The sequence below is a fragment of the Pseudomonas sp. GW822-FHT01E03 genome (genome assembly GCF_058802985.1).
The window spans coordinates 1-228,923 of record NZ_JBXAOQ010000011.1; the positions used below are offsets into that span (position 1 = coordinate 1).

The 228,923-nt window shown below is 60.6% G+C and carries 211 protein-coding genes, 3 tRNA genes and 1 pseudogene (1 of these 215 running past the window's edge); 92 read left to right on the forward strand and 123 right to left on the reverse strand.

Translation table 11 applies throughout. From position 1 onward, the window contains the following. Window position 1: 1 nt before the first annotated feature. The 6 genes from AC1RP7_RS21245 to rluD all read right to left on the reverse strand — a co-directional run bounded on the left by AC1RP7_RS21245 (window position 2) and on the right by rluD (window position 5,083). Window positions 2–77, reverse strand: a tRNA-Lys gene (locus AC1RP7_RS21245). A 5-nt stretch (window positions 78–82) separates the two neighbouring features. After that, a tRNA-Pro gene (locus AC1RP7_RS21250) sits at window positions 83–159 on the reverse strand. Between the two features lie 9 nt (window positions 160–168). Then, a tRNA-Asn gene (locus AC1RP7_RS21255) sits at window positions 169–244 on the reverse strand. A gap of 300 nt (window positions 245–544) precedes the next feature. Next, window positions 545–3,109, reverse strand: a complete 2,565-nt coding sequence (clpB, locus tag AC1RP7_RS21260) for an ATP-dependent chaperone ClpB (protein ID WP_493183187.1) — start codon at window positions 3,107–3,109, stop codon at window positions 545–547. Between the two features lie 295 nt (window positions 3,110–3,404). After that, window positions 3,405–4,124: a peptidoglycan editing factor PgeF gene (gene pgeF / locus AC1RP7_RS21265; protein WP_057713252.1), complete on the reverse strand. Its 720-nt coding sequence runs from the start codon at window positions 4,122–4,124 to the stop codon at window positions 3,405–3,407. Then, on the reverse strand, window positions 4,121–5,083 hold the full coding sequence (gene rluD / locus AC1RP7_RS21270) for a 23S rRNA pseudouridine(1911/1915/1917) synthase RluD (protein ID WP_008052092.1): 963 nt from the start codon (window positions 5,081–5,083) through the stop codon (window positions 4,121–4,123). Before rluD ends, pgeF begins: the two co-directional genes overlap by 4 nt. A 151-nt stretch (window positions 5,084–5,234) precedes the next feature. On the opposite strand from rluD, the gene AC1RP7_RS21275 reads away from it, so the two are divergent. The 4 genes and pseudogenes from AC1RP7_RS21275 (at window position 5,235) to AC1RP7_RS21290 (ending at window position 8,299) form a co-directional block, all read left to right on the forward strand. Next, the gene (locus AC1RP7_RS21275) at window positions 5,235–6,257 is read left to right on the forward strand and encodes an outer membrane protein assembly factor BamD (protein WP_057713251.1); all 1,023 of its coding nucleotides are present in this window, start codon (window positions 5,235–5,237) and stop codon (window positions 6,255–6,257) included. A gap of 125 nt (window positions 6,258–6,382) precedes the next feature. Continuing rightward, entirely contained in the window at window positions 6,383–6,616 is a 234-nt protein-coding gene (locus AC1RP7_RS21280; RefSeq protein ID WP_057713250.1) for a PP0621 family protein, read from the forward strand. Window positions 6,617–6,647: 31 nt separating this feature from the next. Continuing rightward, window positions 6,648–6,965 (forward strand): annotated as a pseudogene (locus AC1RP7_RS21285) (hypothetical protein); the annotation flags it as partial. Next, window positions 6,962–8,299 (forward strand): sigma-54-dependent transcriptional regulator, encoded by a 1,338-nt coding sequence (locus AC1RP7_RS21290; protein ID WP_057713248.1) that lies wholly within the window; start codon window positions 6,962–6,964, stop codon window positions 8,297–8,299. The pseudogene AC1RP7_RS21285 and the gene AC1RP7_RS21290, both read left to right, overlap by 4 nt. A gap of 128 nt (window positions 8,300–8,427) precedes the next feature. Here the strand turns inward: AC1RP7_RS21290 and thiO are convergent, their stop codons facing one another. Genes thiO through AC1RP7_RS21325 form a run of 7 tightly spaced genes read right to left on the reverse strand, consistent with a single transcriptional unit; the run spans window position 8,428 to window position 12,514 of the window. After that, the gene (thiO, locus tag AC1RP7_RS21295) at window positions 8,428–9,528 is read right to left on the reverse strand and encodes a glycine oxidase ThiO (RefSeq protein WP_090451471.1); all 1,101 of its coding nucleotides are present in this window, start codon (window positions 9,526–9,528) and stop codon (window positions 8,428–8,430) included. A gap of 56 nt (window positions 9,529–9,584) precedes the next feature. After that, on the reverse strand, window positions 9,585–9,986 hold the full coding sequence (locus tag AC1RP7_RS21300) for a type IV pilin protein (RefSeq protein ID WP_150813481.1): 402 nt from the start codon (window positions 9,984–9,986) through the stop codon (window positions 9,585–9,587). 14 nt (window positions 9,987–10,000) lie between these two features. Continuing rightward, window positions 10,001–10,414, reverse strand: a complete 414-nt coding sequence (locus AC1RP7_RS21305) for a hypothetical protein (protein ID WP_489846013.1) — start codon at window positions 10,412–10,414, stop codon at window positions 10,001–10,003. After that, window positions 10,401–10,880, reverse strand: coding sequence for a pilus assembly PilX family protein (locus AC1RP7_RS21310; protein ID WP_493183184.1), 480 nt, complete (start codon window positions 10,878–10,880; stop codon window positions 10,401–10,403). The genes AC1RP7_RS21305 and AC1RP7_RS21310 overlap by 14 nt, the downstream gene beginning before the upstream one ends. Before the next feature lie 10 nt (window positions 10,881–10,890). Beyond that, window positions 10,891–11,598, reverse strand: coding sequence for a PilW family protein (locus AC1RP7_RS21315; RefSeq protein ID WP_489339250.1), 708 nt, complete (start codon window positions 11,596–11,598; stop codon window positions 10,891–10,893). Then, a complete protein-coding gene (pilV, locus tag AC1RP7_RS21320; protein ID WP_489339251.1) occupies window positions 11,595–12,044 on the reverse strand; it encodes a type IV pilus modification protein PilV in 450 nt (149 codons plus the stop codon). The genes AC1RP7_RS21315 and pilV overlap by 4 nt, the downstream gene beginning before the upstream one ends. Then, window positions 12,041–12,514, reverse strand: coding sequence for a GspH/FimT family pseudopilin (locus tag AC1RP7_RS21325; protein ID WP_493183182.1), 474 nt, complete (start codon window positions 12,512–12,514; stop codon window positions 12,041–12,043). Before AC1RP7_RS21325 ends, pilV begins: the two co-directional genes overlap by 4 nt. A gap of 130 nt (window positions 12,515–12,644) precedes the next feature. Between AC1RP7_RS21325 and AC1RP7_RS21330 the strand changes: the two genes are divergently transcribed. Beyond that, on the forward strand, window positions 12,645–13,184 hold the full coding sequence (locus AC1RP7_RS21330) for a GspH/FimT family pseudopilin (RefSeq protein WP_493183180.1): 540 nt from the start codon (window positions 12,645–12,647) through the stop codon (window positions 13,182–13,184). Here the strand turns inward: AC1RP7_RS21330 and ispH are convergent. From ispH to murJ, 6 genes are all read right to left on the reverse strand, one after another. Beyond that, window positions 13,153–14,100 (reverse strand): 4-hydroxy-3-methylbut-2-enyl diphosphate reductase, encoded by a 948-nt coding sequence (gene ispH, locus AC1RP7_RS21335; protein ID WP_090451485.1) that lies wholly within the window; start codon window positions 14,098–14,100, stop codon window positions 13,153–13,155. The genes AC1RP7_RS21330 and ispH overlap by 32 nt on opposite strands. 168 nt (window positions 14,101–14,268) lie before the next feature. After that, window positions 14,269–14,706, reverse strand: a complete 438-nt coding sequence (gene fkpB, locus AC1RP7_RS21340; RefSeq protein ID WP_172435403.1) for an FKBP-type peptidyl-prolyl cis-trans isomerase — start codon at window positions 14,704–14,706, stop codon at window positions 14,269–14,271. A 7-nt stretch (window positions 14,707–14,713) separates the two neighbouring features. Then, on the reverse strand, window positions 14,714–15,226 hold the full coding sequence (gene lspA, locus AC1RP7_RS21345) for a signal peptidase II (RefSeq protein WP_007970932.1): 513 nt from the start codon (window positions 15,224–15,226) through the stop codon (window positions 14,714–14,716). Continuing rightward, window positions 15,219–18,050 (reverse strand): isoleucine--tRNA ligase, encoded by a 2,832-nt coding sequence (gene ileS, locus AC1RP7_RS21350; protein ID WP_407516353.1) that lies wholly within the window; start codon window positions 18,048–18,050, stop codon window positions 15,219–15,221. Before ileS ends, lspA begins: the two co-directional genes overlap by 8 nt. A 13-nt stretch (window positions 18,051–18,063) precedes the next feature. Next, window positions 18,064–19,002: a bifunctional riboflavin kinase/FAD synthetase gene (gene ribF, locus AC1RP7_RS21355; RefSeq protein ID WP_057713237.1), complete on the reverse strand. Its 939-nt coding sequence runs from the start codon at window positions 19,000–19,002 to the stop codon at window positions 18,064–18,066. A gap of 129 nt (window positions 19,003–19,131) precedes the next feature. Next, complete coding sequence (gene murJ, locus AC1RP7_RS21360; RefSeq protein ID WP_493183178.1) at window positions 19,132–20,670, reverse strand: murein biosynthesis integral membrane protein MurJ; 1,539 nt, start codon at window positions 20,668–20,670, stop codon at window positions 19,132–19,134. Between the two features lie 252 nt (window positions 20,671–20,922). Between murJ and rpsT the strand changes: the two genes are divergently transcribed. Further along, window positions 20,923–21,201, forward strand: coding sequence for a 30S ribosomal protein S20 (gene rpsT / locus AC1RP7_RS21365; RefSeq protein WP_007970922.1), 279 nt, complete (start codon window positions 20,923–20,925; stop codon window positions 21,199–21,201). 184 nt (window positions 21,202–21,385) lie between these two features. Here the strand turns inward: rpsT and AC1RP7_RS21370 are convergent, their stop codons facing one another. The 5 genes from AC1RP7_RS21370 to rplU form a co-directional block, all read right to left on the reverse strand. After that, a complete protein-coding gene (locus tag AC1RP7_RS21370) occupies window positions 21,386–21,850 on the reverse strand; it encodes a CreA family protein (protein ID WP_493183176.1) in 465 nt (154 codons plus the stop codon). Window positions 21,851–21,862: 12 nt separating this feature from the next. Further along, entirely contained in the window at window positions 21,863–22,981 is a 1,119-nt protein-coding gene (proB, locus tag AC1RP7_RS21375; protein WP_057713234.1) for a glutamate 5-kinase, read from the reverse strand. A 137-nt stretch (window positions 22,982–23,118) separates the two neighbouring features. Continuing rightward, window positions 23,119–24,342 carry an Obg family GTPase CgtA gene (gene cgtA, locus AC1RP7_RS21380; RefSeq protein ID WP_008052064.1) on the reverse strand — a complete coding sequence of 408 codons (1,224 nt, stop codon included), beginning with the start codon at window positions 24,340–24,342 and terminating at the stop codon, window positions 23,119–23,121. A 195-nt stretch (window positions 24,343–24,537) separates the two neighbouring features. Further along, window positions 24,538–24,795 carry a 50S ribosomal protein L27 gene (gene rpmA / locus AC1RP7_RS21385; RefSeq protein WP_003281574.1) on the reverse strand — a complete coding sequence of 86 codons (258 nt, stop codon included), beginning with the start codon at window positions 24,793–24,795 and terminating at the stop codon, window positions 24,538–24,540. A 35-nt stretch (window positions 24,796–24,830) separates the two neighbouring features. Continuing rightward, window positions 24,831–25,145: a 50S ribosomal protein L21 gene (gene rplU / locus AC1RP7_RS21390; RefSeq protein ID WP_003176051.1), complete on the reverse strand. Its 315-nt coding sequence runs from the start codon at window positions 25,143–25,145 to the stop codon at window positions 24,831–24,833. Window positions 25,146–25,384: 239 nt separating this feature from the next. Here rplU and AC1RP7_RS21395 point away from each other — a divergent pair, with 239 nt between their 5' ends. The 3 genes from AC1RP7_RS21395 (at window position 25,385) to AC1RP7_RS21405 (ending at window position 27,356) form a co-directional block, all read left to right on the forward strand. Beyond that, on the forward strand, window positions 25,385–26,353 hold the full coding sequence (locus tag AC1RP7_RS21395) for a polyprenyl synthetase family protein (RefSeq protein ID WP_057713233.1): 969 nt from the start codon (window positions 25,385–25,387) through the stop codon (window positions 26,351–26,353). 204 nt (window positions 26,354–26,557) lie between these two features. Next, entirely contained in the window at window positions 26,558–26,899 is a 342-nt protein-coding gene (locus AC1RP7_RS21400) for a zinc ribbon domain-containing protein YjdM (RefSeq protein ID WP_008154270.1), read from the forward strand. Between the two features lie 199 nt (window positions 26,900–27,098). Beyond that, a complete protein-coding gene (locus AC1RP7_RS21405; protein ID WP_008052059.1) occupies window positions 27,099–27,356 on the forward strand; it encodes a PA4570 family protein in 258 nt (85 codons plus the stop codon). Between the two features lie 138 nt (window positions 27,357–27,494). Here the strand turns inward: AC1RP7_RS21405 and bamJ are convergent, their stop codons facing one another. The 3 genes from bamJ to AC1RP7_RS21420 all read right to left on the reverse strand — a co-directional run bounded on the left by bamJ (window position 27,495) and on the right by AC1RP7_RS21420 (window position 29,216). Beyond that, the gene (bamJ, locus tag AC1RP7_RS21410) at window positions 27,495–28,112 is read right to left on the reverse strand and encodes a BamJ family beta-barrel-assembly machinery protein (RefSeq protein ID WP_492587886.1); all 618 of its coding nucleotides are present in this window, start codon (window positions 28,110–28,112) and stop codon (window positions 27,495–27,497) included. Between the two features lie 121 nt (window positions 28,113–28,233). Then, window positions 28,234–28,524 (reverse strand): DUF6482 family protein, encoded by a 291-nt coding sequence (locus tag AC1RP7_RS21415; protein ID WP_008022513.1) that lies wholly within the window; start codon window positions 28,522–28,524, stop codon window positions 28,234–28,236. 203 nt (window positions 28,525–28,727) lie between these two features. Then, window positions 28,728–29,216: a TIGR00645 family protein gene (locus AC1RP7_RS21420; RefSeq protein ID WP_007970904.1), complete on the reverse strand. Its 489-nt coding sequence runs from the start codon at window positions 29,214–29,216 to the stop codon at window positions 28,728–28,730. A 171-nt stretch (window positions 29,217–29,387) separates the two neighbouring features. Here AC1RP7_RS21420 and AC1RP7_RS21425 point away from each other — a divergent pair, with 171 nt between their 5' ends. Then, window positions 29,388–31,217: a hypothetical protein gene (locus AC1RP7_RS21425; protein WP_493182830.1), complete on the forward strand. Its 1,830-nt coding sequence runs from the start codon at window positions 29,388–29,390 to the stop codon at window positions 31,215–31,217. A 6-nt stretch (window positions 31,218–31,223) separates the two neighbouring features. Here the strand turns inward: AC1RP7_RS21425 and AC1RP7_RS21430 are convergent, their stop codons facing one another. Together AC1RP7_RS21430 and AC1RP7_RS21435 are read right to left on the reverse strand one after the other, a co-directional pair. Then, a complete protein-coding gene (locus AC1RP7_RS21430) occupies window positions 31,224–31,565 on the reverse strand; it encodes a PA4575 family protein (protein ID WP_008052055.1) in 342 nt (113 codons plus the stop codon). Between the two features lie 240 nt (window positions 31,566–31,805). Continuing rightward, on the reverse strand, window positions 31,806–34,244 hold the full coding sequence (locus AC1RP7_RS21435) for a Lon protease family protein (protein ID WP_057713231.1): 2,439 nt from the start codon (window positions 34,242–34,244) through the stop codon (window positions 31,806–31,808). 420 nt (window positions 34,245–34,664) lie between these two features. Here AC1RP7_RS21435 and AC1RP7_RS21440 point away from each other — a divergent pair, with 420 nt between their 5' ends. The 3 genes from AC1RP7_RS21440 (at window position 34,665) to AC1RP7_RS21450 (ending at window position 37,952) form a co-directional block, all read left to right on the forward strand. After that, window positions 34,665–35,153, forward strand: a complete 489-nt coding sequence (locus AC1RP7_RS21440; RefSeq protein ID WP_007970900.1) for a DUF3015 domain-containing protein — start codon at window positions 34,665–34,667, stop codon at window positions 35,151–35,153. 232 nt (window positions 35,154–35,385) lie between these two features. After that, window positions 35,386–37,239 carry an Lnb N-terminal periplasmic domain-containing protein gene (locus tag AC1RP7_RS21445; protein ID WP_493182828.1) on the forward strand — a complete coding sequence of 618 codons (1,854 nt, stop codon included), beginning with the start codon at window positions 35,386–35,388 and terminating at the stop codon, window positions 37,237–37,239. 218 nt (window positions 37,240–37,457) lie between these two features. After that, window positions 37,458–37,952, forward strand: a complete 495-nt coding sequence (locus AC1RP7_RS21450) for a GreA/GreB family elongation factor (RefSeq protein ID WP_340314615.1) — start codon at window positions 37,458–37,460, stop codon at window positions 37,950–37,952. On the opposite strand, the gene gdhA is transcribed toward AC1RP7_RS21450, so the two are convergent. Beyond that, a complete protein-coding gene (gene gdhA / locus AC1RP7_RS21455; RefSeq protein WP_057713228.1) occupies window positions 37,949–39,286 on the reverse strand; it encodes an NADP-specific glutamate dehydrogenase in 1,338 nt (445 codons plus the stop codon). The two genes, AC1RP7_RS21450 and gdhA, sit on opposite strands and share 4 nt — an antisense overlap. Before the next feature lie 347 nt (window positions 39,287–39,633). Beyond that, the gene (gene ettA / locus AC1RP7_RS21460) at window positions 39,634–41,298 is read right to left on the reverse strand and encodes an energy-dependent translational throttle protein EttA (RefSeq protein WP_057713227.1); all 1,665 of its coding nucleotides are present in this window, start codon (window positions 41,296–41,298) and stop codon (window positions 39,634–39,636) included. 289 nt (window positions 41,299–41,587) lie between these two features. On the opposite strand from ettA, the gene AC1RP7_RS21465 reads away from it, so the two are divergent. From AC1RP7_RS21465 to AC1RP7_RS21485, 5 genes are all read left to right on the forward strand, one after another. Continuing rightward, window positions 41,588–45,436, forward strand: coding sequence for a bifunctional diguanylate cyclase/phosphodiesterase (locus tag AC1RP7_RS21465; protein ID WP_493182826.1), 3,849 nt, complete (start codon window positions 41,588–41,590; stop codon window positions 45,434–45,436). A 224-nt stretch (window positions 45,437–45,660) separates the two neighbouring features. Next, window positions 45,661–46,914 carry a serine hydroxymethyltransferase gene (gene glyA, locus AC1RP7_RS21470; protein ID WP_057713225.1) on the forward strand — a complete coding sequence of 418 codons (1,254 nt, stop codon included), beginning with the start codon at window positions 45,661–45,663 and terminating at the stop codon, window positions 46,912–46,914. A gap of 351 nt (window positions 46,915–47,265) precedes the next feature. After that, window positions 47,266–48,579, forward strand: coding sequence for a C4-dicarboxylate transporter DctA (locus tag AC1RP7_RS21475; RefSeq protein ID WP_493182825.1), 1,314 nt, complete (start codon window positions 47,266–47,268; stop codon window positions 48,577–48,579). 49 nt (window positions 48,580–48,628) lie between these two features. Continuing rightward, window positions 48,629–49,333 (forward strand): FadR/GntR family transcriptional regulator, encoded by a 705-nt coding sequence (locus tag AC1RP7_RS21480; RefSeq protein WP_493182823.1) that lies wholly within the window; start codon window positions 48,629–48,631, stop codon window positions 49,331–49,333. Window positions 49,334–49,358: 25 nt separating this feature from the next. Further along, entirely contained in the window at window positions 49,359–50,039 is a 681-nt protein-coding gene (locus tag AC1RP7_RS21485) for a GntR family transcriptional regulator (protein ID WP_493182821.1), read from the forward strand. Window positions 50,040–50,161: 122 nt separating this feature from the next. On the opposite strand, the gene yjiA is transcribed toward AC1RP7_RS21485, so the two are convergent. The 3 genes from yjiA to AC1RP7_RS21500 form a co-directional block, all read right to left on the reverse strand. Continuing rightward, window positions 50,162–51,133 carry a GTPase gene (gene yjiA, locus AC1RP7_RS21490; RefSeq protein WP_102672642.1) on the reverse strand — a complete coding sequence of 324 codons (972 nt, stop codon included), beginning with the start codon at window positions 51,131–51,133 and terminating at the stop codon, window positions 50,162–50,164. Window positions 51,134–51,295: 162 nt separating this feature from the next. After that, the gene (locus AC1RP7_RS21495; protein ID WP_007895266.1) at window positions 51,296–51,493 is read right to left on the reverse strand and encodes a YbdD/YjiX family protein; all 198 of its coding nucleotides are present in this window, start codon (window positions 51,491–51,493) and stop codon (window positions 51,296–51,298) included. Between the two features lie 15 nt (window positions 51,494–51,508). Continuing rightward, window positions 51,509–53,575: a carbon starvation CstA family protein gene (locus AC1RP7_RS21500; RefSeq protein WP_057713219.1), complete on the reverse strand. Its 2,067-nt coding sequence runs from the start codon at window positions 53,573–53,575 to the stop codon at window positions 51,509–51,511. Window positions 53,576–53,735: 160 nt separating this feature from the next. On the opposite strand from AC1RP7_RS21500, the gene AC1RP7_RS21505 reads away from it, so the two are divergent. Then, a complete protein-coding gene (locus tag AC1RP7_RS21505; RefSeq protein WP_057713218.1) occupies window positions 53,736–54,104 on the forward strand; it encodes a PilZ domain-containing protein in 369 nt (122 codons plus the stop codon). A gap of 129 nt (window positions 54,105–54,233) precedes the next feature. On the opposite strand, the gene radA is transcribed toward AC1RP7_RS21505, so the two are convergent. Continuing rightward, complete coding sequence (gene radA, locus AC1RP7_RS21510; RefSeq protein ID WP_008004292.1) at window positions 54,234–55,601, reverse strand: DNA repair protein RadA; 1,368 nt, start codon at window positions 55,599–55,601, stop codon at window positions 54,234–54,236. Window positions 55,602–56,233: 632 nt separating this feature from the next. Here radA and mscL point away from each other — a divergent pair. Next, window positions 56,234–56,647, forward strand: a complete 414-nt coding sequence (mscL, locus tag AC1RP7_RS21515) for a large-conductance mechanosensitive channel protein MscL (RefSeq protein ID WP_150813502.1) — start codon at window positions 56,234–56,236, stop codon at window positions 56,645–56,647. A gap of 40 nt (window positions 56,648–56,687) precedes the next feature. On the opposite strand, the gene AC1RP7_RS21520 is transcribed toward mscL, so the two are convergent. Further along, window positions 56,688–57,464: a ferredoxin--NADP reductase gene (locus AC1RP7_RS21520; RefSeq protein WP_090451514.1), complete on the reverse strand. Its 777-nt coding sequence runs from the start codon at window positions 57,462–57,464 to the stop codon at window positions 56,688–56,690. A gap of 306 nt (window positions 57,465–57,770) precedes the next feature. Between AC1RP7_RS21520 and AC1RP7_RS21525 the strand changes: the two genes are divergently transcribed. Both AC1RP7_RS21525 and AC1RP7_RS21530 read left to right on the forward strand, forming a co-directional pair. Then, on the forward strand, window positions 57,771–58,484 hold the full coding sequence (locus AC1RP7_RS21525) for an autoinducer binding domain-containing protein (protein ID WP_057713215.1): 714 nt from the start codon (window positions 57,771–57,773) through the stop codon (window positions 58,482–58,484). 175 nt (window positions 58,485–58,659) lie between these two features. After that, window positions 58,660–59,784 (forward strand): methyltransferase, encoded by a 1,125-nt coding sequence (locus tag AC1RP7_RS21530; protein ID WP_493182819.1) that lies wholly within the window; start codon window positions 58,660–58,662, stop codon window positions 59,782–59,784. Between the two features lie 63 nt (window positions 59,785–59,847). Here the strand turns inward: AC1RP7_RS21530 and AC1RP7_RS21535 are convergent, their stop codons facing one another. The 3 genes from AC1RP7_RS21535 to AC1RP7_RS21545 all read right to left on the reverse strand — a co-directional run bounded on the left by AC1RP7_RS21535 (window position 59,848) and on the right by AC1RP7_RS21545 (window position 62,549). Continuing rightward, a complete protein-coding gene (locus AC1RP7_RS21535) occupies window positions 59,848–60,015 on the reverse strand; it encodes a DUF2474 domain-containing protein (RefSeq protein WP_015096916.1) in 168 nt (55 codons plus the stop codon). Window positions 60,016–60,101: 86 nt separating this feature from the next. Next, entirely contained in the window at window positions 60,102–61,109 is a 1,008-nt protein-coding gene (gene cydB, locus AC1RP7_RS21540; protein ID WP_056728750.1) for a cytochrome d ubiquinol oxidase subunit II, read from the reverse strand. A 3-nt stretch (window positions 61,110–61,112) separates the two neighbouring features. Continuing rightward, entirely contained in the window at window positions 61,113–62,549 is a 1,437-nt protein-coding gene (locus AC1RP7_RS21545) for a cytochrome ubiquinol oxidase subunit I (RefSeq protein ID WP_057713213.1), read from the reverse strand. A 457-nt stretch (window positions 62,550–63,006) separates the two neighbouring features. Here AC1RP7_RS21545 and AC1RP7_RS21550 point away from each other — a divergent pair, with 457 nt between their 5' ends. Beyond that, complete coding sequence (locus tag AC1RP7_RS21550) at window positions 63,007–64,257, forward strand: MFS transporter (RefSeq protein WP_008050777.1); 1,251 nt, start codon at window positions 63,007–63,009, stop codon at window positions 64,255–64,257. 6 nt (window positions 64,258–64,263) lie between these two features. Here the strand turns inward: AC1RP7_RS21550 and AC1RP7_RS21555 are convergent, their stop codons facing one another. Together AC1RP7_RS21555 and AC1RP7_RS21560 are read right to left on the reverse strand one after the other, a co-directional pair. Further along, complete coding sequence (locus tag AC1RP7_RS21555) at window positions 64,264–64,815, reverse strand: DJ-1 family glyoxalase III (RefSeq protein WP_057713211.1); 552 nt, start codon at window positions 64,813–64,815, stop codon at window positions 64,264–64,266. Window positions 64,816–64,882: 67 nt separating this feature from the next. Beyond that, complete coding sequence (locus AC1RP7_RS21560; protein WP_102672610.1) at window positions 64,883–65,329, reverse strand: DUF4879 domain-containing protein; 447 nt, start codon at window positions 65,327–65,329, stop codon at window positions 64,883–64,885. 222 nt (window positions 65,330–65,551) lie between these two features. Between AC1RP7_RS21560 and AC1RP7_RS21565 the strand changes: the two genes are divergently transcribed. From AC1RP7_RS21565 to AC1RP7_RS21585, 5 genes are all read left to right on the forward strand, one after another. Further along, entirely contained in the window at window positions 65,552–66,847 is a 1,296-nt protein-coding gene (locus AC1RP7_RS21565) for an NCS2 family permease (protein ID WP_154862151.1), read from the forward strand. Beyond that, entirely contained in the window at window positions 66,844–67,923 is a 1,080-nt protein-coding gene (gene trmA, locus AC1RP7_RS21570) for a tRNA (uridine(54)-C5)-methyltransferase TrmA (protein WP_154862150.1), read from the forward strand. The genes AC1RP7_RS21565 and trmA overlap by 4 nt, the downstream gene beginning before the upstream one ends. A gap of 113 nt (window positions 67,924–68,036) precedes the next feature. Next, window positions 68,037–68,948 (forward strand): LysR family transcriptional regulator, encoded by a 912-nt coding sequence (locus tag AC1RP7_RS21575; protein ID WP_090451530.1) that lies wholly within the window; start codon window positions 68,037–68,039, stop codon window positions 68,946–68,948. A 140-nt stretch (window positions 68,949–69,088) separates the two neighbouring features. Next, entirely contained in the window at window positions 69,089–69,529 is a 441-nt protein-coding gene (gene aroQ, locus AC1RP7_RS21580; protein WP_090451531.1) for a type II 3-dehydroquinate dehydratase, read from the forward strand. Between the two features lie 5 nt (window positions 69,530–69,534). After that, complete coding sequence (locus AC1RP7_RS21585) at window positions 69,535–70,389, forward strand: shikimate dehydrogenase (protein WP_057716559.1); 855 nt, start codon at window positions 69,535–69,537, stop codon at window positions 70,387–70,389. A 36-nt stretch (window positions 70,390–70,425) separates the two neighbouring features. Here AC1RP7_RS21585 and AC1RP7_RS21590 read toward each other — a convergent pair whose 3' ends face one another. Next, on the reverse strand, window positions 70,426–71,103 hold the full coding sequence (locus AC1RP7_RS21590; protein ID WP_057713206.1) for a TetR/AcrR family transcriptional regulator: 678 nt from the start codon (window positions 71,101–71,103) through the stop codon (window positions 70,426–70,428). 102 nt (window positions 71,104–71,205) lie between these two features. Further along, complete coding sequence (gene quiC / locus AC1RP7_RS21595) at window positions 71,206–73,107, reverse strand: 3-dehydroshikimate dehydratase QuiC (protein ID WP_057713205.1); 1,902 nt, start codon at window positions 73,105–73,107, stop codon at window positions 71,206–71,208. 505 nt (window positions 73,108–73,612) lie between these two features. On the opposite strand from quiC, the gene AC1RP7_RS21600 reads away from it, so the two are divergent. Beyond that, window positions 73,613–74,950 carry an MFS transporter gene (locus AC1RP7_RS21600; protein ID WP_154862147.1) on the forward strand — a complete coding sequence of 446 codons (1,338 nt, stop codon included), beginning with the start codon at window positions 73,613–73,615 and terminating at the stop codon, window positions 74,948–74,950. A gap of 128 nt (window positions 74,951–75,078) precedes the next feature. On the opposite strand, the gene AC1RP7_RS21605 is transcribed toward AC1RP7_RS21600, so the two are convergent. The 4 genes from AC1RP7_RS21605 to AC1RP7_RS21620 form a co-directional block, all read right to left on the reverse strand. Then, window positions 75,079–75,957 carry a DMT family transporter gene (locus AC1RP7_RS21605; RefSeq protein ID WP_057713203.1) on the reverse strand — a complete coding sequence of 293 codons (879 nt, stop codon included), beginning with the start codon at window positions 75,955–75,957 and terminating at the stop codon, window positions 75,079–75,081. Window positions 75,958–76,106: 149 nt separating this feature from the next. Then, window positions 76,107–76,922 carry a sugar phosphate isomerase/epimerase family protein gene (locus AC1RP7_RS21610; protein WP_090451537.1) on the reverse strand — a complete coding sequence of 272 codons (816 nt, stop codon included), beginning with the start codon at window positions 76,920–76,922 and terminating at the stop codon, window positions 76,107–76,109. A 2-nt stretch (window positions 76,923–76,924) separates the two neighbouring features. Then, window positions 76,925–77,980, reverse strand: a complete 1,056-nt coding sequence (locus tag AC1RP7_RS21615; RefSeq protein WP_057713201.1) for a Gfo/Idh/MocA family protein — start codon at window positions 77,978–77,980, stop codon at window positions 76,925–76,927. Window positions 77,981–78,159: 179 nt separating this feature from the next. Continuing rightward, a complete protein-coding gene (locus tag AC1RP7_RS21620; RefSeq protein ID WP_057713200.1) occupies window positions 78,160–78,936 on the reverse strand; it encodes an IclR family transcriptional regulator in 777 nt (258 codons plus the stop codon). Window positions 78,937–79,111: 175 nt separating this feature from the next. Between AC1RP7_RS21620 and AC1RP7_RS21625 the strand changes: the two genes are divergently transcribed. The 4 genes from AC1RP7_RS21625 to AC1RP7_RS21640 all read left to right on the forward strand — a co-directional run bounded on the left by AC1RP7_RS21625 (window position 79,112) and on the right by AC1RP7_RS21640 (window position 83,757). Beyond that, window positions 79,112–80,860 (forward strand): FAD-dependent oxidoreductase, encoded by a 1,749-nt coding sequence (locus tag AC1RP7_RS21625; RefSeq protein WP_493182814.1) that lies wholly within the window; start codon window positions 79,112–79,114, stop codon window positions 80,858–80,860. After that, window positions 80,844–81,677 (forward strand): aldo/keto reductase, encoded by an 834-nt coding sequence (locus AC1RP7_RS21630; protein ID WP_407516324.1) that lies wholly within the window; start codon window positions 80,844–80,846, stop codon window positions 81,675–81,677. The genes AC1RP7_RS21625 and AC1RP7_RS21630 overlap by 17 nt, the downstream gene beginning before the upstream one ends. Window positions 81,678–81,903: 226 nt before the next feature. After that, a complete protein-coding gene (ypfJ, locus tag AC1RP7_RS21635) occupies window positions 81,904–82,797 on the forward strand; it encodes a KPN_02809 family neutral zinc metallopeptidase (protein ID WP_057713197.1) in 894 nt (297 codons plus the stop codon). Further along, entirely contained in the window at window positions 82,798–83,757 is a 960-nt protein-coding gene (locus tag AC1RP7_RS21640) for an alpha/beta hydrolase (RefSeq protein WP_493182812.1), read from the forward strand. A 143-nt stretch (window positions 83,758–83,900) separates the two neighbouring features. Here the strand turns inward: AC1RP7_RS21640 and AC1RP7_RS21645 are convergent, their stop codons facing one another. The 3 genes from AC1RP7_RS21645 to AC1RP7_RS21655 all read right to left on the reverse strand — a co-directional run bounded on the left by AC1RP7_RS21645 (window position 83,901) and on the right by AC1RP7_RS21655 (window position 86,036). Continuing rightward, window positions 83,901–84,494, reverse strand: coding sequence for an HAD family hydrolase (locus AC1RP7_RS21645; RefSeq protein WP_008052432.1), 594 nt, complete (start codon window positions 84,492–84,494; stop codon window positions 83,901–83,903). After that, window positions 84,491–85,360 carry an acyl-CoA thioesterase II gene (gene tesB, locus AC1RP7_RS21650; RefSeq protein ID WP_090451550.1) on the reverse strand — a complete coding sequence of 290 codons (870 nt, stop codon included), beginning with the start codon at window positions 85,358–85,360 and terminating at the stop codon, window positions 84,491–84,493. Before tesB ends, AC1RP7_RS21645 begins: the two co-directional genes overlap by 4 nt. A gap of 106 nt (window positions 85,361–85,466) precedes the next feature. Then, window positions 85,467–86,036 carry a GNAT family N-acetyltransferase gene (locus AC1RP7_RS21655; RefSeq protein ID WP_150813523.1) on the reverse strand — a complete coding sequence of 190 codons (570 nt, stop codon included), beginning with the start codon at window positions 86,034–86,036 and terminating at the stop codon, window positions 85,467–85,469. A gap of 79 nt (window positions 86,037–86,115) precedes the next feature. On the opposite strand from AC1RP7_RS21655, the gene AC1RP7_RS21660 reads away from it, so the two are divergent. Both AC1RP7_RS21660 and AC1RP7_RS21665 read left to right on the forward strand, forming a co-directional pair. Next, on the forward strand, window positions 86,116–87,036 hold the full coding sequence (locus AC1RP7_RS21660; protein ID WP_223500261.1) for a histone deacetylase family protein: 921 nt from the start codon (window positions 86,116–86,118) through the stop codon (window positions 87,034–87,036). 292 nt (window positions 87,037–87,328) lie between these two features. Next, window positions 87,329–88,570: a TIGR03862 family flavoprotein gene (locus tag AC1RP7_RS21665; protein ID WP_340314661.1), complete on the forward strand. Its 1,242-nt coding sequence runs from the start codon at window positions 87,329–87,331 to the stop codon at window positions 88,568–88,570. A 117-nt stretch (window positions 88,571–88,687) separates the two neighbouring features. Here AC1RP7_RS21665 and rhlE1 read toward each other — a convergent pair whose 3' ends face one another. Next, on the reverse strand, window positions 88,688–90,028 hold the full coding sequence (gene rhlE1, locus AC1RP7_RS21670; protein ID WP_218497972.1) for an RNA helicase RhlE1: 1,341 nt from the start codon (window positions 90,026–90,028) through the stop codon (window positions 88,688–88,690). Between the two features lie 65 nt (window positions 90,029–90,093). After that, window positions 90,094–91,035 carry a drug/metabolite exporter YedA gene (gene yedA, locus AC1RP7_RS21675; protein WP_493182809.1) on the reverse strand — a complete coding sequence of 314 codons (942 nt, stop codon included), beginning with the start codon at window positions 91,033–91,035 and terminating at the stop codon, window positions 90,094–90,096. Between the two features lie 163 nt (window positions 91,036–91,198). Between yedA and AC1RP7_RS21680 the strand changes: the two genes are divergently transcribed. Further along, window positions 91,199–91,654 carry an Lrp/AsnC family transcriptional regulator gene (locus AC1RP7_RS21680; RefSeq protein ID WP_057713188.1) on the forward strand — a complete coding sequence of 152 codons (456 nt, stop codon included), beginning with the start codon at window positions 91,199–91,201 and terminating at the stop codon, window positions 91,652–91,654. Between the two features lie 135 nt (window positions 91,655–91,789). On the opposite strand, the gene AC1RP7_RS21685 is transcribed toward AC1RP7_RS21680, so the two are convergent. The 3 genes from AC1RP7_RS21685 to AC1RP7_RS21695 form a co-directional block, all read right to left on the reverse strand. Beyond that, window positions 91,790–92,401, reverse strand: a complete 612-nt coding sequence (locus AC1RP7_RS21685; protein WP_493182807.1) for a 3'-5' exonuclease — start codon at window positions 92,399–92,401, stop codon at window positions 91,790–91,792. Between the two features lie 22 nt (window positions 92,402–92,423). Continuing rightward, the gene (locus AC1RP7_RS21690) at window positions 92,424–92,903 is read right to left on the reverse strand and encodes a LabA-like NYN domain-containing protein (protein WP_007990686.1); all 480 of its coding nucleotides are present in this window, start codon (window positions 92,901–92,903) and stop codon (window positions 92,424–92,426) included. A gap of 120 nt (window positions 92,904–93,023) precedes the next feature. Beyond that, window positions 93,024–93,800, reverse strand: a complete 777-nt coding sequence (locus AC1RP7_RS21695; RefSeq protein WP_218497970.1) for a DUF2076 domain-containing protein — start codon at window positions 93,798–93,800, stop codon at window positions 93,024–93,026. 178 nt (window positions 93,801–93,978) lie between these two features. Here AC1RP7_RS21695 and AC1RP7_RS21700 point away from each other — a divergent pair, with 178 nt between their 5' ends. Then, window positions 93,979–94,653 (forward strand): YciC family protein, encoded by a 675-nt coding sequence (locus AC1RP7_RS21700; protein ID WP_057713185.1) that lies wholly within the window; start codon window positions 93,979–93,981, stop codon window positions 94,651–94,653. 66 nt (window positions 94,654–94,719) lie between these two features. Continuing rightward, complete coding sequence (locus tag AC1RP7_RS21705; protein ID WP_493182804.1) at window positions 94,720–95,799, forward strand: endonuclease/exonuclease/phosphatase family protein; 1,080 nt, start codon at window positions 94,720–94,722, stop codon at window positions 95,797–95,799. Window positions 95,800–95,943: 144 nt separating this feature from the next. Here AC1RP7_RS21705 and AC1RP7_RS21710 read toward each other — a convergent pair whose 3' ends face one another. From AC1RP7_RS21710 to AC1RP7_RS21730, 5 genes are all read right to left on the reverse strand, one after another. Next, window positions 95,944–96,777, reverse strand: a complete 834-nt coding sequence (locus tag AC1RP7_RS21710; RefSeq protein ID WP_492587863.1) for an ABC transporter ATP-binding protein — start codon at window positions 96,775–96,777, stop codon at window positions 95,944–95,946. Further along, window positions 96,765–97,568: an ABC transporter permease gene (locus AC1RP7_RS21715; protein WP_007990681.1), complete on the reverse strand. Its 804-nt coding sequence runs from the start codon at window positions 97,566–97,568 to the stop codon at window positions 96,765–96,767. Before AC1RP7_RS21715 ends, AC1RP7_RS21710 begins: the two co-directional genes overlap by 13 nt. Before the next feature lie 8 nt (window positions 97,569–97,576). Further along, window positions 97,577–98,563, reverse strand: a complete 987-nt coding sequence (locus AC1RP7_RS21720) for an ABC transporter substrate-binding protein (protein WP_057713182.1) — start codon at window positions 98,561–98,563, stop codon at window positions 97,577–97,579. 390 nt (window positions 98,564–98,953) lie between these two features. Further along, on the reverse strand, window positions 98,954–100,324 hold the full coding sequence (locus AC1RP7_RS21725) for an aspartate aminotransferase family protein (protein WP_493182802.1): 1,371 nt from the start codon (window positions 100,322–100,324) through the stop codon (window positions 98,954–98,956). Between the two features lie 21 nt (window positions 100,325–100,345). Further along, window positions 100,346–101,836 (reverse strand): aldehyde dehydrogenase, encoded by a 1,491-nt coding sequence (locus AC1RP7_RS21730; protein WP_493182800.1) that lies wholly within the window; start codon window positions 101,834–101,836, stop codon window positions 100,346–100,348. A gap of 227 nt (window positions 101,837–102,063) precedes the next feature. On the opposite strand from AC1RP7_RS21730, the gene AC1RP7_RS21735 reads away from it, so the two are divergent. Then, entirely contained in the window at window positions 102,064–102,984 is a 921-nt protein-coding gene (locus tag AC1RP7_RS21735) for a LysR family transcriptional regulator (protein ID WP_057713179.1), read from the forward strand. 128 nt (window positions 102,985–103,112) lie between these two features. On the opposite strand, the gene hrpB is transcribed toward AC1RP7_RS21735, so the two are convergent. Next, window positions 103,113–105,629 carry an ATP-dependent helicase HrpB gene (gene hrpB / locus AC1RP7_RS21740; RefSeq protein ID WP_340314677.1) on the reverse strand — a complete coding sequence of 839 codons (2,517 nt, stop codon included), beginning with the start codon at window positions 105,627–105,629 and terminating at the stop codon, window positions 103,113–103,115. Between the two features lie 109 nt (window positions 105,630–105,738). Here hrpB and AC1RP7_RS21745 point away from each other — a divergent pair, with 109 nt between their 5' ends. Next, the gene (locus AC1RP7_RS21745) at window positions 105,739–106,158 is read left to right on the forward strand and encodes a hypothetical protein (RefSeq protein WP_057713177.1); all 420 of its coding nucleotides are present in this window, start codon (window positions 105,739–105,741) and stop codon (window positions 106,156–106,158) included. A gap of 42 nt (window positions 106,159–106,200) precedes the next feature. After that, window positions 106,201–107,097, forward strand: a complete 897-nt coding sequence (locus AC1RP7_RS21750; RefSeq protein WP_493182797.1) for a cation diffusion facilitator family transporter — start codon at window positions 106,201–106,203, stop codon at window positions 107,095–107,097. Here AC1RP7_RS21750 and AC1RP7_RS21755 read toward each other — a convergent pair. After that, window positions 107,091–108,134: a DUF6515 family protein gene (locus tag AC1RP7_RS21755; RefSeq protein ID WP_493182795.1), complete on the reverse strand. Its 1,044-nt coding sequence runs from the start codon at window positions 108,132–108,134 to the stop codon at window positions 107,091–107,093. The genes AC1RP7_RS21750 and AC1RP7_RS21755 overlap by 7 nt on opposite strands. Before the next feature lie 437 nt (window positions 108,135–108,571). Between AC1RP7_RS21755 and AC1RP7_RS21760 the strand changes: the two genes are divergently transcribed. Both AC1RP7_RS21760 and AC1RP7_RS21765 read left to right on the forward strand, forming a co-directional pair. Next, the gene (locus tag AC1RP7_RS21760; RefSeq protein ID WP_007937367.1) at window positions 108,572–109,051 is read left to right on the forward strand and encodes an Lrp/AsnC family transcriptional regulator; all 480 of its coding nucleotides are present in this window, start codon (window positions 108,572–108,574) and stop codon (window positions 109,049–109,051) included. A gap of 213 nt (window positions 109,052–109,264) precedes the next feature. Continuing rightward, on the forward strand, window positions 109,265–109,474 hold the full coding sequence (locus tag AC1RP7_RS21765) for a DUF2788 domain-containing protein (RefSeq protein WP_015096955.1): 210 nt from the start codon (window positions 109,265–109,267) through the stop codon (window positions 109,472–109,474). On the opposite strand, the gene AC1RP7_RS21770 is transcribed toward AC1RP7_RS21765, so the two are convergent. The 4 genes from AC1RP7_RS21770 to AC1RP7_RS21785 form a co-directional block, all read right to left on the reverse strand. Beyond that, window positions 109,469–110,104, reverse strand: coding sequence for a pseudouridine synthase (locus AC1RP7_RS21770; RefSeq protein ID WP_493182793.1), 636 nt, complete (start codon window positions 110,102–110,104; stop codon window positions 109,469–109,471). The genes AC1RP7_RS21765 and AC1RP7_RS21770 overlap by 6 nt on opposite strands. 72 nt (window positions 110,105–110,176) lie before the next feature. Next, entirely contained in the window at window positions 110,177–111,676 is a 1,500-nt protein-coding gene (amn, locus tag AC1RP7_RS21775) for an AMP nucleosidase (protein ID WP_191622263.1), read from the reverse strand. A 152-nt stretch (window positions 111,677–111,828) separates the two neighbouring features. After that, a complete protein-coding gene (locus AC1RP7_RS21780; RefSeq protein ID WP_218497964.1) occupies window positions 111,829–113,490 on the reverse strand; it encodes an acyl-CoA dehydrogenase family protein in 1,662 nt (553 codons plus the stop codon). Window positions 113,491–113,564: 74 nt separating this feature from the next. Beyond that, a complete protein-coding gene (locus AC1RP7_RS21785) occupies window positions 113,565–115,949 on the reverse strand; it encodes a 7TM diverse intracellular signaling domain-containing protein (RefSeq protein ID WP_429522130.1) in 2,385 nt (794 codons plus the stop codon). 395 nt (window positions 115,950–116,344) lie between these two features. Here AC1RP7_RS21785 and AC1RP7_RS21790 point away from each other — a divergent pair, with 395 nt between their 5' ends. The 4 genes from AC1RP7_RS21790 to AC1RP7_RS21805 all read left to right on the forward strand — a co-directional run bounded on the left by AC1RP7_RS21790 (window position 116,345) and on the right by AC1RP7_RS21805 (window position 119,870). After that, the gene (locus AC1RP7_RS21790; protein ID WP_057713171.1) at window positions 116,345–117,142 is read left to right on the forward strand and encodes a hydroxymethylpyrimidine/phosphomethylpyrimidine kinase; all 798 of its coding nucleotides are present in this window, start codon (window positions 116,345–116,347) and stop codon (window positions 117,140–117,142) included. Between the two features lie 31 nt (window positions 117,143–117,173). Continuing rightward, the gene (gene thiE, locus AC1RP7_RS21795) at window positions 117,174–117,797 is read left to right on the forward strand and encodes a thiamine phosphate synthase (RefSeq protein WP_057713170.1); all 624 of its coding nucleotides are present in this window, start codon (window positions 117,174–117,176) and stop codon (window positions 117,795–117,797) included. A 10-nt stretch (window positions 117,798–117,807) separates the two neighbouring features. Then, window positions 117,808–119,091 (forward strand): glutamate-1-semialdehyde 2,1-aminomutase, encoded by a 1,284-nt coding sequence (gene hemL, locus AC1RP7_RS21800; protein ID WP_493182789.1) that lies wholly within the window; start codon window positions 117,808–117,810, stop codon window positions 119,089–119,091. Window positions 119,092–119,315: 224 nt separating this feature from the next. Continuing rightward, window positions 119,316–119,870, forward strand: coding sequence for a tetratricopeptide repeat protein (locus AC1RP7_RS21805; protein ID WP_057713169.1), 555 nt, complete (start codon window positions 119,316–119,318; stop codon window positions 119,868–119,870). Between the two features lie 130 nt (window positions 119,871–120,000). On the opposite strand, the gene AC1RP7_RS21810 is transcribed toward AC1RP7_RS21805, so the two are convergent. Then, window positions 120,001–120,330, reverse strand: coding sequence for a DUF1820 family protein (locus tag AC1RP7_RS21810; protein ID WP_008052403.1), 330 nt, complete (start codon window positions 120,328–120,330; stop codon window positions 120,001–120,003). A 134-nt stretch (window positions 120,331–120,464) separates the two neighbouring features. Between AC1RP7_RS21810 and miaB the strand changes: the two genes are divergently transcribed. The 5 genes from miaB to lnt all read left to right on the forward strand — a co-directional run bounded on the left by miaB (window position 120,465) and on the right by lnt (window position 125,869). Further along, a complete protein-coding gene (gene miaB / locus AC1RP7_RS21815) occupies window positions 120,465–121,793 on the forward strand; it encodes a tRNA (N6-isopentenyl adenosine(37)-C2)-methylthiotransferase MiaB (RefSeq protein WP_493182787.1) in 1,329 nt (442 codons plus the stop codon). Window positions 121,794–121,997: 204 nt separating this feature from the next. Continuing rightward, window positions 121,998–123,005: a PhoH family protein gene (locus AC1RP7_RS21820; RefSeq protein ID WP_008022966.1), complete on the forward strand. Its 1,008-nt coding sequence runs from the start codon at window positions 121,998–122,000 to the stop codon at window positions 123,003–123,005. Further along, window positions 122,998–123,492 carry an rRNA maturation RNase YbeY gene (gene ybeY / locus AC1RP7_RS21825; protein ID WP_057713168.1) on the forward strand — a complete coding sequence of 165 codons (495 nt, stop codon included), beginning with the start codon at window positions 122,998–123,000 and terminating at the stop codon, window positions 123,490–123,492. The genes AC1RP7_RS21820 and ybeY overlap by 8 nt, the downstream gene beginning before the upstream one ends. A gap of 5 nt (window positions 123,493–123,497) precedes the next feature. Next, complete coding sequence (locus tag AC1RP7_RS21830) at window positions 123,498–124,337, forward strand: CorC family transporter (protein WP_046028710.1); 840 nt, start codon at window positions 123,498–123,500, stop codon at window positions 124,335–124,337. A gap of 8 nt (window positions 124,338–124,345) precedes the next feature. Then, complete coding sequence (gene lnt / locus AC1RP7_RS21835) at window positions 124,346–125,869, forward strand: apolipoprotein N-acyltransferase (RefSeq protein WP_493182785.1); 1,524 nt, start codon at window positions 124,346–124,348, stop codon at window positions 125,867–125,869. Window positions 125,870–125,917: 48 nt separating this feature from the next. Here the strand turns inward: lnt and AC1RP7_RS21840 are convergent, their stop codons facing one another. Continuing rightward, the gene (locus AC1RP7_RS21840) at window positions 125,918–126,679 is read right to left on the reverse strand and encodes a YdcF family protein (RefSeq protein ID WP_090451588.1); all 762 of its coding nucleotides are present in this window, start codon (window positions 126,677–126,679) and stop codon (window positions 125,918–125,920) included. A 104-nt stretch (window positions 126,680–126,783) separates the two neighbouring features. Next, entirely contained in the window at window positions 126,784–127,104 is a 321-nt protein-coding gene (locus tag AC1RP7_RS21845; RefSeq protein ID WP_057713165.1) for a hypothetical protein, read from the reverse strand. A 281-nt stretch (window positions 127,105–127,385) separates the two neighbouring features. On the opposite strand from AC1RP7_RS21845, the gene leuS reads away from it, so the two are divergent. From leuS to AC1RP7_RS21870, 5 genes are all read left to right on the forward strand, one after another. After that, window positions 127,386–129,992 carry a leucine--tRNA ligase gene (gene leuS, locus AC1RP7_RS21850; protein ID WP_223500172.1) on the forward strand — a complete coding sequence of 869 codons (2,607 nt, stop codon included), beginning with the start codon at window positions 127,386–127,388 and terminating at the stop codon, window positions 129,990–129,992. A gap of 87 nt (window positions 129,993–130,079) precedes the next feature. Further along, the gene (locus tag AC1RP7_RS21855; protein WP_349736264.1) at window positions 130,080–130,685 is read left to right on the forward strand and encodes an LPS-assembly lipoprotein LptE; all 606 of its coding nucleotides are present in this window, start codon (window positions 130,080–130,082) and stop codon (window positions 130,683–130,685) included. A 39-nt stretch (window positions 130,686–130,724) separates the two neighbouring features. Then, window positions 130,725–131,762 (forward strand): DNA polymerase III subunit delta, encoded by a 1,038-nt coding sequence (gene holA / locus AC1RP7_RS21860; protein ID WP_057713163.1) that lies wholly within the window; start codon window positions 130,725–130,727, stop codon window positions 131,760–131,762. A 209-nt stretch (window positions 131,763–131,971) separates the two neighbouring features. Beyond that, on the forward strand, window positions 131,972–132,136 hold the full coding sequence (arfA, locus tag AC1RP7_RS21865; protein WP_003228536.1) for an alternative ribosome rescue factor ArfA: 165 nt from the start codon (window positions 131,972–131,974) through the stop codon (window positions 132,134–132,136). A gap of 61 nt (window positions 132,137–132,197) precedes the next feature. Continuing rightward, the gene (locus tag AC1RP7_RS21870) at window positions 132,198–133,520 is read left to right on the forward strand and encodes a lytic murein transglycosylase (protein WP_218497959.1); all 1,323 of its coding nucleotides are present in this window, start codon (window positions 132,198–132,200) and stop codon (window positions 133,518–133,520) included. Between the two features lie 117 nt (window positions 133,521–133,637). Here AC1RP7_RS21870 and AC1RP7_RS21875 read toward each other — a convergent pair whose 3' ends face one another. From AC1RP7_RS21875 to AC1RP7_RS21935, 13 genes are all read right to left on the reverse strand, one after another. Beyond that, entirely contained in the window at window positions 133,638–134,588 is a 951-nt protein-coding gene (locus AC1RP7_RS21875; protein ID WP_057713161.1) for a S66 peptidase family protein, read from the reverse strand. A gap of 173 nt (window positions 134,589–134,761) precedes the next feature. Further along, window positions 134,762–135,760 carry a lipoyl synthase gene (gene lipA, locus AC1RP7_RS21880; protein WP_162130289.1) on the reverse strand — a complete coding sequence of 333 codons (999 nt, stop codon included), beginning with the start codon at window positions 135,758–135,760 and terminating at the stop codon, window positions 134,762–134,764. A 25-nt stretch (window positions 135,761–135,785) separates the two neighbouring features. Next, window positions 135,786–136,433: a lipoyl(octanoyl) transferase LipB gene (gene lipB / locus AC1RP7_RS21885; RefSeq protein WP_046041686.1), complete on the reverse strand. Its 648-nt coding sequence runs from the start codon at window positions 136,431–136,433 to the stop codon at window positions 135,786–135,788. After that, the gene (locus tag AC1RP7_RS21890; RefSeq protein WP_008052383.1) at window positions 136,433–136,708 is read right to left on the reverse strand and encodes a DUF493 domain-containing protein; all 276 of its coding nucleotides are present in this window, start codon (window positions 136,706–136,708) and stop codon (window positions 136,433–136,435) included. Before AC1RP7_RS21890 ends, lipB begins: the two co-directional genes overlap by 1 nt. 87 nt (window positions 136,709–136,795) lie before the next feature. Then, window positions 136,796–137,953, reverse strand: coding sequence for a D-alanyl-D-alanine carboxypeptidase family protein (locus AC1RP7_RS21895; protein WP_493182781.1), 1,158 nt, complete (start codon window positions 137,951–137,953; stop codon window positions 136,796–136,798). A gap of 184 nt (window positions 137,954–138,137) precedes the next feature. Next, window positions 138,138–139,148 carry a septal ring lytic transglycosylase RlpA family protein gene (locus AC1RP7_RS21900; RefSeq protein WP_057713159.1) on the reverse strand — a complete coding sequence of 337 codons (1,011 nt, stop codon included), beginning with the start codon at window positions 139,146–139,148 and terminating at the stop codon, window positions 138,138–138,140. Beyond that, a complete protein-coding gene (gene mltB, locus AC1RP7_RS21905; protein ID WP_057713158.1) occupies window positions 139,148–140,158 on the reverse strand; it encodes a lytic murein transglycosylase B in 1,011 nt (336 codons plus the stop codon). Before mltB ends, AC1RP7_RS21900 begins: the two co-directional genes overlap by 1 nt. Window positions 140,159–140,175: 17 nt before the next feature. Beyond that, entirely contained in the window at window positions 140,176–141,279 is a 1,104-nt protein-coding gene (gene rodA, locus AC1RP7_RS21910) for a rod shape-determining protein RodA (protein ID WP_057716556.1), read from the reverse strand. 31 nt (window positions 141,280–141,310) lie between these two features. Beyond that, window positions 141,311–143,206, reverse strand: a complete 1,896-nt coding sequence (gene mrdA / locus AC1RP7_RS21915; RefSeq protein WP_057713157.1) for a penicillin-binding protein 2 — start codon at window positions 143,204–143,206, stop codon at window positions 141,311–141,313. A gap of 10 nt (window positions 143,207–143,216) precedes the next feature. Then, complete coding sequence (gene rlmH, locus AC1RP7_RS21920) at window positions 143,217–143,684, reverse strand: 23S rRNA (pseudouridine(1915)-N(3))-methyltransferase RlmH (protein ID WP_008052376.1); 468 nt, start codon at window positions 143,682–143,684, stop codon at window positions 143,217–143,219. Between the two features lie 9 nt (window positions 143,685–143,693). Continuing rightward, window positions 143,694–144,188, reverse strand: coding sequence for a ribosome silencing factor (gene rsfS / locus AC1RP7_RS21925; protein ID WP_007975896.1), 495 nt, complete (start codon window positions 144,186–144,188; stop codon window positions 143,694–143,696). A 73-nt stretch (window positions 144,189–144,261) separates the two neighbouring features. After that, entirely contained in the window at window positions 144,262–144,951 is a 690-nt protein-coding gene (gene nadD / locus AC1RP7_RS21930) for a nicotinate-nucleotide adenylyltransferase (protein ID WP_007975898.1), read from the reverse strand. Between the two features lies 1 nt (window position 144,952). After that, window positions 144,953–146,224 (reverse strand): glutamate-5-semialdehyde dehydrogenase, encoded by a 1,272-nt coding sequence (locus tag AC1RP7_RS21935; protein ID WP_057713156.1) that lies wholly within the window; start codon window positions 146,222–146,224, stop codon window positions 144,953–144,955. Between the two features lie 189 nt (window positions 146,225–146,413). On the opposite strand from AC1RP7_RS21935, the gene AC1RP7_RS21940 reads away from it, so the two are divergent. Beyond that, entirely contained in the window at window positions 146,414–147,112 is a 699-nt protein-coding gene (locus tag AC1RP7_RS21940) for a DNA-3-methyladenine glycosylase (protein ID WP_493182779.1), read from the forward strand. A 158-nt stretch (window positions 147,113–147,270) separates the two neighbouring features. Continuing rightward, on the forward strand, window positions 147,271–148,587 hold the full coding sequence (locus AC1RP7_RS21945; RefSeq protein ID WP_057713155.1) for a bifunctional DedA family/phosphatase PAP2 family protein: 1,317 nt from the start codon (window positions 147,271–147,273) through the stop codon (window positions 148,585–148,587). A gap of 90 nt (window positions 148,588–148,677) precedes the next feature. On the opposite strand, the gene AC1RP7_RS21950 is transcribed toward AC1RP7_RS21945, so the two are convergent. The 5 genes from AC1RP7_RS21950 to AC1RP7_RS21970 all read right to left on the reverse strand — a co-directional run bounded on the left by AC1RP7_RS21950 (window position 148,678) and on the right by AC1RP7_RS21970 (window position 151,572). Further along, on the reverse strand, window positions 148,678–148,839 hold the full coding sequence (locus tag AC1RP7_RS21950) for a hypothetical protein (RefSeq protein WP_157858919.1): 162 nt from the start codon (window positions 148,837–148,839) through the stop codon (window positions 148,678–148,680). 483 nt (window positions 148,840–149,322) lie between these two features. Then, complete coding sequence (locus tag AC1RP7_RS21955) at window positions 149,323–149,691, reverse strand: hypothetical protein (RefSeq protein WP_493182777.1); 369 nt, start codon at window positions 149,689–149,691, stop codon at window positions 149,323–149,325. Between the two features lie 204 nt (window positions 149,692–149,895). Further along, the gene (locus AC1RP7_RS21960) at window positions 149,896–150,486 is read right to left on the reverse strand and encodes an LON peptidase substrate-binding domain-containing protein (protein WP_218497955.1); all 591 of its coding nucleotides are present in this window, start codon (window positions 150,484–150,486) and stop codon (window positions 149,896–149,898) included. A gap of 10 nt (window positions 150,487–150,496) precedes the next feature. Continuing rightward, entirely contained in the window at window positions 150,497–151,213 is a 717-nt protein-coding gene (locus AC1RP7_RS21965) for an LrgB family protein (protein ID WP_057713153.1), read from the reverse strand. Further along, window positions 151,210–151,572, reverse strand: coding sequence for a CidA/LrgA family protein (locus AC1RP7_RS21970; RefSeq protein WP_057713152.1), 363 nt, complete (start codon window positions 151,570–151,572; stop codon window positions 151,210–151,212). The genes AC1RP7_RS21965 and AC1RP7_RS21970 overlap by 4 nt, the downstream gene beginning before the upstream one ends. Window positions 151,573–151,765: 193 nt before the next feature. Between AC1RP7_RS21970 and AC1RP7_RS21975 the strand changes: the two genes are divergently transcribed. The 3 genes from AC1RP7_RS21975 (at window position 151,766) to AC1RP7_RS21985 (ending at window position 154,724) form a co-directional block, all read left to right on the forward strand. Further along, on the forward strand, window positions 151,766–152,221 hold the full coding sequence (locus AC1RP7_RS21975; RefSeq protein WP_046041672.1) for a MaoC family dehydratase: 456 nt from the start codon (window positions 151,766–151,768) through the stop codon (window positions 152,219–152,221). Between the two features lie 115 nt (window positions 152,222–152,336). Next, window positions 152,337–154,055: a C13 family peptidase gene (locus tag AC1RP7_RS21980; RefSeq protein WP_493182774.1), complete on the forward strand. Its 1,719-nt coding sequence runs from the start codon at window positions 152,337–152,339 to the stop codon at window positions 154,053–154,055. A gap of 27 nt (window positions 154,056–154,082) precedes the next feature. Beyond that, entirely contained in the window at window positions 154,083–154,724 is a 642-nt protein-coding gene (locus AC1RP7_RS21985; RefSeq protein WP_057713149.1) for an oxidoreductase, read from the forward strand. Between the two features lie 171 nt (window positions 154,725–154,895). Here AC1RP7_RS21985 and AC1RP7_RS21990 read toward each other — a convergent pair whose 3' ends face one another. From AC1RP7_RS21990 to AC1RP7_RS22005, 4 genes are all read right to left on the reverse strand, one after another. Beyond that, entirely contained in the window at window positions 154,896–155,180 is a 285-nt protein-coding gene (locus tag AC1RP7_RS21990) for a YceK/YidQ family lipoprotein (protein WP_218497953.1), read from the reverse strand. Continuing rightward, entirely contained in the window at window positions 155,173–155,805 is a 633-nt protein-coding gene (gene ubiX, locus AC1RP7_RS21995; RefSeq protein ID WP_057713147.1) for a flavin prenyltransferase UbiX, read from the reverse strand. Before ubiX ends, AC1RP7_RS21990 begins: the two co-directional genes overlap by 8 nt. Beyond that, window positions 155,802–157,151 carry a UDP-N-acetylmuramate:L-alanyl-gamma-D-glutamyl-meso-diaminopimelate ligase gene (gene mpl / locus AC1RP7_RS22000; protein WP_090451605.1) on the reverse strand — a complete coding sequence of 450 codons (1,350 nt, stop codon included), beginning with the start codon at window positions 157,149–157,151 and terminating at the stop codon, window positions 155,802–155,804. Before mpl ends, ubiX begins: the two co-directional genes overlap by 4 nt. 158 nt (window positions 157,152–157,309) lie before the next feature. Beyond that, window positions 157,310–159,223 (reverse strand): sigma-54-dependent Fis family transcriptional regulator, encoded by a 1,914-nt coding sequence (locus AC1RP7_RS22005; RefSeq protein WP_493182772.1) that lies wholly within the window; start codon window positions 159,221–159,223, stop codon window positions 157,310–157,312. A 299-nt stretch (window positions 159,224–159,522) separates the two neighbouring features. Here AC1RP7_RS22005 and exaC point away from each other — a divergent pair, with 299 nt between their 5' ends. From exaC to AC1RP7_RS22050, 9 genes are all read left to right on the forward strand, one after another. After that, a complete protein-coding gene (exaC, locus tag AC1RP7_RS22010; RefSeq protein ID WP_095965731.1) occupies window positions 159,523–161,043 on the forward strand; it encodes an acetaldehyde dehydrogenase ExaC in 1,521 nt (506 codons plus the stop codon). A gap of 271 nt (window positions 161,044–161,314) precedes the next feature. Next, complete coding sequence (gene eat / locus AC1RP7_RS22015) at window positions 161,315–162,688, forward strand: ethanolamine permease (RefSeq protein ID WP_057713144.1); 1,374 nt, start codon at window positions 161,315–161,317, stop codon at window positions 162,686–162,688. A gap of 192 nt (window positions 162,689–162,880) precedes the next feature. Next, window positions 162,881–164,275, forward strand: a complete 1,395-nt coding sequence (locus tag AC1RP7_RS22020) for an ethanolamine ammonia-lyase subunit EutB (RefSeq protein WP_340314746.1) — start codon at window positions 162,881–162,883, stop codon at window positions 164,273–164,275. A gap of 8 nt (window positions 164,276–164,283) precedes the next feature. Then, window positions 164,284–165,108 carry an ethanolamine ammonia-lyase subunit EutC gene (eutC, locus tag AC1RP7_RS22025; protein WP_057716554.1) on the forward strand — a complete coding sequence of 275 codons (825 nt, stop codon included), beginning with the start codon at window positions 164,284–164,286 and terminating at the stop codon, window positions 165,106–165,108. Window positions 165,109–165,222: 114 nt separating this feature from the next. Beyond that, window positions 165,223–165,684: a GNAT family N-acetyltransferase gene (locus AC1RP7_RS22030; protein WP_007990572.1), complete on the forward strand. Its 462-nt coding sequence runs from the start codon at window positions 165,223–165,225 to the stop codon at window positions 165,682–165,684. A gap of 270 nt (window positions 165,685–165,954) precedes the next feature. Next, window positions 165,955–166,611 (forward strand): DedA family protein, encoded by a 657-nt coding sequence (locus AC1RP7_RS22035; protein ID WP_493182771.1) that lies wholly within the window; start codon window positions 165,955–165,957, stop codon window positions 166,609–166,611. A gap of 4 nt (window positions 166,612–166,615) precedes the next feature. Continuing rightward, entirely contained in the window at window positions 166,616–167,428 is an 813-nt protein-coding gene (locus tag AC1RP7_RS22040) for a M90 family metallopeptidase (RefSeq protein ID WP_090451613.1), read from the forward strand. A gap of 113 nt (window positions 167,429–167,541) precedes the next feature. Next, window positions 167,542–168,069: an inorganic diphosphatase gene (ppa, locus tag AC1RP7_RS22045; protein WP_007990564.1), complete on the forward strand. Its 528-nt coding sequence runs from the start codon at window positions 167,542–167,544 to the stop codon at window positions 168,067–168,069. Window positions 168,070–168,298: 229 nt separating this feature from the next. Then, window positions 168,299–169,045: a LexA family transcriptional regulator gene (locus tag AC1RP7_RS22050; RefSeq protein ID WP_057713140.1), complete on the forward strand. Its 747-nt coding sequence runs from the start codon at window positions 168,299–168,301 to the stop codon at window positions 169,043–169,045. Between the two features lie 336 nt (window positions 169,046–169,381). Here the strand turns inward: AC1RP7_RS22050 and AC1RP7_RS22055 are convergent, their stop codons facing one another. Genes AC1RP7_RS22055 through AC1RP7_RS22080 form a run of 6 tightly spaced genes read right to left on the reverse strand, consistent with a single transcriptional unit; the run spans window position 169,382 to window position 179,550 of the window. After that, complete coding sequence (locus AC1RP7_RS22055) at window positions 169,382–170,194, reverse strand: YfaP family protein (RefSeq protein WP_493182769.1); 813 nt, start codon at window positions 170,192–170,194, stop codon at window positions 169,382–169,384. A gap of 3 nt (window positions 170,195–170,197) precedes the next feature. Next, window positions 170,198–171,817, reverse strand: a complete 1,620-nt coding sequence (locus AC1RP7_RS22060; protein ID WP_493182767.1) for a DUF2300 domain-containing protein — start codon at window positions 171,815–171,817, stop codon at window positions 170,198–170,200. 1 nt (window position 171,818) lies between these two features. Next, on the reverse strand, window positions 171,819–176,378 hold the full coding sequence (locus AC1RP7_RS22065) for an alpha-2-macroglobulin family protein (RefSeq protein ID WP_493182765.1): 4,560 nt from the start codon (window positions 176,376–176,378) through the stop codon (window positions 171,819–171,821). After that, entirely contained in the window at window positions 176,375–177,013 is a 639-nt protein-coding gene (locus AC1RP7_RS22070) for a DUF1175 domain-containing protein (RefSeq protein WP_057713137.1), read from the reverse strand. Before AC1RP7_RS22070 ends, AC1RP7_RS22065 begins: the two co-directional genes overlap by 4 nt. Beyond that, the gene (locus AC1RP7_RS22075) at window positions 177,010–178,722 is read right to left on the reverse strand and encodes a DUF2138 domain-containing protein (protein WP_493182763.1); all 1,713 of its coding nucleotides are present in this window, start codon (window positions 178,720–178,722) and stop codon (window positions 177,010–177,012) included. Before AC1RP7_RS22075 ends, AC1RP7_RS22070 begins: the two co-directional genes overlap by 4 nt. A 39-nt stretch (window positions 178,723–178,761) precedes the next feature. Next, the gene (locus tag AC1RP7_RS22080; protein WP_493182762.1) at window positions 178,762–179,550 is read right to left on the reverse strand and encodes a YfaP family protein; all 789 of its coding nucleotides are present in this window, start codon (window positions 179,548–179,550) and stop codon (window positions 178,762–178,764) included. 409 nt (window positions 179,551–179,959) lie between these two features. On the opposite strand from AC1RP7_RS22080, the gene AC1RP7_RS22085 reads away from it, so the two are divergent. From AC1RP7_RS22085 to AC1RP7_RS22100, 4 genes are all read left to right on the forward strand, one after another. Then, complete coding sequence (locus tag AC1RP7_RS22085; protein WP_007970180.1) at window positions 179,960–180,202, forward strand: exodeoxyribonuclease VII small subunit; 243 nt, start codon at window positions 179,960–179,962, stop codon at window positions 180,200–180,202. Next, window positions 180,199–181,086: a (2E,6E)-farnesyl diphosphate synthase gene (ispA, locus tag AC1RP7_RS22090; RefSeq protein WP_493182760.1), complete on the forward strand. Its 888-nt coding sequence runs from the start codon at window positions 180,199–180,201 to the stop codon at window positions 181,084–181,086. The genes AC1RP7_RS22085 and ispA overlap by 4 nt, the downstream gene beginning before the upstream one ends. 91 nt (window positions 181,087–181,177) lie before the next feature. Continuing rightward, the gene (dxs, locus tag AC1RP7_RS22095; protein WP_493182758.1) at window positions 181,178–183,076 is read left to right on the forward strand and encodes a 1-deoxy-D-xylulose-5-phosphate synthase; all 1,899 of its coding nucleotides are present in this window, start codon (window positions 181,178–181,180) and stop codon (window positions 183,074–183,076) included. 152 nt (window positions 183,077–183,228) lie between these two features. After that, a complete protein-coding gene (locus tag AC1RP7_RS22100; RefSeq protein WP_493182756.1) occupies window positions 183,229–185,088 on the forward strand; it encodes a TonB-dependent receptor domain-containing protein in 1,860 nt (619 codons plus the stop codon). Between the two features lie 123 nt (window positions 185,089–185,211). On the opposite strand, the gene AC1RP7_RS22105 is transcribed toward AC1RP7_RS22100, so the two are convergent. The 12 genes from AC1RP7_RS22105 to nrdR all read right to left on the reverse strand — a co-directional run bounded on the left by AC1RP7_RS22105 (window position 185,212) and on the right by nrdR (window position 193,972). Beyond that, on the reverse strand, window positions 185,212–186,012 hold the full coding sequence (locus tag AC1RP7_RS22105; RefSeq protein WP_493182754.1) for a cobalamin-binding protein: 801 nt from the start codon (window positions 186,010–186,012) through the stop codon (window positions 185,212–185,214). Beyond that, on the reverse strand, window positions 186,012–186,431 hold the full coding sequence (locus tag AC1RP7_RS22110; RefSeq protein ID WP_493182753.1) for an MFS transporter: 420 nt from the start codon (window positions 186,429–186,431) through the stop codon (window positions 186,012–186,014). The genes AC1RP7_RS22105 and AC1RP7_RS22110 overlap by 1 nt, the downstream gene beginning before the upstream one ends. Continuing rightward, a complete protein-coding gene (gene ribA / locus AC1RP7_RS22115) occupies window positions 186,428–187,045 on the reverse strand; it encodes a GTP cyclohydrolase II (RefSeq protein WP_008053837.1) in 618 nt (205 codons plus the stop codon). The genes AC1RP7_RS22110 and ribA overlap by 4 nt, the downstream gene beginning before the upstream one ends. A gap of 163 nt (window positions 187,046–187,208) precedes the next feature. Beyond that, complete coding sequence (locus AC1RP7_RS22120) at window positions 187,209–187,949, reverse strand: substrate-binding periplasmic protein (RefSeq protein WP_340314772.1); 741 nt, start codon at window positions 187,947–187,949, stop codon at window positions 187,209–187,211. Window positions 187,950–188,002: 53 nt separating this feature from the next. Then, complete coding sequence (locus tag AC1RP7_RS22125) at window positions 188,003–188,506, reverse strand: phosphatidylglycerophosphatase A family protein (RefSeq protein ID WP_007970166.1); 504 nt, start codon at window positions 188,504–188,506, stop codon at window positions 188,003–188,005. Continuing rightward, window positions 188,503–189,468, reverse strand: coding sequence for a thiamine-phosphate kinase (gene thiL, locus AC1RP7_RS22130; RefSeq protein WP_154862096.1), 966 nt, complete (start codon window positions 189,466–189,468; stop codon window positions 188,503–188,505). Before thiL ends, AC1RP7_RS22125 begins: the two co-directional genes overlap by 4 nt. A 23-nt stretch (window positions 189,469–189,491) precedes the next feature. Beyond that, window positions 189,492–189,992, reverse strand: coding sequence for a transcription antitermination factor NusB (gene nusB / locus AC1RP7_RS22135; RefSeq protein WP_042610619.1), 501 nt, complete (start codon window positions 189,990–189,992; stop codon window positions 189,492–189,494). Beyond that, window positions 189,989–190,465: a 6,7-dimethyl-8-ribityllumazine synthase gene (ribH, locus tag AC1RP7_RS22140; RefSeq protein ID WP_003228649.1), complete on the reverse strand. Its 477-nt coding sequence runs from the start codon at window positions 190,463–190,465 to the stop codon at window positions 189,989–189,991. Before ribH ends, nusB begins: the two co-directional genes overlap by 4 nt. 91 nt (window positions 190,466–190,556) lie before the next feature. Further along, window positions 190,557–191,648, reverse strand: coding sequence for a bifunctional 3,4-dihydroxy-2-butanone-4-phosphate synthase/GTP cyclohydrolase II (ribBA, locus tag AC1RP7_RS22145; protein ID WP_090451662.1), 1,092 nt, complete (start codon window positions 191,646–191,648; stop codon window positions 190,557–190,559). A gap of 16 nt (window positions 191,649–191,664) precedes the next feature. Then, entirely contained in the window at window positions 191,665–192,330 is a 666-nt protein-coding gene (locus AC1RP7_RS22150; RefSeq protein WP_008018158.1) for a riboflavin synthase, read from the reverse strand. A 47-nt stretch (window positions 192,331–192,377) separates the two neighbouring features. Then, window positions 192,378–193,511, reverse strand: coding sequence for a bifunctional diaminohydroxyphosphoribosylaminopyrimidine deaminase/5-amino-6-(5-phosphoribosylamino)uracil reductase RibD (gene ribD / locus AC1RP7_RS22155; RefSeq protein WP_493182750.1), 1,134 nt, complete (start codon window positions 193,509–193,511; stop codon window positions 192,378–192,380). Beyond that, a complete protein-coding gene (gene nrdR, locus AC1RP7_RS22160; protein WP_003228656.1) occupies window positions 193,508–193,972 on the reverse strand; it encodes a transcriptional regulator NrdR in 465 nt (154 codons plus the stop codon). Before nrdR ends, ribD begins: the two co-directional genes overlap by 4 nt. 127 nt (window positions 193,973–194,099) lie before the next feature. Between nrdR and AC1RP7_RS22165 the strand changes: the two genes are divergently transcribed. From AC1RP7_RS22165 to trxA, 3 genes are all read left to right on the forward strand, one after another. Further along, window positions 194,100–194,564 (forward strand): YbaY family lipoprotein, encoded by a 465-nt coding sequence (locus AC1RP7_RS22165; protein ID WP_057713125.1) that lies wholly within the window; start codon window positions 194,100–194,102, stop codon window positions 194,562–194,564. Continuing rightward, entirely contained in the window at window positions 194,561–195,214 is a 654-nt protein-coding gene (locus AC1RP7_RS22170; protein WP_057713124.1) for a class I SAM-dependent methyltransferase, read from the forward strand. Before AC1RP7_RS22165 ends, AC1RP7_RS22170 begins: the two co-directional genes overlap by 4 nt. Window positions 195,215–195,397: 183 nt before the next feature. Continuing rightward, complete coding sequence (gene trxA / locus AC1RP7_RS22175; protein WP_493182749.1) at window positions 195,398–196,270, forward strand: thioredoxin; 873 nt, start codon at window positions 195,398–195,400, stop codon at window positions 196,268–196,270. Window positions 196,271–196,373: 103 nt separating this feature from the next. Here trxA and AC1RP7_RS22180 read toward each other — a convergent pair whose 3' ends face one another. Continuing rightward, entirely contained in the window at window positions 196,374–196,715 is a 342-nt protein-coding gene (locus AC1RP7_RS22180) for a hypothetical protein (RefSeq protein ID WP_223499980.1), read from the reverse strand. 135 nt (window positions 196,716–196,850) lie between these two features. Between AC1RP7_RS22180 and AC1RP7_RS22185 the strand changes: the two genes are divergently transcribed. From AC1RP7_RS22185 to AC1RP7_RS22205, 5 genes are all read left to right on the forward strand, one after another. After that, a complete protein-coding gene (locus AC1RP7_RS22185) occupies window positions 196,851–197,441 on the forward strand; it encodes a DUF2796 domain-containing protein (protein WP_150813875.1) in 591 nt (196 codons plus the stop codon). Window positions 197,442–197,576: 135 nt separating this feature from the next. Continuing rightward, window positions 197,577–198,287 (forward strand): ABC transporter ATP-binding protein, encoded by a 711-nt coding sequence (locus tag AC1RP7_RS22190; RefSeq protein WP_057713120.1) that lies wholly within the window; start codon window positions 197,577–197,579, stop codon window positions 198,285–198,287. A gap of 1 nt (window position 198,288) precedes the next feature. Further along, complete coding sequence (locus AC1RP7_RS22195; protein WP_102670738.1) at window positions 198,289–199,554, forward strand: ABC transporter permease; 1,266 nt, start codon at window positions 198,289–198,291, stop codon at window positions 199,552–199,554. Window positions 199,555–199,565: 11 nt separating this feature from the next. After that, complete coding sequence (locus tag AC1RP7_RS22200) at window positions 199,566–200,084, forward strand: DUF3299 domain-containing protein (protein WP_090451674.1); 519 nt, start codon at window positions 199,566–199,568, stop codon at window positions 200,082–200,084. A 221-nt stretch (window positions 200,085–200,305) separates the two neighbouring features. After that, on the forward strand, window positions 200,306–201,004 hold the full coding sequence (locus tag AC1RP7_RS22205; protein ID WP_090451676.1) for an OmpW/AlkL family protein: 699 nt from the start codon (window positions 200,306–200,308) through the stop codon (window positions 201,002–201,004). Between the two features lie 184 nt (window positions 201,005–201,188). Here the strand turns inward: AC1RP7_RS22205 and AC1RP7_RS22210 are convergent, their stop codons facing one another. Continuing rightward, window positions 201,189–202,118 (reverse strand): NAD-dependent epimerase/dehydratase family protein, encoded by a 930-nt coding sequence (locus tag AC1RP7_RS22210; RefSeq protein ID WP_493182746.1) that lies wholly within the window; start codon window positions 202,116–202,118, stop codon window positions 201,189–201,191. After that, the gene (locus AC1RP7_RS22215; RefSeq protein ID WP_008053852.1) at window positions 202,111–202,995 is read right to left on the reverse strand and encodes a sugar nucleotide-binding protein; all 885 of its coding nucleotides are present in this window, start codon (window positions 202,993–202,995) and stop codon (window positions 202,111–202,113) included. Before AC1RP7_RS22215 ends, AC1RP7_RS22210 begins: the two co-directional genes overlap by 8 nt. 355 nt (window positions 202,996–203,350) lie before the next feature. Here AC1RP7_RS22215 and AC1RP7_RS22220 point away from each other — a divergent pair, with 355 nt between their 5' ends. Next, the gene (locus AC1RP7_RS22220) at window positions 203,351–207,658 is read left to right on the forward strand and encodes a DNA glycosylase AlkZ-like family protein (RefSeq protein WP_493182745.1); all 4,308 of its coding nucleotides are present in this window, start codon (window positions 203,351–203,353) and stop codon (window positions 207,656–207,658) included. Between the two features lie 152 nt (window positions 207,659–207,810). Here the strand turns inward: AC1RP7_RS22220 and AC1RP7_RS22225 are convergent, their stop codons facing one another. Next, a complete protein-coding gene (locus tag AC1RP7_RS22225; protein WP_429522160.1) occupies window positions 207,811–209,940 on the reverse strand; it encodes a mechanosensitive ion channel family protein in 2,130 nt (709 codons plus the stop codon). Window positions 209,941–210,171: 231 nt separating this feature from the next. Between AC1RP7_RS22225 and AC1RP7_RS22230 the strand changes: the two genes are divergently transcribed. From AC1RP7_RS22230 to AC1RP7_RS22250, 5 genes are all read left to right on the forward strand, one after another. Then, a complete protein-coding gene (locus AC1RP7_RS22230; protein WP_493182743.1) occupies window positions 210,172–211,383 on the forward strand; it encodes an MFS transporter in 1,212 nt (403 codons plus the stop codon). A 203-nt stretch (window positions 211,384–211,586) separates the two neighbouring features. Then, a complete protein-coding gene (locus tag AC1RP7_RS22235; RefSeq protein ID WP_489339306.1) occupies window positions 211,587–212,189 on the forward strand; it encodes a DUF72 domain-containing protein in 603 nt (200 codons plus the stop codon). Beyond that, window positions 212,186–212,983: an endonuclease/exonuclease/phosphatase family protein gene (locus tag AC1RP7_RS22240; RefSeq protein WP_057713111.1), complete on the forward strand. Its 798-nt coding sequence runs from the start codon at window positions 212,186–212,188 to the stop codon at window positions 212,981–212,983. The genes AC1RP7_RS22235 and AC1RP7_RS22240 overlap by 4 nt, the downstream gene beginning before the upstream one ends. Beyond that, a complete protein-coding gene (gene clsB, locus AC1RP7_RS22245) occupies window positions 212,980–214,272 on the forward strand; it encodes a cardiolipin synthase ClsB (protein ID WP_340314802.1) in 1,293 nt (430 codons plus the stop codon). The genes AC1RP7_RS22240 and clsB overlap by 4 nt, the downstream gene beginning before the upstream one ends. Continuing rightward, window positions 214,259–215,245: a lysylphosphatidylglycerol synthase domain-containing protein gene (locus tag AC1RP7_RS22250; protein ID WP_493182741.1), complete on the forward strand. Its 987-nt coding sequence runs from the start codon at window positions 214,259–214,261 to the stop codon at window positions 215,243–215,245. The genes clsB and AC1RP7_RS22250 overlap by 14 nt, the downstream gene beginning before the upstream one ends. 139 nt (window positions 215,246–215,384) lie before the next feature. Here the strand turns inward: AC1RP7_RS22250 and AC1RP7_RS22255 are convergent, their stop codons facing one another. From AC1RP7_RS22255 to AC1RP7_RS22265, 3 genes are all read right to left on the reverse strand, one after another. Next, on the reverse strand, window positions 215,385–216,143 hold the full coding sequence (locus tag AC1RP7_RS22255) for an alpha/beta hydrolase family protein (RefSeq protein WP_057713108.1): 759 nt from the start codon (window positions 216,141–216,143) through the stop codon (window positions 215,385–215,387). Further along, window positions 216,133–217,242 carry a DUF3182 family protein gene (locus tag AC1RP7_RS22260; protein ID WP_493182739.1) on the reverse strand — a complete coding sequence of 370 codons (1,110 nt, stop codon included), beginning with the start codon at window positions 217,240–217,242 and terminating at the stop codon, window positions 216,133–216,135. Before AC1RP7_RS22260 ends, AC1RP7_RS22255 begins: the two co-directional genes overlap by 11 nt. Before the next feature lie 300 nt (window positions 217,243–217,542). Beyond that, window positions 217,543–218,535 (reverse strand): GlxA family transcriptional regulator, encoded by a 993-nt coding sequence (locus AC1RP7_RS22265; protein ID WP_493182738.1) that lies wholly within the window; start codon window positions 218,533–218,535, stop codon window positions 217,543–217,545. Window positions 218,536–218,636: 101 nt separating this feature from the next. Here AC1RP7_RS22265 and AC1RP7_RS22270 point away from each other — a divergent pair, with 101 nt between their 5' ends. Together AC1RP7_RS22270 and AC1RP7_RS22275 are read left to right on the forward strand one after the other, a co-directional pair. Continuing rightward, window positions 218,637–219,197 carry a cysteine hydrolase family protein gene (locus AC1RP7_RS22270; RefSeq protein ID WP_493182736.1) on the forward strand — a complete coding sequence of 187 codons (561 nt, stop codon included), beginning with the start codon at window positions 218,637–218,639 and terminating at the stop codon, window positions 219,195–219,197. A 221-nt stretch (window positions 219,198–219,418) separates the two neighbouring features. After that, on the forward strand, window positions 219,419–219,919 hold the full coding sequence (locus tag AC1RP7_RS22275; RefSeq protein WP_057713104.1) for a YkgB family protein: 501 nt from the start codon (window positions 219,419–219,421) through the stop codon (window positions 219,917–219,919). Between the two features lie 30 nt (window positions 219,920–219,949). On the opposite strand, the gene AC1RP7_RS22280 is transcribed toward AC1RP7_RS22275, so the two are convergent. The 3 genes from AC1RP7_RS22280 to AC1RP7_RS22290 form a co-directional block, all read right to left on the reverse strand. Then, window positions 219,950–220,822: an AraC family transcriptional regulator gene (locus AC1RP7_RS22280; RefSeq protein WP_102672154.1), complete on the reverse strand. Its 873-nt coding sequence runs from the start codon at window positions 220,820–220,822 to the stop codon at window positions 219,950–219,952. 162 nt (window positions 220,823–220,984) lie between these two features. After that, a complete protein-coding gene (locus tag AC1RP7_RS22285) occupies window positions 220,985–221,503 on the reverse strand; it encodes a single-stranded DNA-binding protein (protein ID WP_007984430.1) in 519 nt (172 codons plus the stop codon). A 9-nt stretch (window positions 221,504–221,512) separates the two neighbouring features. Then, complete coding sequence (locus tag AC1RP7_RS22290; RefSeq protein ID WP_090451697.1) at window positions 221,513–222,910, reverse strand: MFS transporter; 1,398 nt, start codon at window positions 222,908–222,910, stop codon at window positions 221,513–221,515. A gap of 191 nt (window positions 222,911–223,101) precedes the next feature. Between AC1RP7_RS22290 and uvrA the strand changes: the two genes are divergently transcribed. Further along, complete coding sequence (gene uvrA, locus AC1RP7_RS22295; protein ID WP_150814486.1) at window positions 223,102–225,936, forward strand: excinuclease ABC subunit UvrA; 2,835 nt, start codon at window positions 223,102–223,104, stop codon at window positions 225,934–225,936. A 65-nt stretch (window positions 225,937–226,001) separates the two neighbouring features. Here uvrA and bfr read toward each other — a convergent pair whose 3' ends face one another. From bfr to AC1RP7_RS22315, 4 genes are all read right to left on the reverse strand, one after another. Continuing rightward, entirely contained in the window at window positions 226,002–226,466 is a 465-nt protein-coding gene (gene bfr / locus AC1RP7_RS22300; RefSeq protein ID WP_008053867.1) for a bacterioferritin, read from the reverse strand. Window positions 226,467–226,614: 148 nt separating this feature from the next. Beyond that, window positions 226,615–228,069, reverse strand: coding sequence for a catalase (locus AC1RP7_RS22305; protein ID WP_493182734.1), 1,455 nt, complete (start codon window positions 228,067–228,069; stop codon window positions 226,615–226,617). Window positions 228,070–228,306: 237 nt separating this feature from the next. Further along, on the reverse strand, window positions 228,307–228,693 hold the full coding sequence (gene rplQ / locus AC1RP7_RS22310) for a 50S ribosomal protein L17 (protein ID WP_007970429.1): 387 nt from the start codon (window positions 228,691–228,693) through the stop codon (window positions 228,307–228,309). A gap of 42 nt (window positions 228,694–228,735) precedes the next feature. Next, on the reverse strand, window positions 228,736–228,923 hold the end of the coding sequence (locus tag AC1RP7_RS22315) for a DNA-directed RNA polymerase subunit alpha (RefSeq protein WP_007970428.1). 814 nt of this gene lie beyond the right edge of the window; only the last 188 of its 1,002 coding nucleotides appear in the window; the start codon falls outside the window, past its right edge — the gene reads right to left on this strand; its stop codon occupies window positions 228,736–228,738.

A 228,923-nucleotide genomic window follows, 5' to 3' on the forward strand; every position in this document is an offset into this window, starting at 1 on the left:
ATGGTGGGTCGTGTGGGATTCGAACCTACGACCAATTGGTTAAAAGCCAACTGCTCTACCAACTGAGCTAACGACCCAAAAATGGTCGGGGTAAGGGGATTCGAACTCCTGACATCCTGCTCCCAAAGCAGGCGCGCTACCGGACTGCGCTATACCCCGGTTTGAAATTGGCTCCGTGACCAGGACTCGAACCTGGGACCCAATGATTAACAGTCATTTGCTCTACCGACTGAGCTATCACGGAACTACACATTTCAATTTACAACTTTGAAGCTTTACTGCGTTCTCTTCAACCCGTTCGCATCGCTGCGTTCGTGTGTCTGAGGCGCGCTATTCTACAATCTTCAGCACCTCTGTCAACCCCCTAAATTGCTTTCAAGTTAATGATTTGCAACTTATTTTGGATTCCTGCTTGGGGAGCGGAAACCCTGGCGGGTGACTTACTGCGGGGCGCACTTTACAAGCCTTTTCCTTTGAGTTCAACAGCCTAACGAAAAAAAGGCCTCACAATGCGAGGCCTTTTCAATTTTGTTGCCGATCTGGATCAGACGAAGACGATTTCGTCGTTTTCCACCACACCATGAGCCGTGTCGCCCGGCATGAATCGACCGGACAGTATCAACTGCGCCAGCGGGTTCTCGATCCAGCGCTGGATAGCGCGCTTGAGCGGCCGTGCGCCATATACCGGGTCGTAACCAACCGCGATCAGCTTATCCATGGCTTCAGGGCTGAGTTCAAGCTTCAGCTCACGCTCGGTCAGGCGGCTGCGCAGACGGCCCAGCTGGATCTCGGTAATGCCGGCGATCTGATCCCGCGCCAACGGCTCGAAGATCACCACTTCGTCGACCCGGTTGATGAACTCCGGCCGGAAGTGGCTGGAAATCGCATCCATCACCGCCGCGCGCTGCGCCTCACGGTCACCGACCAGTTCCTGAATCTGTACCGACCCCAGGTTGGAGGTCATGACAATCACGGTATTCTTGAAGTCCACCGTGCGGCCATGGCTGTCGGTCAGACGACCATCCTCGAGCACTTGCAGCAAGATGTTGAACACATCCGGGTGCGCCTTCTCGACTTCGTCCATGAGGATCACCGAATACGGCTTGCGACGAACGGCCTCGGTCAGGTAACCGCCCTCTTCATACCCCACATAGCCTGGTGGCGCACCGATCAAGCGAGCCACGGAATGTTTCTCCATGAACTCGGACATGTCGATCCGCACCATCGCCTCTTCAGTATCAAAGAGGAATTCGGCCAGGGCCTTGCACAGCTCGGTTTTACCGACACCGGTCGGGCCGAGGAACATGAACGAGCCGCTTGGCCGGTTCGGGTCGGACAACCCGGCGCGGGAACGCCGCACCGCATTGGAAACCGCAACGACCGCTTCTTCCTGGCCGATCACACGCTGGTGCAACAGGCTTTCCATCTTCATCAGTTTTTCGCGCTCGCCTTCGAGCATTTTCGACACTGGAATACCGGTCCACTTCGAAACGACTTCGGCGATCTCTTCCTCAGTCACCTTGCTGCGCAGCAGCTGGTTTTCGGGTTTGCCATGCTGGTCGACCATTTGCAGGCTGCGTTCCAGGTCCGGGATCACCCCGTACTGCAACTCCGCCATGCGGTTCAGGTCGCCTTTGCGGCGGGCCGTTTCCAGCTCCTGACGGGACTGCTCGATTTTCTGCTGGATCTGCGCAGAACCCTGCACTTCGGCTTTTTCCGAGTTCCAGATTTCTTCGAGATCCGAGTACTCACGCTCATGCCTAGCGATTTCTTCCTGCAATTTTTCCAGACGCTTCTTCGCCGCGTCGTCGCTTTCTTTCTTCAGCGCCTGGGATTCCACCTTCAACTGAATCAGGCGACGCTCCAGACGGTCCAGCACTTCCGGCTTGGAGTCGATCTCCATGCGGATGCGGCTGGCGGCTTCATCGATCAGGTCGATGGCCTTGTCCGGCAACTGCCGGTCAGTGATGTAGCGATGGCTGAGCTTGGCCGCGGCAATGATCGCGCCGTCGGTAATCGCCACCTTGTGGTGAACCTCATAACGCTCCTTGAGGCCACGCAGGATGGCGATGGTGTCTTCTTCGCTCGGCTCGTCCACCAGCACTTTCTGGAAACGTCGCTCGAGAGCGGCGTCCTTCTCAATGTATTGGCGGTACTCGTTGAGCGTGGTGGCGCCCACACAGTGCAGCTCACCGCGGGCCAGGGCCGGCTTGAGCATGTTGCCCGCATCCATCGAGCCTTCGCCCTTGCCGGCGCCGACCATGGTGTGCAGCTCGTCGATGAACAGAATGATCTGCCCTTCCTGCTTCGACAGCTCATTGAGCAGGGATTTCAGGCGTTCTTCGAACTCACCGCGATACTTGGCACCGGCGATCAGCGCCCCCATGTCCAGGGACAACAGGCGCTTGCCCTTGAGGCCATCCGGCACTTCGCCATTGATGATGCGCTGGGCCAGGCCTTCGGCGATGGCGGTTTTACCCACGCCAGGCTCACCGATCAGCACCGGGTTGTTCTTGGTACGACGTTGCAGCACCTGGATGGTCCGGCGAATTTCATCGTCACGGCCGATCACCGGGTCGAGCTTGCCGTCTTCGGCGCGCTTGGTCAGGTCGACGGTGTATTTATCCAGCGCCTGACGCGATTCTTCGTGGTTGGCGTCGTTTACCGCTTCGCCGCCACGCAGGTTGTTGATCGCATTTTCCAGGGCTTTCTTGCTCACGCCCTGGCCGAGCAACAGCTTGCCGAGCTTGCTGTTCTCGTCCATGGCGGCGAGCAGCACCAGCTCGCTGGAGATGAACTGGTCGCCCTTCTGCTGGGCCAGACGGTCGGCCTGGTTGAGCAGGCGCGCCAGATCCTGCGACATGTTCACGTCGCCGGTCGGGTTCTGGATTTTCGGTAGCTGGTCGAGCTCTTTGGTCAGCTCTTTACGCAGGCTGTTGACGTCGAAGCCCACCTGCATCAACAGGGGCTTGATCGAACCGCCCTGCTGTTCGAGCAAGGCTTGCATCAAGTGCGCTGGCTCGATGGCCGGATGATCGAGGCCGACTGCCAGGGATTGGGCATCGGACAACGCTAACTGCAATTTGCTGGTTAAACGGTCTATACGCATGGGTCACCTTCCTTTTGAGCAGGCCGGACCTATAAAACATCCTGAATGAAGAAACCTGCCAGATACCACAATAGATGTGGTCGATTCTGGGAGTTTCAAGCGTCGGGACGTTGATGCAGGTCAGGCAAGTCTAGCGGTCGCGCCCTGCCTTACGAATACGTTCCTCTTTGGCGAGTGGCTGTTGTCGTCAGGCAAGGCGCCGCGACGAGTCATAGCCCGCTATGGCGAAGAGCGGCAACGCAGCATGACGGCAACAGACGCCGTCAAAGAGGAACAGTATTCGTGAGACAGGGCGCTACAGCCAGATCAGGGAGGCGAATCGGCCAGTGCGGGGCGCACGGCGGTAAGAAAAGAAGCGAGGATCGGTCACGGTGCAGAAACCGCCACCATAGACAGCCGTTACACCGCGAGCCGCCAGACGCAAACGCGCCAGCATATAGATGTCAGCCATGAACTTGCCGGGGTTTTGACTTGGCACGAAGGCTTCTGCGGCTTGAGGCAGTTGCTGCACGAAGGTTTCGCGCACTTCGGAGCCAACTTCAAACGCTTGTGGACCAATGGCCGGACCGAGCCACACCAATACCTCGGCAGGCGGTACCGCCAGACTGTCGAGCGTAGCTTCCAGCACACCCGCCGCCAACCCGCGCCAACCGGCATGAGCTGCCGCGACGCGAGTACCGGCACGGTCGCAAAACAGCGCAGGCAGGCAATCGGCGGTCATCGCCGCGCAGGCGACGCCCGGCGTTGATGTCCAACTGGCATCGGCAGTGTCCACCCGGCCTGGATTGGCATGGGCTACGACAATCCCGTGGACCTGCTGCAGCCAGGCCGGTTGAATGGAGAAATGATCGGTCAGACGACGGCGATTCTCGGCAACAGCTTCAGGGCTGTCGTCGACGTGATCGCCGAGATTGAGGCTGTCGAACGGCGCCACACTGACGCCGCCCGCACGGGTGGTCACACAGGCTTTGACCCCGGCCGGCGCGGGCCAGTCAGGAATCAGCCAGTCACTCATCCGATGAACGCCTCACGGTCTTGCTTGAGCAGGGTCAGCAACCAGACAAAATCTTCCGGCAATGGCGATTCCCAGCTCATGCGCTGACCGGTGGTCGGATGATCCAGTTCCAGGAAACGCGCATGCAGCGCCTGACGCGGGAAGTTTTTCAGCGACTCGACCATGGTTGGGTTGGCGGCCGGCGGAATACGGAAACGACCGCCATAGGCAGGATCTCCGACCAACGGATAGTTGATGTGCGCCATGTGCACGCGAATCTGGTGCGTACGACCGGTTTCCAGCTTCACCCGCACATGGGTGTGGGAGCGGAAGCGTTCGAGCACGCGGTAATGGCTGACGGCTTGCTTGCCACCCTCCATCACGGCCATGCGCTGGCGTTGCTGGCCGTGACGACCGATCGGCGCGTTGATCTTGCCACCGGCTGTCACCACACCGATCACGATGCACTCGTAGATCCGGCTGACGCTGCGGCTCTGCAACTGTGTAACCAGCTGCGTCTGCGCTTGAATGGTCTTGGCCACCACCATCAGACCGGTGGTGTCCTTGTCCAGGCGATGCACGATACCGGCGCGGGGCACATTGATGATGTCCGGCACATGGTGCAGCAAGGCATTGAGCAAGGTGCCGTCGGCATGACCGGCAGCCGGGTGCACCACCAGACCCGCAGGCTTGTTGATCACCAGGATGTCGTCGTCTTCATAGACGATATCCAGGGCTATGTCTTGAGCGACCCATTCGCCCTGAGCTTCCTGCTCGGCAGTCAGCTCAAGGATGGCGCCGCCGTGGACGATGTCTCGCGGGCGGATAACCGCCCCATCCACAGTCAGGCGGCCGTCTTTGATCCAGGCGGAAAGGCGCGAGCGCGAGTGCTCAGCGAATAATTGTGCGGCGACTTGATCGAGGCGTTGGCCGCCCAATTCGGACGGCACCTCTGCGCGAAGTTCAATTTTATCGGACATGCTCAGACTAGGCGTCGGCACAGCCTTTGGTTTCGGCTGCGCGCTTGTGGTTAAATACGGCGTCTTTTGCCCCGAGGCTATTCAACGGGGCGCTCATCATAACAGGACGGCCACGCCCAAGACAGCGGCCGTCATAGGGACGCAAGCCGCCATGCAAGTGAAACACCTGCTGCTGATCGCCATCCTCGCATTGACCGCTGCTTGCTCATCGAAGGAAGTCGTAGACGAAAACCTCAGTGAAGTCGAGCTGTACCAACAGGCTCAAAATGACCTGGACAACAGTAGCTACACCAGTGCCATCGCCAAGCTGAAGGCTCTGGAATCGCGTTATCCGTTCGGTCGCTATGCCGATCAGGCGCAACTCGAACTCATCTACGCCAACTACAAGAACACCGAGCCAGAAGCGGCCAAGTCCGCTGCGGAACGCTTCATTCGTCTGCACCCACAGCATCCGAACGTCGATTATGCCTACTACCTCAAAGGCCTGACTTCTTTCGACCAGGACGTCGGCCTGCTGGCGCGTTTCCTGCCGCTGGACATGACCAAGCGTGACCCGGGCGCCGCCCGCGACTCCTATAACGAGTTCGCCCAGCTGACCAGCCGCTTCCCGAACAGCCGTTACGCACCGGATGCCAAGCAGCGCATGATCTATCTGCGCAACCTGCTGGCGGCCTACGAAATTCACGTGGCCGACTACTACCTGACCCGTCAGGCCTATGTCGCCGCCGCGAACCGCGGTCGTTACGTGGTGGAAAACTTCCAGGAAACCCCTTCGGTCGGCGACGGCCTGGCGGTGATGACCGAGGCCTACCAGCGCCTGCACCTGGACGAACTGGCTGCCACCAGCCTGGAAACCCTGAAGCTCAACTACCCGAACCACCCGACGCTGGTGGACGGCCAGTTCGTACCGACCGTCGCCGAAGCGGACAACCGTTCGTGGCTGAGCAAGGCGACCCTGGGCCTGATCGAGTCCCGTCCGCCGCTGCCACCAGGCGAAACCCGCGCCAACCAGGACGTACAGAGGCAGTTCCAGGACGCCAAGGACGCCATCCCGAGCGAGCTCAAGCCTAAAGACGACAATGGCGACGCGATCGAAGAAGAAAATCACGAAGCGGAAGGCAACAACAGTGACCGCTCGTGGTTCAGCTACATGACCTTCGGCGTGTTCGACTGACACCCCGGGTTGTGCAAAAAGGGAGACTTTCGAGTCTCCCTTTTTTATTTCAGCGCTTTATTACACTGTGCGCCTGTCAGGTCCTTGGCTAAACTGCCGCTTCATCAATCAAAAAGCAGCTCACCATGCTTCGTTTATTGTTCTGGATTGCCCTGATTGCCGCTGCAGTGTGGTTCTGGCGCAAGTTCAAGGGTCAGGCTTCCACCCCTAGGCCCCCTGCCGAGCGGGACGCGGCGCCCATGGTCCGTTGCGCCCATTGTGGCGTCCACCTGCCCCGCGACCGCGCGCTGAGCCTCGACCAACGTTGGTATTGCAGCCAGGCTCACCTCGAGCAAGACAAGGATTCCAGCGGCCGCTGACACGTCACCCGAAATAGCGGCCGATTAAGGACTATCGCGCGCACCCAAGGAACTGAAAGGTGCAGATCGACGTCTGACACAGATTATTCAAGACCTCTCTCTGCGAATGAACCGGGTAATCGAAAACGTCCTGCACCTGCAGCGCCGCGAGCAAATGTCGCCGCTACGGCTCGAGCTGAAATCACTGGAAATACTCGAAAATGAAGCCCCAGCCCGCCATATCAAGGGCCTGGGGCTTTATCTGTCCGGCCAGCCGGGCGAAAGCATTCTGTCCCGCCTAGACTTCAAGGCACGCCAGGAACGCGGCTGCTTTTGCATGACCTTTGCTCTCGGACGGAACCCACGTTGAACACCAGACCACGACAAAAAGTCTTGATTGTCGATGACGAACCGGACATTCGCGAACTCCTGGAAATCACCCTGGGAAGGATGAAGCTGGAGACGTTCAACGCCCGCAACGTCGGCGAAGCGCAATCCCTGCTCAAACGCGAAACCTTCGATCTATGCCTGACCGACATGCAGTTGCCGGACGGTACTGGCCTGGAGCTGGTGCAGCACATCCAGCAACGCCACCCCCGGGTCCAGGTGGCGATGATCACCGCCTATGACAGTCTCGAAAACGCGATCAATGCGCTCAAGGCCGGGGCATTCGACTTCCTGACCAAACCGGTGGACCTTACGCGTCTGCGTGAGCTGGTCACCAACGCCCTGCTGGTTCCTGCCCGCGGGGTCGGCATCGATCGTCGCTTGCTGGGCGACTCATTGCCCATGCGCAACCTGCGCAAACACATCACCAAACTGGCCGGCAGCCATGCGACGGTATACATCAGCGGCGAGTCCGGCAGCGGCAAGGAGTTGGTCGCGCGCCTGATCCACGATCAAAGCCCTCGCGCCAATCAGCCGTTCATTGCGATCAACTGCGCGGCGATTCCCTCGGAACTGTTGGAGAGCGAGTTTTTCGGCCATCGCAAAGGCAGTTTCAGCGGCGCCATCGAAGACAAGCCCGGCCTGTTCCAGACAGCTCACGGCGGCACCCTGCTGCTCGACGAAGTCGCCGACCTGCCGCTGTCCATGCAAGTCAAATTGCTGCGCGCGATTCAGGAGAAATCCGTACGCTGCGTTGGCGGGCAGCAGGAAGTGGCGGTGGATGTGCGCATTCTCTGCGCCACGCACAAGGACCTTGGTACCGAAGTCGCCGCCGGACGATTTCGTCATGATCTTTACTACCGTTTGAACGTGATCGAACTCCGGGTGCCGCCCTTGCGCGAGCGCCGTGATGACATCGAAATGCTAGCCAGCCACATTCTCAAGCGTCTGGCCGCCGATACCGGTCAACCTGCGGCGAGACTCCACCCCCTAGCCCTCGATGCGCTGAAGAGCTATCGCTTCCCGGGCAATGTGCGGGAACTGGAAAACATGCTCGAACGGGCGCACACCTTATGTGAGAACAAACAGATCGAAGCCGGCGACCTGCGCCTGGCTGAAGGCAACTATGGGGCTGAGGGTGGCGTGCCGGACCTGACCCGGATCGACAATCTGGAAGCCTACCTGGAAAACATCGAACGCCAACTACTGCTCCAGGCCCTGGAGGAAACCCGCTGGAACCGCACGGCGGCGGCTCAGCGGTTGAACCTGTCATTCAGGTCGATGCGCTATAGGCTCAAGAAGTTTGGATTGGATTGAGGCCCTTATCGCGAGCAAGCCGCTCCCACAGGGTCATTGGTGAACACAACAACTGCGAACACCTCAGAACCATTGCAGGAGCGAGCTTGCTCGCGATAGCGACCGTATAAACGACTGCGATCCAGCAGTCAGAGCCGCCCGGCAGGCGCATAAGGCGCCGGATCGATAATCGGCGCACGGCCCAGCATTACATCGGCAAACAGCTGGCATGACGCTGGCGCCAGCACCAGCCCGTTTCGGTAATGTCCGCAGTTGAGCCAGAGCCCATCAAAACCCGGCACCGGACCGATGTAGGGAATGCCCTCGGGTGATCCCGGGCGCAATCCGGCCCAATGCCCCACCACTTCGGCATCGGCCAGCGCCGGGATCAATTCCACCGCGGACGCTTTCAGGCTTTCCAGTGCCGACCCGGTCGGCGTCTTGTCAAAGCCTTCATGCTCCAGCGTACTGCCGATCAGTATGTGTCCGTCGCGCCGGGGAATCGCATAACGGCCCTTGGCCAGGACCATGCTCGGCAGGAAATCCGCCGCACACTTGTAGAGAATCATCTGCCCTTTCACCGGTTCGACCGGCAGCGTCAGATCAAGAAGCTTAAGCAAATCACCGCTCCAGGCCCCCGCCGTCAGGACGACTTGATCGCCCGGAACAGTACCTGTGGAGGTCTGCACGCCGACCACTTTATTGCCCTCGCGAACAAACCCGCTGACTTCGCACTGCTCATGGATCGTCACGTTCGGCAGCGCCAGCAACGCAGCCTTGAGTGACTTCACCAGACGCGGATTACGCACGTTGGCGACGTCGGCCATGTAGATCGCCCGGGAAAAACCGCTGCCCAGCACCGGCACGGCGTCGTGTGCTGCCGAAATATCCACCGCGCTAAGCGGGCGATTTTCCCGGACAGCCCAAGCCAGCGCTTCAGCCTCGTCATCCAGATCCAGCCAGTACAGACCGGTGGTGTGCACTTCAGGATCAACGCCAGTGGCGGCAAACAAGCGCTCGCCCAGCTGTGGATAAAAGTCCTGGGACCAGTGAGCCAACGCGGTGACCGCCGGGCTGTATCGCCACGGGTAAAGCGGCGAAACGATGCCGCCGCCGGCCCAGGATGATTCCTGGCCGACGCTCGAGCGATCCAGCAGCACAACGCTTTGCACTTCGGAGGCGAGATTGAAGGCCGTAAGCAAACCAATCACCCCACCGCCGACAATCACCACTTGCTGTTGCCTGGTCATGTTCTGATCCAATCGTTAAATAGACAGAGGGTACAAAAGGCACCCGAAATAGAAACTCAGCGCCCCCAGCAGTCTTTGCTGGTCAGGCCGGATTTCGCGTTGACCATACCGAGCACACCGGTGTTGGTGATGGTCAGATCACCGCACTTGTCAGTGGCCATGCTCGAGTCAGCCTTGCGCACCGCCGTCAGCAGAAAAGTCTGGTCGGTCAGGGTCGGTGTGATGCTGTAGTAATCATTGCCGGCACTGAGGCCCGTCGCATCGGTGTAGGCATTTTTCTGCGAGTAGAAGCGCTCCAGGAGCTGCGCCTGCTCCGAGAGCAGACCGGCTACTTCTGCGCGACGGCCCTTGTTCAGGTATTCGGTGAAACTCGGGGCAGCAATGGTCATGACAATACCGATGATCGCAATCACGATCATGATTTCGATCAGGGTAAAACCGCGGTTGGAACTACGCATGCCTCAATTCTCACTCACTGTATTTGTCGCCACATGATGCGACGGCTGCCGCCGGATTTTTCCATCCCCGCAGTACCGTCGCCAGTGGAATCGTTCACGGCCCCGCCATTGTCGCTGGCGTCCTGGGTCGAATGTTCCCCGATAAAGATCACGCCATCGGATAGCGTGTCGCTGTTGTCGACCACTCCATCGGCGTTGCTGTCGAGCATCTTAACGCTGATCGCTTCGGGCAGCTTCAGGCAGACGGCCTTCAACCCCTGATTGCCATGGTAAAAACCGTACCAGTTGCCATTGGCCAGACAGGTGGGCCGGTTCAGCGCTGGCGAATCCGCTGATATGGCAGCGTGCGCCGACACCGACAGGTTAAGCGCGACGACGGCACCAAACAGTTGTGGCCATAACCTGACAGGTCGCTCAGTACTTCGCATAGATGCTCTCCACCACACTGCGCGAATGCCCCGCGATGCCGACCGCCGTTACCCGATACAACATCGCCCGGGTATTGATTGGCACATTCACCGCATCTTGGCTGTCACCAATATTTTGCACACCATAAAAGCCGTTGCCCGATGCAATCCAGGTCACTCCGGAAGAAGCGTTGAAACCGGCAGCGGTAATAGTCGAAGACTCGGACGGTGGCGCACATTGAACGGTGCCGCTACAAACAGGTAGCGCATAACTGTCCCGTTGCACTGTACTCTCGCCCACCCGCAATGCGGCTTCGGCATGCTGAAACGACTGGTTGCGCAAGGCGACACTACCGGCCATTTTTTCCTGCAGGGTGGCGCTTTGCATCGATGAAAGGCCAATCAACGTCAGCAAGAGCAAGAACACCAGGCTGACCAATAGGGCCATGCCGCGCTGGGTGTAACACGTCATGGGAGACCGATTCATTGGCACCCTCTCATGGCAAGCGGTTGCGCAGAGCGGCAACCACGTTGAAGGTTTGATCGCTCACGCGGTGATTCGGATCGGTGAGGGTCAGGCTCAGGCGAACGCTACGAATCAGCGCGGGGTTCGGCGGGTTGCTGCTGTAGCGCGAAGCAGCCAGATCAGTGGCCGTGCTGGCCAGGCCGAAGCTCACGTCGAAAGCGCCGACGTTATCCACCAATACCTGGCCTGCTGCGGCCCCGCCCTTCATGAGCAGTTGGTTGTTGTTGAAGCTGTAAATCAGCCGCCGGATCGGAAATGCCAGTTGCCCTGCCACTGGTGTCCGACCTTCACTGTAGGCCGTCGAATTGGTTCTACAATCGGAAAGCACGGTCCAGTCCGGCTTGTCGCCATTGCTGCCGACATCCGCCGTAACCAGCGTCAAACTGCGACTGCCATTGTCCCAACGGATCGGCGTTACACGATTGGCATGGAAATCACCGTTCTTGCTGGAATCAGTGATCCTTTCCAGGCAACCGAACATCCCGACCATGCGAATCTCCTGAATCATTTTGCTCAACACGAAACGTGCGTCCTCCTGCATGTTCGCGGCCGCATTCTGGCTGAGATAGGTGTTCTTGGCCGCGATGAAAACCTGCACCACGCCCAGCACCACGATCAGGCTCAACGCCATGGCGATCAGCAACTCGACCAGGCTAAAACCCCTGCTGCGGCGCCTCACGGAATCACCATCGGATCAATGGCCGCGCGGCTGCTCAGGATGAAGCTGCGTCGCGAATCGGCAGTATTCGCGGCCCGTGAGTCGTCCCAGGTAATAGTGATGGTGTACACCTGCTGGTTAACGGTAACACTGCCCGTCGCGGAGGCTCCGAGTGAACTGACGATGTTGGCGTTGAAATCAAACAGATCCTGATCCCGGGTAACATCCGGATTGCCCGAGGCCGGCGGCGCAATGGTGTAATCCGCTGCGGCGTTGGCGCGAATGCGGTCCATCAGGTCGTAGGCGATAAAACTGGCCTGACTGGTCATGCGCGCACTGTCCGTGTACTTCAGCGCATTGAGCTGAACCGCCGCCGCCCCCAGCAGGCCCACTCCCAGAATGACTAACGCCACCAGGACTTCGACCAGCGTCATGCCCTCCTGCGCGCCTTGCCTCCCTGCCCTCATCCGCAATTTCCACCCAATAGAATTCGTCCGTTCAAACACACCGTCAGCGTCCTGCTTTGTGCGCCCCGCCCATAGCTGATCACCACCTCTGAGGACGGTGATGACAATCCGCCCATACTGTTGAAATCGATGGCAGTGACGTCAGAGGTTAGCGCCAGTGTTGCACCGCCGCTCATCGCCGGAACAACCCGCAATACATTGGCCAAAGCGCCAGTACCGTCGTAAACCGTCAGTTCCCCACTCCAGGCAACCCCACCGGCCGTCGGTCGCACCCGTGTGGCATTGCCCCGCTCGATGGCTTCGAGCCGGGCAAAATTCAGGGCTCGTCGCAGGTCAGCGATTTCAGTATCCGCCCTCGTTGTTTGCATCGAGCGGGTAAACGCCGGGACAGCCAGAGTCAGCAAAATCAGAAGGATCGCGATCGCGACCAGCAACTCGATCAGCGTGAAACCTTTTGTAGGATGATCCATCGGGGCCTTCTGCTTCCTTCGGCTATACCTGCTCTTGCGCAGCACAACATTCGAGCGATGCGGTGCGTTTGCGTTGCCATTTCTCGTGCAGGGATTGCGCGGGCCACAGCACGCCACGGAGGGATATGTCATGCGGCAACAAGGCTTCAGCCTGATCGAACTGCTCATGGGACTGGCAATTACAGGAATTGTTCTGCAGTTGGTCAGCCCGGCGTTCGCAACGCTGATCGAGTCGAACCAAAGACAGCAAGCGGCGCAGGCCCTTTTCAGCAGTATTCGCACCGCCCGGAGCGAAGCCATCGTCCGCAACCAGGCCGTGGTGATTCACGGCATCAATGGCGACTGGAGCCAAGGCTGGCGGATGATTCTGGATATCAGCGGCAAGGGGGAGATGGACAGCGACAATCCACTGCTGGCCGAACGCCAGAGCGGCGCACGCGTGTCGATTGTGGGGAACGATCGGGTCGAAAGCTCCATACGATTCAGAGGTCAGGGCGAGTCACTGTTTGGAGGGACGTTATACATTTGCGCCGTTCGCGAACCGGTAAGCCAACATCAAGTGGTGTTGGCACGGACCGGTCGCGTCAGCCTGCGCAACGACAAGGTTGGGCAGCCGTTATGCGAAAAAAGGAATCAATTCAGAGCAACGAACGAACGCGCAGTTCTTTAGGCATCGAGAACGTGATGTTCTCCTCGCGACCTGCCAATTCATCGGCACCGGTGGCACCCCAGGCCTGCAACTGCTGGATCACGCCGCGCACCAGGACTTCCGGGGCGGATGCGCCAGCGGTGATACCGATACGCTCGACGCCGTCGAACCAGCTCTTTTGCAGGTCTTCGGCACCGTCGATCAGGTAGGCCGGAGTGGACATGCGCTCTGCCAATTCGCGCAAGCGATTGGAGTTCGAGCTGTTCGGACTGCCGACCACCAGCACCACATCACACTCGTCGGCCAGTTGCTTGACCGCGTCCTGACGGTTTTGCGTGGCGTAGCAAATGTCGTCCTTGCGCGGTCCACCGATGGCCGGGAAGCGCGCACGCAGAGCGTCGATAACGCGACTGGTATCGTCCATCGACAATGTGGTCTGGGTCACGAAGGCGAGCGCTTCAGGATTTTTCACCTGCAAAGCCGCGACATCCTTCTCGTCTTCGACCAGGTAGATCGCGCCGCCATTGCCAGCATCGTACTGGCCCATGGTGCCTTCGACTTCCGGGTGACCGGCGTGGCCGATGAGAATGCACTCTCGGCCGTCACGGCTGTAGCGCGCCACTTCGATGTGGACTTTGGTCACCAGCGGGCACGTGGCGTCGAACACTTTCAACCCACGGCCAGCCGCTTCGCTGCGCACGGCCTGGGAAACGCCGTGGGCACTGAAAATCACGATGACGTCGTCCGGCACCTGATCCAGCTCTTCGACGAAGATCGCACCACGGGAGCGCAGGTCTTCGACGACAAATTTGTTGTGGACCACTTCGTGGCGTACATAGATCGGCGGCCCGAAGACTTCCAGGGCGCGGTTGACGATTTCGATCGCCCGGTCCACACCGGCGCAGAAGCCACGGGGGTTGGCGAGTTTGATTTGCATGCTGTGCCTCGTGTCTTGCGCGCGAAAACAATGAAAAACAAACTGTGGGAGCGAGCTTGCTCGCGATGGCGGAGTGTCAGTCAATATCAATATTGAATGTCAGGCACTCATCGCGAGCAAGCTCGCTCCCACAGGGTCCGGTGGCAACAGAAGCTGCCCCGTAATGCCTTACAGCGCTTTGACGGAGATGATCTCTACGTCAAAGGTCAACGTCTTGCCCGCCAGCGGGTGGTTGAAGTCGATGGTCACTTGCGCGTCATCGAACTCTTTGACCACGCCCGGCAGTTCAGTATTGGCCGCATCGTTGAAGATCACCAGCAAACCTGGCGACAGCTCCATGTCCTGGAACTGTGAACGCGGGATGATCTGCACGTTTTGCGGGTTGGGCTGGCCGAAAGCGTTTTCCGGCTCGATGCTCAGCGTGCGCTTGTCACCGGCCTTGAAACCGAACAGCGCCGCTTCGAAACCTGGCAACAGGTTGCCGTCACCGACCTTGAAGGTCGCCGGGGCTTTATCGAAGGTGCTGTCCACCGTGTCGCCGTTCTCCAGGCGCAATGCGAAATGCAAGGTGACTTCCGTGTTCTGGCCGATGCGTTGCTCAGCCAATACCTGTTCAGTCATGAACGGTTTCTCCGGTCTTTTTACTTTTGAACATATCCAGTGCCAGCATGACAGCACCAACCGTGATTGCGCTGTCGGCAAAGTTGAACGCCGGGAAATACCAGCGATTCTGCCAATGCACCAGAATGAAATCGATCACATGGCCCAGGGCAATGCGGTCATACAGATTGCCCAGCGCGCCGCCGAGCACCAGTGCCAGCGCAACCGCCAGCCAGGTCTCGTTGCGCCCCAGACGCTTGAGCCACACCACCAGCACCGCACTGACCACGACAGCGATCAACGCGAACAACCAGCGCTGCCAGCCGGAGCTGTCAGCCAGGAAGCTGAATGCCGCGCCAGTGTTGTAGGCCAGGGTCCAGCTGAAGTAATCGGGGATGATCACGATCTGCTGGTACATCTGGAGCTTGCCTTCGAAGTAGAACTTGCTGGCCTGGTCGATGACCAGGACCAGCAAACTCAACCAGAGCCAGCTCAGCCGTCCGAAACGGCCAACGGCATTAGGCATAGTGACGGACCTCGCCAGCGCCGCTGATGTTGTCGACGCAACGGCCGCAGATTTCCGGATGCTCCGGGTTCACACCGACGTCTTCACGGCAGTGCCAGCAACGAGCGCACTTGGCGTGGCCCGACTTGACGATTTTCAGCTTCAGGCCGCTGACTTCAGTGACCACGGCATCGGCCGGTGCTTGCACCAATGGCGCAACACTGGCGGTCGAAGTGATCAGTACAAAGCGCAGTTCGTTGCTCAACTTGGCCAGGTCGGCGGTGAGCGCGTCTTCGGCGAACAGCGTCACCTCGGCCTGCAGGTTGCCACCGACAGCCTTGGCTGCACGCTGGATTTCCATTTCCTTGTTGACCGCGACCTTGACCGCCATGATCCGGTCCCAGTAAGCGCGATCCAGCTCGATGCCTTCCGGCAGTTCGCTCAGGCCTTCGTACCAGGTGTTGAGCATGACAGACTCGTTACGCTCGCCCGGCAGGTACTGCCACAGTTCGTCGGCGGTGAACGCCAGGATCGGCGCGATCCAGCGCACCAGCGCCTCGGAGATGTGGAAAAGCGCAGTCTGACACGAACGACGAGCCTTGCTGTCGGCTCCAGTGGTGTACTGACGATCCTTGATGATATCGAGGTAGAAGCCGCCCAGTTCCTGCACGCAGAAGTTGTGGATCTTCGAGTACACGTTCCAGAAGCGGTATTCGCCGTAGTGCTCTTGCAGTTCGCGTTGCAACAGCAGGGTACGGTCCACGGCCCAACGGTCCAGAGCCAGCATTTCTTCGGCCGGCAGCAGGTCGGTGGCCGGGTTGAAGCCGGTCAGGTTCGAAAGCAGGAAGCGCGCGGTGTTACGGATACGCCGGTAGGCGTCCGCACTGCGTTGCAGGATCTGCTCGGAAACCGCCATTTCACCCGAATAGTCGGTCGAAGCGACCCACAGACGCATGATGTCGGCACCCAGGGTGTCGTTGACTTTCTGTGGCGCGATCACGTTGCCCAGGGACTTGGACATCTTGCGGCCGGACTCGTCGACCGTGAAGCCGTGAGTGAGCAGTTCGCGATACGGTGCGTGGTTGTCGATGGCGCAACCGGTCAGCAGCGACGAGTGGAACCAGCCACGGTGTTGGTCCGAACCTTCCAGGTACAGGTCGGCGCGCGGGCCGGTTTCGTGACCCATCGGGTGCGAACCGCGCAGAACGTGCCAGTGCGTAGTACCCGAGTCGAACCAGACGTCCAGGGTGTCGCTGATCTTGTCGTACTGCGGCGCTTCATCGCCCAGCAGTTCGGCGGCGTCCAGCTTGAACCAGGCCTCGATGCCTTCGACTTCAACGCGCTTGGCCACGACTTCCATCAGCTCGACGGTACGTGGGTGCAGTTCGCCGCTTTCCTTGTTCAGGAAGAACGGGATCGGCACGCCCCAGTTGCGCTGACGGGAAATGCACCAGTCCGGACGGTTGGCGATCATCGAGTGCAGGCGCGCCTGGCCCCAGGCCGGAACGAACTGGGTGTCTTCGATGGCCTTGAGCGAGCGCTGACGCAGGGTGTCGCCGGTGGTCGGCTGCTTGTCCATGCCGATGAACCACTGCGCGGTGGCGCGATAGATCAGCGGGGTCTTGTGGCGCCAGCAGTGCATGTAGCTGTGTTCGATGACGGTGGTGTGCAGCAGCGCACCGACTTCGGTCAGCTTGTCGACGATGGCCGGGTTGGCCTTCCAGATGAACTGGCCGCCGAAGAACTCCAGCGACGGCACGTAAACGCCGTTGCTTTGTACCGGATTGAGGATGTCATCGTTGACCATGCCGTACTTCTTGCAGGTCACGAAGTCGTCCACGCCGTAGGCCGGAGATGAGTGAACCACGCCGGTGCCGGCGCCCAGTTCAACGTAGTCGGCCAGGTAAACCGGCGACAGACGGTCGTAGAACGGGTGACGGAAGTTGATCAGTTCCAGCGCTTTACCGGTGGTGGTCGCAACGACCGAGCCTTCCAGCGAGTAGCGCGCCAGGCACGACTCGACCAGCTCTTCAGCCAGCACCAGCAGTTTGTCGCCGACGTCGACCAGGGCGTAGTTGAATTCCGGGTGAACGTTCAGCGCCTGGTTGGCCGGGATGGTCCACGGGGTGGTGGTCCAGATCACGATCGAGGCAGGCTTGCCCAGCGACGGCAGACCGAAAGCGGCAGCCAGTTTGGCTTCATCGGCAATCGGGAAGGCCACGTCGATGGTCGAGGACTTCTTGTTTTCGTACTCGACTTCCGCTTCGGCCAGGGCCGAACCACAGTCGAAGCACCAGTTCACAGGCTTCAAGCCCTTGAACACGAAACCGCCCTTGACGATTTCGGCCAAGGCACGGATTTCACCGGCCTCGTTCTTGAAGTCCATGGTCTTGTACGGGTTGGCGAAGTCACCCAGCACACCCAGGCGGATGAACTCGGACTTCTGCCCTTCGATCTGTTCGGTGGCGTAGGCCCGGCACAGTTCGCGGGTCTTGTCCGCGCCCAGGTTCTTGCCGTGGGTCACTTCGACCTTGTGCTCGATCGGCAGGCCGTGGCAGTCCCAGCCCGGAACATAAGGCGCGTCGAAGCCCGACAGGGTCTTCGAGCGGATGATCATGTCCTTGAGAATCTTGTTCAGCGCATGACCGATGTGAATCGAGCCGTTGGCGTACGGAGGGCCGTCGTGCAATACGAACTTCGGACGATCCTTGCCAATCTCGCGCAACTTTCCGTACAGGCCAATACTGTCCCAGCGCTGCAGGATCTGCGGTTCGCGCTGTGGCAGGCCGGCCTTCATTGGGAAGGCGGTGTCCGGAAGGTTTAGCGTGGCTTTATAGTCGGTCATTTAAGGCTCTTCATTAGCGATGGGCGCTAGGTGCGGCTAGTGCACGGGCGGCGGCGACATCCGCGTTGATCGCCGTTTTCAACGCCTCCAGAGAGGCGAAACGCTGCTCTTCACGCAGCTTGTGGTGGAAAACCACCGTTAAACGCCGGTCATACAGATCGCCGGCAAAATCTAAAAGATGTATTTCGAGGTGGGCCTTGCCATCACCTTGTACCGTTGGCCGCACGCCGATATTGGCGACGCCTGGCCAGGTCTTGCCGTCGATGTCGACGTTGACCAGGTAAACCCCGGAAAGCGGAACGCGACGGCGCTTGAGTTGTATGTTGGCCGTGGGCGTACCCAACTGGCGAGCCAGCTTCTGGCCGTGGAGTACCCGCCCGGTAATCTGGAACGGCCGACCCAGCAGTCGCTCGGCCAAGGCAAAATCAGCTGCGGCCAGGGCATTGCGGACCTGAGTGCTGCTGACGCGAAGACCATCCAGCTCAACGGTTTGCGCCGCCTCGACGGTAAAACCCTGAACGATGCCGGCCTGTTGCAGGAAATCGAAATCTCCCGCGCGGTCACAGCCGAAACGGAAGTCATCCCCGACCTCCAGGTGCTGGACGCCAAGACCATCGACCAGAATGGTATCGACGAACTCACTGGCACTGAGCTTGCTCAGGCGCTGGTTGAAAGCCAGGCACAGAACACGGTCGACGCCTTCGGCAGCCAGCAATTGCAGCTTGTCCCGCAGGCGGGCCAGACGGGCCGGCGCGGTGTCCGGAGCGAAGAACTCTCGCGGTTGCGGCTCGAAAATCACCACGCAGCTGGGTACGCCCAACTCGAGCGCACGCTCACGCAGTCGCGCCAGGATAGCCTGGTGGCCGCGGTGTACACCGTCAAAGTTGCCAATAGTGGCGACACAGCCCCGATGCCGGGGGCGCAGATTGTGGAGGCCTCGAACCAGCTGCATAACGCGCTTCTTGCTCATAAAGTGGTCGATTATAACCACACCCGGCGGCCGACGACAGGCAACACCGTAACCCAAAGTGATCGAGCCGACAAAACCGCCGGCTCGCCCGTGTTTATCAAGGCCAGAACCTCAGCCCAGCGCCTTGCGATTGAAGTCGCGCAAACGGAAGCCCATCAACACTAACATGCCGAAATAAGCCACCACACCGGCAACGACCAAGGCACCCAGACGCAGGAAACGCTCAAGCATCTGCCCCTCGCCCCACGCCGGCATGAAATGCATCCCTGCCAGCAACACGCCAGACATCACCGCTACCGCAACCACCAGCTTGAAGCCGAACTTTGCCCAGCCCGGTTGCGGCTGGTACATCTGCTGTTTACGCAGCTGATAGAAGAGCAGCCCTGCATTGAGGCAGGCGCCGGCGCTGATGGCGAGCGCCAGGCCCGCGTGAGCCAGCGGACCGATCAGCAACAGGTTGAACAACTGAGTGACGACCAACGTGAAAATTGCGATTTTTACCGGCGTGCGAATGTTTTGTTGCGCATAAAAGCCCGGCGCGAGCACTTTGATCACGATAATTCCGAGCAAACCGACGGAATAGGCGATCAACGCGCGCTGAGTCATGGCCGCATCATGGGCATCAAACTGGCCGTACTGGAACAGCGAAACCGTCAACGGTTCGGCCAGAATCCCCAGCGCGAAGGCGCAAGGCAATACCAGCACGAAGCATAGACGCAGGCCCCAATCGAGGATGCGCGAGTATTCGTGGCGATCCTTGCTGGCGTAAGTCCTGGCCAGAGTCGGCAGCAGAATCGTCCCCAGCGCCACGCCCAACACGCCGGATGGCAACTCCATCAAACGGTCGGCGTAGTACATCCAGGACACGGAACCCGCGACCAGGAACGAAGCGAAAATCGTATTGATGATCAGCGAGATCTGGCTCACCGACACCCCGAGAATCGCCGGCAACATCTGCTTCATCACCCGCCAGACGCCGCTGTCGCGCAGGTTCAGGCGCGGCAACACCAGCATGCCGATCTTTTTCAGGTGCGGTAGCTGATAGAGCAACTGTGCCAGGCCACCCACCAGTACCGCCCAACCGAGCGCCATTACGGGCGGATCGAAGTACGGTGTCAGGAACAACGCAAAAATAATCATGCTGACATTGAGCAGCGTCGGCACGAATGCCGGGACCGAAAAACGGTTCCAGGTGTTGAGGATCGCACCCGCCAGCGACGACAGGGAAATCAGCAATATGTAAGGAAAGGTCACCCGCAACAGACTCGTGGTCAGCTCGAACTTCTCGGGCGTATCGATGAAACCCGGCGCGGTCACCCAGATGACCCACGGGGCGGCAATCATGCCCAATGCCGTGACGAGTGCCAGCACCAGCGTCAGCAAGCCGGAAACATAGGCAATGAAGGTTCGCGTCGCCTCATCCCCTTTCTGACTTTTATATTCGGCAAGAATCGGTACGAATGCCTGGGAAAACGCCCCTTCGGCGAAAATCCGCCGCAACAGATTGGGCAGTTTGAAGGCGATGAAGAAGGCGTCGGTCGCCATTCCCGCGCCGAATGCACGTGCAATTAGGGTGTCACGAACAAATCCCAAAACCCGGGAAAGCATCGTGATAGAGCTGACGGCGGCCAACGATTTGAGCAGATTCATTGAAAGAGTTTGTGCCTGTCGATAAACAGCAGGCGAACTACGCGCCCACTTATGCGATACTCCGCGCCGCAACAGCACAGAGCCAAAGCTCGCGAGTTTACAGGTCGCACGCTGGAAAGAAATATCCAGAGGTGTAGCACCTACCACTTAGCGGAACGTCTCAACCGCCCTTGACAAGACCTCAACTCATCGGCATGATTCGCGGCCTATTTTGTTTGCTATTTCCTAAAAAGTCTTTCGAGGAGCTCGACGGTGGCCAACTCACCTTCCGCCAAAAAACGTGCAAAACAGGCTGAGAAGCGTCGCAGCCACAACGCCAGCCTGCGTTCCATGGTTCGTACCTACATCAAGAATGTAGTTAAGGCCATCGACGCAAAAGACGCTGCCAAAGCTCAAGCTGCTTACGTTCTGGCTGTGCCAGTTATCGACCGTATGGCCGATAAAGGCATCATCCACAAGAACAAGGCCGCTCGTCATAAGAGCCGCCTGAATGGCCACGTGAAGGCCCTGAACGTTGCCGCTGCTGCCTAAGCGACTCGTTCATTAAAAAACCGACCTCAGGGTCGGTTTTTTATTGCCTGCGATTTGTTGAACGCAGCACAAAAAAATGTGGGAGCGGGCTTGCTCGCGAAGAGGGAGTGTCAGTAGACGCACATGTCATCTGATACACCGCATTCGCGAGCAAGCCCGCTCCCACATTTCGTTTTGCGTTAAGTTACTGAGCGTGCGCCCACGGCAAAATCGGAATCGCCGTCACCGCATTCTGCGGACTACCCTCGATCAGGCGATCGCTGTACACCAGATACACCAGCGTATTGCGTTTTTTGTCGAGGAAGCGCACCACCTGCATGGTCTTGAACACCAGGGACGTGCGCTCCTTGAACACCTCGTCACCATCCTTGAGCTCGCCCTTGAAGCTGATCGGTCCGACCTGCCGGCAAGCGATAGACGCTTCGGCACGGTCCTCGGCCAAACCAAGACCACCCTTCACCCCGCCGGTCTTGGCGCGCGACAGATAGCAGGTCACGCCGTCGACCTTGGGATCATCAAAGGCCTCGACCACGATCCGGTCATTCGGCCCGACGAACTTGAACACCGTCGACACCTGACCGATCTCTTCGGACGACGCCAGCAGCGGCATCGCCAACAGCAATCCCAACAATCCTTTTGCCACGCGCATTCAGGTATTCCTTCAGACCAGGATCAGGTTATCGCGGTGAACCAGCTCCGGTTCCGCCATGTAACCCAACAGACCGACAATCGCCTCAGACGACTGACCGATGATTTTTTGCGCCTCCAGCGCACTGTAGTTGGCCAGGCCACGGGCAATCTCGCGACCGTCCGGCGCCACGCAAACCACCATCTCGCCGCGACGGAAGCTGCCCTGCACCAATTTGACCCCAACCGGCAGCAAGCTCTTGTTGCCCTGAGACAACGCAGTCACCGCACCCGCATCCAGCACCAGGGTGCCACGGGTTTGCAGATGACCGGCCAGCCACTGCTTGCGCGCCGCCAACATACCGCGCTCCGGCGACAGCAGGGTGCCGATGCGCTCGCCCGCCTTGAGGCGATCCAGCACACGCTCAAGCCGCCCGCCAACGATGATGGTGTGAGCACCGGAACGGGCCGCCAGACGCGCAGCACGCAATTTGGTCTGCATACCACCACGCCCCAGCGCACCACCGGTGCCTCCCGCCACCGCGTCGAGCGCCGGATCATCGGCGCGCGCCTCGTAAATCAGCTGGGCATCCGGATTGTTGCGCGGATCAGCATCGAACATGCCGTCGCGATCCGTCAGGATCACCAGCAAGTCCGCCTCGACCAGGTTCGCCACCAGCGCCGCCAGGGTGTCGTTGTCGCCAAAACGGATTTCGTCGGTGACCACGGTGTCATTCTCGTTGATCACCGGGATAACCTTCAGCTCGACCAGCGCACGCAAGGTGCTGCGGGCATTCAGGTAGCGCTTGCGGTCGGACAAGTCGTCGTGAGTCAGGAGAATCTGCGCGGTATGCCGGCCATGCTTGGCAAAGCTCGACTCCCAGGCCTGCACCAACCCCATCTGGCCGATTGCGGCGGCAGCCTGAAGTTCGTGCATCGCACTGGGTCGCGAGGTCCAGCCCAAACGGCTCATACCGGCTGCCACCGCACCGGAGGACACCAGCACCAGCTCGACACCCGCCTCATGCAAGGCCACCATCTGCTCAACCCAGACACCCATTGCCGCGCGATCCAGGCCTTTGCCGTCCGCCGTCAGCAAAGCGCTGCCGATCTTCACGACCCAACGCTGCGCACCTGTCACCTTGCTCCGCATCATCTTCAACCTTAGCTTGAGGGCAGCGCGACCCAGCGCTGCCCGTGACGTTATTCGTGGTTACTCGTGACCAACAATCGATTTCCAGATACCAAAACGCCGCTCGATTGAGCGGCGCTTAAGTTTATCGCAACGAATCAGTCACGCACGTAAATGATTTCCGGCCCGTCTTCGTCATCCACATCTTCTTCGTCCCAATCATCGTCGCCGATGTCATGGACCGACTTCACGCCGCTGCGACGCAGGGCACGCTTGTCATCCAGCGCCTGCAGTTGCGCGCGAGCTTCGTCTTCGATGCGCTGATCGAGATCGGCCAGCTCTTCCTTGTAGGCCGGGTCATTGGCCAGGCGATCGGCACGGTCTTCCATGTAACGCATGATGTCGTGGCACAGACGCTCGGTACCGAGCTTGGAGATGGCCGAGATCACGTAGACCGGACCAGTCCATTCCAGGCGATCAACGATTTCCTTGACGCGAGCATCATGCTCTTCATCAAGGATCTGGTCGCACTTGTTCAGGACCAACCAGCGATCACGCTCCGCCAGGGACGGGCTGAACTTGATCAGCTCGTTGACGATCACTTCAGCGGCATCCGGTGCGCTGGCATCATCCAGCGGCGCCATGTCCACGAGGTGCAGCAGCAGACGCGTACGCGCCAAGTGCTTGAGGAAGCGAATGCCCAGACCAGCACCTTCGGAAGCGCCTTCGATCAAACCCGGAATATCGGCAATGACGAAGCTCTTCCAGCGATCGACGCTGACCACACCCAGGTTCGGCACCAGCGTGGTGAACGGGTAGTCGGCAACTTTCGGCTTGGCAGCCGAAACCGAACGGATAAAGGTACTTTTACCGGCGTTCGGCAAACCCAGCAGACCTACGTCAGCCAGTACTTTCATTTCCAGCTTCAGGTCGCGCTGCTCGCCCGGCTTGCCCGGAGTGGTCTGGCGCGGCGCACGGTTGGTACTGGATTTGAAACGGGTGTTGCCCAGACCGTGCCAGCCGCCCTGCACCACCATCAACTTCTGACCGGCCTTGGTCAGGTCACCGATGACTTCCTGAGTCGCGGAGTCGATCACCGTGGTGCCGACCGGAACGCGCAGGATCAGGTCTTCACCCTTCTTGCCGGTGCAGTCGGTGCTGCCGCCGTTGGAGCCACGCTCGGCATCGAAGTGCCGGGTGTAACGGTAGTCCACCAGGGTGTTGAGGTTTTCGTCGGCCATCATGTAGATGGAACCGCCGTCACCGCCATCACCGCCGTTCGGGCCACCGTTCTCGATAAATTTTTCCCGACGGAAACTCATGGCGCCATTGCCGCCGTCACCAGCCTTTACGCGAATCGATACTTCATCAACAAACTTCATAACAAACGCCTCTCGCCATACGGACGAGCCGAAAAACAATCAAGACATAAGACTCTTGCAAAAATGAGCGCAGCGACCCTGAACCACGATACCTACATCGTACGCCGACAGCCCATACAAACAGCTTTGCAAGAGACTCACCCCACAAACGAAAAAGCCCCGTCGCGAGACAGGGCTTTTCCAGCGATCGCGCAATTAAGCTGCGACTACGCTCACGTAACGACGACCGAAGGCGCCTTTTACTTCGAACTTGATCACGCCTTCGACTTTAGCGAAGAGGGTGTGATCTTTACCCATGCCAACGCCGTAGCCAGCGTGGAATTGGGTGCCGCGCTGACGCACGATGATGTTGCCTGCTTTGATAGCCTGGCCGCCATACATCTTCACGCCAAGGCGTTTGGCTTCTGAGTCGCGACCGTTACGGGTACTACCACCAGCTTTTTTGTGTGCCATGAGTTCAATTCTCCTAGTGAGGAATTAGGCTGTAATTAAGCCTGAATACCGGTGATTTTGATCTCGGTGTACCACTGGCGGTGGCCCATACGCTTCATGTGGTGCTTACGGCGACGGAACTTGATGATGCGGACTTTATCGTGACGACCTTGGGAGATCACTTCAGCCACAACGGTAGCGCCAGCAACAACTGGAGCGCCGATATTCACGTCGTCACCGTTGGCAACCAACAGAACGCGATCAAAGGTAACGGATTCGCCGGTAGCGATTTCCAGTTTTTCGATCTTCAGGTATTCACCTGGGGCGACTTTGTACTGCTTGCCGCCAGTAACGATTACTGCATAAGACATGGTATTTCTCCGATAATCCTGCTCACCCAGCTCTTTATAAGAAGAGGTATTGGCTGGCATGGCTGCGTGGGGCTGGAGGCCCGCTTGCAATTGCGTAAGGCAGGTGCTGCCCAGGAAGTTCAGGGTGCGCGATTGTACGCAAGCCACGCTAGCCTTGCAAGAGGCCGTCCATCGCGCCTTGACACCTGCAAGCGTGGGTCCTAGCATGCCGCGCAACCCTTCTGGAGCGACTGTCGCTGATGCAACCCCAAGCTTTCTACCGCGCGGTGGCGGACGATTTTAGCGCCGTCGACGGCATCATCAAGAAGCAGCTGACTTCCCGAGTGCCGCTGGTATCGAAAATCGGCGATTACATTACCTCGGCCGGCGGCAAACGCCTGCGTCCTTTACTGGTGTTGCTGTGTGGCAAGGCCCTGGGCCGCGAAGGCGATGACCTGCGCCTGCTGGCCGCGACCATTGAATTCCTGCACACCGCCACCCTGCTGCATGACGATGTGGTCGACATGTCCGGCATGCGCCGTGGCCGCTCGACCGCCAACGCCATGTGGGGCAACGCACCAAGCGTACTGGTCGGTGACTTCCTGTATTCGCGCTCATTCGAAATGATGGTCGAACTTGGCTCGATGCCGGTGATGAAGATCCTTTCGCAAGCCACGCGCATCATCGCCGAAGGCGAAGTATTGCAGCTGTCGAAGGTGCGGGACGCCAGCACCACCGAAGAAACCTACATGGAAGTCATCCGCGGCAAGACCGCGATGCTTTTCGAAGCCTCGACCCACAGCGCCGCCGCCCTGTGCCAGGCCACGCCGGAACAGGCCGAAGCCCTGCGTACATTCGGTGATCATCTGGGCGTGGCCTTCCAACTGGTCGACGACCTGCTCGACTACAAAGGCGACGCCGAAACCCTGGGCAAGAACGTCGGTGACGATCTGGCCGAAGGCAAGCCGACCCTGCCACTGATCTACACCATGCGCGAAGGTACGCCGGAACAGGCCGCCCTGGTGCGCAAGGCGATCCAGAAAGGCGGAATCGAAGACCTGGAAAGCATCCGCGAAGCCGTGGAAGCCTCGGGCTCGCTGGAGTACACCGCGCAACTGGCACGCGACTATGTGGCACGCGCAATCAAGTGTCTCGAAGCGCTGCCTGCCAGCGAGTACCGCGATGCACTGGTTGAACTGAGCGAGTTCGCGGTCGCGCGTACGCACTGACAACACTGCAAGCCCCCTGTGGGAACGAGCTTGCTCGCGACTAGGCACTTACATTCAACATTGTTGTTGACTGAAAGGACGCCATCGCGAGCAAGCTCGCTCCCACAGGTTTGTTCCCCACAGGTTTTCCTGCGCTGCACCCCTCCCCGCCTAAAACCCTATATAATGTGCGCTTTTTAGCGATCCTGAATCCAAGGAGCCTTAGTGAGCACGTTGCCACCCTGCCCAAAATGCAATTCCGAATACACCTATGAAGACGGCGCCCAGCTGATCTGCCCCGAGTGCGCCCACGAATGGTCCGCCAGCGGTGAAGCCGAAGCTGTGTCCGATGACACAGTGAAAAAGGATTCGGTCGGCAACGTCCTGCAAGACGGCGACACCATCACCGTGATCAAGGACCTCAAGGTCAAGGGTACGTCTTTGGTGGTCAAGGTCGGCACCAAGGTCAAGAACATCCGCCTGTGCGATGGCGATCACGACATCGACTGCAAGATCGACGGCATCGGCCCGATGAAACTCAAGTCCGAGTTCGTCAGAAAAGTCTGAGCCTGCTGTTATCCATCCCGCGCCTGGCGCGGGATGCCCTCCCTCCCCGCTTCACCCAATAAATCCTCGCAATAGCCAAACGCCCATCGGTTTGACCTGACGCAATCTTTACCCGGAAAAAAGCGCAAACCGCCAATAGGCTCTTGCTATTTGATGAATAAGAATTATTCTCATCAAACCTTCAATGGAGATGAGAACCATGACTTATCTGATCGATGCCTGGCTGGACCGCCCACACCCTTACCTCAGGATCCTGCATCGGGAAACCGGGGAAGTCTGTGCAGTGCTTGAAGAAGAAGCCTTGAGCGAACTGCAGGACCAAGGTGATCTTGACCTCAATGGCCTGAGTTCCAGTGAGCCGGTGGTGCTCAAGGAACTGGTGCGTAATCTGTTTCTGTTCTGCTATGCCCGGGCGTTGCGCCCGCACAGTGAACTGCACCACAAGATCGAAATATGAAAAACGCTGCAAAATTTTGTAGGAGCGAGCTTGCTCGCGAAGAACTCAAACACACCGCGTTCATTCAGGATGGCCGCGTTATCGTTAACGCCCATCGCGAGCAAGCTCGCTCCTACAGGTACAGGTAATCAGCGGGTCTTACAGAACGTCGAGCAGTTCGACGTCGAATACCAGTACGCTGTGCGGCGGAATGCTGCCAACGCCTTGAGCGCCGTATGCCAGCTCGCTCGGCACGTACAGGCGCCATTTGCTACCGGAGTTCATCAGTTGCAGGGCTTCGGTCCAGCCGGCGATCACGCCGCCAACCGGGAACTCTGCTGGCTGGCCGCGCTCGTAGGAGCTGTCGAACACAGTGCCGTCGATCAGGGTGCCGTGGTAATGAGTACGCACGGAGTCTTCACGGGATGGCTTGGCGCCTTCGCCAGCGGTCAGGACTTCGAACTGCAGGCCGGAAGCCAGAGTGGTGATGCCTTCACGCTTGGCGTTTTCAGCCAGGAAGGCCAGGCCTTCGCCAGCAGCCGCTTCAGCCTTGGCTGCAGCTTCGGCCTGCATGATTTCGCGGATGACTTTGAAGCTGGCGGACATTTCTTCCTGACCTACACGGCTTGGTTTGCCGGCGAATGCGTCGGTCAGACCTGCCAGGATCGCGTCCAGGCTTACGCCCGGTGGCGGGTTGTCGCGCAGTTGGTCGCCCAGCTGACGGCCAATACCGTAGCTGACGCGGGTTTCGTCGGTGGACAGATTTACTTCGGACATGACACTGCTCCGCTGTGCGGACGGCTCGGGAACTTGCCATGCGTGCACAGCGCGTCCCGGAGCGCCCGGAACCAAAAGGGCCAGCAGACTAGCACAGATGTCATGCCTTTGATGAGGGACCTCAGGCGATCGGCACCTTCAGGTTTTCCTCAACATCGGCAACCAGACCGCACATTTCGTCGTGCACGACCGTGTGCACAAGGTTGAAGTGCAACTTGGGAAAGGAGCGCAGCACATCACGGGCATGCTCCACCGAACGCAGGCTCATCATGTGTCCGTGGGTATCGCTCAATGGATACGCCGCGCCATGCATCCGCGCCTCCAACAGGTAGATGCCCCCCTCCATCGAGATCAGGTTCAGCTCATCGACCTTCCCGGCGACGGCATACGCATTCAACTCATGCAGGGTCATGAATGCACCTCACGCAGTGGCGAACCAACATACTTACAGGGATAGGCCTCGGCGCATCAAAGCACAAGCCACAAACGACGCCGCCCGTCTGTTTTGCAACCCTGTGGGAGCGTGGCTTGCCCGCGATGGCATCACCTCGGTCTAACGATGAACCGCAGTGATGCCATCGCGGGCAAGCCACGCTCCCACAATGGAAGTTGAAATCAGTGCTTGGTGACTTTATCCAGGTAACCCATGGCGAAGGCCGAAACCACGAAGGTCATGTGGATGATCACGTACCACTGCAAATGCTCGGGATCGACGTTCTTGGCGTCCATGAAGATACGCAGCAGGTGAATGGACGAGATCGCCACGATCGATGCGGCCACCTTCATCTTCAGCGACGAAGAGTCCATGGTGCCCAGCCAGTTGAGCTTTTCCTTGCTGTCGTCGATGTCCAGTTGCGAGACGAAGTTCTCGTAGCCGGAAATCATCACCATCACCAGCAAACCGCCCACCAGGGCCATGTCGATCAGCGACAGCAGTACCAGGATCAAATCCGATTCGGCCATCGAAAACACGTTCGGGATGACGTGGAAGACTTCCTGGAAGAATTTCAGTGCCAGCGCCAGCAGTCCGAGGGACAGGCCGAAATAGATCGGCGCCAGCAGCCAGCGCGAGGCGTACATTGCATTTTCGATAAAGCGTTCCATTGAATCTCACACGTTGGACTGGAAATGGCGGCGAGTATACCAGCCACCCGTCCATACCCAGAAGCAGCCAGAAACCGTCGAAAAATCCGTCACCTGCGCCTGTGTATCAAAGTTTTTCTGCTAGTGTCCAAATCATTGACTGCTCAGTGATGTCGGACAGGAAGACTGGAAATGGATGTGCAATTGCCTTTGACGAGTGCCGGAATTTGCCTGGCGCTGCTGCTGAGCGGCTGCTCACCCAGCGAAGAAAAACGCCAGGTCAGCCTCGAAGAAAAAACCGCGCAGTTCGAAAAGTCGCTGGACGCCATTCAGGATCCGAAGCTCAAGGATGCCGTGTCGGAACTGGGCGGCTCACTGCTGCTGCTCGAACGCGCGCAACTCAAGCTCGACAGCAAGTCGGTGGAAACCGAATACGGCGAAGACGCCCTCGCCATGCTCAAGCACTACCCGAGCCCGCAGGCCCTGGTCGACACCTACATCAACGGGTTGTTCGTGCTGCAAAAGGACTCCAGTTCCGACTATCTGATCGATCTGCAGCCAGTGTTTCCCTTCACGTTCAGCGTTCCTGCCGCGTTTTTGTTTCCCCATGGCCTGGAATGGCAGTCGGTCACGCTAAGCAACAAACGAGTGATTCCCTTCCAGCCGGAATGGTCGGAAACCGACCCCGGCATTCAGCTCAGCCCATCGAGCTCCAACCTGACCAACCCCGATGACCTGACCGTGGCCTACCCCTTCATCGAAGGCCTCGACATTGACAGAAAGCAGCAACCGCAACCGGTGAGCCTGCAAGGCAAAGTCGAAGTCATCGCGCCACGGCGCCTCTACAGCTTCGACCTGACGAAAAAGGACGTAGGCCAGACCCGCACCAATGACAACCTGAGCGTCACCCTCCTCACATTGACGAACAACTACGCGGAAATCGAATACAACAACAGCACGCCGCTGGCCCCCGAAGTCAGTGAAGCACCGCTCAACCCGCTGATCGTCCAGGCCAGGGACAGCACCGGGCAATTCATCGCGCGCGCCGGTTCAATCAACGAAACCTCGGTACAAATTGCCTTCTATCAGCAGCAACTGGCCAAGATGCAGCAGCAAAAGAGCTGGAGCGAGTCCCTGGAAAAACAGCTCGATGAAGAACAACGCAATTTTGAGAAACAGCAGGCTCGACATTATTCGAAGGTGTACTTCAACGGGATGATCGAAACTCTCGAAGTCAGCATGCTGGATTTTTCCGCCGTCACGGTCACCCGAAAGGACCTCGACCTACCGATCCGGCGCTTCGATGCCTATACCACGGACAAATCCATCCAGCCCTTGAACCTGTCCGTGGTGGTCTATGACGACCAGGCGGCGGGCTGGCTGAAAGGGGCAACGCTGAGTGAGGAACAACTGAAAAAGAACGTCAGCATCAGTCAGTCGGTCGACGACCCCAGCGCTGCGCGAATCGAATTCACTCACCTGCGTACCTTCAACGATGAGCTGCTCGGCACATCGTTCAACCCCGGTGAAAGTCCGGTGAGCTTCTTTACCGAAGACACTCGTGGCAATCGCGACGAGCCGATCGAACTGCCGTCAGAGGCATACCAGATCGATCCCCTGCGCGGCATCATCACTTACGATCTGAATCTGTTTCCACAAACCCCGGCCTATGCGGTGGGCTCGATGCCGTTGTTCCTGGCCACGGTCGACAAGCAAACCGTCGAAGCCCGTCAACTGCCCAAGGGCCTCGCGCTCAAAGACAATGCACTGGTGGTGGACCTGAAGGTATTTCCCGCCCAGGACTGGCGCTTTTTCGCCAAGGACGACAGCGGTAGTTACTTGAAGGAGATTCTATCGGTCAGTCATGGCGCGAGCGCACAGGGGCCGGCGCAGTTTGCCGTGCATTACTTCTACGGGCAGCCTACGCGCCTGGAAACCTATCAGCGCACTGACCTCACCACCGTGCAATATGGTTTCGAAGTCAAACTCGACAAGGCCGACATGACGCGCCTTGATCAATAGTGCCACTCAGTGCTCGGGGTGAAACTCGAAGCCGCCCATGTTTCGGCAGCGACCACCGTTGATTTCCCGCAGTTGGGCTTGCAGGTGCAGGCACCAGATTTGCGGATCGTCGGCCAACTCGTAGCCGTGCAGGGTCAGGCTTTCAACGATGGTGTCGAGGATTGATTCAGCGACGAACGGACCGTGAAACGGGCCTTGGGCCTTGATGGCCGAAGGTTGTTCACCGGCCATTCCGGCGGCGAACAGCAAAGTCCACATGCCCGTATCTCCCGCCAATGGACGGATGGCACATTCGATACGGGTCACAAGGCCCAGGCATTGACGGGTGAGGCAGAGGTTGCGCGACATGGCGGCGACCCTCGGTAGATCCGGTGTTCAGCCCCCATGGGAAGGCTGTTTCGATCCTGTGATTACGTCGATATCCTTGAGCAGAGAATAGAAGAAAAGTCTGCCTTGCAGGCCGAGGCAAGACCGAAAGGCGCCGAATGGTCATAGTGTGAATATTGACGTCAGTTCGACGACGCTTTTCCAGGGTTCACACAAACAAATGTGGGAGCGGGCTTGCTCGCTCCCACATGGGTTACTGCATCAGGCCGGCTTGGTTTCCGCCAAAGCCTCTTGCGCCAACTCCTTCTCGGCTTCCTTGAGATCATCTTCGCTGATCATTTCCGCGATAACCCGCAGGCGCTCCACGACCCGCGCGTTCACGCTGCCTTCAGGGAACTCGCCATTCTCGTCCGGTTCGCCGGCCGGCTCGCCGACCAGCAGACTCAAGGCTTCGTCGGCCTGACGTACCGCGTAGACATGGAACTGACCCGCACGCACCGCCGCCAGCACCTTCTCATCGAGCATCAGGGTGGCGACGTTGGCGTGAGGAATGATTGCCCCCTGCTCGCCGGTCAACCCGCGGGCTTCGCACAAACGGAAGAAGCCCTCGATCTTCTCGTTGACTCCGCCGACCGCCTGCACTTCGCCGAACTGGTTGATCGAACCGGTGATGGCAAAGCACTGCTTGAGCGGGGTTTTCGACAAGGCCGAAATGAGGGTGCAGGCCTCGCCCAGGGAAGCACTGTCGCCATCGACATAACCGTAGGATTGCTCCAGGGCGATGCTCGCGGAAATCGCCAGCGGAAACTCCTGGGCGTAACGGCTGCCCAGATAACCGGTAAGGATCATCACGCCTTTGGAGTGGATCGGCTGGCCGAGGTTGACCTCGCGCTCGATGTCGACGATGCCGCTGCCGCCCGGGTACACCGTGGCAGAAATCCGCGCCGGTATACCAAAGGCCGAGTCGCCGACCTCCAGCACCGTCAAGCCATTGCACTTGCCGACCGCCGCGCCCGCGGTGTCGATCAGGATGATCCCGGCCAGCATGTCATCGAGAATCCGCGCTGACACACGACCGGTCCGTGTGGCCTTGGCCTTGAGCGCGCGTTCGATGTGCCCGGAGTCGGTCCTTTCATCGCCGGCCAGATGGCGGATGAAGTCCGCCTCGCTGACCAGCTGGAACAAGTCACCGATACGCGCCGACAAGCGCCCCTGGTGCTCGGCCAGACGTGCACTGTAGGTCGCCAGGCGTGCCACCGCATCAGCGGTCAGCGGTGCCATGCCTTCTTCGGAAGTACGGGTCTTGAGCAACTGGGCGAACTGCTCCAGGCTCTCGTCGACCATCGGGATGTCTTCGTCGAAATCCACCAGGACGCGGAACATCTCCTGGAAGTCCGGATCGAGGTCTTGCAGCGTGTAATACAGCTGACGGGCACCGATGATGACGACTTTGACCTGCAACGGAATGTGTTGCGGAGTCAGGGTCACGGTGGCCAGGCGGCCCAGTTCACCCAGCGGTGATTCCATTTTCAGTTTGCGTGATTGCAGGGCGCGTTTCAGTGCATCCCACACGAACGGCTCGCTGAGCATTTTGTCCGCTTCAAGGATCAGGAAACCGCCATTGGCCCGGTGCAAGGCACCCGGCCGCAGTTGGCGGTAGGTGGTGTAAAGCGCACCCTGATCGGTGCTGTATTCGATCCGGCCAAAAAGGTTTTCGTAGGTCGGGTGCGGCTCGAACACCACCGGCGCACCGCCGCTGGCCGAGTGACCGACCACCAGGCTCGGCGCGTATTGTTCTTCCAGCAACTTGCGGGCGACAGCGTCGGTCTTGCTATCGTCTACCAGCTGCTCGACCACGGACTTGAGCAAGTACACCTGCATCGCCTGCAGATAACCGCATACCGCCGCGTTCTCGGCGTACTTCTCCGACAATGGCGACAACAATGGCTGCAAGGCCAGGGTAATGGTTTCTTCGTTCAGATGACGCAGCTGGTTGCTCGACTCGCGTTTCCATTGCGGCAGGCTGGCGAGCTCTTCGTTCAGGCGCTCCTCCAGTGCCGAAATATCCTCGTGAAAGCGCTCGCGCTCGGCTTCCGGCAACTGGGCGAACTCAGCTTCGTCCAACGCCTTGCCGTCGCTCATCGGGGTGAAGGCGATGTTGCTGGCGTCGCGGTACAGCGCAACTTCCTTTTCCAGCGCCAGACGCTCGATGACGTCCAGGGCCTTGTCGTAGCGCTGGTTGAAGGCGCGGTCGATACTGCTTTTCTTTTGCTGGTAGGACGGATGCTCGAATACTGCCGGAAATGTCGCCAGCAGGTTGTCGATCAAACCGTTGATATCACCAATGAAGTTACCGGCAGTGCCCGACGGCAACTCCAGGGCACGTGGTTCGCGCGGTTCATCGAAGTTGTTGACGTAGACCCAGTCCGCCGGGGTCTGCAGGCGCTTGCCTTCGGCCTTGAGGTAGCGTTTGACGAACGAGAACCGGCCAGTACCGGGCTCGCCCATGACGAATACGTTGTAACCGGGGCGTGGCATGGCCACACCGAACTGCAAGGCTTCGACCGCACGTTCCTGGCCAAGCACACCGCGAAAGGGCTCCAGATCATTGGTGGTAGAGAAGCTGAACTGTTCAGCGGAAAACGGACGGGTCAGCGCTTCGGGCGCTAGACGCAAGCTGGCAGCAACAGGATCAGGCATCGGGCTTCCTTAACAATCAGGCGGGGCAGATGGCAGCATTCTGGCGCCGCCCATGCCCGACTGGCAAGGAGCGCCGCAGGCCTGATCACCGTCAACCGGCCAACCCCAGGCGGGCCGGGCTTGCGCGGCCGTTTTCCATGAATGTTTTGCAAAAAATCACGGAACCCTGTGATCGTGCCTAAACTCCAAACTGCGCGGCTGGACTAATGACCGGCCCACTGGCACCGGAAGGGTCTGCAGGAAAACTTGCCGAGCGGCGATCAGGCAAGGCGAAAGCAGGCGAGGAAGCGGAGTGTAGGGGCCTACATGAGCATTCCGAGCCTGCTTTCAACGCAGCATGATCGTCGCGCAGGCAGTTTGCATGCAGAGCCGAGGCCAGACTCCCTTGTCTATTGGTACGCACACAAAGAGAACAAAGCTATGAAACGGATTCTTCTTGGTACTCTCTTCACCGCTGTATCCATCAATGCCATGGCGCAAGCGCCTGGCGGTCCGGATTGCGGTTGGGGCAACATGCTGTTCGAAGGCCAGCGTGGTACTCCAGCTCACTTCCTGGCATCCACCACCAACGGCACCTCCGGCAATGCAACCTTCGGCATGACCTCCGGCACCAACGGTTGCGCAACCAATGCGTCGCTGACCTATGGCGGCAAATCCTGGTTTGCCATGAATGGCATGATGAACGAGCTGTCCGAAGACATGGCCAAGGGTCAGGGCGAAGCGCTGACCACCTATGCCGTGGTACTGGGCGTGGCGCCGGAAGACCGTGCGCACTTCGCCGCCGTCACTCACGAGCACTTCCAGCAGATCTTCAGCAAGGCTGACGTGACCGCAGAAGACGTGCATACCAATACCCTGGCCGTGCTCAAAGCCGACCCTCGTCTGGCCAAGTACGCGACTCAGGCTTAAGCTCGACCCGCCCCGCTTCTTTCGGGAAGCGGGTTTTGTTTTTTGGACCTGCCCCTCTTTGGGTAATGTCGCTGACTGTAGGAGCTGGCTTGCCAGCGATGGTCGTTAACGATCACGCGTGTTTACTGGATAAACACAGCGCCTTTGAAACCATCGCTGGCAAGCCAGCTCCTACAGGCAAACGGCATCCACCTCGTTGGGTCTTTATTTTTCCCTGTTTAAGTTGCCTTCTATGCTCAAACGCCTTGCCTGGCTGGCGCTGTGTGTCTGCGCCCCGCTATCCGCCGCGCCTCACATCGAACCACAACGTTTGCAGCAACTGGCCAACGACCCTTTCTGGATATCCCTGGGCCATTACGAAACCGCCAAGCTCGGCGGCTGGCGCAGCTATGTCAGTGACCGCAAGTTCTTCCTCGCCGCTGACGGCAATGAGCATCCGGACCATGAACTGGCGGCGACTGTTCAAGCCTTGTACGCCCCGGCCAGTGCCGGTGAAACACACGCTCAATGCGTCTACCCTGCCCGCACCCGCTGGCTGAAAGACCAACTCGGTCTGGCCGGACTGCCGACGCCGGACTGCGCCGGGTTCAAGCAATGGTTCAAGGACGTCTCGCCCGACAGCGCAGTGATGATCTTCCCGGCGGCTTACCTGAACAGCCCGTCCTCGATGTTCGGCCATACCCTGTTGCGCATCGACCAGGCCGAGGTGAAGAGCGACAAGACTTCGCTACTCAGTTACGCGATCAACTTCGGCGCTTACATCGAGGGCTCGGACAACAGCATCATCTATGCCTGGAAAGGCCTGATGGGCGGCTATCCCGGCCTGTTCGCGATGGTGCCCTATCAGGAAAAGCTCTCGGAATACCGCAGCCTGGAAAACCGCGACCTGTGGGAGTACCGCCTGAACCTGACCCAACAGGAAACCGCGCGCATGGTCGAGCACGTCTGGGAGCTGAAGCAGATCAAGTTCGACTATTTCTTCTTCGACGAAAACTGCTCATACCGCTTGCTGGAACTGCTGCAAGTGGCCCGACTGGGCCTGCGCCTGACCGAGCAATTCCCACTCACCGCCATCCCGACCGACACCGTCAAAGCCGTGAAAGATGCCGGATTGGTGGAATCGATCCAGTATCGTCCGTCCCGGGAGCGCGAGTTGCTCAGCCGCGCCGAGCCGTTGGACCCTGAAGAGCAACAGTGGGTGCTGAAAGTCAGCGCCGATCAGAAACAATTGCAGGACCCGGCGTTCAAGGCGCAAGCCCGCGACCGTCAGGCACTGATCATCGATGCGGCCTATCGTCTGGAGCGTTACCGCGCCAATGGCCAGGAACGCGACCCGGCACGCGCCCAGCGCAGCTTCGAACTGCTGCGGGCCATCAACCAGAACCCGGCGCCGGAGCTGGATATCCCGCAACCGGGCCTGCCTGAAGACGGTCACGAGTCCCGCACCTGGCAGCTCGGCCTCGGCAGCCGTGGAGATAAAGCCTTTGGCGAGTACGGCTTGCGCATGGCTTATCACGACCTCAACGACAACAACGAAAGCTTTCCCCTTGGCGCGCAGATCGAAATCCTGCAATTGAAACTGCGCCAGTACGAAAGCAATGAATGGCAAGTGCAACAACTGGACCTGGCAACGATTCGCTCCCTGACCCCGCGTAACGAGCTGCTGCAACCGCTGTCATGGCAAGTCACCGGTGGTCTGGAGCGAGTGCCGGGTAAGCACGATGACCAAACCCTGGTCAGCCACGTCAACGGCGGTGGCGGTGGCACCTGGCAACTGGGCGATGACCTGCTCGGATTTGCCCTGGGCACTGTGCGCATCGAGCACAACAACGATTTCGCCGCTTTCATTGCCCCGGCCGCCGGGTTCAACAGTGGTGTGCTGTGGAAAAACCCGCTGGGCAATTTGAGCCTGGAAGCCAAGGGCGATTTCTTCACCAATGGCGAGGTGCGCCGTAGCCTGAGCTTGAATCAGCAATGGGAAATATCCCGCAATCTCGGACTGCGCTTGAGCGCCCGGCGCGAGTTCAGCCATTTGGCGACGGCCGAGAACGAAGTGATGCTTGAGCTGAAGTGGTATCACTACTGACCTGACACACCTCCCACCCTGTGGGAGCGAGCTTGCTCGCGATGGCGGCCTTTCAGCCAGCACACTTGTTGAATGTCAGTCCCTCATCGCGAGCAAGCTCGCTCCCACAGAGAATCGTCGGTTGCAGACAGGCTATCACTCGCCGTAAGTCGCTTTCAGACATCCAGTGAAACCAAATGCCTGCGACCATGGCCCAAACCCTATACCGGGAGAATTCCATGAGCCGTGCCTTCGTCAATGAAGATAGTGCCGCCGCGCAAGCCGATCAGCCAGTCGAACGGCAGGTCAGCACGCAGACCAATTACGTCACGCCGCAAGGCCTGAACCTGTTGCAGGGAAAAGTCGCCGAACTGCAATCCCTGCACGCCGAACAATCGGCAAAAGGCGAACAGGCCGACAAGCAGCGCCTGGCGGATCTCGAACGTGATTTGCGTTACTTCAAGCAGCGCCTGGGCAGCGCTCAAGTGGTTCCCGCCGCGACTTCGACCGAGAAAGTGCAGATCGGCAGTTGGGTGACCTACGCCGATGAACACGCCACCGAACGCCGGGTACAACTGGTGGGCGAAGATCAGGCCGATGCCGCCCACGGCCTGATCAATTGGAGCTCACCGCTGGGTCGGGCGCTGCTCGGCGCACGACTCAACGACGAAGTGCTGTGGCAGCGCCCCGCCGGGGATCAACTGATAGAAGTGATCCGTATCGAACCGACTTAGACGACGCCTTGGGCGAGCATGGCATCGGCGACTTTGACGAAGCCGGCGATGTTCGCGCCCTTGACGTAGTTGACCCGGCCATTCTCTTCGCCGTAATGCACGCAAGCGTGGTGAATCGACTGCATGATCGCGTGCAGTTTGCTGTCCACTTCGCCACCGGTCCACGCCAGGCGCATGGCGTTCTGCGACATTTCCAGCCCGCTCACTGCCACGCCGCCGGCGTTGGATGCCTTGCCCGGCGCAAACAGAATGTTCGCCTCGATGAACAGGTCCACCGCCTCAAGGGTGGTCGGCATGTTCGCGCCTTCGGCCACGCAGATGCAGCCGTTGCGCAGCAAGGTGCGAGCGGCTTCGGCATCCAGTTCGTTTTGCGTCGCGCACGGCAGCGCGATGTCGCAACTCAGGCTCCACGGAAGCTCACCTGCGCGGAACTCCAGGCCAAAACGGTCGGCCAGTTCACGGATACGCCCGCGCTGTACGTTCTTCAGCTCCAGCACCGCCAGCCATTGCTCCTCGGTCAAACCGCTTTCGCAATACAGCGTGCCTTCGGAGTCGGACAGCGAAATCACTTTACCGCCCAGGTCCATGACCTTGCGCGCCGCGTATTGCGCGACGTTGCCGGAGCCGGAGATCGCTACGCGTTTACCTTCCACGGCCAGGCCGCGACGCTTGAGCATTTCTTCGGCGAAGTACACGCAACCGAAACCGGTGGCTTCCGGGCGAATCAGGCTGCCGCCGTAACTTGGGCCTTTGCCGGTCAGCACGCTGGTGAACTGGTTGCTCAGGCGCTTGTACTGGCCGAACAGGAAACCGATTTCCCGCGCGCCGACACCGATATCACCGGCCGGTACGTCAACGTCGGCGCCGATGTGGCGGTACAGCTCGCTCATGAAGGCCTGGCAGAAGCGCATGACTTCCGCATCACTTTTACCTTTCGGATCAAAGTCCGACCCACCCTTGCCGCCGCCCATGGGCAGCGAGGTCAGGGAGTTTTTGAAGGTTTGCTCGAACGCGAGGAATTTCAGGACGCCCATGTTCACCGACGGGTGGAAACGCAGGCCCCCCTTGTACGGGCCGATCGCGCTGTTCATCTGGATGCGGAAACCACGATTGACCTGGACCTTGCCCTGATCGTCGACCCACGACACGCGAAACACCACCGCCCGCTCCGGCTCGCAGATGCGCTCCAGGATGCCGGAGGTCAGGTAATGCGGATTGGCTTCAAGAAACGGCCACAGGGTACGCAGGACTTCTTCGACAGCCTGGTGAAATTCGGGTTGGTCCGGGTCGCGTTTTTTCAGGCGCGCAAGGAAGGATTCGACGGATTCGATCATGGAAAAGTCTCGGCAAATTTATTGTCGTTGGAGGAGATTGAGCCGGACTGTAACAAACGATTCACGCACAGGAACAGAGCAGAATGTCGCATTCATGAAATTAAATGGTGCACAGGATATAAATTATTCCGGTTTTCTGGCCTTTTTTGCACCCGAACAGGGATTCAAGATCTGGCTTTTGCACCACAAGGGAGATCGCTATCGCGAGCAAGCTCGCTCCCACAGTTTGAAATGCATTCCCCTGTGGGAGCGAGCTTGCTCGCGATGAATGCGCCGCGGTATCACTGAAAAAACGCGCAAAAAAAACGGAGCCCGAAGGCTCCGCTCTTTATGCAACCAACCTGAAATCAGGCCAGTTTCTTGTGGCGTACACGATGCGGCTGGGCAGCTGCTTCGCCGAGACGCTTTTTGCGATCAGCTTCGTATTCGCTGTAGTTACCTTCGAAGAACACCGCTTGCGAGTCGTCCTCGTACGCCAGGATGTGCGTCGCGACGCGGTCAAGGAACCACCGATCGTGAGAGATCACAATGGCGGCGCCCGGGAAGTCCAGCAAGGCCTCTTCCAGGGAGCGCAGGGTTTCGACGTCGAGGTCGTTGGACGGTTCGTCGAGCAGCAGGACGTTGCCGCCCTCTTTCAGGGTCAGGGCCAGGTGCAAGCGACCGCGCTCACCACCGGACAGATCCTTGACGAACTTCTGCTGATCGCCGCCCTTGAAGTTGAAGCGACCGACATAGGTACGCGACGGGATCTCGTAGTTGCCGATGCGGATCTGGTCGGAACCGTCGGAGATCTGCTGGAACACGGTCTTGCTGCCATCCAGGTCTTCGCGGCTCTGATCCACACAAGCCAGCTGCACGGTTTCGCCGACTTCGATGCTGCCCGAATCCGGTGTTTCCTTGCCCATCAACATGCGGAACAGGGTCGATTTACCCGCACCGTTACCGCCGATCACGCCGACGATGGCGCCTTTAGGCATGGCGAACGACAGGTTGTCGATCAATACGCGGTCGCCATAGCCCTTGGTGACGTTCTTGAATTCGATGACCTTGTCGCCCAGGCGTGGACCGGCCGGGATGTAGATCTCGTTGGTTTCGCTGCGCTTCTGGAATTCCTGCGACTGCATTTCTTCGAAGCGTTGCAGACGAGCCTTGGATTTCGACTGGCGGGCCTTGGCGCCTTTGCGCACCCACTCCAATTCTTCCTTCATGGCTTTTTCGTGAGCCGACTGCTGCTTGGATTCGGCAGCCAGACGATCGGACTTGGCTTCCAGCCAACCCGAATAGTTACCCTCGTAAGGAATGCCCGCGCCGCGGTCGAGTTCCAGAATCCAGCCTGCAACGTTGTCCAGGAAGTAACGGTCGTGCGTGATCGCGACCACGGTGCCCGGGAAGTCGTGCAGGAAGTGCTCCAGCCAGGCGACGGAATCGGCGTCCAGGTGGTTGGTCGGTTCGTCGAGCAGCAGCATGTCCGGTGCGGACAGCAGCAGACGGCACAGGGCCACACGGCGTTTTTCACCACCGGAGAGGACTTCAACCTTGGCATCCCACGCCGGCAGACGCAGTGCATCGGCGGCGACTTCCAGCTGACGCTCCAGGTTATGGCCGTCGCTGGCCTGCAGGATCGCTTCGAGCTTGGCCTGTTCGGCAGCCAGCTTGTCGAAGTCGGCATCCGGATCGGCGTAGGCGGCGTAGACCTCGTCCAGGCGTGCCTGGGCGTCCTTGATCACGCTGACCGCTTCCTCGACCACTTCACGCACGGTCTTGGTCGGATCCAGTTGTGGTTCCTGGGGCAGGTAGCCGATGTTCAGCTCCGGCATCGGACGGGCTTCGCCCTCGAACTCGGTGTCGACGCCAGCCATGATTTTCAGCAGCGTGGATTTACCCGAACCGTTGAGGCCGAGCACGCCGATCTTGGCGCCGGGGAAGAACGACAGAGAAATGTTTTTCAGGATTTCCCGCTTCGGCGGAACAACTTTGCCCAGCCGATGCATGGTGAATACGTATTGAGCCATGGAGAACCTAGGGTCAGTGACTGATGAATGATTGGAGCGCAGGCAATGCCCGGCCAGACTGTGCGCGTCGCCCGCTTGAGGAGATCAAGACGTGCGCACTGAAAAAAGTCTGAGTCTAGGAGCTGGAACGCTCCCGCGTAACCCGCAAAGCTACCTTAATGACCGGTGGCAGTCCAGCCGACGGACAGGGGCTGGCACTTCGCCACAACTCAAGGCATGCTAGCCGCCCTTCGGGCGTCCGGCTTATAGTGCATGTCGCGCCAGTCCAGCCAAACCGCAGGATTACAGCTTGTCCATTGTCCCTCCGCCTCCGATTTCCAGTGCGCCGGCCACAGTGCTCGGCTCCCCCCTGCGCGGGACTTTGAAGGGCACCTTGGCGACACTCGTATTATTGCTGCTGGCCCTGCTGTTCTGGCAGTTGCTCGACCAGTTGCGCGAAACCCAGAAGAACCAGCGTCAGTACACCATCGACTACACCGCCGATCTGGCCGCGCAGGTCAGCCTGAACATGGCGCTCAACGCGCAGATCGCCCTCAACCTGTTGCCGATCGTCGAGCAACCGCAGGGCGCCGATGAACTGCAGGCCCTGTTGCGCAAGCTGCAACAGTCGCTGCCTGATCTGCGCAGCCTGGCGTTGCTCAGTCCCTCGGGAAGAGTCATCAGTGACAGCGCTCCCGACAGCGATGACAACAACTACCTGGGTGAACTGGTACGCCGCAGCCACGCCCAGGCGCACTACTTCAGCAACGCCACCGACGGTTCCGTGGTGCATTTATTGTTGCATCAGGCCAGCGGCAGTTCCCGAGGCTATTGGGTCCTGCGCCTGACGCCCACCTTCTTTTCGTCCCTGACCAAGCAACGCGAGGCCGGTGGCCGCCCGTTGTGGCTGGTGGAGAACCGCATCAGTCATCAAATAATCAGCCGCGACGAAGCGCTGCCCTCGGTCAATCCGGGCACGCTGACCGAGGACGATGTCGCCAACAGCGTGCTGACGGTTCCGCTGAGCAGCAGCGATTGGCAATTGCGCGGCCTGTTCGACCGTCAGCGCGTGCTGGAAGAGCTGCTGCCGGCGTTCATCGGCAAATGTCTGCTGGGCCTGGCGTTTTCCATGCTGCCGTTCCTCGCCTTGCTGAACACGCGCCGGCGTCAGCGCCAGTTGAATGAAGGCCGCCGGCGTTACCAGGACATTTTCGAAGGCACCGGCGTGGCCTTGTGCGTCCTCGATATGTCCGGGCTCAAGGTCTTTTTCGACAAGGCACAACTGCAGGGCAGCGAGCAACTGCAAGCGTGGCTGGCGATCCCGGAGCAACGCCGGCCATTGCTCAAGGAACTGCGGATCACCGAGGTCAACCAGGTGGCGTTGCAACTGCTTAATGTCGATAGCGCCGACCAAGCCTGGAAACTGCTGATCGACGGTAATCCGCAGGACGGCACCGCCATCGGCAACCAGGTGCTCGACGCGATGCTCAACCAGCAGCAACAGCTTGAGCTGGAAATCAAGTTGCAGGACGCCAGCGGCCGCGTCCAGCACCTGTGGCTGGTGCTGTGTCTGCCGCAAACCCCGGACGACTACAATGCGGTGATCCTGAGCATCACTGACATCACCAGTCGCAAGCTCATCGAGCTGTCGCTGCAGGAGCGCGAAGGCTTCTGGTCGGACGTGGTGCGCACCGTGCCGGATCATCTGTATGTGCAGGATGTGATCAGCCAGCGCATGATCTACAGCAACCACCATCTGGGCCAGACCCTGGGTTACAACCGCAACGAACTGCACCAGATGGGCGAATACTTCTGGGAAATCCTCCTGCATCCCGAAGACGCCGACTATTACCACCGCTCTCGCCAGATCCAGCGCCAGGCCGGTTATCGCCAGTTGATGCAGTGCCAGTTGCGCTTCCGCCATCGGGACGGCCAGTGGCGACGCTTCGAGATTCGCGAGCAGGCACTGGCGCGGGACAAGGACGACCAGGTCACGCGGATCATCGGCGTGGCCAAGGACATCACCGACCAGATCGAAGCCAGCGAATCGCTGCGCGACAGCGAGCAGCGCTACCGCATGCTTGCCGAAAGCATCAGCGACGTGATCTTCTCCACCGACAGCCGCCTTAACCTCAATTACGTCAGCCCTTCGGTGCTAGCAGTGCTGGGCTACGACGCCGAGTGGATTTTCCAGAACGGCTGGCAATCGACCATCGCCAACCCGCAACAGCTGACCGGCATCTACCACCTGATGGACCGGGTCAGCAAAGCGCTGGATCAACCGGACCAACTGGCGCTGTTGCGCAGCCAGGTGCAAACCCAACTGTTCCTGTTCGATTGCCTGCGGGCCGACGGGCGCAAGATCCCGATCGAACTGCGCCTGGTATTGGTCTGGGACGAACACGGTACGTTCGAAGGCGTGCTCGGCGTCGGCCGCGACATCAGTCAGCAACGCCGGGCCGAAAAAGATCTGCGCATGGCCGCCACGGTATTCGAACACTCGACCTCGGCGATCCTGATCACCGACCCGGCCGGCTACATCGTCCAGGCCAACGAAGCCTTCAGTCGTGTCAGCGGTTACGCCGTGGAGCAGGTCCTCGACCAACTGCCGAACATGCTGACCGTCGACGACCAGCAAGAAGCCCATCTGCGTTACGTGCTCAAGCAATTGGGCCAGCACAGCACCTGGGAAGGCGAAGTCTGGCTCAAGCGTCGCAACGGCGAGCACTACCCGGCCTGGGTCGGGATCACCGCCGTACTCGACGACGAAGGCGACCTGGCCAGTTATGTGTGTTTCTTCAGCGACATCAGCGAGCGCAAGGCCAGCGAGCAACGGATCCACCGCCTCGCCTACTACGACGCCCTGACCCACCTGCCCAACCGTTCACTGTTCCAGGATCGCCTGCACACGGCCCTGCAATCGGCCGAACGGCAGAAGTCGTGGGTGGTGCTGATGTTCCTCGACCTCGACCGTTTCAAGCCGATCAACGACTCCCTGGGCCACGCCGCCGGCGACCGCATGCTCAAGGAAATGGCCACGCGCCTGCTCGGTTGCGTCGACGAAGACGACACCGTGGCGCGCATGGGCGGTGACGAATTCACCTTGCTCCTGCAACCGCGAGCCAACCGTGAAATCGCCCTGAACCGGGCGATCCATGTGGCCGAACAGATTCTCGCCAGCCTGGTGAAACCATTCGTGCTCGAAGGCCGCGAGTTCTTCGTCACCGCCAGTATCGGCATCGCCCTGAGTCCGCAGGACGGCAACGAACTCAGCCAGTTGATGAAGAATGCCGACACTGCGATGTACCACGCCAAGGAGCGTGGCAAGAACAACTTCCAGTTTTATCAGGCGGACATGAACGCCAGTGCGCTGGAACGTCTGGAGCTGGAAAGCGACTTGCGCCATGCCCTGGAACAGAACGAATTCGTGCTGTATTACCAGCCGCAGTTCAGCGGTGACGGCAAGCGCCTGACCGGTGCCGAGGCACTGTTGCGCTGGCGCCATCCACGCCGTGGGCTGGTGCCGCCGGGGGATTTCATTCCGGTGCTCGAAGAGCTCGGGCTGGTGGTGGATGTCGGCGACTGGGTGATCAGCGAAGCCTGCCGTCAACTCAAGGCCTGGCATCAGGCCAGGGTACGGGTGCCGAAGGTGTCGGTGAACATCTCGGCGCGACAGTTCTCCGACGGCCAGCTCGGTACGCGTATCGCCACCATCCTCAAGGAAACCGGCCTGCCGCCGGCGTGCCTGGAACTGGAACTGACCGAAAGTATCCTGATGCGCGAAGTCAGCGAGGCGATGCAGATCCTCGACGGCCTGAAAAACCTCGGCCTGAGCATTGCGGTCGACGATTTCGGTACCGGTTACTCATCGCTCAACTACCTCAAGCAGTTCCCGATCGACGTTCTGAAGATCGACCGCACCTTTGTCGATGGCCTGCCCAGCGGCGAGCAGGATGCACAAATCGCCCGGGCAATCATTGCCATGGCCCACAGCCTCAACCTGGCGGTGATCGCCGAAGGCGTGGAAACCCATGAGCAGCTGGATTTCCTGAGGGAGCACGGTTGCGACGAGGTACAGGGTTATCTGTTCGGTCGGCCGATGCCGGCGGGCCGGTTCGAAGGGCAGTTCAGCAATGATGCCCTGTTCATGTTTGACTGAGGTCTTGCAGCGCCGCAGATGACGCCTTCGCGAGCAAGCCCGCTCCCACATTTTGGAATGCATTCCCCTGTGGGAGCGGGCTTGCTCGCGAAGAGGCCGGCACGATCACCGCTAATCCCCGCATGAACACCACTTGTCTGCGACATGATGCCGTTTCATATGCCATCTAAAACCCATTAGGTTAGAATGCCCCCCTTTTCCGCCCCCGATCCTTGAGGACCGCCATGTTCAGCCGTGATTTGACTATTGCCAAGTACGACGCCGATCTCTTTGCCGCCATGGAGCAAGAAGCTCAGCGCCAGGAAGAGCACATTGAGCTGATCGCTTCGGAAAACTACACCAGCCCTGCGGTGATGGAAGCTCAAGGCTCGGTACTGACCAACAAGTACGCCGAAGGTTACCCGGGCAAGCGCTACTACGGTGGTTGCGAGTACGTAGACATCGTCGAGCAGCTGGCTATCGACCGCGCCAAAGAGCTGTTCGGCGCCGACTACGCCAACGTTCAGCCGCACGCAGGCTCGCAAGCCAACAGCGCCGTTTACCTGGCCCTGCTGTCGGCCGGCGACACCATCCTGGGCATGAGCCTGGCCCACGGTGGTCACCTGACTCACGGTGCCAGCGTTTCGTCCTCCGGCAAGCTGTACAACGCCATCCAGTACGGCATCGACGCCAACGGTCTGATCGACTACGACGAAGTCGAACGCCTGGCCGTTGAGCACAAGCCAAAAATGATCGTGGCCGGTTTCTCTGCCTATTCGCAGATCCTCGACTTCCCGCGCTTCCGTGCAATCGCCGACAAGGTAGGTGCCTACCTGTTCGTCGACATGGCCCACGTGGCCGGCCTGGTTGCCGCTGGCGTCTACCCGAACCCGGTTCCATTCGCTGACGTGGTGACCACCACCACCCACAAGACCCTGCGTGGTCCACGTGGCGGCCTGATCCTGGCTCGCGCCAACGCCGACATCGAGAAGAAGCTGAACTCCGCGGTATTCCCGGGCGCCCAGGGCGGCCCGCTGGAGCACGTGATCGCAGCCAAGGCGATCTGCTTCAAGGAAGCGCTGCAGCCTGAGTTCAAGGCTTACCAGCAACAAGTGGTGAAGAACGCCCAGGCCATGGCCGGCGTGTTCATCGAGCGCGGCTTCGACGTAGTGTCGGGCGGTACTCAGAACCACCTGTTCCTGCTGTCGCTGATCAAGCAGGAAATCTCCGGTAAAGACGCCGATGCCGCTCTGGGCAAAGCGTTCATCACCGTGAACAAGAACTCCGTGCCAAACGACCCACGCTCCCCGTTCGTCACCTCCGGCCTGCGCTTCGGCACCCCGGCTGTGACCACTCGTGGCTTCAAGGAAGCAGAGTGCAAGGAACTGGCTGGCTGGATCTGCGACATCCTGGCTGACCTGAACAACGAAGCGGTGATCGATGCCGTTCGTGAGAAGGTCAAGGCTATCTGCAAGAAGCTGCCGGTATACGGCGCTTAATCAGCCCCGCTAAACCGCAGTCATAAGAAACCGGCCAGAGATGGCCGGTTTTTTTTCGCCCGTGAAATGCTTCTGTAGGAGCGAGCTTGCTCGCGATGATTTCAATGATGATGCGTTGAACCAGCAAGCACTCGTTATCGTTGACGACCTTCGCGAGCAAGCTCGCTCCTACAGGCCCAGCACCAACTGGTAAGACCGGTCATGCCAATTTTCTAATTTTTACTTGCGAACACCTAAAAATAGCGCCTAGACTGAGCCTGCACTGGACATACCGGTAAGACCACAATAATTAAGTCCTGAAGTCGATGCGCCTTGCGCACGGCAGCCAGGACGCCGACCAGGATTCCTCCCATGCTCAGATGGTGCTCGCGTTCAATCTTCCTCCAAGTGGTTCTCGGACTGGTGCTCGGCATCGTCTGCGGGCTGACCCTTCCCGAATACTCCGCTCAGCTCAAACCGCTCGGTGACGGTTTTATCAAGCTGATCAAAATGCTCATTGGCTTGATTGTGTTTTGCGTAGTGGTCAGCGGCATCAGCGGTGCCGGCGACCTGAAGAAGGTCGGCCGTATCGGCCTCAAATCGGTGATCTACTTTGAAGTGCTGACCACCATCGCCCTGGTGATCGGCCTGGTGTTCGCCTTCAGCACCGGCATCGGCAGCGGCGCGAACATTCACCTGGAGCAGCTTTCCGCAGCCGACATGGGCGACATTGCCCAGCGCGGCCAGCACATGCACACCACCACACAGTTCCTGATGGACCTGATTCCGACGTCGGTGATCGGTGCCTTTGCCGATAACAACATCCTGCAGGTCCTGTTGTTCTCCGTGCTGTTCGGCAGTGCACTGAATCTGGTGGGCGAGGCGGCATCGGGTATTTCGCGGCTGATCAATGAACTCAGCCACGTGATTTTCCGCATCATGGGCATGATCGTGCGACTGGCACCGATCGGTGTATTCGGTGCGATCGCCTTCACCACCAGTAAATATGGCCTGGACTCGCTGCAACACCTGGGCAACCTGGTCGGCCTCTTCTACCTGACCTGTGTGGCCTTCGTGGCCCTGATTCTCGGCCTGGTGATGCGCCTCTCCGGCTTGAAGATGTGGCCATTGCTCAAGTACCTGCGCGAAGAGTTGCTGATCGTCATGGGCACCGCTTCGTCCGACGCCGTGCTGCCACAAATCATGCGCAAGCTTGAACATCTGGGCATTGGCAGTTCGACGGTAGGGCTGGTGATTCCAACGGGTTACTCGTTCAACCTCGACGGTTTCTCGATCTACCTGACCCTGGCCATCGTGTTCATCGCCAACGCCACCGGCACGCCGTTGGCCATGACTGACCTGTTGACGATTCTGTTGGTATCGTTGATCACCTCCAAGGGTGCCCACGGTATTCCGGGCTCGGCGCTGGTGATTCTGGCGGCCACCCTGACCGCCATTCCGGCAATTCCGGTGGTGGGTCTGGTGCTGGTGCTGGCCGTGGACTGGTTCATGGGCATCGGTCGGGCACTGACCAACCTGATCGGCAACTGCGTGGCGACCGTCGCCATCGCACGGTGGGAAAAGGACATCGATGTACAGCGGGCGAACAAGGTACTTTCCGGCCAGGCGGGTTATACCTTCCAGCCACGAAAACCGGCTGCTCAAGCGGCAGCCAAAGAATTCTGAATGACCGCCGTGCCTGCCGCCCCGCAGGCACGGCTCACGGAGCGAACAAGTGATTACCTCATCAACCGTCGTCAACTCAGTGGTAGAAAAACTTCGGGCCGCTTTGGCCAGGGGGCAGTGGCGCTCCGGCGACATGCTGCCGGGCCAGCGTGAACTGGCCGAACAACTGGGCATCAGCCGCCCGAGCCTGCGCGAAGCGGTGATCGTGCTGGAAACCCTCGGCCTCGTGCGTTCAATGCCGGGCAAGGGCGTTGTGGTGCTTGACGCGCAACTCAGCGACAACGCAAGCCACGACAGCGCCGTGGCCGGCGCCAGCCTCGAAGATGTGCTGCAACTGCGCTACACCCTCGAACCGTTCATCGTCGGCCTCGTGGCGCAGTCCATCAGCAGCAAGGAAGTCGGGCAACTGCGCCTGACCCTGATGGACATGCGCGAAGCCCTGGAGGCTGGCGATAGTGAAGCCGGAGTCAGCGCTTACATCGCCTTCCACGAGGAACTGTTCACCTTGACCTCGAACCCGATCTTCCAGAGCGTGGTCCTGCAAACCAGCAATGCCCTCAAGCAAAGCGCCGAAGTGTTGCGCAACTCCCCGGAGCATCTGGCTGAACGCCTTGAAGAAAACGAAGCCGTGGTGCGCGCGATCCGCAGCAAGAACAGCGCCCAGGCCAGTGCCGAGATGCGTCGGCACATTTTGCGCGAAGGCCAGCGCATGGGCATCGAACTGAATATCCCGGAAGACAACCTCGGCAGTTGAAACCTCTTCGAACTGGAGATTGGCCATGATCGGCTTCGCCTCGCCACAAACACTCGTTACCCTGCCCATCCGCCCTTCGGTGGATGATCTGTATTCGCGGATCCTTGATGCCATTTTCGAACAGCGCATCCATTCGGCCAGCCGCTTTACGGAAGAAAGCCTGGCGCAGATGTTCGGTGCTCGACGCAGCGATGTGCGTGATGTGCTGACGCGACTGTCCCATCAGCAAATCATCCTCCTTCGAGCCAACCATCGTCCCCGCGTCGCCGAACTTGATGCCGAGCAGACCCGGCAGACCCTGCATGCCCGGCGGCTGGCCGAGATCATGCTGGTGCGGCTGGCGTGTCAGCGACCCGGCGTGCAAAACCTGAAGCAACTGCGGACGCTAGTCGATAGCGAGCGTGAATGCGCTGAGCGTGGCCAGGCGATTCGTTTGTCGGGAGAGTTTCATTTGCAGTTGGCCGAAATGGCTGGAAATGCACCGCTGGCGCATTTTCTTGGCAGTCTGGTGCCGCTGACGTCATTGGCGATTGCGCAGTGTGAGGAGCAGACGCACAGTTTTTGCGCGTGGCAGGAGCATTTGGCGATTGTTGATGCTGTTGAACGTGGAAATGCTGCGACAGCGGTCATGCTGATAAACCGGCATCTGGATCATCTGGAGCAGACACTGCTCAATACACCCCGTGAACATTGTGTTGCCGGCTAGATCGCATCGCGGGCAAGCCCGCTCCCACAGTGTTCGAGGCCAAGCACAGACTTTGTGTTCAACCAGAAACCTGTGGGAGCCGGGCTTGCCCGCGATGGCGTCCTCACAGACGCCATAAAACTTCAGACCGCCGCCACCCGCGCAAATCCCTCGCGAATCTTTTCCTCCGGCAAGTCATCGGCAATGAACACGATCACGCTCTCGCGCACTTCGTCTTCAGCCCACTCGGTATCCCAGTCGAAACCATAAAGTTTCAGCACCCCCTGAAACACCATGCGACGCGATTCGCCGAGGATGTTCAACACGCCTTTGTAGCGCAGCAACTGCTTGCCATGCTCCTCCAGCAACTCGTTCATGAACTCGCTGAGCTTGTCGATATCCAGCGCTTTTTCAGTGCGCAGCACCAGGCTGGAAATGCGGTCGATGGACGGGGCCTGGCTGACCGGGCGCAAACTCACGCCGCCACCGAGGTCGGCATTGAGGTTGAAGCCGCGCACGTCGAGCAATTCGGCCAGGTCGATCTTTCCGTGATCAACCACGCGGATCGGGGCGCGTCGGTTGATACGGGTCAGGCGCTCGCTCAACGCGGTGAAGGTCGCTTCGTCCACCAGGTCACGCTTGCTCACCAGCAAGCGGTCGGCGAAACCGATCTGCGCCTGGGCGATGGTCTGGGTCAGGTGCAAGTCGGCATGTGCCGCGTCGACCAGGGTGATGATGCCGTCGAGGATATAGCGCTCGCGCAACTCTTCGTCGATGAAAAAGGTTTGTGCCACGGGCGCCGGGTCGGCCAGGCCGGTGCATTCGATCACCAGGCGGTCGAAGGCGATGTCGCCCTGGTCCAGACGCTCGAGCAATAGATAAAGCGCTTTGGTCAGGTCCGTGTGGATGGTGCAGCAAACGCAGCCGTTGGACAGTGTCATCACTTGTACCGGCTCATCGCCCAACAACTGGGTATCGATACCGGCATCGCTGAATTCATTCTCGATCACGGCGATTTTCAGGCCGTGCTCGGCCTTGAGCAGGTGACGCAACAAAGTGGTCTTGCCGGCGCCGAGGAAGCCGCTGAGGATCGTGACCGGGATGGGAGAGGACAAACTGGATCTCCTTTTTCACACAGTGAAAAAACAACACAAAACAAATGTGGGAGCGAGCTTACCCGCGATAGTGGCTTAACATTCAACATCACTGTTGATTGACAGTCCGCCATCGCGAGCAAGCTCGCTCCCACAGGTATGGCTGTTAATCCGACAACCGGATCAACAGCATTTCGGCCCACCCTTGCCACCGTAACGGGCTTCCTGACGCTCCCGAAAGAACATCTCATAGCTCATCACCGGTTTGTCCGGGTGCTTGGTCTGCATATGCTCGACGTAGTTGTCGTAGTCGGGCATGCCGACCATCAGGCGCGCGGCCTGACCGAGGTATTTACCGAGGCGACTCAAGTCATTGAACATGCTGCAATCCTCTGGTTACGCATCCGGCAGCGCCTGGAATGGCGATTCTTTGTCCGTACGTTCCTTTTTACCCCAGGCGGCAATGCCGACCTTGAGTGCATAGAACAGGATGCTGAATACCACGAACAGGAACAGCGCAGTCAGCGTTGCGTTGGTGTAGGCGTTGAAGATCACGTGCTGCATCTGGGTGATGTCCTTGGCCGGGGCGAGGATCTGGCCGTTGGCCAAGGCATCGCTGTATTTCTTGGCCAGCGACAGAAAGCCGATCGCCGGGTTGGCGTCGAACAGCTTGATGAAGCCCGCTGTCGTGGTGCAGATCAACAGCCATACCGCCGGCAACATGGTGACCCAGACATAACGCTGGCGTTTCATCTTGATCAGTACCACGGTGCCGAGCATCAGCGCGATACCGGCCAGCATCTGGTTGGAGATACCGAACAGTGGCCACAGGGTATTGATGCCACCCAACGGATCGATCACCCCCTGGTACAGCAACCAGCCCCACATCGCCACGCAGCCTGCGGTGGCGATCAGGTTGGCGGTCCAGGATTCGGTGCGTTTGAGCGCCGGGACGAAGGAGCCGAGCAAGTCCTGGAGCATGAAGCGCCCGGCACGGGTGCCAGCGTCCACTGCGGTCAGGATGAACAGCGCTTCGAACAGGATCGCGAAGTGGTACCAGAACGCCATGGTGTTCTCGCCCGGCAGAACACTGTGCAGGATCTGCGCGATCCCGACCGCCAGGGTCGGCGCACCACCGGCACGGGCCAGGATAGTGGTTTCACCAATGTCGTGCGCCACCGCTTGCAGGGCTTCCGGGGTAATCGCAAAGCCCCAGTTGCTGACGGCTGTCGCAACGGCCACCACATCACCGCCGACTACGGCCGCCGGGCTGTTCATGGCGAAGTACACGCCAGGCTCGATCACGGAAGCGGCAACCATGGCCATGATCGCCACGAACGATTCCATCAGCATGCCGCCGTAACCGATGTAGCGAGCGTTGGTTTCGTTATCCAGCAGCTTCGGCGTGGTGCCGGAGGAAATCAGCGCGTGGAAACCCGACACCGCGCCACAGGCAATGGTGATGAACAGGAACGGGAACAGACCGCCCTTCCATACCGGGCCGGTGCCGTCGACGAACTGGGTCAGGGCCGGCATTTTCAGCTCGGGCATGGTCACCAGGATGCCGATGGCCAGGGCAACGATGGTGCCGATTTTCAGGAAGGTGGACAGATAGTCACGGGGCGCCAGGATCAGCCACACCGGCAATACCGCCGCGACAAAACCGTAGCCGATCAGCATCCAGGTGATCTGGATACCGGTAAAGCTGAAGGCCTTGGCCCACACCGGATCGGCGGCGATCTGCCCCCCGAGCCAGATCGAGCCCAGCAGCAGCAATACGCCGATCACCGAGATTTCACCAATGCGACCCGGGCGGATGTAGCGCATGTAGATGCCCATGAACATCGCGATCGGGATGGTCGCCATCACCGTGAAAATGCCCCAAGGGCTTTCGGCCAAGGCCTTCACCACGATCAGCGCCAGCACCGCGAGGATGATGATCATGATCAGGAAGCAGCCGAACAGCGCGATGGTGCCGGGGATGCGGCCCATTTCTTCGCGGACCATGTCGCCCAGGGAACGACCGTTGCGGCGGGTGGACATGAACAGGACCATGAAGTCCTGCACCGCACCGGCCAGCACCACGCCGGCGATCAGCCACAGCGTGCCGGGCAGGTAGCCCATCTGCGCCGCCAACACCGGACCGACCAAAGGCCCCGCGCCGGCAATGGCCGCGAAGTGGTGACCAAAAAGAATGTGCTTGTTGGTCGGCACGTAGTCCAGACCGTCATTGTTGAGCACAGCGGGAGTGGCCCGTCGCGCATCGAGTTGCATGACATTGTTAGCGATGAACAGACTGTAGTAGCGGTAGGCGACCAGATAGATGGCCACGGCAGCGACCACAATCCACAAGGCGTTGATTGCCTCGCCTCGGCGTAATGCCACGACACCCAGCGCACACGCACCTACGATTGCCAGCACCAGCCAAGGCAAATGGCGTAGCGGGCTATTATTATTTTTCATTTTATTATTCCAGCCAGAGTGGACAAGAAAGACAGCAATCCCGAGTTTAGCTCTCCTGACGGCAATGGCCATAGCCCGACATTGGTCTGGACACCTGCACGCGCTGGCAGCCTTTGATCATGCGGGTCTATAGTCAGCGTACATTTCCGAGGATCGCGCCATGAGCGAGTACCCTGCCGAACGTCGCCGCTTCAAACGTATTGCGTTCGATGCCCGAACCGAGCTGAGTCAGGGGGAGTCCACTTGGCCGGTGAAGTTGATTGACCTGTCGCTCAAGGGCTTGCTGATTGAACGACCCGAACACTGGCAGGGCAATCCGCAGCAGGATTTTCTGGTCGACATTCATCTGAGCGAAGAAGCCGACATCACCATGGATGTGCAACTGGCCCACGACGACCATGGTCAGCTCGGCTTTGTCTGCCTGCACATCAGTCTGGAGTCCATCGAGCGCCTTCGGCGATTGATCGAGCTCAACCTCGCTGATCCGCAGGAACTGGAGCGCGAATTGGGTGCGCTGATCGAGATCTAGCCGCCACCGGATGCCCTTGTGGGAGCGAGCTTGCTCGCGATTACGATCTGACAGCCGACATTGCTGCTGGCTGACACACCGCTATCGCGAGCAGGCTCGCTCCTACAGGTTTTGAGTTTCCTCTGTGAGTTACTCGAACAACGCGTCCAGCGCTTGCTCCAGCCGAGTGACGGCAATGATCTGCAACCCGGCCGGCGCCTCTTTCGGCGCATTGCCCTTGGGCACGATGGCCCGCTTGAACCCGTGCTTGGCGGCTTCCTTCAATCGCTCCTGACCGCTCGGCACCGGACGCACCTCACCGGAAAGCCCGACCTCACCGAACACCAGCAGATCGTGGGGCAACGGTCGGTTACGCAAACTGGACATCACCGCCGCCATCAACGCCAGGTCGGACGCCGTTTCCAGCACCTTGACCCCGCCGACCACGTTGAGAAACACGTCCTGATCGTGGGTCGGAATGCCACCGTGACGGTGCAGCACCGCCAGCAACATCGCCAGCCGGTTCTGATCCAGCCCCAGCGTGACCCGACGCGGATTGGCCAGGTGACTGTCGTCCACCAGCGCTTGAACCTCCACCAGCATCGGCCGCGTGCCTTCCCAGGTTGCCATCACCACGCTACCCGGAACTTCCTCCTGGGCACGGGTCAGAAAAATCGCCGAGGGGTTGGAGACTTCTTTCAGGCCCTTGTCGGTCATGCCGAACACACCCAGCTCATTGACTGCACCGAAACGGTTCTTCACCGCCCGCAGCAGACGCAGGCGCCCGTCGGACTCGCCTTCGAAATACAGCACGGTGTCGACCATGTGTTCCAGCACCCGAGGGCCAGCCAGCGCGCCTTCCTTGGTGACGTGGCCCACCAGGAAAATCGCCGTACCGCTCTGTTTGGCATAACGCACCAGCAACGCTGCGCTCTCACGCACCTGGGACACACCGCCCGGTGCCGATTGCAGTTGCTCGGTAAAGATCGTCTGGATCGAGTCGATCACCATCACCTTGGGCTTTTCCTGACGGGCCGTGGCAATGATGGCTTCGATGCAGGTTTCGGTCATGACCCGCAGTTGATCCTGGGGCAACCCCAGGCGCCGTGCACGCATGGCCACTTGCTGCTGGGATTCCTCACCGGTGACGTACAGTGCCGGCATGCTCTTGGCGAGGTTGCACAAGGTTTGCAACAGAATGGTCGACTTGCCGATGCCGGGGTCGCCACCGATCAGCACCACCGAGCCATCCACCAGACCACCACCCAGAACCCGGTCGAGCTCGCTGGAAGCGGTGGAGAAGCGCGGAATTTCTTCGACACTGACTTCGGCCAGGGTCTTGATTTGCGCCTGCTGGCCGGCCCAGCCGGTACGACCACTGGGGGCGGCTGCCCCGCCGCTTTCCACCATGGTTTCGGTGAGCGTGTTCCAGGCTCCGCACTCACCGCACTGGCCGGCCCATTTGGGGAAGGTTGAGCCGCACTCGGTGCAGCCGTACATGCGCTTGGCCTTGGCCATCGGAACTCCCGGAAAAAAACGCGATGATAGCTCAGCTGAAGCGCGCGAGTGCGGCCGGATACTTCGCAACCCTTTTGATGATTACAAATACCCCCATAAAAATCAGGTATATTGATAAACACCCGCCAAACAAAACCTTGTATAGGTTTTTCGTTCAATATACTCAACAAACTCTAAGGGCATGCCTGTCTGAACAACCTGAAAACTTATACAAACTTTATTCACTTACACACTTAATGTACAACTCTGAATCACTCACACAGAGCACAGTGATTAATTCAGGGAAGCACGCTACTTGCTAACTAACGAAACAGTTAATATCGCTACAACTGCAATCAATTTCAATACCGCCCCTGACCACTAACTACACGAGCAACTTTAACGTCCCGCTTCAGGGATGGCCTCCCTCAACCTTGGTTTGCTCACACAAACGAAACCATATCGCTGAAAAAACATCACATTCAAAACACCGCGCAAGGCCCGGCCGCCCACAGATGAGATCAATCGGTGAATTTTTTTACACCACCCGGTGTCGATTGCTGGCAAGCACGGCAGGCAGTTGATTCAAGCAGAATGCGATTTGCTGATTTACACTGCGTTCATCAACCTCATCTGTAACAAGGAAATAACCTATGGGCGTGCTAAATGAGTTCAAGGCCTTCGCGGTCAAAGGCAACGTGGTCGACATGGCCGTCGGCATCATCATCGGTGCGGCCTTCGGCAAGATCGTTACCTCGTTTGTCGGTGACCTGGTCATGCCGCCAATCGGGATGCTGATCGGTGGCGTGGACTTCAGTGATCTGGTCATAACGCTCAAGGCAGCGGAGGGCGAGATTCCGGCGGTGGTGCTCGCCTATGGCAAATTCATCCAGACCATCATCGACTTCGTCATCGTCGCTCTCGCGATCTTCATGGGCGTCAAGGTCATCAACCGCCTGAAGCGCGAAGAGGCCGTGGCCCCTAGCCTGCCGCCGGTTCCAACCAAGGAAGAAGAGTTGCTGGGCGAGATCCGCGACTTGCTCAAGGCCCAGAACAACCGGCCTTGACGGCATTAGCAAAAAAACGGCGCCTTCGAGGCGCCTTTTTTTACCAGAAATTTTCCACCGCCACCTGACCAGGTCGCCGGCTGAGGCTCAAGTGCATGTCCCGCTGTTTAAGCAGCTTGCGCGTATCATCGATCATCTGCGGATTGCCGCACAGCATGACCCGTGAATGCTCAGGCGTCAGCGCAACACCCGCGACCCGCTCCAGTTCGCCGTTTTCAATCAGCGCGGTGATCCGCCCGTTCAATGAGCCGGGATGCTGTTCACGAGTGACCGTGGTGATCAATTGCAGTTTATGGGCGTACTCCGCCAGATAATCACGCTTCGCCAGCCCTGCGATCAGCTCCTGATACGCCAGTTCCCGGGCTTCGCGAACGCTGTAGACCAGAATGATCCGCTCGAATCGCTCCCAGACTTCGAAATCCTGGAGTATCGACAGGAACGGCGCGATGCCCGTGCCTGTGGATAACAACCACAGATCACGCCCATCGACAAACCGGTCCAGCGTCAGATAACCGAAGGCCTGGCGGTCGACCAGCAATGCATCGCCAACACCCAGTCGGCTCAGCTCGCTGGTGAACTCACCGCCCGGTACGACAATGGAAAAGTACTCGAGGAACTCGTCAAAAGGCGAGGACACCATGGAATAGGCGCGCCATACCGTGCTGCCGTCAGCCTTGGTGACGCCCAACCGGGCAAACTGCCCCGCCCGAAAACGAAACCCTGCATCCCGGGTGGCACGCAAGGTAAACAGGCTCTGGGTCAGCGGATGAACCTCAAGCAAGGTCTGACGGGTAAATTTTTCTTCACTGACGGACATGGAAGGCTCCAATCGAAAGACACCCCAGTGTCCCGCAAAGAAAGCAGCGTAACCACCGACAGTTTGTAGTGACATTAATCTGCACTAGTGACTGTTTACCAAATGTGGCGCACACCCATCATTATAAAATGACATATGGCATTTTATATCCCATCGATTGCCTAAGAACCTGAAATACACTTTTCCAACAGTCAAAAGAGCAAAATTGTCGCAGCATCACCGTAGGAATTATCCTACACTTCGTGACGTGCCGAATCTTGGATCCAAGATCGCGCCCAGAAGAAACGGTGATGGAGAGACCCTTGTATGGAAATCTGGAAGGAGTCACAGCTCAAGCAATTGTCACATACGCAAGAGATCAAAACCGCCTATCGAATCGCGCTCAACTTCGCTAGAAACCTTGGATATAAATTTTGTGGCTTTTCAATTACTTCGAACTCAGTCGGAGTCGATAGCAGTGCGGTGAACCTGAATAATTTCCCCCATGAGTGGAACACTCAATATGAAAAAAACAACGCCACGCAAATAGATCCGATAGTGGCGCATTGCAATCGTTCAACGCTGCCTGTTCTCTGGAGCGAAGAGCTTTTTTCCAAGACGCCATGGCTATGGCACTTGCTGCAGCAACAAGGTTTGCAGCATGGCTGGTCCCAGGCGATCTTTGATGAGGAAACCGGTCAGCGCAGTATTCTCAGCCTGGCCAGAAGCCACTGCCCGATTTCAGCCTATGAGCTGTACGAGCATCTTGGATTCTCGGTGTTCATCACTCGCCATTTGCACGCGCTGGCGATCGCAAGGCAACCGAGAAAACCGGCTCGCCCCCAGGCTCCCCCCTTGTCACGGCGGGAACTCGAAGTATTGAAACTGTCGGCCGATGGCAAGACGGCCTATGAAATTGCCAGGATCCTCAGTTTGAGTGAGCGCACAATCAACTTTCATGTGCACAGGGCTATCGAGAAGCTCGGCGTCAACAACAAGATGGCGGCCGTCATTGCCGCGGCCCGGTCCGGAGCCATCTGAAAGCGCCCGGCTGCGGGAAAACCTGCGAGTAATCCAGGCAAAAAAAACGTACCATTTGCGGTCCCTCCTGAGTGATGGCGTGTAAACCTTCACGACGTATTACACTCGGACGGCTCCGCCCGCTCCACCGCCTTCGGGCAGCGGGACATCCGTTGATTACCCAGAGCCCCGCCCCATGCCTTTGCTCGAAACACCCTTCGCCAGCCTCGACCTGATCCGCCAGCCCGAACAGCAGAATGAACCGCTGCAAGCTTTCGATGCGGCCGATGAATACCTGCTCAATCATCTGGCCGAACAGCAGCCGGCTTCGGACACCCGGGTATTGGTGCTCAATGACAGTTTCGGCGCGTTGGCGGCCAGCCTGGCGGGCAAGGTGCGGGTGGTCAGCAGCGGTGATTCGTTCCTGGCTTTCCAGGGTCTGGAAAAGAACCTGGTGCGCAACGGCCTGGCCTTTGATGCCGTGCCGAGCGTACCCGCCAGCGAAACCCCTGCCGGGCCGTTCGACTGCGTGCTGATCCGTGTACCGAAAACCCTGGCCCTGCTGGAAGAACAACTGATCCGCCTGCAAGGTCAACTGGCACCTGGCGCCCAAGTGGTTGCCGCAGCCATGATCAAGCATCTGCCCCGGGCGGCGGGCGACTTGCTGGAGCGCTACATCGGCCCCGTGCAAGCCTCGTTGGCGGTGAAGAAGGCGCGGCTATTGATTGCCACCGCCGAAGACAAAACCCCGGCGGTGTCGCCCTACCCAACGCGATACAGACTCGACCAACCGGCCATCGAACTGCTCAACCACGCCAATGTGTTTTGCCGCGAAGGCCTGGACATCGGTACCCGGGCGTTTTTGCCACACCTGCCGAAAAACCTCGGTTCGGCGCGGGTCGCCGATCTCGGTTGCGGTAACGGCGTCCTGGCCATCGCCAGCGCCCTGCAAAACCCCGAGGCCCACTACACACTGGTGGACGAGTCGTACATGGCCGTGCAATCGGCCTCCGAAAACTGGCGCGCAGCGCTGGGTGAACGGGAAGTGATCGTGCGCGCCGGTGATGGCCTGGCCGGCCAGGAACCGCAATCGCTTGACGTCGTGCTGTGCAATCCACCGTTTCACCAGCAACAGGTGGTGGGCGACTTCCTGGCCTGGCGGATGTTCCAGCAGGCCCGCGAAGCGCTGGTGGTGGGCGGCGCGCTGTACATCGTCGGCAATCGTCACCTGGGTTACCACAGCAAGCTGGCGCGATTGTTCCGTGGCGTCGAGCAAGTGGCGGCCAATCCGAAATTCGTGATCCTCAAGGCGCGCAAGTAACAGGCAAAAAAACCCTCCGGTAGGAGGGTCGTAAATCCGTGCCTCGAGGCCACGGGAGAGATGTCAGTGCGTGGTCAGGCCGGCCGCGTTCATGAACAGACGCATCAGGCTGGCGACGATGAACAGGGCGCCCACGCTGCCGACCCAGATCAGGGCCAACCAACCGAGCCGCTGCCACAGCGGCTTTTTTTCGGCTTCTTCAATGTCGTGCAGGGAATGTTTGCCGTTCATTGATAAATCCTCCGATGTAGATCAATGGCGTCTGTCAGGACGCCATCGCGAGCAAGCTCGCTCCCACAGATTCGTTGTGCAGCAGACTAGTGGTAACCATCTTCATGGGTGACCTTGCCGCGGAACACGTAGTAGCTCCAGAAGGTGTAGCCCAGGATGAACGGGATGATGAACAGCGTGCCCACCAGCATGAAGCCCTGGCTTTGCGGCGGCGCGGCGGCGTCCCAGATCGAGATCGACGGCGGGATGATGTTCGGCCACAGACTGATGCCCAACCCGCTGTAACCGAGGAAGATCAACACCAGAGTCAGCAGGAACGGCGTGTAATGCGCGTTGCGGGCCACGGCGCGGATCAGTCCGTACATCGTCACCAGCACCAGGATCGGCACCGGCATGAACCAGAACAGATTTGGCATGGTGAACCAGCGTGCGGCGATATCCGTGTGGGCCAACGGGGTCCAGATGCTGACAATACCGATCACCGCCAGCAGCACGAAGGCCAATGGCCGTGCCAGGTCATGCATCTGCTCCTGCAACTTGCCTTCGGTCTTCATGATCAGCCAGGTGCAACCGAGCAATGCATAGGCCACGACCAGCGCCGCACCACAGAACATCGTGAACGGTGTCAGCCAGTCCAGTGAACCACCGGCGAACTGCCGGTTGACCACAGGCAGCCCGTCGATGAACGCGCCAAGCGCAACGCCTTGGAAGAACGTCGCGGTGACCGAGCCACCGATGAACGCCTTGTCCCACAGATGGCGCTTGTCGTCCCTGGCCTTGAAGCGGAACTCGAAGGCCACGCCGCGGAAGATCAACCCGATCAACATCAGGATCAGCGGCAGGTACAACGCCGAGAGCACCACCGAATAGGCCAGCGGAAACGCGCCGAACAACGCCGCGCCACCCAACACCAGCCAGGTCTCGTTGCCGTCCCAGACCGGGGCGACGGTGTTCATCATCACATCGCGATCAGTCTTGCCCGGAATGAACGGGAAGAGAATCCCGATGCCCAGGTCGAAACCGTCCATGACCACGTACATCATGATGCCGAAGATGATGATCACGGCCCAGATCAGCGGAAGATCAATACCCATGATTCAAATCTCCTTGGTCAGGCTGTGGCCGGCATCGGCGTGATCGTCGTCGGCGGCGGACAGCGGCCGGGCCGGTGTGCGCTTCTGGCCGGGGCCACCGTCGTTGGTTTCCTTGCCTTCGTCGATCTTCGGGCCCTTGCGCACCAGGCGCATCATGTAGCCAAGACCGGCGCCAAACAGCGCGAAATAAACCACGACAAACAGGATCAGGGTGATGCTCATCTGCATGAAGCTATGGTTGGACGACGCATCCGCCGTACGCATCAGACCATAGACCACCCAAGGCTGACGGCCGATTTCCGTGGTGAACCAGCCGGCGAGAATCGCGATCAGGCCGGACGGCCCCATCCACAGCGCCAGGTACAGGAACGGCCGCGAGGTGTAGAGGGTGTCGCGCTTGCGCAGCCACAGGCTCCACAATCCGGTGAAGATCATCAGCAAGCCCAGCCCCACCATGATCCGGAACGACCAGAACACGATGGTCGAATTCGGCCGGTCTTCAGGCGGGAACTCCTTGAGCGCCGGCACCTGTTTATCCAGGGAGTGCGTGAGAATCAGGCTACCCAGGTACGGGATTTCGACAGCGAATTTGGTCTTCTCCTCCTTCATGTCCGGCCAGCCGAACAGGATCAACGGCGTCGCCTCGTCGCCCTTGTTTTCCCAGTGGCCTTCGATGGCGGCGATTTTCGCCGGCTGATGCTTGAGCGTATTTAGACCGTGGAAGTCGCCGATGACCGCCTGTATCGGCGCGACGATCAATGCCATCCACATGGCCATCGAGAGCATTTTGCGGATCGCCGGGTTGTCCTTGCCGCGCAGCAAATGCCAGGCCGCGGAGGAGCCGACGAAGAAGGCCGTGGCGACGAAGGCTGCCGTGGCCATGTGCATCAGGCGATACGGGAACGAAGGGTTGAAGATAATCGCCAGCCAGTCGGTGGGGATGACCTGACCGTTGACGATCTCGAAGCCCTGAGGGGTCTGCATCCAGCTGTTGGAAGCGAGAATCCAGAACGTGGAGATCAACGTACCAATGGCCACCATCACGGTGGCGAAGAAGTGCAGGCCACGCCCGACCTTGTTCCAGCCAAACAGCATGACACCGAGGAACCCGGCCTCGAGGAAGAATGCAGTGAGCACTTCATAGGTCAGCAACGGCCCGGTCACGGAACCGGCGAAGTCCGAGAAGCGGCTCCAGTTGGTGCCGAACTGATAGGCCATAACCAGCCCGGAAACCACCCCCATGCCGAAGTTGACGGCAAAGATCTTCGACCAGAAATGGTAGAGGTCGCGGTAGGTGTCGTTATGGGTTTTCAGCCACAGGCCTTCGAGTACCGCCAGGTAACTCGCCAGGCCGATGGTGATGGCCGGAAACAGGATGTGGAACGAGATGGTGAACGCGAACTGAATTCGGGCGAGATCAAGTGCCTCTAAACCGAACATAAGTCTTCCTCTGTCAGGTAGTACGGCTGCGGGCTGGAAGCCTGCACCCACGGCCCCCACGGGTATGGAGTGTGGCGAATCCCTTTTTGTTCTTTTTTTTGCACGCATCACAACGCAGGGAGTCTGGCCTTGCGGCCGCCGGATCAATTCCTTTTGTGGGTTTTGATCTGGATCAATCAACGTTGAAAGAGTAGTCCCAATTTCGGGGATGAACCGCGTGGTCTTTTGCCGCGTGACAAGTTGCCTCGCGGCCGGGGTAACAGGCAGAAACATATCTCCTTGCTCGCGAAGGGGGCATCAGCTTCAACATCAATGTCGACTGACACTCAGCCTTCGCGAGCAAGCCCGCTCCCACATGAAAATCGATGTCTGGCTAACTAAATCTTTTGTCACAGCAACTTTTTGTTACAGGCTGGTGATAATCTCGCCACTCCCCTCTCCCCAGATCTTCGCGAAGATGCCCAGCCAAGAGCCCTTGCTGTTACGTCACCATCGCCCTTTTCTCGCGTTCTGGCTGGCCCGGGTATTTACCGCCAGCGGCTTCCAGATGCTCACCGTGGCCATCGGCTGGAACCTGTACCAACTGACCGGCAATGTGCTCGACCTGGGTCTGGTCGGCCTGGTCGAGTTCGCCCCGCGCGTACTGTTCATGCTGCACACAGGGCACGTCGCCGACCGTTATGACCGGCGCAAGGTCGCGGCGATCTGCCAGTCCCTCCAGGCATTGATCGCCCTGTCGCTGGCCATCGGCAGCGCCACCGACCATGTCACCCGGGAAATGATCTTTATCCTGGCCTTCCTGCTCGGTGCCGCTCGCTCCTTTGAAATGCCGACCACCCAGGCCCTGTTGCCCAGTATCGTGCCCAGCGCGTTGTTTCCCCGTGCAGTGGCCGCCGCACAATCGGCCCAGCAATCGGCAACCATCGTCGCTCCAGCCCTCGGCGGCTTGCTCTACGCCTTCGGCAGCGTCTGGGTGTATGGCCCGACGGTGCTTTTGTATGTCATCGCCTGCTCGCTGATGCTCAACCTGCCGGCCCGACAAACCCCGCTGAACAAGGGCAAGGCCACTCTGGATTCGCTGCTGGCGGGCATTCGCTTCATCCGCAGTCGTCCGGACATTCTCGGGGCGATCTCCCTCGATCTGTTTGCGGTGCTATTGGGTGGCGCCACAGCGCTGCTGCCGGTGTTCGCCAAGGACATTCTGCTGACCGGCCCGTGGGGGCTTGGCCTGCTGCGCTCGGCGCCGGCGGTAGGCGCGCTGCTGATGTCGCTGTTCCTGGCGCGGTTTGCCGTGGAACGCAACGTGGGACGGGTGATGTTCACGGCCGTGGGCATCTTCGGCGTGGCAACCATCGCCTTCGGCCTGTCGACCTCGTTCTGGTTTTCCCTGGCGGTGTTGGTGGTGTTGGGCGCGGCAGACATGATCAGCATGGTGATCCGCGCCTCGTTCGTTCAACTGGAAACCCCGGACGAAATGCGCGGCCGGGTCAGCGCCGTCAATGGACTGTTCATCGGTGCCTCGAACCAGTTGGGCGAATTCGAATCGGGACTGACTGCCCACTGGTTCGGCACCGTGCCAGCGGTGGTCATGGGCGGGATCGGCACGCTGGTGGTGACCGGGGTGTGGGTCAAACTGTTCCCGACACTGGCCAGCCGCGATCGCATGCACGTGGCTAAAGATGAAGAGAAGGAAGAGGCGAAGGTCTGACACTCTCTAAACGAGCAACTCCCCCGCCACGGCCATACGAGTGGCTTTACCGCAGAGTTGCTCCACCAGCGCCAGGGAAAATGCCAATGCGCCAGCCGAGCCTTGGGCGGTGATGCAATTGCCGTCGACCACCACCGGTTGATCGACGAAGGTACAGCCCAGCAGTTGATGGCTGGCCGAGGGCAGGCAGGTCATGCGCCGCTGACGCAATACGCCAAAGGCCTGCAGTGCCACGGCGGGCGCTTCGGCGATGCCGGCGAACAGGCGACCGGCCGCCGCCTGATCCTTGACCAATTGTTGCAGGGGTTGGTGGGCAGCCAGGTGCTGCGAACCCACCGCCCCACCGGGCAAGGCGATCAGGTCGAAGGGTTGCGCCAGCAAGTCCACCAGCATCGCATCGGACGTCAGGCGAGTGCCGCGGGCGCAGGTGAGCATGCGCCGTCCTTCAATACTGGCCACCACCACTTCTATTTTGGCGCGGCGCAGCACGTCGATCAGGGTCACGGTTTGCAGGTCGTCGGTGCCCTCGGCGAGGGCAATCAAGGCTCTAAAGGTCATCGGGTACTGTCCACGGAATGATCTTTTAAGCGTAGTCAGCTTTCTGACCCTTGTTCGATACGTGCGGTTACTGGATATAAAGCTGCGTCGACATCGTATTGCCGGGCGCGTTGATCGAGGTATTGCTGAAGGTCAGCGTGCCTTCCTGCTTGCCCGCCAGATCGAGGGCATACAAATAGCCGACGGTTTTTTCCCCGGGAGTGCAGCTGGTCAGGTTGCCGTTCTTGAACGCACAAACTGGTGTGCGGGTGCCATTCACTTCGAAACCGTCCAGGGCGACATGGGCCTCCCGCCCATAACCCACTTCCAGCACGTACACCATGATGTTCGGGCCAATGTGATCGCAGCGAGTCCGGGTTTGCCCTTCGTCGATGTTCTCGACACCACAGGATGGCGACGCGACTTTGAGTACTTTCAACTGCGTCAATGGCGGAGCCGAGGCCGCCACGGCCGTTTGCGCCCCGAGAAACAACGCCCCCCCTATTCCGAGGGCGGCAACCAGACGCTTTTTCATGCAGGACCCATCCACCCCAAAAAACCAGCGCGCAGTATGGCGCACTTGGCTTTGTCGCAAAACATCGACGACGATCACCGCCAAAGCAGCCATATTCCCAAGCTACTGGTATGATGCGCGGCTTTTTCCGGCCCACAGTAATTTCCAGGCGCGTTCTGCTGCCTGTGCTTTGCTGTTGAGGTCGATACATTCACGGCGCCCGGCGCGCCACGGGGAGCAGACATGCTGGAAAGGCTGTTTCAACTCAAGGCACACAACACCAACGTGCGGACCGAGATTCTGGCGGGCATCACGACCTTTTTGGCCATGGCCTACATTCTGTTCGTCAACCCGAGCATCCTCGGCGAGACCGGCATGGACAAGGGCGCAGTGTTTGTCGCCACCTGTCTGGCAGCTGCCATCGGCTCGACGACCATGGGCCTGATCGCCAACTACCCGATCGCCCTCGCACCGGGCATGGGCCTTAACGCCTTCTTCACCTACACCGTGGTCCTGCACATGGGCCACACCTGGCAAGTGGCGCTGGGTGCGGTGTTCATCTCGGCGGTGTGCTTCTTCCTGCTGTCGATCTTCCGCATCCGTGAATGGATCATCAACAGCATCCCGCTGCCGCTGCGCTCGGCGATTGCTGCCGGTATCGGCCTGTTCCTGGCACTGATCGCCCTGCACAACGCCGGCATCGTGGTCAGCAACCCGGCGACCATGGTCGGCCTCGGTGACCTGAAACAACCGGCCCCGATCCTCGCCACCCTCGGTTTTGCCCTGATCGTCGCCCTCGAAGCCCTTGCCGTGCGCGGCGCGGTGCTGATCGGCATTCTGGTGGTGACCATCATTTCCATCGTGATGGGCTTCACCCCGTTCGGCGGCGTGATGTCGATGCCGCCGTCCCTGGCCCCGACCTTCCTGCAACTGGACATCAAGGGTGCACTGGACATCGGTCTGGTCAGCGTGATCTTCGCCTTCCTGTTCGTCGATCTGTTCGACAACTCCGGCACCCTGATCGGTGTGGCCAAGCGCGCCGGTTTGATGCGCAAGGACGGCCACATGCCGAAAATGGGCCGCGCGCTGATCGCTGACAGCACTGCAGCCATGGCCGGTTCCCTGTTGGGCACCTCGACCACCACCAGTTACATCGAATCCGCCGCCGGCGTGAGTGCCGGTGGCCGCACCGGCCTGACTGCCATCGTGGTGGCGTTCCTGTTCCTGCTGGCGCTGTTCTTCTCGCCACTGGCCGCCAGCGTTCCGGCTTTCGCCACCGCGCCGGCACTGCTGTTCGTCGCCGTGCTGATGACATCCGGCCTGGCCGAAATAGACTGGGACGACATTACCGTCGCCGCGCCGGTGGTGATCACCGCGCTGGCAATGCCGTTCACTTACTCCATCGCCAATGGCATCGCCTTCGGTTTCATTTCCTGGACCGCCATCAAGCTGATGTCCGGTCGTGGCCGTGAGCTGAACCCGGCGCTGGTGATCCTGTCGATTCTGTTCGTGATCAAGCTGGGTTGGTTCAACGCATGACTTTTGATTCCCAGGCCTACGCCGTTCAGCTCGAAGAAAAGGTCACGCGTCTGCGTGACCTGCTGGCCCCGTTCGATGCACCGGAGCCAGCCGTTTTCGATTCGCCGCTGAAAAACTTCCGCCTGCGCGCCGAGTTCCGCCTGTGGCGCGAGGCCGGCGAGCGTCATTACGCGATGTTTTCCCAGGAAGACAAACGCACGCCAATCCTGATCGAAGAGTTCCCGATTGCCAGCCTGCGCATCAACCAGTTGATGCCGCAGCTGAAGGCAGCGTGGCAAGCCAGCGCGCCCCTGAGTCACAAGCTGTTCCAGGTGGAGTTCCTGACCACTCTGGCCGGCGACGCGATGATCACCCTGTGCTATCACCGCCCGCTGGACGAGCACTGGCATGCAGCGGCGTCGAAACTGGCGACGGACCTGAACGTCAGCATCATCGGCCGCTCCAAGGGCAAGCGCGAAGTCATCGGTCACGATTACGTGGTCGAGAAGCTGGAAGTCGGCGGCCGCACCTTCAGCTATCGCCAGCCTGAAGGCGCGTTCACCCAGCCCAACGGCACGGTGAACCAGAAGATGCTCAACTGGGCATACGATGCGCTCGGCGATCGCTCCGATGATTTGCTGGAGCTGTACTGCGGCAACGGCAACTTCACCCTGCCCCTCGCCACCCGCGTGCGCAAGGTGCTGGCCACCGAAATCAGCAAGACCTCGGTCAACGCGGCCTTGAGCAATCTCAGCGAAAACGCGGTAGATAACGTCACCTTGGTGCGTTTGTCCGCCGAAGAGCTGACCGAAGCCCTGAACGAAGTGCGTCCGTTCCGCCGCCTGCACGGTATCGACCTCAAGAGCTACGAGTTCGGTAGCGTCTTCGTCGACCCGCCCCGCGCCGGCATGGACCCGGACACCTGCGAGCTGACCCGGCGCTTCGACAACATCCTGTACATCTCCTGCAACCCGGAGACCCTGGCAGCCAACATCGCCCAACTGCACGACACCCACCGCATCAGCCGATGCGCGATGTTCGACCAGTTCCCGTGGACCCATCACATGGAATCCGGGGTGATGCTGACCCGGCGTTGATGGCAAGCGCCCCCACAAATAAGCCGTCCTCGTGACGGTTTTTTTGTATTCGTGCGCGCAAGACTGATAAATACTGGTCCAGCTTCTTCATCTGATCCCCGGTGTAATCAATCATGCAGCGACAATTCGACGATCTTCAGTTGGGCAGCATCGAGCTGTTTTGCCTGGCCGCCGAGGCCGGCAGTTTTACTGCCGCGGCGCTGGTGGCGGGTGTCACCCCCGCTGCCGTGAGCCGTTCGGTGTCGCGCATGGAAGAACGCCTTGGTGTGCGCCTGTTCGCGCGCACCACGCGTAGTGTGAAGCTGACCGACAGTGGTCGCCGTTACTACGAAGAATGTCGCCAGGCCCTTGCGCAACTGGTCGAGGCCCAGCGCGAGGTGATGGGCCAGCAGCAAGTGCCGTCCGGTACGTTGCGCATCAGTATTCCGACCACCTACGCGCATCATCGAATTCTGCCGCTGTTGCCCGAATTTCGGGCGCGTTATCCGGCGGTGAAGGTCGAGTCGCACATCAGTAATCGCAACATCGATTTCGTCGGCGAAGGCTACGACATGGCGATTCGCGTGCGAGCCATCCCGGATTCCGGCCTGATCGCCCGACCGTTGGAAGATGCCGCCCTGGTGATGATCGCCAGCCCTGATTACCTGAAACGAGCGGGCACTCCGCAAACCCTCGACGACCTCGAAAACCACGAATGCATCCAGTACGAATTGCCCAGCAGCGGCCGACGCATTGCCTGGCTGTTCAACGATGAAGGCGTGCCCCGGGAGATTCTGGCCGAGGGCAACCTCAGTTGCTCCGACGATGTGCTGGGCGGTGTGACCCTGGCCAAACACGGGGCGGGACTGTTTCAGACCTACCGTTTTATCGTGGAAAAGGAACTGGCCGACGGCTCGCTGGTGGAAGTGCTCAAGCCCTATGGCGGGCGATCGCGGCCGTTTACCTTGCTGTACCCGCAAAGTCGCCATGTACCGCTGCGCTTGAGGGCGTTTATCGATTTCCTCGTGGAGCACCTGCCGCGCTGACCTGCGAAAGTGTCCGATCACCGCCCACAAACCGCCAACGTGCCTTCACTCCAATTGACCAAATTAACTAGTTAGTACAATTTATCTCCACAGGCTGAAGCCCTCGGCCGATTCCAAAAATAACAAGTGGAGAGATTCCGATGCCCCCTATCGTTCTGGTGCTCAACGGCCCGAACCTGAACCTGCTCGGCACCCGTGAACCGGCGACTTACGGCCACGAAACCCTGGCAGACATTTCGGCCCTGTGCGCACGCGCCGCCGAAGAGTTCGGCCTGGCGGTGGAGTTTCGCCAGACCAACCATGAAGGCGAATTGCTCGACTGGATTCACGCCGCCCGCGGTCGCTGCGCCGGGATCGTCATCAATCCTGCCGCGTGGACCCACACCTCGGTCGCCATCCGCGACGCCCTGGTCGCCAGCGAACTGCCGGTGATCGAAGTCCACCTGTCCAACGTGCACGCCCGCGAGCCCTTCCGCCACCATTCGTTCGTATCCGCCATTGCAACGGCGGTGATGGCCGGTTTTGGCAGTCATGGCTATCGCCTGGCGCTGGAACACTTCAGTCATCGTTTGAAGGGGTGATCGCCGTGACTCAGAACCACGTGATACTGGCCGGGCTGATTGGCGCCGGCATCCAGGCGTCCCGCACACCGGCCATGCACGAGCATGAAGGCGATGCCCAGGGGCTGCGCTACCTGTATCGCCTGATTGATCTTGATCAGTTGAAGCTCGACAGCAACGCCCTGCCCGACCTGTTGATGGCTGCCGAGCGCATGAACTACACCGGGCTGAACATTACCTTTCCATGCAAGCAGGCAATCATCCCGCTGCTCGACGAACTTTCGCCGGAGGCCCGCGGTATCGGTGCGGTCAACACGGTGGTGCTCAAAGATGGCAAACGCATCGGCCACAACACCGATTGCCTGGGCTTTGCCGAGGGGTTTCGCCGGGGTTTGAAAGGCGTTGCCGTTGAACGTGTCGTACAGATGGGCGCTGGTGGCGCAGGTGCGGCGGTGGCCCACGCGTTGTTGAGCGAAGGCGTACAACAGCTGAGCATTTTTGACGTGGACATCCGCCGCGCTCAGGATCTGGCTGACAACCTCAATCAGCATTTCGGCGTCAGTCGGGCGGTGGCCGGGTATGACCTGCCCGACGCCATGGCCCAGGCTGACGGCCTGGTGAACACTACGCCGATGGGCATGAAAAAACTGCCGGGCATGCCCGTGCCGGTCGAGCTGCTGCGGGCCGAATTGTGGGTGGCGGAGATCGTTTACTTCCCACTGGAAACCGAACTGCTGCGCAACGCCCGCGCCCTCGGTTGTCGGACGCTTGACGGCGGCAACATGGCGGTGTTTCAGGCGGTCAAAGCATTCGAGTTGTTCAGCGGCGTAGTCCCGGATGCCCAGCGGATGCTTGAGCATTTCCAGAGCATGAATGACTGAATGAGTGAAGTGAGGGGGCAACCCCCTCACCTCGCCTCAGGCTTGCAGGTACCGCAGAACCGACTCGCAAATCATCTCCCGATGACGCTGCTTGATACGTTCGTCCGGCAGGTCGATCTGAAAAATCTCACCAAAGGTATGGCGGTTCGAGACGCGATAGAAGCAGAACGAACTGATCAGCAAATGCACGTCCAGCGGATCAAGCCCGGTACGGAACAGCCCCTGCTCGGCGCCGCGACGCAGAATCTCGCCCAGTGAATCAAGGATAGTGTTGTTCATCGCCTTGATCGCATCGGAGCGCTTCACGTACTCGGCGTTGTGAATGTTCTCGATACTGACGATGCGCACGAAATCGACGTTGCGATCATGGTGATCGAAGGTGAACTCCACCAGCCGCCGAATGGCTTCGACCGGCGCCAGCTCTGCCAGGTGCAGGCGATTTTCGGTGTTGCGGATATCGCCGTAGAGTTTCTCCAGCACCTCGACGTAGAGCTGCTCCTTACTGCCGAAGTAGTAATAGATCATGCGCTTGGAGGTGTGGATGCGCTCGGCGATGGCATCGACGCGGGCACCGGAAAGCCCCTGCTGGACGAATTCGACAATCGCCTCCTGCAGGATGTTTTCGCGGGTCTTTTCCGGGTTGTTCTTGCGACTCTTGCGCGGCTCGGCACCAGGTTCTACGGAGGCTGCGGGGAGTTCTGAAGTCATTGTCATTGCGGGCTCACGGCCATCACTGCACAGGCTGGCGATTATGGGCTGCGCGGCACAGTGAAGGAAGCCGCGCGGCCCACGTTTAATCCCGCGTTTACGAATTACCTACAACTTCGCCTGGCGCAATGCACCGCTACGGGATTTGGCCATGGCCGCCAGGCGCACCGCGACGTTGGCCGCGCCGTAGCCGGCATAACCGTTTTTACGCTGGATGATCTCGAAGAAGAACCGCCCCTCGAACGGCTCGGTGTACACATGAAACAGTTCACCGCCCTGGGCGTCGCGGTCGTACAACACATTGTAGTAGGCCAGCTCACTGAGGAACTCGTCGTCGAAATCGAACCGCGCCGCCAGGTCATCGTAGTAGTTGAGCGGAATATCCAACAGCGGCACGCCCGCCTCTTTTGCACGGCTGACCTGGGCAAAGATGTCATCACAATCAAACGCGATGTGGTGCACGCCGGAGCCGCGATAACTCGACAGCGCGTGTGAGATCGCGGTGTTGCGGTTCTCGGAAATGTTCAGTGGCAGGCGGATCGAACTGTCCCGGCTACGCAAGGCACGGCTCTTCACCAGACCATAAGGATCCGGCAGCACGACTTCATCGTCTGCCTCGAAATCCAGCAGGCTCTTATAGAACAGCACCCAGCTGTCGAGGCTGTCGGCCGGCAGCGCCATGGCCATGTGGTCGATGCGCTTGAGGCCACCGCTGACCGGTGCATCCGCCAGCAGATTGAAGTCGGTACCGTAGACGTCGGCATCCTGGTCCACCAGATAAATCAGGCTGCCATCCGGCGCACGCACCGCCGCCAGTTCCAGTTCATTGGGGCCCACCAGCCCGCGATAGGGTTGGCCCTTGTAGGCCACGGCTCGGGCCAGCGCACTGGCGCTGTCCTTGACCCGCACGGCGGTAGCGCACAACGAAGGGCCGTGGGCTTCGAAAAAGCTGTGGCCGAAGGAGTAAGGTTCGGAGTTGAGGATCAAATTGATATCGCCCTGGCGCATCAGGCTGACGCTCTTGGAACGATGCTGCCCGGCCTTGACGAAACCCAGTCGCTCAAGCCAATGCGAGAGCTTCGCGCCGAGGCTTTCGTCCACGGCGAACTCGAGAAACTCGATACCGTTGTATTCACTGGCCTTGGGCGTTTCGAACAGAATCTCAGAGTTGGTTGCAGGCTTGGCTTCCTGGGCCAGACGCTCGCGGGTTTTCTCTTCCAGATACAGCAACGAACGCAAGCCGTCGGCGGCATTGGCTCGTGGCGGCGCGGCGCGGAAGCCATCGTTGAAGATTTCCAGCGACAGAGGCCCGGTGTAGCCACTCTTGATGATCGGCGCGAGGAACCCCGGCAAGTCGAATTCACCCTGGCCAGGGAAGCAGCGAAAATGCCGGCTCCACTCCAGCACGTCCATGGCCAGGATCGGCGCGTCAGCCATTTGCACGAAGAAAATCTTGTCGCCGGGAATCTCGGCGATAGCACTTGGATCGCCCTTGAGCGACAGGGTGTGAAAGCTGTCCAGCAACACGCCGAGGCTTGGGTGATCGGCCTGACGCACGATGTTCCACACCTGTTGCCAGGTGTTCACATGCCGGCCCCAGGCCAGCGCTTCGTATCCGATGCGCAGGCCACGTGCCCCGGCGTGCTCAGCCAGCAGTCGCAAGTCGTCGACCAGAACCTGTTCATCACCGATGGACTCGGCCGAGGCATTGCTGCACACCAGCACCAGGTCAGTGCCCAGCTCCTGCATCAGGTCGAATTTGCGCTCGGCGCGTTCCAGGTTGCGCGACAGGCGATCGCGGCGGCAGCCTTCGAAATCACGGAACGGTTGAAACAGGGTGATGGCGATCCCGAGATCGGCGCACATCTGTTTAATTTCCCGTGGACTACCGTCGTAGTAGAGAAGGTCGTTCTCGAAAATCTCGACGCCGTCGAACCCGGCGGCGGCAATGGCTTCGAGTTTTTCCGGCAGGGTACCGCTCAAGGATACGGTGGCAATGGAACGCTGCATGTTTCGGCTCCCGGTGGAGGCTTCGGCTACAGGGAATTTGCGCCGCTTTTAAAAGAGTGAACGGATTATTGAGCTGGTCGATGCATTGAGCAATTTAAAGTGTACTACCCAGTTAGTTTTGCGTGCGATTATCGAACACAATGGCCGATAGCGAATTGACGATTTTTTGTTCACTGCGCAACATCAACACCACATTGGGTCCGGTCTTGAAATCGTCGGCCCCGGTCAACAAGACCCAGAACACCACATAAAAATTTCAAAAAACGGGTATACGCTCATGCGCTCATTCAACGCCTTGCTCACTCGCTCTACCGTCATTACGCCTTGCCTGGCGTCCATCCGAACCCCGCGCTCCGCCGGCACAACCGTGCCGCTCGCTGAATAACCCGTCAGCCGACGAACACAGCCGATCAGCCCTTTCGCGCACGCCGCGACAGACCGATTGATCACGCGCCCTTGAAGTCACGACGAGCCCCGCTTGTCAGTCATTGAACGGATGGCACACATGATTCCTTCTCAAAGTTCTCGCATGGCACCTGCCATGAGCACCGCCACAGGTGGCATCGGCGACAAAATCCGCGGCGCCATGGCAGTCGGCAAAACCCGTTGGGGCATGCTGGCACTGGTGTTTTTCGCCACCACCCTGAACTACATCGACCGCGCCGCCCTGGGCGTGATGCAGCCTATCCTGGCCAAGGAAATGAGCTGGACGGCGATGGACTACGCCAACATCAACTTCTGGTTCCAGGTCGGTTACGCCATCGGTTTCGTGCTGCAAGGCCGTTTGATCGACCGGGTCGGCGTCAAGCGCGTGTTCTTCTGCGCCGTGCTGCTCTGGAGCCTGGCGACCGGTGCCCACGGCCTGGCCACTTCGGCGGTCGGCTTCATGGTCTGCCGATTCATCCTCGGCCTGACCGAAGCGGCCAACTACCCGGCCTGCGTGAAAACCACGCGCCTGTGGTTCCCGGCCGGTGAACGTGCGGTAGCCACCGGTATTTTCAATGCCGGGACCAACGTCGGCGCGATGTTCACGCCGATGCTGCTGCCACTGATCCTGCACGTCTGGGGTTGGCAGGCCGCGTTCCTGTGCATGGCATCACTGGGCGGGATCTGGCTGTTGTTCTGGGGTTTGAAGTACTTCAACCCGGAAGACCACCCGAGCGTGAAACAGTCGGAGCTGGACTACATCCAGAAAGAAGTCGAGCCGGAACAAACCCGCGTGCCGTTCTCGAAAATCCTGCGCATGCGCGGCACCTGGGCCTTCGCCCTCGCCTACTCGATCACTGCGCCAGTGTTCTGGTTCTACCTGTACTGGCTGCCACCGTTCCTCAATCAGCAATACAACCTGGGCATCAACGTCACCCAGATGGGTATCCCGCTGATCATCATCTACCTCACTGCCGACTTCGGTAGCGTTGGCGGCGGCATCCTCTCCTCGTTCCTGATCGGTCGCGGCGTCAACCCGATCAAGGCGCGACTGATGTCCATGTTCCTGTTCGCCTGCTGCATCATCGGCGTGATCATGGCGGCCGGTTCCAGCAACCTGTGGGTCGCGGTGGCCGCCATCTCCCTGGCCATCGGCGCGCATCAGGCCTGGACCGCGAACATCTGGAGCCTGGTGATGGACTACACGCCCAAGCACATGATGAGTACGGTGTTCGGCTTCGGTGGCATGTGTGCGGCGATTGGCGGGATGTTCATGACCCAACTGGTCGGCCACATCCTGACAATCACCAACAACAACTACACTGTGCTGTTCACCATGATTCCGGCGATGTACTTCATCGCGCTGATCTGGATGTACTTCATGGCACCGCGCAAGATTCCGACCGTCACTGACTAAAGTTAAGCGCAATGCCCCCTGTGGGAGCGGGCTTGCTCGCGAATGCGCAGTTTCAGTCGATATTTATGGTGACTGACACTCCGCTTTCGCGAGCAAGCCCGCTCCCACCGTTGTTTTCCGGTTACTTTCTACTTGCGGCTTTGCTGCCAGGCCGCCGCCAACCCGCTGCAGCAGATCACGGCAATGCCGAGCACGGTGGTCAGTGTCGGCGTATGGGAAAACAGCAGCCAGCCCAGCAGGCCGGCGAAGATGATCTGGCAATAGCTGAACGGTGCCAGCAGCGCCGGTGCCGCGAGGCGGAAAGCCTGGGTCAGGAACAGGTGAGCCGTCATCCCGCAGGCCCCCAGCGCCAGCATCATCGCGCCATGCACCAGGTTCGGCGTCTGCCAGAAGAACGGCACCAGCGCACTCATCACCAGCGTGTTGCACAAGCCTGCGAAGAAGTTGCTGGTGGTCGGGCTGTCGATCTCGCTGAGCTTGCGGGTCAGCAGTTGGTAGAAGCAGAAAAACAGCGCCGAGCAGAACGGCAGCAACACCGCCGGGGTAAACAGATCGCCCCCGGGGTGAACGATGATCAGCACTCCGCTAAAACCGAAAATCACTGCCAGCCATTGCCCCCGGGTCACACGTTCGCCAAGCAGCGGTACCGACAGCGCGGTGACCAGTACCGGAGCGAGGAAGTTGACCGACGTGGCCTCGGCCAGCGGGATGTACATCAGCCCCGTGGTGAAAAACAGACTGGTGCCCAGCAGGCACAGCGCCCGGATCACCTGTAGCAATGGCCGTTTGGTACGCAGCACCCGCAACCCGGACTGCGGCAGGAAAATCCCGGCCATCAACAAGGTGTGAACCACGTAGCGCGCCCAGACCACCATGACAATGGGATAGAAACCGGAGAGGTATTTGGAAAAGGCGTCGTGGGTGGAAAACAGGAAGGTCGCGACAATGATCAGCAGGATCCCTTTGAAGGGCTGATTGACGCCGGAAAGCGGGGTGCTGACGGTCATTGGGTTTCCTTTATTACATCCTTATTTTGTAGGAGCGAGCTTGCTCGCGATGAACCTGAGGGCGCCATGTTTTTCCAGGCAGCCTTCATTATCGTTGACGACCATCGCGAGCAAGCTCGCTCCTACCAGCGATAGGTGCGCAGCACCGATTAGAGCCGCGCAAACAATTCCCGGGTTTTATCCAGCGCCATCTGTGCCCGCTCCAACCCACTCACGCCCTGCTCCAGCAACTGCACGGTGGGAATCTCCAGGCTCAGTGGAATGTCAGCCGGCAAAATCCCCAACAACCCCTGCAGGTCACAATCGCCATCGCCGGGGAAACGCCGCTCGTTACGCGCCTGGCGCAAGATCTCCGCCATTTCGGTCGGCCGTAGTCCTGCGACGTCACACAACTGTGCATACCGTAACCGTGAGGGAGCAACTTTGGCCAGATCTTCCAGGCGCGATCCCGAACGATCGAAGTGGAAGGCGTCCACCAGCACTCCGCCGTTTCCCCGCCCGGCGTTTTCTACAATACGCACGGCTTGTTGAAGATTGCGCGCATCGGTCCAGGGCATGAACTCCAGATGCGGGTGCAGCCCATAGAGTGCCGCCAGATCACAGAGTTCGGCAAAATGTTCCGTCAGCCGTTGTTCATCAGGGTCGTTACCGGCCACCAGCAACTCACTTGCGCCGAACTCGGCACCCACCGCCAGGACTTTTTCGAAATCGGCGACGACGGTTTCCGGTTTGAGCCGCAGGATTTCGACGTCCAGCACCCGAATACCGGTATCGCGCAGACGCGCCAGGGTCTGGCGCCGCAGTTCGTGGTCGGCCACCAGGGCAAAATGGTGCTCCTCCGGGGTTGCCGGTACCAGACGCAAGCCGACATGGCTGTAACCGGCCCGCGCGGCGACCTCGACCATATCGGGCGGTGATAACTCCAGCACGGTCAGGCTGGCCAGGGAGAAGATACGCTCGCTCATGCTCATCCCTCGATCAAGGATGGCGCGCAGGCACGCCCGGTTTCGGCGGCTTCGCGGATGGCTTCGATCAGCGCCAACGTACGCGCGGCATCGGCGGCACTCACCAGCGGCTCGACCTCCCGGCGCGCAACTCGCACGAAGTGCTGCAACTGCAAGCGTAGGGCTTCATCGGCACTGAAGTTTTCCTGGGTTGCCAGCAACGGTTGATGCCAGCCGCCATCGACATCGTTGTAGTGCCAGCGTTTAAGCTGCGGAATGCTCAGCGCCCCACCTGTCCCGGCCAGCAAGTAGCACGGTTGATCAGGATGACGCGGATACACCGGGTTCTCCCCCGAATCCAGCTCCCAGCTCCAGGGCGCAGCCACCGCATCGGAGCCGGTCAGGCTGCCCAGTGCACCGTTGTCGAATTGCAGCAGTACCGCCGCGCAATCTTCGTTGGCAAACCCGCGAATGGCGTTGCTGGTGATGGCCTGAACCTGGCGCACTTCACCGCACAAATGCCGCAGCAGATCGAGGTCGTGGATCAGGTTGGTCAACAGCATCCCCGCGCCGGCCTCGCGCCGCCAGGGTGTTTCAAAATAGCTGTCGGGCTTGCGCAACTGCCAGAGCGCCGTAACCGTAGTCAACCGACCCAATGCGCCGCTGTGGACAAGCTCGTGGGCGCGGACAATCAGCGGGTTGTGGCGACGATGATGTCCGACCAGTACCGGAACGCCACTGGCCTTCGAGGCAGTCACCAGCTCCCTGGCTTCATCCAGGTGCACGCCCACCGGTTTTTCCAGCAATACCGGCACGCCGGCCGCGAGGCAATCGAGGGCCGTGCTGACGTGCAGCGTGTTCGGGTTGGCAACTATCACGGCGTCCGGTTTCGCCTGCTCCAGCATCTGACGATGATCGGCGAAACAGGCTACGCCCCATTGCGCCGCAAGACTGGCCGCCTGCGGTCCCGGATCGGCCACGGCGCACAACGTCGCTTCAGTCAGGGATTGCAGATGCTGGTAGTGCTGCTGGCCCATGTTGCCAGCACCGATCAGGGCGATGCGAAGTGGCGAATTCAAGATACGGTCCTCTTGTGAGTGTTATTGGAGCGATGAACTCCAATAATTTAGAACCTGGTTCCAGATTCTTACACAGACCTATCCTGAAAGTGTTCGAACAGCGCACAGCTTCTCAAGCTGTGCGCTGTTCAAAATGTGGGAGCGGGCTTGCTCGCGAATGCAGTCGATTTGCACAGGCCTTAGTTGAACAACTCCGACGCCAGGCTCGCTGCACTCAACTCCTCGGTGTACGCCAGCAACAACGGCGCCAGCTCATGCAGCCGCGCCCCCGGCATCCGTGCACTCGGCCCGGCGACGCTGAGCACGCCGATCACCCGCCCATCGGCGGGATGGCGCACCACTGCCGCAATCGCCGAAGTGCCGACCGCCGAGCTCTCCTCGACCCAGGCGTAGCCCTGGTCCCGCGCCAGACGCAGGCGTTCGAGCAATTCGATGTTCGAGCGCGGCGCGTTCGGCCCCACATGTTCCGGCACTTTTGCGCCCTGCCGCTCCACCAGCGACAAGGCTTCGGCATCGCTCATGCAGGCCAGCCACGCATGCCCAGAGGCTGTGTAAAACAACGGCGCATCGCGGCCCATGTCCGGGTCGTAACGCAGACCGGAGCGCGCGCCCTGGGACTTGGCGATCCAGATCTGACGCTCACCGTCGATCACCCCGAGACGCACCAGTTCGCCGGTTTCCTGCGCCAAGCGGTCAAGCACTGGCTGCACGATGTCGGCACCGCTGCTCGACAGGTAACGGAAGCCCATCGCCACCAGTTTGGTCGAGAGGTGATAACGCAGATTATCCGGATTCTGCCGCACGTAACCGAGGCGGATCAGCTCGGCCAGCAGGCGATGGGTCGCGCTCTTGGGGATATCCAGTTGCTCTGCCAGGGTCTGCATCGGCAGGCCACGGGGATCGCTGGTGAGGCTTTCGAGCACACTGAAAACACGTTCGATCTGACTGCCGGCCATGGTCGCTTCCACGCAAAATTTGCTCGATTCTAGAAGACATCTGAACGAATGCGAAATCTGGAACTGAACGTTCGATAACCGCCCGTTTTACACCCTCAAGACTTGTTCGGCTTCACCTGATTCTTATATTTTCTGGAACAAGATTCCAAAACAATAAAACACCGGAGTTCAAACAATGCCTGCCGAAGCGTACTTTCTTCCCGACATCGACTGCGATGTGCTGATCGTTGGTTCCGGTGCGGCGGGACTGTCGGCGGCCGTGACCGCCGCGTGGCATGGACTGAAAGTCATAGTGGTAGAAAAGGACCCGGTGTTCGGCGGTGCCACGGCCTGGTCCGGTGGCTGGGCCTGGGTGCCTTGCAACCCGCTGGCCCGACGCGCAGGCATCGTCGAAGACGTTGAACTGCCGCGCACTTACCTGAAACACGAACTGGGCGAGCGCTTTGATCCGGCGATGATCGACGCGTTCCTGGAAGCCGGCCCGCGGATGGTGTCGTTCTTCGAGCAGCACACCTCGCTGCAATTCGCCGACGGCAACGCCATTGCCGACATTCATGGCGACACGCCGGGGGCCGGCACCGGTGGACGCTCGGTGATCGCCGCCCCGTACGACGCACGAAAAGTCGGCACACTGCTCAAGCGTCTGCGCAAAACCATGCGGGAAACATCGTTCATGGGCATGCCGATCATGGCGGGGGCGGACCTCACGGCATTCCTCAACCTGACCCGTTCACTGTCGGCGGCCTGGCACGTTACGCGGCGCTTCAGCCGCCACCTGTTCGATCTCGTCGTACATGGCCGGGCGATGCAACTGGTCAACGGCGTGGCCTTGGTGGCGCGCCTGGCGAAATCCGCCGATGACCTCGGTGTGTTGCTCTGGGAATCAGCGCCCGTGAGCCGATTGCTGCGCGAGAATGACCAGGTACGAGGCGCGGTGGTCAACACCGCCAAAGGCTCGGTGCGCATCCATGCACGCAAGGCCGTGGTGCTCGCCGCGGGTGGTTTCGCCAATGACATCGACCGCCGCAAGGCCCTGTTCCCCCGCACACCGACCGGGCATGAGCATCTGGCCTTGCCACCCCTCGGCGTTTGCGGCGATGGCCTGCGCCTGGGCGAAAGTGCCGGTGCCCGGGTGAATAGCGACATGGCGTCCGCCGTCGCCTGGGCACCGGTTTCGCAGGTGCCGCACAGCGACGGCAGCACGGGACACTTCCCGCACATCATCGAGCGGGGCAAGCCGGGCATCATCGGTGTGCTGAGCAACGGCCAGCGCTTCGTCAATGAAGCCAACGGCTACTACGACTACGTCACGGCCATGGTCGCCGCCGCCCCACCGGGTGAAGAAGTAGCGTCGTGGCTGATCTGCACCCATGGTTTTCAGCGTCGATATGGCCTGGGCATCTCTCGGCCATTTCCGGTGCCGCTGTCATCCTTCATCCGCAGCGGCTATCTGAAAACCGGCAACACCCTTGAGGAATTGGCTGCAGCCTGCGGCATCGACCCGGTTGGCTTGCGCACCACCGTGTCGGACTACAACCGCCACGCGCGCAACGGCGAGGACCCGCAATTCGGCCGTGGTTCCACACCCTACAACCGCAAGCAGGGTGACGCACTGCAACAGCCCAACCCATGCGTCGCACCGATCGAACAAGGCCCCTTCTATGCCGTGAAAGTCCAGCCGGGCTGCTTCGGTACCTTCGCCGGGCTCAAGGTCAACCAACATGCCCAAGTCCTGGATGGCGCGGCGCAACCCATCGCCGGGCTGTACGCGGCGGGCGGCGACATGGCCAGCATCATGGGCGGTCACTACCCCGCTGGCGGCATCAATCTCGGCCCGGCGCTGACCTTCGGCTACATCGCCGCGCGCCATATCGCAGGTGTCACTGCTTATGAAAAGGAGATCGACCATGCAGCACATCATTAACGCTCAGGGTTTGAACATGCCGAAACTCGGCCTCGGCACCTGGCCAATGCTCGGCGAGGAATGCACCCGAGCAGTGGAGCAGGCTCTGGCCCTGGGTTACCGGCACATCGACACGGCAGCGGCCTACAACAACGAAGACGCGGTCGGTCAGGCGCTGGCGAACAGTCCGACACCCCGCGAGCAGATCCACGTCACGACCAAAGTCTGGTGGGACCAACTGCAACCCGACGCCATGCGTCACTCCATGGACCGTAGCCTCAAAGCCCTGCGCAGCGAATACGTCGACCTGTTCATGCTCCATTGGCCAACCACCGATTGGGATTTGCCGCGCACCATAGAAACCCTGGTGTCGTTCAAGGAGCAAGGCCTGGCGCGCAACATTGGCGTGGCGAATTTTCCACTGCCCCTGCTACGCAAAGTCGTCGAAGAACTGGGGGCGCCGCTGTCGGCGATCCAGGTCGAGTACCACGTGCTGCTCGGACAAAACGCCCTGCTCGACTACGCCCGTCAACAGGATCTTGCGCTGACAGCCTACACGCCACTGGCGCGCAACAAGGTATCCGACATTCCGGCCATCCGGCGGATCGCCGCGAAACACGGCGTACTGCCGACGCAGGTCGCGCTCAAATGGCTGCTTGATCAACCCAACGTGGCCGCGATCCCCAAGGCCAGCAGCGAGCCCAATCAACTGGCCAATCTCGCGGCGCTGGATGTGCGACTGGATGATGAAGACCGTGCCTTGATCGCCAGCCTGTCCAAACGCGAGCGCCAGGTCAGCCCTGACTTTGCGCCGGTGTGGGATGCATTCGACGAATAATCCGCAGGACCGGCGATCGCTCTCACGATAAAAACCCATCGCCCGAGGGAATTCGATGGGTTATCCGTGTTCAATACAAGCCTGAGACCTTCTCGGCAACCCTTCACGGGTAGCCGGGAATCAACCTGTGCGCGGAAAAAAGACGGACGGCCGGACTGGCGCCGCTCCCACTTGGCAGCAACACTCATCGGACGACGCTTTCCCCGGAACAGAAGAGGATTCCCACATGCTATGGAAAAAAGGCCGACGCAGCGACAACGTGGTCGACGCCCGTGGCGATGATGTCGGCGGTGGTGGCGGCGGCATGCGTTTTGGCGGTGGCAAGGGTTTGAGCCTGACGGCGATCCTCCTGATTGTCGGCATCGGCTGGATCACCGGCCAGGATCCACTGCAGATCCTCGGACAACTGACCGGGCAAATGGAGCAGCAATCGGCGCCCGCCACCAACCAGAGTCGCCAGGCACCGCCGGCCAATGATGAGAGCGCGGAATTCGTGCGCTCGATCCTCGGCGATACCGAAGACACCTGGGGCGCGATATTCCAGCAGGCCGGCCGCCAATACAAGGACCCGACCCTGGTGTTGTTCAGCAACCGCGTGAATTCGGCCTGCGGTCTGGCCACCTCGGCGACCGGCCCCTTCTATTGCCCGGGCGACCAGAAGGTCTACCTGGACATGGCATTCTTCCAGGAGATGTCCCAACGCTTTTCCGCCGCGGGAGACTTCGCCCAGGCCTACGTGATCGCTCACGAAGTCGGACACCACGTGCAGACCCTGCTTGGGGTGTCCACGAAAATTCAGGCAGCGCGCCAACAAGGCCGGCAGATGGAAGGCGACGGTGGTTTGCTGGTTCGCCAGGAACTTCAGGCCGATTGCCTGGCCGGCGTCTGGGCCAACAATGCGCAGAAGCGCCTGAACTGGTTGGAACCGGGCGACATCGAAGAAGCACTGAACGCCGCGAACGCCATCGGCGACGATCGTTTGCAGCAACAGGGTCAGGGCCGTGTGGTCCCGGACTCATTCACCCATGGTACGTCGGCGCAACGGGTGCGCTGGTTCAAAACCGGTTTCGCCCAAGGCCAGGTTGGCCAGTGCGATACCTTTGCGGCGAAAAATCTGTAAATGAAGAAGTGGTTGTTGGTTGTTCTGTTTACTTGCGCAACGTCCCAGGCCGCCGAGCATGGGGTCAAGGAACTCAGTTCAGGGCGCCTGCTGTTGAAGTCAGGTGAAATCGCGGTGGGCATCAGCCCCGCCCCGGCAAAAATCGAACGGGTGCTGATCATCCTCCACGGTCGCTTGCGCAATGCGCAAACCTATCTGCAGAGTGGTGAGCACGCGGCCGAACTGGCGGGGCAAAGCGCAACGACCCTGGTGATCGCCCCGCAATTCCTCAATGAAACCGACGTTGCGGTCCATCCGGTGGCCGACACCGTTTTGCGCTGGCAAGGCAATGAATGGATGGCCGGCGGCGAATCCACGGCACCCTTTCGGCTGAGTTCCTACGCGGCGCTCGACGAAATCATCGCCCGCTTGGGTGACCGTCAGCAGTTTCCGGATGTGAAGCAAATCGTCATCGCCGGGCACTCCGGCGGCGCGCAGGTGGTTCAGCGCTATGCGTTGCTCGGCCACGCGCAATCCGACCTCGATGCAGCCGGCGTGCAGGTGCGCTACGTGATCGCCAATCCGTCCTCCTACGCTTATTTCGATGAGCGCAGGCCCGTGGCGTTCAGCCACGCCGGCTGCCCGAATTTCCATCGCTGGAAGTACGGGCTGGCGGATTTACCGGCTTACGCCGAAGGACAAACCGCAGCACAGTTGCAGGAAAGTTACCTCAAGCGTGAAGTCGTTTATCTGCTGGGGCAGCAGGACACCGACCCGAATCATCCGGCGCTGGATAAGAGCTGTGAAGCCAAGGCGCAAGGGCCGTCTCGATTGGCCCGCGGGCGTTTTTACTTCGATTATTTGAAGCGGCTGCAACCGCAAGGGTTGAAGCAGCAATTGGTTGAAGTGCCCGGGGTCGGGCATAACGGGGATGGGATGTTTACCTCGCCAGAGGGGCAGAAGGCATTGTTCGGGCAGTAGTATTTGTGGTGTCTGGAAGGGCCTCTTCGCGAGCAAGCCCGCTCCCACATTGGACCTGCGGTGTACACATCATTTGTGAGCACCCGAGATCAAATGTGGGAGTGGGCTTGCTCGCAAAAGCGGTTCACCCGACAACAACGCCCTCAAGCCGAAAGCATCTGCCGCAACTCAACACAATCCGCCGCATGCCAATCGGTCAATTCCGGCCATGGATTATCCGGCAGATTCACCAACACAGTCCGCGCTCCCGCTGCCCGCCCACAATCGAGATCGAAGCGGTAATCACCGACCATCACCATCTCGCTCGCCGGCACCTTCCATGCTTCGGCCAGTTTCAGCAACCCGCCCGGATGCGGCTTGGGCGGAGCATCATCGCGGCCCAACACATCCTCCAGCGCAAAGCAGTCGGCCAGGCCAATGGCCTCCAGCGTGACATGCGCCAGCTCCCGGGCGTTGCGCGTGAGAATGCCCAGGCGATAACCACGCCCGGCCAGTTCGCGCACCAGTTCCACCGCGCCCGGCGCCGGTTGCGAACCGAGGGCCAGGTCCCGCTCGTGCTCCAGCAGCCACGCATGTTTGGCTGCGGCTTCATCGGCCGGCAGTGCGGCGAGGTGGGTCAGGATGTCGTGTTCGGCAGGGATCGCCAACGCCACGCGAATCGCCGCGAAGTCGTGCACGGCTACCGTCAGGGTGCCGTCCATGTCGAACACCCAGTGACGCACGTCGGCCAGGCTCACGCCCAATCCTTGCGGTGACGGATCAAGCCTTCCTGGGTGACCGAGGCCACCAGTTGCCCGGCGCGGTTGAACACGCTGCCACGGGAGAAGCCACGGGAATTGCCGGCCCACGGACTGTCCATCGCATAGAGCAACCAGTCATCGGCACGCAGATCCTGGTGGAACCACAGTGCGTGATCGAGGCTGGCGACCTGCATATCCTTGTGCCACACCGATTTGCCGTGGGGCTGCATCGAGGTGACCAGCAGACCGAAGTCCGATGCGTAGGCCAGCAGGTATTTATGCAGCGCCGGCGAATCGGCCAACGCCCCGTCGGCGCGGAACCAGACGTACTTGACCGGATCGGAGGGCAGCGGGTTGTAGGGATCTTTCTCGGTCACCGGGCGAAATTCGATCGGCTTCGGGCACAGCAGTTTTTCGCGCATTTTCTCGGGGATCAGGTGCGCGCGCTGCTGGGTGATTTCCAGTTCCGATGGCAGGTTTTCCGGACCGACCACTTGCGGCATTTCGGTCTGGTGCTGAAAGCCTTCTTCGTCGTACTGGAACGACGCACTGCACGTGAATATCGGGTGGCCCTTCTGGATCGCCGTCACCCGACGCGTGCTGAAGCTGCCACCGTCACGCACCCGGTCAACCTGATACACCACCGGCAACCCGGCATCGCCTGGGCGCAGGAAATAGCCGTGCATCGAATGCACATGGCGCGCCTCTTCAACCGTCTGACTGGCCGCCGACAGCGACTGGCCGAGCACCTGACCACCGAACAGCTGACGAAAACCCAGGTCCTGGCTACGGCCACGGAACAGGTTTTCTTCGATCGGCTCCAGCGTCAGCAGGTCGACCAGATCTTCCAACACTTGGCTCATTCAGACTCTCCTCACACAACGCAATACCGCGCAGTCTTGGCTGCGGCGGTCGATTCAGTTTCTGGCCCGGGCCAACATGTGGTCCATTGTAAACGTCCGTGTCAGGTTATCCATGCAAGGTTTGCAGCCATTGTTCACGGCTGATGCGGTACAACACATGGTGATGCAGGGGATGATCGACGGAGAGCTTGGGATGATCGAAGTCATCGGCCGGATCGTGATGCATGCCAATCGCCTGCATGACTTTCTGCGACGGCAGGTTACTGTCAGCGGTAAAGGACACGACTTCGCTCAGCAGCAAGCGGTCAAACCCGCAGCGCAGAGCGGTCCACGCCGCTTCACTGGCGTAACCCAACCCCCAGTGCTCGCGGGCCAGGCGCCAGCCGATTTCCGTGGCCGGGGTGAAAGGCGCGTCGAAACCGACCACACCGAGCCCGGTAAAACCGATGAATTGGCCGGTGTCCTTGCGTTCCAGAGCCCATAGGCCGAAACCGTGCTCGGCGAAATGACCACGGATTCGCCCGATCAATGAGGCGCTCTCCAGCCGACTCAAGGCTGCCGGGAAATAGCGCATCACCTGCGGATCGGCACACATCGCCGCAAAGTCAGGTAAATCTTCATCGCGCCACTGGCGCAACAGCAGCCGAGCGCTTTCAAGCTCCAGTATTGGCTCCATCGTGCCCCGCCCCTCCATTTCAATGTCGCCAGTCTACAACGCTGGTAGGATCCGTCTCTCATTCCTACATGAAATGACCATGCCACTGCCGCTGATTTATCACGAAGACTACAGTCCAGAGTTTCCGGCGGATCACCGCTTCCCCATGGACAAGTTCCGCCTGTTGCGCGATCACCTGGTGGCCAGCGGCCTGACCCGCGACGCCGATCTGCTGCGCCCGGACCTGTGTCCCGCAGAGATTCTCGCCCTCGCCCATGACCCTTCGTATATCGAGCGTTACATGAGTGGCGAATTATCCCGCGAAGACCAGCGCCGCCTCGGCCTGCCCTGGAACGAAGCCCTGGCCCGACGCACGGTGCGGGCGGTGGGCGGCTCGTTGCTGGCGGCCGAGCAGGCGCTGGAGCATGGTCTGGCCTGCCACCTCGCGGGCGGCACCCACCATGCGCACTACGATTACCCGGCCGGGTTCTGCATCTTCAATGACCTGGCGGTGATCAGCCATTACCTGCTGGAAAGTGGTCGGGTGAACCGCGTGCTGATCTTCGATTGCGACGTGCATCAGGGCGACGGGACTGCACGAATACTTCATAACACCCCGGAAGCGGTGACCGTTTCCCTGCACTGCGAGAAGAACTTTCCCGCACGCAAGGCCGAAAGTGATTGGGACATTCCACTGCCCAAAGGCATGGGCGATGCCGACTACCTGAAGGTGGTGGACGATGCACTCAACTACCTGCTGCCGCTCTACCAACCGGATCTGGTGCTGTATGACGCCGGGGTCGATGTGCATAAGGACGACGCCCTGGGTTATCTGAAGCTGACAGACGAAGGCGTCGCCGCCCGCGATGAAAGCGTGATGCGCCATTGCCTGGGCCGTGACATTCCGGTGGTCGGGGTAATCGGCGGCGGCTACAGCAAGGACCGCCAGGCCCTCGCCCGCCGTCACGGCATCCTCCATCACAGCGCGCAGCGCGTCTGGCAGTCATCAGGTTGTCACTGAGTTGTGGATGCTTTACCCACAATGCCTGTGGAGCTGCCTGTGGATAACCTGAGTGAAAGGGCCTGCAGCCCATGCGGAGCTTGAGCTACAGAGCACTGGTTGTTTTTTAACCAATCCTCGAATTCACCAAAGATCCCTGTAGGAGCGAGCCTGCTCGCGAAAAACGCAACGTCGCCGCCGGGCATCTGGTTTCCCGCGTAATCGTTCAAGACCATCGCGAGCAGGCTCGCTCCTACAGAGGTCTGGGCTGGTAGAATGCCCGGCTTCATTCGCCAAAACCGCAGCGCACTCCATGACCCGATCTTCGACCTCCTCCCCTTCCCGCGTCGCCATCATCGGTGGCGGCCCCGCCGGTCTGATGGCGGCCGAAGTGTTGAGCCAGGCCGGGATCAAGGTCGACCTGTACGACGGTATGCCTTCAGTGGGGCGAAAATTCCTCCTGGCCGGCGTCGGCGGCATGAACATCACGCACTCCGAAGCCTACCCGGCATTTCTCTCACGCTACGCCGAACGCGCCCCGCAGATCGCCCCGCTGCTGCGCGGCTTCGGCGCCGAAGCGTTGTGTCAGTGGATTCATGAACTGGGCATCGAGACCTTCGTCGGCAGCTCCGGCCGGGTATTCCCCACCGACATGAAGGCCGCGCCGCTGCTGCGCGCCTGGCTCAAACGCCTGCGCGACAGTGGCGTAGTTATCCACACCCGCCACCGCTGGCTCGGCTGGGACGAGCGTGGCGGATTGCGTATCGACAGCCCGGAAGGCGAAACAACCGTGCAAGCCGATGCCACCCTGCTCGCCCTCGGTGGCGGCAGTTGGTCGCGCCTGGGTTCGGACGGCGCGTGGATGCTGCCACTGGAGCAACGCGGCGTAGGACTGGCGCCGTTGCAACCCAGTAATTGCGGCTTCGAGGTGCAGGCCTGGAGCGAATTGATGGTCAGCAAATTCGCCGGCTCGCCGCTGAAAAACATCGCCATCGGCCTTAACGATGACGTGCCGCGACTCGGCGAATGTGTGATTACCGCCACCGGAATTGAAGGCAGTTTGATCTACGCCCTGTCAGCACCGATCCGCGAAGCAATCAACCGGCACGGTTCGGCAACCATTCATCTGGACCTGTTGCCGGGCCGGCCTGTGGATAAAGTTGCAGCGGCGTTGAGCAAACCCCGGGGATCACGCTCCATGGCCAAGCACCTGCACAGTCAGTTGGGCATCGATGGGGTCAAAGCGGCGCTATTGCGTGAACTGACCAGTGCCGACTGCTTTGCCGACATGGCCTTGCTGGCCAACGCGATCAAGGCTTTGCCACTGACACTGGTGAAAACCCGTCCACTGGACGAGGCCATCAGCAGTGCTGGCGGGGTGTTGTTCGAGGCGATGGATGAGCGTTTGATGCTCAAGCAACTGCCTGGCGTGTTCTGCGCCGGGGAAATGCTCGATTGGGAGGCGCCGACCGGCGGCTATCTGCTGACCGCGTGTTTCGCCAGTGGGCGAGCGGCGGGGTTGGGGATGGTGGAGTGGTTACAGCGCAAAGATTGAAGACCGCAGCGCGCCCATCGCGAGCAAGCTCGCTCCCACATTGGAATTGTGTCGATCACAAATCCCCTGTGGGAGCGAGCTTGCTCGCGATGGCGGCTTAACAGACGCCGAAGTTAATCAAGGCTTACGCTTGCGCGGCCCGGTATTGAACACCGGCACCTTGCGCACAGGCTTGATCGAAGGCTCCGCCGGCGCAACCTCACCGCTATCAACCCACCGACCCAGATTGCGTTTACCACCGCCACCACCGGAAGCCTTGGGCTTCTTCGGTTTTTTCGGCTTTTTGACGACCTGGCCACTGGCATCGGTGTCCGGCACGCGGTGCTCGGGTTCGAAGTCCGGCTCGTTCTGCCGCTTCAAAGTCTGGCGGGTCAGCATCTCGATGGCCGACAGCAGATTCACTTCATCGGCGCAGACCAGGGAAATCGCCTCGCCGGTCGAACCCGCGCGACCGGTACGACCGATGCGGTGGATGTAATCCTCAGCGACGATCGGCAAGTCGAAGTTGACCACCAACGGCAGGTCTTCGATGTCCAGGCCACGGGCTGCCACGTCGGTAGCGACCAGGATCTGCACTTCACTCGCCTTGAAGCGGTCGAGCGCACGCTGGCGGGTCGCCTGGGGTTTGTCGCCGTGGATGCCGTCGGCGTTGATGCCCAGGCCCTGAAGTTTCTCCACCAGCGCGTCCACGCCGTTGCGGGTCTTGGCGAACACCAGCACCTGCTTCCACTTGCCCTTGCGCATCAGGTGCACGAACAGTTCCGGCTTGCGCTTCTTGTCCACCGTCACGATCCATTGCTTGACCGTATTGGCTGCGACGTTGCGCGGGCTGACTTCGATAGTCAGCGGATCGTTGAGCATCTGCCCGGCCAGCAGGCGGATGTCATCGGAGAAGGTTGCGGAGAACAGCAACGTCTGACGTTTCTTCGGCAGCGCACGGTAAATGTTCGCCAGCTCCTCGGAAAAGCCCAGGTCGAGCATGCGGTCGGCTTCGTCCAGCACCAGGGTTTGCAGCTGGTTGAACTTCAGCGCGTTCTGGCGGAACAGGTCGAGCAAGCGGCCCGGAGTCGCTACCAGCAAGTCGACGCCACTGCGCAGCTTCATCATTTGCGGGTTGATGCTGACGCCGCCGTACACCGCGTAAGTGCGCAATGGCAGGTTTTCGGCGTACTGGCGCACGGCTTCGTGAACCTGCTCGGCCAGCTCGCGGGTCGGCACCAGGATCAGTGCGCGAACCGAGTTGGCGGTGACTTTCGGCCCTTCCATGGCCAGCAGTTGCAGCAGCGGCAGGGCGAAACCGGCGGTCTTGCCGGTACCGGTCTGGGCCGCGGCCATCAGGTCACGACCGGCCAGCACTGCCGGAATGGCTTGCGCCTGAACCGGCGTCGGAGTCTGGTAGCCGAGCGTCTCAAGGGAGCGCAGCAAGGGTTCGATCAGGCCAAGGGTGGCGAAAGTCATGGGAGTACCGTAGGAAAATTCAGCGCGGTTGTGCGAAACAAGAGTGCAATGGCGCGCAGTTTACCCTAATTCACACGGGATTCTGTCGGCACTACCGTCGGCACGACCTTCTCCACCGGCTGCTGCGGCTTACGACGCCACTGCGGCAAGCCAATCAGCACCACGGCACTGATAATCACCAGCATGGCCAGTGCTTCCTCGACTCCAATGGTCTCACCGACAAACACGATCCCCAGCAAGACCGCCACCGCCGGGTTGACGTAGGCATAACTGGTGGCAGCGGCCGGACGCACGTGCTTCAACAGGTACATGTAGGCGTTGAAGGCGATGATCGAACCGAACACAGTCAGGTACGCCAGCGCAACCCAGCCTTCAATCGGCGGAACCTTGTCCAGATGCTCACCGCTGACCGCACTGCCGATCAGCAACACCACGCCACCCACCAGCATTTCCACGGCACTGGCCATCGCCCCTTGAGGCAATGGTAAATGCTTGCTCCACACCGAGCCGAAGGCCCAGGTGGCCGCCGCAAAAATCAACAGGGCTGCACCCAACGGGCTCGATTGCAGGTTGGAGCCGAGGTTGAGCATGACGATGCCGATCATTCCGAGCGCAACGCCAGCCCATTCGAGACGGGTATTACGCGCGCCCCAGAAATAGCCACAGAGCAAGGTAAACAGCGGCACCGTTGCCACCGCCAAAGCGGCCACTCCAGAAGCCACGCCGGTGTGTTCGGCCACGCTGACCGCTCCGTTACCGCACGCCAGCAGCAATACGCCAATGATCCCGGCGGCTTTCCACTGCGCCCAGGTCGGCGCCGGCGCCCCGCGCCAACGCAGGAAGGCGTACATCAAGGTCCCGGCAATGACGAAGCGGATGCCGGCGAGTAGCAGCGGCGGCCAATACTCCACGCCGATGCGGATCACCAGGTAGGTCGAGCCCCAAATCACGTACAAGGCGAAAAAGGCTGCGATCAACGGTAAGGGAAAGCGACGTAGGCCGGACATGGGGCAACTCACAGGCAGAACAGGTGAACGGCTATTCTAGAAAGGCTGGAGCCGGAAAATAAGTTACAAAACCTTTTTAAACCGCCAGTACACTTTTCAAAACACGGTGTTCATGGCAATAAACCGTGTTTTCGAAAGTCCGTCATTTTTCAGGAGTGCCACGATGGATAAGTACGACCGCATGCTGCTCAGCGCCCTGCTGGAAAATGGTCGCGCGTCCTACGCGGACCTGGCGCGCAAGGTCAACCTGTCCGCCCCGGCCGTGGCCGAGCGCGTGGCCAAGCTTGAAGCCAGCGGCGTGATCACCGGCTATCAGGCGAAGGTCGACATGGCCAAGCTCGGCTTGCCCATCCAGTGCGTGATCGAACTGCGCCTGAACCAGCACGGCAACCAGAAAGCCTACGACGACCTGATCAAAATCCCGCAATTGACTGAATGCCATCGGGTGACCGGCGACCCGTGCGTGATCATGCAGGCAGCCGTGGGTTCGATGCCGGAGCTGGAAGAGTTGATCAACCGGATCGCCACGTTCGGGTTCAGCAAGACGTCGATTGTGTTGTCGAGTGCGATAGAGAAGCGGGTGCCGCTGGGGCACATTGAAGGGAATGGCAAATCCTGAGGCAATGATGTCCCTGTGGGAGCGAGCTTGCTCGCGATGGTCGCCAACGATAACGCGGGGAACCTGACACCCCGTGTTGTTCTCGGGTTCATCGCGAGCAAGCTCGCTCCTACAGGGAGGGGATTTGCGATGTTCCTAGAACCCGCGATAACGCTTGAGGTGTTCGTTTACCTTCGCCGCCGGCACTTTCTGCAACTTGCACAGCAAGTCATGGGACAGCTCGCGCAAGCCGTGTTTCTGGCGCAACTCTTCGGCCAGGTGTGCCGTAAGGTTGGCCGCCATCTCGGCGTCGGCCATGGCCCGGTGGGCCTTGCCGGTGTGGGGCAGGTTGGCGAACGTGGTGAGGGTGCCGAGTTTGTGGTTCGGCGCGGCGGGCATCAGGCGGCGAGCCAGCAGCAGCGAGCAGGCAAAGTTCTGCAAGCGGGTGCGTTTGACTCGCCCCAGTTCGAAGTCCCAGAACTTCTGGTCGAACGCGGCGTTGTGCGCGAGCAACGGCGTGCAGCCGACGAATTCATTCACTTCGTTCATCACCTGCTCCGCCGACGGCGCGGTGCGCAGCATGGCGTTGCTGATGCCGGTGAGTTGTTCGATGAAGGCCGGGACGCGCACGCCGGCATTCATCAGGCTTTGGTAACGCTCGACGATGCGCCCCTGTTCAAGGATCACCACGGCGATTTCCGTGGCCCGGCAGCTGCTGCTCGGTGAGATCCCGGTGGTTTCAAAGTCGATGACTGCGATGCGTTCCAAACCTGGTTCAACTCCGTAAAAATCAATTCTTGAGCAGCAACGCGCCTTCGATCGGCACGTAGCGGCTGGCGGCGCGTATCAGCGAGTTGGCGGTCAGGCCCGGTACGCCGTAGGCCACTGCTTGTACGCCGTGTTTGCTGATGATGCGTTCGAGCAGCATGTCGAAATCACCGTCGCCGGAGGCCAGGACGATTTCATCGACATGGTCGGCGGCATCCATGATATCGAGGGTGATGCCCACGTCCCAATCGCCCTTGGCTGAGCCATCGCTGCGCTGGATATAGGGTTTGAGCTTCACGGTGAAACCGAGGTTGCGCAGGATCTGCTGGAACTGCTGCTGTTTGCTGTCGCCACGGTCGATGGCATAGGCGTAGGCTTCGACGATCTCGCCCTGCTTGCTGATGTCAGCCCACAGTGCGGCGTAGTTGAAGTGGCAACCATAAGCCTGACGCACGGTGTAGTAGAGGTTCTGGACATCGGCGAACACTGCGATTTTTTTCACCGGCTTTCCTCAGGGCTGAATCAGGCACCAGGCCCGAAAAGTCGCCCAGTATGCCAGCCCTGAGGATTGTTCCGCGAATAATCGGCCCGGAGCGCGGTTGCGCTCCGGACGAATGGCGTATCAGACGAAGGAATCGTCGTCGCCGCCGAATAACGAGTCATCGCTGTAGTCAGCGTCGCTGAACCCGCCCTGATCGTTGCTGTAGGAGTCGTTACCGGCCATGCGCTGGTCATCGCCCCAGCCATTGTTGCCCTGGTCGTTGACCTGGGCCGGCTCTTCCTTGATGACTTCGACGACTTCCGGTTGCTGATTGTGATGGAACAGGCTGCTGATGCCTTGTGCCAGCATCACGCCACCCGCCACGCCTGCGGCGGTTTTCAGCGCACCACCGAGGAAACTGCTGCCGGTCGCTGCCGGAGCCTGTTGCTGTGGTGCATAGCCCTGCTGGGGAAAGTTCTGCGGCGGCGCGCCGAAGCTCTGCTGTGGCGGTTGCGAACCGAACGACGAGCGTCCCGGCTCGCGCCAGCCACCGCTCGAGGGTGGTGAGCTCTGGGTGGGTGCAGGCTGTGGCTCACGAGAGTTGCCGCCAAAGATGCTCGACAAAAAGCCACCGCTGCTCGGCGCTGGAGCCGGGGTCGCCTGGGCCTTGGCCTGTTGCAGTTCGGCCTGCAACTGCTGGACTTGCTGGGTCAGTTGCCTGTTCTGTTCATCGAGGCTCTTGACCGCCGCCTCTTGCACCAGAATCGCCTGGGTCATGAAATAACCTGCCGCGGGCTGGCGCGTCAGGTGTTCCTTGATCCGCGCCTCGGCCTGGGCGTCGCGCGGGGCTGAGTCCGTTTCGGCCTGCTGCAGCCGGGAAAACAGTCCATCGATCAGGGTTTGTTCTTCGCTGTTCATGGCGACCTCGTAGATTGCCGGGAAAATCGTTGCCTTTATCCAATGAGGATAAGGTGCCCGACCTTAATGGAGGCTGAAACAAGATGTTTCAATGACATTTACCGAACGTTTACGTTTGCGTCTACGAGCGCTTGATCGGTTAAAGTGAGCCACTGCTTCCAACCTGCGATACCCACTGATGAATCCGTTAGATGTCCTGCGTGACTCGCTGTATTTCTTCAAGCGCAATCTGGGCCAGATCGTGCAGCTGTGCCTGCCGCTGGTGATGCTTGAGGCGCTGCTGCAACAAGTGGTCGACCACTCCACCGAGCCGGACAGTTTCCCCGGCATCAGCGTGATAGTCGGCTTGCTGGTGTACCCGCTGTACACCGCTGCGCTAATCCTGTTTCTCGACGCCCGCAGCCGCGGCGAGTCGCCGCGCAACCGCGACCTGCTGGCGATGGCGGCGAGCCTGTGGCCACGCTTCGCCCTGCTCACGGCGCTCAATACCGTGCTGATTCTGCTGGGCCTGTCGCTGTATTTCCTGCCGGGTATCTACCTGATGGTGACCCTGGCGTTTGGCGAATACCTGCTGGTGTTGCGCGGCCTGGCGCCACTGGCGGCCATGAAGGAAAGCCTGCGCATGACCCAAGGGCATTTCTTGCGCATCCTGCTGTGCATTCTGTGTGTGATGGGGCCGTTGTGGCTGCTCAAAGGCGTGACGCTGGCAGCGTACCCCGAACCTCAGAACCCGGTGGTATCCATGCTGATCGACAGCGCCCACAGTTTTCTGCAGCTGTTTACCAGCGTGGTGCTGTTCCGACTGTTCATGCTGATCAACCCGTTGCCTGAAAGAAATGACAACTCGCTCTGACCTTAGGCGCGACCCTCGCTCTCGGGTATGCTCGGGAACAATCCTGTAACGCTAATAAGCCGAGCCATGACCCGTCTACTGCGCTACATCCTGCCGGGCCTGCTGATCGTGATCGGCCTGATCGCCGCGATGATCTACAGCCTGACCTGGCGCCCCGACGCCAAAGAATTGTTGCCCGTCAGTTGCAGTGCCCAGGCCCCCTCCCTGGTCCCCGGGCAGGCGTTGAAGGTGATGACCTGGAACGTCCAGTACCTGGCCGGCAAGCGCTACGTATTCTGGAATGACCTGGCCGCGGGCACCGACGAACGCCCCACAGCGGAAGACATGGCTTTCAGCCTTGACGAAGTGGCGCGGGTGATTCGCGACGAACAACCGGACATCGTGCTGTTGCAGGAACTGGACGACGGCGCCAAGGCCAGCGATTACCAGCACCAGTTCAAGCTGCTGCAGGAGCGGCTCGCCGACTTGTATCCGTGTGGCACCAGCGCGTTCGACTGGAAAGCCGACTTCGTGCCGAATCCGCACATCTTCGGCAGTGTCGGCCGGCAACTGGCAACCCTGAGCCGTTATCGGATCGAACATGCCGAACGGCTGCAACTGCCAGTCGCCTCGGGCAATCCGGTCAGCCGCCAATTCAAACCCAGAAACGCCTTGCTGGTGAGCTACTTGCCATTGAGTGACGGCGGGCACATAGCGGTGCTCAATACCCATCTGGAGCGCGCCGATCGAGCCGACAACACCTTGCAAAACCAGGTGAACGCCGTGGCCACGGCCCTCGATAAACTCGAAAGCCGTGGCACGCCGTGGTTGATCGGTGGGGATTTCAACCTGCTGCCGCTGGGCCAGTATCAGCGCCTGCCCGATGCACAACGCGCGCCCTACTCCGCCGACAGCCTGTTACACCTGCTGTGGGACAAGTACCCGATGATCCCGACCAACAACGAAGCCAGTGGTATCGACCGCGAGCGCTGGCTGACCCACTACCCGAACGACCCCGGACTGAACGGCCCGGACCGGACCGTCGACTACCTGTTCTACAGTCCGCGGATCAAACGGGTGGAGGCGATGGTGCGGCAGGACGATACATTGCGCATCTCCGATCACCTGCCGGTGATTGCGCGGTTTCTGCTGCCGGTTGCGCCCTGACACCTCACCCCAGCCAGACACAAAACCTGTGGGAGCGAGCTTGCTCGCGATGGCGTCGTGTCAGTCGACATCAATGCTGAATGACAAATCGCAATCGCGAGCAAGCTCGCTCCCACAGGGATGGTGCACGGGCTGGAATCGGGGTTAATGCACCTCTTCCAGATCATCATGCAGCAGCCCGAAGATCTCGCGCTTCATCTCGATGAACGAGCGCTCCATGACCATGTCCAGGTTGCGTGGACGCTCGATCGGCACATCCAGAATCTGCTTGATCCGCCCCGGCCTGGCACCCATCACATACACCCGGTCGCCCAGCAGAATCGCCTCGTCGATGTCGTGGGTCACGAACAACACAGTCTTTTTGCTGTTGCCCCACACCCGCAGCAACAGCTGCTGCATTTGCAGGCGCGTCTGGCTGTCGAGAGCCCCGAAGGGTTCGTCCATCAGCAGGATCTGCGGGTCATTGGCCAGTGCGCGGGCAATGGCGACACGTTGCATCATCCCGCCGGACAACTGCTTGGCGTAGTTGTCGGCAAAGCCGCTCAGGCCCACTTCGTTCACGTAGTAATCGACGATGTCCTTGCGTTGCGCCGCCGGCATGCCACGCCGCTTGAGGCCGAACTCGACGTTCTGGCGCACCGTCAGCCACGGGAACAGCGTGTAGCTCTGGAACACCATGCCGCGGTCCGCGCCGGGGCCTTCGACCTGCTGACCGCCGACGTAAATCTCACCCGAGGTCGGTTCGGCCAGGCCGGCGGTGAGATACAGCAGGCTCGACTTGCCGCAGCCCGAAGGCCCCACCAGCACAGCGAATTGCTGGTCCGGCACTTCGAACGACACCTCCTGTAACGCGGTAAAGGTTCCGCCATCGGGTTTCTTGTAACTCAGGCTGACCTTGTCCACCTTCAGCCGTGGCGCGTTCACCGGGGCGGCCTGGGGGGCAACAAAACGATGAGGGGCGGCGGTTACTGAGCCCATGCGGTGATCCTCAGACGAAGGAAACGGAACAGTTGATCGGTGACCAGGCCCAGCAGGCCGATGATCGCGATGGCGAGGAAAATCACATCCACCTGGAAGCCACGCATGGCCTTGAGGCTCAGGTAACCCAGGCCACTGGATGCGGCCACCAGTTCAGCCACCACCAGGTAAGTCCAGGCCCAGCCCATGGTCACCCGCAGGGTGTCGAGCACGCCCGGCAAGGACGCCGGGGCAATCACATGCAGCACCGCGTCACGACGGTTCGAGCCAAGGGTGTAGGAGGCGTTGATCAGGTCCTTGGAGATGCCTTTGGACACGTCCGCGATCATCACCAGTTGCTGGAAGAACACGCCGAAAATGATCACCGACACCCGCTGCTCCAGACCGATGCCGATCCACAGGATGAACAGCGGCACGAACGAGGTCACCGGCAGGTAGCGAATGAAATTCACCAGCGGCTCAAGGAAGGCCTGGACGATGCGAAAGCTGCCCATCAACAAACCCAGGGGCACCGCCACCAGGGACGATACGATGAAACCGACCATCACCACTTCGACACTGGCCCACACATGTTGGCCAAGGGTGCCGTCGCGGCCTAACCGCACGGCGGCCTCGACCACCGCGCCCGGCGTCGGCAGGAACATGCCCGGCACCACGCCGCCGTAGGACAACCCGGCCCACAGGCCGACCAACAGCACCCAGGCCAGGCCGCTCGCGCTCCAGATCACCGAGACCGGCAATCCGGTCTTGGGCGTGATGCAGCGGCTCAGCCATGAATTGCGCTTGAACATGCAGCCTCCTAGAGCGGGGTGACGAAGCGGTTGTCGATCAGGTCGTCATTGCTGACGTTGTAGGGCTTGCCTTGCAGCTCGCTGGCGGTTTCGTTGGCCAGCTTGATCAGCGGTGCGCTGTCACCCGGTTTACCCGGCGAGCCCAGCAGTTTTTCGCTCATGGCCTGATCGTAGAAACGCACGCCCTGTGCGGCCGCTTCCATTTCCTTCGGATCGGCCAGGTAACCGCCGACACCCTTGGCCATGATTTTGTAGGCTTCCTGTGGATGATCCTTGGTGTACTGCACAGCTTTGTACAAACCGGCCACCAGGGCCTTGACGTCTTCCGGCTGTTTTTCGATCACGCTGCAGTTCAGTGCGACCACATCGACGATCACCCCCGGTGTGCTGCTGCTGTCGATCAGCACCTTGCCCTGCTTCTTGTCGCGAACCATCGACAGGTGCGGCTCCCAGGTCACGGCGGCCGGTACGCGACCGGCGATGAACGCGGTGGCGGCGTCGTCGGCCGTCATGTTCTGCACGGTGATGTCGCTCATGCTCATGCCGTGTTTTTTCAGCAGATAGGACAGCCAGAACTGCGAGGTCGAACCTTCGTTGACCGCAACGGCCTTGCCCTTGAGTTCCTGCAGGCTCTTGACGTCCTTACCCACCAGCACGCCGTCGCCACCATGGCTGTCGTCCAGCGCGGCCACGGCCTTGAAGCAGAATTGCGGACGGTACTTGAGCACCTCGTCGATGGTCGACGCCGAGCCGGACAACTCGCCGGAAGCTTGTGCGGCCATGTACATCGCCGCTTCCTCGACCACCGGCAATTCGACGGTCAAACCGTTTTCCTTGAAGTAGCCAAGGTCCTTGGCCAGGTACAGGGTGCCGTAGCCGACCCAGGTGGTATGACCGATGGACAGGGTGCCGGCCTGGGCGCTGGTGGCGACCGTCGCGGCGATGGCGGTGACCGCCAGTGGATGGGCAACGCGGGTAAGCAAGGACTTGATCATGGAGCACTCCCAAAGCTGTTGATTTAGTTTTGTCATGGGCAGTACGGCGAGCCCTGAATCGGCTGCAACCTGTGGTCTCTCGGGGACCCTTCGGCGGGCAGCATTCGGTGGGCTGGCGAGATCGATGTTGGCCCAAGGGCGGGATTAGGAAAATGAGGAAATATGTGGATGCGAACGATGAAAAAACTCGTTAGCGCGCACCGCGAAAGGGCGCTGTGGGCGGGGATGCACAGGGTGAGAGCAAGACTTGGGAAATGTGTTGTTTGAGCAATAGCTATCGCGAGCAAGCTCGCTCCCACAGGGTTTGTGCCAGCCACAATATTTGGGCATTACACATAACCTGTGGGAGCGGGCTTGCCCGCGAAGAGGCCCGCAAGAACGCTACAAATGTCAGAGCCGGCCGTACTCCTGCGCCGTACGATCCACTGCTTTCAAGGTCTTGGCGATCAGCTCATCAATCTCCTCACGACTGGCAATCAACGCCGGCGCCATGATCATCCGGCCCAAGGTCGAGCGAATGATCACGCCCTCTTCAAAACCGATCGTACGGCAGCGCCAGGCGATGTCGTTTTCGTTGGCAAAACGCTTGCGAGTGGATTTGTCTTCGGCCAGTTGCAGCGCCGCGACCATGCCGGTGCCCTGGATGTCACCCACCAGCGGGTGCTTACCGAACACTTCGCGCAGGCACTGTTGCAGGTACGGGCCGATGTCATCCTTGACCCGCGTCACCACGCCTTCATCGCGCAGGGCCTTGAGGTTGGCAATCGCCACAGCCGCCGCCACCGGGTGTCCGGAATAGGTCAGGCCGTGGGCAAACACACCGCCCTGCTCCACCAGCACCGAGGCCATTTTCTTCGACAGGATCAAGCCGCCCATGGGGATGTAGCCCGAGGTCAGGCCCTTGGCGATGGACAGGGTGTCCGGCTCGAAACCGAAGTACTCGTGGGCGAACCATTCGCCGGTGCGACCGAAGCCGCCGATCACCTCATCGGCGCACAGCAGCACATCGTACTTGCGGCAGATGCGCTGGATTTCCGGCCAGTAGCTTTCGGGCGGGAAGATCATGCCGCCGGCGCCCTGGAACGGTTCGGCGATAAAGCCCGCGACCTTGTCAGCACCCAGTTCGAGGATCTTCGCTTCCAGTTGCTGCGCCGCGCGCAGACCGAATTCGGCCGGAGTCAGGTTGCCTTCGTGGGCGAAGAAGTACGGCTCGTCGATATGCTCGATGTCCGGAATCATGCCGCCCATTTCGTGCATGAACTTCATGCCGCCCAGCGCCGTCGCGGCCAGGGTCGAACCGTGGTAACCGTTCCAGCGGCCGATCATGATTTTCTTCTCGGGCTTGCCGAGCACCTGCCAGTAACGACGCACCGTGCGGATCAACACCTCGTTGGCTTCAGAGCCTGAGTTGGTGTAGATCGCGTGGCTGTAGTGAGCCGGCAGCAGGCTGAACAGCAGCTCGGACAGCTCGATCACCTGCGGGTGGGTGGTGTGGAAAAACATGTTGTAGTACGGCAGCTGTTCCAGCTGCCGGCTCGCCGCGGCGGCCAGGTCCTTGCGCCCGTAACCGAGGTTGGTGCACCACAACCCGGACATGCCGTCGAGGTAACGCCGGCCATCGTTGTCCCACAGGTGCAGGCGCTCGCCACGGACCATCACCCGTGGCCCCTCGTCATTGAGGGCTTTCTGATCGACGAACGCATGGATGTGGTGCGCAGCGTCGGCGGCCTGGTAGTCGCGGGTATCACGTGGTGTGGTCATCGCCAGTTCTCCGTTTTGTTATCAGCGCAATTGAAACCAGGTGGTCTTCAACTGGGTGTATTTATCGAATGAATGCAGGGACAGGTCGCGGCCGAAACCCGACTGCTTGCCACCGCCAAAAGGCACGGTCACGTCCAGCGCATCGACGCTGTTGACCGACACCGTACCGGCCCGCAATTGTCGCGCCACACGGTGGGCGCGGTTGAGGTCGTCGGTCCATAGCGAAGCCGCCAGACCGTAGATGCTGTCGTTGGCCAATTGCAAGGCGTGGGCTTCGTCGTCGAATGCCGTAATCGCCAGCACCGGGCCGAACACTTCATCGCGAAACAGCGGCATGTCCGGCGTCACGCCGGTGAAAATCGTCGGCTGGATGAAGTTGTCCGAGCCGTTGAAGATCGACTGCCGACCACCACAGATCCTGGTCGCGCCTTGCTGTTCGGCCTGCTGGATGAACTTCATGATGCGCGCGGTCTGACGGCTGTCGACGATGGCCCCGGCGGCGCTCGACGGGTCCAGCGGATCGCCCGGCAACCAGCGTTCAGCCTGGGCTTTGAGGCGCTCGACAAACTCGTCATGGATCGAGCGCTGCACCAGCAACCGCGAATTGGCCGAGCAGACTTCGCCCTGATTGAAGAAGATACCGAACGCGGCTTTCTCGGCCGCCAGGTCCAGATCCTGACAATCGGCGAACACCAGATTGGCGCTCTTGCCGCCGCACTCCAGCCACACCTGCTTGAGGTTCGACTGGGCCGAGTACTGCATGAAGTATTTGCCGACTTCGGTGGAGCCGGTGAACACCAGGCAATCGACGTCCGGGTGCAGACCGAGGGCCTTGCCGGTCTGCTCGCCGAGCCCCGGCAGCACGTTCAGCACACCCGCAGGTACACCGGCTTCCAGCGCCAGCTCAGCCAGGCGCAGGGCGGAAAACGGCGACTGTTCGGCCGGCTTGAGGATCACCGAGTTACCGGCGGCCAGGGCTGGGGCGAGTTTCCACGCCGCCATGTCCAGAGGGAAATTCCACGGCACCACCGCAGCCACCACGCCCAGGGCTTCGCGAGTAATGGTTGCCAGTACGTTCTGCGCACTCGGCGCGACCTGATCGTAGAGTTTGTCGAGGCTTTCGGCGTACCAGCGGAACACTCCCGCGGCACCCGGCACGTCGATGTTGTAGGCATCCGCGACGGGCTTGCCCATGTTCAGCGAGTCGAGCAGCGCCAGTTCTTCACGGTTTTCGAGGATCAAATCGGCCAGGCGCAACAGTACTTGCTTGCGTTCGGTCGGTGAGCGCGCAGCCCAGGTGCCTGCCTCGAAAACCTGCCGCGCATTGTGTACCGCCGAGTTCACGTCTTCTTCGCCGCAGGCGGCAACGTTGGCCAGGCATTGGCCGGTGGCGGGGTTGATCGCGGCGAAAGTCTGCCCCGACTGCGCCGGGCGGCGCTGGCCGTCGATCACGGCCTGGTCGGGAAACCGCAGGGAAGCGGCCTTGCGTTGCCAATACTCAAGCTCGAACACGTTCAGATGCTCCAGAGGACATTCTTGTGTATTGGATAGTCGCTCAGGCCCAAGCGGTGGAAAACCAGTAAAAATGTGTTCGCAGGCCAAGAAAAAACTACGTAGCCGATCTCCCTTCTGGCGCAGCATGTGGTTATTGTTCAACCACAACAAATCGCTACCCGAGCGGATAGGGGTGGCGCGCAAATTGCCAGGATGCCTGATCCGTTCTCCCCCCGAGGTTCGCTGTGGCTGCCTACAATCTGCGTCAACTGAAATACTTCATCACCACCGTCGAGTGCGGCAGCGTGGCCGAGGCCTCGCGCAAGCTGTACATCGCCCAGCCCTCGATCTCCACGGCCATCAAAGGGCTGGAAGACAGTTTCGGCGTGCAACTGCTGATTCGTCACCATGCACAGGGCGTGTCATTGACCCCCAGTGGTGCACGCTTCTACCGCAAGGCCCAGGAACTGCTGCGCATGGCCAAGGAGTTCGAACAGAACGCCCTGGCCGACAACGATGTGGTCTCCGGGCAGATCGATATCGGCTGCTTCGAAACCGTCGCACCGCTGTACCTGCCGCAATTGATCGCCGGATTTTCGGCGTTGTACCCGGGGGTGGAAATCCGCATCCGCGACGGCGAGCAACAAGAGCTGGTGCAGGGCCTGACCTCCGGCGCTTTCGACCTGGCGATCCTTTACGAGCACGATCTGGACGGCACCATCGAGACTGAACCGCTGATGCCGGCGCAACGACCTTACGCGCTGCTGCCAGCCGATCACCGTTTTGCCCAGCAGGCACAGGTGTCGCTGCGGGACCTGTGCCTGGAGCCAATGATTCTTCTGGACGTGCAGCCGAGCCGGACCTACTTCGTCAGCCTGTTCGATGAGCTGGGCCTGACCCCGCGCATCGCCTTCAGCTCGCCTTCGATCGAGATGGTGCGGGGCATGGTTGGCCAAGGGTTCGGGTTCTCGATCCTGGTGACCAAACCGCATTCGGAGTGCACCTACGACGGGCAGAAAGTGGTGTGCGTGGACATCGCTGAAGACGTCACCGGTTCGGGACTGGTGGCGGCGTGGCTCAAACGCGGGCAACTGACCAAACCGGCGCAGTTGTTTGCGGACTACTGCCGCGAACAGCTCACCGCCAAATCCGAAAGATCGCAGTAACTTCATGTGGCGAGGGGGCTTGCCCCCGCTGGGTCGCGCAGCGGCCCTAACTCTTCATCTGAAAAGCAGGGCCTGCTGCGCAGTCCAACGGGGGCAAGCCCCCTCGCCACAGAGTCCGGTGTTAACCGTTATTTACGGGGTTTGATCCGCGCAGTTGCTTCGGCCACCAGCGGATCATCCGGCCAATAATGCTTCGGATAACGCCCCTTCAAATCCTTCTTCACTTCGGCGTAGGTGCTGCGCCAGAAGTTGGCCAGGTCCTGAGTCACCTGCACTGGTCGCCGCGCCGGGGACAACAGGTGCAGCTTGACCACCTGCCGCCCCCCGGCAATGCGCGGGGTCTCGGCCAGTCCGAACAACTCCTGCAAGCGCACCGCGAGAATCGGCGGCTGTTCGCTGTAATCCAGACGAATCGACGAGCCTGACGGCACGCTCAAATGATGGGGCGCCAGCTCGTCCAAGCGTTGTGGCAACGGCCACGGCAGCAGGTTGTGGACGATGCTCGACAGATCCAGGTTGGCGAAGTGGCTGAGTCGCGAGACTTTGCCCAGATAAGGCATCAACCAGTGTTCAAGACTTTTGAGCAACGCTGCGTCGCTGACATCCGGCCATTCGCTTTCGCCCTTGCTGGCCAAGTCCAGTTGCCGCAACAAGGCGACCCGCGCCTGCCACTGACGCAACTCCGGGGTCCACGGCAACAACTCCAGGCCTTTGCGCCGCACCAGGTTGACCAGCGCCTGGCTGCGGGCGGTTTCATCGAGACCGGTCAGCGGTTCACGACTGAGGATCAGTTCACCAACCTTGCGCTGACGCTCGGCCCGCAGTACGCCTTCACGTTCATCCCAATCCAGTTGATCGACGCAGCGAACCTGCTCGGCCAGCACTGAATCGAAGAGTGCCGGATCGAAGTCCGTCGCCAGATAAATCCGCTCTTCACGCTGGCCCTGGCGACTGCCCAGATCGGCGATCACCAACCACGGCTGCTTCATCAGGCTATCGGCCTCGGCGAACAGTGCGGCACGTCCGTTGGCCAAGCGATATTCCGCACCACCGGCGCGCCGTTGCTGAGCGACCCGGTCGGGATAGGCCAGCGCCAGCAACGCGCCGAGCCAGCGCGGGTGATCTGGATCGCTGACCGGCTCCGCTGCTTTGCCCCGTAGGTAACCACGATACTGCCGCGCCAGTTGCCTTGCGCGCTGCACCCCACCCTGGGCACCCCGTGCGGCGCGTTCTTCGCCAGACAGCAATACCAGTCGGCTGTGCAAGTCCGCCCCGGCGCCGCGCAAGATATCGCGCTCGCCGAGCAGTGCCGAGACGTCGCAGGCCATGTCCGCCAGTCCCAGCGCCTGGCCGCGCAACAGCAAATGCGCGATGCGCGGATGCGCCGGCAGTTCGGCCATGGCCTGACCGTGACGGGTCAGCGCGTCACCCTGCAGAGCGCCCAAGCGTTCGAGCAAGTCCTGGGCCTGTGCATAGGCGGCGGCAGGCGGCACGTCGAGCCACACCAACTGTTCGGGTTTTACGCCCCAACGTTCCAGTTGCAAGGCCAGCCCGGCGAGGTCCGCCGAAAGGATTTCCGCACTGCCATAGGCCGCCAGTTGCTCATGCTGATCCTGGGACCACAAGCGATAACACACGCCCGGCTCCAGGCGCCCGGCCCGGCCCGCGCGCTGGGTGGCGCTAGCCTTGGAAATGCGCTGGGTGTCGAGACGGGTCATGCCGCTGCCGGGGTCGAAACGCGGCACCCGCGCCAACCCGGCATCGATCACCACGCGCACGCCATTGATGGTCAGGCTGGTTTCGGCGATGTTGGTGGCCAGCACCACTTTGCGCTTGCCCGCCGGTGCCGGATCGATGGCTGCCCGTTGCGCGGCGAGGTCCAGTTCACCGTGCAATGGGCACAGTAGAACCTGAGTGTTTTCGCCCAAGGCATCGGCCAGTTGCTGATGCACACGTCGGATTTCCGCCTGTCCCGGCAGGAACACCAACACACTGCCGGTTTCGTCGTTCAAGGCTTCAAGAATGGTCTGCACCAGACGCGGCTCGATGAATTCACCGGACTGGAACGGTCGGCCCCAGCGCATCGCCACCGGGAACATGCGCCCTTCGCTGCGCAGAATCGGCGCGTCGTCGAGCAACCCGGCCAAGCGTTCGCCTTCGAGCGTGGCGGACATCAAGAGGATTTTCAGCGGCTGATCGTCACGGAACAGTTCCCGGCCATTGAGGCTCAGGGCCAGCGCCAGATCCGCGTCGAGACTGCGTTCATGAAATTCGTCGAAGATCAGCAGGCCCACGCCCTCAAGCGCCGGGTCGTCCTGCAAACGCCGGGTGAGGATGCCTTCGGTGACCACTTCAATGCGGGTGTTGGGACCGACCTTGCTGTCGAGCCGAATGCGATAACCTACGGTTTCGCCGACCTTCTCCCCCAGCTCACTGGCCAGCCGTTCAGCCGCTGCGCGCGCGGCCAACCGACGGGGTTCGAGCATCAGGATGGTCTGCCCGGCCAGCCACGGTTCGTTGAGCAAGGCCAAAGGCACGCGGGTGGTTTTACCGGCGCCGGGCGGCGCTTCGAGCACGGCTTCGTGGCGTGTAGCGAGGGCTTCACGCAGGGCGGGTAAAACTTCATCGATCGGCAAAGAAATCATGCTGGCTCCCAAACAGAGCGGCGAGTATAACGGCGAACTGCAAGGCGTTCGTCAGGGTCTTAATTCATACCGACGACGTTTCGTTTCGAGATTACCCAGGAGATTTCATATGCGTGCTCCCTTTCGCCTGATTGGCGGTGTTCTGGTCGCAACCTTGCTGACTCAAGTGACCGCCTGCGGTTCGATCTTCTACCCGGATCGCCGTGGCCAGATCGAAGGCAAGATCGACCCGGCCATCGCCGCGCTCGACGCCGTGGGCCTGCTGTTCTACATCATCCCCGGCCTGATTGCGTTTGCCGTGGACTTCGCCACCGGCGCGATTTACTACGCGCCGGGAGAGACCGCACAAGTTGCACCGGAAAAACTCAAGGAAGCCATCGGCGCCGACGGCAAAGTCGATAACCGCAAGTTGCAGACTATTCTGGAAAGCGAACTGGGTCGCAGCTTCCCGCTGGACGATCCACGCCTGATCCAGAGCAAAGGCAACGCCCAGCAACTGGCGATGTTCGGCCTGCAACCCGCCGCGTAAATCCCTACGCACGAAAGGACTCTTCAAGGAACGATGGCCCCTATGACCTCCAGCTCCGAACACGCCCGCCTGCTGCGGCTGGCGACCCGTGCCTCGGTGGCGGTGGCATGCATCCTGATCGTCGCCAAAGCCATCGCCTGGTGGTTGAGCGGCTCGGTGAGCATGCTCGCCGGGCTCACCGACTCGACACTCGACGGCGTCACGTCATTGCTCAACCTGCTGGCGGTGCATTACGCCCTGCGCCCCGCCGACAATGATCATCGCTACGGGCACGGCAAGGCCGAGTCATTGGCGGGCATGGCCCAGGCGTTGTTCATCGGCGGCAGTGCGGTACTGATCGCGTTGCAGGCCTACGATCGGTTGAAGCATCCCGAGCCCGTGGGCGCGCCGTGGATCAGTATCGGCGTGATTGTGTTTTCCCTCGTGCTGACCCTGGCGTTGTTGATGTTTCAACATCGGGTGGTCAAGGCCACCGGCTCCAACGCGGTGCGCGCCGACTCCCTGCACTACCGCTCGGACATGCTGCTCAACGGCAGCATTCTGATCGCGCTGGTGTTGGCCGGGTTTGGACTGCATCAGGTCGACCCCTGGTTCGGCCTGGGAATCGCCGTCTACATTCTGTGGAGCGCGGTGCAGATCGCCCGGGAGAGCTTCGCGGTGTTGATGGATGAAGAACTGCCGCCGGAGGTCAGCCAGCACATGCTGGAATTGGCTTGCAGCGTCCCCGGCGTATTGGGTGCCCATGACCTGCGCACGCGGATCTCCGGCAACCAGTGGTTTGTGCAGTTGCATCTGGAGTTGCCGGGGGAGCTGACGCTATCCGTTGCCCATGGCATCAGCGATCAGGCTGCCGCCGCCATTCACACCGCCTACCCGCGGGCCGAAGTGCTGGTGCACGCCGACCCGCAGGAAGTGGTGAAAGCCGCGCCGGATCAGTAAGTCACCTGATAACCGCGACTGCTCAGGCAGTTACCCTGGGCCTGTCGGTAGGCTTGCACCACCGACGGGTCTGGCTGGTAGGTGGCGGTTCGTGGATCGAAACCACTCTGCTGCACCGCGTATTGATAACACTCGTAACCATCCCGACTGACCTGCTCCGGCGACTGACCGTTGGCTGGATACGCCTCCACGTCATAACCGCTGTTGCCAGCGGGTGGTTGCGGTTGGCCAACCGGCGGTTCGACCACGACGTAATCCTGAGTGCTTTGCTGATAGGCGTAATAGGAACCGGCCGCCAGGAACAGCAGCGCCCCGCCGATCCATACCTGCTCGGCGTAATCGGGCAGGTACCTGACACGAATCCCGCGCGGTGGCTGCACCACCACGTAACGCGGGCCCAGCGGGCGATACCAGTAGCCACCGGAATAGAAGTAATCCATGCCACGGTAAGGCACGCGGTAGTCGCGCTCGGGAAAGCGGTCGATCACTTGACCGGGACGATACCTGGGGCCAGGCCCCCAGCCGTTGCCGCGTCCACTCGGGCGCCCCTGCCCGTGATTGTCATAGGACGGTGCGACTGTGTAACCACTCCAGCGCTGTTTGTCATCGTTGCGACGTGGCTGGTCCTTGTAGTAACCGCGCTGCGGCTCCTGGGTCTGGCGCACGGTGTCGGGCCGGGGCTGGATTGGCATGTCAGTGGCCGGCATCTGCGGCGGTGGCGGCGGCGAGCGCACCTGGTTGTTGAAATCCGGCGCTGGACGGCTCTGCCTCTGGTCATTGTCCTGACGTTGATTCTGGGCGCCGTGCTCTTTCTGGCGGTTGTCCTTGTTCTGCGCCCGGGGCTGATTCTGCTGCTGGCCGTTTTGCGGATGCGGCTGGTCACCGCCACCACGGCCCTGGTTATCGCCCTGATGCCCACCCTGACCGCGTTGCCCGCCATCATGGCCACGGTTTTGCGGCTCATCGGCCATCGCTTGCACCGAGACACTGACACACAACAAACCAACACCGGCCAAACGCCAGATGCGCGATTTCATGCTTTACCTCATTGCGGGTAAGGGCCTGTACTTAAGACTGGGAAAGCGCTGGCCGGTTCTGCGACAGGTTATCTGTCACACAACTTATTTATTGAGGCCAGCGGGTCAAATTCCACGCAAGAAAAAGGGGAGACCCGTCGGCCTCCCCTTGGAGAACTTCGTCCTGGCTCGACACTTGTGGCGTCGGCTCACCTCACGCCGTCTTCTGGACAGTGTGTAGCTCGGGGGCCGGCACATCCCCGGTGGGGGTGGCGACCGCGGCGGGCCTGATTCGGCGAGCCGCACTGGACTGTTTGTCCGAGCAGTGATTCTGGTGATAAGAATAGGCCGGGAGCGTCGGCAGAGGATTGCGAAGATTGCTGAATTAAACATCACTTGCGCAATTTTTAACCCTAGATACATAATCCTCCGCAATAGTTACGACAAAGGACCGATTGATGAGCAAGCTCGACCGTTACGACCTGAGTATTCTGGCGGAATTGCAGCGCGACGCACGCATCTCCAACCAGGAGCTGGCCGAGCGCATCGGCCTGTCGCCTTCGCCGTGCTCGCGGCGGGTCAAGCAACTGGAAGACGACGGTTACATTTCCCGCCAGGTCGCCCTGCTCGACCGCAAGATGCTCGGCCTGAGCCTGACCGCTTACGTGCTGATCGGCATGGACCGTCACACGCCGGAGCGTTTCGAGAATTTCGAAGCGGCCATCCGCACCCTGCCCCAAGTGCTCGAATGCAGCCTGGTGACCGGGATGGATGCCGACTATCAGCTCAAGGTCGTGGTGCCGGACATGGATCACTACCAGAAACTGCTGCTGGGGCATCTGACGCGGATTGAAGGCGTGACCAGCGTGCGATCGAGTTTTGTGTTGAATCAGGTGTTGAACAGCACCGAACTGCCTTTGACTCATCTGCGCAGCTGAGGACGCCATCGCGAGCAAGCTCGCTCCCACAGGTTTTGTATGGATCACGATACTGCGGTCAACACAAAACTTTGTGGGAGCGAGCTTGCTCGCGATGGGGCCGGCACAGGCGACGAATGACTGCGACACACCGACGCAGGTCAATACAGCGCGAACCCGCGCAGGCGTATACTCGCCGCGCCCTTTTAGCCAAGCCCGCGCTGGAGATATTCGATGGATCCTGCCGTTTTCGAAGAATGGATGATGACCGGTCTGGTCACGATCCTGATCATTTTCATGGGTTTCATCGTCTGGGATCTGGCGAAAAAGTCCAAGGCCGGGCGCTTTGGCTCGTTCATTCTGTTTTTCGTGCTGGGCTTGGGCGTGGCGGCGTTCATCATCAAGAGCGTGGTGATCGGCCTGATCGAATCCGGCACTTTATAAGCGCGCCGGTACTTCTTTCCACTGTCCCTGATCGAGCCCTTCGATCGTCCAGTCGCCGATCCTGACTCGCACCAGGCGCAAGGTCGGCAACCCGACCGCAGCGGTCATGCGCCGCACCTGCCGGTTGCGCCCTTCGCGAATCACCAACTCCAGCCAGCTGGTCGGCACGCTTTTACGAAAGCGAACCGGCGGATTGCGCGGCCACAGCTCAGGCTCGTCCAGTTGCCGCGCCTCGGCGGGCAAGGTCATGCCGTCATTCAATTCGACGCCGTCGCGCAAGCGCTGCAACTGTTCGGTGTTCGGTTCGCCCTCGACCTGCACCCAATAGGTCTTGGCCAGCTTGTGTTTCGGGTCGGCGATCCGCGCCTGTAGCTGGCCGTCGTTGGTCAGCAGCAACAAGCCTTCGCTGTCGCGGTCCAGCCGTCCGGCCGGATAGATTCCCGCTACATCGATGTAATCCTTGAGGGTCGCGCGCCCGTCGCCGTCGCTGAATTGCGTCAGCACATCGAAAGGTTTGTTGAACAGGATCAGCTTCGGCTCGGCTGGTGGCGCCTTGGCGACACGGCGCGGGGCTGATGGGGATGGTTTCGCGCCGGGGCGACGGGAAGGTGGACGAGATGGACGCGACATGGGCAAAACAACATCTAACGGTCAGGGCTGCTAATGCTAGTGCCCTGACCGCCAAATGACCATGACAAACCGTTAGCGGAACGGCGGCTCGTCGAAGCTGCGCAGTTTGCGCGAGTGCAGCGAGTTGAGTTCGGTGCGCAACAGATCCACCGCCTCGATACCGATCTTCAGGTGCTGGCTGACCGCGCGCTCATAGAAAGCGTTGGCCGAGCCCGGCAACTTGATTTCGCTGTGCAGCGGCTTGTCCGAGACGCACAGCAACGTGCCGTACGGCACTCGCAAGCGATAACCCTGCGCGGCAATGGTGCCGCTTTCCATGTCCACCGCCACGGCGCGGGACAGGTTGATCAGCGGCCGTTCCTGCGCCCAGCGCAGCTCCCAGTTACGGTCGTCGTAGGTCAGCACGGTGCCGGTACGCAGGCGTTTCTTCAGTTCGTCGCCCTTCTCGCCGGTGACGTTGGCCGCCGCTTGCTGAAGCGCGAGCTGCACTTCGGCCAACGCCGGAATCGGAATGTTCGGCGGCACCACCCGGTCGAGAATTCCGTCGCGACGCATGTAGGCGTGGGCCAGCACGTAGTCGCCAATGGTCTGCGACTGACGCAGGCCGCCGCAGTGACCGATCATCAGCCAGCAGTGCGGGCGCAGCACGGCCAGGTGGTCGGTGATGTTCTTGGCGTTGGACGGGCCGACACCGATGTTGACCAGGGTCACGCCGTGGCCATCGCTGGCGATCAGGTGATAGGCCGGCATCTGGTAGCGGTGCCAGACCACCCCGGCGGCAATCGCCGAGGCTTCGCCGTGATCCATGCTCTTTTCGATGATCACGTTGCCCGGCAGCACCATGCGCACGAAACGCGGGTCGTTGCGCAGTTGCTCCAGACCATGGACGATGAACTGATCGACGTAGCGGTGATAGTTGGTCAGCAGAATCCACGGCTGCACATGCCGCCAGTCGCTGCCGGTGTAATGCACCAGTCGGCGCAGGGAGAAATCCACTCGCGCGGCATCGAACAGCGCCAACGGCAGCGGATCGGTGTTTTCCCAATCGTACAGACCGTCGGCAATGCCGTCGGTCGCCGCCGACAGGTCGGTACTCGGGAACACCCGCGCCAGCACGGGGGCAGTGACACCGGAACCCGCCAGCTCATCACCCTGCTCGACCACATACGGATACGGGATGTTCTGCTGGCTGACACCGACTTCCACGGTCACGGTGAAGTCGTGCATCAGCGGAACGAGCTGTTCCAGCAGGTACTTACGGAAAGCCGAGGGATGGGTGACGGTGACGCTGTAGGTGCCCGGCAGCTGAACCTTGGCGTAGGCACGGGTGGTCTGCGGGACTTCGCCCTGGCAGTGATAGGTCAGGCGCAATTCGGGATAGCGGAACATCGAGCGCTGTTCTGCATCGGGCTCGACGCGATCCTTGAGGTAGCGCTTGAGCGCCTGGCTCAACGCGGTGGTTGCACGATTGTGCAAGAGTGCAAGCCGATCCACGGCTTGCTCGGCGGTTTGAACGACAATAAAAGCTTCGGTCACGATCAGCATCCTGTGTTCTGACTTGCAGACCTTCATCTTGCCTGCATCGTCGCTTCACGGGAACAGTGGCATTGACTGTGTACAGAGAACAACTGTGGGAGCGAGCTTGCTCGCGATAGCGGCGCATCAGTCAACATCACTGTTGAATGTTGATCCGTCATCGCGAGCAAGCTCGCTCCCACAGGAGTTTACGGCGCTGACCAGAAGCCTTGAGGAGTCGAGCGCGCGACAATCGCTTCCACGTCCAGCCCTCGTGGTAACGCGCCATACACTCGGCCGCCGCCATCCAGGCGACTGGCAATAAACGCATCACTGACCACCGCATTCCCGGCTTCCAGCAACAGCTTGGCCTGCAGCCCCAGGGCAATGTCTTCAGTCAGTTGCCGGGCGCGGTACTGGATGTCGCTGGTGTCCTTGAAGGCCGCCTGCAATTGATGGATGTGCGCAGCCAGGCGCTTGTCGCCATGGCCATCGCCCAACTCGCTGAACAGCGCATCGAGCACGCCTGGTTCTTTCGACAGGGCACGCAGCACGTCGAGGCACTGCACATTACCGGAGCCTTCCCAGGTCGAATTCACCGGCGCCTCGCGGTAAAGCCGCGGCAGGATGCTGTCTTCGACATAACCCGCGCCGCCCATGCATTCGGCCGCTTCGTTGATCATCGCCGGCGCCCGTTTGCAGATCCAGTACTTGCCCACCGCCGTCACCAGGCGGGCGAATTTGGCTTCCTGCGAATCATCCAGATGATCCAGCGCCCGGCCCATGCGCAGGCTCAACGCCAGGGCCGCTTCGCTTTCCAGCGCCAGATCCGCCAGCACGTTCTGCATCAACGGCTGTTCGCTGAGCAGTTTGCCGCCAACCGATCGGTGAGCGCAGTGATGGCTGGCCTGGGTCAGCGCCTGACGCATCAGCGAACTGGAACCGACCATGCAATCGAAGCGGGTCATGGCGACCATTTCGATGATTGTCGGAACGCCACGGCCCTCTTCACCGACCATCCACGCCAGTGCTCCACGGAACTCCACTTCGCTGGAAGCGTTGGAGCAGTTGCCGAGCTTGTTCTTCAGGCGCTGGATATAGAACTGATTGCGCGTGTCGTCCGGACGATGGCGCGGCAACAGGAAACAGGTCAGGCCCTTGTCGGTCTGCGCCAGTGTCAGGAAGGCGTCGCACATCGGCGCCGAGCAAAACCACTTGTGCCCCACAAGTTCATAGGCCTGGCCCGGACCGCTGGCGCCGACCGGATAGGCCTTGGTGGTATTGGCCCGCACGTCGGTACCACCCTGCTTCTCGGTCATGGCCATGCCGATGGTGACTCCGGCCTTGTGGACCATGCCGACATTGCGCGGGTCGTATTCGGTGGCGAGGATTTTCGGCAGCCACTTTTGCGCCAGGTCCGGTTGCAGGCGCATGGCCGGAACGCTGGCGAAGGTCATGGTCAGCGGGCATCCACTGCCGGCCTCGGCCTGGCTGTGCAGATAGGTCATGGATGCGCGGGCGACATGGGCGCCGTCCTGCGGGTGCGCCCAGGGCAGCGAGGTCAGGCCATGTTCGACCGCCGTGCGCATTAATTGATGGTAGGCCGGATGAAACTCCACCAGATCAATGCGATGACCAAACCGGTCATGGCTGTTGAACACCGGCTTGTTCTGATTGGCCAGGAACCCGGCTTCCATCAACGGGCCACCGGCCAGCGCGCCATAGGCGTCGATCCGCGATTCGGCCCAACCGGCCCCGAAGCGCCGCGACCATTCCTGCAACGGCAAGTCGATGCGGTACAGGTTGGCGCCGTCCAGTGACGGTGGCTGGTTGGTGACTTCGTGGGTTTCGGCGAACTGATGCAGGTTCATGACAGGGCTCCTTTGGTCGGCCAAGGGACTTCAGTTAAGCACCGCCCCTCGGCCGATCAAAGTGTCATATACGCCTAACTGTCGGCGCTTTCGCCCTGTTGCGGGCAGAGCACACGGCGGTAGAGCGCGGCCTGCAAGTCTTCGAATTTCACCGGCTTGCTCAAGTGATCAATCACTGCGCCGGTCGGGCAGCGCTCACGGTCACCGCTCAGGGCGATCATGAACAACGGCAGCTCGGCATAACCGGGTAACGCGCGGATCCGGCAGCACACCGACTCACCGTCCGGCAGCGGCAACTGACAATCGACCAGCACCGCGTCAAACACTTCGCGCTGCAACAGATCGAGCGCGACATCGACGCTGTTGGCTGTACGTACGCGAAAGCCCAGCTTGAGCAACATGCCGCGCATCACCAACTGGCTGATGCTGTTGTCATCCACCAACAGCACGGCACAATCCTGGGGCAAGCGCAGGCGCGGAAAATCCCGGGTCATCAACGGCGTCACCGGACGTTCGGCCGCCGGCAACCCGACTTCCACATCCAGCTGAAACCGGCTGCCGCGCCCTGGCTCGGAGCGATGAGTCAGTCGCCCACCGAGCAATTCGACCAACTGTCGGCAAATCGCCAGGCCAACCCCCAGGCCACCGTATTCACGGGTCATCGAGCCATCGAGCTGGAAGAACCGTTGATACATCGTGGCCTCCCCTAAATCGGTGAAACCAATGCCCGTGTCGATCACCGCAAAGGTCAACGCCAGCCGGTCGGGCTCGATGGTCTTGCCGGTCACCCGTAGCGCCAGACCGCCGACCTTTGTGAATTTGATGGCGTTATCCAGCAGGCATTCTAGGCACTGCGCGATCTTGACGTTGTCGCCGAGCAAGCGATCCGGCACACCTGGCGCGACATCGACCTTGAAGTCCAGCGACTTGCTCGACGCGTTGCCCTCGAACTGCGTGCGCAGTGCCTCGACCACGCCACGCAAGCTGAAGGTGTCGGCCGAGGCCTTGAGTTTGCCGGCCTGCAATTCGGTGAGGGTGAGGATGCCGTTGACCATGCGCATCATGTCCCGCGCCGACCCCGAAGCCGTCTGCTGGTAGTACTCGAGTTCCGGGTCCATCTCGACCGTCTGCATCAGCTCCAGTGAACCGATCACACCATTCATGGGCGTGCGCAACTCGTGGGTCAGGGTGGCAAGGAACTCGTCCTTGAGCTTGTTACTGTGAGCCAGTTGCTGGTTGAGGACTTCAAGCTTCTGGCTGGCGTCGAACAGGGTTTGAGCCTGCTGCTCGCGCATGGCGTTGATGCGGTCGGCCAGCGCCAGGGACAGCAACGCCACTTCGATGGCCGAGCCGATCTGACTGGAATACATGGTCAGGAACACGTTCGGCAGGTATCCAAGCACCATCAGCGTATTGACGATGCCACCGAGTAAAAACGCCGACCAGGCAATGATGAAATACCGCGCCACCCGCAGGCCCCGCAGCCAGGCAAAGATCCCGGCGGCAAAAATCACCACGGTGAATGTCAGCGCCAGGGCCGTGGCCAGGCGCAAGGCCAGGGCATAGCTGGTCATCAATGACAGGCCGATCACCAGCGCACTGAAGGCAACCAGCGCCAGCAGCAAGCGGTCAAGCCAGCGACTGTGGGTAGCCATCTGCAGGAAACTGCGGGCGAACTGACTGCCGAACAGCCCCGCACAGCCGATGAAAAACGGCGTCGCAGCGTTGGCCCACCACGGATTGTCCGGCCAGAAATACTGCACGGCCGCACCGTTTACCGACAGCTGATACAAGCCGAACGAGGCGATATAAAAGATGTAGTAGAGGTAACTGGTGTCGCGCACGCTGAGGTAGATGAACAGGTTGTAGACCAGCATCCCCAGCAGTACGCCGTAGATCAGCCCCAGTACGTAGAGGCGCACGGGCTGCTCTTCGAGGTAGGCGGTGCTCGACCACAAGGTTACCGGCGCCTGGATCGAGCCTTCGCTTTGCAAGCGCATGAATACGGTTTCGGCCTGGTCCGGCTTGAACGTCAGGTCGAACAGATAGTTGTTCTGACGAATCTCGCGGCTGGCGAAGGGCAAGGCATCGCCGGTCTGCCTGACCAACTGATAGTTGCCGGCCGCATCGGGCAAATAGAGATCGAGATGATCGAGGGGCGGATAGGCCAGTTCCAGCAGCCAGGTCCTTTGCGCCGCCGGATTGGCTGGACGGTAATGCAGGTCGATTTTCAGCCAGAACACCGAACGCGAGTACCCGGCGTTAAGCGTATCTTTGTGGTGCGGTTTGAAGTTGCCGGCCGCCGCTTGCGCACGGATATCCGCGATGGTCGCCTGACCACCTGCGTCCTCATAGACCTGCAGGGTTCGGCCCAAGGGGAGGCTTTGAGTGAACTCATCGAACTCGACGGCGTTTGCCAGGAGGGGCAAACACAACAGCAACATCAGCAAATAGCGCATTGAAGCCCCAGCGTGGCCTGTCCGGTTCTGTCAGGAAGCCCCCCATTCCTTTTGAGCAGACGTAAAACCGGTATCACCTGTTATTGGTTTGGATCCACTCTAGCATAGCCGTTGATGGCCAATGAGAACCACAGAAATTTTTCCTACAAAGGCTCTAGAACGGGCGTTCCAGCAACACCAACGAACGATTATCAATGACAGGAATATCACTGTGGCGAGGGGGCTTGCCCCCGTTCGGCTGCGAAGCAGTCGTAAAACCAGCCGACTCGATGAACCTGACGGGTCACTGGGGCCGCTTCGCTGCCCAACGGGGGCAAGCCCCCTCGCCACAATGTATCGACCAAACACACTGCCACAACACCCGAAAAACAGGTTTGGTGGTAAGCTCGCGCACCATGAATATCTACAGCTCTCGCCCCGTTGTCCTCTGTCTCTCCGGCCACGACCCAAGTGGTGGCGCCGGCTTGCAGGCAGATATCGAAGCCCTGCTCGCACAGGGTTGCCATGCGGCTCCGGCCGTCACCGCCCTGACCGTGCAAGACACCGTCAATGTCACTGACTTCCGCGTCCTGGACCGTGAGTGGGTACTGGCCCAGGCCAATGCCGTGCTCAACGACTCCGAAGTCGCCGCCGTCAAACTGGGCATGCTCGGTTCCCTGGAAATGGTCGACACCGTGGTCGAACTGCTTTCGGCGCACCCGCACTTGCCGGTGGTCTGCGACCCGGTGCTGCGCGCCGGTGGCGGCGGACGCCTGGGTAAGGACGAAGTCGGCTACGCCATGCGCGAACGCCTGCTGCCCCTTTCGATCATTGCGACCCCCAACCTTCCCGAAGCCCGCATCCTCGCCGAACTGCCCGAAGGCACCGCGGACGAGTGCGCAGAAAAACTCCTGCCGTTCGTCAAACACCTGCTGATCACCGGCGGCCATGGCGACGAAACCGAAATCCACAATCGCCTGTACAGCCGTGACGGCCTGCGCGAAACCTTTACCTGCCAGCGTTTGCCGGGCAGTTATCACGGTTCCGGTTGCACCCTGGCCAGTGCGCTGGCCGGTCGTCTGGCCCAGGGCGAAAACCTCGCCAGCGCCGTGCAGACCGCGCTTAACTACACGTGGCGCACCCTGCGAGATGCCGAGCAGTTGGGCAAAGGCCAGTTCGTGCCGCGCCGTTTGCCACTGGATTTCTGTTCGTAACTTCTATTTGTAATGCGGTGAGGCTTGTCCGATGAAACTACGTGGCCTGTACGCCATTACCGACAGCCATTTGCTGGACGGTAAGCTGCTCAAGTACGTGGAGGCGGCGCTGGAAGGCGGCGTCACCTTGCTGCAATACCGCGACAAGAGCAGTGACGAAGCCCGTCGTCTGCGCGAAGCCGAAGCCTTGCGTGATTTATGCGAACGCTACAACACCCGGTTGATCATCAATGATGACGCTGAGTTGGCCGCACGCCTGAATGTCGGCGTGCACTTGGGTCAAACTGATGGTCCATTGTCTCCGACCCGCGCCCTGCTGGGTCGCGATGCAATCATCGGTTCGACCTGCCATGCGCAACTCGACCTCGCCGAACAGGCCGTCAAAGAAGGCGCCAGCTACGTCGCGTTCGGCCGCTTCTTCAATTCCAACACCAAACCCGGCGCCCCGACCTGCAGTCTCGACCTGCTCGACCAGGCACGCAGCAAACTGCACCTGCCGATCTGCGCGATCGGCGGCATCACCCTGGAAAACGCCGCGCCGCTGGTGGCCCATGGTGTCGACCTGCTGGCCGTGGTGCATGGCCTGTTTGGCGCCGAAAGCACGGCTGAAGTAACCCGCCGCGCCCGCGCATTCAATGAATTACTAAAAGTCTGAGAGCCCGATCATGTCTCGTTCCGAAACGCTGTTTGCCAATGCCCAGAAACACATTCCCGGTGGCGTGAACTCGCCGGTTCGCGCGTTCAAGAGCGTCGGCGGCACGCCACTGTTCTTCAAGCACGCCGAAGGCGCCTACGTCACCGACGAAGACGACAAGCGCTATGTGGATTACGTCGGTTCCTGGGGCCCGATGATTCTCGGCCACAGCCACCCGGACGTACTGGACGCGGTGCGTAAACAGCTTGAGCACGGCCTGTCCTACGGCGCCCCGACCGAGATGGAAACGCAGATGGCCGACCTGGTCTGCTCCCTCGTGCCGTCGATGGAAATGGTGCGCATGGTCAGCTCCGGCACCGAAGCGACCATGAGCGCCATTCGCCTGGCCCGTGGCTTCACCGGCCGCGACAGCATCATCAAGTTCGAAGGCTGCTACCACGGTCACTCCGACAGCCTGCTGGTCAAGGCCGGTTCCGGCGCACTGACCCAAGGCGTACCGAGCTCGGCCGGTGTACCGGCAGCGTTCGCCAAACACACCCTGACCCTGCCGTTCAACGACATCGACGCGGTAGAAACCATGCTCGCCGAAGTCGGCCAGGACGTGGCCTGCATCATCGTCGAGCCAGTGGCCGGCAACATGAACTGCGTGCCGCCGGCACCGGGTTTCCTCGAAGGCCTGCGGACCCTGTGCGACAAGCACGGCGTGGTGCTGATTTTCGACGAAGTGATGACCGGTTTCCGTGTCGCCCTCGGCGGTGCCCAGGCGTACTACGGCGTGACGCCTGACCTGACCACCTTCGGCAAGATCATCGGTGGCGGCATGCCGGTTGGCTGCTTCGGCGGCAAGCGCGAAATCATGCAGCGCATCGCCCCGCTGGGCCCGGTGTACCAGGCCGGTACGCTGTCCGGTAACCCGCTGGCGATGGCCGCCGGCCTGACCACCCTGCGCCTGATCAGCCGCCCGGGCTTCCACGCCGAGCTGACCGACTACACCTCTCGCCTGCTCGACGGCCTGCAACAGCGCGCCGATGCGGCCGGCATTCCGTTCGTGACCACCCAGGCCGGCGGCATGTTCGGCCTGTACTTCAGCGGTGCCGACGACATCGTCACCTTCGATGACGTCATGGCCAGCGACGCAGCCCTGTTCGGCCGCTTCTTCCACCTGATGCTCGAAGGTGGCGTGTATCTGGCACCGAGCGCATTCGAAGCCGGTTTCACTTCGATCGCCCACGGCGAAGCTGAACTGAAGCTGACCCTGGACGCCGCCGAGCGCGCCTTCGCGGCCTTGAAGTAACGTTCAAATGCTGACGCTGGCCCTTGCCAGCGTCAGCTTTCGCCTACGCTCCCACGATTTTTCCTACTCATCTGCTAATAATCCCCCGCAAAGTGGGCGATAAATTTCCCGTGCAGCAGAAAAACGAGTAAAGACTTTGTAAGGTTGGCCCTGCTTATTTCATAATGCGCGCTTATTGGATCCCTCGATGGGTCCGCGCGCCCTTCAGAGGTAAGTCGATTCCCATGAACCGCACCGGCCGCACCCTTGCACTGGGCTGCCTGTTGCTTCTTCAGCCCCTGCTCGCGCACGCACAAGCAGGCGGCAACTCGTTGTTAATCCCAGCGATGGGTCGCTGCACCCTCAATACCCAGCCGCAAGACCTGGAACAGGCGCTCGCCGCCTGCCAGAAAGCGTCGGAAGAAGGGGATGCGCAAGCGCAATACGAGTTGGGTGAGTTCTACTACGAAGGCAAAAACACGCCGCGCGACCTCAATCAAGCCCTGAGCTATTTCGAAAAAGCCTCGCTGCAAGGCCACGCCCAGGCACAATTCAAACTCGGCACCATGTTCTTCCACGGCGAAGGCGTGCCGGCCAATAACGTTCAGGCGTACATCCTGCTGAAGATGGCGGCGGTCAACGGCGCCGAAGAGGCCCTGGACACCGCCGACGAAGTCACCGAAAAGATGCCCCGCGAAGAACTGGAGCTTGCTACCCAGGTGCTCGGGCAAATCTTCCGTAAATACCTGATGGAATTGCAGAGCGCCGATGGGCGTACGCCGTTCGCGCCACTGCCCTGACTTCCGTGTTGTTCTGACTGGCCCAATCGCGAGCAAGCTCGCTCCCACATCCGACTGCATTCCCATATGAGAACTCGGTCAACTGTGGGAGCGAGCTTGCTCGCGATTGGGGGCGACCCGGTCTTGAGCCTTACTTCTCAGGCATCGGCATCGGAAACGGCATGACATTGCCGACCGCGCCACGGGCTTCGCTGATTTTCGGTGTTCCCATACGCTCGACTTCATCGATACGCACGATCGAATGCATCGGCACAAAACTGCGCACTACGCCTTCGAACTGAGCCTTGAGCTTTTCTTCGCTCGGATCGACGACCACTTGCGTGCGCTCGCCAAAGACGAACTCTTCCACTTCCAGAAAGCCCCACAGATCACTTTGATAGATCTGCTTGGCGTACATTTCGAACACCTGGCCCTGGTTGAGGAAAATCACCTTGTAGATTGGAGCTTCACGTTTGGTCATGGTGGGCGAAACACATCGGGGGATAAAAATGAGGGCGCGAACTATAGCATAGCCATCGGACGCGCAGCGGTAGGAACCTGGGTACATGTTCCCTATAATGCGCGGTTCTTTGAATCACGTGATGACTCTATTCCATGGCCAAGAAGCTTTACATCGAAACCCACGGTTGTCAGATGAACGAGTACGACAGCTCGCGCATGGTCGATCTGCTGGGCGAACATCAGGCCCTGGAAGTCACCGCTCGCGCTGAAGACGCCGACGTGATCCTGCTCAACACCTGCTCGATCCGCGAACGCGCCCAGGATCGTGTCTACTCCCAGCTCGGCCGCTGGCGCGAACTGAAGCTGGCCAACCCGGACATGGTGATCGCCGTCGGCGGTTGCGTGGCCAGCCAGGAAGGCGCGGCCATTCGCGATCGCGCACCGTACGTCGACGTTGTCTTCGGCCCGCAGACCCTGCACCGCCTGCCGGAAATGATCGACGCCGCGCGCATCAGCAAGCTGCCGCAAGTCGACGTCTCGTTCCCGGAAATCGAAAAGTTCGACCACTTGCCCGAGCCCCGCATCGACGGCCCGAGCGCTTACGTGTCGGTGATGGAAGGTTGCAGCAAGTACTGCACGTTCTGCGTGGTGCCCTACACCCGCGGTGAAGAGGTCAGCCGGCCGTTCGACGACGTGATTGCCGAGATCATTCACCTGGCCGAAAACGGCGTACGGGAAGTGACGCTGCTGGGGCAGAACGTCAACGGCTATCGCGGCCTCACCCATGACGGACGCCTGGCCGATCTGGCCGAGCTGATCCGCGTGGTCGCCGCGGTCGATGGCATCGACCGCATCCGCTACACCACGTCGCACCCGCTGGAGTTCTCCGACAGCCTGATCCAGGCCCACGCCGACGTGCCGGAGCTGGTCAAGCACCTGCACTTGCCGGTGCAATCGGGTTCGGACCGCATCCTCGCGGCGATGAAACGCAACCACACCGCGCTTGAATACAAATCCAAACTGCGCAAACTGCGCGCCGCCGTGCCGGGAATCTGCATCAGCTCGGACTTCATCGTCGGCTTCCCCGGCGAGACCGAGAAAGACTTCGAGCAGACCATGAAGCTGATTGCCGACGTCGGCTTCGACTTTTCCTACTCGTTCGTCTACAGCCAGCGCCCGGGCACACCGGCCGCCGATCTGGCCGACGACACTCCGGAAGAGCTGAAGAAAGAACGCCTGAATGCCCTGCAGCATCGCTTGAACCAGCAAGGTTTCGAGATCAGCCGACAAATGGTCGGCTCGATCCAGCGAATCCTAGTGACCGACTACTCGAAAAAGGACCCGGGCGAGCTCCAAGGCCGGACCGAGAATAATCGTATCGTCAACTTCCGCTGCGACAATCCGACCCTGATCGGCCAGTTCGCGGACGTGCACATCGATGCCGCGCAGCCGCACTCGCTGCGGGGCTCGCTGACCCAGTAACACTGCATTCCACTGTGGGAGCGAGCTTGCTCGCGATAGCGTCAGGCCAGACAACTCATATGTTGAATGTCAGGCCGTCATCGCGAGCAAGCTCGCTCCCACAGGGACTGCGTACGACGTTGGTTATTTAAGAGCTTTCGCACCCACGCCACTGGCGCTATCCTTGAACTCATCACCATTGCCCCAGGGCGGCTAAATACGACCTTGAACGCACCCATAGAACCACATCGTTTCATCCTCGAGCCTTTTGAAGCTCGCCGCTTCGCCAATCTGTGCGGGCAATTCGACGAGCATTTGCGCTTGATCGAACAGCGCCTGACCATCGAGATCCGCAATCGCGGAAACCAGTTCGAGCTGATCGGCGAACCCAAACACACCACCTCCGCGGAAAACCTCCTGCGCCGCCTGTACCGGGAAACCAAGGGTACCGAGCTGTCGCCGGACATGGTGCACCTGTTCCTGCAGGAATCGGCCGTCGAGCAGCTGGACAACCACTCCCCCGCCGAACCGTCCGTGGCCCTGCGCACCAAGAAAGGCATGATTCGCCCCCGTGGCTTGAATCAGCTGCGCTACGTGAAGGAAATCCTCGGTAACGATATCAACTTCGGCATCGGCCCGGCCGGTACCGGCAAGACCTATCTGGCCGTTGCCTGCGCGGTGGATGCACTGGAGCGCGAGCAGATTCGCCGCATCCTGCTGGTTCGTCCGGCGGTCGAAGCGGGTGAAAAACTCGGCTTCCTGCCCGGCGACCTGTCGCAAAAAATCGACCCGTACCTGCGCCCGCTCTACGACGCGCTCTACGAAATGCTCGGCTTCGAATACGTCGCCAAGCTGATCGAGCGCCAGGTGATCGAAGTCGCGCCGCTGGCCTACATGCGCGGCCGCACGCTGAACAACAGCTTCATCATTCTCGACGAAAGCCAGAACACCACGGTCGAGCAAATGAAGATGTTCCTGACCCGGATCGGCTTCGGCTCCACGGCCGTCATCACCGGGGACATCACCCAGGTCGACCTGCCACGCGGCACCAAGTCCGGCCTGCACCACGTGATTGAAGTGCTCAAGGATGTGCCGGGGATCAGCTTCACCCACTTCCAGCCCAAGGACGTCGTGCGCCATCCACTGGTACAGCGCATCGTCGAAGCCTATGAGCGCTTCGAAACCAAAGCGGCCGATGATGCCGCCGCCAAGGATAGCCGCCGCGATGCTTGAGCTTGACCTGCAAATCGCTACCGAAGCCTGCGCCCCCAGCGAGGCCGAGTTCCGCCAGTGGTGCGAACTGGCCCTGCGCCAGCGCACCGCCGACTCGGAGATGACCATTCGTCTGGTCGACGAAGCCGAAGGACGCGAGCTGAACCACACCTGGCGGCAAAAGGACTACGCAACTAACGTCTTGTCATTCCCGGCCGACGTGCCGGATGAGTTCCTCGACATCCCGCTGCTGGGCGATCTGGTGATCTGCGTGGCCGTGGTCGAGCGCGAAGCCGCTGAACAGGGCAAGGAGCTCAAGGCCCATTGGGCGCATCTGGTGATTCACGGCTGCTTGCATCTGCTTGGTTACGACCATATTGATGACGAAGAAGCCGAAGAAATGGAAGCACTGGAACGAACGTTGCTTGCAGAACTGGGCTTTCCCGATCCGTACGCGGACGACGAAACCGACGCATTCCCTACCGAAACAACAAAGGATTCAGAGTAATCGCTATGAGCGAAGATCGATCGAGCAACGGGCAGAAGTCATGGCTGGGTAAACTCACCCAGGCTTTTGCCCACGAGCCGAAAAACCGCCAGGAGCTGCTGGAGCTGCTGCGCGATGCACACCAGAACAAACTGCTGGACAGTGAAGCGCTGGCCATCGTCGAAGGCGCCATCCAGGTGGCTGACTTGCAGGTCCGGGACATCATGGTCCCGCGCTCGCAGATGGTCAGCATCAAGGCGACCCAGACACCCCGCGAGTTCCTGCCTGCCGTGGTCGACTCGGCCCACTCCCGCTACCCGGTGATCGGCGAAAGCCATGATGACGTGATGGGCGTGTTGCTGGCCAAGGACTTGCTGCCGCTGATCCTCAGGGAGAACGGCGACAGCTTCAACATCAAGGACCTCCTGCGCCCAGCCACCTTCGTGCCGGAGTCCAAGCGCCTTAACGTGCTGCTGCGCGAGTTTCGCGCCAACCACAACCACATGGCCATCGTCATTGACGAGTACGGCGGCGTGGCAGGCCTGGTGACCATCGAAGACGTGCTGGAACAGATCGTCGGCGACATCGAAGACGAACACGACGTCGAAGAAGACAGCTACATCAAGCCGCTGCCCAGCGGTGATTTCCTGATCAAGGCCCTGACACCGATCGAGAATTTCAACGAATTTTTCGACAGCGAGTTCTCCGACGACGAATTCGACACCGTTGGCGGCCTGGTGATGAGCGCGTTCGGGCATTTGCCAAAACGTAACGAAATCACTGAAATCGGCCCGTACCGCTTCCGCATCCTGAACGCCGACAGCCGTCGGATTCACTTGCTTCGCCTGACGCCCATTGCTCGCTAAGGATTGAAATGCGCTGGACAACCCGCCCCGGCTGGCCCGGTAACCTGCTGGCCGTGGCGGCCGGTGCAATCACCACACTGGCCCTGGCGCCGTTCGATATCTGGCCCCTGGCACTGCTCGCCGTCGGCCTGTTCTATGCAGGCCTGCGCGAGCTGAGCCCACGTCAGGCACTAGGGCGCGGCTGGTGTTTCGGTTTCGGCCTGTTCGGTGCCGGCACCAGCTGGATCTACTACAGCATTCACCACTTCGGCGGCGCTTCGGTGTTGCTGGCCGGTTTCCTGATGCTGCTCTTCACGGCGGCAATTGCCTGGTTCTTTGCCCTGCCCGCCTGGATATGGGCGCGCTGGCTACGCCGAAATGAAGCGCCGCTGGCCGACGCCCTGGCCTTCGCAGCGCTGTGGGTCGGCCAGGAAGCCTTCCGCGGCTGGTTCCTGACAGGTTTCCCGTGGCTATATTCCGGGTACAGCCAGCTCGATGGCCCGCTGGCCGGGCTCGCGCCTGTCGGCGGGATGTGGCTGATTTCCTTTACCCTGGCCCTGACAGCTGCGTTGATCTACAACGGCATGCGCCTGGTTCGCACGGGGCGCAAAGGCTTCATCGTTGCCGGTGTTTTGCTGCTCGTCGGCCCGTGGCTGGCCGGCATCGCGCTCAAGCACCACGCCTGGACCAGCCCGTCGGGCCCGCCACTGAGCGTCGCCGCCATTCAGGGCAACATCGAACAAAGCATGAAGTGGGACCCGACGCAGCTCAACGCGCAACTGGCGCTGTATCGCGACATGAGTTTCAGCTCCAGGCGAGTCGACCTTCTCATCTGGCCGGAAACGGCGATCCCGGTGCTCAAGGAGTCCGCCGAGGGCTACCTGAACATGATGGGCAGCTTCGCGGCCGAGCGTAAATCGGCGCTGATTACCGGCGTCCCGGTCCGCATGGAGGTCCACCACGAGAAGCGCTTCTTCAATGGCATCACCGTTGTCGGCGAAGGCGACGGCACCTACCTCAAGCAAAAACTGGTGCCGTTTGGTGAATATGTTCCGCTGGAGGATCTGTTGCGCGGGCTGATCGCCTTCTTCGATCTGCCGATGTCGGACTTTGCCCGCGGACCATCTGACCAGCCGCTGCTGCAAGCCAAGGGTTATCAGATCGCGCCGTACATCTGTTATGAAGTGGTGTACCCGGAATTCGCCGCCAGCCTCGCCGCCCGCAGCGACCTGTTGCTGACCATCAGCAACGACACCTGGTTCGGCACCTCCATCGGTCCGCTGCAACACCTGCAGATGGCGCAGATGCGTGCGCTGGAGGCCGGCCGCTGGATGATCCGCGCCACCAACAACGGCGTGTCCGGCCTGATCAACCCGTTCGGTCAGATTACCGATCAGATCCCGCAGTTCGAACGCGGCATCCTGTATGGCGAAGTGGTGCCGATGCACAACCTCACGCCGTACCTGGAATGGCGTTCGTGGCCATTGCTCATTCTCTGCGTGTTGTTGTTTGGCTGGGCGCTGGTTGCGAGCCGGATGGCGAAGACTGTCTGAAATCATTTGTGGCGAGGGAGCTTGCTCCCTCGCCACAGGGATTAGCGCTCAACGATAGAACAACGAATAACCGATCTGCCCCACCGCCTCGTTCATCAACTGCCCGTTCTGCCAGATCGCCTTGTACTCCGGCATCCAGCCTCCCAGTGGCCGCGCATTGTCGCCGCTCAGAAACCCTACCGGCGCCGGCACCACCTCAAACCCGGCCTTGCGGAAACTCCAGACCGCTCGTGGCATATGCCCGGCATGAGTCACGAGCACCACTCGTTTGATGCCCTGTGGCAGCAACACCTGGGCGCTGAACTGCGCATTTTCCCAGGTCGTGCGGCTGTGCCCTTCCTGCCAGCGCACGGTCACGCCAAAATCGTCGCGCAAGGAGTCAGCCATCATCTGCGCTTCGCTTGGCGGAGTGCCGTAATGCAAGCCGCCGCTGGTCAGTACCGGCAGGCCGGAAGCCTTGGTCAGTCGCGCGGCAAAACGCTGGCGCTCCAGGCCTACACCCGTGGGCTGGTCGGCACCCCAGGCCACGTCACCGCGCTCGCGCCCGGAACCAAGGACGACGATGGCGTCCGCGCGCTGCCCCAGCACTGCCCATTCGTCGCGGGCCAGCGGTGGCTCGCGCTCGAGCAGGCGGGCACTCCACTGCACCACCACCGGCAGGCTCATCAGCCAAAGACCACCCAGCCCCAGTGCAAAGCACACACCGGCGAGCCTTGGCCTTGAGCGGCGCAACCACCAGGCAAGCAAAAGCAGCAGCAATAGAATGCCGGGGGGCAAAAGAAGTTGTTTTACAAAGTAACGAAAAGGCATCGAGCATCTCCTGGAGATGCCCGAAGCCTAAGTGGGTTAGCGCAATGCGACAATCAATACAGAAGAACTATGCTTCAAAAAACCATTGAGCACGGCTCTGCGTCTTATTTGAACTGCAAAGACCGGACCTTTACCGCGTCTCTGCCGGGAACCTTGTCCTTGAGCCAGATGATCTTGGCCGAACGTGGTGCGTCGAGTTGCTTTATCGCCTCTGACAAGCATCCGTGCGTCTCACGCTCACTGCGATCCAGATACGCCTTGATCAATGCAAACTCTGCGGAGCTCAGGCCACGCAGTTCCAGTTCCAGAGGGCGTACGTCGCGCAACCGGCCAGCAGTTCTTGCCGCTTCCAAGGCCAGGGCCAAACGATCGATCAGCCTTTCGTACAGCTCCGGTTTTGTAGCTTTTTGCTGTGACTCAACCATCCCTCACCTCATTGGAAGATAAGACCTACTCCCCAGTTAGAGCTTAGCTTCCATGAACAAACCGGCTGAGCGCCGCGACCAACGGCCCTCGCGGCGGTTTTTGCGGGACGCGCGGCAGCAATCAGGGTTTCCCTCGGTAGAGCGCGGTCATGTATGCTACGGCGCTTCCTGTAACTCCACTTCCAGCTCGGCTGGACATCGAAAACGCCAATGCGGCGTGATCAGCGTCCAGCGTTGCATTGAAGAGGATTAGGCCACCCCTATTCAGTTCAAAAGTAGCCATGCACGAACAATATCAGCCCCGTGAAATCGAAGCCGCCGCCCAGTCGTTCTGGGACGAGCAAAAGTCCTTTGAAGTCAGCGAACAGCCAGGCAAGGAGACTTACTACTGCCTGTCGATGTTCCCTTACCCCAGCGGCAAGCTACACATGGGGCACGTGCGCAACTACACCATCGGCGACGTGATCTCCCGCTACCAGCGCATGCAAGGCAAGAACGTTCTGCAACCCATGGGTTGGGACGCCTTCGGCATGCCGGCGGAAAACGCCGCGATGAAGAACAACGTAGCGCCCGCCAAGTGGACCTACGAAAACATTGCCTACATGAAATCCCAGCTGCGCAGCCTGGGTCTGGCGGTGGACTGGTCGCGTGAAGTGACCACCTGCAAGCCCGATTACTACCGCTGGGAACAATGGCTGTTCACCCGCCTGTTCGAAAAAGGCGTGATCTACAAAAAAAGCGGCACCGTGAACTGGGACCCGGTCGACCAGACCGTCCTGGCCAACGAACAGGTGATCGACGGTCGCGGCTGGCGTTCCGGCGCGCTGATCGAAAAGCGCGAAATCCCGATGTACTACTTCAAGATCACCGCCTACGCGGATGAACTGCTGGAGAGCCTGGACGAACTGACTGGCTGGCCTGAACAGGTCAAGACCATGCAGCGCAACTGGATCGGCAAGTCCCGCGGCATGGAAGTGCAGTTCCCGTACAACGTCGATTCCATCGGCGAAGCGGGCGCGCTGAAAGTCTTCACCACCCGTCCGGACACCCTGATGGGCGCGACCTACGTCGCCGTCGCCGCCGAGCACCACCTGGCTACCCTGGCCGCACAGAACAACCCTGAGCTGCAAGCGTTCATCGCTGAATGCAAGGGCGGCAGCGTTGCGGAAGCCGACGTTGCGACTCAAGAGAAAAAAGGCCTGCCGACCGGCCTGTTCGTTGAGCACCCACTGACCGGTGAAAAGCTACCGGTATGGGTCGCCAACTACGTGCTGATGCATTACGGCGACGGCGCGGTCATGGCTGTTCCTGCCCACGACGAGCGCGATTTCGAATTCGCCCACAAATACAACCTGCCGGTCAAATCCGTGGTGCGCACCAGCTCCGGTGACAGCAACCCGGCGCCATGGCAAGACGCCTACGGCGAGTACGGCACGCTGATCAATTCCGGCGAGTTCGACGGCCTGGACTTCGCGGGCGCCTTCGACGCTATCGAAGTCGCGCTGATCAAGAAAGAACTGGGCGCCTCGCGTACCCAGTTCCGTCTGCGCGACTGGGGCATCAGCCGCCAGCGCTACTGGGGCTGCCCGATCCCGATCATCCACTGCGGCACCTGCGGTGACGTGCCGGTACCGGAAGATCAACTGCCTGTCGTGCTGCCGGAAGACGTCGTACCCGATGGCGCCGGTTCGCCACTGGCGCGCATGCCCGAGTTCTACGAGTGCAGCTGCCCTAAATGCGGCCAGCCTGCCAAGCGTGAAACCGACACCATGGACACCTTCGTCGAGTCCTCGTGGTACTACGCCCGCTACGCCTCGCCGCACTTTGAAGGCGGCCTGGTGGAAAAATCGGCGGCCGACCACTGGCTGCCGGTGGATCAGTACATCGGCGGTATCGAACACGCGATTCTTCACCTGCTCTATGCGCGTTTCTTCCACAAGTTGATGCGCGACGAAGGCCTGGTGAGCTCCAACGAGCCGTTCAAGAACCTGCTGACCCAGGGCATGGTGATCGCCGAGACTTACTATCGCCGCGAAGCCAATGGCGCTTACACCTGGTTCAACCCGGCGGACGTCGAGCTTGAGCGTGACAGCAAGGCCAAGGTCATCAGCGCCAAGTTGAAAGCCGACGGCTTGCCGGTGGAAATCGGTGGCACCGAGAAGATGGCCAAGTCGAAGAACAACGGCGTCGACCCACAGTCGATGATCGACCAGTTCGGCGCAGACACCTGCCGCCTGTTCATGATGTTCGCCTCGCCACCTGACATGAGCGCGGAATGGTCCGACTCCGGCGTCGAAGGTTCGCACCGTTTCCTCAAGCGCGTCTGGCGCCTGGCTCAAGCCCACGTCACTCAGGGCCTGCCGGGCAAACTGGACGTCGCCAGCCTGAATGACGAGCAGAAAGCCGTTCGTCGCTCGATCCACCTGGCCATCAAGCAGGCCAGCCAGGACGTCGGCCAGAACCACAAGTTCAACACCGCCATCGCTCAGGTGATGACGCTGATGAACGTACTGGAAAAAGCCGCACAAGCCACCGACCAGGATCGCGCACTGATTCACGAAGGCCTGGAAACCGTGACTCTGTTGCTGGCTCCGATCACGCCGCACATCAGCCACGAGCTGTGGAATCAACTGGGTCACGCCGATCCTGTGATCGACGCCGGTTGGCCGGTGGTGGATGACAGCGCTTTGGTACAGGACAGCCTGCAACTGGTGATTCAGGTCAACGGCAAGCTGCGTGGCCACATCGAAATGCCGGCCAGTGCCAGCCGTGAAGAAGTCGAAGCCGCCGCCCGTGCCAACGAGAACGTGCTGCGCTTCGTCGACGGCCTGACCATTCGTAAAGTGATCGTAGTGCCCGGGAAACTGGTCAATATCGTCGCCAGCTAATTGGATCAGGCGCCAGGTGAGCCTGGCGCCGAGTAAAACCTTTCGGGCCGCTTGATCGGCCCACATGGTTTCAAGGGGAGCAACAAGATGATCAAACGCAATCTGCTGGTGATGGGCCTCGCGGTTCTGCTGAGCGCCTGCGGTTTCCAGCTGCGCGGCACCGGCACCAATGAACTGGCGATCAAGGAACTCGACCTGAGCGCCCGTAACGCTTATGGCCCAACCGTTACCCAGTTGCGTCAGGTACTGATTGGCAGCGGCGTCAAGGTCTATACCGGCGCTCCTTACAAGCTGGTACTGACCAATGAACAGGAAAGCCAGCGCATCCTCACCTACGCAGGTGCCGGTCGTGCCGGCGAGTACCAAGTCACCACCGTGTTGAGCTACGACATCCGTGGTCGCGGCGATCTGCCCCTGTTGAGCGACAAGCTTGAAGTGCAGAAGATCTATATGCACGACGGCAACAACTTGGTGGGCTCTGACCAAGAAGCTGAAACGGCCCGGACAGAAGGCCGCCGGGAGTTGGTTCAACGCATGATGCTGCGCCTGGAACAACTGAGCCCCACCCAACTGGACCAGTTGCAGCAGACTGCCGAAGCCAAGGCCAAGGCTGATGCCGCGGCGCTGGAAGCGGCAAAGAAGGCTGAAGCGGAAACCCCGCGTCAGTCGCCTGTCGAACTGCCACAGCAGTAAGACTTACGGGGCGCCTGTGCGCCCCGTTCGCCCTCTCTTATGAAGCTCGCCCCCGCCCAACTCGCCAAACACCTGCAAGGCGCCCTTGCGCCGGTCTATATCATCAGCGGCGATGACCCGTTGTTGTGCCAGGAGGCGGCCGATGCTGTTCGCACTGCCGCCCGCCAGCAGGGATTCGATGAACGCCAGGTGTTTGCCGCCGACGCCAGTTTCGACTGGGGGACGCTGCTGCAAGCCGGTGCCAGCATGTCGCTGTTCGCCGAAAAGCGCCTGCTGGAACTGCGCCTGCCGTCCGGCAAACCCGGCGACAAGGGCGCTGCCGCGCTGATCGAGTACTGCTCGCGCCCGGCCGACGACACCGTGCTGCTGATCAGCTTGCCGAAACTCGATGGCAGCGCACAGAAAACCAAGTGGGGCAAGGCGCTGGTCGAAGGACAACAGACCCAGTTCGTGCAGATCTGGCCGGTCGATGTCGCCCAACTGCCAAGCTGGATCCGCCAACGTTTGTCCCAGGCCGGGCTTTCCGCCAGCCAGGACGCCGTTGAGCTGATCGCGGCACGGGTCGAGGGCAACTTGCTGGCCGCCGCCCAGGAAATCGAAAAGCTCAAACTGATGGCCGAAGGGGGTCAGATCACCGTTGAAACCGTGCAGGCTGCGGTGGCCGACAGTGCGCGCTTCGACGTCTTTGGCCTGACCGATGCGGTTCTCAATGGTGAAGCAGCCCATGCCTTGCGCATGCTCGAAGGGTTGCGCGGTGAAGGCGTCGAGCCGCCGGTGATTCTCTGGGCCCTGGCCCGAGAGTTGCGCCTGCTGGCCAATATTTCGCTGCAATACAGTCAGGGCACGCCGCTGGACAAGGCTTTCAGCCAGGCCAAACCTCCGGTCTGGGACAAACGAAAACCCTTGATGAGCAAAGCCCTGCAACGCTACTCGGCGCAACGCTGGGCGCAATTGCTGCTCGAAGCACAGCGCATCGACGCGCAGATCAAGGGCCAGGCGGCCGGTTCGCCGTGGATGAGTCTGAGCCGGCTGACGTTGTTGATGGCCGGGCAACGCTTAACCCTACCCGCTGAATAACACCGCCCCCTGTAGGAGCGAGCTTGCTCGTGATGGTCGTTAACGATAACGCAGACTTTCTGATTTAACGCAGCGCCCTCAAGTGCTTCGCGAGCAAGCTCGCTCCTACAAAGAACGGCGTTTTTTCCGACAGCCACCGGGACTAGACAGCCCCTCAACTTCGGCCGATGATTTGCCCCGCAAAAACCACTCACTTGCGAGGCACCATCATGAGCAAAAAGCCATCAAAGCATGGCCCCAACAAGGCCAAATCCATCATCGCCCAGCCATTGTTCCGCAGCCGCCAGGAACGCCCCACCAAGGGCAAAGGCAGCTACCGCCGCGAAGCCTTCCAGTCTGACAGCTGGGAGGCTTCTTACTTTCTGGCAGCGTAAAGCAGAACCCCCCTTCAACATGTTAAGGTCTGTACCTGATTCGTATTCCCTGGACCCGTGCATGCCTTTTTGTCTTCCCCATCGTTGGCACTTACGCCAATTGATCGCTGCCTCCAGCCTTGTTTTGCTTGTCGCCTGTGCGGAAAAACCGACCGCAGCCGACGCTCAGCCGCTTCAGACACTTCCTGTCGCTACCGCCCCGGCGGTTGTTCCGCAGGTGGTTCCGACGGGTGAGAACCTCGACATCCAGCCTACCCAGACATTTGCCGAATGGCAGGCGGGTTTCCGCAAGGATGCCCTGGCCGCCGGTATCCGCGCCGATCTGTTTGATCGCGCTTTCGCCAATGTCAGCTTCGACCCCAGTGTGATTCGTGCCGATCGCAGCCAACCGGAATTCGCAAAACCGGTGTGGGAATACCTCGATGGCGCGTTGTCGCCGCTGCGGGTACGCAAAGGCCAGTCACTGATCGACCAGTACGCCGACATCCTGCAAGGCATCGAGCAGCGTTATGGCGTTGATCGTCAGGCGCTGGTGGCCGTGTGGGGCATGGAAAGCAATTTTGGCCAGTTCCAGGGCAGCAAGTCGGTGATCAACTCGCTGGCGACCCTGGCCTACGAAGGCCGCCGTCCCGGCTTCGCCCACGCGCAATTGATCGCGGCCCTGCAAATCCTGCAACAAGGCGACATCGAACCCGAAAAGATGCTCGGTTCCTGGGCCGGCGCCATGGGCCAGACCCAGTTCATCCCGACCACCTACAACACCCACGCCGTCGATTTCGACGGCGACGGCCGTCGCGATATCTGGAGCAGTTCGGCTGATGCCCTGGCCTCGACCGCGCATTACCTGCAAAGCTCCGGCTGGCAGAGAGGTCAGCCGTGGGGCTTTGAAGTCCAGCTGCCGAGCGGCTTCAACTACGTACTGGCCGATGGCACGATTCGCAAGAGTGTTGCCGAGTGGCGCCAACTGGGCGTTACGCTGCCCAACGGTGGCCAGGTCCCGGCAGGCTCGGAGCAACTGTCTGCGGCACTGCTATTGCCGGCTGGCTACCGCGGCCCGGCGTTCCTTGTGCTCGACAACTTTCGTGCGATTCTCAAGTACAACAATTCGTCGTCCTATGCCCTGGGGGTGAGCCTGTTGTCCGAACGCTTCAATGGCGCAGGCTTGATCAGCGGTACGTGGCCAAAGGATGACCTGCCTCTGAGCCGTACCGAGCGGATCGAGCTGCAAAGCCTATTGAGCGCGCAAAACTATGACGCCGGCACCGCCGACGGGATCATCGGCGCCAACACCCGCAAGGCTATCCGCAGCGCCCAACAGTCGTTTGGCTGGCCGGCAGATGGGTATCCGACGCACAAGTTGCTCGAAGGACTGCGTAACCGCTAAAAGCATCGCGGGCAAGCCCGCTCCCACAGGTTCAGGGGCGTTCACATGATTTGTGTACGACGCGGACACTGTGGGAGCGGGCTTGCCCGCGAAGACTGACTGACAGGCGATAAAAATCTAGCGCCTGGCCACCACATCCTGCTCCAGCATCAATTCCTTGTTTCCGGCATCCAGCCTGACCAGCGCCCCCATGGGTAACGTCAGGTTCGGGTCGCAATGGCCGCTGCGCCACCCGGACAGCACCGGAATCTTCAATGGCTCGAAGATCTGCTTGAGCAACCTGTCCAGCGCCGCCACCTCAACCCCCGCCACATCCCCGACCAACACGCCGCGCAGCTTGTGCAACGTGCCTGCCAGCCGCAGATGGGTGAGCAACCGGTCGATGCGATACAGCGGCTCGTTGATATCCTCGATCAACAGAATGACGCCCTCGGCGTCAATTTCGTAGGGCGTGCCCATGGTCGCGGCGATCATGGCCAGATTGCCACCGAGCAAGCGCCCGTGAGCCACGCCTGGCTCGATCGTGGTCAGCGGGTAGGCCACCGGATGCGCCAGCACTGTTCCCGCCCTCACCTTCCCTCGCAGCATGTTGAAGAACGAAGACTCGGTAGGTATTTGCTTCTCACCCAGCAGGTCGGCATTGAGCAACGGACCATGAAAGGTCACGAAGCCGGCATAACGACTGATCGCCAAATGCAGCGCAGTGATATCGCTGTAGCCGACGAACGGCTTGGCGTTGTCACGCAGCAAATCAAAATCGATGCGGTCGAGCAGCCGGGGCGTGCCATAACCACCGCGCAGGCAGATGATCGCATCCACCTCGCTGTCGGCGAACGCTGCATGCAGATCGTCGAGTCGCACCTCGTCACTGCCGGCCAGGTAGCCGTTTTTTTCGTAGACCCCGGGAAACACTTTCAGTGAATAACCCCGGGCACGCATCCATTGCACCGCCTTGTCGGTGTCCAGCGGCGCGGGACCGGCGGGTGCGATAACGCCGATCATGCCTTCCGACGGCAGTGCCGGGACGGGAGCATGAGGGCAAAGGGTGAGGGTCGGTCGAGCGGTCATCCGTGAATCTCCCTGCGTGAAAACATCAGCACACAGTAGTCAGGAACGGGGACAAACAGAAGAGGAACCGTTGCCCCGCAGGTTGCAGGAAAAGGCAGCCGTTATCGTAGGCCAGGCAAAAAAACGCCCGCAAGGCTTTGAAACCTTGCGGGCGTTTTATGCTTCACAGTCGATCAGGACGACATCAGCTCGGCCTTGACCAGCTTCGCCTGCTCGTCGGCGTGGTACGAGGAGCGAACCAATGGACCGGAAGCGACGTTCTTGAAGCCCATCTTGTAACCTTCCTCGGCGAACCAGGCGAAGGTGTCCGGGTGCACGAAGCGCTGGACCGGCAAGTGGCTGCGGGACGGTTGCAGGTACTGGCCGAGGGTCAGCATGTCGATGTCGTGCTCGCGCATGCGCTTCATGACTTCGATGACTTCTTCGTCGGTCTCGCCCAGACCCAGCATCAGGCCGGACTTGGTCGGAATGTGCGGCATCATCTGCTTGAAGCGTTGCAGCAGGGTCAGCGACCACTGATAGTCCGAACCTGGGCGGGCAGCCTTGTACAGACGTGGCACGGTTTCCAGGTTGTGGTTGAACACATCCGGCGGCTCGGCGGCGGTGATTTCCAGCGCGATGTCCATGCGGCCACGGTAGTCCGGGACCAGGGTTTCGAGCTGCACGTTCGGCGACAGCTTGCGGATTTCGCGGATGCAGTCGGCAAAGTGCTGGGCACCGCCGTCACGCAGGTCGTCGCGGTCTACCGAAGTGATCACCACGTACTTCAGGCGCAGGTCGGCGATGGCAATGGCCAGGCTTTCCGGCTCGTTGACGTCCAGCGGCTTGGGACGGCCGTGGCCGACGTCGCAGAACGGGCAACGACGGGTGCAGATGTCACCCATGATCATGAAGGTCGCGGTGCCGCCGGAGAAGCACTCGCCCAGGTTCGGGCAGGACGCCTCTTCGCACACGCTGTGCAGCTTGTGTTTGCGCAGCAGGGCCTTGATGCGGTCGACTTCCGGCGAAACCGGGATGCGTACGCGAATCCAGTCCGGCTTCTTCGGCAGTTCGGTGGTCGGAATGATCTTCACCGGGATGCGTGCAACCTTTTCGGCGCCGCGCAGCTTGACGCCGGCTTCAACCTTGGGACGCGGGGCCGGGCGCTCGGTGACATCAAGCGTCGGGATCATGGTTTGCACTGCATCAGTAGTCATATCAGTCGATTCCGCCCGTCAGGGTCGTCTGCTCAGCATAGTCGAGGTGTTTGACGAGCTGCGCGCGCAGCCGGGCACTTACCTCGGCAAATTCAATCGATCCTGCGTGATCGCTCAGCTGGGTCATCGCCAGCCCGGCGTAGCCGCAGGGATTAATCCGTCGAAACGGTTCCAGGTTCATGTCCACGTTCAAGGCCAAGCCATGAAAGGAACAGCCGTGGCGGATCCGTAGACCCAGGGAGGCGATTTTCGCCCCGTCGACGTAGACACCCGGCGCATCGGGCTTGGCCACGGCGGTGACACCGTAACTGGCCAGCAGCTCGATCAGGCATTGCTCCATCCGGCTGACCAGATCGCGCACGCCAAACCCGAGCTTGCGCACGTCCAGCAGCAGATAAGCCACCAGTTGGCCGGGGCCGTGGTAGGTCACCTGACCACCACGGTCGACCTGCACCACCGGAATATCACCGGGAAGCAGCAGATGCTCGGCCTTGCCGGCCTGGCCCTGGGTGAACACCGCAGGGTGTTCGACCAGCCAGATCTCGTCGGCGGCATCGTTGCCGCGTTCGTTGGTGAAGCGTTGCATGGCATGCCAGACCGGCTCGTAAGCCATCTGGCCGAGTTCGCGAAAGCCCAGCACACCGGACATCACAGCACCATGTGCACGAAACCGGTTGCCCGCAGTTCGCTGTTGATGTTGTACAGCTGGTCCTGGTCGGTCGCCACGATGTGCAACTGAATGGTGGTGTATTTGCCGTTGCTGCTCTGGCGCTCATCAACACGCTCATCGTTGATCGTTGCATATTTGCGGACGATGTCGATGATTCTGTCCTTGTTGCCCACGCCGGTGTCGCTGATCACCTTAACCGGGTAATCATTGGCAGGGAACTCGATCTTTGGCGCCTTTACTTCGGTATCGGTCATGGCGTAACGGCCTCGTAAGCGTAAGCCGTGGCGACGGGCATGGCTGCGCGCCAGATCAGCGCGGAGCCATGCAGGTGCACACTAAATTCAGTTGAACAAGCCGTAGAAGAATAGACGGATGCTATCCCACATGCGGCGGAAGATACCACCTTCCTCGACAGCGTCCAGAGCGATCAGATCGGCGCTGTGCACCACCTTGTCGTCCAGTTTCACTTCGACTTTACCGATCACGTCGCCCTTGGCGATTGGCGCGATCAGTTGCGGGGTCATGGTCATGCTGGCAGCGAGCTTTTTCAGCTGGCCTTTTGGCAGGGTCATGGTCAGGTCTTGCGCCAGGCCAGCCTTGATCTGGTTGGTGGAGCCTTTCCAGACTGGAGCCTGAGCCAGCTCGGTGCCCTTCTGATAGAAGGTCTGGGTTTCGAAGAAACGGAAACCGTAGGTCAGCAGCTTCTGGGTTTCGGCGGCACGGGCCACTTCGCTGTTGGTGCCGAAGACCACGGCGATCAGACGCATGCCATCACGTACGGCCGAAGACACCATGCAATAGCCGGCTTCGTCGGTGTGACCGGTTTTCAGGCCGTCGACGGTCTTGTCGCGCCACAGCAGCAGGTTGCGGTTCGGTTGCTTGATGCCGTTCCAGAAGAACTCTTTCTGCGAGTAGATCGCGTAGTGAGCCGGGTCTTCGTGGATGATCGCGCGAGCCAGTACGGCCATGTCGTGAGCCGACGAGTAGTGCTCAGGGTTCGGCAGACCGGTCGGGTTCATGAAGTGGCTGTTGGTCATGCCCAGGTCGCCAACGGTTTTGTTCATCATGTCGGCGAACGCGTCTTCGCTACCGGCGATGTGCTCGGAGAGCGCAACGCTGGCGTCGTTGCCCGACTGGATGATGATGCCGTGCAACAGGTCGCTGACAGTCACCTGCGAGCCGACCTTGATGAACATCCGCGAACCGCCGGTACGCCAGGCGTTTTCGCTGACGGTCACCGGATCGTTTTCGCCGATCTGGCCACGACGGATTTCCAGAGTCGCGATGTACGCGGTCATCAGCTTGGTCAGGCTGGCCGGCGGCAGACGCTGGTCACCGTTGTTCTCGACCAGCACGTTGCCGCTGCTGGCATCCATGAGCACATAGGCCTTGGCGGCCAGTTGTGGTGGCGAAGGCATCATCTCGACCGCGAACGCGGCGGGTGAGAGAAGCAGCGGGACTAGCAGGAACAGGCGTTTGGCAAAGGTGGTGATGTTCATCCGTCTCTCGAAATCGCTAATGGAAACTTGCCCAAGGGCAAAACTAATCAAATGACTTTCTAACGAGTCATCGCGTGTTCAGTTGCTCACTCAGTCACCCTTGCCGGGCTTTTGTTCTTCAACGAGTCAACAACCTGGTTCGCCCCCCAATACCGCAGACGAACCGTCAATCAAGCTCTACGTATTACTCCGTGACCACACTCGGCGAACCGAGATTGGCCAGGCGCACACTGTTCTGCACCTGCTGGATTTCACCCGGCGAACCGATTGGCCCCATGCGCACCCGATGCAGGGTCTGCTGATTGCGCACGATCGAGCTGATGAACACCGGAGCGCTCACCATCCCGCTGAGCTTCGATCTCAGGAGTTCTGCAGCGTCCGGGTTGGCGAACGCGCCCACCTGCAGATACTGGCCAGAGGCTGCTACAGAAGCGTTTTTTTTTGCATCGAGCTGCACGGGCACCACCGCGGCGGCGTGTTGCTGCGGCGGAGGCGTCCATTGCTCGACGGTGCCGGCCGAAGCCGTGATCACCGGGGCGCTATTCTGCGCGACTTTCGGTTCGTTGAGCATTAATGGTGCCGGACGGCCCTTGGCAGCCCACCATTGCTGCGGATCGATGCCTTCGACCTTGACCCGCGCGGTGCCGGTTTCGGCGTAACCGAGTTTCTTGGCGGCCGCGTAGGACAAGTCGATGATCCGGTCCGAATAGAACGGCCCGCGATCGTTGACGCGCAGGATCACCGACTTGTTGTTGTCCAGGTTGGTCACCCGAACGTAACTTGGCAGTGGCAGAGTCTTGTGGGCAGCGCTCATGCCGTACAGGTCATAGACTTCGCCGTTGGCGGTGTTCTGGCCGTGGAACTTGGTGCCGTACCAGGACGCCGTGCCCGACTGCACGTAGGTCTTTGACTCCTGCAGCGGAAAGTAGGTTTTGCCCAGTACCGAGTAAGGAGCGGCCTTGTACGGGCCGGTGTGCAGGGTCGGCGTGGCGTCCGGGATACGCGAAACATCGACATCCCACCATGGCGCGCCATCCTTGTGGGCGCGGTTGATGTCCAGCCCCGGCGTCGTGCGCACAGCGGTGCTACTGGTCTTCTGGGCCGGCGCACGGCTGGTCGAACAACTGGCGACCAGCATTGCCAACGCGGCGAATGCCATCAGCTTCAGGGGTTTATTGATAGGCAATGCCCGCATTACTTGACGCCCCGTGCTTGGACCAGCTGCTCAGACAGTTGATGTACGGCCATGGCGTACATCACGCTGCGGTTATATCGCGTGATCGCGTAAAAATTCTTCAGGCCCATCCAGTACTCGGAGCCATTGTCGCCTTCCAGACGGAAAGCAGTAACCGGCATATCATCGCGCAGCGCATCATGACTTGACCACCCCAGGGCTCGCAACTCCCCGACGGTTTTCGTCGGTTCGATACCGGTGGTCAAACCTTCGTCGACCTGATCGCCACGGACGTCGCCGCGGCTGACTACCGGTTCGCCGGCGACCCAGCCATGGCGCTTGAAGTAACTGGCAACACTGCCAATGGCATCATCCGGATTGGTCCAGATGTTGATATGGCCATCACCGTCGAAATCCACTGCATAAGCGCGGAAACTGCTCGGCATGAACTGCGGCAATCCCATTGCGCCAGCGTAGGAGCCTTTGAGCGTCAACGGATCGACCTGCTCTTCGCGGGCCAATAGCAGGAACTCACGCAACTCCTTGCGGAAAAACTCGGCACGGGGAGGATAGTCGAAACCCAGGGTCGACAAGGCATCGATCACCCGGAAATTTCCGGTATTACGGCCGAAAAAGGTTTCAACACCGATGATCGAGACAATCACCTGGGCCGGCACGCCGTATTCCTGCTCGGCACGAGCCAACACCGCTTCGTGCTGACGCCAGAAATCCACACCCCGGGCTATGCGCGCATCGGTGATGAACATCGGGCGATACTCGCTCCACTGCTTGACCCGTTCGGCAGGTTTGGAGATGGCGTCCAGAATCGACTGCTTGCGCTCGGCTTCGCGGAACACCCCCATCAATTGTTCACCGGCGAAACCGTAGTCGCGGGTCATTTCACCGACGAATTCGGCCACCTGGGGTGAGCCTTCGTAGTCGCCGGCCAACGCGTCCGGCATGGTGCCAAGGATGCTTACCAGGCTGACCCATGGCGCGTATCGAGTCGCCCAGCCACGCATTACTTGCATTGAAAATTTCACCTTATTCAAACCTGCGCGATCCACTTGCGATGGGTATGGATCGACATCAAAACCCCAAACGCTGACAGTAGCGTCACCAGCGAAGTTCCTCCGTAGCTAATGAACGGCAACGGCACCCCCACCACCGGCAACAGGCCACTGACCATACCGATGTTGACGAAAACATAAACAAAAAACGTCATGGTCAGGCTGCCCGCGAGCAACTTGCCGAACAATGTCTGCGCCTGGGCGGTAATCACCAGGCCGCGGCCGATCAACAGCAGGTAGATCAGCAACAGCGCGCAGATCCCCACCAGGCCGAACTCTTCACCCAATACGGCAATGATGAAGTCGGTATGGCTTTCCGGCAGGAAGTCCAGGTGCGACTGGGTGCCCAGCAACCAGCCCTTGCCGAACACCCCACCGGAGCCGATGGCGGCCTTGGACTGGATGATGTTCCAGCCGGTGCCTAGCGGGTCACTTTCCGGGTCGAGGAACGTGAGGACGCGCTGCTTCTGGTAATCGTGCATAACGAAATACCACATGGCCACGGACACCGGCACGGCGGCAGCGAGCACGCTGAGGATCCAGCGCCAGCGCAGGCCACCCATGAACAGCACGAAGGCACCCCCCGCCAGAATCAGCAATGAAGTGCCAAGGTCGGGCTGACGCACGATCAGGATGAATGGCAAGCCGATCAGGAACAGGCTCACCCCCACATGCTTGAGTTGTGGCGGCAAGGTGCGCTTGGACAGGTACCAGGCGATGGTCGCCGGCATCAGGATCTTCATGAACTCCGAAGGCTGGAAGCGGATCACCCCGGGAATGTTGATCCAGCGAGTAGCGCCCATGGCGTTGTGACCCATGACGTCGACGACTACCAGCAACAGCACGCCGATCACATAACCCACCGGGACCCAGCGGGCCATGAAGCGTGGCTCGAACTGGGCGATGACGATCATCGACACCAGGCCAATGCCGAAAGAAGTGGCTTGTTTGGCCAGCAGATCCCAGCTTTTGCCACTGGCCGAATAGAGTACGAACAGGCTGCCGGCCGCCAGGGTCAGCAGCAGGATCAGCAACGGGCCGTCGATGTGCAGGCGTTGCAGCAGCGTCGCACGGCGACGCATCACATCCTCACTGGAGAGCATGCGATCGAAGTTATTCATCACGGGCGGTAGCCTCTGCACTGATAGGGCTGGCGTATTCGGGCTTCAACCGACCGTCCTGGTCCAGGAGCCAGGCATCCATGATTTGGCGCACCACTGGCGCGGCGACGCCGGAGCCGGACTCGCCGTTCTCGACCATCACCGACACCACGATTTTCGGGTCGTCGGCCGGCGCGAAACCGACGAACAGGGCGTGGTCGCGATGGCGCTCCTGAACCTTGGAACGGTCATACTTCTCACCCTGTTTGATCGCGACCACCTGGGCCGTACCCGACTTGCCGGCGATCCGGTATTGCGCGCCGATCGAGGCTTTGCGCGCCGTACCACGGGCACCATGCATAACCTGCTGCATGCCGTGGTTGACCCTGGTCCAGTCCGAGGGGTCGCGCAGGATGATGTCCGGCATCGGATTCTCATCCACCGGCTTCACGCCCTCGATGGTCTTGGCCAGGTGCGGACGGTTCCAGACGCCTTTGTTGGCGACCAGAGCGGTGGCCTGGGCCAGTTGCAACGGGGTCGACTGCATATAGCCCTGGCCGATCCCCAGAATCAGCGTTTCACCCGGGAACCACGCCTGCCGGCGGGTCGCACGTTTCCATTCGCGGGACGGCATCAGCCCCGGCGACTCTTCGAACATGTCCAGGGAGACTTTCTGGCCGATGCCGAATTTGGTCATGTATGCCGACAGCCGATCGATCCCCAGCTTGTGGGCCAGGTCATAGAAGTAGGTGTCGTTGGAGCGCATGATCGCCGTATCGAGGTCGACGAAACCGTCACCGGTGCGATTCCAGTTACGGTATTTGTGATCGTAGTTGGGCAGCATGTAGTAACCCGGGTCGAACACTCGCGACGAGGCCGTCACCACGCCCGCGTCCAGACCGGCAATCGCCACCGCGGGCTTGATGGTCGAACCCGGCGGGTACAGGCCACGCAGCACGCGGTTGAACAGCGGCCGGTCGATGGAGTCGCGCAGCTCGGAATAGGCCTTGAAGCTGATGCCGGTGACGAACAGGTTCGGGTCGAAACTCGGTTGGCTGACCATCGCCAGCACTTCGCCGGTTTTCGGGTCCAGCGCTACCACCGCGCCACGACGACCACCGAGCGCAGCTTCGGCGGCTTCCTGCAATTTGATGTCCAGGCTCAGGACGATGTCCTTGCCGGGAATCGGATCGGTACGCTTGAGCACGCGCAGTACGCGGCCCCTGGCGTTGGTCTCGACTTCCTCGTAACCCACCTGGCCGTGCAATTCAGGCTCGTAGAAACGCTCGATGCCGGTTTTGCCGATGTGGTGGGTGCCGCTGTAATTGACCGGGTCCAGCGACTTGAGCTCTTTCTCGTTGATCCGCCCCATGTAGCCCACCGAGTGAGCAAAGTGCGCCCCCTGGGGATAGTGACGAACCAACTGCGCGACCACTTCCACGCCCGGCAGGCGGAACTGGTTAACGGCGATCCGGGCGATCTGCTCTTCGCTCAGCTCAAACAGGATCGGCACCGGCTCGAACGGCCGGCGCCCCTGACGCATGCGTTTCTCGAAGATCACCCGGTCCTCGGGCGTCAGTTCCAGCACTTCGACGATCACGTCGAGCACCTGCTGCCAGTCGCCGGAACGCTCGCGGGTCATGCTCAGGCTGAAACTCGGCCGGTTATCAGCAATCACCACGCCGTTGCGGTCGAAAATCAGCCCGCGAGTCGGTGGAATCGGCTGCACGTGGACGCGGTTGTTTTCCGACAGGGTCGAGTGGTACTCGTACTGGATCACCTGCAGGAAATACAGACGCGCGATCAGCACCGCAATCAGCGCCACCACTGCAATGGCCCCGAACACGACGCGGCCACGCACCAGACGGGCGTCTTTTTCGTGGTCCTTGATGCGGATCGGCTGGGACATGAGGGCAGAACTACTTGTGGTAAGGGTGACCGGACAGCACGGTCCAGGCACGGTACATCTGTTCGCCGATCAGGATCCGCACCAGCGGGTGCGGCAAGGTCAGCGGCGACAACGACCAGCGCTGGTCAGCCCGGGCACAGACTTCCGGCGCCAGCCCTTCGGGGCCACCGACCATGAAGTTGACAGTGCGCGAGTCCAGCCGCCAGCGATCGAGCTCGACCGCCAGTTGCTCGGTACTCCAGGGCTTGCCATGGACTTCGAGAGTGACAATCCGCTCGTTCGGCCCGACCTTGGCCAGCATGGCTTCGCCTTCCTGACGGATGAAACGGGCCACGTCGGCGTTCTTGCCACGGGTATTGAGCGGAATTTCCACCAGTTCCAGCGCCAGCTCGGACGGAAGACGCTTGGCATATTCATGCCAGCCTTCTTCCACCCACTTGGGCATGCGTGAACCGACGGCGATCAGTCGCAGTCGCACAGCGGTCCCTTATTCCTGGTCTTTGTTGAGCTTGTTGAAGTGCTCGTGACCAACTTCAGGGCTGTGGTGCTTGCCATCGGCCGCACGGCTCTGCTCGGCACCTTTCCACAGGCGCTCCAGGTCGTAGAACTGACGGGCGTTGGAGGTCATCATGTGAACGATCACGTCGTCCATGTCCAACAGCACCCAGTCGCTGTCGCCCTTGCCTTCTTCACCCAGCGGCTTGATACCCAGGGCTTTGACGGCCTCGCGAACCTTGTCCAGCATCGCGCCGATCTGGCGGTTGGAGGTACCGGTGGCGATGATCATGTAGTCAGTGATGCTCTGCTTGTCGCGAACATCAATCACCAGCACGTCCTGGGCCTTGACGTCTTCAAGGGCGGCTACGGCGATCTTGACCAGCTCGTCACCTTTAGGCGGCTCGGCGGCGAGGACCTTTTCCGGCAGCGGGGCACTCTTGAATGTGCCTTTGCGTTTTACTTTGCTTTCGTTGTTGCTCGTCATATAAAACTCGTTTTGCTCGTTTGTTCGGGCGCTTCAATACACGTTGTTGCCACGTGCCTTGAGGCACTCCCATTCAGTTCGACGCACGGTAGAGTCCGTGCGCATCGATGTAGGCCAGGACCGCGTCGGGCACCAGGAAACGTACCGACTTACCGCTGGCCAGCAGTTGACGGATCTGGGTGGCGGATACCGCGAGCGGTGTCTGCCAGACGAATGCAATCTGTCCGCTCGGCCCTTTGAGGGCCAGCGGGTCGCTCACCGAGCGCGCTGCCAGCAGATTGCGCAAGGCATCCGGCGGTTCGCTGTCGGCATCCGGGCGTTGCAACACCAGGATATGGCAATGCTGGAGCAACTCTTCCCAGCGGTGCCAAGTGGGCAGGCCGCAAAAAGCGTCCCAGCCCAAAAGCAGAAAAACCTGGTCGGATACGGCCAGTTCGGCACGCATCAGTTCCAGGGTATCAATGGTGTAGGACGGTTTGTCCCGCTGCAATTCGCGGGCGTCCACCACCAACGGCGCCACACCGGCCACCGCGCACTCGACCATCGCCAGACGGTCTTTTGCCGACACCTGCGGCTTGTCCCGATGGGGCGGCCTGGCACTGGGTGTCAGGCGCAACTCATCGAGCGCAAGTGTTTCGGCGACTTCCAGCGCACCGCGCAAATGGCCGATGTGCACCGGGTCGAACGTTCCGCCCAGCACACCAATGCGGCGAGGGGCTGGCTCGCTGACGGTGACCGGGGCTGACGGGTCGAAGTCGCCCAAGTCAGACCGGCTCCTGTCCGCGCAACTGCCCGTCGCCGACCACGATGTACTTCTCGCAGGTCAGTCCCTCGAGGCCCACCGGGCCGCGGGCGTGCAGCTTATCAGTAGAAATGCCGATCTCGGCACCCAATCCGTATTCGAAGCCATCGGCGAAGCATGTCGGGGTATTGATCATCACCGACGAGGAGTCGACTTCAGCCACGAAACGCCGGGTGTCGCCCTGATGTTCGCTGACAATCGAATCGGTGTGATGGGAGCCGTAATGATTGATGTGCTCGATGGCCTGTCCCAGTCCGTCGACCACGCGGATCGACAAAATTGCCGCCAGGTACTCGGTGCTCCAGTCTTCTTCGGTAGCGGCCACGGCATCGATGATTGCTCGAGTACGCTCGCAGCCGCGCAGTTCGACGCCTTTTTCGCGGAACTGTGCCGCCATCGCCGGCAGGAAATCCTTGGCAACGGTGTGGTCCACCAGCAGCGTTTCCATGGCACCGCAGATGCCATAACGGTAAGTCTTGGCATTGAACGCGATGCGCTGTGCCTTGGCCAGATCGGCGTGTTCACTCACGTAAACGTGGCAGATGCCGTCCAGGTGCTTGATCACCGGGACACGGGCATCACGGCTGACGCGCTCGATCAGGCCACGACCGCCGCGCGGCACGATGACATCAACGTATTCAGGCATGGTGATCAGCGCGCCGACGGCAGCGCGATCGGTGGTTTCGACCACTTGCACCACCGCGGCCGGCAGATCGGCCTCGGCCAGGCCGCGCTGAATGCAGGCGGCGATGGCGCGATTGGAATGAATGGCCTCGGAACCGCCACGCAAGATGGTCGCGTTACCGGACTTCAGGCACAGACTGGCCGCATCGATGGTCACGTTCGGTCGCGACTCGTAGATGATTCCGATCACGCCCAGTGGCACGCGCATCTTGCCGACCTGAATACCGGACGGACGGAAGCTCATGTCACGGATAGCGCCGACCGGGTCCGGCAGGGCTGCCACCTGACGCAGGCCGACGATCATGCCGTCGATACGCGCCGGGGTCAGTGCCAGGCGCTCAAGCAGGGCCGGCTCAAGACCATTGGCGCGACCGGCAGCCAAATCCTGTTCATTGGCCGCCGTCAGCTCGGCGCGGGCAGCGTCCAGCGCGTTGGCGGCGGCCTGCAGAGCGCGGTTTTTCTGCGCGGTACTGGCACGGCCGATCACGCGGGAAGCTTCGCGGGCAGCGCGACCCAGGCGGGTCATGTAGTCAAGAACGGACTCAGTCATGGTCTGGCGTGGTCTTTGATTAGGTCTTGGTAAAGAGTAAAGCGACAGATTATAGCTGTCGCGCCCACCGACTAACAGCGGTGACGGGCGGATGGTCGAAATGGAGGGCAAATTGCCGATGTTCAGCCGGGATTAAGCTGCAAATTGTTATCATCACGACTCATTCAGCCCTGACAAATGCCGGTCATCATGTCCAATCTGACTGTTCGAGCGTCCGCCGCGAGCCTGCCCACGGGTCTCCCGGACGCGTTTTTCGACCGTGACGCGCAAATTCTGGCCCGGGATTTACTGGGCAAAGTCATTCGCCATCGAGTGGGCGACCTGTGGCTCAGCGCCCGAATTATCGAGACCGAGGCCTACTACTGCGCGGAAAAGGGCAGCCACGCATCCCTCGGCTACACAGAAAAGCGTAAGGCTTTGTTTCTGGATGGCGGCCACATCTATATGTATTACGCTCGGGGCGGCGACTCACTGAACTTCAGTGCTCAAGGGCCGGGAAACGCGGTACTGATCAAATCCGCCTACCCGTGGGTCGATCAATTGAGCGGGCCGGCCAGCCTGGCGCAGATGCTACTGAACAATCCCGATTCCCAGGGCCACCCTCGCCCGTCACAAAAACTCTGTGCCGGGCAAACCCTGCTCTGCAAGTCGTTGGGCCTGAAAGTGCCAGCATGGGACGCCAAACGCTTCGACCATGAAGTGCTGCTGGTAGAACACGTCGGGCAGACGCCTGCCCACATCATCCAGACCACGCGCCTGGGCATTCCCCACGGGCGCGATGAACACCTGATGTACCGCTTCGTCGATGCGGCCTACGCGGCTTATTGCACGCGCAACCCGCTACGACGGGGACAGGTCGAAGGTCGCGATTATTTTGTACTGTCCTGAGACCGATCCGGATTTTGAAACTGAAGGAATCTTCTGTAGGAGCGAGCCTGCTCGCGATGAGGTCAGCACAATCAACATCACCGTTGACTCAAAGTGCGCTATCGCGAGCAGGCTCGCGCCTACAAGTAGAAAATTGAACATTTGATGGAGTGGTTTTTATGGGCCCATGGCTCGATAGCGTGACCGGATGGTTGGCGGCCAACCCGCAATGGCTGGCGGCAGCGGTATTCATCGTGGCCTTTGTGGAATGCCTGGCGATTGCCGGGCTGATCGTTCCCGGCACGGTGCTGCTGTTCGCCGTGGCGGTACTGGCAGGCAGTGGCGCACTGACGCTCAGTGAGACGCTCTTGCTGGGTTTCGTCGCCGGGGTGCTGGGTGACGTCATTTCGTATTTTCTGGGACGGCACTTCCATCAGAACATCCGGCGCCTGCCGGGCTTGCGCCATCATCCGGAATGGATCGCCGGAGCCGAGTCATACTTCCAGCGCTACGGCATCGCCAGCCTGCTGGTTGGACGCTTTATCGGCCCCTTGCGGCCAATGCTGCCGATGGTGGCCGGAATGTGCGACATGCCTTTCCCGCGCTTCTTCGCTGTCAGCCTGTTGGCTGGCGCGGGTTGGTCGTTGGCTTATCTGATGCCTGGCTGGGCCACGGGCGCGGCAATCCGCTTGCCATTGCCCGAAGGCTTCTGGCTCCAGGCCGGAGTTGTTGTCGGCAGCATTGCTGTGATGGTCGGCTTGAGCGCAACCAGTAGCCTGCGCCGGCATCGCAATGCCACGATGTTCATCACCGGCATGAGTTTTCTGATTCTGGCAGGGTTGTTTATCGGCTATTCGCATCTGAGCGCGCTCGATCAGGGCGTGATGACACTGGTGCAAGAGCATCGCAATCCGATGCTCGATGAAGTAGCCGTAGTCTTCACACTGATCGGCGAATTCCGCAACATGCTGGTGTTCAGTGCTTTGCTCGTAGCGCTACTGGTAATCGCCAGGCAATGGCCGCAAGCGATCTTCGCCTGCAGCACCCTGCTCTGCACGGCACTGGCCAACACCGCGACCAAACACTTCTTCGCTCGCGTACGTCCGGAAGTCCTGAGCGATCCACTGACCAGTTACAGCATGCCAAGCGGTCACGCCTCGGGTTCTTTCGCGCTGTTTCTAACCCTCGCCGTACTTGCCGGGCGTGGACAACCGCCACGGATGCGATTGACCTGGTTACTACTGGGTTGCATTCCAGCCTTGGCGATTGCCCTCTCCAGGGTTTACCTCGGCGCGCATTGGCCGACGGATGTATTGGCGGGTGCAATGCTGGCGGCCTGTGTCTGCGCAGCCAGCCTCTGGCTGAATCAACGTCAGGCACCACTGAACGCAATGCCGCCCAAGGTCTGGTGGCTGCTGCTACCGGCGTTAGTGGCCCTGTTCGGCTTCTTCGTATTGCGGCACTTGCCCCATACGATGTTGCGGTATGCCTACTAAAAAGAGTGCAGTTTTATCTCGGTCTCTCATAAAAAAAGAACCCCGACCAATATGACGGGGTTCTTTCTGAATGCGTTCCGCTAATTGCAATCAGGCACGTTGACGTTTACGCATTTCCAGAATCAGTGCATCAGCGAGCCGGCTTGCTGCAATTGCAGTATCCTCGAAGGGCTGACCAAAACTTGCATGTTTGAGCAGGTAACCTACAGCGGCCGCTTCCCATGCCGCCCACTCATTGGTGAAAATAGTCATCATTGAAATCCTTTTGATATTTTGAAGTGACCCGCTTTATGCGGACAACCCCAAACTAATCAAAACACCGGTACCCAGCAATGCTGGCAATCGAGTGCAATGTTTGCCAAATGCTGCTCAGGTAAACAACTCCCCCTGCACTCATCCAGTAACGCCTGAATCGCACTCAGTCGCTGCTGCGGATCATCGAATTGCAGCAGGTCGAACTAGCCCGCTCGAAGATCGCGATTACTTTGTGTTGAGCTGACTGAGTCGGACCTGAAGTAAATCGAATCCTGTGGGGCGGGCCTGCCCGCGAAGGCGGAGAGTCAGGCGATATCCGTATCGACTGAAAGAGCCTCTTCGCGGGCAAGCTCGCTCCCACAGGGTGTTATGGAGTTCTTGAAGCCTGCGTTCATCCCTTGGCGCAAATGGAACATCAGCCCACAAAACGTCATTCAAGGAATCGCTTTACCATCAACTACCAAACAACCATATTACGACTTAGCTTCCGAATGGAAAGCTTGGCAGTTCCGAACCTTCCGTGCCGCGATACTTCGCAACGGCTGAATCGGCATTTTTGGCAACGCGGCCGGCAATGACAACATAGTCTTCAAGTTTCCAACGAACCTCAGTCGAAAACTTGATCATAGCGTCCCCTACATAACTATCCCAAAGCCGCTGCTCATAATTATCACGATCACCATTCAGGCCCGAACGACGCACCAGGATCAACGCATTGGCCGCATTGGCTGCAGAGTCCGCGGCAAACTGAACTTCGCCCTGCGGTGATTGCGCAGAAACATAGTTGACCATAATTCGAGAAAAGCACAACTCCCACAAAGCACGCTCGGCACCAGTAAAACTCTTCACAATAACAGCTCCTTATATATGTAACGCCCGCCTCATGCAGACGCAGCAAATATAATCACCACCGCGTGAACACTCAATACAAACCATCACCTTTAGTTATTAGAAATAAATACAGACTCAGCCGGCTGAACCTAAAATAAACCTCAAAAACAATGCCATTAAAAACAACATACAGCCAAGCCATCGGAAGTTCGCCAAAATCACTCAGGCAAACAACTCCCCCTGCAACTCATCCAGCAACGCCTGAATCGCATCCAGTCGTTGCTGCGGATCATCAAGTTGCAGCAGGTCGATCTTGTCCAGTTCCGCGAAAGGCAACAGGTACGCCAATTGATTGGCCAGTGATTGTTGCCCGGTCGCCTCAGTGCCCATGTTCAACGCTTCGACCATCGGGTGCTCAGCCAAGGCCTTGAGCAACGCAACCAGGTCGGCATCTTCGTCCTGCAAGGGTTGCTCGGGTTCGTCTTCCAACCACTCGACCTCGGCGACGATCAACTGATCGCGCTGGACTTCCGTTCGTAATACATGGAAACGCCGTCCGCCCTGAACCCGAATCCCCAGCAGGCCGTTGTCCTGTTGTTTGAAATCGGTGATCAGCGCTTCGCAGCCCACCAGTGCATAGCCGGCCGGGGCGATCCCGACTTCTTCGCCATCGAGGATGCACACCACGCCGAAACCGCCGCCCTGCTTCATGCAGCGGCCGATCATGTCCAGATAGCGCGCCTCGAAGATCTGCAAGTCGAGGATGCAGCCTGGAAACAGCACTGTATTGAGCGGAAAAAGCGGCAGACTCATAGACATTTCCTTACACCACCATCGACACCGCCAACGGCAGGAGCACCGCCGTGGCCACACCCATCAGGCTCATCGCCAGCGCCGCGAAGGCGCCGCACTCTTCACTTTCCTGCATCGCCACTGCCGTGCCGACCGCGTGGGCCGTCATGCCCAGTGCCATACCCCTGGCTTCCGGGCTATGCACACCCAGCCGGGTCAACAACGCCGGGCCGAAAATCGCGCCGATCACACCCGTAATCAAGACGAACACCGCTGCCAGCGCCGCGACACCACCGATCTGCTCGGCCACCAACATAGCGATAGGCGAAGTCACCGATTTCGGCGCCATGGTCATCAGGATCATGTGCTCGGCACCGAACGACCAGCCCAGCAACACGCCCATCCCCGTGGCCACCACCCCACCTATCACCAGCGTAGTAAATATCGGCCAGAACAACTGCCGAATCCGTCGCAGGTTGAGATAAAGCGGCACCGCCAGTGCGACAGTGGCCGGGCCGAGCAGGATGCTGAGAATCTCGGTGCTCTTGCGGTACTCGGCATAGGTCAGGCCGCAGCCCACCAGCACGCCGATCACCAACAACATGGAGACCAACACCGGCTGCAAAAAGATCCAGCGGGTTTTCTCGAATGCCGCCAGGACGAGTTGATAGGCGCCAAGAGTAATGCCGATACCAAACAGGGGATGATGAATCACCGACGTCCAGGCGCCGTGCCAGTCGAAGATCATTGGCTGTCCTCGGAGTGAGCGTGCCCCTTGACCATACGATGCATCAGCACCCCGGCGAAGGCCATGGAAAGCAGCAGCGACAATACCAGCGCACCGACAATGGCCCAGAAATCCGCCGCGATGTCAGCGGCGTAGACCATCACGCCCACAGCCGGCGGCACCAGCAACAGCGGCAGGTAACGCAATAGGCTACTGGCCGCCAGGTTCAGCGGCTCGCCAACCTGCCCGCGACAGATGAGGTACACCAGCAACAGCAGCAACCCCACAATCGGCCCCGGCAGCACCGGCAAGAACAAATGATTGAGCGCAGTGCCGAGCAATTGGAACAGCACCAGCCACGTCAGGCCCCGTAACAACATCAAAGTTCTCCCGCAAAATCCATCACCCGCATTGGCCGGGCATTATAAGCATGCTCGCGCTATAGACCGGCATTCGCCAAAAGCATTGTCAGTTGACCGCTGCGTTTGGCCATGTTGATCTAAAGTAGTAAGCCGGGAGGTCAGATCCCCGCAAGCCAAAACTATAAAACCGATGAACCCAAGGAGAGTCTCAATGCCCTATGTTCCAGTTGCGGAGCTCAAAGATTATGTCGGCAAGGAACTTGGACGTTCCGAATGGCTCACTATCGATCAGGACCGCATCAACCTGTTCGCCGAAGCCACAGGGGATTTTCAGTTCATCCACGTCGACCCGGTCAAGGCCGCGCAAACGCCATTTGGCAGCACCATCGCTCACGGCTTCCTGTCGTTGTCGCTGATCCCGAAACTGATGGAAGACATCCTCGTCATGCCCGAAGGCTTGAAGATGGTGGTCAACTACGGACTCGACAGCGTGCGCTTCATCCAGCCGGTCAAGGTCAATTCGAAAGTGCGCCTGAAAGTCGACCTGACCGAAGTCATCGAGAAGAAACCCGGCCAATGGCTGCTCAAGGCCACCACCACCCTGGAAATCGAAGGTTCGGACAAACCGGCGTACATCGCCGAACCCCTGTCTCTGTGCTTCGTATAAACCTTGCCGGATGCGAAGCAGCTCATGCTGTTTCGCGCCCTCACGCGGAACCTCACCCTATATTAAGGACACATAGCTGCGGCATACTCCCTCGCCTAATTGCCCGGAATCCGCTATGCGCCCACTTGCACTCCTTGCCTTGACCTTGATGCTCACCGCTTGCGGCGACGGCGAATCGCCATTTCCTCCTGACGCCCGCCTGCCGGACGGCGGACGTTATCGCGGTGACCTGGTCAATGGCTTGCTGCAAGGCAAGGGGCGTATCGACTACCCGAACGGCAGCTGGTACGCCGGCGAATTCGACAAGGGCCAGTGGCAGGGCCAGGGCGAATGGCATGGCAGCAATGGCGAAGTCTATCGCGGTCAGTTCAATCAGGGACTGTTCGACGGCCAGGGGGCATTGACCACCAACGCCAGCAGCTACAGCGGCGGCTTCAAGGCCGGCCGGCGCAACGGCGAAGGCACCCTCAAAGAAAACGGCATGAGCTATCGCGGAGAGTTCAAGGCCGATCAATACGCCGGCCTGGGTCGCCTCGAACTCGAAGACGGCAGCGCCTATCAGGGCCAGTTCGCCCACGGCAAACCCAATGGCGAAGGCCAGCGCGGCGATGGCAACGGCAATCAGTTCACCGGGCACTTCGTCGACGGCCAGCTGGAAGGCAACGGGACTTTCAACAGCGCCGACGGCGACATCTATGTCGGCGGCTTCAAGAACAATCAACTGCACGGCAAGGGCCGCTACGAAAACGCCGACGGCGATGTCTGGCTGGGACAGTTCAAGGAAGGCTCGCTGAACGGCAAGGGCGAGTTGATCGGCACTGACGGCAGCCACTACATCGGCCAGTTCAATGACTGGCGTTTTTCCGGCCAAGGCCGCCTGAACCTGTCCGACGGCAGCTTTTACACCGGTCAGTTCGACAACGACAGTTACCAAGGGCGCGGCACATTGGTGTTGACCGATGGCACCGTGCTCAGCGGCACCTGGATCAACGGCCAGCGCGTACGCGACACCGAAGGCAAATTATTGCCCGACACCCTGGAACTCGGCCTGCTGGCCCAGGGCCGCCTGCTCGACGCAGCGCTGGCCAACGTTCCACACTCGACGCCGGCGGTGGAGCTGTATTCGTTGACCCTGGGGGGTGATGGCAAGCAAAGCGTGTTTCTGCGCGAATCCGACTACGTCGCCAACATGCTCACCACTCGTTTTCGCACCCTTGGCCAGATCCGCCTGGTGAACCATCGTGACCACCTCGCCGACCGCCCGATGGCTACCCGGGAAAACCTGCGCCGGGCTGCCCTGACGCTGGCCGAACGCAGCGGTCCGGAAGACCTGATTTTCATCTACCTGACCAGCCACGGCACCAGCGAACACGAACTGGTGCTTGACCAGCCACGCATGGAATTGGCCGATCTGCCAGCCGACGAATTGGCCGCTGTTCTCGCCCCCCTGAAAAACCGCGACAAGATCATCGTGATTTCGTCCTGCTACTCCGGCGGTTTCATTCCCGCCCTCAAGGATGAGCGGACCCTGATCATGACGGCCTCGCGGGCCGACCGAGTGTCCTTCGGTTGCTCGGAGGAAGCCAACTTCACTTTTTTCGGAGATGCCCTGTTCGCCCAGGCCCTGAACCAGACCGATGACCTGGAACAAGCCTTCAAACTGGCCAAGGCCACTGTCGCCGAACGTGAGCTGGCGGACGGTTTCGAAGCGTCCGAACCACAGATCTGGGCACCGAAAACCGTCCTCTCGCATTGGCAACTCCTGCGCAAACAGCAGGCACGAAAAGCGCTGCAAAGTGCGTCCATCGAAAGCAAGGATGCAAACAGCAACTAAGCTGAATAGTATCAAGGGAGAAACACTATGTACTTGACGCCTCAGCACGTATTGCTTGCCGGAGCCACCGGCCTGACCGGTGAACATCTGCTTGATCGCCTGCTTAACGAGCCGACGATTACACGGGTATTGGCCCCCTCACGCAGGCCATTGGCCGAGCACCCGCACCTTGAAAACCCCGTCGGCGACCCGGCGGAGTTTCTGCCGCAGTTGAACGGCCGTGTCGACATCGCCTACTGTTGCCTGGGCACCACCATCAAACAGGCAGGCTCGGAACAGGCGTTCCGCGCGGTGGACCTGGACATGGTCGTGGCCTTTGCCAAACGCGCACGGGAGATGGGCGCACGGCACCTGATCGTGATCAGTGCTCTGGGAGCCGATCGCAGATCCTCGATTCTCTACAACCGGGTCAAAGGCGAGATGGAGTACGCACTGCGTGCGCAGGACTGGCCGCAGCTGACCATCTGCCGCCCTTCGCTGTTGCTGGGTGATCGCACCGAGCCGCGACTGGGCGAGAAAGTCGCCGGCCCGTTATCTCGGCTGATTCCTGGCAAATACCATGGTATCGAAGCCTGCCAACTGGCTCGCGCGATGTGGCGCCTGGCGCTGGAAGAGCAGGACGGGATCAGGATTGTCGAGTCGGATGAGCTAAGGAAGCTGGGCAAGTAAACCGCGAACCTGTGGCGAGGGGGCTTGTCGGAACGCTGCACCGCCCCGTTCGGCTGCGTAGCAGTCGTAAATATGGAACTCGCGATGTATCAGAAAAATTGAGATGACCGGTTTTGGGGCTGCTTCGCAGCCCAACGGGGGGCAAGCCCCCTCGCCACAAAAGCGCTATACCTACAACCCACCCGTCGCCTGAAAACTCACCCCTATCACCGTCAGCAACGACAGTGGCAACAGCAGCGTGTCGAGCAACGCACTGGCCGGCAGATCAACACCCGGATAGGTCGGTGCTTCGGCGCCGAATCGGTCCATCGCACAGCACCCACCGTTCATTGCGTACAAATCCAGGCGAGTCCCGGCGTACACCACCGGCGCCCCCGGCTTGGCCGCATCGAGGGTGCGCGCCGTGGCGCACCCGGCCAATTGCAGCGCCAGCAACATCACCAGTAGCTTATTCATCGCTGGTCAGATGATGCTCGCCCCAGCGCGGCAACATGTCCTGAGGAATATTGAGCACGTTAAGGATCCGCGCCACGACAAAGTCGATCAGGTCATCGATGGTTTGCGGTTGATGATAGAAGCCCGGCGATGCCGGCAGAATCGTCACGCCCATGTTCGACAACTTGAGCATGTTCTCCAGATGGATGCTCGAATACGGTGCTTCACGGGGTACCAGGATCAGCTGCCGACGTTCTTTGAGCGTCACGTCGGCGGCACGCTCGATCAGGTTGTTGCAGGCACCGGTGGCAATAGCCGACAGAGTGCCGGTGGAACACGGCACCACCACCATCGCCGCCGGCGAACCGGAGCCCGAAGCCACCGGCGACATCCAGTCTTCCTTGCCATACACGCGAATCTGCCCGGCGGCAGCCCCCGTGTATTCGGTGAGGAACGCCTGCATCATCTGCGGCTTGGCCGGCAGCGTGACGTCGGTTTCGGTGGCCATCACCAATTGCGCTGCCTTGGAAATCAGGAAGTGCACTTCACGATCTTCCCGCACCAGGCAGTCGAGCAGGCGTAAACCGTACTGAGCACCGGAAGCGCCGGTCATCGCCAGGGTGATGCGGTCCGGGCCGTTGTTCATTTTAGCGCCTCGGCGAGTTTGCCGTGCAGGCCACCGAAGCCGCCGTTGCTCATGATCACCACGTGAGTGCCTGGTTGCGCCTGACTCTTCACGCGTTCGATGATGCCTTCCAGGGAGTCGCTGACAATCGACGGCACGGTGCACAGCGCCGCCGTGGCCGCCAGGTCCCAACCGAGGTTGGCCGGGGCGTACCAGATCACCTGATCGGCATCGACCACGCTTTCCGGCAATCCGTCGCGGTGCGCGCCAAGCTTCATGGAGTTGGATCGCGGCTCGATGATCGCGATCAACGGCGCATCGCCGATGCGTTTGCGCAGGCCATCCAGTGTGGTGGCAATGGCGGTCGGGTGGTGAGCGAAGTCGTCATAAATGGTGACGCCACCCACTTCCGCGACTTTTTCCATCCGGCGCTTCACGCTTTTGAAGGCGCTCAACGCGGCGATGCCCATGGACGGCACGACGCCGACGTGGCGCGCCGCGGCCAGGGTAGCCAGTGCGTTGGCGACGTTGTGCTGACCGGTCATGTCCCACTCGACCACGCCTTGGGAAACACCTTCAAACATCACTTCAAAGGCCGAGCCGTCTTCGCTGAGCAACTTGACCTGCCACTGGCCGCCGGCACCCGTGGTCTGCACCGGAGTCCAGCAGCCCATCTCGATGACACGCTGCAGCGCCGGCTCGGTGGTCGGATGAATCACCAGGCCTTCGCTCGGAATGGTCCGCACCAAGTGATGGAACTGCCGCTCGATGGCCGGCAGGTCCGGGAAGATGTCCGCGTGATCGAATTCGAGATTGTTCAGGATTGCCGTGCGCGGGCGGTAGTGCACGAACTTGGAGCGCTTGTCGAAAAAGGCGCTGTCGTATTCGTCGGCTTCGATGACGAAGAACGGCGTGCCACCCAGGCGCGCCGACACCGAGAAATTCTGCGGCACGCCACCGATCAGGAAGCCCGGACTCATGCCCGCGTGTTCCAGCACCCAGGCCAACATGCTGCTGGTGGTGGTCTTGCCGTGCGTACCGGCAACCGCCAGTACCCAGCGACCTTGCAGCACGTGATCGGCCAGCCATTGTGGGCCGGAGACGTAGGGCAGGCCTTTGTTCAGCACGTACTCCACAGCCGGGTTGCCCCGGGACATGGCATTGCCGATCACCACCAGATCAGGGGCCGGATCGAGTTGCGCCGGGTCGTAGCCTTGGGTCAACTCAATGCCCTGGGCTTCCAGCTGAGTGCTCATCGGCGGATAGACGTTGGCATCGGAGCCCGTCACGTGATGGCCCAGCTCTTTGGCCAGAACCGCCATTGACCCCATGAAAGTGCCGCAGATACCAAGAATATGAATGTGCATAGTCGACCTCGTAAAACTTGGTCGCAGGTTAGCTTAGGGAGGGGAAAATCGCACCTGATGTTTCAGAGTTGAGGGCGCCTTCGCGAGCAAGCCCTCACCCACAGGGACCGCGTGTACCCTGTGGGAGCGGGCTTGCTCGCGAGTGGCCGCGACACGGATTACCGGGCGATACCGTGCTTGCGCAGCTTCCGATAGAGGGTATTGCGACTGACCCCCAACTGCTCCGCTGTGTGCGTCATATGCCAGCGCGTCTGCTCCAGCGCCGTGAGTAGCGCCAGCCGCTCGGCATCTTCCAGCGGATGCTCCGAAGCTTCTTCAATCGTCGACACTACCGGCCGCGCCTGGCGAATCATCGCAGGCAAATCCTCCAGGCCGATCCGCCCGTCCTCACACAGTGCTGCCAACATACGCAGCACATTTCGCAACTGCCGCACGTTACCCGGCCAGGCGAACCCCAATAAGGCCTCCCGCGCCGGCCCGTCGATCAATACGGTTTCTCCGCCCGCCTCCTCGGCCAGCAAAAAGTCGAGCAACCGGGATTTGTCGCTACGATCACGCAAGGCTGGCAACGCGACTTCCAGCCCGTTGAGCCGGTAATACAAATCCTCACGGAAGCTGCCGTCCTGCACACGATCCAGCAACTTACGGTGAGTAGCACTGATGATCCGCACATTCACCGATTCCGGCTCGCCGCCGATCGGTACCACTTGTCGGTCTTCGAGCACCCTCAGCAAGCGCGTCTGCAAGGCGAGTGGCATGTCACCGATTTCATCGAGGAACAAGGTCCCGCCATCGGCCTGTTGCAACTTGCCGCGCATACCCTCCTTGCGTGCACCGGTAAAGCTGCCACCGCGATATCCGAACAGCTCGCTCTCGATCAGGCTTTCGGGAATGGCTGCGCAATTGAGGGCAACGAAGGCTTTTTCCGCCCGCTGGCTGGCGTGGTGCACCGCTTTGGCAAAGGCCTCCTTGCCGGACCCGGTTTCGCCGTTGATCAGCAGCGGTACGTCGCGCTCGTAGACGCGCAAGGCTTTGCGGAAGTCCGCCTGCAACGTCGCGTCATCCAGGCAAATGCCCGACAGGCGTGGTGCTTGTGCGACCTTGGCCGCTGGCACCAACGGAGTTGGCAGCGGCCGCCGTGCCTCACCGCGCAATACCGCAAACAGCTTGCGACCATCACGGGTGCGCAACGGCCAACTGGCGGCGGCATTGGTGCTCGCGCGACCGAGCAACTCATCGAGCGAGCAATCGAAAAACGCCTCCACCGGCTTACCCAACAAGCCGCCGCGAATATGTCCCAGCAGGTTCAGCGCACTCTGGTTGACCGCGCAAATGCGCCCTTCCCCGTCGAACGCCAGCAGCCCTTCGCTGAACAAACCGACGGACTCGGCTTGCAAGTGAAAACGCAACAACCATTGGTTGTCGAAGCAGCGCAGGAAGTAGCAGCTCTCGATCATCTTCGCCGACAGGTTGACCAGTGCCATGGTGTGGAACTGGCTTTGCCGCGACACATCGCGCCGCGCCGACGACACGTCGAGCACCGCCAGCAATTCGCCATGGGGATCGAAGACCGGGCTCGCCGAGCAGGTCAGGCCGGTGTGGCGGCCGCGAAAGTGTTCGTCCTGATGGATGGTCAGCGACTGACGCTCCACCAGACAGGTGCCGATACCGTTAGTGCCTTCGCAGGCCTCGCTCCAGTCGGCCCCGAGCCAAAGGCCGGCGCGCTCGAAGATCTGTCGTTCGGCGGGCGCGGTGACGCAGTTGAGGATCACACCGCGGGCGTCGGTCAGCAGCACTGCATGGCCGGCGCCGGAGAGCTGTTGATGCAGGCTGGTCATTTCATTGCCGGCGATGTGCAGCACTTGCTGCAAGCGCTCGCGGCTTTCCAGGACACGGCCATGTTCCAGCACCGTCGGCGCGATGCTCAGGGCCGGATCGAGGTGATAGTCCTCAAGGCAGCGCAGCCAGGAACGGGCGATGGACGGATCGCTACCCGGACCGTGCAGGTGGGTCTTGCCCTGGGTCACCGTCAATACTTGCTGGGCATGGCGACTCAAATGGTTGTCGTGCATTTCTTATTATTCTCCCCGGGGCTCGGCGACCCGTGCATGAGGTGATGCCGAGCATCCTCCAGCCCGGCCCGCATTGCAATGCCTGCAAGACCAGTTGGTCACAAGCTGTGCCACAAAGGGTACAAAGTGTCACCCAGGCTGTACCGAAAGCGTCACAGGCGCTACCCGCCCGTCCGACAAAAACCTCGCAAGGCCTTGATTTACCTGACATGCAAGGCACTGGCCCGCCCCTTGCTCTACGCTTAAAGCAAGCGCACATGCGCGACTCCCTATAAGCACAAAAGCAAGGAGAGACCACCATGCGTTACGCTCACCCCGGTACTGAAGGCGCTATCGTTTCGTTCAAAGCCAAATACGGTAACTACATCGGCGGCGAGTTCGTCGCGCCTGTCAAAGGTCAGTACTTCACCAATACCTCGCCAGTGAATGGCCAACCGATTGCCGAATTCCCCCGCTCCACGGCCGAAGACATCGACAAGGCCCTGGACGCTGCCCACGCGGCGGCCGATGCCTGGGGCGCCACGTCCGCCCAGGCACGCTCGCTGGTGCTGCTGAAAATCGCCGACCGCATCGAACAGAACCTCGAACTGCTGGCGATCACCGAATCCTGGGACAACGGCAAAGCCGTTCGCGAAACCCTCAACGCCGACATCCCTCTGGCCGCCGACCACTTCCGCTACTTCGCCGGTTGCATCCGTGCCCAGGAAGGCAGCGCCGCCGAAATCGACGGCAACACCGTGGCCTATCACATCCATGAACCGCTGGGCGTGGTCGGGCAGATCATTCCGTGGAACTTCCCGATCCTGATGGCCGCCTGGAAACTCGCCCCGGCGCTGGCTGCCGGCAACTGCGTGGTGCTCAAACCCGCCGAGCAAACCCCGCTGGGCATCACCGTGCTGGTCGAACTGATCGGCGACCTGCTGCCACCGGGCGTGCTGAACATCGTGCAAGGCTTCGGCAAAGAAGCCGGCGAAGCCCTGGCCACCAGCAAACGCATCGCCAAGATTGCCTTCACCGGCTCGACCCCGGTCGGCTCGCACATCATGAAATGCGCGGCCGAAAACATCATTCCGTCCACCGTGGAGCTGGGTGGCAAGTCGCCGAACATCTTCTTCGAAGACATCATGAAGGCCGAACCGTCCTTCATCGAGAAAGCCGCTGAAGGCTTGGTGTTGGCGTTCTTCAACCAGGGCGAAGTTTGCACCTGCCCTTCCCGGGCGCTGGTGCAAGAGTCGATCTACGACGAATTCATGCAAGTGGTGATGAAGAAGGTTCTGCAAATCAAACGTGGCGACCCGCTGGACACCGACACCATGGTCGGCGCCCAGGCGTCCGAACAGCAATTCGACAAAATCCTTTCGTACCTGGAAATCGCCAAGGGCGAAGGCGCCGAGCTGCTGACCGGCGGCAAGGTCGAAAAACTCGAGGGCAACCTGGCGAGCGGGTATTACATCCAGCCGACGCTGCTCAAGGGCACCAACAAAATGCGCGTGTTCCAGGAAGAAATCTTCGGTCCGGTGGTGAGCATCACCACCTTCAAGGACGAAGCCGAAGCCCTGGCCATCGCCAACGACACCGAGTTCGGCCTGGGCGCCGGCCTCTGGACCCGCGACATCAACCGCGCCTACCGCATGGGCCGCGCCATCAAGGCCGGTCGGGTGTGGACCAACTGCTACCACCTGTACCCGGCGCACGCCGCGTTCGGCGGGTACAAGAAGTCCGGCGTCGGTCGTGAAACCCACAAGATGATGCTCGACCACTATCAGCAGACCAAAAACCTGCTGGTGAGCTACGACATCAATCCGCTGGGCTTCTTCTAAAACCGGGGGCGACACAGGTAACTCTGTGTCGCCCTTTCTACCGCCTTCGCGAGCAAGCCAGCTCCCACAGGTTTTTGTGGTGAATCCAGCTGTTGAGACCTGACACAGAACCCTGTGGGAGCGAGCTTGCTCGCGATAGCGACTTAAATGACACAACACAAAAGGCTGGCCGCTCTGGCACGGGCCTTGCGTACCCGTCATTCAGGAATTGCACCCAACCCGTCGCACCCGAAAGTCCAAAAGATCGAACAATAAAAATTAGAGAGGACTTATGACTATTTCTTCCACACAGCTCAAACCCACACTCGGCACCCTGCATCTATGGGGCATTGCCGTCGGCCTGGTGATTTCCGGCGAGTACTTCGGCTGGAGTTACGGCTGGGGCACGGCAGGCACATTGGGTTTTCTCGTCACCGCGTTGATGGTGGCGACGATGTACACCTGCTTCATCTTCAGTTTTACCGAACTGACGACGGCGATTCCCCACGCTGGCGGACCGTTTGCCTACAGCCGCCGGGCCTTTGGTGAGAAAGGCGGGTTGATCGCCGGCATCGCCACCCTGATCGAATTCGTCTTTGCGCCACCGGCCATCGCCATGGCCATCGGCGCCTACCTCAACGTGCAATACCCGGAACTGGACCCGAAGATCGCCGCCGTTGGCGCCTATTTCGTGTTCATGGGCCTGAACATCCTCGGTGTCAGCATCGCGGCCACCTTCGAGTTGGTGGTCACCGTGCTGGCAGTCGCTGAGTTGCTTGTATTCATGGGCGTGGTCGCCCCAGGCTTCAGCTTCAGCAACTTCGTGCTCAATGGCTGGTCGGGTTCGAACGAGTTCACGATGGGCTCGATTCCCGGGATTTTTGCGGCGATCCCCTTTGCGATCTGGTTCTTCCTCGCCATCGAAGGCGCGGCCATGGCCGCCGAGGAAGCCAAGGACCCGAAACGCACGATCCCCAGAGCCTATGTCAGCGGCATTCTGACCCTGGTGTTCCTGGCCATCGGCGTGATGGTGATGGCCGGCGGCGTCGGCGACTGGCGTCAACTGTCGAACATCAACGATCCGCTGCCCCAGGCGATGAAAGCTGTGGTCGGCGATAATTCGACCTGGATGCACATGCTGGTATGGATCGGTCTGTTCGGTCTGGTGGCAAGTTTCCACGGGATCATTCTTGGCTATTCCCGGCAGTTCTTCGCCCTGGCTCGCGCCGGTTACCTGCCCAAGGGGCTGGCCAAACTCTCGCGCTTCCAGACGCCGCATCGGGCGATTCTGGCCGGCGGTGTGATCGGCATCGCGGCGATCTACAGCGACGGCCTGGTCAACCTGCAAGGCATGAGCCTGACGGCGGCGATGATCACCATGTCGGTATTCGGCGCCATCGTGATGTACATCATCAGTATGCTGAGCCTGTTCAAGCTGCGTAAGACCGAACCGAACCTGGAGCGCACCTTCCGCGCGCCGGGCTATCCGATCGTGCCGGGGATCGCGCTGTTCCTGGCGGTGGTGTGCCTGGTGGCGATGGCCTGGTTCAACACCTTGATCGGCTTGGTTTTCCTCGGCTTCATGGTTGCCGGGTACCTGTACTTCCAGTTGACTGCCAAGCAACGCTCCGAGGCACCGGCAGACGCTATGCTCGAAGGTATCTGAATGCACCGGCACCGGGATTTTTGCCGGTGCCTGCCTTATCAAAGTGCACAGAGGCTCCATGTGGGAGCGAGCTTGCTCGCGATAGCGGATATTCATTCGACACATGCGTTGGATTTGAAACCGTCATCGCGAGCAAGCTCGCTCCCACAGGGATTGACAGTGTTAGCTAGAGAACAGGAGGACTCCGCCCCCATGGCCGTATATGCCCATTCCGTCGGCGCCCAGACCTATCGCTTCGACAGCCTCAAGGATGTGATGGCCAAGGCCAGCCCAGCGCGCTCCGGGGATTTTCTGGCCGGTGTCGCGGCCCTCAATGACGGCGAGCGCGTCGCGGCACAGATGACTTTGGCCGACATTCCGCTATCCCACTTCCTGCAAGAAGTGTTGATTCCCTATGAGTCCGATGAAGTCACCCGCCTGATCATCGACACCCACGACAAACAAGCCTTCTCGGTCGTCAGCCACCTTACCGTCGGCGGCTTTCGCGATTGGCTGCTCAGCGATGCCGCCGACGAGCAGGTTCTGCGCGCCCTCGCCCCCGGCCTGACCCCGGAAATGGTTGCCGCCGTGTCGAAGATCATGCGCGTGCAGGATCTGGTGCTGGTGGCGCAGAAAATCCGTGTGGTCACGAAATTCCGCGGCACCCTCGGCCTGCGCGGGCGACTGTCCACGCGCCTGCAACCGAACCACCCCACCGACGAACCGGCCGGTATCGCCGCAAGCATTCTCGACGGCCTGCTGCACGGCAACGGCGATGCCATGATCGGCATCAACCCGGCCACCGACAGCATCGCCTCGATTTGCGCCATGCTGGAAATGCTCGACGCGATCATCCAGCGCTACGAAATCCCGACCCAGGCGTGCGTGCTGACCCATGTCACCACGTCGATCGAAGCGATCAATCGCGGCGTCCCGCTGGACCTGGTGTTCCAGTCGATCGCCGGCACCGAAGCGGCCAACGCCAGTTTCGGCATCAACCTCAATATATTGCAGGAAGGTTACGACGCAGGTTTGAGCCTCAATCGCGGCACGCTGGGCCAGAACCTGATGTACTTCGAAACCGGCCAGGGCAGCGCGCTGTCAGCCAACGCCCATCACGGCGTCGATCAGCAAACCTGCGAAACCCGCGCCTACGCCGTGGCGCGGCATTTCAAACCGTTTCTGGTGAACACCGTCGTCGGCTTCATCGGCCCGGAATACCTGTACAACGGCAAACAGATCATCCGCGCCGGCCTCGAAGACCACTTCTGCGGCAAATTGCTCGGTGTGCCCATGGGTTGCGACATCTGCTACACCAACCACGCCGAAGCCGACCAGGACGACATGGACACCCTGCTGACCCTGCTGGGCGTCGCCGGGATCAACTTCATCATGGGCATCCCCGGCTCCGACGACATCATGCTCAACTACCAGACCACTTCGTTCCACGATGCGCTCTACGCCCGGCAGACCCTGGGGTTGAAGCCCGCACCGGAATTCGAACAGTGGCTGGCGAGAATGGGCATCTTCACTCAAGCCGATGGCAGGGTTCTCTTCGGCGACAGCCTGCCGCCAGCCTTCCGGCAGGCCTTGGCGCAACTGGGATGAGCATTGACATGGATAAATTACCCTTCGATCCACACAACCCTTGGCTGGAGCTACGACGCCTGACGCCGGCACGAATTGCCCTGGGCCGCACCGGCACCAGCATTCCCACCCGCGCACAACTGGACTTCCAATACGCCCACGCTCAAGCGCGGGATGCGGTGCACTTGCCGTTTGACCATGCCTCCCTCAGCGCGCAATTGGCCGAACGTGATCGCGAGTGCCTTTTGCTGCACAGTGCGGCGACGGATCGCAACACGTACCTGCAACGCCCCGACCTGGGGCGAAAACTCAGTGATGCCTCGGCGCAGGCCCTGCGTGATTACGCGGTGGCTCATCCGGGAGGGGTGGACCTGGTGATCGTGGTCGCCGACGGCCTGTCGGCATTGGCCGTTCATCGCCATACCCTGCCGTTTCTGGCGCGCTTCGAAGAGCAAATGACCGGCGACAGCTGGACTGTTGCGCCAGTCGTACTCGTAGAACAGGGCCGGGTGGCCGTCGCCGATGAAATTGGTGAGTTGCTTGGCGCAAAAATGACCGTGATCCTCATCGGCGAGCGCCCTGGTCTCAGCTCCCCGGACAGCCTGGGATTATATTTCACCTACAATCCCAAGGTCGGCCTTACCGATGCCTACCGTAATTGCATCTCCAATGTCCGGCTCGAAGGCCTGAGCTACGGCATGGCGGCACACCGATTGCTGTATTTGATGCGCGAAGCCTGCCGGCGGCAGTTATCAGGGGTCAATCTGAAGGACGAAGCGCAGGTTCAGACACTGGACTCGGACACGGGAGGCGACATGAAAGGAAATTTCCTGCTCGGACCGCCGAATGCCTGAACCGCTTGCGCATTGCACATTCGTACCAGTTTCAGGCAGGATCGTTGCGCGGCCGCCAAGGGTTTCCCATCGCCGTCAGAGACGTAAGACAGCCACTTGAAGACGAGACCTACCATGCGGATTATTCAAGCGACCCTCGAACACCTGGACCTGCTGACCCCCTTGTTCGTCAAATATCGCGAGTTTTATGGTTCCCTGCCGTATCCGGACTCGTCCCGGGCGTTCCTCGAGAAACGCCTGCGTCGCAAAGAGTCGGTCATCTACCTGGCGCTGTCCGATGATGACAGCAACAAACTGATGGGTTTCTGCCAGCTGTACCCGAGCTTCTCCTCGCTTTCGCTCAAACGTGTGTGGATCCTCAACGATATTTATGTCGCCGAAGACGCCCGCCGCCAGTTGGTGGCCGACAACCTGATCCGCACCGCAAAAAAAATGGCCAAGGAAACCAATGCCGTGCGCATGCGTGTTTCCACCAGCAGCAACAACGAAGTCGCGCAGAAAACCTACGAGTCCATCGGATTCAAGGAAGACACCGAATTCAAGAACTACGTGCTGCCGATCAGCGACGAACTCTGAATCACCTGCACCCTGCTCGCGATGGCATCGACTGGATTACAATGGTCCAACGAAGTAACGGCATCGTGAGCAGGCTCGCTCCCACCTGTTCGTTATCAAACATCAGCCCTGTCATGACATTCCCCGCTACAATCTCGACGCGATTTTCACCGCTCGCCTCGTATAATCCCGATATTCCCGGCTTGTAAGAAAAACTACCCCTATCCGTAGTCTTACGCGAAGTCATCCGCACAGGTCTGCTGAGTCGGGCCGTCACCACAGGTGCTTTCCATGGATTTCAACCCGATCGACATTGTCCTGCATCTCGACGTCTACCTCGACATGCTTGTAACCAACTACGGGGCATGGATCTACGCCATTCTGTTCATGGTGATCTTCTGTGAAACCGGCCTTGTGGTCATGCCCTTCCTGCCGGGCGACTCCTTGCTGTTCATCGCTGGCGCCGTGGCGGCCGGTGGCGGCATGGATCCGGTAGTGCTCGCCGGCCTGCTGATGCTGGCGGCGATCCTGGGCGACAGCACCAACTACATCATCGGACGAACGGCAGGTGAAAAGCTGTTCAGCAATCCGGACTCGAAGATCTTCCGTCGTGACTACCTGCAACAAACCCACGACTTCTACGACAAGCACGGCGGCAAAACCGTGACCCTGGCGCGCTTCCTGCCGATCATCCGTACTTTTGCACCGTTCGTCGCCGGCGTGGGGAGAATGCCTTATCCGCGTTTCTTTGCCTTCAGCGTGCTGGGCACCATCCTATGGGTCGGCGGCCTGGTGACGCTCGGTTACTTCTTCGGCAACGTGCCGTTCATCAAGAAGAACCTGTCGCTACTGGTAGTCGGCATCATCCTGCTCTCGCTGGTGCCGATGATCATTGGCATGGTGCGTAACCGCCTTGCCGGTTCGAACTCCAAAGCCGAATCGCGCTGACACGATGTGGTCCCTGAGCGCCTGGCGTCGCAGGCGCACCCTGGCAAAACACCCGATTGCCGACGACATGTGGCAACGGGTGCGCCATCACTTGAGTTTTCTCGACGGCATCAGCGCCGCCGAAGACCAATGGCTGCGCGAAGCCTGCGTACTGTTCCTCGAAGACAAGCACCTGAGCGCCCTGCCCGGCGTCGAACTGCATCAGGAACAACGCCTGCTGCTCGCCGCCCAGGCGCAATTGCCGCTGCTGCACCTCGGCGACCTGAACTGGTATCAGGGCTTCCACGAAATCATCCTCTACCCAGACGACTTCCTCAGCCCCCAGCGCCATCGCGATGCCAGCGGTGTCGAGCACGAATGGGACGGTGAGCACAGCGGTGAAGCCTGGCAGCAAGGCCCGATCATCCTCGCCTGGCCCGGCGTAATGGCCAGCGGAGGCTGGGAAGGCTACAACCTGGTGATCCACGAACTGGCGCACAAGCTCGACATGCTCAACGGCGTCGCCAACGGCCTGCCGCCGCTGCATGCCGACATGCGCGTCAGCGACTGGGCCAACGTCATGCAAGAGGCCTACGACGACCTAGACCGGCAACTGGAACGCAATCCCGATGCCGAAACCGCCATCGATCCGTATGCCGCCGAAAATCCTGCCGAGTTCTTCGCCGTCACCAGCGAATACTTCTTCAGCGCCCCGGATTTGCTGCACGAGGCTTATCCACAGGTGTACCAGCAGTTGAAGCTGTTCTATCGCCAGGATCCGCTGGCGAGGTTGAAGCAACTTCAGGCGCATGACCCTGTCTATCAGGCACACCAGTGAGCGCCATACGACTTCTGGTCCATGGCGTCGACACAGGAATATGCCTATAATCGCCGCCACTTTTTGGTCAATCCGGCCAAGTGTTTTTGGTCAACTAACGGGGGCAACGCCCAATGAGCTACAGCAAGATTCCGGCTGGCAAAGACCTGCCGAACGACATCTACGTCGCGATCGAGATCCCGGCCAACCACGCGCCGATCAAATACGAAATCGACAAAGACAGCGATTGCCTGTTCGTTGACCGTTTCATGGCCACCCCAATGTTCTACCCGGCCAACTACGGTTACATCCCGAACACCTTGGCTGACGACGGTGATCCCCTCGACGTGCTGGTCGTAACCCCTTACCCGGTTGCTCCAGGTTCGGTAATCCGCGCCCGTCCGGTCGGCATCCTGAACATGACCGACGACGGCGGCGGCGATGCCAAAGTCATCGCAGTCCCACACGACAAGCTGTCCCAGCTGTACGTCGACGTGAAGGAATACACCGACCTGCCAGCTCTGCTGATCCAGCAGATCGAGCACTTCTTCGCGAACTACAAAGATCTCGAAAAAGGCAAATGGGTGAAGATCGAAGGCTGGGCCGGCGCAGACGCCGCCCGCGAAGCGATCACCAAGTCGGTTGCTGCCTACAAAGGCTAAGCCCGGCTGCAGGCTTTTAGCTGCAAGCGGCAAGAAAAACCCCGGGAGATCCGGGGTTTTTTGTGGGTGCCTGACAAGCACACCAAACACTACGTTTAAACAGGCCTTCCAATGGTTTTTGCTTGTTTAAAATTCCCCTGGAACGTCTTACATCCGGTCGTAAATTTCCCGCAAAATTTGAACGAGGCGTTTATTCAAACCCTTGTTAGCCGCCAGTAGACTCGCGTTCATGAAAAAGAACACTAGCGGCCCACGCTTCAAAGCGCTCCTCGAAGCAGCGAACATCACGACCACCGGATTTGCCGAATTCCTGGATACGGCTCCGCAAAATGTACATAACTGGTACACCCGCGGTGTGCCTGCCCATTGCATGGAAGAAGTCGCCAGAAAACTCTCCGTCAGCAGCGACTGGCTGAAAACCGGCGAAGGCTCGAAAGACGCCCAACACCTGCGCCTGCTCGACGAGTCCGGCAACACCTTCGATGCCCAGACCATCCGCGGTGTCTACACGGTCATAGAGCCTGTCGACGTCGAACTGCCATTCCTCAAAGAAGCTGTCACCGCCCCGGGATCCAACAAAACCCATGTCATAGAGGATCCCGAGAAATCCATCCGCCTGCCCCGCAGCCACCTCGACTCCCTGGAAATCAACCACGCCGACGCCATCTGCACCCTGATGAGCGGCAATAGCATGGGTGAGAAAATTGAAGACGGTTCGACCCTGGCGATTGACCGTGGCCTGACCCAAATTGTCGATGGCGAGATCTACGCTATCGAACATGACGGCATGCTGCGCATCAAGTACCTGCACCGACTACCGGGCAACTCCCTGCGACTGCGCAGCCACAACCGCGCCGAATACCCGGATGAAATCTTCAGGGCCGCACAAATCGAAGAGCAGAACATCAGGGTGCTGGGCTGGGTGTTCTGGTGGTCGACCCTGAACAAACGACGGCCGACGGTGCCCTTTCTTTAAGCGCTCCGGAACGCCCATCGGCCACCCACCCGGGTGGCCAAAGGCTCTGCCCGGCACTTCCCGCTGGGAATTTCCGTCAAACCTGCGTATGCTGCGCCCCACATTTGTGCATCGACCCGCCCTGCGGCTCAGATGCACTGGCCTGGCAGATGACTTTCTCACCAGGCCCCACAGCCGGACGCAAGATCCGGGTGTACGTTTTGAAGGCTGGCGCGGTTTACCAAAAATGATCCAAGCCAGTCCCCGAGAAGCCGGCCACAAGCCGGCTTTTTAATGCCTGAAAAAAGTTAACTGCCCAGAACCTGCATTTGTCTCAGCAGCGCTGTCACTTCCCCCTCACGGATAACTAAACCCTTTCACCAACGTCAACTCCCCCACCGCACGCATCGGCACCAGGAACGTCTCCATCTTCTCGCTCGGCGTGCCTTCCTCGGTAATCACCGTTACCTGCGCGGTAGTCAGCGCTTGCACCGCATCTTCCTGCCCCTCCTCATCACTGCTGTACCCGCCACCGAAGTAGTTCACATACACCAGATATTGCCCCTTGATCGGCGCAGGCATGGCGAAGATTTCCGGGCCGTAGCCGGTGGTGACGTCGACGTCGAGCGCTGCGCCGTTGGGGACGACGCGCTCGCCGTACCAGATGTGCGCGCCGTCGGGGGTGATCAGGTGCAGGTCGAGGTCGGTGTTGTCGCTGTCCCAGGCCAGCAATACGCGCAATTTGGCCGGGGTCGCGCCGCCGCTGCTGTTGAGAAATTGCGTGCGCTGACGTTGTTGGCCATCAGGGCTGCGAACCTCGACGCTGTTGCTACCGTTGGGGAATGAGAACGGGCGATCGAAGCGCCCGGTCGGGTCGATTTTCAGCGGCATGCTGACCCCGTTGACGATCAGTCGGCCGGGCTCTGTGGATTTGGCTGTAGCTTTGATCTGCCCGCTGATGCGAGCCGTGTTGGCCTGCCCTGTCGGGGTATTCACCGATGAGGCCGGGTAGTTGACGGTCTGCCGGAAGTTTTCCCCTTCGCCCTCAGGCGCGCCGGTGCGCCAGCCGCCTGCGGGGGTGTCGAGTTTGACGCTGTCAGCCGCCATCACCGATGGCAACGCCACCAGCGAACAGAGCAACAGCAAGACCTGTGGATAACGGAGTTTCATGGTCTATTCCAGCAAGAGGTGGCGGGCGAGCCCTTCGATGTAGGTTTCATCCTGGCCATTGGGGTGTGCTTCGAAGGCCAGGTGCAGGTACTCGTGGGTCAGGTCGAGGCGGTCTTGCAGTGTCCGCGCGCCACGCACGTAGATACGCTGACGTTCGCGGTCGACATAGGGGCGGCCGAATGCCAGGCGGCATACGGCGAAGGTGCTGACTTCGTTGTAGCCGGTTTCGCTTTCAAGTTTTTGGCGCCAGCCGCGCCGTTGTTTCTGCAGCCATTCTTGTGCGGCGGGCAACGCTTCGCAGGACGCGACCGGGTTGTCCCAGCGACTGAGACTGGCGCGTGGGTAGGCGTGCAGCAGGATGGCGTCGTAGCGCTGGCCGGCACGGGCCTGTTCGACGGCTTGCTGCCAGGACAGTTTGTCCGGGCCAGGCTGATCGGAATGGTAGGTGATGGTGCTGCCGGCCAGCACCAGGTCGCTGGTCCAGGCGGCGATGTCGCGAGACTCGGACGACGCCGGACGCGGTGCGACCCGCTGACGACTGCTGCTGTCGTCGATACTCAGGCAGTCACCGCTGCGCGTGGCGTTTTGCAGCAGGTAAGTGCGGATGGCCACGGCCAGGGCTTTGGCGGCTTCGACCGGTTCTGTACTGGCTTCGCGCTGGAGCACACGGGCAACGTACTCTTCGCGATTCAGACGAGCCACGAGCTTGTCGCTCAGCAGAAACAGTTCACCGTCGCTGTGGATATCCAGCGCATTACCGTTGGCGAATTCGACGCGGTAGTCACCCTGCAATGCCCCGGAAGTCACTGCGGTGCCCCCTGACAGCACGCGCCGAAGTGGATAGCGAGAGAACAGGTCGACCTCTACGCACTGCCCTGCATCCACAGGCCATGCAACAGGAATCACCGTAGACAGTGCCTGCGCGTAATCACGCAGTACCCGTTGACTGGTACCGCGCCCGCCGGCCCAGACCGGTGTACCGTCCGCCGTCCAACCGGCAAACCCACCCTGTCGCGATGTTGCATCCTGATCCGCCAGCCAGCTCCAGGTCTTCACCCGAAGACGGCTTCCGAGTTCGCCGACGACCTGGCCATCGGCGGCATTGAGCATCACATCGAGCAACACACGCCGGGCTTGATCCTGCGCCGGCAGCACGGCCAACATCTTCAACAGTTCCGCCACCGAAACCCGGGTAGCCGGTTGCAACGAAGGCAAATCCAGCAGCCATTGCGGCGCTTGCCGCGTCTGCCAATAGGCTCGCCAGTCGGCATCGCTGATGCCCAACCGCGCGGGTTCGAAATACAGACCGCATGACTTCACCAACGCCTGATCACGCTCGATCCTGCCGCCCGCCGTGCAGCAATAAACCTCTTCCTTCGACTGGCCCCGGCACTCATAAGCCGGCTCACGCGCGCCGGTGTCCACCAGCCAGGCGTAGACGAACAACTTCCACACACTGCCCAGTGGCGACTGCAACGTCTGCGGCAACGGCTCGCGGGTGATCACCTGCGTTCGACTCAGCGACAACAAATCGCCCTTGAAGGCCAGGCGCAAAGGTTCGTCCTGCGCCGTTGCCAGCACAGGGATCAAACACAACAACCAAGCTGTCAGCCGCCTGTGCACGTCAGTGAACCGTGACCTGGCCAAGGGCTGCCTTTTGTTCCATCGCCTGATGCTGCGGCGCATAAACCTGAGTGAAACGCACCGGCGGCAAGTTGAACTGCCCTTTCTGCGAGAAACGCACCAGATGCCGCAGGCGCAGTTCACCACTCAAGGCATCGACCGGAATGGCGTAAGCCATTTGCCCCGGTTCGAAACGCGCCTTCTCCAGCGACGTCGGCTCGGTGCCGGCCTTGCCCATGAGTTTGATGCCCCAGGTCGTGCGCTCGACATCGGCGCCCGGTGGCAGCGGCACTTCCAGCATCCCGTAACGCAACGGTCTGGCGGCTTGGCTGGTGACGATCACCTCATCGAGATAGAGGTTGTCGCTGGACAGTGGCGCGTTGCCGACCGCTTCAAGTTTGAAGGTGAAAGCCGCATCCCCCGGCACCAATCGCGACAGGCGACGGGTGATGGTCAAGGCCATCGGATCGACCGCCGGCTGTTGGCTGCGGTAACTCAATGCAGCGCGTAGCGGACGCTCTTGTGCGCCGGTCAGCGTCAATACCGTCGGCACAGGTGCAGGCCCCTGCCACGTCCAATACATCTCCCCAGAAACCCCGTACTGTTTCTTCCAGCCTTCACCTGGCGCCAATGCAATGGTGGGTGATGCCTGCTCGATGCTGCGTTGCAGCCAGGTCAATGCCAACGCACGTTCCAGGGTCGATTGCTGAGGCAGCAAACGTTGCAGCAAGGCCTGGGCGTGAGCCTGATCGAAGGGTTGCAGCGACAGGTTCAGCGCTTCGGCAAACGGCTGGGAACTGACCGCCAGACGTTGCTGCGCGTCGGCCAGTTGCCGATTGAACGCGTCCGGTAACGCGACCTTCGCTTGCCTGGCCAACGATGCCGTCAGCACGCGTGCAGCCGCCAACCCCAAGGCAGAATCCGGATCGCTCATGACGAGGCTGTCTTCGCCGTCCTCCATCAGGTTCGCCGCGGTGCCCTCGCCCGCTTTCGCCAGGTCGTCCATCAAGCCACTGAGCAAGGTGCTGACCGGCAACTGCATCTGTTTGGCGAACGACAGGATCAGCGCCCGCTGCAACAACGGCGTGTTCTTCGCCTGTTTGGCGTAGACCTCCAGCACCCGCTGCCAATGCTCCGGCGGCAGGCTCGGTTCCAGCACCTGGCTGGCGTGCCAGTCGGCGTAGTAGGCATAGGCGGTGAGGAATGCATCCGGCTCGCCATCCATGCCCCACCAGGTGAAGCTCGCCGAAGGGCCGGCCATTTGTACCAGACGCAAGCGACTGTTTTGCATGATCAGACGCAGGCGATCACGGATCTGCGGATTCGCCGCCAGCGTCGGGTAGGCGATGCTCAATGGCAGCAGGCCGCTGGCGGTCTGCTCGACGCCACCGTAGGGGTAGCTCAACAGATCGTCGAGTGCAGAACGGAACAACGCTTGCGGACTGTCGTCCAGACGCAGGCGGATATCACTGGCGTCTGTCGGCAACGTCAGCGGCGTATCGCCCTCACCCACATCAAGGCTCTGGGTTTGAGTCACCTGCCAGCCGTCACCGGTTGCGCTCAGGCGCACCGCCAGGGCATCAGCGGTTTTGCCATCCTGCATCAGCTCGGCGCTCCACTCGCCATTGACCAGTTCAAAGGTCGGCAACGGGATGTAGTTGATGCCACTGTTCAGAGTTGCAGGCACGCGCTGTTCGTTGCCGGCGTAACGGGTCACCAGTTCGGCCTTGACCGGTTTCTCGGCCTGACTGAAGGCGAACACACCGAGGTCCGGTTTGTCACCGGCGCGGAATCGGGTCGGCCCGCTCCACTTCAGGTACAGCGGTTTTTCCGAGCGTACGAACTGCTTCTTCTGCCCGACCTGACCGCCATCGGCGATGGCCCTGGCGGTGATGCGCCAGCGGGTCAGGGAGTCGGGCATCTTGAAGGTGAAGCGGGTTTTGCCGTTGGCATCGGTCAGCAATTCAGGTTGCCACGCCGCCGTGTCGACGTCTTCGCGACGCGGCCGCTCCAGCACCTTCACACCGCGCTCACTGCGATTGGCCTTGCCCGGAGCACCGGGGCTGCCCGGCAAGGCAACGTCATAGCTGATGAACGATAAACTGGCGCTGGTGCGCACGTTGTTGCGCCGTGGGTGATAGAAGAACTGGTCGATGCTCGGCGCGACTTCCGGTTGCAGGGCGTAGACCATTTCATCGACCACGCTGACCGTCAGGTGCGCGGGAATCGCTTTGCCGGCGAACCGGGTGGTCAGGTCCACCGAGACGGTTTCACCCGGCAGGTAGGTTTCTTTGTCGGTGGCGATTGCCACGTCGATCTGTGGCGTTACCACCTTGATGCCGGCGTTCTGGAAACTGTATTGGCCACCCTTGGTGTACAACACCGAGAAGGTCAGGTTCGGCGCGAAACCGTCTTTCACCGGGATGCGCGCGCGGTATTGGGTATCGCTGAGTTTTTCCATCGTCAGCCAGTCGCCGCCCTTGGAAAGTAGCGCAGTGGCTTCGACCTTGTCGCGTTCCAGAGATAACAGCGCATCACTCACTGGCTCGGGGAAAGTGATCAGCGCCAGCGCTTCATCGCCTGCGATGTACTCGGGCTTGTCGAGGACGATTTCCACGGTGCCGGGTACGGCTTTGACACCTTCGCCGGTCACCGAATGGCCGGTGGCGCCGACCGCCCGGCCATGATCATCCTTGAGCGTCAGGTTGTAGGTGCCCGGCCGGTCAAAGGCCAGGGTGAAACCTTTGTCGGTTGCCGCGAGCTTGCCTTCGCCGGTGCTCTGGTCCTCCAAACGCACCCAGCCATAGCTGCCTGGCGTAACGGCATCGGCCTGCTCGCCTTCGCGGGCATAGCTGAAGGCAACCTTGTCACCCACCGCGCTGAAGCGTTGAGGCGCGCTCAAGCGGAAATTCGCCGCGCCACGGTCGATGAGGATTTCCTTGGTGGTCTTGACCCGATACGCCGCACCGTCGCTGGCAAACACCGTGAGCATGTAGCGACTGGGCTTGTCCGCTGCCGGCAAGTCGAGGGACGCGCTGCCCTTGGCGTCGGTGGTCAATTCGGTGCTGGTCAGCTCCACCGGAAATTGCCCGAGGTATTGCAGTTCATTGTCGACCATCGACAGCTGTTGGGCGCGCAGGCTCAGGCTCAATTTCGCATTGGTCACCGGTTTTCCATCCGGGTACAGCAGCACCAGGCTGCCCTTGACCGGTTCGCCTGTGCGGTAATCCTGCTTGGCCAGGTTGAGCGAAATCTCGAAGTGCGGCTTGATGTATTCAGCCACGCGGAAGGCGCTGCTGTAAGCCTGATCCTTGTAGTTGAAACGCAGTTCATAGCCACCGGCCACAGCGTTATCGGGCAACTGGAATCGGCCCTGGGTGCCAGCCTTGGAATCGAGCTTCAGATCGAGGGATTGCAGCGCCGTGCCGGTCGCATCCAGCACGGTCACATTGACGTCGGCCGCGCTTGGCTGCACCGAGTCCCGCGCGTTCTTGAACTCCCGCCCGACGATTTTCAGCGACACCCAATCCCCCGGTCGATACAGCGGCCGGTCGGTGAAGGCATAGAGTTTGGTGTCGTAGATTTCGCTGTCGTAGTAGAAATTCTCGGAGACGAACACCCCGCCCTCTTCGTCTTCGCCGATCACGAACGAACGCTCGGGGCTGACGTGTTTCAAGCGCAGCAAGCCATCGGTATCGGTGGCGCCGCTGCTCATTACGCCCAGGCCATCGGTCCACAGCACATTGACCTTCGGCACCGAACTGCCTTCGTGTTTGCGCGCGGCCCACACCAGCAATTCGTCACCGGCGATCTTGCTCACCGCCACGGTGTTGGAGACGAACACCATGGTGGTGGCGCGGTACTTGCCGATCAGCGCTTCCACCAGATAAAGACCCGGCTTGAGATTGCCCAACGGGATGTACACGTTGCCCGGCGCGACGCTGACGAACTCGCTGGAAGAACCGGCCAGGTTCACCCCGGCAGGTGGCTGGATCGGCTTGGCCTGCCACAACGGATAACGGAACTGGCTGACCACCGGCAAACCCGGTATCAGTGCAAATTGCGGCTGCGCATCGTAGGGCGTTGGCGCGGCCATCGCGTTGCCCATCTTCAGTTCCGGCACTTCCTCGGTGACTTGTTTACGCGACTCGTAGGAAAACGCCCGCTGCATCACCCGACGAGATTTGCGATACCAGTTGTCCCACAGGTACGCGAGGGTATTGGACAGCCCCTCCCCCTTGAACTGGCCATCGCTGACCACCCGATGAAGGTTCTTCTGGCGCTTGAGGAAGTCCAGCGGCTTGTCGATGCGATACACCCGAATATCGGCGCCGCCGTAGGGTTCCATGCGAAACCGGCGATAGTCGCGACCCGGCGCTTCAAGGCGCACCATCGCCTGTTCATCGCTGGCAAAGCTGCTGTCGGCCAGCAGGAAAAAGCTCTCGCCGGCCACTGGCGCATAGCCGCTGGCCGGGACCGAGTCTTCGGCGTTTACCGCCGAGAACGGCAGCACCAATACCAACATCAGAGACAGAAAACGCAGCATACGGGCACCGGTCATTGGGAAAGAAAATTCAGTCGATAGACGCCGATGAAGTTGGGGTTGGCTGCGTCGGGTATCCATCGGGTGTCCTTCCATGTCATGAGTTGCTGCAGGCTTGCCGAACGCATGCCGTTGTCGGTGGGGGTGCTGGTGCCGGTGTGATAGGCGATGTAACGGCCCATCCAGATCATCAGGTGCTGGTCGTCGCCCTGGTCGAAAAACATCAGGTCGCCAGGGCGCGCTTGAGACACATCGCGGCTGACCAGATGGCTGTTGAACTGGATCAATTTGATCGCATTGACGTATGGCCCGACCTTGCCGCCGCCCTGCTGCCATTGCTGGGCAAGACCGCGCTGGGCGTCGCTCAATTGCAGTTCCGGCGGCAGGTAACGATTGGACAGACCATTGCTGCGCAGCCATTTGTCGTCATGGACTTTCAGCGCTTCGTTAGCGGCGAAGCGCACCAGCCCGGCACAGTCTTGTTGATACCAGCGCGGGCTCGGGCCCTGGCTCAGTTGCTCCTGGGCAATGCGCACGAACCAGGCACGAAACACCTGGGATTGCTGTGGGTCGAGCGACGGTGCCTCGACAGCGCGGGCACCCGCGCTCAGCAACAACGCCAGCAGGCCGAGACTTCGGATCAATGCCGTCACAGGGCTTTCCACTCCAGCGGCAGCCACTGCCAGTGGCCGTCTGGCTCGCTGCCTTCGGGCAAGGTCAGGGCGTATTTACCGTAGCCGCCGAGCTTGCGCAGCTTCGGGATCAGCCAGGTTTGCGCGGCGTTATAGAACACCGGTTCCATGTCCTGGGGCAGGCTGTCGAGGGTTTCCTGCTGCATCAGTTGGGCCATGGAGTCCGGGCCGAAATAGACCGGCATCAGCAGGTCTTTCGGTACCACGTCGGCCATCGGCGGGAAGCGTTTGTCGAGGGTGCCGAGGGCCTTGTCCACCAGCTTGTCGTCGAGGGAGAAAAGCAACGTCGAGCCATGCCTCGCCAGGCTGACTTTCATGAACGTCTTGCCGGTGATCGCGTCGGGGTTTTCGGCCTCCTTGGCCGCATAGGGACCGAAACTGGAGCTGACCTGGCGTTGCCACTGGTGGCTCTGGCCTGCCTGTTTCTCCATCACCGGGAAGGCACCGTCTTCGACTTTGCTCTCGTAGGCACCGACCATCGAGCCAAACAGGCTGCCCAGATCTCCATCGAGTTTGCCGCTGTCATCATCGTTGAGACTGGCCACCAGCAAGGGCGTGTACAACCGCGAATCGGCATACCAGCACAGGCCTGCCGCGCCGGCCATGTGTTCGGTCAATGCCTGGGCCACCTTCTCCTGCGCACCGAGCTTCACCAGCAGCGGTGTCTGTTGTTCGGCCGCCAGCGGCAACGCCACGCAAGCGCTGGCGCCCATGGGCATGGCTTGCCAGATCGGTTTGAAATCGAAGTCTGGCTGATTCTCCAGTTCATCCATGGCCAGGAAGCTGTGCCAGCCCTTGTCGTCCATGTCAAAACGCAGGCCGGCGAAGGTAGGGATGAAACGCTGGTAACCCATGGCCAGCACGCTGGCATTCACCGACAGGCGTTGTTTCACTTGCGGCTCACGAGGTGCGAGGCCGAAGGCTTCGGGAAACAGTTTGTCGCCATTGAGCAGCGCAGCAATGGCCGTGGTCGACACGCTGCCCGATTCTTCCGTTGCGCCACTTTGCGGATCGTAGAGTTTCGCCGGATTGGACAACACCACCAGTTTGTCGCCATGGGACGCAAACAGCAGCGCCTTGCTCGCGTTGTAGTTGAGTTGATAGAGCGTCACGTCGTCGGTACCGACCTTCACGTCAGCGACCTTGCTTAGCTGGGAGTCGCCCAGCGCCACTTTGGCCAGCGGCTCCAGCACCTTGGCCAGCCCGCCGCGATCCATCACCAGCAGGAAATCCTTGAGCCGCCCATCCGCCCCGCGCCACAACGCTACATCGGCAGGCTGATCGAACAACTGCTCGATCAAGGTGTCCTGCAGTTTCAGGTCGTGTTCGTAGATGATCCGCCGCAAGCTGCCGATCAAGCCCAAGCGATCGGCGTGGGTTTCGTAATAGAAGACGAAATCTTCGGTCAGGGTTTCCTTGAGGAACGGCACCGCCAGCAAGTCCTTGGGCAACTGGCTCAGGGAGTGGGTTTCCAATAGGCCATCCGGGCGGCTCATGCCCAGTTTGTCACTGGCCAACACGGGGGCCGGGGCCTTGGGCTTGTGCATGAACCACCCCAACCCACCGGCCACGCCAACGACCAGGCATATCCCGATCAGCAGCGTCGGCCAATGCAGGGGAGGTTTGGCCGCGGGTGCGCCAGCGGCCGGAGTAACAGTGCTATCACTCATGTTCACAAAACCCGATGTTCATCCGTGGAGCGGGGATGCTTAGTAGTTGAAAGTCTTGACCAGCAGCAGGTCGCCGATTGCGCGCAGGGGCACGATGAACGTCTCGCGTTTTTCATCGACGGTGTTTTCGTTGAGCACCAGGTTGATCTGCGAGGTAATCACCTCGTTCTGGTTGCTGGTCTCATCGAAGTTATAGCCGCCGCTGCCGAAGTTGCCCCAATAGTTCACGTAAACCAGATAGGTGCCACGCAGCGGTGCGGTCATGGTGAACATTTCCGGACCCGGGCCATCGACGCCGTCGGGGTCGAGGCCGCCGCCATTGGTCAAGGCCGAATGCGCCCAGAAGGCATGCTGACCATCAGGCGTGACAATATGCAGGTCGAGTTCGGCTTTCGGATCGTCCCAACCCAGCACCACGCGAATCCGCGCCGGGGTGCGCAGGTTGTTGGCTTCATAGAATTGAAAACGCTTGAGAGACTGGCCTTCGGCGCTGCGCACTTCGACGCTGTTGGAACCGGCGCCAAACGCATAGGGTCGGGCGAAACGCCCTTGTTCGTCGGTATAGAGATTCAGCGGATTGCCGTTGACCGCCAAGGTGTGCGGCCCGCGCTGGGTGCCGAGGGCCTTGAGCCGGCCTTCGATCATCGTGCGATTGCGCTGCACGCCCCGATCAATCGGCGGCGTGGGATAGGCGACTTGCGGGTTTTCCGTGCGGTCCAGCAACCCGTTGAAGCGCCAGCCGCCCACCGGCTCCGACACCTCGGCACTTGGCGCGGCCAGAACCGGCACACAGACCAACCCGATCAGCAGCAAAAGAAATGAGCGCATGTGACGCCTCCTGCCATGCATGACGAAACCTTGCGCCTGATCCTGAGCGCATTACAGATGTGGATACTGCGTTTCGTCTGAAAGACCCGTGATTGCCGAGTCGAATATGACGCGAAGGTTAGACGTGCAGGTGTTTTTTAACAATCGGGCGCATCTGGATTTGCGGGAGGAATCACAGCGCTGGGTGGACGGTGAGCCGAAAAGCATCTTCCGCCCTGTAGGAGCGAGCTTGCTCGCGATGAACGCAAGGGCACCGCGTCAAATCAGACAGTACGCGTCATCGTTAACGACCATCGCGAGCAAGCTCGCTCCTACAGGAATGGGCAGCACCAAATCCCCCGCTCATTTGCCCATACCCCCCCTATCTGCTAGTGTCGCGCCGGTTTAACGTCAACCGGAAATCGCCGCCATGGCCCGCAAAAAAGCTGCACTGGATTTCGAACAATCCCTCGCCGACCTGCAAACGCTGGTGGAGCGCCTGGAGAATGGCGAATTGTCGCTGGAGGACTCGCTGGCCGCTTTCGAGCAAGGCATTGGCCTGACCCGCGATTGCCAGGCGGCGCTGGCCCAGGCCGAGCAAAAGGTTCAGGTGCTGCTCGAGCGTGATGGCGAGTTGGCCGAGGAACCCTTCGACGCGGATCAGCCAGAATGATTGCAGCGTACTCGGCCACCAGCCAGGCCCGCGTCAATGCAGCGCTGGAAACCCTGTTCACCGCACCGAGCCCCGAGCTGGCGCGGCTGTACGAAGCCATGCGCTACAGCGTGATGAATGGCGGCAAACGCGTGCGCCCACTGTTGGCCTACGCCGCATGCGAGGCGTTGGGCGGTAAGGCCGAGCAAGCCAACGGTGCGGCCTGTGCGGTGGAATTGATCCACGCTTACTCGCTGGTGCATGACGATTTGCCAGCAATGGACGATGACGATCTGCGCCGCGGCCAGCCAACCACCCACAAGAAATTCGATGAAGCTTGCGCGATCCTCGCCGGCGACGGCTTGCAGAGCCTGGCTTTCAGCGCCCTGCTCGATCCACACCTGAGCGCGTCGGATGCCGAAATCCGCCTGCAAATGGTCAGTGCCCTGGCGTTGGCGGCAGGCCCGGCGGGCATGGTTGGCGGTCAGGCCATCGACCTCGGCTCGGTCGGTCTGAAGCTCGACCAGAAAGCCCTGGAGTACATGCACCGGCACAAGACCGGCGCGCTGATCGAGGCCAGCGTCAAACTCGGCGCCCTGGCCAGCGGCCGTGCCGAGAAAGACGAACTCAAGTCCCTGCAGACTTATGCACAGGCCATCGGTCTGGCATTCCAGGTGCAAGACGACATTCTCGACGTCGAAAGCGATACCGAAACCCTCGGCAAACGCCAGGGCGCCGACATTGCCCGGGACAAACCGACCTACCCGTCCCTGCTCGGCCTCGACGCCGCCAAGGCCTATGCCCTGGAGCTGCGCGACCAGGCCCTGCACGCACTGCGACCGTTTGACGCAGCGGCCGAGCCGTTGCGTGATCTGGCCCGGTATATCGTCGATCGCCGCAGCTGACGGCGAATCCGCCAAAAAAGACCAACGCGTGGGCAGGGGACGATGCATCAGGTAAACTGCCGCATCTTTTATACCTATAACGATTCGCCTGATGCCCACGACGTTTCATGAGATTCCCCGCAAGCGCCCGACTACGCCCCTGCTCGACCGCGCGAACACGCCGGACGGCCTGCGCCGGTTAGGCGAAGCCGAGCTGGAAACCCTGGCCGATGAGTTGCGCCTGGAATTGCTCTACACGGTCGGCCAGACCGGTGGGCATTTCGGTGCAGGCCTGGGCGTGATCGAGCTGACCATCGCGCTGCATTACGTCTTCGATACCCCGGACGACCGGCTGGTGTGGGACGTGGGTCATCAGGCTTATCCACACAAGATCCTCACCGGTCGTCGCGAGCGCATGGGCACCCTGCGCCAGAAGGACGGCGTCGCCGCCTTCCCGCGCCGCTCCGAGAGCGAGTACGACACCTTTGGCGTCGGCCACTCCAGCACCTCGATCAGTGCCGCGCTGGGCATGGCGATTGCCGCCCGCCTGCAAAACAGCGAGCGCAAGGCGATCGCGGTGATCGGCGACGGCGCGTTGACCGCGGGCATGGCGTTCGAGGCGCTGAACCATGCGCCGGAAGTGAACGCCAACATGCTGGTGATCCTCAACGACAACGACATGTCGATCTCGCGCAACGTCGGTGGCTTGTCGAACTACCTGGCGAAGATCCTTTCCAGCCGCACCTACGCGAGCATGCGCGAAGGCAGCAAAAAAGTGCTGTCGCGCCTGCCCGGTGCCTGGGAAATCGCCCGTCGGACCGAAGAATATGCCAAAGGCATGCTGGTTCCCGGCACGCTGTTCGAAGAACTGGGCTGGAACTACATCGGCCCCATCGATGGCCACGACCTGCCGACTCTGATCGCTACCCTGCGCAACATGCGCGATCTGAAAGGTCCGCAGTTCCTGCACGTCGTCACCAAGAAAGGCAAAGGCTTCGCCCCGGCGGAAGTCGACCCGATCGGTTACCACGCCATCACCAAACTCGAACCGCTGGACGCCCCGGCCGCCGCGCCGAAAAAGGCCAGCGGGCCCAAGTACTCCGGTGTGTTCGGCGAGTGGCTGTGCGACATGGCGGCGGCCGATCCGCGTCTGGTCGGGATTACCCCGGCGATGAAGGAAGGCTCGGACCTGGTCGCTTTCAGCGAACGCTTCCCGCTGCGCTACTTCGACGTCGCCATTGCCGAGCAGCACGCCGTCACTCTCGCGGCCGGCATGGCCTGCGAAGGCGCCAAACCCGTGGTGGCCATCTACTCGACCTTCCTGCAACGCGGCTACGACCAGTTGGTGCATGACGTCGCCGTACAGAACCTCGACGTGCTGTTCGCCATCGACCGCGCAGGCCTGGTCGGCGAAGACGGCCCAACCCACGCCGGCAGCTTCGATCTGTCGTTCCTGCGTTGCATCCCCGGCATGCTGGTGATGACCCCGAGCGATGAAAACGAGCTGCGCAAGATGCTCACCACCGGCCACCTGTACGAAGGCCCGGCAGCGGTGCGTTACCCACGCGGCAACGGCCCGAACGCAACCATCGAGAAAGACCTCGAACCGATCGAGATCGGCAAAGGCGTCGTTCGCCGCCAGGGCAGCAAAGTCGCCCTGCTGGTGTTCGGCGTGCAACTGGCCGAAGCCCTGAAAGTCGCCGAAACGCTGGACGCAACCGTGGTTGACATGCGTTTCGTCAAGCCGCTGGATGAAGAACTGGTTCGCGAAATCGCTGGCAGCCACGAACTCCTGGTCACTGTCGAAGAAAACGCGATCATGGGCGGTGCCGGTGGCGCGGTCAGCGAATTCCTCGCCCGCGAAAACATCCTCAAGTCGATGCTGCACCTGGGCTTGCCGGACATTTACGTCGAACACGCCAAGCCTGCGCAAATGCTGGCTGAGTGTGGGCTGGATGAAGCCGGGATCGAGGCTTCGATCCGCGAGCGCCTGCAACTGCTGAACAGCTAAATCCCTGGATACATGCAACACCCTGTGGGAGCGGGCTTGCTCGCGAAAGCGTCGGATCATTCAACTGAGACGTTGACTGACACACCGCCTTCGCGAGCAAGCCCGCTCCCACATTTGATTTGTGTGCTCCACGAAACACCATCGGACTACCCATGAAGTTTTCCCGCCTCGCCCTGCCTCTTTTTCTGCTGCCCACCGCCTACGCCCTTGCCGACACCTTCGAACGCGACCAGGCCCTGAAGCTGCCCGACGTGTTGATCAGCGCCAACCGCCAGGTCGAAGCGCGCAATGACAGCAGCGCCGCCAACACCGTGTTCACCCGCGACGACATCGATCGCCTGCAACCCGATAGCGTCACTGACCTGTTGCGTCGGGTACCGGGTGTGCAAATCTCGCAGTCCGGCGGGCGCGGCAGCATTCCGGGGGTCTACATCCGCGGCACCCAGTCGGCCCAGAGCCTGGTGCTGGTGGATGGCCAACGCATCGGCAGTTCGACCTCCGGCGACAGCAACCTGCAACACATCAATATCGAACAGGTCGAGCGCGTGGAGGTGCTGCGCGGCTCCCGCTCGGTGATTTACGGCAGCGATGCGATTGGCGGGGTGATCCAGATCTTCACCCGCCGCGGCGGTGAACAAGGCCTGCAACCGCGCATGCACACCGGTTTTGGCAGTAATCAGACCTGGGAGCGCAGCCTTGGCCTGTCCGGTGGTGATGAGCGAACCCGCTTCAACCTCGGCGCCAGCCTCGATGAAACCGCCGGGATCAATCGCACCCACGAGTCGTATCCCAGTGATGGCGATCACGACGCCTACCGCAACAAATCCCTCAGCCTGAGCCTGAGTCACGCCCTGACGGAAGACGTCGAAGTCGGCGCCAACGTGCTGGATAACCGTGGCAAGAGCGAGTTCGACAGTCCGTTCGATTCAGTTCAACAGCAGCCCTACAACGAATTCGATGTGAGCAGTGTCAGCAGTTACATTGACGCGCGAATCAATGAAGTATGGAAAACCCGCGTCGAACTCGGCCACAGCGAAAACCGCGAGAAAACCCTCGACAAGCTCAGTGACGAACGCAGCATTTTCAACACCTACCGCGACTCGGTTAACTGGCAGAACGACCTGACGCTCAACGAGCGCAATAGCCTGATGCTGGGCGGCGACTGGTACGAAGACCGAATCAACAGCACCACAGCGTTCGACGAAGACAGCCGCTGGAACCGCGCCGCGTTTATCCAGCATCGCTTTCAGGCCGACAGTTTCTCTACGGAGTTGGGTCTGCGTCACGACGATAACCAGCAGTTCGGCAGCCAGAACACCTGGAGCGGCACCTTCACCCTGCCGCTGAACCCGGACAACGAAGTGCTGCTGACCTATAGCGAAGGCTTCCGCGCGCCGACGTTCAACGATCTGTATTACCCGGATTTCAGCAACCCGGATTTGAAACCCGAAACATCCAAGAGCTATGAGCTGCAATGGCGCAGCCAATTGACCGAGAGCAGTCGCCTGGAGACGTCGCTGTATCGCACCGACCTTGAAGACGCGATCATTTTCGGCAGCAACTCACGCCCCGAAAACGTCGCCTCGGCACGGATCAACGGCTTCGAAGCAGCGCTGAAGCAGGAACTGTTCGGCTGGCAGAGCAACCTTGGCGTGGCGATCATCGACCCACGCGACCGTGATACGGGCCACACCCTGGCCCGTCGTGCGCGGCGCACCTTGAGCCTGGACCTGGACCGACAGTTCGATCGCCTGGGCCTCGGCGCCAGTTGGCAAGCGGTCAGCAGCAGCTATGACGACTTGAACAATCAACAGCCGTTGGGTGGTTATGCCCTGTTGGGGTTGCGCAGCAGTTGGGAGCTCAATCGTGAAATCCAGCTGGAGCTGAAGGTCGATAACCTGCTGGACAAGGGTTACAGCCGGGCGCTGTACAGCTACCAAGGTAGCCAGTATGGGTATCGCGAGGAAGGTCGGGCGTGGATGTTCGAGGTGACGTGGACACCAGAGATCTGATCCAAAATAAGAGGTGTGTGGACCGGCCTCATCGCGAGCAAGCTCGCTCCCACAGGTTTTGGTTTTTCGATCAAACCGGATCCCTGTGGGAGCGAGCTTGCTCGCGATGAAGGCACCTCGGTCTCAGCGGTCTGGCGCAATCAAATGACAAAGCTTTGCCGTTGCATCGATCATCTGCCCACTCGGCCGCTCCAGGCCCTTGTCCGTCACCAGGCGCAATTGTCCTTGTGATACCGCCGCCACCTGCGGCCAGGCTTTCCACGCATCAAGCTGCGCCTGATCGCTGGCCAGAATCACCTCGGGATTACGCTGCAACACCGCCTCCACACTGACTTGCGGTGCCGGCAGCTTCAGGTCGGCAAACACGTTTTGCGCACCGCAGGTCTCCAGCGCATCGCTGATGATCTGCTCGCCGCCAACCGTGTACAGCGGCCGATCCCAGACCTGATAGAAGACTCGTAACGGCTTGTCCCGGCGATAGCGCTGGCGCAACTCATCCAGTCGCTGGCGTAGATCGCTGGCCAATGAAATTCCGCGTTCAGGCCGATCGAGCTCAGCAGCAATGGCCTCGATCTGCGCGGCGAGCTGGTCCAGGCTATGGGGCTCGGCGACGTAGGTGGGAATGTTCAGGCGCTTGAGCTGGTCACGCTGGGCCGGGCCGACACTACCGGGCCATAGCAGCAACAGATCGGGCTTGAGGCTGAGCAAGCGCTCCATATCCAGCTGGCCATAGCGGCCAACGGAGGGCAGGTCCTTGAGTTCAGCAGGTCGCTCACCGGCGTCCAGCACACCGACCAGGAGGTCGGCGGAGCCCAGTTCAACGACGATTTCAGAGAGCGACGGTGCGAGGCTGACAACCCGTTCGACCGCGACGGCCGAGCCACTGGCGGCCAGCAGCAACACCGCCAGCCAGAGCGCGCGCATCAACCGAGTTGACGCGGAATACGGTAGAGGTAGAACAACACGGCGGTCGACAGTGCCAGCAGCATCAGCGGCACGGCTTCGAGACCGACGAACACCGCCAGGGCAGCGATCCAGGCCGGCAGCCCGGCAGCCAGGAATGCCGGGCGCCGCTTGGCCGCCAGACTGATCCAGGCAGCAGGTTCTTCAGGGGTATCGAGGGCTTTCTGGGTGGCGATCAGTGCGTGTTTGTAGGCGCCGAAAAACTTCAGGCTGACAAACATCGAGGCAACTCCGGCGATGAACAACGGCATCGCCAGCACCGGCAGAATGGCTTCGCTCTGGCCGAACACCGCATTGATCACAAACAGCGGCAACAAGGCCAGTGCCAGGTATTGCCACCAGTTGACGGACAGTCGCCGCCGCACCTGACCGCGGGTCACGCCCGGTCTACCTCGCCCTGATGCTCATTGCCCATCATGTGATCGAGCTTGCTGGCCTTGGTCGCCAGGTAGAGTCGGTTATGCGGGTTGTGGCCGGTGTGCAGCGGCACGCGCTCGGCGACCACGATACCCATGTCGGTCAAGGCTTTGACCTTGCGCGGGTTGTTGGTCATCAGGCGCAGTGACTTCACGCCCAGGTGCTCCAGCATCGGCAGGCACATGGCGTAGTCACGCTGGTCGGCGGCAAAGCCCAGGCGTTCGTTGGCTTCAACGGTGTCGGCGCCACCGTCCTGCAGCTCATAGGCGCGGATCTTGTTCAGCAGACCAATGCCCCGGCCTTCCTGACGCAGGTAGAGCAATACGCCACGACCTTCGCGGGCGATGGCCTGCAAGGCGGCCTCCAGTTGCGAGCCGCAGTCGCAACGCTGGCTGAACAGGGCATCGCCCGTCAGGCATTCGGAGTGCAACCGGCCGAGTACCGGGGCACCGTCGTCGAATTCACCCAGGCTCAGCACAACGTGCTCGCGGCCGGTGGCTTCATCGAGAAAGCCATGCATGGTGAATTGCGCAAAAGGCGTTGGCAGCTTGGAAGCGGCGACAAAAACGACAGGCACCGGTGTGCTCCTGATCTAAAAGTCTGAAGATTCGCAGAGCCGGCATTGTAACAGCAGGTTCCGGAGGACGCTTAGGCTGAATTATCGGCGATAACTATCAAAATGTTTGATATACGCCCTGAAGACACTCCCACAAGGTTCAGTATCAGTCCTTGAATCGGGGTCAATTATCTTCGAACGGATAAGGCTGTTTCCAGCGTTCAAAAATCGGTTTCAACTCGCCGCTTTTCACCAGTTGCTCCATGCGCTGGTCGAACAGGGCCATTAACGCGCGCGCCTTAGGGGTCTTGGCAAAGCAAAGGTACAGCGGCAACTCGGCGATATGGGTGCGCCGCAGTTGGGACGGATCCTTGGCGCGCTTGATGACGTCATCGACTTCGGTCAGGGCATCGATGTAAAAGTCGGCACGATTGTGGATCAGCATCGACTCGATGCCGGTACGCCGCTGCACTTCGTCGAAGTGGCGCACATTGGGCAAGTAATCCTGGTAGTCGTAGCCACGAACCCAGGCCAGTCGATAATTGCCCAGGGTTTGCGGGGTGGGTACCGGACTGCTGGCCAGGCCCAGGGCATAGATGTGATCAGTGTCGAAGTTCCAATGGGGATAGAGCACACCCTCAGAATCGTCACGATAGGAGCCGACGCAGGCATCGACCTCGCCACGTTCGGCCAGGCCCAGCGAACGTACGTAGGGCTCGGTACGGATGTCGACCTTGACGCCCGCCGGCTCGAACACTTGCCGTAGCACGTCCCAACCCAGTCCATGACCGTCAGCGGCGGTGTAGCCTTCCCACTCTTCGCTGGCCAGATGAATCACCGACGGCGGCGTAGCCCCCCCTCCTCCCGCCTGGACACAAGAGCAAAACATCGCGAACGCCATCACCATCAATCCGCGTACAGTCATCCCCCGCTTCCCCCGATAAACAGCTCTCATGATCAACGCCTGGAAATCCCCGGTCAGGCGAAAAACCACACCAGTCCCTGCATCGCCAACCAGGCGAACACCCCGGCCAGGACATCATCGAGCATGATGCCGACGCCGCCATGTACGTGCCGGTCAATCCAGCGAATCGGCCATGGCTTGAGAATGTCGAAGAAGCGGAACATCAGGAAACCCGCCAGCAACCACTGCCAGCCCTCCGGCACCAGCCACAGGGTGATCCACATCCCGACCATTTCGTCCCAGACGATGCCTTCATGATCGTGTACCCGCAAATCGTCGGCCACTTTGCCGCACAGCCAGAAGCCGAACAGCATGGTGATGCCCAGCATCAGCCAGTAACCCCAGTCGGGCAGCATCTGCCACAACGGAATAAAGGGCAGCGCAACCAACGACCCCCAAGTGCCGGGCGCCTTTGGCAAGGTGCCCGAGCCAAAGCCGAACGCCAGGAAATGCCATGGATTACGCCAGACCGACGGCGGTACGAATTCCGCCGGGACCTGTTTGGGATGATCTGTCACGGTGACTCCCGAAAATGTTGATAACCCCGGGTTTGCGGGGTGATGTCTTTGCCATCGGCGTCCAGCAGCTTCACGCCCTGCCCCGTCACCACTTGACCAATCACATGGATTGGCCAGCCATCGGCCAGCAATAGCGGCAACTCGACGGACGGTAAGGTGAAGGCCAGGACGTAGTCGTCGCCGCCGCTCAGGGCCGCAACCTGTGCGTCCGATTGGCCGAGAAAGTCGACCAGGCTCTGCGACAGTGGCAAACGATCCCGCTCGACTTCGATACCAACCTTCGACGCCAGCGCGATATGCCCGCAGTCAGCGAGCAGGCCGTCGGAGATATCCATCGCCGAAGTCGCCTTGCCCCGTAGCGCCTGCCCCAAACCGAGCTGTGGTTGCGGCGACCAGTAATGCGCCAGCAACGGCTCGGCAATGCGCGCTTCGGCCGTGCGCTGGCCGAGCACCAAGGGCAAGGCACCGGCGGCATTGCCCAGGTTGCCGCCGACACACAGCAGGTCGCCCGGTTGCGCACCGCTGCGGGTCAGCGCCTGACCGGCCGGCACGCGGCCGAACACGGTCATGGTCAGGCTCAGCGGCCCGCGGGTCGTGTCACCGCCCACCAGCGCCACGCCGCAGCTTTGCGCCATCTGGTTCAAACCACGGGCATAGGCTTGCAGCCAATCGGCGGTCACCGTCGGCAAGGTCAGGGCAAGGGTAAAGGCAATCGGGGTGGCGCCCATGGCGGCCAGGTCGCTGACGGCCACGGCCAGCGAGCGCTGACCGAGCAGAAACGGATCGCAGGGATCGGCGAAATGCACGCCGGCCACCAACGTATCGGTAGAAATCGCCATCTGCTCCCCGGAGGGAACAGCCAGCAAGGCGCAGTCATCGCCAATTCCGAGGGCAACGCCTTCGCCGCCCTGCGCACAAGGCGCGGCGGCGAAGAAATTGCGGATCAGCTCAAACTCGCCCATCAGGTATCCTGTCCAAACGCCAATCAGCGCTTGAACGCCTTCACTTCAGCTTCACGCAGACGCGGGGCCAGCTTGTCGAGCACACCGTTGACGAACTTGTGGCCGTCGGTGGAACCGAAGACCTTGGCCAGTTCGATACCCTCGTTGATCACAACGCGGTACGGCACGTCGACGCGCTTGAGCAGTTCCCAAGTCGACAGGCGCAGAACGGCCAGTTCAACCGGGTCCAGCTCTTCGATGGTCAAGTCCAGGCATGGCGTGAGCGCGGTGTCGATTTCGGTCTTGAACTGCGGAACCCCGTGCAGAATTTCGCGGAAGTACGCACCGTCGACATCGGTGAAATCGTTATCGACCCGGAACTGCGCTTCGATCTCGTTCAGCGACTGCTTGGCCATGTGCCATTGGTACAGCGCCTGGGTCGCGAGCTGACGGGCTTCGCGGCGCTTGGCGCTTTTCGATGGCTTGCCGGCATCCGCAGGCTTTGGATCGCGCGGGTTGAAACGATCGCTTTCGTCGCTAATCACTTGGCCTCCAACTGCGCCAGCAGGCTGACCATTTCCAGAGCGGACAGGGCAGCTTCAGCACCTTTGTTGCCGGCCTTGGTGCCGGAACGTTCGATGGCTTGCTCGATGGAATCAACGGTCAGGACGCCGAAAGCGACCGGAACGCCGAACTCCATGGACACCTGGGCCAGGCCCTTGGTGCACTCGCCAGCCACGTATTCGAAGTGCGGAGTGCCGCCACGAATGACCGCGCCCAGGGCGATGATTGCCGCGAATTCGCCTTTCTGGGCGACTTTCTGCGCAACCAGCGGAATTTCGAAGGCGCCAGGTGCGCGGATGATGGTGATGTCGCTTTCGCTCACGCCGTGGCGAACCAGGGCATCAACTGCACCGCTGACCAGGCTTTCAACGACGAAGCTGTTGAAGCGGCCCACTACCAGAGCGTAGCGGCCTTTAGGGGCGATGAAGGTACCTTCGATGGTCTTCAGGGTCATTCGTTAGATCTCTTAAAGAGCCGGGACGCGTCTTCTACGCGCCCCTCAGTGATTTATTTGCCGCGAATTCAAGGCCGGGAACAACCGGTCATTATTCGGAGGGCACGTATTCTACAACTTCCAGATCGAAACCGGATATCGCATTAAATTTCATCGGTGCCGACATCAGGCGCATTTTGCGTACGCCAAGGTCGCGCAGGATCTGCGAACCGGCACCAACAGTGCTGTAGGTGGTCGGTTTTTTCACGGCGGCGTGATCGGCGGTTTCGCGGATATGCGCCAGCAACACGTCGCCATCGAGCGGGTGACCGAGCAACAGCACCACGCCGCTACCGGCCTCGGCAACCGCGGACATGGCGGCGCGCAGGCTCCAGCGGCCCGGTTGCTTGACCATCAGCAGGTCACGCAGCGGGTCCATGTTGTGCACGCGAACCAGGGTCGGCTCTTCGGCACACACGTTGCCCAGGGTCAGTGCCATGTGCACGTCGCCTTCCACGGAATCACGATAGGTCACCAGGTTGAATTGGCCCAGTTCGCTGTCCAGTGGCTGCTCGGCAATCCGCTGAACGGTACGTTCGTGGATCATCCGGTAGTGAATCAGGTCGGCGATGGTGCCGATCTTGATGTCGTGTTCGGCGGCAAAGGCTTCCAACTCGGCGCGACGGGACATGGTGCCGTCGTCGTTCATCACTTCGCAGATCACCCCGCTAGGCTCGTAACCGGCCATGCGCGCCAGGTCGCACGCCGCTTCGGTGTGGCCGGCACGGGCCAGGGTGCCGCCGGCCTGAGCCATCAGCGGGAAGATGTGGCCCGGGCTGACGATGTCTTCAGCCTTGGCATCACGGGCGGCGGCGGCCTGCACGGTGCGCGCACGGTCGGCGGCGGAGATGCCGGTGGTCACGCCGGTGGCCGCTTCGATCGATACGGTGAACTTGGTGCCGAAACCGGACCCGTTGCGCGGCGCCATCAACGGCAGCTTGAGCAGTTCGCAGCGCTCGCGGCTCATCGGCATGCAGATCAGGCCACGGGCGTGCTTGGCCATGAAGTTGATGTGCTCGGGCTTGCAGCACTCGGCGGCCATGATCAGGTCGCCTTCGTTCTCGCGGTCTTCGTCATCCATGAGGATGACCATCTTGCCTTGGCGGATGTCTTCAACCAGTTCTTCGATGCTATTGAGCGCCACAAGGCACCCCCTTGGGTCAGGATTTGAGGTAGCCGTTGGCGGCCAGAAAGCTTTCGGTAATGGTGCTGCCGGCAGTCGGCTCTGCGGCCTTGTCGCCCAGCAGCAGACGCTCCAGGTAACGGGCCAGCAAGTCCACTTCCAGGTTCACCCGGCGGCCTGGCTGGTACGACGCCATGATGGTTTCGCTCAGGGTGTGGGGAATGATGGTCAGCAGGAACTCGGCGCCATCGACTGCGTTCACGGTGAGGCTGGTGCCGTCGACGGTGATCGAGCCTTTATGGGCGATGTACTTCGCCAGATCCTTTGGCGCGCGGATGCGGAATTCCACGGCGCGCGCATTTTCGGTACGGGCAACCACTTCGCCCACGCCGTCGACGTGACCGCTGACCAGATGCCCGCCGAGGCGAGTGGTCGGGGTCAGGGCTTTTTCCAGATTGACCGGGCTGCCGCTTTTCAGGTCGTTCATGGCGGTGCAGTCGAGGGTTTCACGACTGACGTCCGCCGCAAAGCCATTGCCCGGCAATTCAACGGCAGTCAGGCACACGCCGTTGACCGCGATGCTGTCGCCCAGTTTGACATCGCTCAGGTCGAGCTTGCCGGTTTCGACGTGAACCCGCACATCACCGCCCTTTGGGGTCAATGCACGAATACTGCCGATGGATTCGATGATGCCGGTAAACATGAGGTTCTCCTCGAGAACAAAGCCAAAGCTTGCGCGATGGCCGGAAATTATACGCTTGCTGCTGGCAAAGGAATGGCGATGACTCGCCAGTCATCGCCAACGGCACGAATTTCGATGATTTTGAGCTCGGGCGCATCCTTCATTTGCACGAGCGGCCAGTCCAGCAGCGGCCGCGCCGAGGAACCCAGGAACTTGCCGGCAATGAAAATCTGGAACTCGTCCACCAGACCGAGTTGGGCAAAGGCACCTGCCAGGCGCGGGCCGGCCTCGACCAGCACTTCGTTGACGCCACGGGTTGCGAGTTCAACCAATAGCTGACGCAGATCGACCTGACCGTCGTAGCCCGGCACGATCAGGCACTCCGGACCGTTGGCATATTGCTCTTCAACCGCTACGCAGGTGGCGACCAGCGCCGGGCCTGCCTTGAAGAACGGTGCATCCAGCGGCACCCGCAGGCGGCCGTCGACCAACACCCGCAACGGCGGACGGCTCATGACCAAGGCTGTTTGCTCTGCATCCAGCCCCAACTCATCGGCGCGCACGGTCAACCGTGCGTTGTCCGCCAGCACCGTATCGGCGCCGGTCAGTACCACACTGGCTTGCGCGCGCAAACGCTGCACTGCCGAGCGCGCCGCGGGGCCGGTGATCCACTGGCTTTCGCCGCTTTCCATGGCGGTTCGCCCGTCGAGGCTCATGGCCAACTTGACCCGCACGAACGGCAAGCCGTGTTCCATGCGTTTCAGAAAGCCTTGATTAAGCTTGCGCGCCTCGCCTTCCAGCACGCCGCTTTCGGTGGCGATACCGGCTTGGGCCAGGCGTTGAAGACCGCGACCGGCGACTTCCGGGTTCGGGTCCTGCATTGCCGCGACCACGCGGGCCACACCGGCATTGATCAGTGCATCGGCACAGGGCGGCGTACGGCCGTGATGGCTGCAAGGTTCAAGCGTCACGTAAGCGGTGGCGCCACGAGCCTGCTCACCAGCCGCGCGCAGGGCGTGGACTTCAGCGTGGGGCTCGCCGGCGCGCTCGTGCCAGCCTTCGCCGACAATCTGCCCGCCCTGCACGATCACGCAACCGACCCGCGGATTGGGGTGCGTCGTGTAATGCCCCTTGCGCGCCAGTTCCAGGGCACGGGCCATGAAATGGGCGTCGAGGATGGCTTGTTCGGCGCAAGTGGTCATTCTTTCACCGGTTCACGGGCCAGGCGATCGATCTCTTCGCGGAACTCGTTGAGGTCCTGGAAGCGGCGATACACCGAGGCGAAGCGGATGTAGGCGACTTCGTCGAGCTTCTGCAGCTCGGCCATCACCAGTTCGCCGACCACGAGGGATTTGACCTCGCGTTCGCCGGTGGCGCGCAGTTTGTGTTTGATGTGCACCAGCGACGACTCGAGGCGCTCGACACTCACCGGGCGCTTTTCCAGCGCGCGCTGCATGCCGGCGCGGAGTTTTTCTTCGTCGAACGGCTGGCGACTGCCGTCGGTTTTGATCAGGCGCGGCAACACCAGTTCAGCCGTCTCGAACGTCGTGAAACGCTCGCCGCAGGCCAGGCATTCACGCCGGCGGCGCACCTGTTCGCCCTCGGCGACCAGACGCGAGTCGATGACCTTGGTGTCGTTGGCACCGCAGAAGGGACAGTGCATGGTGGCAGGCAACAAAAAAAGGGAGGGCCATGGTAGCGCATCCCCGTGGCAAGACAAGCCATAGGGTTTGCGGTATACAGACGGGATGATCACTTGATCCATGGAATTCAGCGTTATGGAGCCACCAATGTCGTTACGTCCGCTCATTTTGCTCAGTGTTTTCAGCCTGCTGGTGGCCTGCAGCAGCGATGCACCCAAGCCCCAGCCGCCAACGCCTGGCCCGGTGCCGCAGCAAGCGCAGAAGAAAGCTCGGGAGGCCGCCGCACTCGGCCCTCTGCCCGCCCATCAGCGTGAACTGAGCGGCACCTTGCAAGGCGTTCCAGCTGGCGCTGAAGTCGAACTGGCATTGCTGGTGATCGACGATAAGGACCGCCCGCAACAATTGCTCGCCAGCTCCAGCCTGATCGGCAACAACCAGGTTCTGCCGTTTCACCTGCGCTTCAATCCGGAATCCTTTCCGGCCGGGGCCCGCGTTGAACTGCGAGGCCGCGCCAGTCAGTCCGGGCAGTTGATCCTGCACCTGCCGTCGCAACTGATTACCCAGCCGACCACCCAGGCCCTGGGCCAACTGCAATTCGTCAAAGCCCCATGAGTGCACCGTTCGACCTGCAAAAGGCGTTGGGTGAACTGCTCGGTGATGCGCAATTGGTCGCCTGTGAGTTACCAGGGACCGACCTGAAGTTGTGGCTGATCGACGGCGACAACATGGACCGCGCCTTCAGCCCGGAAGAGACCCGGCGCATCCTGCATGAACCGCCGTACTGGAGTTTCTGCTGGGCCAGCGGCCTGGCCGTGGCCCGCTATCTGGCCGAAAACCCCCATTGGGTCGAAGGCAAGCGGGTACTGGATTTCGGTGCCGGCTCCGGGGTGGCGGGGATTGCGGCGGCGAAGGCCGGGGCGCTCGAAGTACTGGCCTGCGACCTCGACCCGCTGGCGATTGCCGCGTGTCGGGCCAATGCCGAGCTCAATAACGTACAGCTCAATTACTCGACGGACTTTTTCGCCGAGGCCGATCGCTTCGATCTGATCCTGGTGGCGGATGTGCTGTACGACCGGGCCAACCTGCCGCTGCTCGACCAGTTCCTCAGCCGCGGCCGAGAGGCACTGGTCGCGGACTCCCGCGTCAGGGATTTCCGTCATCCGTTGTACCGGCGCATCGAAATGCTCGAAGCCATGACCCTGCCGGATCTGGCCGAGCCCCACGAGTTTCGGCATGTGAGCCTGTACCACGCGCAGCGCTAGCTAGAAGCATCGCGAGCAGGCTCGCTCCTGCACTGGACCCGTGTCGTCCACAAATCCCCTGTGGGAGCGAGCTTGCTCGCGATGACGTCCTGTCAGACGAAACATATCTAACGGCCACCCCGCTTCCGGCGCGCCCCCACCAAGCCGTATAGTTGCCCCATTCACGCTTTTACGAGATTGCCCATGAGTCAGGAAACGCCGTACATCTTCGACGCCACGACTGCCGATTTCGACCAGTCGGTGATCGAGAACTCCTTCCACAAACCAGTGCTGGTGGATTTCTGGGCCGAATGGTGCGCGCCCTGCAAAGTGCTGATGCCGATGCTGCAGAGCATTGCCGAGAGCTATCAGGGTGAGTTGCTGCTGGCCAAGGTCAACTGTGACATCGAACAAGACATCGTCGCCCGCTTCGGCATCCGCAGCCTGCCGACCGTGGTGCTGTTCAAGGACGGCCAGCCTGTCGATGGCTTTGCCGGTGCGCAGCCGGAGTCGGCCGTGCGTGCCCTGCTCGAACCCCATGTGCAGATGCCGCCACCGGCCGCCGCCGATCCGTTCGAACAGGCCCAGGCGCTGTTCGACGACAGCCGTTTTGCCGATGCCGAAGCGCAGCTCAAAGTGATCCTGGGTGAAGATAACACCAACGCCAAGGCACTGATCCTGTACGCCCGCTGCCTGACCGAGCGCGGTGAACTGGGCGAAGCGCAAACCGTGCTGGATGCGGTCAAGAGCGATGAGCACAAGGCCGCGCTGGCCGGCGCCAAGGCACAGATCAAGTTTCTCGGTCTGGCCAGGGACTTGCCGGATGCCGCCGACCTGAAGGCCCGACTGGCGAAAGACCCGCTGGACGATGAGGCGGTCTATCAACTGGCGATCCAGCAATTGGCCCGTCAGCAGTACGACGCCGCGCTGGATGCATTGCTGAAGTTGTTCACCCGCAACCGCAGCTACAGCGAAGGCTTGCCGCACAGGACCTTGTTGCAGGTGTTCGAGTTGTTGGGCAACGATCATCCGTTGGTCAGCACGTACCGCCGCAAGTTGTTTGCTGCGCTGTACTAAATCGACCCTGTAGGAGCGAGCTTGCTCGCGAAAAACCTGAGAGCACCGAGGTGAATCAGGTTTCCCGCGTTATCGTTGATGCCCATCGCGAGCAAGCTCGCTCCTAAACCAACCAGCGATACAGCGGTGTATCCCCGCCGCTTTCCACCTTCACATCCGAACTGTGGCGCAGGCGCACCAGCAGCCGTTTGCCCGCCGCTGCACTGCCGGTCAGGCCTTCCAGTTGATCGAGCAGGTCCGGCCCGCTGAGCTGCCCGGCCTTGCGCAGCAAATCCCGGGCAATCTGCCACAGCGCATCATCCTGGTTCAACGGTTTCGCCGCTGGCACGCTGACCGGGGTTTTTTCCACCTGCAACTGCGCCCCTAGTCGCGCCCAGTCCGCGTCGTCCATCTCCAGGGTCAAATCCACCGGCCAGTCGCCGATGCTTCCGCGAATTCGCAACATAGGTCTGCTCCCGCACATTTCTTCCCGGCATGCTCCCATGGGACTTGTGCAACGCCAAGCAGACAGTCAAACTCTCCGCAATCACGTTATAAGATTACATAACATTTTCTTCATTTTACTTTTCGGAGACTCGTCATGCGTCGTCTGCTTCTCGCCCTGCCGTTTGCCATGTTGCCGCTGGCTGTCGCCCATGCCGCCGACGAACACGATCACGAGCATGGCAGCCTGGGTGCCCACGAACATGGCGTGGGACGCCTGAATGCGGCGCTGGACGGCAAGACCCTGGAGCTGGAGCTGGAAAGCCCGGCCATGAACCTGGTGGGGTTCGAGCACGTCGCCACCAGCGACGCAGACAAGGCTAAAGTCGCCGCTGTCCGCGCTCAGCTCGAAAAACCACTGGCGCTGTTCAACCTTCCAACAGCCGCTGGTTGCGTGGTGGAAAACCAGGAACTGGAAAGTCCATTGTTCGGCGACAAGCCCGATGCCGACGATGATCACGATGAAGACGCCAAGGACGAAGACGGCCACGAACATCACCATGACCACAGCGAAATCCACGCTCACTATCAGTTCACTTGCGCCACGCCAGCGGCACTGAAGTCACTGGACCTGGCGAATATTTTCACCCGCTTCCCGGCCACCCAAAAAATTCAGGTACAACTGATCGGCCCGAGCGGGCAGCAAGGGGTTGAAGTGACGGCCAAAGCTGCTGCGCTGAAATTCTGACCCACTGTAGGAGCGAGCTTGCTCGCGATGGACGCCAACGATAACGCGGGCAACCTGATTCACCTCGGTGCTCTCAGGTTTTTCGCGAGCAGGCTCGCTCCTACAAGGGTTCACCACCAACCAGACCGGTTTCACATGACCCAAGCACTCATCGAACTGTCCGACCTGGGCTTCAGCTGGCCCGGTCACCCGCCGCTGCTGGACATCCCGGCGTTTCGCCTGGAGCGCGGCGAAACCCTGTTCCTCAAAGGCCCCAGCGGCAGCGGCAAGACCACCCTGCTCGGTCTGCTCGGCGGCGTGCAAAAGCCTGATCGCGGCAGCATCCGCCTGCTCGGCCAGGAGCTGACGCAACTCTCGGCCGGCGCCCGCGACCACTTCCGTGTCGATCACACCGGCTACATCTTTCAGCAGTTCAACCTGCTGCCGTTTCTGTCGGTGCGTGAAAACGTCGAACTGCCCTGCCACTTCTCGAAACTGCGCGCCGAACGAGCGAAACAACGTCACGGCAGCGTCGACAAAGCCGCCGCCACACTGCTCGCCCATCTGGGGTTGAAGGATGAAAACATCCTCGGTCGCCGCGCCGATTCGTTGTCCATCGGCCAGCAGCAACGGGTCGCCGCCGCCCGCGCACTGATCGGTCAACCGGAACTGGTGATCGCCGACGAACCGACCTCAGCCCTCGATTACGACGCCCGCGAGAACTTCATTCGCCTGCTGTTCGCCGAGTGCCGCGAAGCCGGCTCGAGCCTGTTGTTCGTCAGCCACGACCAGAGCCTGGCGCCGCTGTTCGACCACAACCTGTCGCTGGCCGAACTCAATCGCGCCGCTACCCCGTCCGAGGTCTGAGATGTATCTGTTTCGTCTAGCCATGGCCAGCCTGGCTAACCGTCGCTTCACCGCGATCCTCACGGCGTTCGCCATCGCCCTGTCGGTGTGCCTGTTGCTGGCAGTGGAGCGCGTGCGCACCGAAGCCAAGGCCAGTTTCGCCAGCACAATAAGCGGCACCGACCTGATCGTCGGCGCCCGCTCAGGCTCGGTGAACCTGCTGCTGTACTCGGTGTTCCGCATCGGCAACGCCACCAACAACATCCGCTGGGACAGCTTCGAACACTTCGCCAGCAACCCGAAAGTGAAGTGGGCGATCCCGATGTCCCTCGGCGACTCCCATCGCGGCTACCGGGTGATGGGCACCACCGAAGCCTACTTCGAGCATTACCAGTACGGGCGCCAGCAACACCTGCAACTGAGCGATGGCCGCGCCTTCGAAACCGACCCGTTCGAAGTGGTGCTCGGTGCCGAAGTGGCCGATGCACTGCACTACAAACTCGGCGACAAACTGGTGCTGGCCCATGGCGTGGCAGCGATCAGCCTGGTCAAGCACGACGACAAACCGTTCACTGTGGTCGGCATTCTAAAGCGCACCGGCACACCGGTGGACCGCACGCTACACATCAGCCTCGGTGGCATGGAAGCGATTCACATCGACTGGCATAACGGCGTGCCGGCCCGGGGCGAGGGCCGCATCACGGCTGATCAGGCGCGCAACATGGACCTCACGCCGCAAGCGATCACCGCGTTCATGCTCGGCCTCAACAACAAGATTTCGACCTTTGCCCTGCAACGGGAAATCAACGAATTCCGTGGCGAGCCGATGCTGGCGATCCTGCCAGGCGTGGCGTTGCAAGAGCTGTGGAGTCTGATGGGCACTGCGGAAAAAGCCTTGTTCGTGGTCTCGCTGTTTGTGGTGCTGACCGGGTTGATCGGCATGCTCACAGCGATTCTCACCAGCCTCAACGAGCGCCGTCGGGAAATGGCAATCCTGCGCTCGGTGGGCGCACGCCCTTGGCACATCGCGACGCTGTTGGTACTCGAAGCCTTTGCCCTGGCGCTGTCGGGCGTGATCGCCGGCGTGGCGTTGCTGTATGTGTGCATCGCGGCGGCCCAAGGTTATGTGCAAGCCAACTACGGCCTGTTCCTGCCGCTGTCGTGGCCGAGCGAGTATGAATGGACGCTGCTCGGTGGCATCCTGATCGCCGCGTTGCTGATGGGCAGCGTGCCGGCCTGGCGCGCCTATCGCCAATCCCTGGCCGATGGCTTGTCGATCCGTTTATGAGGACGTTGAAAATGCCCCGCGCTGTACTTGCGCTGTTGATGCTGGTCGCCCTGCCCCTGTGGGCGGCCCAGCCAAAAGACCTGACCTGGTCGGAGATGATCCCGCCCGACGCGCCGAAAGAAGTGCCGAACATGACGCCGTTGCATGATCTGTCGCAGATGAGCAGCACGCTCTCGGCAGAGTCGGCGCCAGCAGCCAAGCAGGACATGCCCAACGCACCGGTGGTCAAGACCCTCGACGGCCAGAACATTCGCCTGCCGGGTTACATCGTGCCGCTGGAAGTGAGCGAGGAAGGCCGTACCACGGAGTTTCTGCTGGTGCCGTATTTCGGCGCCTGCATCCATGTGCCGCCACCGCCGTCGAACCAGATCGTGCACGTCAAGAGCGAAGTCGGCGTGAAGCTGGACGAGCTGTATCAGCCTTACTGGATCGAAGGCGCGTTGCAGGTCAAGGCGTCCACCAGCGAGTTGGCGGATGCCGGGTATCAGATGGAGGCGGACAAGATTTATCTGTATGAGCTGCCGGAGTGAATCAGGTCGTTTTGTGTCGACTGTCAGTCCGCCATCGCGAGCAAGCTCGCTCCCACAGGGGATCACATGCCTCCTGTGGGAGCGAGCTTGCTCGCGATGAGGCCATCAGAAACATCACAAATTCCAGTCCTTGCCACTTTCATTGAGCTGCATCAAAAGACCGAATAGTTAGCCGGCTTACCATTGGACATCGAACATTTTTAACGTCCTCTGGAGCCCCCATGAACAAGTCCATGCTCAGCGCTTCGCTGGTTGCCCTTGCGCTCGCAGCCCCGCTCGCCAATGCCTTCGAAGCCGGTGACATCCTCCTTCGCGCCGGTGCAATCACCGTCAACCCGGAAGCCGACAGCTCCAGCGTCAAGGTCGATCAAGGCCCGCTGGCGGGCGCCGACCTGGGCGGCAAGGCGACCATGAGCAGCGACACGCAACTGGGCTTGAACTTCGCCTACATGCTCACCAACCACCTGGGTATCGAGCTGCTGGCGGCCACACCGTTCGAGCATGACGTGAAACTCAAGGGCACGGCCCTGAGCGCGGCCAACGGCAAACTCGGCACCCTCAAGCACCTGCCACCGACCTTGAGCCTGGTGTACTACCCGCTGGACCCGAAGTCGGCCTTCCAGCCGTACGTCGGCGGCGGCATCAACTACACCTATATCTACGACGAACACGTTGGCAGCCAGGCCCAGTCCGCCGGCTTCAGCAACTTCAAGGCGGAAAACTCCTGGGGTCTGGCGTGGCAGGTCGGTGCTGACTACATGCTGACCGATAACATCATGATCAACGCCCAGGTGCGCTACATCGACATCGATACCCGCGCCACCGTCGAGAACAACTCGATCGCACCAGGCACCCGGGCACGGGTTGACGTCGATGTAGACCCGTTCATCTACATGGTGGGTCTGGGTTACAAGTTCTAAAGAACGTTCACGTGGTGGTGAATGAGGCTTGGTGGTGAGCAGACTTAAAAATGACGGCGACTGCTGCGCAGTCGAACGGGGGCCAGCCCCCTCGCCACAGGAATTACACAAGCTGAAAGTAAATTCCGGCCGTGAAAAAGGCGCCTGTAAAAAGGCGCCTTTTTCATTTCCGCAGGGAAGCGATCTATCGCCCCAGCAACCGCGTCAGCCCCACGCGCATCGGTGTCTGCTCTGTGGTACTGAAGCGTTCCAACAGGCGCCGGTTGTTCGCCCGGGAATGACGAATGTCACCGGAGCGTGCCGGGCCGTAGCTCACCGGTGGCAAATTGCCGACCACGGCTTCGAGCGCTTCGAGCATTTGCTTGAGGGTCGTCGCCTGGTTCCAGCCAACGTTGACCGCACCGACTTCGACCTGGGGCATTTCGATGGCCTGCACCAGCAAGTCGACCAGGTCTTCGACGTAGACAAAATCCCGGGTCTGCTCGCCATCCCCGAACACCGTGATCGGCAAGCCCTTCAACGCGCGCTCGCTGAAAATGCTGATCACCCCGGAGTACGGCGAGGACGGATCCTGGCGCGGGCCGTAGATGTTGAAGAAGCGGAAAATCACCGGTTCCAGCCCATGCTGGCGATGGTAGAAGTCGAAGTATTGCTCGCTGGCCAGCTTGTCCACCGCATAAGGCGTCAACGGCGCCTTGGGCGTGTCTTCGTCGATCGACTCACCTTCGCCATTGTTGCCATACACCGCCGCACTGGAGGCAAACAGCACGCGTTTGACCCCGGTCTGGCGCATGGCTTCGCAGACGTTCAGCGTGCCGATGAAATTGCTCTGGTGTGTGCGCACCGGATCGTCCACCGAGGCCTGCACCGAAGCCACGGCGGCCAGGTGCGCCACGGCGCTGCATCCGGCCATCGCCTGGGCAACCAAAGCCGCATCGGCCACGTCGCCGACGATCAGTTCGACCCTGGGATTATCCAGCGGCAGATTGCTGTGCTTGCCGGTGGACAGGTCATCGAGAATCCGCACCGCATGGCCCCTGGCAAGCAGGGCGTCAGTCAGGTGTGAACCAATGAAACCGGCACCACCGGTGATCAAAACGGGGCTGTCAGCCATGGCGATAGAACCTGTCCAGTAGACCGGGAAGCGCCGCACGCCAGGCGCGTGGTTTGATTCCGAAGGTGTGCAGAATTTTTTTGCAGGCCAGTACCGCGTGTTGCGGTTCTTCGGCGGCATCCGGACGCGCGGCGTGGGCCTGGGCGGTCGGGGCTTCGATGGCCAGCGGATGCAGGCTGCGGGCTTCGGTCAGAATCGCCTGCCCCAGCGCCAGCGGCGTGGTCGCCTCATGCCCGGCGTAGTGGTAGGTGCCCCACAGCGGCGCGGCGCAATCGAGTTGCTTGAGCACTGAAATGATCACGCGGGCGGCATCGTCGACCGGCGTCGGATTGCCCCGTCGGTCGTCGGCCATCAGCAACTCTTCGGGTTGTTCTGCACGGGCGAGGAAGCGGCCAAGGGCACCGTCCGGGCTATCGTCCAGCAGCCAGCCGAAACGCAGCAGCACGTGTTGCGGGCAGGTGGCGCGCACGCTTTGCTCGATCCGCCACAACGCCTGACCCCGCAGGCCCAGGGGCACCGGTTCGTCTTTTTCGCTGTAGGCGGTGGCACGGGAGCCGTCGAACACGCGATAGCTGGAGGGTTGCAGCAGGACGATGTTGTGGTGCTGGCACAGTTCCGCCAGACGCTCGATCGCGCGCTCTTGGCCGGCCAGGCGCGATTCGCTCACCGCCTCGGCCTGAAACCAGTCGAAGTAGTAGGCAAGATTGATCAATGCATCGGGACGGGTGTCGTCGAGCAGTTGTGTCAGGCTCGCGGCATCCCAGCCGTCTTCGGGCGGGCGGGGGGCGAGGAAACCGATGTCTTCCTCCGCACCGAGGCGAATCAGCGCCTGCCCAAGGGCATTTCCGCCGCCCAGTAACATAAGGCGCATTCGCATAGAGTCAGCAGGCCCAGTCTGATTGAAACGATGGCTTTATCGACATCGCGCCCAGGCGATGTCGTTGATAATTGCCGGAATCGTTGCATTTTGCGGGTTTAGTGCGCAACCGTCACCCGTAAAGTGTAGATCCGGGGGATTTGTGGTGCTGTCACTGGCCTCATCGCGAGCAAGCTCGCTCCCACAATGGCTTTGTGTAAACCGCCCCCCTGTGGGAGCAAGCTAGCTCCCACAATGGCTTTGTGTAAACCGCTCCCCTGTGGGAGCGAGCTTGCTCGCGATGGGGTCCTGTCAGTCAACAGAGATCCCCAAGCGGTACTTGCATCTTGGCCCACCCACCCGCATAACTTGCTGCATGAACCTGCCCATTCCCGCAGACAGTGCCCTGAGCGGCTTCCACCCTGCCGTCAGCGCCTGGTTCAGCCACACGTTCCCGGCGGTCACCGCCGCCCAGGCCCGGGCGTGGCCGTTGATCCGCCAGCGCCGCTCGACCCTGGTCGCCGCGCCCACCGGTTCCGGCAAGACCCTCACCGCCTTTCTCGCCGTCATCGATGACCTGGTGCACCGCGGCCTGGAAAGCCCCGAAGGCTTGCCCGACGCAACCCTGGTGGTCTACGTCTCGCCCCTCAAGGCACTGTCCAACGACATCCAGATCAACCTGCAAAACCCGCTGGCCGGCATTACCGAGCAATTGCGCGTGATGGGCCTGCCCGAACTGCAGATCAGCACGGCCGTGCGCACCGGCGATACACCGCAAAAAGATCGTTCGGCAATGCGCAAGACCGCGCCGCACATACTGGTGACCACGCCGGAATCCCTGTATGTGCTGCTCGGCTCCGACTCTGGCCGGCAGATGCTCGGCACCGCACAAACGGTGATCGTCGACGAGATCCACGCCATGGCTGCCAGCAAACGTGGCAGCCACCTGGCACTGAGCCTTGAACGCCTGCAAGCCCTCTGCCCGGAACCACTACTGCGCATCGGTCTGTCGGCCACGCAAAAGCCCATCGAAGCCGTCTCGCGCTTCCTTGTCGGTCGCGACCGCCCGTGCGAGATCGTCGACATCGGCCACGCCCGCCCCCGCGACCTGGACATCGAAGTACCGCCCGTGCCGCTATCGGCCGTGATGGCCAACGATGTCTGGGAGTTGGTCTACGACCGCCTCGCCGCCCTCGCCCGGGAACACCGGACCACGCTGATCTTCGTCAACACCCGACGTCTGGCCGAACGCTTGAGCCGGCACCTGAGCGAGCGCCTGGGCAAGAATGCCGTCGCCGCCCACCACGGCAGCCTGGCCAAGGAATTTCGCCTGGATGCCGAGCAGCGACTCAAGCGCGGTGACCTGCAAGTGCTGATCGCCACGGCGTCGCTGGAACTGGGGATCGACATCGGCGACGTCGACCTGGTGTGCCAGATCGCCTCCCCGCGTTCGATTGCCGGGTTTCTGCAGCGGGTCGGCCGTTCCGGGCACCAGGTCGGCGGCACGCCCAAGGGCCGTTTGTTCGCCACCACCCGGGACGACCTGATCGAATGCGCCGCGCTGCTCGACTGCGTGCGCCGGGGCGAACTCGATACCTTGCTGATCCCGCAAGCGCCGCTGGACGTGCTGGCGCAGCAGATCATCGCCGAGGTCAGTTGCCAGGAGTGGCCGGAACAAGCGCTACTGGAGATGCTGCGCCGCGCCTCGCCCTACGCCGGACTCGACGACAAACACTACCAGGCGCTGCTGAACATGCTCGCCGAGGGTTACAACGGTCGTCAGGGCATCCGTAGCGCCTACCTGCATCGCGACGCTGTGAGCCACACCCTGCGCGGCCGCCGGGGCGCGAAACTGACAGCGGTGACCAGTGGCGGGACCATTGCGGACAACGCCGACTACAGCGTGCTGCTGGAACCTCAAGGGCTGAACATCGGCACCATCAACGAAGACTTCGCCGTGGAAAGCATTGCCGGGGATATCTTCCAGTTAGGCAACACGTCCTATCGGATCCTGCGGGTGGAAACCGGCAAAGTCCGGGTCGAGGATGCCCAAGGCCAACCGCCGACCATTCCGTTCTGGCTCGGTGAAGCACCGGGGCGCAGTGCCGAATTGTCCTCGGCGGTGGCGCGCTTGCAGGCACAACTCGATGACCTGCTGGGGGCTGCGCCAGGTAACTTGCAGCCAGCGCTCGACTGGCTGACCGAGACCCTGGGTTTGAACATCGCCAGCGCCGAACAACTGGTGGATTACCTGGCCCGTGCGCGGCAAACGCTGGGTGCCCTGCCATCCCAAGACACATTGCTGATGGAGCGCTTTTTCGACGAGTCCGGCGGCACGCAACTGGTCATTCACACGCCGTTCGGCAGCCGCATCAACCGCGCCTGGGGCCTGGCCCTGCGCAAGCGTTTCTGTCGCACCTTCAATTTCGAATTGCAGGCCGCCGCCAGCGAAGACGCCATCGTGCTGTCGCTGTCCACCAGCCACAGTTTTGAACTGGACGACGTCTGGCGCTACTTGCACAGCAACAGTGCCGAACACATCCTGATTCAAGCCGTGCTCGACGCGCCGCTGTTCGGCGTGCGCTGGCGCTGGAATGCCGGCGTGGCCCTGGCGCTGCCGCGCTACAGCGGCGGGCGCAAAGTCCCGCCGCAGATCCAGCGGATGAAAAGCGAAGACCTGATCGCCAGCGTGTTTCCCGATCAGATCGCCTGCGTGGAGAACCTCGCCGGCGAACGGGAGATTCCCGACCATCCGCTGGTAGAGCAAACCCTCGACGACTGCCTGCACGATGCCATGGACAGCGAAGGCTGGTTGGCCTTGTTACGGCGCATGGAACGCGGCGACATTCGCCTGATCAGCCGCGACTTGCCCGCGCCTTCACCGCTGGCGGCGGAGATTCTCAGCGCCCGGCCCTATACCTTTCTCGACGATGCGCCGCTGGAGGAACGTAGAACCCAGGCAGTGCTCAATCGGCGCTGGAGCGACCCGCAATCCACCGACGACCTCGGCGCCCTGGACGCCGAGGCGATTGCCGCCGTGCGCGACGAAGCCTGGCCAGTGCCTTGCGGGGTCGACGAAATGCACGAGGCCTTGATGAGCCTGGCGTGCATCACCGATACCGAGGCCGGCGCCAATCCGCAGTGGTTCGACTGGCTCAACACCCTGGCCGACAGCGGCCGCGCGAGCCGTTTGCAGATCAACGCCGGGCAATCGCTGTGGCTGGCGCTGGAGCGTCTGACCTGCCTGCGGGCGATTTATCCACAGGCCGAACTGACGCCGTCGCTGCAAGCGCTGCCGGACTTCGACGAGGTCTGGGAAGCCGACGACGCCATCCTCGAACTGATCCGCGCGCGGCTCAGTGCCTTCGGGCCACTGGCGCTCGATCGCATTGCCGAACCACTCGGCTTGCCCGCTGCGCAGGTCAACCAGGCCCTGGCGCAACTGGAACGCGAAGGCTACGTGCTGCGCGGTCGCTTTACCCCGGGTGCCACCCGGGAAGAATGGTGCGAGCGGCATTTGCTGGCGCGGATTCACCGCTATACGGTCAAGCGCCTGCGCCGGGAAATCGAACCGGTGGCGTTGCAGGATTTCATGCGATTCCTGTTCGACTGGCAGCATGTGTCGAGCGCAAGCCAGGGTCAGGGCGCCGCGGTACTGCCAGCCGTCGTCGCGCAATTCGAAGGCTACCCTGCTGCCGCTTCAGCCTGGGACAGCGACATCCTGCCGGCGCGGATCAAGGACTACTCGGCGACCTGGCTCGATGAGCTGTGCCGCAGCGGCAGACTGGTGTGGACGCACCTGACTGCGCACAACAAAAGCGCCAGCACCGCGCTGCGCAGCACGCCGATTTTGTTGCTGCCGCGCAACCGGGTCGGCCTCTGGAGCGGCTTGACCGAACAGACGCCGGTCAGCGAACTGTCGCCGAAAACACAAAAGGTCCACGCCGCCCTCAGCCAGCACGGCGCGCTGTTTTTCGATGAGCTGATCCATGAGGCCCATCTGCTGCGTTCGGAACTGGAAATCGCCCTGCAGGAACTGGTGGGCGCGGGGCTGGTGAACGCCGACAGCTTCGCCGGGTTGCGTGCACTGATCACCCCGGCCAGCAAGCGCCAGCCACGCAACAGCCGGCGTGGGCGTGGAGCATTCATCGGAGGCATGGACGATGCCGGGCGTTGGGCCCTGTTGCGACGCACGCCTGTCGCGCCGGTGGTGCAAAACCAGCGGACGCCTGCCGATACCCTTGAGCACATCGCCATGACCTTGCTGCGCCGTTACGGCGTGGTGTTCTGGCGTTTGCTGGAGCGTGAAGCGGACTGGCTGCCGAGCTGGCGCGAACTGCTGCGTACTTTCCATCGCCTGGAGGCTCGCGGCGAGATTCGTGGCGGGCGTTTTGTCAGTGGCCTGGCGGGCGAGCAATTCGCCCTGCCCGAGGCGATCCCCTTGTTGCGGGAGGTGCGGCGTCGGCCTCATGACGGCAGCCTGGTCGCGGTGTGCGGGGTCGATCCGCTGAACCTCGCCGGCACGCTATTGCCCGGCGCGAAAGTCCCGGCACTGGCGAGCAATCGGCTGGTATATCGCGACGGGTTGGCGGTTGCTGCCGAGATTGCCGGCAAGCAGCAGTTCTGGTTGGAGCTGGATGAACGGGCGATGGCTGAAGTGCGTAGTAAGCTTATCCGGCATTAATGTCGTCTGGACCGGACCCATCGCGAGCAAGCTCGCTCCCACAGTGATCTCTGTTGTGCCGAAAATTTGTAATCACAGAAGATCCCCTGTGGGAGCGAGCTTGCTCGCGATGGGGCCGGTCCAGCCACTGAAAGCCTCAAGTACAAAACTGACTATTGAGACCGCGGCCGCTCCGGCATCAACACCGCCGAATGCTCCGGTGCGGTATCTCCCTCCTTCAGTGGCTCGACCGCATGCCTGGGCACCAATGCCTGCTGTGGATAAGTTTGCGCGAAGTTCACCCACGGGCAGTTATCCACAAGCTTTTTCAAACGCTGGTTGAAAGCCCGGCTCACCGCGTATTGACCACCGGACACCGTACGGAATTGCGCGGTCAGCACCACACCGTTGAGGTCCATCTTGTCGACGCCAAACACATCCAGCGGCCCTTGCAGGTTGTAGCGCAGGAACGGGTCGTTGCTGATGGAGTGCCCGGCCTCGCGGATCAGTTCGATGGCCTTGTCGACATCGGTGTCGTAGGTGAACTGCACCGAGAAAAACGCATAGGCGAATTGCCGCGATTGGTTAGTCACGGCCTTGATCTGCCCGAACGGCACCGAGTGCACGAAGCCCTTGCCATCGCGCAGGCGCAAGGTACGGATGGTCAGGCCTTCGACGGTGCCGGCATGCCCGGAATCGAGCACCACCCAGTCACCGATGGACAGGGTGTCTTCGATGATGATGAACAGCCCGGTAATCACGTCCTGCACCAGTTGCTGGGAGCCGAAACCGATCGCCAGGCCGATGACCCCGGCACCTGCCAGGAATGGCGCGACGTTGATCCCCAGGTTGGCCATGGTGGTGATCGCGCAAATCACCACCAGGATGATTTTGATCGCGTTGCGCAGCAGCGGCAGGATGGTTTTCACCCGCGTACTCGGCTGGCGCGCCGAGCGCTTGTTGGTTGGCGGTTTCAGGGCTTCCTGAATCGCCGTGTCGAGCACCACCCAGACCATCCAGGTCACCAGCAGGATCAGACCGATGTGGCCCAGGGAATCACTGATCGCCCGGCCCACGGCATTGGTCACCGCGAATTCGAACAGCGACACGCCCCAGATCCGCCCGAGGATATCGATGAACACGATGGCCATGGCGATGCGCAACAAGGCATGTGACAAATTGAGAAAGCGCTCCTTGTAGGCGCTGCCGCGGCGCAGGTCCGCTTCGCTGCGCGTCTTGAACAGATGATGCAGCGTGGTGCTGAGAAACACCGTGGCGATCAGCAGCACCGTGGTGAACAAAGCGCTGCGCAGCACTCTCTGGTTGTCCACCCCGGCGCCGATCAGGTTGATGATCGAAACCAGGACCATCAACAGAATCGGCCAATACCAGAGCCCGGAAAATATTCGCAGGGTTTCACGCAACGCCGGCTGGCTGAGGCGCTGGGCCAGCGGCAGGATGCGGATCACATGGGCGACCGGGCGACGCATGCGGATCACCAGCAAGCCGAAGGAAATCGACGCTGCCAATCCAGTGAACACGGCGATGCTGCTGGTGAGATTACTGCCCAGTTGATGGGCGATCTGCGGGCTGGTCAGGGCATCGCTCAGGGCCACCAGAAAACCGATGCCGAACAGCGGTCGTGGGCTGTGTTGTCGAATAATCTGCACCGCCCGCCGCTTGTGTCCGGCATTGAACATCACCACCAGCGACAGCACCAATGACGCGGCAAAGATCCCGGCACTGGTGGCATAGGCAAAACACAACGCCAGCGCCCGTCCCGCCGATATCGGCAAAAGCTGGCTGGCATAAATCGTCAACGGCAGACTGATCACCGCCGGAAGGGTGTAGGGCAACACGTAACCGAGCAACGCCTGGCCCCGTTCGCGACTGAGCAGCAGACGGTGCTCGCACAGGCGCCTGGCGACCATCCGCCCAAGCAGCCAAAGACAGGCAAACACGGCCGCCCACACGCAGGTCAGCAGCAGGAAATCGCCGGCGACGCGCCAGGGCGAACGGGCCGATGGCTTATTGACCAACTGATCCACTTCATCGGCCGCGAGGTCGGCACGCAGGCGCCAGACGTCAAAGAGGTTTTCGTTGAGATCGAGTTTGGTCTGGACCTCGTCGATGCTTGAACTGATGGCTCCCAGTAATCCGCCTTGCACCAGCGGTTCGGGATGAGCCGGCGGAGTCGCGGCGGTCGCGGTGGTCGGCAGCCCCGGTATCGCGGCGGCTTCCAGTTGCTCGCTACCCACAAACAGCAACGCTCCCAGCAGTATCGCGGTCTTGAGCCTGATCAAAACACCCGCTCCTTTGGCTGTGTCGGTAAGGAACTGATCGAGAAATGTCGGGCAAGTTCGGATATTGCCCGCAGATAGCAGGACGGCGATGCCTTCCTGTGCCACAGACTAACACTCGCGCTCGCGATCTTTGCGCCCAAGGCAAATATCAAATGCTCGTCCCTGTATTTTTCCGCACGATCCGAACCACGACACTGCGCTCCATCGAATGAATCCACCGGAGTTGCAGCCATGCCCATTGCCTTGCTCGCGCTGACCCTCAGCGCCTTTGCCATCGGGACGACCGAGTTCGTCATCGTTGGCCTGTTACCCACCATCGGCGCCGACCTCGGCGTCAGTCTGCCATCCGCCGGCCTGCTGGTCAGCCTGTATGCCCTTGGCGTTGCCGTCGGCGCCCCGGTGCTGACCGCCCTCACCGGCAAGGTTCCGCGCAAATTGCTGCTGTTGTCGCTGATGGTGCTGTTCACCCTCGGTAACCTGCTGGCGTGGCAAGCACCGAGTTACGAGTCGTTGATCCTCGCACGGATCGTCACCGGCCTGGCCCACGGGGTGTTTTTCTCGATCGGCTCGACCATCGCCACCAGTCTAGTGCCGAAGGAAAAAGCCGCCAGCGCGATTGCCATCATGTTCACCGGCCTGACCGTGGCGCTGGTCACCGGCGTGCCGCTGGGGACATTCATCGGCCAGCATTTCGGCTGGCGTGAAACCTTCCTCGCCGTCTCGGCCCTGGGCGTGATCGCCTTCATCGGCAGCTTGATCTACGTGCCGAAAAACATTGCCCACAGCAAACCCGCATCGCTGTTGCAGCAATTGCAGGTGCTCAAGCAACCACGCCTGCTGCTGGTGTATGCGATGACGGCCGTCGGCTACGGCGGCTCGTTCATTGCCTTTACCTTCCTCGCGCCGATTCTTCAGGACCTCTCCGGCTTCAGCGCCAGCACCGTCAGCCTGGTGTTGCTGGTCTACGGCATCTCCGTGGCCGTCGGCAACATCTGGGGCGGCAAACTGGCGGACAGGCGCGGCCCGATCAGCGCCCTGAAAATCATCTTTGCCCTGCTCGCCGCCGTGTTGTTCGTGCTGACTTTCACCGCCGGTAATCCTTGGCTCGCGCTGGCCACCGTGTTGGTCTGGGGCGCCGTGGCATTCGGCAACGTGCCGGGGTTGCAGGTGTATGTGGTGCGTCAGGCTGAGCATCACACCCCGCAGGCGGTGGACGTGGCGTCCGGCCTGAACATCGCGGCGTTCAACCTCGGCATTGCCGGTGGCGCGTGGGGCGGTGGCCTGATCGTCGCCCACATGGGGTTGATTCACACCGCATGGATCGGTGGCCTGGTGGTGTTGGTGGCACTGGCATTGACCGCGTGGAGTGGACGTCTTGATCGCCTCGGCCCAGTGTTCGCCGAACCGGCTGAGGACTCTGCCCGCGTTATTACTGCCCACTGATAACCCCTGTGGGAGCGAGCTTGCTCGCGATGACAGCGGTCCATTCAACATGAATGTGACTGATAAACCGCCATCGCGAGCAAGCTCGCTCCCACACTTGTTCGGTGTTGTTCCGTAGAAAACTTACCGTCCGTAGCCCCATCGAAACTTTTGCCGCCGCAGCGCAGTCACCCAAAGACATGGGTAGGTAGTCCGGAGGCGACATGGCGGCGATTCATATCGGTATTTCAGGCTGGCGCTACACGCCCTGGCGGGGAGACTTCTACCCCATTGGCCTGACCCACAAGCGCGAATTGCAATTCGCCTCGCGGGCGGTCAACAGCATCGAAATCAATGGATCGTTCTACGCACTGCAGCGCCCCGAACGCTATGCCGTGGAAATCCGCCATGACAGCTTTGTCGATCCGCTGTTCGTCCGCTTGCTCAAGCGCTACAACACGGCCCTGGTCATCGCCGACACCGCAGGTAAATGGCCGTATCGCGAAGACATCACCAGCGATTTCGTCTGCCTGCGTCTGCATGGCGCCGAAGCACTCTATGCCAGCGGTTACACCCCGCAGGCACTAAAACGCTTGGGCGAACGAATCGAAGCCTGGCATCACGGCCAGCAACCGGATAATCCACAATTGATCGCGCCCCGGCAGAAGCCAAAGGCGTGCAAATCCCGGGAGGTGTTCTGCTATTTCGATAACGACGTCAAAGTCCGCGCCCCCTTTGATGCACGCCACTTGCTGCAACGCCTGCACCTCGAAAAAAACCTCGCCACCGTCCCCGGTGAGCCTGCGGCCGAGAGCGTGTTGCCATGAGCATTCCAGAGCCGGTCGGCGTCACGGACGAGCAGACCCCCATCAACACGACAGTGCAGCGCTTCACCGTGCTGACGGTCAACACCCATAAAGGTTTCACCGCGCTCAACCGGCGTTTCATCCTGCCGGAACTGCGTGAAGCGGTGCGCAGCGTGTCTGCCGATGTGGTGTTTTTGCAGGAAGTCCACGGCACCCACGAACAGCACCCCAGGCGCTACACCAACTGGCCGGCGATGCCGCAATACGAATTCCTCGCCGACAGCCTGTGGCCGCAGTTCGCCTATGGCCGCAATGCGGTGTATCCGGCGGGCGATCACGGCAATGCGCTGCTGTCGAAGTTCCAGATCATCCGCCACGACAACCTCGACGTGTCCATCAGCGGCCACGAGAACCGCGGGCTTTTGCATTGCGTATTGCGCTTGCCCGGCGACGGCCAGGAGGTGCATGCGATTTGCGTGCATCTGGGGCTGCGCGAAACCCATCGCACCGCGCAACTGAAGCTGCTCGCCCAGCGCCTGGACGCCCTGCCCGGCGACGCCCCGGTGATTGTCGCCGGGGACTTCAACGATTGGCGCCAGCGCGCCGATGCATTGCTCACACCCAGCGGTTTGCGCGAAGTCTTCGCCGAGCACCATGGCAAACCGGCGCGCAGTTTCCCCGCGCGCTTGCCGGCATTGCGCCTGGACCGCATCTACGTACGCAACCTCAAGGCCAGCCATCCGCAAGTGCTGACCTCCCGGCCCTGGTCGCACCTTTCCGACCACGCCCCGCTGTCGGTGGAGATCGAGCTATGAGCAGCCAGTTGATGGAAAAAAACACGCTGGAACACATCCCCGCTCCGCCCACCCGCGAGCCGACAGCGGTCGATGTCGAATACGGCTGGCAAGGCAGCAATCGGGTCGAGTTGCTGGAAAATGGCGAGGCGTATTTTCCCCGGGTGTTTGAAGCCCTGCGCCGGGCGCAAAATGAAATCCTGTTGGAGACCTTCATTCTGTTCGAGGACAAGGTCGGCAATGAGCTGCAACAGATTCTGATCGAAGCCGCCCAGCGTGGTGTGCGCACCACCGTCAGCCTCGACGGCTTCGGCTGCGGCGAACTGAGTACCGGGTTCCTGAACGCCCTGACCGCGGCCGGCGTGCACCTGCAAATGTTCGATCCGGCACCGAAACGCCTGGGCATCCGCACCAACTGGTTCCGGCGCCTGCACCGCAAGATCGTGGTGGTCGATGGCACCGTCGCGTTCGTCGGCGGGATCAATTTTTCCGCCGATCATCTGGCCGACTTCGGCCCCGAGGCCAAACAGGATTATTCCGTGGAAGTTCAGGGTCCGGCCGTTGCCGACATCCATCACTTTGCCCTGCTGCAATGCGGTCGCCCGGCGCACGCCAAATACTGGTGGCACCGCCGTCGGCAGCGGCGTTCGGAACTGGCCTTCAGCGACCACGATGGCCAGGTGCGGCTGGTGTACCGCGACAACGGGGAACACCAGACCGACATCGAGGAGGTTTACCGCCAGGTATTGCGCCAGGCGCAGCGCCGGGTGGTGATCGCCAACGCCTACTTCTTTCCAGGGTTCCGCTTGTTGCGCGAGATCCGCAACGCGGCCCGCCGAGGGGTGGATGTGCGGCTGATCCTGCAGGGTCAGCCAGACATGCGGGTGGCCAGGCTTGCGGCGCGCATGACCTACGATTACTTGCTCAAGTCCGGGGTGAAGATCTACGAATATTGCGACCGTCCGCTGCACGGCAAGGTCGCACTGGTGGATGAAGACTGGAGCACCGTAGGCTCCAGTAACCTCGACCCATTGAGCCTGTCGATGAACCTGGAAGCCAACGTGCTGATCCGCGACCGTGGCTTCAATCGAGTTCTGTTCGATCGCCTGGAAGACCTCAGCGACAACCATTGCAAGGTCATGTCTCACGACATCGCGCCACGCGGGCGTGTCTGGCACATGACCGTCGGTTTTCTGGTGTTTCACTGCCTGCGGCATTTCCCGGCGTGGGCCGGTTGGTTGCCGGCGCATAAACCTCGCCTGAAACACATTCCTCCTCCGACCGGGGCCGCTGACCATGAACCGCACTGAGCCCCACACGGCAACTCACACCAAAAGCCCTGGGAAGACGCACTGGAACCGCTGGAAACGACCGCTGACGATGCTGTTTTTCCTGATGCTGATCGTGCTGTTCACGATGCTCGCCCAACGCATCGAATGGAACGAAGTGTTCGATACCCTGGCCGATTTCAAGGTGCGCACACTGATCATTGCCTCGGGGCTGACCCTGGTGAGTTTTCTGGTGTACGCCTGCTTCGACCTGATCGGCCGCACCTACATCCGCCAGAACCTGACCTGGAAGCAGATTCTGCCCGTGGGGATCATCAGCTACGCCTTCAACCTGAACCTGAGCGCCTGGGTCGGTGGCATCGCCATGCGATACCGGTTGTATTCGCGGCTCGGGGTCAGCAAGAGCAACATCGCGAAAATCCTCGGTCTGAGCCTGGCGACCAACTGGTTCGGTTACATGGTCATTGCCGGCGCCATGTTCAGCAGCGGGCTGGTGCGCATGCCGCCGGGGTGGAAGCTCAGCAGTAGCGCGCTGCAAGGCGTGGGGGTTTTGTTATTGCTGCTGAGCGCCGGATACCTGGTGGCGTGCCGGTTTGCCAAACGTCGGGAGTGGGTGATTCGTGGTGTGGAGATTGACCTGCCGTCGCCGCGCATGGCCGTGCTGCAACTGGCCCTCGGTGCCCTGAACTGGTCGCTGATGGCAGCGGTGATCTTCACCTTGCTACCGAACAAACTGGACTATCCACTGGTGCTGGGTGTGCTGTTGATCAGCGCCATCGCCGGGGTCATCACTCACATCCCGGCCGGGCTCGGCGTGCTGGAAGCCGTGTTTGTGGCGCTGCTGCAACACGAGGCTTCGCGGGGCAGCCTGGTGGCGGGACTGCTGGCCTATCGGGCGATTTATTTCATCCTGCCGTTGTTGATTGCCCTGGTGATGTACCTGCTGGTGGAAGCCAAGGCCAAGTCATTGCGGATTGCGAAGAAACCCAAGTGATTTTGTACTGGTTGTGAGGACGCCTTCGCGGGCAAGCCCGCTCCCAGAGTGTCTGTTGGTGGATGCAGATTCCATGTACACCCTCGATCCTTGTGGGAGCGGGCTTGCCCGCGAAGGGGCCCGCAAAAACACCCCAATATCAGGATGATTGAATAATGCTCAAACGCTCCCCCACTACCATCTCGGTAATCCAGCCGACAAGGATCGAGGTGTAGGCCTGCTGCGAAACCGGGTCGCTCAGCGCATGGTCGGCGCCATCGATAATTCGGTGGGTCAGCGAGTGAGTCTGCTGGCACGCCGCGCGGTAACTCATGATCGTTGAATGGGGCACGTAGTCGTCGGTCTCGGACTGCACCAACAGGACATCCCCGGTGAATTGCGAGCAGGCGTGCAAGGCACGATTGCTGTCGGCACGCACCAGGGTGCTTCGGTAATCACGCAGATCCAGCTTGTCCAGGTCGCGTTTCGGCGCGTGCCATTGCTCGTCTCGATACAGCGCCGGCACCCGCAGCGCCAGCCAGCGCACGGGCCTCAGCGAGGTCAGAATCGAGGCCAGATACCCCCCGTAACTGGTGCCAACCACGGCAATCGCCGAGGTATCGAGGGCCGGGTGCGCGAGCAAGCGGTCATAGGCCGCCAGCAGGTCGCGCAAATTGTCTTCCCGGGTCACCCGGGACAATGGAATGCCGGTGCCACCGGTGTGCCCGCGCAGGTCAAAGGTCAGGCACACGCACCCCAACCCGGCGATACCTTTGGCGCGTTCCAGATCCCGCTCCTGGCTGCCGCCCCAACCGTGCACAAAGAGCACGCCGGGGACTTTCGATTTGGGACTCAGGAAGGTCCCGCTCATCTGTTCGTCGTCGATGTCGATCTGAATGGATTCGCTTCTAGCCGTCATAGGGTTTAACCGTCACGTACTTGAGGAGAAAGTCACTGGCCTGCGCCGGCCCGCGGTACACCTCGATGGCGTCCGCCGGCAGCGGCTGGTCGATGTAGGTTTCCACCGAAGACACACGAATCGCGCAGATCCCCGGATCGTTGACGAAATTCTGCAAGGCCGCGACCTCGGCGCTGCTGGCACCGCCCATGCGCCAGGACTGTTCGAGCACACCGCTGCGTGGCCGGCCATCGCTGCCGACGCCCTGGGCGATGTCGTAGTTGCGCCGCGAGGCATAGAAACCTGGGTAGGCTTCATCCGCCGCGCTGTCGAACACCTGTGCCTGGCGGATCGCCAATTGCACGTCTTCCGGCAGATCCAGCTTCAACAAGTCGTCATAGCCGCCTGGCACCACCAGCAGGTTGGACCCGCCATACACCTGTTCACCCTGAGCGTCCTCGGTCAAGTATTGATCCCCGCAATAACTGAGTACCTTTGCGCCGATAAAACTCTGGCCGACGCTGTGGGTGATCACCTGGTCCAGGTCCTGTTCGAGCACCACGCCTTCGGTGAACATCGCCTCGGCCTCGGGCTGGGCAAGCAGCTCATCGAACTCGTCGAGGCTTTTGATCACTTCCTGACCACGTCCGGCACAGGCATGAATCGGTTTCAGGCGGATCGGCCCGGTGTACAGCAAATGCTCCGCCGCCGGGCGCGCATCCTTCAGGGAGAACACGCTGAGACCGTCGAGCACCACGCTGCGCACCCGCTCGGAAAACAACGGAGCCCAGCCTCGCGGCGCATGGGCATGGTGGTTGAGCAATCCGTGACTAATGGCTTTGGTGCAGATGAAGTCGTGGTCGACATAACCGCCCCACAAATCCTCCGGGCCCTTGACCCCCAGTTGCCGGGCAGCCGCAGCGCCCACAAGGGTCTGGGTCGGCAACAGGTAGAGGTCTCGCCCTGCATGCAGTTGCGGGTCGTAGCTGCCGCCGTACTTGAGCCCCAGTATCTGCGCCAGCCAGCGGGCCAGTGCGCGGTTGGTTTCAACTTCATGCACTGGCGCGTCGGCGAGCACCGAATGGGCGACCACCAGTTTCCTGCGGTTTGCCGGGGTCATGCATCCCCCTTCAATCGACGTTTGATGAATGTAGCTGAAGGGGTGCAGAGATCAGGCCAAGGCCCGTTGAGGAAAAAGGGTTTTTAAATCAGCCCGTTGTGCAGGAAGTGATGGCATGTGGCCTGTTTTATTCTGCACGACGCCCGTTGATACTCCGGCATTTTGCACGATTCCAGCCCACACGCCCGACCCTGTGGGAGCGAGCTTGCTCGCGATGAGGGAATGACATTCAACATTTATGTAGCAGACACACAGCTATCGCGAGCAAGCTCGCTCCCACAGGGAATCGAGGTGATGCGACTACCGTGCGACCGATCCAGAGTTCACCCCAAACCGTGTCCGATAATCACTCGGCGCCAACCCGGTGATTTTCCTGAACGTTGCGCGAAACGCCCCGGGGTCCTGATAACCCACGGTCCAGGCGATGTGGTCGATGGTGCCGTTGGTGAACTCAAGCATTTCCCGGGCCTTGCCGACTCGCAGGTGCTGGCAGTATTCGGTGGGTTTGAGCCCGGTGGCCGCGCGAAAGCGTCGCAGGAAGGTGCGTTCTTCCAGCCCTGCCTTTTCGGCCATCGCCGCCAGTGACACATCGGTCGCTCCGGTGCTTTGCAGCCAGTGTTGCACCTTGAGGATCGTCGCATCGCCATGACTGAGGATCGGCGCAAAGTTGCTGCCGCACTCACTGGCGCTATCGCTGTGTTCCACCACCAGAAAACGCGCGGTGTTGGTGGCGATGCTAGGCCCCAGCAGCCGGTTGACCAGGCGCAGACCCAGTTCCGACCAGGCCATCAGCCCGGCGGTGGTAATCAGGTCGCCGTCATCGACAATCGGCGTATCGGCCTTGAGCCGGATCGCCGGATAACGTTCGGCGAAAGCTTTGGCCGAGGTCCAGTGAGTGGTGGCGCTACGATCGTCGAGCAGACCGCTTTCGGCCAACAGGATAGAGCCCACGCAAACCCCGCCCAGTGTCGCGCCGCTGGCATGTTGCTCACGCAACCAGCGAATCAATCCCTGTGGCGCCTGGCCCTCGGAAAAACCGCCGATCGATGGCGGAATCAACACGGCCACCAGGGCGCGCTCCGGGCCAGGATGGCTGTCGAAGACCCGAACCGGCGCCTGATCACCCTCGACCTGCCAATGGCTGACCCGCAACAGCGGCAACTGCGCAGACTGATGTTCGGCGGCGATCCGGTTGGCCACCCCGAACAAATCCGTCAAACCATGCACCGCCGCCATCTGCGCGCCGGGATAGATCAGTACACCGAGTTCGGCGATTGCCCTTTCTGCGTCCATTGTCAGTTTTCCCCCTTCTATTGTCGGTGCGGCCAATCCTCGGATCGCCTGCCAGAGCCAATACTTCATTCCACACCAATACACACTTCGAGGAAACAGTCATGGCCAAGCAAGCGCTCATCGTAGTCGATATCCAGAACGACTACTTCCCCCAAGGCAAGTGGCCGCTGGTCGGTGCCGACGCCGCCGCCGACAACGCCGTCCGCCTGATCAAGGCCTTCCGCGACGCTGGGGATTCAGTGGTGCACATTCGCCACGAATTCACCTCTGAAGATGCGCCGTTTTTCACCCCGAACTCCGAGGGCGCGAAGTTGCACCCGAAAGTGCTCAACCGTGCCGACGAACCGGTGGTGCTCAAACACTTCGTCAACTCGTTCCGCGAGACCGAACTGAAATCGATCCTCGACGAACAAGGCATCAAGGAACTGGTGGTCGTGGGCAGCATGAGCCACATGTGCGTCGACGGCATCACCCGGGCGGCGGCGGATTTTGGTTATACGGTCACCGTGATCCACGACGCCTGCGCCACCCGTGACCTGGAGTTCAATGGCGTGACGGTTCCGGCGGCGCAAGTTCATGCGGCGTTCATGGCGGCCCTGGCGTTTGCCTATGCCAGCGTGGTCTCGACCAACGAGTACCTGACAAAAAGCCGGAAGCTGTAAACCTTATTCGGGACAAGACAGCAAAAATGAAAAAGCCCATGGCCTCACCTGCCATGGGCTTTTAATTGCCGGTGAGTCTGGACGATCTGCATCAAACGCAATACCGCCAGAATCCTGAAAAGTCATGCCGAAGCCAACAATCACTCCACTCCCAACGCATACGCGGGGGATGTTGCTTTCACCCATGCCACTTTCTGGATAACTCACTGGAAGACTGAACAATGAACAGCATGAATATCAGCACTGACAGCCTGTCGAAAAAAACATCCCTCGGACTTACCACCATGGCGCTAGGGACCTACGGCATTTACTTCGCCCTCGCCGTTATCTACTTCTGGTTCGGGGGAATGAAATTCACCCACTATGAAGCAGAGGGGCTGGTGCCGCTGGTGAGCAACAGTCCCTTCCTGGGATGGGTCTATAACATTTTCAGTGTCGATCTGTTTTCCAGTTTGCTTGGCGTTCTGGAGATCTCCATCGGTGTACTGATTGCGGGTCGCCTGCTGTCGCCAAAGCTTTCCTTGATCGGAGGCGCCTTGTCGGCCGGGCTGTTTTTCACCACCTTGAGCTTTATGTTCTCGACCCCCGGCGTGATTGAGCCCGGCCTTGGTTTCCCGGCCATTTCGGTCGCGCCAGGCCAGTTCCTGCTCAAGGACATCGGCTTGCTTGCCGCCTCCCTGTTCGTGGCGGGCCATTCGCTGACCCGACTGGAAACCCCTTGAGCTGACAACTTCACCCGCCGATGGCCTGAATCAGCTCGATGCATTCAGGTCATCGCCATCACCCGCCAGTACGCGGCCCTCAAGGGCCAGGGATTTCATCCAGTCCCGTGGACTGCAGCCGGTCTTGCGGCGAAACGCACGGGCAAGAGCCGACGGACTTTCATAGCCCACCTCATCGGCGATCAGCGTAATCGGCCGCCCCTCCCGCAGGCGCTTCTGCGCCAGACTGATCCGCCAGCTCAGAAGATAATCCAACGGTGTTTGCCCCAGGACCGCGCGGAAATGCACCGCATAAGCGGCGCGGGACATGTTCGATTCATTTGCCAACTCGGCCACTGACCAGGCCCGCTGAGGTTGGTTGTGCATCTGTATCAGCGAGCGCGACAGCCGCACATCGGCCAACCCGGCCATCATGCCGGTGCTCAACTGATGGTGGTCGAGCAAATGCCGGAACAGTAGGATGATCAACAGTTCGAACAAACGATCAAGCACGGCCTCCCTGCCGCAATGCCCGGCGCCAGCTTCACCGAACAGCCATCTCAGGGTGTCGGCCAGCAACGGCAGCTCATCCAGGGGCAACACCAGAAGATCGGGGAGCGAAGCAGATATCGGATTACTGGCGCCGCCATCGAACAGCATCGACGCACATAACAGCTGAGCACCTTCAGTCTCACTGGCGATGAGCTGATGTCGACTGGGGCGTGGCAGGAAAATCAGGCTGGGGCGAGTAATCAACAACTCACTCCTCCCTGGGCCTTTCAACGTGACAGAGCCGGCCTGCAATAGGTGAATATGACCGCGCTGGTCGGCGCCATCGTAGGACGCCACGCCGCAAAGCATGCCGCTGTAAAACAGGTTCGCGCGCACGCCGAACTGTGACAACAACGTAGACAGGCGATCCATAGGGCAACTCTGCACAGGGTCTGGACCCATAGCAGAGTATCACTGCGCGCTGACGGCTGGACGATCCTCGATCCCGGCGAGGAATGCCCTGGTAAAAATGCAAAAAGCCCGGCATCCATAGGGAGGCCGGGCTTTTTCAGGTTCTATTCTTTGGTGAAAGAATCAGAACGGGATATCGTCATCAAAGCTGTCGAAATCCGGAGCCGGCTGAGGAGCGGCCTGCTGTGGAGCCGGGCGCGACTGTTGCGGCGCCGACTGCTGTGGACGTGGAGCCTGCTGGCGTGGCGCGGACTGCTGGTAGTTGTTACCACCGCCCTGGCCCTGCTGGTCGCCCTGTGGACGGCCGCCCAGCAGTTGCATGGTGCCTTGCATGTCGACCACGATTTCAGTGGTGTAGCGCTTGATACCGTCTTTTTCCCACTCGCGGGTCTGCAGCTTGCCTTCGATGTAGACCTGAGAACCTTTACGCAGGTATTCGCCAGCGATTTCTGCAACCTTGCCGAACATCGACACACGGTGCCATTCGGTCTTTTCAACTTTCTGACCGGTTTGCTTGTCGGTCCACTGTTCGCTGGTCGCCAGACTCAGGTTGGTCACGGCGTTACCGTTAGGCAAGTAGCGAACTTCGGGATCCTGGCCGCAAGTGCCGACCAATATGACTTTGTTAACCCCACGGGCCATAACGTTCTCCTAGGCTACGCACGCTGCCCCGGCCGGGTTATTCACCAGGCGCTCAAGGGTGGTGCGATCCAATAGTTCGGTGTCCAGTTTGATGTAAATCGCCGCCTCTTCCGCGACGATGACTGCATCTGTTACCCCTACGACCGCCTTCAGGCGCTCGACCAGACCCGCTTCGCGGATCGCCTCGGGCGACAACGGCAAGCGCAGGCTCGTGACGTAGGGAGGTTCGCGCATGGTAACAGCAAAGGCCAGCCAGAGGGCAGCCAGACCGGCGCATCCGAGGAACACAACCGACAGACCGCCATGCTGGAACAGCCAACCGCCAAGAATGCCGCCCAATGCCGACCCGAGGAACTGGCTGGTGGAATAAACCCCCATCGCCGTGCCCTTGCCGCCGGCCGGTGAAACCTTGCTGATCAGCGATGGCAACGAAGCTTCCAGCAGATTGAACGCGGTGAAGAACACCACCGTACCGATCACCAGAGCCCGCAAGCTGTCGCCGAACTGCCAGAAGAATAGCTCAGTGAACATCAGCGTCACGACGGCACCGAGTAAAACTCGTTTCATTTTGCGTTTCTTCTCGCCGTAGATAATGAACGGGATCATGGCGAAGAAAGAAATCAGCAACGCGGTCAGGTACACCCACCAGTGCTGCTCTTTGGGCAGCCCGGCTTTCTCGACCAGCGCCAGCGGCAAGGCGACGAAGCTGGACATCAACATCGCGTGCAACACAAAAATACCCAGGTCCAGCCGTAGCAGGTCCGGGTGCTTGAGCGTCGGCATCAATGCCTGGCGCGCAACACCGGACTCGCGATGCTGCAATGTCCCGGTAGAGCGCGGCACCATGAACATGACGATCACAATGCCGAGCAGCGCCATGCCGCCCGTGGCGAGGAACAACCCGGACAGACCAAAAGCGCGGGTCAGCAACGGGCCGACCACCATGGCGACGGCGAACGACAGACCGATGGTCATGCCGATCATGGCCATGGCTTTGGTCCGATGCTGCTCCCGGGTCAGGTCTGACAACAAGGCCATGACCGCGGCTGAAATCGCCCCGGCACCTTGCAGGATTCGCCCGGCGATCACGCCCCAGATCGAATCGGCATTGGCCGCCAGCAGACTGCCGAGGGCAAACACGATCAGGCCCAGGTAAATCACCGGGCGGCGACCGATCCTGTCGGAAATGAAACCGAAAGGAATCTGGAAAACTGCCTGGGTCAGGCCATAAGCGCCAATCGCCAGACCGATCAGGGCCGGCGTGGCTCCGGCCAGGTCCATCCCATAGGTCGCCAAAACCGGCAACACCATGAACATGCCAAGCATACGGAAGGCGAACACCAGGGCCAGACCGCTTGCCGCGCGGGTCTCGCTGCCGCTCATGCGCTCGCTGTGGGGATCGTGCATGGAAAAACCTCATGTGAACCGGCGGCGATTCTACCAGTCCCATCGATTGGCAGGGTATATCGCGACGCTTTGCCGCGTGTAGATGACAGAGCTTTCATGCAAGGCAGCAATAGCAGCATTCGATAGTGTGCATCCATCCAGTATTTGGCCGTATACTCCTACGTTTTCGACGCCCGCCGAGCGAGGCCACCTTGGACAAGATCCTGATTCGTGGGGCTCGAACCCACAACCTGAAGAACATCGACCTGACCCTGCCACGGGACAAGCTGATCGTCATCACCGGCCTGTCCGGCTCCGGCAAGTCGTCCCTGGCTTTCGATACCCTGTACGCCGAAGGTCAGCGCCGCTACGTCGAATCGCTATCGGCCTACGCCCGGCAGTTCCTGTCGATGATGGAAAAGCCCGACGTCGACACCATCGAAGGCCTGTCGCCGGCGATCTCCATCGAACAGAAGTCGACCTCGCACAACCCGCGCTCGACGGTCGGCACTATCACCGAAATCTACGACTACCTGCGCCTGCTTTATGCACGCGTGGGTATTCCCCGTTGCCCGGATCACGACATCCCGCTGGAAGCGCAGACCGTCAGCCAGATGGTCGACCTGGTCCTCGCCGAACCGGAGGGCAGCAAGCTGATGCTGTTGGCGCCGGTCATCCGCGAGCGCAAAGGCGAGCACCTGTCGGTTTTCGAAGAACTGCGCGCGCAGGGTTTTGTCCGCGCCCGAATCAATGGAAAGCTCTATGAGCTGGACGAAGCTCCCAAGCTCGACAAGCAGAAAAAACATACCATCGATGTCGTGGTCGACCGCTTCAAGGTTCGCGCCGACCTGCAACAACGCCTGGCCGAATCCTTCGAGACCGCGCTGAAACTGGCGGACGGCATCGCCCTGGTGGCGCCGATGGATGACGAGCCGGGTGAAGAGATGATCTTCTCCGCACGCTTCGCCTGCCCGATCTGCGGCCACGCGATCAGTGAACTGGAACCCAAGCTGTTCTCCTTCAACAACCCGGCTGGCGCTTGCCCGACCTGCGATGGTCTGGGGGTGAAGCAGTTCTTCGACATCAAGCGCCTGGTCAATGGCGAACTGACCCTGGCCGAAGGGGCGATTCGTGGCTGGGACAGGCGTAACGTCTATTACTTCCAGATGCTCGGCTCGCTGGCCTCGCACTACAAATTCAGCCTGGAAGTTCCGTTCAACGAATTGCCGGCCGATCAGCAGAAATTCATCCTGCACGGCAGTGGTTCGCAAAACGTCGACTTCAAATACCTGAACGACCGTGGCGATATCGTCAAACGCTCGCACCCGTTCGAAGGCATCGTGCCGAACCTGGAACGCCGTTACCGCGAAACCGAATCGGCATCGGTGCGCGAAGAACTGGCCAAGTTCCTCAGCACCCAGTCGTGCCCGGATTGCCGTGGCACCCGCCTGCGGCGTGAAGCGCGGCATGTGTGGGTCGGCGAGAAAACCCTGCCGGCAGTGACCAACCTGCCGATCGGCGATGCGTCCGATTATTTTGGCGGGCTCAAGCTCACCGGACGACGTGGCGAAATTGCCGACAAGATCCTCAAGGAAATCCGCGAGCGCCTGCAGTTCCTGGTCAACGTCGGCCTCGACTACCTGTCGCTGGATCGCAGCGCGGACACCTTGTCCGGTGGCGAGGCCCAGCGTATTCGTCTCGCGAGCCAGATTGGCGCCGGCCTGGTGGGCGTCCTGTACATCCTCGACGAACCCTCCATCGGTCTGCATCAGCGCGATAACGACCGGCTGCTGGGCACCCTCAAGCACCTGCGCGATATCGGTAATACGGTGATCGTGGTCGAGCACGATGAAGACGCGATCCGCCTGGCCGACTACGTGGTGGACATCGGCCCGGGCGCTGGCGTGCACGGCGGGCATATCGTCGCCGAAGGCACACCGGCCGAGGTCATGGCTCACCCGGACTCGCTGACGGGTAAATACCTGTCGGGTCGGGTGAAGATCGAAGTCCCGGCCAAACGTACACCGCGCAACAAGAAGCTGACGCTGTCGCTCAAGGGCGCGCGCGGCAACAACCTGCGCAATGTCGACCTGGAGATTCCGATCGGCCTGCTGACCTGTGTGACCGGCGTGTCCGGCTCCGGCAAGTCGACGCTGATCAACAACACCCTGTTCCCTTTGAGCGCCACGGCGCTGAATGGCGCCACTACCCTCGAAGCGTCCGCCCACGACAGCATCAAGGGCCTGGAGCACCTGGACAAGGTCGTCGACATCGACCAGAGCCCGATCGGCCGTACACCGCGCTCCAACCCGGCGACCTACACCGGTTTGTTCACGCCGATCCGCGAGTTGTTCGCCGGCGTACCGGAGTCCCGCTCCCGCGGCTATGGTCCGGGGCGATTCTCCTTCAACGTCAAGGGCGGCCGCTGCGAGGCTTGTCAGGGCGACGGCCTGATCAAGGTCGAGATGCACTTCCTGCCGGACATCTACGTGCCCTGCGACGTGTGCAAGAGCAAGCGATACAACCGCGAAACCCTTGAGATCAAGTACAAGGGCAAGAGCATCCACGAAACCCTCGAGATGACGATCGAGGAAGCACGGGTGTTCTTCGATGCCGTACCGGCCCTGGCGCGCAAGCTGCAAACATTGATGGACGTCGGCCTGTCGTACATCAAGCTGGGGCAATCGGCGACCACGCTGTCCGGCGGTGAAGCCCAACGGGTGAAACTGTCCCGCGAGCTGTCGAAGCGCGATACCGGCAAGACCCTGTACATCCTGGACGAACCCACCACCGGTCTGCACTTCGCGGATATCCAGCAACTGCTGGACGTGTTGCATCGCCTGCGCGACCACGGCAACACCGTGGTGGTGATCGAACACAACCTGGACGTGATCAAGACCGCTGACTGGCTGGTGGACCTGGGGCCGGAGGGTGGTTCCAAGGGCGGGCAGATCATTGCCGTCGGCACCCCGGAAGAAGTGTCAGAGATGAAGCAATCCCATACCGGTTACTACCTCAAACCGCTGCTGGAGCGCGATCGGGCTTGACCGGCCCCCATGAAAAAGCCCCTGTCACTTCATCAGTGACAGGGGCTTTTTTGTATTCGCAGCAATCAGGTGTGGGATTGCAGGTAGTTCTCTAGCCCGATCAACTTGATCAGACCCAACTGCTTCTCGAGCCAGTAGGTGTGATCTTCTTCGGTGTCATGCAATTGAACCCGCAGCATTTCGCGGCTGACGTAGTCCTTGTGTTGTTCGCAGAGCTTGATGCCCTTGCACAACGCAGCCCGTACTTTGTATTCCAGGCGCAAATCCGCTTCGAGCATCTCTGTCACCGTGGTGCCGACGTCGAGATCGTCCGGACGCATGCGCGGCGTGCCTTCGAGCATCAGAATCCGGCGCATCAGGGCATCAGCGTGCCCTGCTTCCTCTTCCATCTCGTGGTTGATTCTTTCGTAGAGCTTGGTGAAACCCCAGTCCTCATACATCCGCGAGTGGACGAAATATTGATCACGCGCGGCCAGTTCGCCGGTCAGCAACGTGTTGAGGTAATCGATCACATCTGGGTGGCCTTGCATCGCCCTACATCTCCCTGCTTTAAAGTTGTAGTTTGAACCAACATGCCCTTATCGTCACTCGCAAGACGCAATAAAAGCGAAGATATTCTGAGAAAACCGGCTGAAATAACGCAAAAACCGCCCAAATAAGGGCGGTTCTGCTTCTCATTTAGACTTCGTTAAGCTGTACGTTGAGCAGCTTTGCGATTGCTTCTCCATACGCCGGGTCAGCCTTGTGGAAATGCTGCAACTGGCGATCAACCACATCACTCGATACACCCGCCATCGCACCGGCGATGTTGCTAACCAGCAATGATTGCTGCTCCCCAGTCATCAAGCGGAACAACGCGCCGGCGTGGCTGTAGTAGTCGGTATCCTCGTGGTGATCGTAACGATCAGCCGCACCGCTCAGTGCCAATGGCGGCTCCGCATAGCGAGGCGCTTGCTTCGGCGACTCAACGTAGCTGTTCGGCTCGTAGTTTGGTGCCGCACCGCCGTTACTGCCAAACGCCATCGAACCATCACGCTGGTAGCTGTTCACCGGACTGCGAGGCGCATTAACCGGCAATTGCTGGTGATTGGTGCCAACACGGTAGCGGTGAGCATCCGCGTAAGCGAATACTCGACCTTGCAGCATGCGGTCAGGCGATAAGCCAACACCTGGGACCATGTTGCTGGGACCGAATGCCGCTTGCTCGACTTCAGCAAAGTAGTTCAGCGGATTGCGATTGAGCTCCAGCTCTCCGACTTCAATCAGTGGAAACTCTTTCTGCGACCAGGTCTTGGTGACATCAAAGGGGTTCTCGTAGTGCACCGCTGCCTGAGCTTCGCTCATGATCTGGATGCATACGCGCCATTTCGGGAAATCACCCTGCTCGATGGCATTGAACAGGTCGCGTTGGGCGTAATCCGGATCAGTGCCCGCCAGGCGCGCAGCCTCCGCTGGAGCAAGGTTCTTGATCCCCTGCTTGGTCTTGTAGTGCCACTTCACCCAGTGACGCTCACCTTGAGCGTTGATGAGGCTGTAAGTGTGGCTGCCAAAACCATGCATGTGACGGTATCCATCAGGGATACCCCGGTCGGAGAACAGGATGGTGACCTGATGCAGCGCCTCGGGCGAATGCGACCAGAAGTCCCACATCGCCTGGGCACTCTTCAGGTTGCTTTGCGGCAAACGCTTCTGGGTGTGGATAAAGTCCGGGAACTTCAGTGGATCGCGAATGAAGAACACGGGGGTGTTGTTGCCGACGATGTCCCAGTTGCCTTCCTCGGTATAAAACTTCAAGGCGAACCCGCGCGGATCACGCTCGGTATCAGCCGAACCCCGCTCACCGCCCACGGTGGAAAAACGCAGGAAAGTCGGAGTTTGCTTGCCGACTGTCTCAAACAGCTTCGCGCTGGTGTATTGAGTGATATCGCGGGTCACGGTGAACGTACCGTAGGCACCCGAGCCTTTGGCGTGTACACGGCGCTCAGGGATGTTTTCACGGTTGAAGTGGGCAAGCTTCTCGATCAGGTGAAAGTCGTCGAGCAGCAGCGGGCCACGAGGGCCGGCGGAACGGGAATTCTGGTTATCGGCAACAGGAGCGCCACTGGCGGTGGTAAGCGTTTTGTTTTGGCTCATGCGATCTTCCTTCCTCTGTCGGTCTTGAACTGCCGGCTATCGGCTGAGAAGGAGTATTGATCATCAATATGACAGCTACAAATTCATTAACCTGCAGACATCGATAGATAAAAACTAATGATCATCCCCATCACATAATGACGACGAGGACACGGGAGGCGCTTGTACAGAGGGCGCGTTTCTTACAGGCACAAAAAACCGGGCACTAGGCCCGGTTCTTTGTTTCAGACTGACGTCTTACTCGGCAGATACAGCTTCGCCAGCAGTAGCACGATCAACCAACTCGACGTACGCCATAGGAGCGTTGTCGCCAGCGCGGAAACCGCACTTGAGGATGCGCAGGTAGCCACCCTCACGGGTAGCGTAACGCTTGCCCAGGTCGTTGAAGAGCTTACCAACGATAGCTTTCGAACGAGTACGGTCGAAAGCCAGACGGCGGTTAGCAACGCTATCTGTCTTGGCCAAAGTGATCAGCGGCTCGGCAACGCGGCGCAGTTCTTTAGCTTTTGGCAGAGTAGTTTTGATCAGCTCGTGCTCGAACAGCGACACCGCCATGTTTTGGAACATGGCCTTGCGGTGCGAGCTGGTGCGGCTCAGGTGACGACCACTTTTACGATGACGCATGGTTCATTCCTTACCAAACACTACGTTCGGTGATTACGACGATCAGGCAGTCGCCTTGTCGTCCTTCTTAAGACTTGCAGGCGGCCAGTTGTCGAGGCGCATGCCGAGGGACAGACCGCGGGAGGCCAGAACGTCCTTGATTTCAGTCAAGGATTTCTTGCCCAGGTTCGGAGTCTTCAACAGCTCTACTTCGGTACGCTGAATCAGGTCACCGATGTAGTAGATGTTTT

Coding starts and splice junctions, on each gene's coding strand:
- clpB (WP_493183187.1), bottom strand. CDS start 3,109: ATGCGTATAGACCGTTTAACCAGCAAATTGCAGTTAGCGTTGTCCGAT.
- pgeF (WP_057713252.1), bottom strand. CDS start 4,124: ATGAGTGACTGGCTGATTCCTGACTGGCCCGCGCCGGCCGGGGTCAAA.
- rluD (WP_008052092.1), bottom strand. CDS start 5,083: ATGTCCGATAAAATTGAACTTCGCGCAGAGGTGCCGTCCGAATTGGGC.
- AC1RP7_RS21275 (WP_057713251.1), top strand. CDS start 5,235: ATGCAAGTGAAACACCTGCTGCTGATCGCCATCCTCGCATTGACCGCT.
- AC1RP7_RS21280 (WP_057713250.1), top strand. CDS start 6,383: ATGCTTCGTTTATTGTTCTGGATTGCCCTGATTGCCGCTGCAGTGTGG.
- thiO (WP_090451471.1), bottom strand. CDS start 9,528: ATGACCAGGCAACAGCAAGTGGTGATTGTCGGCGGTGGGGTGATTGGT.
- AC1RP7_RS21300 (WP_150813481.1), bottom strand. CDS start 9,986: ATGCGTAGTTCCAACCGCGGTTTTACCCTGATCGAAATCATGATCGTG.
- AC1RP7_RS21305 (WP_489846013.1), bottom strand. CDS start 10,414: ATGCGAAGTACTGAGCGACCTGTCAGGTTATGGCCACAACTGTTTGGT.
- AC1RP7_RS21310 (WP_493183184.1), bottom strand. CDS start 10,880: ATGAATCGGTCTCCCATGACGTGTTACACCCAGCGCGGCATGGCCCTA.
- pilV (WP_489339251.1), bottom strand. CDS start 12,044: ATGAGGGCAGGGAGGCAAGGCGCGCAGGAGGGCATGACGCTGGTCGAA.
- AC1RP7_RS21325 (WP_493183182.1), bottom strand. CDS start 12,514: ATGGATCATCCTACAAAAGGTTTCACGCTGATCGAGTTGCTGGTCGCG.
- AC1RP7_RS21330 (WP_493183180.1), top strand. CDS start 12,645: ATGCGGCAACAAGGCTTCAGCCTGATCGAACTGCTCATGGGACTGGCA.
- ispH (WP_090451485.1), bottom strand. CDS start 14,100: ATGCAAATCAAACTCGCCAACCCCCGTGGCTTCTGCGCCGGTGTGGAC.
- lspA (WP_007970932.1), bottom strand. CDS start 15,226: ATGCCTAATGCCGTTGGCCGTTTCGGACGGCTGAGCTGGCTCTGGTTG.
- ileS (WP_407516353.1), bottom strand. CDS start 18,050: ATGACCGACTATAAAGCCACGCTAAACCTTCCGGACACCGCCTTCCCA.
- ribF (WP_057713237.1), bottom strand. CDS start 19,002: ATGCAGCTGGTTCGAGGCCTCCACAATCTGCGCCCCCGGCATCGGGGC.
- murJ (WP_493183178.1), bottom strand. CDS start 20,670: ATGAATCTGCTCAAATCGTTGGCCGCCGTCAGCTCTATCACGATGCTT.
- AC1RP7_RS21370 (WP_493183176.1), bottom strand. CDS start 21,850: ATGCGCGTGGCAAAAGGATTGTTGGGATTGCTGTTGGCGATGCCGCTG.
- proB (WP_057713234.1), bottom strand. CDS start 22,981: ATGCGGAGCAAGGTGACAGGTGCGCAGCGTTGGGTCGTGAAGATCGGC.
- cgtA (WP_008052064.1), bottom strand. CDS start 24,342: ATGAAGTTTGTTGATGAAGTATCGATTCGCGTAAAGGCTGGTGACGGC.
- rpmA (WP_003281574.1), bottom strand. CDS start 24,795: ATGGCACACAAAAAAGCTGGTGGTAGTACCCGTAACGGTCGCGACTCA.
- rplU (WP_003176051.1), bottom strand. CDS start 25,145: ATGTCTTATGCAGTAATCGTTACTGGCGGCAAGCAGTACAAAGTCGCC.
- AC1RP7_RS21395 (WP_057713233.1), top strand. CDS start 25,385: ATGCAACCCCAAGCTTTCTACCGCGCGGTGGCGGACGATTTTAGCGCC.
- AC1RP7_RS21405 (WP_008052059.1), top strand. CDS start 27,099: ATGACTTATCTGATCGATGCCTGGCTGGACCGCCCACACCCTTACCTC.
- bamJ (WP_492587886.1), bottom strand. CDS start 28,112: ATGTCCGAAGTAAATCTGTCCACCGACGAAACCCGCGTCAGCTACGGT.
- AC1RP7_RS21415 (WP_008022513.1), bottom strand. CDS start 28,524: ATGACCCTGCATGAGTTGAATGCGTATGCCGTCGCCGGGAAGGTCGAT.
- AC1RP7_RS21420 (WP_007970904.1), bottom strand. CDS start 29,216: ATGGAACGCTTTATCGAAAATGCAATGTACGCCTCGCGCTGGCTGCTG.
- AC1RP7_RS21425 (WP_493182830.1), top strand. CDS start 29,388: ATGGATGTGCAATTGCCTTTGACGAGTGCCGGAATTTGCCTGGCGCTG.
- AC1RP7_RS21430 (WP_008052055.1), bottom strand. CDS start 31,565: ATGTCGCGCAACCTCTGCCTCACCCGTCAATGCCTGGGCCTTGTGACC.
- AC1RP7_RS21435 (WP_057713231.1), bottom strand. CDS start 34,244: ATGCCTGATCCTGTTGCTGCCAGCTTGCGTCTAGCGCCCGAAGCGCTG.
- AC1RP7_RS21440 (WP_007970900.1), top strand. CDS start 34,665: ATGAAACGGATTCTTCTTGGTACTCTCTTCACCGCTGTATCCATCAAT.
- AC1RP7_RS21445 (WP_493182828.1), top strand. CDS start 35,386: ATGCTCAAACGCCTTGCCTGGCTGGCGCTGTGTGTCTGCGCCCCGCTA.
- AC1RP7_RS21450 (WP_340314615.1), top strand. CDS start 37,458: ATGAGCCGTGCCTTCGTCAATGAAGATAGTGCCGCCGCGCAAGCCGAT.
- gdhA (WP_057713228.1), bottom strand. CDS start 39,286: ATGATCGAATCCGTCGAATCCTTCCTTGCGCGCCTGAAAAAACGCGAC.
- ettA (WP_057713227.1), bottom strand. CDS start 41,298: ATGGCTCAATACGTATTCACCATGCATCGGCTGGGCAAAGTTGTTCCG.
- glyA (WP_057713225.1), top strand. CDS start 45,661: ATGTTCAGCCGTGATTTGACTATTGCCAAGTACGACGCCGATCTCTTT.
- AC1RP7_RS21475 (WP_493182825.1), top strand. CDS start 47,266: ATGCTCAGATGGTGCTCGCGTTCAATCTTCCTCCAAGTGGTTCTCGGA.
- AC1RP7_RS21485 (WP_493182821.1), top strand. CDS start 49,359: ATGATCGGCTTCGCCTCGCCACAAACACTCGTTACCCTGCCCATCCGC.
- AC1RP7_RS21495 (WP_007895266.1), bottom strand. CDS start 51,493: ATGTTCAATGACTTGAGTCGCCTCGGTAAATACCTCGGTCAGGCCGCG.
- AC1RP7_RS21500 (WP_057713219.1), bottom strand. CDS start 53,575: ATGAAAAATAATAATAGCCCGCTACGCCATTTGCCTTGGCTGGTGCTG.
- AC1RP7_RS21505 (WP_057713218.1), top strand. CDS start 53,736: ATGAGCGAGTACCCTGCCGAACGTCGCCGCTTCAAACGTATTGCGTTC.
- radA (WP_008004292.1), bottom strand. CDS start 55,601: ATGGCCAAGGCCAAGCGCATGTACGGCTGCACCGAGTGCGGCTCAACC.
- mscL (WP_150813502.1), top strand. CDS start 56,234: ATGGGCGTGCTAAATGAGTTCAAGGCCTTCGCGGTCAAAGGCAACGTG.
- AC1RP7_RS21520 (WP_090451514.1), bottom strand. CDS start 57,464: ATGTCCGTCAGTGAAGAAAAATTTACCCGTCAGACCTTGCTTGAGGTT.
- AC1RP7_RS21525 (WP_057713215.1), top strand. CDS start 57,771: ATGGAAATCTGGAAGGAGTCACAGCTCAAGCAATTGTCACATACGCAA.
- AC1RP7_RS21530 (WP_493182819.1), top strand. CDS start 58,660: ATGCCTTTGCTCGAAACACCCTTCGCCAGCCTCGACCTGATCCGCCAG.
- AC1RP7_RS21535 (WP_015096916.1), bottom strand. CDS start 60,015: ATGAACGGCAAACATTCCCTGCACGACATTGAAGAAGCCGAAAAAAAG.
- cydB (WP_056728750.1), bottom strand. CDS start 61,109: ATGGGTATTGATCTTCCGCTGATCTGGGCCGTGATCATCATCTTCGGC.
- AC1RP7_RS21545 (WP_057713213.1), bottom strand. CDS start 62,549: ATGTTCGGTTTAGAGGCACTTGATCTCGCCCGAATTCAGTTCGCGTTC.
- AC1RP7_RS21550 (WP_008050777.1), top strand. CDS start 63,007: ATGCCCAGCCAAGAGCCCTTGCTGTTACGTCACCATCGCCCTTTTCTC.
- AC1RP7_RS21555 (WP_057713211.1), bottom strand. CDS start 64,815: ATGACCTTTAGAGCCTTGATTGCCCTCGCCGAGGGCACCGACGACCTG.
- AC1RP7_RS21560 (WP_102672610.1), bottom strand. CDS start 65,329: ATGAAAAAGCGTCTGGTTGCCGCCCTCGGAATAGGGGGGGCGTTGTTT.
- AC1RP7_RS21565 (WP_154862151.1), top strand. CDS start 65,552: ATGCTGGAAAGGCTGTTTCAACTCAAGGCACACAACACCAACGTGCGG.
- trmA (WP_154862150.1), top strand. CDS start 66,844: ATGACTTTTGATTCCCAGGCCTACGCCGTTCAGCTCGAAGAAAAGGTC.
- AC1RP7_RS21575 (WP_090451530.1), top strand. CDS start 68,037: ATGCAGCGACAATTCGACGATCTTCAGTTGGGCAGCATCGAGCTGTTT.
- aroQ (WP_090451531.1), top strand. CDS start 69,089: ATGCCCCCTATCGTTCTGGTGCTCAACGGCCCGAACCTGAACCTGCTC.
- AC1RP7_RS21590 (WP_057713206.1), bottom strand. CDS start 71,103: ATGACAATGACTTCAGAACTCCCCGCAGCCTCCGTAGAACCTGGTGCC.
- quiC (WP_057713205.1), bottom strand. CDS start 73,107: ATGCAGCGTTCCATTGCCACCGTATCCTTGAGCGGTACCCTGCCGGAA.
- AC1RP7_RS21600 (WP_154862147.1), top strand. CDS start 73,613: ATGATTCCTTCTCAAAGTTCTCGCATGGCACCTGCCATGAGCACCGCC.
- AC1RP7_RS21605 (WP_057713203.1), bottom strand. CDS start 75,957: ATGACCGTCAGCACCCCGCTTTCCGGCGTCAATCAGCCCTTCAAAGGG.
- AC1RP7_RS21610 (WP_090451537.1), bottom strand. CDS start 76,922: ATGAGCGAGCGTATCTTCTCCCTGGCCAGCCTGACCGTGCTGGAGTTA.
- AC1RP7_RS21620 (WP_057713200.1), bottom strand. CDS start 78,936: ATGGCCGGCAGTCAGATCGAACGTGTTTTCAGTGTGCTCGAAAGCCTC.
- AC1RP7_RS21625 (WP_493182814.1), top strand. CDS start 79,112: ATGCCTGCCGAAGCGTACTTTCTTCCCGACATCGACTGCGATGTGCTG.
- AC1RP7_RS21630 (WP_407516324.1), top strand. CDS start 80,844: ATGCAGCACATCATTAACGCTCAGGGTTTGAACATGCCGAAACTCGGC.
- ypfJ (WP_057713197.1), top strand. CDS start 81,904: ATGCTATGGAAAAAAGGCCGACGCAGCGACAACGTGGTCGACGCCCGT.
- AC1RP7_RS21640 (WP_493182812.1), top strand. CDS start 82,798: ATGAAGAAGTGGTTGTTGGTTGTTCTGTTTACTTGCGCAACGTCCCAG.
- tesB (WP_090451550.1), bottom strand. CDS start 85,360: ATGAGCCAAGTGTTGGAAGATCTGGTCGACCTGCTGACGCTGGAGCCG.
- AC1RP7_RS21655 (WP_150813523.1), bottom strand. CDS start 86,036: ATGGAGCCAATACTGGAGCTTGAAAGCGCTCGGCTGCTGTTGCGCCAG.
- AC1RP7_RS21660 (WP_223500261.1), top strand. CDS start 86,116: ATGCCACTGCCGCTGATTTATCACGAAGACTACAGTCCAGAGTTTCCG.
- AC1RP7_RS21665 (WP_340314661.1), top strand. CDS start 87,329: ATGACCCGATCTTCGACCTCCTCCCCTTCCCGCGTCGCCATCATCGGT.
- rhlE1 (WP_218497972.1), bottom strand. CDS start 90,028: ATGACTTTCGCCACCCTTGGCCTGATCGAACCCTTGCTGCGCTCCCTT.
- yedA (WP_493182809.1), bottom strand. CDS start 91,035: ATGTCCGGCCTACGTCGCTTTCCCTTACCGTTGATCGCAGCCTTTTTC.
- AC1RP7_RS21680 (WP_057713188.1), top strand. CDS start 91,199: ATGGATAAGTACGACCGCATGCTGCTCAGCGCCCTGCTGGAAAATGGT.
- AC1RP7_RS21695 (WP_218497970.1), bottom strand. CDS start 93,800: ATGAACAGCGAAGAACAAACCCTGATCGATGGACTGTTTTCCCGGCTG.
- AC1RP7_RS21700 (WP_057713185.1), top strand. CDS start 93,979: ATGAATCCGTTAGATGTCCTGCGTGACTCGCTGTATTTCTTCAAGCGC.
- AC1RP7_RS21705 (WP_493182804.1), top strand. CDS start 94,720: ATGACCCGTCTACTGCGCTACATCCTGCCGGGCCTGCTGATCGTGATC.
- AC1RP7_RS21710 (WP_492587863.1), bottom strand. CDS start 96,777: ATGGGCTCAGTAACCGCCGCCCCTCATCGTTTTGTTGCCCCCCAGGCC.
- AC1RP7_RS21715 (WP_007990681.1), bottom strand. CDS start 97,568: ATGTTCAAGCGCAATTCATGGCTGAGCCGCTGCATCACGCCCAAGACC.
- AC1RP7_RS21720 (WP_057713182.1), bottom strand. CDS start 98,563: ATGATCAAGTCCTTGCTTACCCGCGTTGCCCATCCACTGGCGGTCACC.
- AC1RP7_RS21725 (WP_493182802.1), bottom strand. CDS start 100,324: ATGACCACACCACGTGATACCCGCGACTACCAGGCCGCCGACGCTGCG.
- hrpB (WP_340314677.1), bottom strand. CDS start 105,629: ATGATTTCTTTGCCGATCGATGAAGTTTTACCCGCCCTGCGTGAAGCC.
- AC1RP7_RS21745 (WP_057713177.1), top strand. CDS start 105,739: ATGCGTGCTCCCTTTCGCCTGATTGGCGGTGTTCTGGTCGCAACCTTG.
- AC1RP7_RS21750 (WP_493182797.1), top strand. CDS start 106,201: ATGACCTCCAGCTCCGAACACGCCCGCCTGCTGCGGCTGGCGACCCGT.
- AC1RP7_RS21755 (WP_493182795.1), bottom strand. CDS start 108,134: ATGAAATCGCGCATCTGGCGTTTGGCCGGTGTTGGTTTGTTGTGTGTC.
- AC1RP7_RS21760 (WP_007937367.1), top strand. CDS start 108,572: ATGAGCAAGCTCGACCGTTACGACCTGAGTATTCTGGCGGAATTGCAG.
- AC1RP7_RS21765 (WP_015096955.1), top strand. CDS start 109,265: ATGGATCCTGCCGTTTTCGAAGAATGGATGATGACCGGTCTGGTCACG.
- AC1RP7_RS21770 (WP_493182793.1), bottom strand. CDS start 110,104: ATGTCGCGTCCATCTCGTCCACCTTCCCGTCGCCCCGGCGCGAAACCA.
- amn (WP_191622263.1), bottom strand. CDS start 111,676: ATGAAGGTCTGCAAGTCAGAACACAGGATGCTGATCGTGACCGAAGCT.
- AC1RP7_RS21780 (WP_218497964.1), bottom strand. CDS start 113,490: ATGAACCTGCATCAGTTCGCCGAAACCCACGAAGTCACCAACCAGCCA.
- AC1RP7_RS21785 (WP_429522130.1), bottom strand. CDS start 115,949: ATGCGCTATTTGCTGATGTTGCTGTTGTGTTTGCCCCTCCTGGCAAAC.
- AC1RP7_RS21790 (WP_057713171.1), top strand. CDS start 116,345: ATGAATATCTACAGCTCTCGCCCCGTTGTCCTCTGTCTCTCCGGCCAC.
- thiE (WP_057713170.1), top strand. CDS start 117,174: ATGAAACTACGTGGCCTGTACGCCATTACCGACAGCCATTTGCTGGAC.
- hemL (WP_493182789.1), top strand. CDS start 117,808: ATGTCTCGTTCCGAAACGCTGTTTGCCAATGCCCAGAAACACATTCCC.
- AC1RP7_RS21805 (WP_057713169.1), top strand. CDS start 119,316: ATGAACCGCACCGGCCGCACCCTTGCACTGGGCTGCCTGTTGCTTCTT.
- AC1RP7_RS21810 (WP_008052403.1), bottom strand. CDS start 120,330: ATGACCAAACGTGAAGCTCCAATCTACAAGGTGATTTTCCTCAACCAG.
- miaB (WP_493182787.1), top strand. CDS start 120,465: ATGGCCAAGAAGCTTTACATCGAAACCCACGGTTGTCAGATGAACGAG.
- ybeY (WP_057713168.1), top strand. CDS start 122,998: ATGCTTGAGCTTGACCTGCAAATCGCTACCGAAGCCTGCGCCCCCAGC.
- AC1RP7_RS21830 (WP_046028710.1), top strand. CDS start 123,498: ATGAGCGAAGATCGATCGAGCAACGGGCAGAAGTCATGGCTGGGTAAA.
- lnt (WP_493182785.1), top strand. CDS start 124,346: ATGCGCTGGACAACCCGCCCCGGCTGGCCCGGTAACCTGCTGGCCGTG.
- AC1RP7_RS21840 (WP_090451588.1), bottom strand. CDS start 126,679: ATGCCTTTTCGTTACTTTGTAAAACAACTTCTTTTGCCCCCCGGCATT.
- AC1RP7_RS21845 (WP_057713165.1), bottom strand. CDS start 127,104: ATGGTTGAGTCACAGCAAAAAGCTACAAAACCGGAGCTGTACGAAAGG.
- leuS (WP_223500172.1), top strand. CDS start 127,386: ATGCACGAACAATATCAGCCCCGTGAAATCGAAGCCGCCGCCCAGTCG.
- AC1RP7_RS21855 (WP_349736264.1), top strand. CDS start 130,080: ATGATCAAACGCAATCTGCTGGTGATGGGCCTCGCGGTTCTGCTGAGC.
- holA (WP_057713163.1), top strand. CDS start 130,725: ATGAAGCTCGCCCCCGCCCAACTCGCCAAACACCTGCAAGGCGCCCTT.
- arfA (WP_003228536.1), top strand. CDS start 131,972: ATGAGCAAAAAGCCATCAAAGCATGGCCCCAACAAGGCCAAATCCATC.
- AC1RP7_RS21870 (WP_218497959.1), top strand. CDS start 132,198: ATGCCTTTTTGTCTTCCCCATCGTTGGCACTTACGCCAATTGATCGCT.
- AC1RP7_RS21875 (WP_057713161.1), bottom strand. CDS start 134,588: ATGACCGCTCGACCGACCCTCACCCTTTGCCCTCATGCTCCCGTCCCG.
- lipA (WP_162130289.1), bottom strand. CDS start 135,760: ATGATCCCGACGCTTGATGTCACCGAGCGCCCGGCCCCGCGTCCCAAG.
- lipB (WP_046041686.1), bottom strand. CDS start 136,433: ATGTCCGGTGTGCTGGGCTTTCGCGAACTCGGCCAGATGGCTTACGAG.
- AC1RP7_RS21890 (WP_008052383.1), bottom strand. CDS start 136,708: ATGACCGATACCGAAGTAAAGGCGCCAAAGATCGAGTTCCCTGCCAAT.
- AC1RP7_RS21895 (WP_493182781.1), bottom strand. CDS start 137,953: ATGAACATCACCACCTTTGCCAAACGCCTGTTCCTGCTAGTCCCGCTG.
- AC1RP7_RS21900 (WP_057713159.1), bottom strand. CDS start 139,148: ATGCGGGCATTGCCTATCAATAAACCCCTGAAGCTGATGGCATTCGCC.
- mltB (WP_057713158.1), bottom strand. CDS start 140,158: ATGCAAGTAATGCGTGGCTGGGCGACTCGATACGCGCCATGGGTCAGC.
- rodA (WP_057716556.1), bottom strand. CDS start 141,279: ATGCGTCGCCGTGCGACGCTGCTGCAACGCCTGCACATCGACGGCCCG.
- mrdA (WP_057713157.1), bottom strand. CDS start 143,206: ATGTCCCAGCCGATCCGCATCAAGGACCACGAAAAAGACGCCCGTCTG.
- rsfS (WP_007975896.1), bottom strand. CDS start 144,188: ATGACGAGCAACAACGAAAGCAAAGTAAAACGCAAAGGCACATTCAAG.
- AC1RP7_RS21935 (WP_057713156.1), bottom strand. CDS start 146,224: ATGACTGAGTCCGTTCTTGACTACATGACCCGCCTGGGTCGCGCTGCC.
- AC1RP7_RS21940 (WP_493182779.1), top strand. CDS start 146,414: ATGTCCAATCTGACTGTTCGAGCGTCCGCCGCGAGCCTGCCCACGGGT.
- AC1RP7_RS21945 (WP_057713155.1), top strand. CDS start 147,271: ATGGGCCCATGGCTCGATAGCGTGACCGGATGGTTGGCGGCCAACCCG.
- AC1RP7_RS21950 (WP_157858919.1), bottom strand. CDS start 148,839: ATGACTATTTTCACCAATGAGTGGGCGGCATGGGAAGCGGCCGCTGTA.
- AC1RP7_RS21960 (WP_218497955.1), bottom strand. CDS start 150,486: ATGAGTCTGCCGCTTTTTCCGCTCAATACAGTGCTGTTTCCAGGCTGC.
- AC1RP7_RS21965 (WP_057713153.1), bottom strand. CDS start 151,213: ATGATCTTCGACTGGCACGGCGCCTGGACGTCGGTGATTCATCATCCC.
- AC1RP7_RS21970 (WP_057713152.1), bottom strand. CDS start 151,572: ATGTTGTTACGGGGCCTGACGTGGCTGGTGCTGTTCCAATTGCTCGGC.
- AC1RP7_RS21975 (WP_046041672.1), top strand. CDS start 151,766: ATGCCCTATGTTCCAGTTGCGGAGCTCAAAGATTATGTCGGCAAGGAA.
- AC1RP7_RS21980 (WP_493182774.1), top strand. CDS start 152,337: ATGCGCCCACTTGCACTCCTTGCCTTGACCTTGATGCTCACCGCTTGC.
- AC1RP7_RS21985 (WP_057713149.1), top strand. CDS start 154,083: ATGTACTTGACGCCTCAGCACGTATTGCTTGCCGGAGCCACCGGCCTG.
- AC1RP7_RS21990 (WP_218497953.1), bottom strand. CDS start 155,180: ATGAATAAGCTACTGGTGATGTTGCTGGCGCTGCAATTGGCCGGGTGC.
- ubiX (WP_057713147.1), bottom strand. CDS start 155,805: ATGAACAACGGCCCGGACCGCATCACCCTGGCGATGACCGGCGCTTCC.
- mpl (WP_090451605.1), bottom strand. CDS start 157,151: ATGCACATTCATATTCTTGGTATCTGCGGCACTTTCATGGGGTCAATG.
- AC1RP7_RS22005 (WP_493182772.1), bottom strand. CDS start 159,223: ATGCACGACAACCATTTGAGTCGCCATGCCCAGCAAGTATTGACGGTG.
- exaC (WP_095965731.1), top strand. CDS start 159,523: ATGCGTTACGCTCACCCCGGTACTGAAGGCGCTATCGTTTCGTTCAAA.
- eat (WP_057713144.1), top strand. CDS start 161,315: ATGACTATTTCTTCCACACAGCTCAAACCCACACTCGGCACCCTGCAT.
- AC1RP7_RS22020 (WP_340314746.1), top strand. CDS start 162,881: ATGGCCGTATATGCCCATTCCGTCGGCGCCCAGACCTATCGCTTCGAC.
- eutC (WP_057716554.1), top strand. CDS start 164,284: ATGGATAAATTACCCTTCGATCCACACAACCCTTGGCTGGAGCTACGA.
- AC1RP7_RS22030 (WP_007990572.1), top strand. CDS start 165,223: ATGCGGATTATTCAAGCGACCCTCGAACACCTGGACCTGCTGACCCCC.
- AC1RP7_RS22035 (WP_493182771.1), top strand. CDS start 165,955: ATGGATTTCAACCCGATCGACATTGTCCTGCATCTCGACGTCTACCTC.
- AC1RP7_RS22040 (WP_090451613.1), top strand. CDS start 166,616: ATGTGGTCCCTGAGCGCCTGGCGTCGCAGGCGCACCCTGGCAAAACAC.
- ppa (WP_007990564.1), top strand. CDS start 167,542: ATGAGCTACAGCAAGATTCCGGCTGGCAAAGACCTGCCGAACGACATC.
- AC1RP7_RS22050 (WP_057713140.1), top strand. CDS start 168,299: ATGAAAAAGAACACTAGCGGCCCACGCTTCAAAGCGCTCCTCGAAGCA.
- AC1RP7_RS22055 (WP_493182769.1), bottom strand. CDS start 170,194: ATGAAACTCCGTTATCCACAGGTCTTGCTGTTGCTCTGTTCGCTGGTG.
- AC1RP7_RS22065 (WP_493182765.1), bottom strand. CDS start 176,378: ATGACCGGTGCCCGTATGCTGCGTTTTCTGTCTCTGATGTTGGTATTG.
- AC1RP7_RS22075 (WP_493182763.1), bottom strand. CDS start 178,722: ATGAGTGATAGCACTGTTACTCCGGCCGCTGGCGCACCCGCGGCCAAA.
- AC1RP7_RS22080 (WP_493182762.1), bottom strand. CDS start 179,550: ATGCGCTCATTTCTTTTGCTGCTGATCGGGTTGGTCTGTGTGCCGGTT.
- AC1RP7_RS22085 (WP_007970180.1), top strand. CDS start 179,960: ATGGCCCGCAAAAAAGCTGCACTGGATTTCGAACAATCCCTCGCCGAC.
- ispA (WP_493182760.1), top strand. CDS start 180,199: ATGATTGCAGCGTACTCGGCCACCAGCCAGGCCCGCGTCAATGCAGCG.
- dxs (WP_493182758.1), top strand. CDS start 181,178: ATGCCCACGACGTTTCATGAGATTCCCCGCAAGCGCCCGACTACGCCC.
- AC1RP7_RS22100 (WP_493182756.1), top strand. CDS start 183,229: ATGAAGTTTTCCCGCCTCGCCCTGCCTCTTTTTCTGCTGCCCACCGCC.
- AC1RP7_RS22105 (WP_493182754.1), bottom strand. CDS start 186,012: ATGCGCGCGCTCTGGCTGGCGGTGTTGCTGCTGGCCGCCAGTGGCTCG.
- AC1RP7_RS22120 (WP_340314772.1), bottom strand. CDS start 187,949: ATGACTGTACGCGGATTGATGGTGATGGCGTTCGCGATGTTTTGCTCT.
- thiL (WP_154862096.1), bottom strand. CDS start 189,468: ATGGGCGAGTTTGAGCTGATCCGCAATTTCTTCGCCGCCGCGCCTTGT.
- ribH (WP_003228649.1), bottom strand. CDS start 190,465: ATGACCCTGAAGACCATCGAAGGTACCTTCATCGCCCCTAAAGGCCGC.
- AC1RP7_RS22150 (WP_008018158.1), bottom strand. CDS start 192,330: ATGTTTACCGGCATCATCGAATCCATCGGCAGTATTCGTGCATTGACC.
- ribD (WP_493182750.1), bottom strand. CDS start 193,511: ATGACCACTTGCGCCGAACAAGCCATCCTCGACGCCCATTTCATGGCC.
- nrdR (WP_003228656.1), bottom strand. CDS start 193,972: ATGCACTGTCCCTTCTGCGGTGCCAACGACACCAAGGTCATCGACTCG.
- AC1RP7_RS22165 (WP_057713125.1), top strand. CDS start 194,100: ATGTCGTTACGTCCGCTCATTTTGCTCAGTGTTTTCAGCCTGCTGGTG.
- AC1RP7_RS22170 (WP_057713124.1), top strand. CDS start 194,561: ATGAGTGCACCGTTCGACCTGCAAAAGGCGTTGGGTGAACTGCTCGGT.
- trxA (WP_493182749.1), top strand. CDS start 195,398: ATGAGTCAGGAAACGCCGTACATCTTCGACGCCACGACTGCCGATTTC.
- AC1RP7_RS22180 (WP_223499980.1), bottom strand. CDS start 196,715: ATGTTGCGAATTCGCGGAAGCATCGGCGACTGGCCGGTGGATTTGACC.
- AC1RP7_RS22185 (WP_150813875.1), top strand. CDS start 196,851: ATGCGTCGTCTGCTTCTCGCCCTGCCGTTTGCCATGTTGCCGCTGGCT.
- AC1RP7_RS22190 (WP_057713120.1), top strand. CDS start 197,577: ATGACCCAAGCACTCATCGAACTGTCCGACCTGGGCTTCAGCTGGCCC.
- AC1RP7_RS22195 (WP_102670738.1), top strand. CDS start 198,289: ATGTATCTGTTTCGTCTAGCCATGGCCAGCCTGGCTAACCGTCGCTTC.
- AC1RP7_RS22200 (WP_090451674.1), top strand. CDS start 199,566: ATGCCCCGCGCTGTACTTGCGCTGTTGATGCTGGTCGCCCTGCCCCTG.
- AC1RP7_RS22205 (WP_090451676.1), top strand. CDS start 200,306: ATGAACAAGTCCATGCTCAGCGCTTCGCTGGTTGCCCTTGCGCTCGCA.
- AC1RP7_RS22210 (WP_493182746.1), bottom strand. CDS start 202,118: ATGGCTGACAGCCCCGTTTTGATCACCGGTGGTGCCGGTTTCATTGGT.
- AC1RP7_RS22215 (WP_008053852.1), bottom strand. CDS start 202,995: ATGCGAATGCGCCTTATGTTACTGGGCGGCGGAAATGCCCTTGGGCAG.
- AC1RP7_RS22220 (WP_493182745.1), top strand. CDS start 203,351: ATGAACCTGCCCATTCCCGCAGACAGTGCCCTGAGCGGCTTCCACCCT.
- AC1RP7_RS22230 (WP_493182743.1), top strand. CDS start 210,172: ATGCCCATTGCCTTGCTCGCGCTGACCCTCAGCGCCTTTGCCATCGGG.
- AC1RP7_RS22235 (WP_489339306.1), top strand. CDS start 211,587: ATGGCGGCGATTCATATCGGTATTTCAGGCTGGCGCTACACGCCCTGG.
- AC1RP7_RS22240 (WP_057713111.1), top strand. CDS start 212,186: ATGAGCATTCCAGAGCCGGTCGGCGTCACGGACGAGCAGACCCCCATC.
- clsB (WP_340314802.1), top strand. CDS start 212,980: ATGAGCAGCCAGTTGATGGAAAAAAACACGCTGGAACACATCCCCGCT.
- AC1RP7_RS22250 (WP_493182741.1), top strand. CDS start 214,259: ATGAACCGCACTGAGCCCCACACGGCAACTCACACCAAAAGCCCTGGG.
- AC1RP7_RS22255 (WP_057713108.1), bottom strand. CDS start 216,143: ATGACGGCTAGAAGCGAATCCATTCAGATCGACATCGACGACGAACAG.
- AC1RP7_RS22260 (WP_493182739.1), bottom strand. CDS start 217,242: ATGACCCCGGCAAACCGCAGGAAACTGGTGGTCGCCCATTCGGTGCTC.
- AC1RP7_RS22265 (WP_493182738.1), bottom strand. CDS start 218,535: ATGGACGCAGAAAGGGCAATCGCCGAACTCGGTGTACTGATCTATCCC.
- AC1RP7_RS22270 (WP_493182736.1), top strand. CDS start 218,637: ATGGCCAAGCAAGCGCTCATCGTAGTCGATATCCAGAACGACTACTTC.
- AC1RP7_RS22275 (WP_057713104.1), top strand. CDS start 219,419: ATGAACAGCATGAATATCAGCACTGACAGCCTGTCGAAAAAAACATCC.
- AC1RP7_RS22280 (WP_102672154.1), bottom strand. CDS start 220,822: ATGGATCGCCTGTCTACGTTGTTGTCACAGTTCGGCGTGCGCGCGAAC.
- AC1RP7_RS22285 (WP_007984430.1), bottom strand. CDS start 221,503: ATGGCCCGTGGGGTTAACAAAGTCATATTGGTCGGCACTTGCGGCCAG.
- AC1RP7_RS22290 (WP_090451697.1), bottom strand. CDS start 222,910: ATGCACGATCCCCACAGCGAGCGCATGAGCGGCAGCGAGACCCGCGCG.
- bfr (WP_008053867.1), bottom strand. CDS start 226,466: ATGCAAGGCCACCCAGATGTGATCGATTACCTCAACACGTTGCTGACC.
- AC1RP7_RS22305 (WP_493182734.1), bottom strand. CDS start 228,069: ATGAGCCAAAACAAAACGCTTACCACCGCCAGTGGCGCTCCTGTTGCC.
- rplQ (WP_007970429.1), bottom strand. CDS start 228,693: ATGCGTCATCGTAAAAGTGGTCGTCACCTGAGCCGCACCAGCTCGCAC.